197 protein-coding genes, 2 tRNA genes and 5 pseudogenes (1 of these 204 running past the window's edge) are annotated in these 195,875 nt (G+C 43.7%); 187 read left to right on the top strand and 17 right to left on the bottom strand.

What is annotated here, in order from left to right:
• A partial coding sequence (locus B5F18_RS13030; RefSeq protein ID WP_143468348.1) for an LPXTG cell wall anchor domain-containing protein occupies window positions 1-113 on the top strand: 113 nt, incomplete at its 5' end.
• A gap of 89 nt (window positions 114-202) precedes the next feature.
• Here the strand turns inward: B5F18_RS13030 and B5F18_RS02485 are convergent.
• Entirely contained in the window at window positions 203-1,585 is a 1,383-nt protein-coding gene (locus B5F18_RS02485; RefSeq protein ID WP_087156072.1) for a vWA domain-containing protein, read from the bottom strand.
• A gap of 182 nt (window positions 1,586-1,767) precedes the next feature.
• On the opposite strand from B5F18_RS02485, the gene B5F18_RS02480 reads away from it, so the two are divergent.
• Window positions 1,768-3,516: an ABC transporter ATP-binding protein gene (locus B5F18_RS02480; RefSeq protein ID WP_087156071.1), complete on the top strand. Its 1,749-nt coding sequence runs from the start codon at window positions 1,768-1,770 to the stop codon at window positions 3,514-3,516.
• Window positions 3,517-3,625: 109 nt separating this feature from the next.
• Here the strand turns inward: B5F18_RS02480 and B5F18_RS12560 are convergent, their stop codons facing one another.
• A complete protein-coding gene (locus B5F18_RS12560; protein ID WP_087156070.1) occupies window positions 3,626-4,402 on the bottom strand; it encodes a hypothetical protein in 777 nt (258 codons plus the stop codon).
• 470 nt (window positions 4,403-4,872) lie between these two features.
• Between B5F18_RS12560 and B5F18_RS02470 the strand changes: the two genes are divergently transcribed.
• The 13 genes from B5F18_RS02470 (at window position 4,873) to B5F18_RS02410 (ending at window position 14,903) form a co-directional block, all read left to right on the top strand.
• Window positions 4,873-5,202 carry a cupin domain-containing protein gene (locus B5F18_RS02470; protein ID WP_087156092.1) on the top strand — a complete coding sequence of 110 codons (330 nt, stop codon included), beginning with the start codon at window positions 4,873-4,875 and terminating at the stop codon, window positions 5,200-5,202.
• A gap of 120 nt (window positions 5,203-5,322) precedes the next feature.
• Window positions 5,323-5,685 carry a GntR family transcriptional regulator gene (locus tag B5F18_RS02465; protein ID WP_087156069.1) on the top strand — a complete coding sequence of 121 codons (363 nt, stop codon included), beginning with the start codon at window positions 5,323-5,325 and terminating at the stop codon, window positions 5,683-5,685.
• Window positions 5,682-6,368: an ATP-binding cassette domain-containing protein gene (locus tag B5F18_RS02460; protein ID WP_087156068.1), complete on the top strand. Its 687-nt coding sequence runs from the start codon at window positions 5,682-5,684 to the stop codon at window positions 6,366-6,368. The genes B5F18_RS02465 and B5F18_RS02460 overlap by 4 nt, the downstream gene beginning before the upstream one ends.
• A gap of 10 nt (window positions 6,369-6,378) precedes the next feature.
• Window positions 6,379-7,149 carry a hypothetical protein gene (locus B5F18_RS02455; protein WP_087156067.1) on the top strand — a complete coding sequence of 257 codons (771 nt, stop codon included), beginning with the start codon at window positions 6,379-6,381 and terminating at the stop codon, window positions 7,147-7,149.
• A gap of 112 nt (window positions 7,150-7,261) precedes the next feature.
• Window positions 7,262-7,933 carry a GTP pyrophosphokinase gene (locus tag B5F18_RS02450; RefSeq protein ID WP_087156066.1) on the top strand — a complete coding sequence of 224 codons (672 nt, stop codon included), beginning with the start codon at window positions 7,262-7,264 and terminating at the stop codon, window positions 7,931-7,933.
• A 166-nt stretch (window positions 7,934-8,099) separates the two neighbouring features.
• Window positions 8,100-8,702 carry a YARHG domain-containing protein gene (locus tag B5F18_RS02445; protein WP_087156065.1) on the top strand — a complete coding sequence of 201 codons (603 nt, stop codon included), beginning with the start codon at window positions 8,100-8,102 and terminating at the stop codon, window positions 8,700-8,702.
• 15 nt (window positions 8,703-8,717) lie between these two features.
• On the top strand, window positions 8,718-10,343 hold the full coding sequence (locus tag B5F18_RS02440) for a zinc ribbon domain-containing protein (protein WP_087156064.1): 1,626 nt from the start codon (window positions 8,718-8,720) through the stop codon (window positions 10,341-10,343).
• Between the two features lie 80 nt (window positions 10,344-10,423).
• A complete protein-coding gene (locus B5F18_RS02435; RefSeq protein WP_087156063.1) occupies window positions 10,424-11,014 on the top strand; it encodes a Maf family protein in 591 nt (196 codons plus the stop codon).
• Between the two features lie 61 nt (window positions 11,015-11,075).
• Complete coding sequence (locus tag B5F18_RS02430; protein WP_087156062.1) at window positions 11,076-11,993, top strand: magnesium transporter CorA family protein; 918 nt, start codon at window positions 11,076-11,078, stop codon at window positions 11,991-11,993.
• Window positions 11,994-12,086: 93 nt separating this feature from the next.
• On the top strand, window positions 12,087-12,602 hold the full coding sequence (ilvN, locus tag B5F18_RS02425) for an acetolactate synthase small subunit (protein ID WP_087156061.1): 516 nt from the start codon (window positions 12,087-12,089) through the stop codon (window positions 12,600-12,602).
• Between the two features lie 96 nt (window positions 12,603-12,698).
• Window positions 12,699-13,712, top strand: coding sequence for a ketol-acid reductoisomerase (gene ilvC, locus B5F18_RS02420; protein ID WP_087156060.1), 1,014 nt, complete (start codon window positions 12,699-12,701; stop codon window positions 13,710-13,712).
• Window positions 13,713-13,832: 120 nt separating this feature from the next.
• On the top strand, window positions 13,833-14,369 hold the full coding sequence (locus B5F18_RS02415; protein ID WP_087156059.1) for a hypothetical protein: 537 nt from the start codon (window positions 13,833-13,835) through the stop codon (window positions 14,367-14,369).
• Window positions 14,370-14,903, top strand: coding sequence for a hypothetical protein (locus B5F18_RS02410; protein WP_087156058.1), 534 nt, complete (start codon window positions 14,370-14,372; stop codon window positions 14,901-14,903).
• 63 nt (window positions 14,904-14,966) lie between these two features.
• Here the strand turns inward: B5F18_RS02410 and rpsT are convergent, their stop codons facing one another.
• Window positions 14,967-15,230 carry a 30S ribosomal protein S20 gene (gene rpsT / locus B5F18_RS02405; protein ID WP_087156091.1) on the bottom strand — a complete coding sequence of 88 codons (264 nt, stop codon included), beginning with the start codon at window positions 15,228-15,230 and terminating at the stop codon, window positions 14,967-14,969.
• A 187-nt stretch (window positions 15,231-15,417) separates the two neighbouring features.
• Between rpsT and gpr the strand changes: the two genes are divergently transcribed.
• The 45 genes from gpr (at window position 15,418) to B5F18_RS02185 (ending at window position 62,411) form a co-directional block, all read left to right on the top strand.
• Entirely contained in the window at window positions 15,418-16,380 is a 963-nt protein-coding gene (gene gpr, locus B5F18_RS02400; RefSeq protein WP_087156057.1) for a GPR endopeptidase, read from the top strand.
• Between the two features lie 85 nt (window positions 16,381-16,465).
• Complete coding sequence (gene spoIIP / locus B5F18_RS02395; RefSeq protein WP_087156056.1) at window positions 16,466-17,638, top strand: stage II sporulation protein P; 1,173 nt, start codon at window positions 16,466-16,468, stop codon at window positions 17,636-17,638.
• A 143-nt stretch (window positions 17,639-17,781) separates the two neighbouring features.
• The gene (locus B5F18_RS02390) at window positions 17,782-19,704 is read left to right on the top strand and encodes a DNA gyrase/topoisomerase IV subunit B (RefSeq protein WP_087156055.1); all 1,923 of its coding nucleotides are present in this window, start codon (window positions 17,782-17,784) and stop codon (window positions 19,702-19,704) included.
• Window positions 19,705-19,741: 37 nt separating this feature from the next.
• The gene (locus B5F18_RS02385; RefSeq protein ID WP_204217055.1) at window positions 19,742-21,982 is read left to right on the top strand and encodes a DNA gyrase/topoisomerase IV subunit A; all 2,241 of its coding nucleotides are present in this window, start codon (window positions 19,742-19,744) and stop codon (window positions 21,980-21,982) included.
• Window positions 21,983-22,143: 161 nt separating this feature from the next.
• Window positions 22,144-22,611 carry a ribosome maturation factor RimP gene (gene rimP, locus B5F18_RS02380; protein WP_087156054.1) on the top strand — a complete coding sequence of 156 codons (468 nt, stop codon included), beginning with the start codon at window positions 22,144-22,146 and terminating at the stop codon, window positions 22,609-22,611.
• 20 nt (window positions 22,612-22,631) lie between these two features.
• Window positions 22,632-23,738 (top strand): transcription termination factor NusA, encoded by a 1,107-nt coding sequence (gene nusA, locus B5F18_RS02375; RefSeq protein WP_087156053.1) that lies wholly within the window; start codon window positions 22,632-22,634, stop codon window positions 23,736-23,738.
• Window positions 23,722-24,003, top strand: a complete 282-nt coding sequence (rnpM, locus tag B5F18_RS02370) for an RNase P modulator RnpM (protein WP_087156052.1) — start codon at window positions 23,722-23,724, stop codon at window positions 24,001-24,003. Before nusA ends, rnpM begins: the two co-directional genes overlap by 17 nt.
• Complete coding sequence (locus tag B5F18_RS02365; protein WP_087156051.1) at window positions 23,993-24,316, top strand: L7Ae/L30e/S12e/Gadd45 family ribosomal protein; 324 nt, start codon at window positions 23,993-23,995, stop codon at window positions 24,314-24,316. Before rnpM ends, B5F18_RS02365 begins: the two co-directional genes overlap by 11 nt.
• Window positions 24,317-24,332: 16 nt before the next feature.
• Window positions 24,333-26,813: a translation initiation factor IF-2 gene (gene infB / locus B5F18_RS02360; protein ID WP_087156050.1), complete on the top strand. Its 2,481-nt coding sequence runs from the start codon at window positions 24,333-24,335 to the stop codon at window positions 26,811-26,813.
• 31 nt (window positions 26,814-26,844) lie between these two features.
• A complete protein-coding gene (gene rbfA, locus B5F18_RS02355; protein ID WP_087156049.1) occupies window positions 26,845-27,216 on the top strand; it encodes a 30S ribosome-binding factor RbfA in 372 nt (123 codons plus the stop codon).
• Window positions 27,217-28,167, top strand: coding sequence for a DHH family phosphoesterase (locus B5F18_RS02350; RefSeq protein WP_087156048.1), 951 nt, complete (start codon window positions 27,217-27,219; stop codon window positions 28,165-28,167).
• A gap of 12 nt (window positions 28,168-28,179) precedes the next feature.
• Entirely contained in the window at window positions 28,180-29,094 is a 915-nt protein-coding gene (truB, locus tag B5F18_RS02345; RefSeq protein ID WP_087156047.1) for a tRNA pseudouridine(55) synthase TruB, read from the top strand.
• Between the two features lie 26 nt (window positions 29,095-29,120).
• Entirely contained in the window at window positions 29,121-30,053 is a 933-nt protein-coding gene (locus tag B5F18_RS02340) for a bifunctional riboflavin kinase/FAD synthetase (RefSeq protein ID WP_087156046.1), read from the top strand.
• A gap of 160 nt (window positions 30,054-30,213) precedes the next feature.
• Window positions 30,214-30,480: a 30S ribosomal protein S15 gene (gene rpsO, locus B5F18_RS02335; RefSeq protein ID WP_087156045.1), complete on the top strand. Its 267-nt coding sequence runs from the start codon at window positions 30,214-30,216 to the stop codon at window positions 30,478-30,480.
• Between the two features lie 174 nt (window positions 30,481-30,654).
• On the top strand, window positions 30,655-32,745 hold the full coding sequence (locus B5F18_RS02330; RefSeq protein ID WP_087156044.1) for a polyribonucleotide nucleotidyltransferase: 2,091 nt from the start codon (window positions 30,655-30,657) through the stop codon (window positions 32,743-32,745).
• Between the two features lie 101 nt (window positions 32,746-32,846).
• Window positions 32,847-34,754 (top strand): polysaccharide biosynthesis protein, encoded by a 1,908-nt coding sequence (locus B5F18_RS02325; RefSeq protein ID WP_087156043.1) that lies wholly within the window; start codon window positions 32,847-32,849, stop codon window positions 34,752-34,754.
• Between the two features lie 74 nt (window positions 34,755-34,828).
• A complete protein-coding gene (locus B5F18_RS02320) occupies window positions 34,829-35,539 on the top strand; it encodes a YveK family protein (protein ID WP_087156042.1) in 711 nt (236 codons plus the stop codon).
• Entirely contained in the window at window positions 35,539-36,495 is a 957-nt protein-coding gene (locus tag B5F18_RS02315; protein ID WP_087156041.1) for an LCP family protein, read from the top strand. The genes B5F18_RS02320 and B5F18_RS02315 overlap by 1 nt, the downstream gene beginning before the upstream one ends.
• A 64-nt stretch (window positions 36,496-36,559) precedes the next feature.
• Window positions 36,560-37,210, top strand: a complete 651-nt coding sequence (locus B5F18_RS02310; protein WP_087156040.1) for a hypothetical protein — start codon at window positions 36,560-36,562, stop codon at window positions 37,208-37,210.
• Window positions 37,211-37,287: 77 nt separating this feature from the next.
• Entirely contained in the window at window positions 37,288-38,058 is a 771-nt protein-coding gene (gene srtB / locus B5F18_RS02305) for a class B sortase (protein WP_087156039.1), read from the top strand.
• Between the two features lie 27 nt (window positions 38,059-38,085).
• Window positions 38,086-38,811 carry a CpsD/CapB family tyrosine-protein kinase gene (locus tag B5F18_RS02300; protein ID WP_087156038.1) on the top strand — a complete coding sequence of 242 codons (726 nt, stop codon included), beginning with the start codon at window positions 38,086-38,088 and terminating at the stop codon, window positions 38,809-38,811.
• Window positions 38,812-39,033: 222 nt separating this feature from the next.
• Window positions 39,034-40,017 (top strand): hypothetical protein, encoded by a 984-nt coding sequence (locus tag B5F18_RS02295; protein ID WP_087156037.1) that lies wholly within the window; start codon window positions 39,034-39,036, stop codon window positions 40,015-40,017.
• On the top strand, window positions 40,018-40,293 hold the full coding sequence (locus B5F18_RS02290; RefSeq protein WP_087156036.1) for a PqqD family protein: 276 nt from the start codon (window positions 40,018-40,020) through the stop codon (window positions 40,291-40,293). It abuts the gene before it with no gap.
• Window positions 40,277-41,959 carry an ABC transporter ATP-binding protein gene (locus B5F18_RS02285; protein WP_087156035.1) on the top strand — a complete coding sequence of 561 codons (1,683 nt, stop codon included), beginning with the start codon at window positions 40,277-40,279 and terminating at the stop codon, window positions 41,957-41,959. The genes B5F18_RS02290 and B5F18_RS02285 overlap by 17 nt, the downstream gene beginning before the upstream one ends.
• Window positions 41,960-42,107: 148 nt before the next feature.
• Window positions 42,108-42,233: a hypothetical protein gene (locus B5F18_RS12815; RefSeq protein WP_275532799.1), complete on the top strand. Its 126-nt coding sequence runs from the start codon at window positions 42,108-42,110 to the stop codon at window positions 42,231-42,233.
• A gap of 141 nt (window positions 42,234-42,374) precedes the next feature.
• Window positions 42,375-45,143, top strand: coding sequence for a hypothetical protein (locus B5F18_RS02280; protein WP_143468347.1), 2,769 nt, complete (start codon window positions 42,375-42,377; stop codon window positions 45,141-45,143).
• A 360-nt stretch (window positions 45,144-45,503) separates the two neighbouring features.
• A complete protein-coding gene (locus tag B5F18_RS02275; protein WP_087156033.1) occupies window positions 45,504-46,553 on the top strand; it encodes an LCP family protein in 1,050 nt (349 codons plus the stop codon).
• A gap of 19 nt (window positions 46,554-46,572) precedes the next feature.
• Window positions 46,573-46,893 (top strand): PqqD family protein, encoded by a 321-nt coding sequence (locus B5F18_RS02270; protein WP_087156032.1) that lies wholly within the window; start codon window positions 46,573-46,575, stop codon window positions 46,891-46,893.
• A gap of 5 nt (window positions 46,894-46,898) precedes the next feature.
• Window positions 46,899-47,966, top strand: a complete 1,068-nt coding sequence (locus B5F18_RS02265; RefSeq protein WP_087156031.1) for a radical SAM protein — start codon at window positions 46,899-46,901, stop codon at window positions 47,964-47,966.
• On the top strand, window positions 47,963-48,319 hold the full coding sequence (locus B5F18_RS02260; RefSeq protein ID WP_087156030.1) for a hypothetical protein: 357 nt from the start codon (window positions 47,963-47,965) through the stop codon (window positions 48,317-48,319). The genes B5F18_RS02265 and B5F18_RS02260 overlap by 4 nt, the downstream gene beginning before the upstream one ends.
• A 182-nt stretch (window positions 48,320-48,501) precedes the next feature.
• A complete protein-coding gene (locus B5F18_RS02255; RefSeq protein ID WP_143468346.1) occupies window positions 48,502-49,125 on the top strand; it encodes a hypothetical protein in 624 nt (207 codons plus the stop codon).
• A complete protein-coding gene (locus B5F18_RS02250; RefSeq protein WP_087156028.1) occupies window positions 49,109-50,878 on the top strand; it encodes an ABC transporter ATP-binding protein in 1,770 nt (589 codons plus the stop codon). Before B5F18_RS02255 ends, B5F18_RS02250 begins: the two co-directional genes overlap by 17 nt.
• Before the next feature lie 435 nt (window positions 50,879-51,313).
• On the top strand, window positions 51,314-52,249 hold the full coding sequence (locus B5F18_RS02245; protein WP_087156027.1) for a MurR/RpiR family transcriptional regulator: 936 nt from the start codon (window positions 51,314-51,316) through the stop codon (window positions 52,247-52,249).
• Window positions 52,242-53,471, top strand: coding sequence for an NAD(P)/FAD-dependent oxidoreductase (locus tag B5F18_RS02240; protein WP_087156026.1), 1,230 nt, complete (start codon window positions 52,242-52,244; stop codon window positions 53,469-53,471). The genes B5F18_RS02245 and B5F18_RS02240 overlap by 8 nt, the downstream gene beginning before the upstream one ends.
• Window positions 53,472-53,497: 26 nt before the next feature.
• Window positions 53,498-54,154 (top strand): (d)CMP kinase, encoded by a 657-nt coding sequence (gene cmk / locus B5F18_RS02235; RefSeq protein ID WP_087156025.1) that lies wholly within the window; start codon window positions 53,498-53,500, stop codon window positions 54,152-54,154.
• 13 nt (window positions 54,155-54,167) lie between these two features.
• Complete coding sequence (ispH, locus tag B5F18_RS02230) at window positions 54,168-55,022, top strand: 4-hydroxy-3-methylbut-2-enyl diphosphate reductase (RefSeq protein WP_087156024.1); 855 nt, start codon at window positions 54,168-54,170, stop codon at window positions 55,020-55,022.
• Entirely contained in the window at window positions 55,003-56,100 is a 1,098-nt protein-coding gene (rpsA, locus tag B5F18_RS02225; RefSeq protein ID WP_087156023.1) for a 30S ribosomal protein S1, read from the top strand. The genes ispH and rpsA overlap by 20 nt, the downstream gene beginning before the upstream one ends.
• Before the next feature lie 166 nt (window positions 56,101-56,266).
• Window positions 56,267-57,586, top strand: a complete 1,320-nt coding sequence (rsxC, locus tag B5F18_RS02220) for an electron transport complex subunit RsxC (RefSeq protein WP_087156022.1) — start codon at window positions 56,267-56,269, stop codon at window positions 57,584-57,586.
• A gap of 31 nt (window positions 57,587-57,617) precedes the next feature.
• Window positions 57,618-58,547 (top strand): RnfABCDGE type electron transport complex subunit D, encoded by a 930-nt coding sequence (locus B5F18_RS02215; protein ID WP_087156089.1) that lies wholly within the window; start codon window positions 57,618-57,620, stop codon window positions 58,545-58,547.
• Entirely contained in the window at window positions 58,548-59,153 is a 606-nt protein-coding gene (locus B5F18_RS02210) for an RnfABCDGE type electron transport complex subunit G (RefSeq protein ID WP_087156021.1), read from the top strand.
• Entirely contained in the window at window positions 59,146-59,844 is a 699-nt protein-coding gene (gene rsxE, locus B5F18_RS02205) for an electron transport complex subunit RsxE (protein WP_087156020.1), read from the top strand. Before B5F18_RS02210 ends, rsxE begins: the two co-directional genes overlap by 8 nt.
• Window positions 59,845-59,859: 15 nt before the next feature.
• Window positions 59,860-60,450 (top strand): electron transport complex protein RnfA, encoded by a 591-nt coding sequence (locus B5F18_RS02200; RefSeq protein ID WP_087156019.1) that lies wholly within the window; start codon window positions 59,860-59,862, stop codon window positions 60,448-60,450.
• A gap of 12 nt (window positions 60,451-60,462) precedes the next feature.
• A complete protein-coding gene (rnfB, locus tag B5F18_RS02195; protein ID WP_087156018.1) occupies window positions 60,463-61,254 on the top strand; it encodes an RnfABCDGE type electron transport complex subunit B in 792 nt (263 codons plus the stop codon).
• 24 nt (window positions 61,255-61,278) lie between these two features.
• Complete coding sequence (locus B5F18_RS02190; protein ID WP_087156017.1) at window positions 61,279-61,728, top strand: DUF2752 domain-containing protein; 450 nt, start codon at window positions 61,279-61,281, stop codon at window positions 61,726-61,728.
• Between the two features lie 77 nt (window positions 61,729-61,805).
• Window positions 61,806-62,411 (top strand): hypothetical protein, encoded by a 606-nt coding sequence (locus tag B5F18_RS02185; protein WP_087156016.1) that lies wholly within the window; start codon window positions 61,806-61,808, stop codon window positions 62,409-62,411.
• Between the two features lie 96 nt (window positions 62,412-62,507).
• On the opposite strand, the gene B5F18_RS02180 is transcribed toward B5F18_RS02185, so the two are convergent.
• On the bottom strand, window positions 62,508-63,485 hold the full coding sequence (locus B5F18_RS02180) for an FAD:protein FMN transferase (RefSeq protein ID WP_087156015.1): 978 nt from the start codon (window positions 63,483-63,485) through the stop codon (window positions 62,508-62,510).
• Window positions 63,486-63,611: 126 nt separating this feature from the next.
• On the opposite strand from B5F18_RS02180, the gene B5F18_RS02175 reads away from it, so the two are divergent.
• The 11 genes from B5F18_RS02175 to B5F18_RS02125 all read left to right on the top strand — a co-directional run bounded on the left by B5F18_RS02175 (window position 63,612) and on the right by B5F18_RS02125 (window position 73,625).
• Window positions 63,612-63,968, top strand: coding sequence for a NusG domain II-containing protein (locus B5F18_RS02175; protein ID WP_087156014.1), 357 nt, complete (start codon window positions 63,612-63,614; stop codon window positions 63,966-63,968).
• Window positions 63,969-63,978: 10 nt separating this feature from the next.
• Window positions 63,979-64,470 carry a Gx transporter family protein gene (locus B5F18_RS02170; protein WP_087156013.1) on the top strand — a complete coding sequence of 164 codons (492 nt, stop codon included), beginning with the start codon at window positions 63,979-63,981 and terminating at the stop codon, window positions 64,468-64,470.
• A 9-nt stretch (window positions 64,471-64,479) separates the two neighbouring features.
• Window positions 64,480-65,091: a Holliday junction branch migration protein RuvA gene (ruvA, locus tag B5F18_RS02165; protein WP_087156012.1), complete on the top strand. Its 612-nt coding sequence runs from the start codon at window positions 64,480-64,482 to the stop codon at window positions 65,089-65,091.
• Between the two features lie 18 nt (window positions 65,092-65,109).
• Window positions 65,110-66,111 (top strand): Holliday junction branch migration DNA helicase RuvB, encoded by a 1,002-nt coding sequence (gene ruvB, locus B5F18_RS02160; RefSeq protein ID WP_087156011.1) that lies wholly within the window; start codon window positions 65,110-65,112, stop codon window positions 66,109-66,111.
• A gap of 79 nt (window positions 66,112-66,190) precedes the next feature.
• Window positions 66,191-66,604, top strand: a complete 414-nt coding sequence (locus tag B5F18_RS02155) for a cell division protein ZapA (RefSeq protein ID WP_087156010.1) — start codon at window positions 66,191-66,193, stop codon at window positions 66,602-66,604.
• A 13-nt stretch (window positions 66,605-66,617) separates the two neighbouring features.
• A complete protein-coding gene (locus B5F18_RS02150; protein ID WP_204217053.1) occupies window positions 66,618-68,978 on the top strand; it encodes a U32 family peptidase in 2,361 nt (786 codons plus the stop codon).
• Window positions 68,979-68,986: 8 nt separating this feature from the next.
• Window positions 68,987-70,540: an FtsW/RodA/SpoVE family cell cycle protein gene (locus B5F18_RS02145; RefSeq protein WP_087156009.1), complete on the top strand. Its 1,554-nt coding sequence runs from the start codon at window positions 68,987-68,989 to the stop codon at window positions 70,538-70,540.
• A 49-nt stretch (window positions 70,541-70,589) separates the two neighbouring features.
• Window positions 70,590-71,930 carry a peptidoglycan D,D-transpeptidase FtsI family protein gene (locus B5F18_RS02140; protein WP_242955784.1) on the top strand — a complete coding sequence of 447 codons (1,341 nt, stop codon included), beginning with the start codon at window positions 70,590-70,592 and terminating at the stop codon, window positions 71,928-71,930.
• A gap of 10 nt (window positions 71,931-71,940) precedes the next feature.
• Window positions 71,941-72,282, top strand: a complete 342-nt coding sequence (locus B5F18_RS02135; RefSeq protein ID WP_087156008.1) for a hypothetical protein — start codon at window positions 71,941-71,943, stop codon at window positions 72,280-72,282.
• Window position 72,283: 1 nt separating this feature from the next.
• Window positions 72,284-73,240 (top strand): DUF2953 domain-containing protein, encoded by a 957-nt coding sequence (locus B5F18_RS02130; RefSeq protein ID WP_087156007.1) that lies wholly within the window; start codon window positions 72,284-72,286, stop codon window positions 73,238-73,240.
• Window positions 73,221-73,625, top strand: a complete 405-nt coding sequence (locus B5F18_RS02125; RefSeq protein ID WP_087156006.1) for a GerW family sporulation protein — start codon at window positions 73,221-73,223, stop codon at window positions 73,623-73,625. The genes B5F18_RS02130 and B5F18_RS02125 overlap by 20 nt, the downstream gene beginning before the upstream one ends.
• A gap of 257 nt (window positions 73,626-73,882) precedes the next feature.
• On the opposite strand, the gene rpmB is transcribed toward B5F18_RS02125, so the two are convergent.
• Complete coding sequence (gene rpmB, locus B5F18_RS02120; RefSeq protein WP_087156005.1) at window positions 73,883-74,068, bottom strand: 50S ribosomal protein L28; 186 nt, start codon at window positions 74,066-74,068, stop codon at window positions 73,883-73,885.
• Window positions 74,069-74,265: 197 nt separating this feature from the next.
• Between rpmB and B5F18_RS02115 the strand changes: the two genes are divergently transcribed.
• The 3 genes from B5F18_RS02115 to recG all read left to right on the top strand — a co-directional run bounded on the left by B5F18_RS02115 (window position 74,266) and on the right by recG (window position 78,528).
• Entirely contained in the window at window positions 74,266-74,625 is a 360-nt protein-coding gene (locus tag B5F18_RS02115) for an Asp23/Gls24 family envelope stress response protein (protein ID WP_087156004.1), read from the top strand.
• 16 nt (window positions 74,626-74,641) lie between these two features.
• Window positions 74,642-76,312, top strand: coding sequence for a DAK2 domain-containing protein (locus B5F18_RS02110; RefSeq protein ID WP_087156003.1), 1,671 nt, complete (start codon window positions 74,642-74,644; stop codon window positions 76,310-76,312).
• Window positions 76,313-76,467: 155 nt separating this feature from the next.
• Window positions 76,468-78,528 (top strand): ATP-dependent DNA helicase RecG, encoded by a 2,061-nt coding sequence (gene recG / locus B5F18_RS02105; protein WP_087156002.1) that lies wholly within the window; start codon window positions 76,468-76,470, stop codon window positions 78,526-78,528.
• Between the two features lie 94 nt (window positions 78,529-78,622).
• On the opposite strand, the gene B5F18_RS02100 is transcribed toward recG, so the two are convergent.
• Complete coding sequence (locus B5F18_RS02100) at window positions 78,623-78,829, bottom strand: alpha/beta-type small acid-soluble spore protein (RefSeq protein WP_087156001.1); 207 nt, start codon at window positions 78,827-78,829, stop codon at window positions 78,623-78,625.
• Between the two features lie 209 nt (window positions 78,830-79,038).
• Between B5F18_RS02100 and B5F18_RS02095 the strand changes: the two genes are divergently transcribed.
• From B5F18_RS02095 to B5F18_RS02075, 5 genes are all read left to right on the top strand, one after another.
• On the top strand, window positions 79,039-79,416 hold the full coding sequence (locus B5F18_RS02095; protein ID WP_087156000.1) for a BlaI/MecI/CopY family transcriptional regulator: 378 nt from the start codon (window positions 79,039-79,041) through the stop codon (window positions 79,414-79,416).
• A 2-nt stretch (window positions 79,417-79,418) separates the two neighbouring features.
• Window positions 79,419-81,482 (top strand): penicillin-binding transpeptidase domain-containing protein, encoded by a 2,064-nt coding sequence (locus B5F18_RS02090; protein WP_242955783.1) that lies wholly within the window; start codon window positions 79,419-79,421, stop codon window positions 81,480-81,482.
• 67 nt (window positions 81,483-81,549) lie between these two features.
• A complete protein-coding gene (gene rsmD / locus B5F18_RS02085) occupies window positions 81,550-82,116 on the top strand; it encodes a 16S rRNA (guanine(966)-N(2))-methyltransferase RsmD (protein ID WP_087155999.1) in 567 nt (188 codons plus the stop codon).
• Window positions 82,110-82,604 carry a pantetheine-phosphate adenylyltransferase gene (gene coaD, locus B5F18_RS02080; RefSeq protein ID WP_087155998.1) on the top strand — a complete coding sequence of 165 codons (495 nt, stop codon included), beginning with the start codon at window positions 82,110-82,112 and terminating at the stop codon, window positions 82,602-82,604. Before rsmD ends, coaD begins: the two co-directional genes overlap by 7 nt.
• Window positions 82,601-83,194, top strand: a complete 594-nt coding sequence (locus B5F18_RS02075) for an ATPase (RefSeq protein ID WP_087155997.1) — start codon at window positions 82,601-82,603, stop codon at window positions 83,192-83,194. The genes coaD and B5F18_RS02075 overlap by 4 nt, the downstream gene beginning before the upstream one ends.
• A 5-nt stretch (window positions 83,195-83,199) precedes the next feature.
• Here the strand turns inward: B5F18_RS02075 and B5F18_RS02070 are convergent, their stop codons facing one another.
• Window positions 83,200-84,147: a nucleoside recognition domain-containing protein gene (locus B5F18_RS02070; RefSeq protein ID WP_087155996.1), complete on the bottom strand. Its 948-nt coding sequence runs from the start codon at window positions 84,145-84,147 to the stop codon at window positions 83,200-83,202.
• Window positions 84,148-84,240: 93 nt separating this feature from the next.
• On the opposite strand from B5F18_RS02070, the gene B5F18_RS02065 reads away from it, so the two are divergent.
• From B5F18_RS02065 to B5F18_RS01985, 17 genes are all read left to right on the top strand, one after another.
• On the top strand, window positions 84,241-85,080 hold the full coding sequence (locus tag B5F18_RS02065) for a M23 family metallopeptidase (RefSeq protein WP_242955782.1): 840 nt from the start codon (window positions 84,241-84,243) through the stop codon (window positions 85,078-85,080).
• A 47-nt stretch (window positions 85,081-85,127) separates the two neighbouring features.
• The gene (locus B5F18_RS02060; protein WP_087155995.1) at window positions 85,128-86,501 is read left to right on the top strand and encodes an RsmF rRNA methyltransferase first C-terminal domain-containing protein; all 1,374 of its coding nucleotides are present in this window, start codon (window positions 85,128-85,130) and stop codon (window positions 86,499-86,501) included.
• Window positions 86,498-87,202 (top strand): pseudouridine synthase, encoded by a 705-nt coding sequence (locus tag B5F18_RS02055; RefSeq protein ID WP_242955781.1) that lies wholly within the window; start codon window positions 86,498-86,500, stop codon window positions 87,200-87,202. The genes B5F18_RS02060 and B5F18_RS02055 overlap by 4 nt, the downstream gene beginning before the upstream one ends.
• Window positions 87,196-87,864 carry an HAD family hydrolase gene (locus B5F18_RS02050; protein ID WP_087155993.1) on the top strand — a complete coding sequence of 223 codons (669 nt, stop codon included), beginning with the start codon at window positions 87,196-87,198 and terminating at the stop codon, window positions 87,862-87,864. Before B5F18_RS02055 ends, B5F18_RS02050 begins: the two co-directional genes overlap by 7 nt.
• On the top strand, window positions 87,865-89,766 hold the full coding sequence (locus B5F18_RS02045) for a YgiQ family radical SAM protein (protein ID WP_087155992.1): 1,902 nt from the start codon (window positions 87,865-87,867) through the stop codon (window positions 89,764-89,766).
• Window positions 89,735-90,526, top strand: a complete 792-nt coding sequence (locus B5F18_RS02040; protein ID WP_242955780.1) for an SDR family NAD(P)-dependent oxidoreductase — start codon at window positions 89,735-89,737, stop codon at window positions 90,524-90,526. The genes B5F18_RS02045 and B5F18_RS02040 overlap by 32 nt, the downstream gene beginning before the upstream one ends.
• Before the next feature lie 12 nt (window positions 90,527-90,538).
• Window positions 90,539-91,114 (top strand): hypothetical protein, encoded by a 576-nt coding sequence (locus tag B5F18_RS02035; protein WP_087155991.1) that lies wholly within the window; start codon window positions 90,539-90,541, stop codon window positions 91,112-91,114.
• 11 nt (window positions 91,115-91,125) lie between these two features.
• Complete coding sequence (locus B5F18_RS02030; protein WP_087155990.1) at window positions 91,126-92,091, top strand: RluA family pseudouridine synthase; 966 nt, start codon at window positions 91,126-91,128, stop codon at window positions 92,089-92,091.
• A 1-nt stretch (window position 92,092) separates the two neighbouring features.
• Window positions 92,093-92,638, top strand: coding sequence for a Holliday junction resolvase RecU (locus B5F18_RS02025; RefSeq protein WP_087155989.1), 546 nt, complete (start codon window positions 92,093-92,095; stop codon window positions 92,636-92,638).
• A gap of 88 nt (window positions 92,639-92,726) precedes the next feature.
• Window positions 92,727-93,980 (top strand): ATP phosphoribosyltransferase regulatory subunit, encoded by a 1,254-nt coding sequence (gene hisZ / locus B5F18_RS02020; protein WP_087155988.1) that lies wholly within the window; start codon window positions 92,727-92,729, stop codon window positions 93,978-93,980.
• A 12-nt stretch (window positions 93,981-93,992) separates the two neighbouring features.
• The gene (gene hisG / locus B5F18_RS02015; protein WP_087155987.1) at window positions 93,993-94,640 is read left to right on the top strand and encodes an ATP phosphoribosyltransferase; all 648 of its coding nucleotides are present in this window, start codon (window positions 93,993-93,995) and stop codon (window positions 94,638-94,640) included.
• A gap of 1 nt (window position 94,641) precedes the next feature.
• Window positions 94,642-95,934: a histidinol dehydrogenase gene (gene hisD, locus B5F18_RS02010; protein ID WP_087155986.1), complete on the top strand. Its 1,293-nt coding sequence runs from the start codon at window positions 94,642-94,644 to the stop codon at window positions 95,932-95,934.
• Window positions 95,935-95,950: 16 nt separating this feature from the next.
• Entirely contained in the window at window positions 95,951-96,541 is a 591-nt protein-coding gene (gene hisB / locus B5F18_RS02005; protein WP_087155985.1) for an imidazoleglycerol-phosphate dehydratase HisB, read from the top strand.
• Between the two features lie 62 nt (window positions 96,542-96,603).
• The gene (gene hisIE / locus B5F18_RS02000) at window positions 96,604-97,887 is read left to right on the top strand and encodes a bifunctional phosphoribosyl-AMP cyclohydrolase/phosphoribosyl-ATP diphosphatase HisIE (protein ID WP_087155984.1); all 1,284 of its coding nucleotides are present in this window, start codon (window positions 96,604-96,606) and stop codon (window positions 97,885-97,887) included.
• A gap of 89 nt (window positions 97,888-97,976) precedes the next feature.
• A complete protein-coding gene (locus tag B5F18_RS01995; RefSeq protein ID WP_087155983.1) occupies window positions 97,977-98,291 on the top strand; it encodes a hypothetical protein in 315 nt (104 codons plus the stop codon).
• A 173-nt stretch (window positions 98,292-98,464) separates the two neighbouring features.
• The gene (locus tag B5F18_RS01990; protein WP_087155982.1) at window positions 98,465-99,691 is read left to right on the top strand and encodes a D-alanyl-D-alanine carboxypeptidase family protein; all 1,227 of its coding nucleotides are present in this window, start codon (window positions 98,465-98,467) and stop codon (window positions 99,689-99,691) included.
• A 133-nt stretch (window positions 99,692-99,824) separates the two neighbouring features.
• Window positions 99,825-101,819, top strand: coding sequence for a 2-isopropylmalate synthase (locus tag B5F18_RS01985; protein ID WP_087155981.1), 1,995 nt, complete (start codon window positions 99,825-99,827; stop codon window positions 101,817-101,819).
• A gap of 61 nt (window positions 101,820-101,880) precedes the next feature.
• Here the strand turns inward: B5F18_RS01985 and B5F18_RS01980 are convergent, their stop codons facing one another.
• Window positions 101,881-106,134 (bottom strand): 2-hydroxyacyl-CoA dehydratase, encoded by a 4,254-nt coding sequence (locus B5F18_RS01980; protein ID WP_087155980.1) that lies wholly within the window; start codon window positions 106,132-106,134, stop codon window positions 101,881-101,883.
• A gap of 193 nt (window positions 106,135-106,327) precedes the next feature.
• Here B5F18_RS01980 and B5F18_RS01975 point away from each other — a divergent pair, with 193 nt between their 5' ends.
• From B5F18_RS01975 to B5F18_RS01965, 3 genes are all read left to right on the top strand, one after another.
• On the top strand, window positions 106,328-107,173 hold the full coding sequence (locus B5F18_RS01975) for a hypothetical protein (protein WP_087155979.1): 846 nt from the start codon (window positions 106,328-106,330) through the stop codon (window positions 107,171-107,173).
• Window positions 107,174-107,417: 244 nt separating this feature from the next.
• Complete coding sequence (locus B5F18_RS01970) at window positions 107,418-108,692, top strand: diaminopimelate decarboxylase (protein ID WP_087155978.1); 1,275 nt, start codon at window positions 107,418-107,420, stop codon at window positions 108,690-108,692.
• Window positions 108,693-108,787: 95 nt separating this feature from the next.
• Window positions 108,788-108,858, top strand: a tRNA-Gly gene (locus B5F18_RS01965).
• Between the two features lie 126 nt (window positions 108,859-108,984).
• Here B5F18_RS01965 and B5F18_RS01960 read toward each other — a convergent pair.
• Window positions 108,985-109,067: transfer RNA gene (locus B5F18_RS01960), tRNA-Leu, on the bottom strand.
• Between the two features lie 240 nt (window positions 109,068-109,307).
• Between B5F18_RS01960 and polA the strand changes: the two genes are divergently transcribed.
• The 6 genes from polA to B5F18_RS01930 are packed head-to-tail and all read left to right on the top strand — an operon-like array spanning window position 109,308 to window position 115,959.
• Window positions 109,308-111,920 carry a DNA polymerase I gene (gene polA / locus B5F18_RS01955; protein WP_087155977.1) on the top strand — a complete coding sequence of 871 codons (2,613 nt, stop codon included), beginning with the start codon at window positions 109,308-109,310 and terminating at the stop codon, window positions 111,918-111,920.
• 2 nt (window positions 111,921-111,922) lie between these two features.
• On the top strand, window positions 111,923-112,522 hold the full coding sequence (coaE, locus tag B5F18_RS01950) for a dephospho-CoA kinase (RefSeq protein ID WP_087155976.1): 600 nt from the start codon (window positions 111,923-111,925) through the stop codon (window positions 112,520-112,522).
• Between the two features lie 51 nt (window positions 112,523-112,573).
• Window positions 112,574-113,371: an MBL fold metallo-hydrolase gene (locus tag B5F18_RS01945; protein WP_087155975.1), complete on the top strand. Its 798-nt coding sequence runs from the start codon at window positions 112,574-112,576 to the stop codon at window positions 113,369-113,371.
• Window positions 113,372-113,390: 19 nt separating this feature from the next.
• Window positions 113,391-113,663 (top strand): ACT domain-containing protein, encoded by a 273-nt coding sequence (locus B5F18_RS01940; protein WP_087155974.1) that lies wholly within the window; start codon window positions 113,391-113,393, stop codon window positions 113,661-113,663.
• Between the two features lie 46 nt (window positions 113,664-113,709).
• Window positions 113,710-115,074 carry a PFL family protein gene (locus B5F18_RS01935; RefSeq protein ID WP_087155973.1) on the top strand — a complete coding sequence of 455 codons (1,365 nt, stop codon included), beginning with the start codon at window positions 113,710-113,712 and terminating at the stop codon, window positions 115,072-115,074.
• Window positions 115,075-115,089: 15 nt separating this feature from the next.
• Entirely contained in the window at window positions 115,090-115,959 is an 870-nt protein-coding gene (locus B5F18_RS01930) for a DegV family protein (RefSeq protein ID WP_087155972.1), read from the top strand.
• A 95-nt stretch (window positions 115,960-116,054) separates the two neighbouring features.
• Here B5F18_RS01930 and B5F18_RS01925 read toward each other — a convergent pair whose 3' ends face one another.
• Window positions 116,055-117,296: a nucleotidyltransferase gene (locus B5F18_RS01925; protein ID WP_087155971.1), complete on the bottom strand. Its 1,242-nt coding sequence runs from the start codon at window positions 117,294-117,296 to the stop codon at window positions 116,055-116,057.
• A 118-nt stretch (window positions 117,297-117,414) separates the two neighbouring features.
• Between B5F18_RS01925 and mgtE the strand changes: the two genes are divergently transcribed.
• From mgtE to B5F18_RS01850, 15 genes are all read left to right on the top strand, one after another.
• Complete coding sequence (gene mgtE, locus B5F18_RS01920; RefSeq protein WP_087155970.1) at window positions 117,415-118,749, top strand: magnesium transporter; 1,335 nt, start codon at window positions 117,415-117,417, stop codon at window positions 118,747-118,749.
• Between the two features lie 139 nt (window positions 118,750-118,888).
• Entirely contained in the window at window positions 118,889-119,884 is a 996-nt protein-coding gene (pta, locus tag B5F18_RS01915) for a phosphate acetyltransferase (RefSeq protein ID WP_087155969.1), read from the top strand.
• 26 nt (window positions 119,885-119,910) lie between these two features.
• A complete protein-coding gene (locus B5F18_RS01910; RefSeq protein ID WP_087155968.1) occupies window positions 119,911-121,101 on the top strand; it encodes an acetate/propionate family kinase in 1,191 nt (396 codons plus the stop codon).
• A 93-nt stretch (window positions 121,102-121,194) separates the two neighbouring features.
• Window positions 121,195-121,722 carry a YceD family protein gene (locus B5F18_RS01905; protein ID WP_087155967.1) on the top strand — a complete coding sequence of 176 codons (528 nt, stop codon included), beginning with the start codon at window positions 121,195-121,197 and terminating at the stop codon, window positions 121,720-121,722.
• Between the two features lie 3 nt (window positions 121,723-121,725).
• A complete protein-coding gene (rpmF, locus tag B5F18_RS01900) occupies window positions 121,726-121,905 on the top strand; it encodes a 50S ribosomal protein L32 (protein WP_087155966.1) in 180 nt (59 codons plus the stop codon).
• Between the two features lie 166 nt (window positions 121,906-122,071).
• Window positions 122,072-123,085, top strand: coding sequence for a phosphate acyltransferase PlsX (plsX, locus tag B5F18_RS01895; protein ID WP_087155965.1), 1,014 nt, complete (start codon window positions 122,072-122,074; stop codon window positions 123,083-123,085).
• 24 nt (window positions 123,086-123,109) lie between these two features.
• Complete coding sequence (acpP, locus tag B5F18_RS01890) at window positions 123,110-123,340, top strand: acyl carrier protein (RefSeq protein ID WP_087155964.1); 231 nt, start codon at window positions 123,110-123,112, stop codon at window positions 123,338-123,340.
• 61 nt (window positions 123,341-123,401) lie between these two features.
• Window positions 123,402-124,091, top strand: coding sequence for a ribonuclease III (gene rnc, locus B5F18_RS01885; RefSeq protein WP_087155963.1), 690 nt, complete (start codon window positions 123,402-123,404; stop codon window positions 124,089-124,091).
• Between the two features lie 13 nt (window positions 124,092-124,104).
• Window positions 124,105-127,665 (top strand): chromosome segregation protein SMC, encoded by a 3,561-nt coding sequence (gene smc / locus B5F18_RS01880; protein ID WP_087155962.1) that lies wholly within the window; start codon window positions 124,105-124,107, stop codon window positions 127,663-127,665.
• 22 nt (window positions 127,666-127,687) lie between these two features.
• Window positions 127,688-128,623: a signal recognition particle-docking protein FtsY gene (gene ftsY, locus B5F18_RS01875; protein WP_087155961.1), complete on the top strand. Its 936-nt coding sequence runs from the start codon at window positions 127,688-127,690 to the stop codon at window positions 128,621-128,623.
• A 31-nt stretch (window positions 128,624-128,654) separates the two neighbouring features.
• Complete coding sequence (gene ilvA, locus B5F18_RS01870) at window positions 128,655-129,869, top strand: threonine ammonia-lyase (RefSeq protein WP_087155960.1); 1,215 nt, start codon at window positions 128,655-128,657, stop codon at window positions 129,867-129,869.
• A gap of 14 nt (window positions 129,870-129,883) precedes the next feature.
• Complete coding sequence (locus B5F18_RS01865) at window positions 129,884-130,351, top strand: DUF1653 domain-containing protein (protein WP_087155959.1); 468 nt, start codon at window positions 129,884-129,886, stop codon at window positions 130,349-130,351.
• Window positions 130,352-130,486: 135 nt separating this feature from the next.
• Window positions 130,487-131,875, top strand: a complete 1,389-nt coding sequence (locus B5F18_RS01860) for a 2-isopropylmalate synthase (protein ID WP_087155958.1) — start codon at window positions 130,487-130,489, stop codon at window positions 131,873-131,875.
• 18 nt (window positions 131,876-131,893) lie between these two features.
• A complete protein-coding gene (locus B5F18_RS01855; RefSeq protein WP_087155957.1) occupies window positions 131,894-132,568 on the top strand; it encodes a GntR family transcriptional regulator in 675 nt (224 codons plus the stop codon).
• Entirely contained in the window at window positions 132,555-133,754 is a 1,200-nt protein-coding gene (locus tag B5F18_RS01850) for an NADP-dependent isocitrate dehydrogenase (protein ID WP_087155956.1), read from the top strand. Before B5F18_RS01855 ends, B5F18_RS01850 begins: the two co-directional genes overlap by 14 nt.
• A 65-nt stretch (window positions 133,755-133,819) precedes the next feature.
• Here the strand turns inward: B5F18_RS01850 and B5F18_RS01845 are convergent, their stop codons facing one another.
• On the bottom strand, window positions 133,820-135,733 hold the full coding sequence (locus tag B5F18_RS01845) for an ABC transporter ATP-binding protein (RefSeq protein WP_087155955.1): 1,914 nt from the start codon (window positions 135,731-135,733) through the stop codon (window positions 133,820-133,822).
• 157 nt (window positions 135,734-135,890) lie between these two features.
• Here B5F18_RS01845 and B5F18_RS01840 point away from each other — a divergent pair, with 157 nt between their 5' ends.
• The 16 genes from B5F18_RS01840 to B5F18_RS01765 all read left to right on the top strand — a co-directional run bounded on the left by B5F18_RS01840 (window position 135,891) and on the right by B5F18_RS01765 (window position 153,555).
• Window positions 135,891-136,535 carry a redox-sensing transcriptional repressor Rex gene (locus tag B5F18_RS01840; RefSeq protein WP_087155954.1) on the top strand — a complete coding sequence of 215 codons (645 nt, stop codon included), beginning with the start codon at window positions 135,891-135,893 and terminating at the stop codon, window positions 136,533-136,535.
• A gap of 108 nt (window positions 136,536-136,643) precedes the next feature.
• Entirely contained in the window at window positions 136,644-138,152 is a 1,509-nt protein-coding gene (locus B5F18_RS01835) for an NAD(P)H-hydrate dehydratase (RefSeq protein WP_087155953.1), read from the top strand.
• 1 nt (window position 138,153) lies between these two features.
• Window positions 138,154-139,320, top strand: a complete 1,167-nt coding sequence (gene alr, locus B5F18_RS01830; RefSeq protein ID WP_087155952.1) for an alanine racemase — start codon at window positions 138,154-138,156, stop codon at window positions 139,318-139,320.
• An 88-nt stretch (window positions 139,321-139,408) separates the two neighbouring features.
• Entirely contained in the window at window positions 139,409-139,756 is a 348-nt protein-coding gene (locus B5F18_RS01825; RefSeq protein ID WP_087155951.1) for a type II toxin-antitoxin system PemK/MazF family toxin, read from the top strand.
• A 15-nt stretch (window positions 139,757-139,771) separates the two neighbouring features.
• Window positions 139,772-140,623, top strand: coding sequence for a hemolysin family protein (locus tag B5F18_RS01820; protein WP_087155950.1), 852 nt, complete (start codon window positions 139,772-139,774; stop codon window positions 140,621-140,623).
• Between the two features lie 93 nt (window positions 140,624-140,716).
• Window positions 140,717-141,448: a YebC/PmpR family DNA-binding transcriptional regulator gene (locus B5F18_RS01815; protein ID WP_087155949.1), complete on the top strand. Its 732-nt coding sequence runs from the start codon at window positions 140,717-140,719 to the stop codon at window positions 141,446-141,448.
• A 125-nt stretch (window positions 141,449-141,573) separates the two neighbouring features.
• The gene (locus B5F18_RS01810) at window positions 141,574-142,014 is read left to right on the top strand and encodes a hypothetical protein (RefSeq protein WP_242955779.1); all 441 of its coding nucleotides are present in this window, start codon (window positions 141,574-141,576) and stop codon (window positions 142,012-142,014) included.
• Window positions 142,014-142,895, top strand: a complete 882-nt coding sequence (locus B5F18_RS01805) for a DNA/RNA non-specific endonuclease (RefSeq protein WP_442911363.1) — start codon at window positions 142,014-142,016, stop codon at window positions 142,893-142,895. The genes B5F18_RS01810 and B5F18_RS01805 overlap by 1 nt, the downstream gene beginning before the upstream one ends.
• A gap of 108 nt (window positions 142,896-143,003) precedes the next feature.
• Window positions 143,004-143,789, top strand: coding sequence for a CFI-box-CTERM domain-containing protein (locus B5F18_RS01800; protein ID WP_087155947.1), 786 nt, complete (start codon window positions 143,004-143,006; stop codon window positions 143,787-143,789).
• Window positions 143,779-145,065 carry an O-acetylhomoserine aminocarboxypropyltransferase/cysteine synthase family protein gene (locus B5F18_RS01795; RefSeq protein WP_087155946.1) on the top strand — a complete coding sequence of 429 codons (1,287 nt, stop codon included), beginning with the start codon at window positions 143,779-143,781 and terminating at the stop codon, window positions 145,063-145,065. Before B5F18_RS01800 ends, B5F18_RS01795 begins: the two co-directional genes overlap by 11 nt.
• 56 nt (window positions 145,066-145,121) lie before the next feature.
• On the top strand, window positions 145,122-145,823 hold the full coding sequence (locus B5F18_RS01790) for a ClpP family protease (protein ID WP_087155945.1): 702 nt from the start codon (window positions 145,122-145,124) through the stop codon (window positions 145,821-145,823).
• 79 nt (window positions 145,824-145,902) lie between these two features.
• The gene (locus B5F18_RS01785; protein ID WP_087155944.1) at window positions 145,903-148,428 is read left to right on the top strand and encodes an FtsK/SpoIIIE family DNA translocase; all 2,526 of its coding nucleotides are present in this window, start codon (window positions 145,903-145,905) and stop codon (window positions 148,426-148,428) included.
• Window positions 148,429-148,465: 37 nt separating this feature from the next.
• Window positions 148,466-150,139 carry a formate--tetrahydrofolate ligase gene (locus tag B5F18_RS01780; protein WP_087155943.1) on the top strand — a complete coding sequence of 558 codons (1,674 nt, stop codon included), beginning with the start codon at window positions 148,466-148,468 and terminating at the stop codon, window positions 150,137-150,139.
• 38 nt (window positions 150,140-150,177) lie between these two features.
• Window positions 150,178-151,017, top strand: a complete 840-nt coding sequence (folD, locus tag B5F18_RS01775; RefSeq protein WP_087155942.1) for a bifunctional methylenetetrahydrofolate dehydrogenase/methenyltetrahydrofolate cyclohydrolase FolD — start codon at window positions 150,178-150,180, stop codon at window positions 151,015-151,017.
• Between the two features lie 12 nt (window positions 151,018-151,029).
• Complete coding sequence (locus tag B5F18_RS01770; RefSeq protein ID WP_087155941.1) at window positions 151,030-152,232, top strand: chitobiase/beta-hexosaminidase C-terminal domain-containing protein; 1,203 nt, start codon at window positions 151,030-151,032, stop codon at window positions 152,230-152,232.
• Between the two features lie 141 nt (window positions 152,233-152,373).
• On the top strand, window positions 152,374-153,555 hold the full coding sequence (locus B5F18_RS01765; RefSeq protein ID WP_087155940.1) for an iron-containing alcohol dehydrogenase: 1,182 nt from the start codon (window positions 152,374-152,376) through the stop codon (window positions 153,553-153,555).
• Between the two features lie 82 nt (window positions 153,556-153,637).
• Here B5F18_RS01765 and B5F18_RS01760 read toward each other — a convergent pair whose 3' ends face one another.
• From B5F18_RS01760 to vanR, 3 genes are all read right to left on the bottom strand, one after another.
• Window positions 153,638-154,507: a C39 family peptidase gene (locus B5F18_RS01760; protein WP_087155939.1), complete on the bottom strand. Its 870-nt coding sequence runs from the start codon at window positions 154,505-154,507 to the stop codon at window positions 153,638-153,640.
• A gap of 106 nt (window positions 154,508-154,613) precedes the next feature.
• Window positions 154,614-155,750 (bottom strand): sensor histidine kinase, encoded by a 1,137-nt coding sequence (locus B5F18_RS01755; RefSeq protein WP_334293329.1) that lies wholly within the window; start codon window positions 155,748-155,750, stop codon window positions 154,614-154,616.
• Window positions 155,743-156,444, bottom strand: a complete 702-nt coding sequence (gene vanR / locus B5F18_RS01750; protein WP_087155938.1) for a VanR-ABDEGLN family response regulator transcription factor — start codon at window positions 156,442-156,444, stop codon at window positions 155,743-155,745. Before vanR ends, B5F18_RS01755 begins: the two co-directional genes overlap by 8 nt.
• 126 nt (window positions 156,445-156,570) lie before the next feature.
• Here vanR and B5F18_RS01745 point away from each other — a divergent pair, with 126 nt between their 5' ends.
• The 33 genes and pseudogenes from B5F18_RS01745 to B5F18_RS01595 all read left to right on the top strand — a co-directional run bounded on the left by B5F18_RS01745 (window position 156,571) and on the right by B5F18_RS01595 (window position 179,720).
• Complete coding sequence (locus B5F18_RS01745) at window positions 156,571-157,461, top strand: sulfide/dihydroorotate dehydrogenase-like FAD/NAD-binding protein (protein WP_087155937.1); 891 nt, start codon at window positions 156,571-156,573, stop codon at window positions 157,459-157,461.
• Window positions 157,461-158,846 carry an NADPH-dependent glutamate synthase gene (gltA, locus tag B5F18_RS01740; RefSeq protein ID WP_087155936.1) on the top strand — a complete coding sequence of 462 codons (1,386 nt, stop codon included), beginning with the start codon at window positions 157,461-157,463 and terminating at the stop codon, window positions 158,844-158,846. Before B5F18_RS01745 ends, gltA begins: the two co-directional genes overlap by 1 nt.
• Before the next feature lie 122 nt (window positions 158,847-158,968).
• On the top strand, window positions 158,969-159,127 hold the full coding sequence (gene rd, locus B5F18_RS01735) for a rubredoxin (RefSeq protein WP_087155935.1): 159 nt from the start codon (window positions 158,969-158,971) through the stop codon (window positions 159,125-159,127).
• Window positions 159,128-159,192: 65 nt separating this feature from the next.
• Window positions 159,193-159,885, top strand: coding sequence for a DNA alkylation repair protein (locus B5F18_RS01730; protein WP_087155934.1), 693 nt, complete (start codon window positions 159,193-159,195; stop codon window positions 159,883-159,885).
• The gene (locus B5F18_RS01725; RefSeq protein WP_087155933.1) at window positions 159,882-161,867 is read left to right on the top strand and encodes a KUP/HAK/KT family potassium transporter; all 1,986 of its coding nucleotides are present in this window, start codon (window positions 159,882-159,884) and stop codon (window positions 161,865-161,867) included. Before B5F18_RS01730 ends, B5F18_RS01725 begins: the two co-directional genes overlap by 4 nt.
• Window positions 161,868-161,900: 33 nt before the next feature.
• Window positions 161,901-162,380: a 23S rRNA (pseudouridine(1915)-N(3))-methyltransferase RlmH gene (gene rlmH, locus B5F18_RS01720; protein ID WP_087155932.1), complete on the top strand. Its 480-nt coding sequence runs from the start codon at window positions 161,901-161,903 to the stop codon at window positions 162,378-162,380.
• 712 nt (window positions 162,381-163,092) lie between these two features.
• Window positions 163,093-163,242 carry a hypothetical protein gene (locus B5F18_RS12375; protein ID WP_330394079.1) on the top strand — a complete coding sequence of 50 codons (150 nt, stop codon included), beginning with the start codon at window positions 163,093-163,095 and terminating at the stop codon, window positions 163,240-163,242.
• A gap of 35 nt (window positions 163,243-163,277) precedes the next feature.
• A pseudogene (locus B5F18_RS01715) lies at window positions 163,278-163,600 on the top strand (DUF3795 domain-containing protein).
• Between the two features lie 200 nt (window positions 163,601-163,800).
• A complete protein-coding gene (locus B5F18_RS01710) occupies window positions 163,801-164,331 on the top strand; it encodes a dihydrofolate reductase family protein (protein ID WP_087155931.1) in 531 nt (176 codons plus the stop codon).
• A 92-nt stretch (window positions 164,332-164,423) separates the two neighbouring features.
• A complete protein-coding gene (locus B5F18_RS01705; protein ID WP_242955778.1) occupies window positions 164,424-164,654 on the top strand; it encodes a DUF4318 domain-containing protein in 231 nt (76 codons plus the stop codon).
• A 31-nt stretch (window positions 164,655-164,685) separates the two neighbouring features.
• Window positions 164,686-165,072 carry a hypothetical protein gene (locus B5F18_RS12865; RefSeq protein ID WP_330394078.1) on the top strand — a complete coding sequence of 129 codons (387 nt, stop codon included), beginning with the start codon at window positions 164,686-164,688 and terminating at the stop codon, window positions 165,070-165,072.
• 12 nt (window positions 165,073-165,084) lie between these two features.
• A complete protein-coding gene (locus tag B5F18_RS12945; RefSeq protein ID WP_334293328.1) occupies window positions 165,085-165,309 on the top strand; it encodes a CatA-like O-acetyltransferase in 225 nt (74 codons plus the stop codon).
• A gap of 55 nt (window positions 165,310-165,364) precedes the next feature.
• Window positions 165,365-165,613, top strand: a complete 249-nt coding sequence (locus B5F18_RS01695) for a DUF3784 domain-containing protein (protein WP_087156080.1) — start codon at window positions 165,365-165,367, stop codon at window positions 165,611-165,613.
• A 63-nt stretch (window positions 165,614-165,676) separates the two neighbouring features.
• A complete protein-coding gene (locus B5F18_RS01690) occupies window positions 165,677-165,835 on the top strand; it encodes a DUF3788 family protein (protein WP_087155930.1) in 159 nt (52 codons plus the stop codon).
• Between the two features lie 89 nt (window positions 165,836-165,924).
• Window positions 165,925-166,110, top strand: coding sequence for a hypothetical protein (locus tag B5F18_RS01685; protein ID WP_087155929.1), 186 nt, complete (start codon window positions 165,925-165,927; stop codon window positions 166,108-166,110).
• 228 nt (window positions 166,111-166,338) lie between these two features.
• Window positions 166,339-166,509, top strand: a pseudogene (locus tag B5F18_RS13025) (acetyltransferase); the annotation flags it as partial.
• Window positions 166,510-166,702: 193 nt separating this feature from the next.
• Complete coding sequence (locus B5F18_RS01675) at window positions 166,703-167,128, top strand: hypothetical protein (RefSeq protein ID WP_242955777.1); 426 nt, start codon at window positions 166,703-166,705, stop codon at window positions 167,126-167,128.
• Window positions 167,125-167,902, top strand: a pseudogene (locus tag B5F18_RS12860) (carbon-nitrogen hydrolase family protein). The gene B5F18_RS01675 and the pseudogene B5F18_RS12860 overlap by 4 nt, the downstream one beginning before the upstream one ends.
• A 53-nt stretch (window positions 167,903-167,955) precedes the next feature.
• Entirely contained in the window at window positions 167,956-168,813 is an 858-nt protein-coding gene (locus tag B5F18_RS01665; protein WP_087155928.1) for an AAA family ATPase, read from the top strand.
• 28 nt (window positions 168,814-168,841) lie between these two features.
• Complete coding sequence (locus tag B5F18_RS01660; protein WP_087156078.1) at window positions 168,842-169,288, top strand: GNAT family N-acetyltransferase; 447 nt, start codon at window positions 168,842-168,844, stop codon at window positions 169,286-169,288.
• A gap of 162 nt (window positions 169,289-169,450) precedes the next feature.
• Window positions 169,451-169,726: a hypothetical protein gene (locus B5F18_RS12555; protein WP_087155927.1), complete on the top strand. Its 276-nt coding sequence runs from the start codon at window positions 169,451-169,453 to the stop codon at window positions 169,724-169,726.
• A 97-nt stretch (window positions 169,727-169,823) separates the two neighbouring features.
• Entirely contained in the window at window positions 169,824-170,222 is a 399-nt protein-coding gene (locus tag B5F18_RS01650) for a NifB/NifX family molybdenum-iron cluster-binding protein (protein WP_087155926.1), read from the top strand.
• Window positions 170,223-170,236: 14 nt separating this feature from the next.
• Window positions 170,237-170,674: a DUF4430 domain-containing protein gene (locus B5F18_RS01645; protein ID WP_087155925.1), complete on the top strand. Its 438-nt coding sequence runs from the start codon at window positions 170,237-170,239 to the stop codon at window positions 170,672-170,674.
• 3 nt (window positions 170,675-170,677) lie between these two features.
• Window positions 170,678-171,214: a hypothetical protein gene (locus B5F18_RS01640; protein ID WP_087155924.1), complete on the top strand. Its 537-nt coding sequence runs from the start codon at window positions 170,678-170,680 to the stop codon at window positions 171,212-171,214.
• A gap of 141 nt (window positions 171,215-171,355) precedes the next feature.
• Complete coding sequence (locus B5F18_RS01635) at window positions 171,356-172,789, top strand: FAD-dependent oxidoreductase (protein ID WP_087155923.1); 1,434 nt, start codon at window positions 171,356-171,358, stop codon at window positions 172,787-172,789.
• Complete coding sequence (locus tag B5F18_RS01630; protein WP_087155922.1) at window positions 172,782-173,636, top strand: hypothetical protein; 855 nt, start codon at window positions 172,782-172,784, stop codon at window positions 173,634-173,636. Before B5F18_RS01635 ends, B5F18_RS01630 begins: the two co-directional genes overlap by 8 nt.
• Before the next feature lie 124 nt (window positions 173,637-173,760).
• The gene (locus tag B5F18_RS01625; protein WP_087155921.1) at window positions 173,761-174,267 is read left to right on the top strand and encodes a GNAT family N-acetyltransferase; all 507 of its coding nucleotides are present in this window, start codon (window positions 173,761-173,763) and stop codon (window positions 174,265-174,267) included.
• The gene (locus tag B5F18_RS01620; RefSeq protein WP_087155920.1) at window positions 174,264-174,920 is read left to right on the top strand and encodes a DUF3592 domain-containing protein; all 657 of its coding nucleotides are present in this window, start codon (window positions 174,264-174,266) and stop codon (window positions 174,918-174,920) included. Before B5F18_RS01625 ends, B5F18_RS01620 begins: the two co-directional genes overlap by 4 nt.
• A 13-nt stretch (window positions 174,921-174,933) precedes the next feature.
• Entirely contained in the window at window positions 174,934-175,908 is a 975-nt protein-coding gene (locus B5F18_RS01615) for a Gfo/Idh/MocA family protein (RefSeq protein WP_087155919.1), read from the top strand.
• 118 nt (window positions 175,909-176,026) lie between these two features.
• Window positions 176,027-177,298: a sugar ABC transporter substrate-binding protein gene (locus tag B5F18_RS01610; protein WP_087155918.1), complete on the top strand. Its 1,272-nt coding sequence runs from the start codon at window positions 176,027-176,029 to the stop codon at window positions 177,296-177,298.
• A 13-nt stretch (window positions 177,299-177,311) separates the two neighbouring features.
• Window positions 177,312-178,178, top strand: a complete 867-nt coding sequence (locus tag B5F18_RS01605) for a carbohydrate ABC transporter permease (RefSeq protein WP_087155917.1) — start codon at window positions 177,312-177,314, stop codon at window positions 178,176-178,178.
• Complete coding sequence (locus B5F18_RS01600; protein WP_087155916.1) at window positions 178,178-179,014, top strand: carbohydrate ABC transporter permease; 837 nt, start codon at window positions 178,178-178,180, stop codon at window positions 179,012-179,014. The genes B5F18_RS01605 and B5F18_RS01600 overlap by 1 nt, the downstream gene beginning before the upstream one ends.
• 45 nt (window positions 179,015-179,059) lie before the next feature.
• Window positions 179,060-179,720, top strand: a pseudogene (locus B5F18_RS01595) (TrmH family RNA methyltransferase).
• A 72-nt stretch (window positions 179,721-179,792) separates the two neighbouring features.
• On the opposite strand, the gene B5F18_RS01590 reads toward B5F18_RS01595, so the two are convergent.
• The gene (locus B5F18_RS01590) at window positions 179,793-180,104 is read right to left on the bottom strand and encodes a heavy metal-binding domain-containing protein (RefSeq protein WP_087155915.1); all 312 of its coding nucleotides are present in this window, start codon (window positions 180,102-180,104) and stop codon (window positions 179,793-179,795) included.
• A gap of 154 nt (window positions 180,105-180,258) precedes the next feature.
• Between B5F18_RS01590 and B5F18_RS01585 the strand changes: the two genes are divergently transcribed.
• From B5F18_RS01585 to B5F18_RS12480, 3 genes are all read left to right on the top strand, one after another.
• Entirely contained in the window at window positions 180,259-180,792 is a 534-nt protein-coding gene (locus B5F18_RS01585; protein WP_087155914.1) for a putative ABC transporter permease, read from the top strand.
• Window positions 180,793-180,895: 103 nt separating this feature from the next.
• Complete coding sequence (locus B5F18_RS01580; protein ID WP_087155913.1) at window positions 180,896-181,642, top strand: SDR family NAD(P)-dependent oxidoreductase; 747 nt, start codon at window positions 180,896-180,898, stop codon at window positions 181,640-181,642.
• A gap of 316 nt (window positions 181,643-181,958) precedes the next feature.
• Window positions 181,959-182,258 (top strand): hypothetical protein, encoded by a 300-nt coding sequence (locus tag B5F18_RS12480; RefSeq protein WP_087155912.1) that lies wholly within the window; start codon window positions 181,959-181,961, stop codon window positions 182,256-182,258.
• On the opposite strand, the gene B5F18_RS01570 is transcribed toward B5F18_RS12480, so the two are convergent.
• Window positions 182,250-182,546 (bottom strand): cupin domain-containing protein, encoded by a 297-nt coding sequence (locus B5F18_RS01570; RefSeq protein ID WP_242955774.1) that lies wholly within the window; start codon window positions 182,544-182,546, stop codon window positions 182,250-182,252. The genes B5F18_RS12480 and B5F18_RS01570 overlap by 9 nt on opposite strands.
• 146 nt (window positions 182,547-182,692) lie before the next feature.
• Between B5F18_RS01570 and B5F18_RS01565 the strand changes: the two are divergent.
• From B5F18_RS01565 to B5F18_RS01545, 5 genes and pseudogenes are all read left to right on the top strand, one after another.
• Window positions 182,693-183,055, top strand: a pseudogene (locus B5F18_RS01565) (DUF4368 domain-containing protein); the annotation flags it as partial.
• 303 nt (window positions 183,056-183,358) lie between these two features.
• Window positions 183,359-183,832, top strand: coding sequence for an RNA polymerase sigma factor (locus B5F18_RS01560; RefSeq protein WP_087155911.1), 474 nt, complete (start codon window positions 183,359-183,361; stop codon window positions 183,830-183,832).
• The gene (locus tag B5F18_RS01555; protein ID WP_087155910.1) at window positions 183,829-184,776 is read left to right on the top strand and encodes a hypothetical protein; all 948 of its coding nucleotides are present in this window, start codon (window positions 183,829-183,831) and stop codon (window positions 184,774-184,776) included. The genes B5F18_RS01560 and B5F18_RS01555 overlap by 4 nt, the downstream gene beginning before the upstream one ends.
• 115 nt (window positions 184,777-184,891) lie before the next feature.
• Complete coding sequence (locus B5F18_RS01550) at window positions 184,892-186,922, top strand: HelD family protein (RefSeq protein ID WP_087155909.1); 2,031 nt, start codon at window positions 184,892-184,894, stop codon at window positions 186,920-186,922.
• On the top strand, window positions 186,919-187,590 hold the full coding sequence (locus B5F18_RS01545; protein WP_087155908.1) for a YkgJ family cysteine cluster protein: 672 nt from the start codon (window positions 186,919-186,921) through the stop codon (window positions 187,588-187,590). The genes B5F18_RS01550 and B5F18_RS01545 overlap by 4 nt, the downstream gene beginning before the upstream one ends.
• A 12-nt stretch (window positions 187,591-187,602) precedes the next feature.
• Here B5F18_RS01545 and B5F18_RS01540 read toward each other — a convergent pair whose 3' ends face one another.
• Window positions 187,603-188,559, bottom strand: coding sequence for an L-lactate dehydrogenase (locus tag B5F18_RS01540; protein WP_087155907.1), 957 nt, complete (start codon window positions 188,557-188,559; stop codon window positions 187,603-187,605).
• Window positions 188,560-188,682: 123 nt separating this feature from the next.
• On the opposite strand from B5F18_RS01540, the gene yqfC reads away from it, so the two are divergent.
• The 10 genes from yqfC to miaB form a co-directional block, all read left to right on the top strand.
• Complete coding sequence (gene yqfC / locus B5F18_RS01535; RefSeq protein ID WP_204217049.1) at window positions 188,683-188,979, top strand: sporulation protein YqfC; 297 nt, start codon at window positions 188,683-188,685, stop codon at window positions 188,977-188,979.
• A 9-nt stretch (window positions 188,980-188,988) separates the two neighbouring features.
• Window positions 188,989-190,236 carry a sporulation protein YqfD gene (locus B5F18_RS01530; protein WP_087155905.1) on the top strand — a complete coding sequence of 416 codons (1,248 nt, stop codon included), beginning with the start codon at window positions 188,989-188,991 and terminating at the stop codon, window positions 190,234-190,236.
• The gene (locus B5F18_RS01525; protein WP_087155904.1) at window positions 190,237-191,229 is read left to right on the top strand and encodes a PhoH family protein; all 993 of its coding nucleotides are present in this window, start codon (window positions 190,237-190,239) and stop codon (window positions 191,227-191,229) included.
• Window positions 191,226-191,720, top strand: coding sequence for an rRNA maturation RNase YbeY (ybeY, locus tag B5F18_RS01520; RefSeq protein WP_087155903.1), 495 nt, complete (start codon window positions 191,226-191,228; stop codon window positions 191,718-191,720). The genes B5F18_RS01525 and ybeY overlap by 4 nt, the downstream gene beginning before the upstream one ends.
• A gap of 19 nt (window positions 191,721-191,739) precedes the next feature.
• Complete coding sequence (locus tag B5F18_RS01515) at window positions 191,740-193,428, top strand: putative polysaccharide biosynthesis protein (protein ID WP_087155902.1); 1,689 nt, start codon at window positions 191,740-191,742, stop codon at window positions 193,426-193,428.
• Between the two features lie 57 nt (window positions 193,429-193,485).
• Entirely contained in the window at window positions 193,486-193,848 is a 363-nt protein-coding gene (locus B5F18_RS01510; RefSeq protein ID WP_087155901.1) for a hypothetical protein, read from the top strand.
• 87 nt (window positions 193,849-193,935) lie between these two features.
• Window positions 193,936-194,157 (top strand): DUF896 domain-containing protein, encoded by a 222-nt coding sequence (locus tag B5F18_RS01505; protein WP_087155900.1) that lies wholly within the window; start codon window positions 193,936-193,938, stop codon window positions 194,155-194,157.
• Window positions 194,135-194,680 carry a 5-formyltetrahydrofolate cyclo-ligase gene (locus B5F18_RS01500; RefSeq protein WP_087155899.1) on the top strand — a complete coding sequence of 182 codons (546 nt, stop codon included), beginning with the start codon at window positions 194,135-194,137 and terminating at the stop codon, window positions 194,678-194,680. Before B5F18_RS01505 ends, B5F18_RS01500 begins: the two co-directional genes overlap by 23 nt.
• A 17-nt stretch (window positions 194,681-194,697) precedes the next feature.
• On the top strand, window positions 194,698-194,880 hold the full coding sequence (locus tag B5F18_RS01495; RefSeq protein ID WP_087155898.1) for a DUF4250 domain-containing protein: 183 nt from the start codon (window positions 194,698-194,700) through the stop codon (window positions 194,878-194,880).
• Between the two features lie 18 nt (window positions 194,881-194,898).
• Window positions 194,899-195,875: the 5' portion of a tRNA (N6-isopentenyl adenosine(37)-C2)-methylthiotransferase MiaB gene (miaB, locus tag B5F18_RS01490; protein WP_087155897.1), read on the top strand. Its footprint extends 475 nt past the window's final position; 977 of the gene's 1,452 nt are visible here — the first part of the coding sequence; the start codon lies at window positions 194,899-194,901; its stop codon lies beyond the right edge, outside the window.

Raw genomic sequence — 195,875 nt, 5'->3', positions numbered from 1 at the left:
GTCAGAAGAGTGCGAAGACCGGAGACACAGCAAACGCAGCAATGCTTGCGGGAGCGATGGCAGCAGCACTTGCAGCAATGGCAGCATTCAAAAAACGCAGAGAAGATGATTGATCTCTGAGCAGATCAAAGGAGGGAGCATTGCAAAATAGATGAGCGATCATCTGTGGAGCAATGCTCTCCTATTTTTTTATCTGTCAGTCTTAAAGATAAACTACTGATTCACAGCAACGGAAATCCGTATCAATGTTATGCGCAATCACTTGTACTTTAAAGTTTCTGGTGCTGCACAAAGAGCCATGATTTTTACAGGATACATTCAAATCTTCAGGAAGAACAAATTTTACACATTTTACAAGGATATCTTTGCAGCCCGGATAGTGGTGGGCAGGAATGGTGATCGCTTTCATGCCCCGCTGATGTTCTTTTCCTTCGCAGTCTATCTCTTTGAGAATGATTGCCAGAGCTACGCGCCTGTTAGGGCAGACATTTTTGACTGTCACATCCAGCTGCACGATTCTTCCAAGGGATTCCAGATAAGCATCTCCAAGGTTGACTGTGAGCGCATCCTGACATTTCCCGATTTGAAAATCTACAGGAATCGGGCAAGGCTCCGGGGATACAATGATACCACAGTCCACTTTGACGGAAGGTTCCGGAAATGTTACCGTATTTCCCTCTGAATCGTAGTATTCAATGGATTTATTGATCAGTTTTGTGCCCGGATTTTGTGTGATGTGTTTGATATAAAATTCAAGTACAGCACCTTCGTTTTTGGAAACACCGAGGGCAGGGATTTTCCATTGCAATCCATTTGGGTCTGTCATCATCGCAGTTCCTTTGTTTGGCGGCACAACGCTGATAATGTGAAAATCCGGATTTACGAGTTCATCGATCACAATATTTGTGGCTCCTGGTTTTGAAATGTTTCCGGCAAGATCGGAAAACAAATCTTCCAGTTCAGAGTCATCCGGTGTTACAGCCACATGAGAAGAAACCGGATCGCTTGCCCATTCATTGAGTGTATCGACATCAATGCCGTTATCTCCGATCAAACCAATGCAATAGATGATGATTCCTGCAGCCTTGGCAGCTTCTGCAACCGGGGTAGGAGGGGCGCCTGTCGTAGTTTTTCCATCTGTGAACATGACAATGACTTTTTCGTTTGAAGATGAAGGATCAAAGAGCTGGATTGCTTTGGAAAAAGCGTCCGCATGGTTTGTGGTCCCGCCTGCACTCAGCTGCTGCACTGCCTCTTTTAAAGTGTCGACTGAAGTGATCAGCTGTGCATTGACAGTGGCAGTGCCGGCAAAACTTACAATGCCGATATGACTGCCGGAGCCGATATTTCCGTCTGCAGTCCCATCTGTTGACTCGTCAATGATATCGATAAATGTTTCTGCACCTGCCTTCATGTTTTCCAGCGGACTTCCGGACATGCTGCCGGAGCGGTCAAGGACAAGAACAATATCCACAGGATTTTCTGTAATGTCAGGAGCTGCGCAAAGGGATAGGGTGACTTTAAGAGTACCTTCGCAATCTATCTGATTTGTATCAATTTGTTTGTTTGCATTTGTAATACCCATTATATAACCTCCTTATTGATGGATTGGGGAAGAAGACCCTCTTTTCTTAATAGCATATGTTTGGGCAACCATAAGTGTACATCCACCAGAACGGGAAGGAATAAATTTATTGTACATTGCCACTGGACTAAAATTATAGTAAACTATCTCGTGCAGCAAAAAGAAGAAGGAGGATAATATCTTTGAATACGATCAAAAAGTTTATACATTATTATCAACCATACAGAACTGTATTTTTTATCGATCTTTTTTGTGCGGCCCTCATCAGTGTGATAGATTTGGCTTATCCGCAGATATTGAGGACTTTGACAAAAACTTTATTTGCCGGGGATGCAAGCGTTTTGATGAAGGCACTGCTGCCCATTGCGTTCGGCCTTTTGGTGATGTATATCGTACAGGCTGCGTGCAAATATTATGTGAGCTACCAAGGACACATGATGGGCGCGAGAATGGAGCGGGATATGCGTAAGGAGCTCTTTTGGCATTACGAAAAACTGTCCTTTTCCTATTATGACAATCATAATTCCGGACAGATGATGAGTAAACTTGTGTCAGATTTATTTGATATCTCTGAATTTGCACATCACGGACCAGAGAATCTGTTTATTTCTCTGATCAAGATCATTGGTTCTTTTATCTGCCTGTTTCTTATCAATGCAAGGCTGGCAGTGCCGCTTTTGATTCTTGTAGTTGTCATGATTTTATTTTCCGCAAATCAGAATAAGCGGATGCAGCAGACATTCATGGAGAACAGGAGAAAGATCGGCGATGTGAATGCCAGTCTCCAGGACACGCTCGCAGGTATCCGTGTCGTGCAGTCTTTTGCCAATGAAGAGGTGGAACGGAAAAAATTTGGAAAGAGCAATGAGGGTTTCCTGAAATCCAAAAAGGATAATTACAAGTGTATGGGAAGTTTCATGGGAGGAAATTTGTTCTTTCAGGGAATGATGTACCTGGTAACAGTCGTGTACGGCGGCTATCTGATTGCAAAAGGGTGGATGGACGCGACAGATCTGGCCATGTATGCGCTGTATATCGGTATTTTTATCAGTCCGATTCAGATTTTGGTCGAGTTGGCGGAGATGATGCAGAAAGGATTTTCAGGATTTAAGAGATTCCTTGCCGTGATCGAGACAGAACCTGAAATTGTGGACGCGCCGGATGCGAAACCGTTGGAACAGGTCAAAGGACATGTGTGTTACGAGAATGTCAGTTTTTGCTATGATGAGACAGAAGAAGTATTAAGTCACGTATCTTTCGAGATACCGGCTGGAAAATCTGTGGCACTGGTGGGGCCTTCAGGAGGAGGAAAGACAACGATATGTTCCTTACTGCCAAGGTTCTATGATGTGAATGGCGGAAAAATTTCCATTGACGGCAAAGATGTCAGCAAGGTGACATTAAAAAGCCTGAGAAACCAAATCGGAATCGTGCAACAGGATGTGTATCTGTTTTGCGGTACCATCAAAGAAAACATTGCATATGGAAAACCGGGCGCTTCTATGGAGGAGATCATAGAGGCGGCAAAACAGGCGAGCATTCATGATTTTATCATGGGACTTCCGGATGGGTATGATACCTTTGTGGGAGAAAGAGGGACAAGGCTTTCCGGAGGACAAAAACAGAGAATCTCCATTGCCAGAGTATTCTTAAAAAACCCTCCGATATTGATTCTTGACGAGGCGACGAGCGCATTGGATAATGAAAGTGAAAGACACATTCAAAAAAGTCTGGAGCAATTGTCAAAGAACAGAACCACCATTACCATTGCTCACAGGCTTTCCACAATCCGCAATGCGGATGAAATCATCGTGATAAACAATGAAGGAATTGCGGAAAAGGGAAATCACAGAGAGTTGATGAAAAAAAACGGTATCTATGCAGGCTACTACAGGATGCAGTTTGAAGGTCTTGATATTGTGGAAGACTAGTCAAAGAAAGGACGGCAGAAAATAATTTTGTTGGATGATGAGAGTTGGAATATATGAAAGTGAATATGGGGAGGAAAAGCAGCAGATAGCTTTTCCTCCCCATATGTTGTCAGTGGCAGACCTTGCAAGGGCGGGATTTCCCGCTTTCAGAAACAGTGCCACTGTAAATATTTTTGGATCTTTTTAAAGTAGAGCAGTCAGGAGTAGAGTGATAGACTTCGCCATTAGGAACCCAGTAAACAGTGGTAGAAGTATTCTGCTCCTGCGAGGCAGCGGCTTTGGCCTCTTCCTCAGCCTTTTTCTTAGCTTCCTGCTCGGCTCTGATACGTGCCTCTTCCTCAGCTTTTTTCTTAGCCTCCTGTTCAGCCTTTTTGCGTTCTTCCTCCTGTTTTCTTGCCGCCTCGCGTTTAGTCTCAGCTACCGGGTCGGTCACTGTAATGGAAGTCGAGTTGCTTTTGACTGAATCGTTGGCTTTAAAAAAGATGGTGGCAGTTCCTTCTTTTTTAAAGGTTATGATTCCCTTCCCGTCTTTGTATTCTAAATCCGCAATATCATTGTCAGAAATTTCCAAAGAATGAATTTTAGAATTCTCAGGATAAGCATCAATTTCCAGAGTCACTGTGTCATGAATTTCAAAGGATTTTCCGCCAATAGCAACAGTACAGCTTTCCAGTTTTGGTGTGGAAAACATGGAAAACAAAAAAAGTATCAATGAAAAAGCTGTAGCAACGCCGGAAATGACCAGTTTTTTCGTTTTTTGGTTTACAGGAGTTTTTTTCAAAAGCAGATAAGCAATAAAAATAAGTCCCGGAATCCAAAGAAAAGGTATCAGCGCCAAAAGCAGGCAAACGATAAGAACATAAAACAAATACTTTAAATATTTCATACTTTCCCTCTTTCGATTTTGATCGAGAGAAACCAATCACTTGAAATCATTGCCAATGTGAGTTGATTTTATTTGACAAATCCCACGGATAATTTTCTGTACACCCCCATTCCCCACACAGCAGTTTACTATAAAGATAATGTATTGTCGACAAAAACTGTCACAAAAAGCAAAAAAAAGAAAGAATTTATGGGTAAATCACATCAATTTTTAAAAGATTTTTGGGTGTTCTATCATTCATATGGAGTATCCGCCGCAAACGTGCTAGAATAAACAAGACAGATAAGAATGCCAAAGGCCAAGGATATGGAAGAAAAGAGATGAACGAGAAAGAACAGTTAATGCGTTATAGGAAAATGCAGTTGGCAATACAGGAGCGTTTCAATGACACAGTTTATCTATAGGCAAGGAGGATGAGGCAAAAGAATCTGTCGGAGACTGAAAATCAAGTATTGGGAAGGGGAATGGATATGGCAGAAGTACAGAGAATTGAAAACATGCATGGAGGAAAGGGACATGTGATCATCAAATGCCTTCTTGGCGAGAAGGAATTAAATGGGAAATGCGGGCTCTACGCAGAGGTTACCATTGAACCTGGATGTTCCCTTGGATATCACGAACACCATGGAGAGAGCGAGACGTACTATATTTTATTCGGAAAAGGGGAGTACGATGACAATGGTGTGAAAAGAGAAGTGAAAGCCGGAGATGTGACCTTTACTCCGGACAACCATGGACACGGACTTGTAAATATAGGCGAGGAAGATTTGGTGTTTATGGCTCTCATTATTTTCGACTAATAAAATGAGGAAAAAGAAAGATGCTTGGCATATTGCCGGCATCTTTTTTTTGAAAACACTTGACAATAATAAATATCTAGTGTACTATTTAACTAGTTCACTAGTGCGAAAGGAGGAGCTATGAAGTACAACAATGAAATGCCGATTTATTTACAGGTGATTCGGGATTTGAAGAAAAAAATGATCACAGGGCAGCTGCCTTTGGGGGCAAAGATGCCGTCAAACAGGGAGTTGGCGGTAGTGTATAAAGTAAATCCCAACACTGCTGCCAGAATTTACAAAGAACTGGAGCTGGAAGGATTGTGCTACACAAAGCGTGGGCTTGGCACATTTGTTACAGGGGAGGAAGTGCAAGTGGAGACATTGAAAGAAGAGATGGCAAGAGAGCTTTTAATACATTTTATGAATGAAATGAGGGATATTGGATTTCAAAAGAAGGAAATCCTGACAAAAATTGAAGATTATGAGGAGGGATTGGAATGATTTTGGAGAGCATAGGGCTTACAAAGATTTTCCGCATGAAACCGGCGGTTTTGGATTTTAATGTTAAGATCGAAAAGGGGAGGATTTACGGACTTCTGGGGCCAAACGGAAGTGGAAAGACGACCTGGATGAAAATGGTGGCAGGACTTACAAAGCCGACAAAAGGAATGCTTTTATTTGAGGGGGAACCGTGGAATTATAAAAATAAGGCAAAGATTGCCTATATGTCAACGGAACCGTTCTTTTATGAGTTTATGACTGTGAAAGATGTCGGGGAGTATTACAATGATTTCTTTGAGGATTTTGATCTGGTGAAATTTAAAAAGCTTATAAAGGAAAATCATCTGGATGAGGAAGAAAAGGCGAAACACCTGTCCTCTGGTATGAATGCAAAATTAAAAATTATTGCTACATTGTCCAGAAAGGCAGAACTATTTCTTCTTGACGAGCCATTAAACGGTATTGATATCAAGGCAAGAGAAGAAATCGTCAATATGATCATTGAAAGCAGCAGTGACGAGAATGCCATTGTGATTTCCACGCATCTTTTGGATGAAATAGAGAGTTTTATGGACGAGGCTATTTTTGTGAAAGAAGGAAAAATTATTCGTCAGGTAAAAGCAGAAGAGACAAGGATGGAAGAACAAGTCTCTATGAAAGATATTTATATGCAGATTATGTAGGAGGGGTAGTATGGGACATCTGATAAAATATGAATGGAAAAAACAAAAAACGTCCAGAATGATCATTTTGATGCTGTTGGCAGTATTTATTCTGGCCATGATTGTGGGTGAAGTGACAAATTCTGAAGGGCTGGTAGGGGCAAGCCTTATGACTATGATGTTTGCGACAATGTTTGTGATCTTTTATACAAGTCTGGAATGTCTGATTGTTTTTAACAGGGATTTACGCACAAAGCAAAGCTATATGCTCTGGATGCTGCCCATGTCCACATGGAAAATTCTTGGTGCAAAATTTTTGGCCGCGATCTTACAAATTGTGTTTGTGGCAGTATCCTACGTGACGGCATTCCTGGTGCTTGTCAGTGTGGAATATGCAATAAACGGGCGTATTGGGGAATTCCTTGCGGATACAAAACAGCTTATTGAACTAATAGGAGATGTAAGCATCAATTGGGGAGATGTGGCTTTAGTTTTTGGTGTCCTTTTCCTCGTATGGCTCATTGTGGTCATGACAGGTTTTTTGGCAATCATTATCTCGAGAACGGTATTTTTAAAGTCAAGGTTTGCAGGACTGTTTTCAGTTATTACGTTTTTTGTCATTAATTTTGTTATAGAGAAACTGTATGGGCTCTGTCTTGGGATATGCGGCATGGGGTATGAGGATACCTTTTACAGAACAAGTGGACAGATTCCGATTTTTGATTTTGCTTTCTACATTGCAATAGGCTTTCTTTTATTTGTAATATCCGGATGGCTTGCACAGCGTAAATTGAGTGTGTAAATATGGAAAAGCTGCAAAAGGGATTGTCGTAAAAAGGAAGAAAAGGTGTACAAAATAACGGGAATTATATATAATAGGGGGCAGAACAAATGAAAAGAGGAGAAAAAACAGCATGGATTTTAACAAAGATGAATTGATGGAATATTTTCTTGTCGACAACCCGGACAATGTGATGGATAAACTCCTTGAATTCAACCGTCTGATGATGAAGTACCGCTCTGCCATCCGTGAGGTTACGACAAAGCTGGAAGTCCTGAACGACGAACTGTCTTTGTACGGCAACAGAAATCCAATTGAAGATATTCAAAGCAGGATCAAGACCCCGGTGAGCATTGCAGAAAAATTAAAAAGACTGGGAAAACCTGTCAATATGGATGAAATTATGGAGAATCTCAACGATGTGGCCGGGATCAGGGTTATCTGTCCGTTTATTCAGGATATCTATCGTGTGGCAGATATGCTGACAAGACAAGATGACATTACGGTCATAAAAGTAAAAGATTACATAAAAAATCCAAAGGAGAACGGCTACCGCAGTTATCATCTTATCGTGGAGGTTCCGGTGTTTTTTTCCGATGTCACACAGCCGATGCGCGTAGAAGTTCAGATCCGCACAGTTGCCATGAATTTCTGGGCAAGTCTGGAACACCAGATTCGATATAAAAAAGATATTGAAGATGCAGAGAAAATTACGAAAGAACTCAAAGAATGTGCGGATATCATTGCAGTGACGGATGAAAAGATGCAGAAATTAAAAGATAAGATATTAGGAGAAATGAAATAACATAGACCTGGAACCATGGTGGGAGGAGCAGAAATATGCAACTGTTCCTCCTGCTTTAGTATGGCAAAGTTTGATAAAAATTGACAAAAGCGGGGAATATTTTTATAATTGTATCAAATGTTATGAAAACATGGACCGTTTTGGTTTCCAGGAGAGGAGATGACATATGAAAACAGAAGGACAAAATACGTTCAGAAAAAAAAGGGTGGGCTTGATTATACTCGGGGTAGTTGACGCAGTGCTTGCAGTTGCGTTGATCGTTTCCTTTTTTGCCTCATGGGAACCTGAAACTGAACATGTAAAAAGCGGACTTTCTTCTGATTTCGCAGTGAATGCATCGATGTATGGAAGTGAGGACACGGTGTACAAATACACTGCAGAAGGGGCAAAGATTGTCTACGATGGGACAACAGTAAAGTCTTCTGTTGACACAGATACAGATGATAAAGACGGGAAAGACGAAGAAGATGAAGGCGGGATGTACAGTGGATTTATATTTCCGGACAGCAGCAAAGAGTTGATCACAGATGAAGAGTTGGCAGAAAAGGTGACAGATAAGGATGCCTGCCAAAGGGCGATAAATGAAATTTATGCTCGCCATGGATATGAGTTCTCTTCAAGGGATAATGTGGATTTTTTTGAAAAGTATGACTGGTACAATGAACTTGAAAAGAGCAGCAATATGGATCAGGTAAGCCAGAAGTTCAATCAGACAGAAAAAGAGAATGTTGAAAAACTGCAGAGATACAGCAGAGAACAGGGATGGTAGAAGGGAGGCGCAAATATGTATTGCCCAAATTGTGGAACAAAATGTGACGGTGAAGATTTATTCTGCAGAAAGTGCGGGACTTCATTGGCGCAGTATCAGGATATCTGGCAGCAGTCCCAGGAAGAAGGGCCTCAGCTTTTTCCGGCAGATAATGAGGAGAGGCGGAAAAGAAAAAAGAAACCGATTGTAAATATCAATATCAGAGATTTGCTTGACAGTGTCGAGAAGGCAAAAGAGGACGAGAAGAAGGAAGAAAAGAAGAAAAAGCAAAAAGCAGAACAGGTTCAAAAGCCTCTAAAAGAAGAGCCAGAGATTGAAATCAAGGAAGATACAAATGTGAAAGTCCAGCAACAACTCCAGGAGGAAATGAAAGACGTGCAGGGCAAACAGGAAGAGCCGCCAAAAGAGAAGGAAAGCCGTCTTTTTGAGGATAAGGAGGAAGATGATACTGACGAGATAGAGGATATCGAGGATATTGAGGATTGGGCGGATTTCGATGATATTGAGGATGAGGACAGCTATGAAGAAATGGATGAGTTGGAAGAACAGTCAGAAAGGAAATGGAGACTTTCCAAAAAGCTGTTGATCCCAGTGTGTGAAGCCGGAGCAGCAGTTGTTCTTTTTATTTTACTGATGGTATCTATTGGCTCACATTTTTCACCTGAAAAAAGCGTGAAGGGGTACTATGAGGCAGTATTAAATAAACAATGGGATAAAGCTTATGCATATTGTTCCTTCCCGGATGACGAAATGCTTTCCCAGCAGATGTACGTGGATGTGCACGCGAATGACACAAAGAGGGAGACGTATAAGTCACTTAAAGTAGAAAAGGCAGGAAAGTCTGGAGAAGATTCAAATCTCACTACATACCGAGTGGAGTACTGGATTACAGGGGAGACAGAGAAGAGACAGGAAGAAATCCAGGTAACAAAAGGGGATGGCGGGTTCCTATTCTGGAATAAGTGGGAAGTAGTTCCGGGGAATGTGTGGGCAAAAGACGTGCAATTTAAAATTCCGGAGAGCGCAAAACTGACTTTAAACGGAGCATCTGTTGAAAATGGAAAGAACGGGGAAGATGGAATGAAAACCATTACACTGCCGTATCTTTTCCTTGGGGAATATCAGATGGAAGTTTCCTCAAAAGGAATGACCTCATACCGGGACTGGATAACTGTGGATGAAAACGGAAGTGACAAGTCAGAGGTTGTCCTGTCTGTATCAGAAGATGAAAAACAGCAGCTGACCAGTCAGTTTGCAGAAGATCTGACTGCAATTTTAAAGATGGCCTTGAATGAGGATTCTTTTGGAAAAGCTGAGCAGTATTTTTCAGAAGAAACCTTTCAGGATGACAAGATCAAAGAACAATACGAAAAACTGGTTGAGGTTGGTGAGGAGTCGGGGACAACCGGATTTACGATTGCCAATATAGAGGCGAGTGTGAAAGAATCCGAAGGCAGCCCGGACAAATTAAGTCTTCTTGTCACCATGGATGTGGAGATTGAATACAAAAAGAGTCTTTTTGGCTCCAAAAGGACAGAGGAGAAGGCATACGAAAACTATGTGGATTATGAAAAGGATGGAAAGGAGTGGAAACTTGCATCGTTTCCAATTTCCTATTCTGATTTGACATACACGGATTAAAGGGTGCTGTGCAAAAAGGCGTTGGCTTTGCAGCGCCCTTTTGCGCATTTTATAAAGAGAAAAGGAGATGAATTGTGAACATGAAAGAGAAAAAGATTATTTTGGCGTCCGCTTCACCGAGGAGGAGAGAACTTTTGGAGCAGGCAGGACTGGAGTATGAAGTGATGCCAAGCAGTGTGGAGGAGCAAGTGAGGTTTGATGAACCAGGGCTTGTTGTGGAAGATCTGGCGGCAAAAAAGGCAGAGGAAGTAGCGAAGAATGTGGAGGATGGCATTGTGATCGGCGCAGACACGGTCGTTGCGCTGGATGGAGAGATTCTCGGAAAGCCAAAAGATGACGAAGATGCTTTCCGGATGCTTTCGGCAATGCAGGGAAAGGCGCACACTGTTTATACAGGTGTTTCGATCGTAGTAAAAGAAAACAAAGAGAAGAAGGAGGTCCAAACTTTTTCAGTTGGAACGAAAGTTTTTATGTATCCTGTGGAGGAAAAGGAAATCCGGGCATACATTGCCACAAAAGAGCCATGTGACAAGGCCGGAGCCTATGCCATTCAGGGGAGGGGTGCTACTTTTATTGAAAAAATTGAGGGAGATTACAACAATGTGGTTGGGCTGCCGCTGTCCAGGGTGTATCGGGAAATCCGTAAATATTTGTCACCTTCCCATGACTGATAGAGAGACAAAAAATTGGATATACTGAAAAAAGCACAAAAAGTGGGAGAAGGTGTTGGATATGAGATTTCGGTTCGGCAGCAATCTGGCAAGAATAGGTGATGATAATCCGGAAACAGGCAGTGAGATCATTGTAGAGATTATTTCTGTGGAGGAGTACAGGGAGTGTTTTGAGAAACAGATCCGCCGGAAAGATTTGACGACAAGCATTGAGCAGGTCCAGTACTGTAAGGCAGATTTGCTCTCAAACAGCATCATCGGAACATTTGTCATTCCGGACAAGAAAAACCTTCTGGGAAAAAAGAAATGGTTTGGCTATTTCATTGAGGACAATAAAATTTTGTTTATTGATGAAAACGGGATAGTGGAGGAGATTCTTTCACATATTGTGGAGGTTCCCAAAAGGAGAAAGGCCGCAGTGGCGCATTTTTTATTTGAAGTCATGGAGTACCTGATACAGGAAGATGTCATTTTTCTTCAGAAATATGAGGAGAAACTGGCAAAATTTGAAGAGAAGATGTTGGACGGAGAGCTTACGGATGTGGACAGGAAAATTCTGCATATCCGAAGGGAGCTCTTGACTATGGATGCGTATTATCAGCAGCTCGTGGCTGTGAGCGATGTGCTGGAGGAGGATAGCGGTCATCTTTTTGATAAGGAGGAGTCAAGGCTTTTTGGGATTTATTCCTCAAGAGTCACAAGACTTCAGGAGCACACACATACACTGAAAGAGTACACTATGCAGCTTAGAGAGATGTACCAGTCCCAGATTGACGTAAGGCAAAACCAGATCATGAAATTTTTGACAGTTGTGACAACAATTTTTATGCCGCTGACATTGATCGCCGGATGGTACGGGATGAATTTTGTCAACATGCCGGAGTTAAAATCGCCGTATGGATATGGGATCGTCATTGTTGTAAGTATTGCAGTGATCTGCATGGAGGTCTGGTATTTCAAAATAAAAAAATGGTTTTAAAAATTCATTGCTTTCACTTGACAAAGTGATAAATGGTTGCTATTATATAAAAACAGAACGCACTCTGTTTTTTGAAAACATGGAGGAGAGCATATGAGAAAACAAGTATTTTCACTATTGGTAGACAATAATCCGGGAGTGTTGAGCCGGATTGCAGGACTTTTTAGCAGGAGGGGATACAGCATTGACAGTATCACTGCAGGGGTGACCACGGATACCAGATACACCCGGATTACTGTGGTGGCAAGCGGGGATGAGCTGATACTTTCCCAGATTGAAAAACAGGTCCGGAAACTGGAGGATGTGATAGATATCCGGGTTCTCAAAGATGATGCAGCTGTTTACAGGGAGCTTGTGCTTGTGAAGGTCAAGGCTGATGCAGTAAAAAGACCGGAAGTCATAGCGGTCGCAGACATTTTCCGTGCAAAGATCATTGATGTGGAACAAGAGTCCATGATTATTGAGCTTACCGGCAGTCAGTCAAAAGTGGGGGCATTTTTAAATCTTCTGCAGGGCTACGAGATTCTGGAACTGGCCAGAACAGGGATCACTGGCTTGTCAAGAGGGATCACAGATGAACATGTGCTTGGCGGCACCACAGAGGATTGACAGTTAAGACAGCTAAAGGCAGCAGCCTTTAACAGCTTGTCCGTGAAACGGCAGGCAAATATAGAAAACCAATACATAATTAGGAGGAATACAGTTATGGCAAAAATTTATTATCAGGAAGATTGCAATTTATCTATGCTGGAGGGAAAAACCATCGCGATCATTGGCTACGGCAGCCAGGGACACGCGCATGCGTTGAACTTAAAAGAGTCCGGATGCAATGTTATCATTGGTCTTTACGAAGGCAGCAAATCCTGGAAGAGAGCAGAAGAGCAGGGATTTGAAGTGTACACGACAGCTGAGGCTGCAAAAAAAGCCGATATTATCATGATCTTGATCAACGATGAGAAACAGGCTGACATGTATAAGAATGATATTGCACCAAACTTAAAAGAAGGCGATATGCTGATGTTTGCACATGGTTTCAACATTCATTTTGAGCAGATCGTACCGCCTGCAAACGTTGATGTTACTATGATCGCACCGAAGGCACCTGGACATACAGTAAGAAGCGAGTATCAGGCAGGAAAAGGAACACCTTGTCTTGTGGCAGTATATCAGGATTACACCGGAAAAGCGCTTGATATGGCATTGGCATACGGACTTGGAATCGGCGGGGCAAGAGCAGGAATCCTTGAGACAACATTCCGCACAGAGACAGAGACAGACCTTTTTGGTGAGCAGGCAGTTCTCTGCGGCGGTGTATGCGCATTGATGCAGGCTGGTTTCGAGACTTTGGTTGAGGCGGGATATGATCCGAGAAACGCTTATTTTGAATGTATCCACGAGATGAAACTGATTGTAGATTTGATCTATCAGTCCGGTTTCTCAGGAATGAGATATTCTATCTCCAACACTGCAGAGTACGGTGATTATATTACAGGACCAAAGATCATCACAGAAGATACAAAGAAAGCGATGAAGAAAGTGCTCGCAGACATTCAGGACGGTACTTTTGCAAAAGATTTCCTGCTTGACATGTCAGCAGGCGGTCAGGCTCACTTTAAAGCAATGAGAAAACTTGCAAGCGAGCATCCATCAGAAAAAATCGGAGCAGAAATCCGTAAACTGTACAGCTGGAGCGATGAGGACAAATTGATCAACAACTAATCTTGACAATGTACATACCGCAGCCGAAACTTTGGGGCTGCGGTATTTTGCTATTGTAAAATGAAAGGAACCTGCTATACTGATAGTCGAATTTGAGTTTTCAGGAGAGGAAGGATAAGTGTGAAAAGCAATAGAAAGATACTGTACATCGGAGCTGCTTTAGTGGCAATTGCCATTATAGTGTCCGGGTTTTATATGAAAAAGGATTGTCTTAAGATGCCGGTTCTTGTACAGCAGAAAAGATTTATCACCGTGAAAGAGGGAGAAGAAAAGGTAAAGGTACCACTTTATTTTCTTGTTGACATTGACCAGACCAATAAAGTCAAGGATATGAGCCTTGAAAAGATGGATACAGAAGTAAAGACGGAATCCACGGCAGCTAATTACGGCAGATACAACCTGGAAAAAGTCGAAGTGGAGGTTTCTCTGCCAAAAGACTGGGGCGGGGAGACTGTGATGAAAAGCGGGGAGATAGTATTTGAAGACGAGTCAAAACTTGCACTGGATCTGGGAACGCTTGTGCTGACACAGAAGGAAAAGAATGTGGAGGCGGAAGGGGAAAAAATAAAAAAGGAGGAAGGAAAGTTTGATAAGAAAGAGTTTTTTGAGGGCAGAGACGAAGTAAAAGAGTACTTAAAGGAAAGGGGGGCGCTGTAAATGAATATGGGGTATAAGCTTACCTTTATTGGGATACTCCTATCCCTTCTGTCTGTCAATATTGCTGGGTTTGAGACCGGTATCATCGGAGCCCTGATCCTTATTATCGGATCATGGAAACTGTATCTTGGAGATAGCAGAAAAGATTTTTTTAAGATGTTTGTGTTTGGGATTGTCATATTCTTTCTCAAGATAACCGTGTCGGTTTTTGCGCAGGTGCTGAAGATTGGTATGGCTGCCACAGAACAGTATCTTTTAGGTGCAACAGGGATGTTTATTATGTTTTTTGTTTATACTTATTTTCTTATTGCAGCAGGAGAGAGGGCATTTGGAGACAAAGAGGAGGAACTTAGACAATATGCAAAAGAAGTGAGGATCTGGCAGATTATGGAGATTGGGTGCCTGATCGTGTATATGGGGGCGATTTCATTTTGGATGGCAAGTGCGATCTACATTGCCGGTATGTTCCTCATACTTCTGCAGGTGTATCCGGCTATGAAAGCTTGGGCATTTATGAAACGCGAGAAAAACTAGAAAAAAAGACAACCACATGACGGAATGGTTGTCTTTTTTGATCATATATTTATTTCCATGAAATTAAGCAATGCTGTTAACCGCTTTTGTCAAACGGGAAACTTTTCTTGCACAAGTGTTTTTGTGGTAAACACCTTTGGAACCAGCTTTGTTGATTTCCGCGATAGCAGCTTTCAAAGCATCCTGCGCAGCAGCTTTATCGTTTGTTGCAACAGCAGTTTCCACTTTCTTTACGTAAGTTTTTACTTTAGATTTGATTGCTTTATTTCTAGCAGTTTTTGTCTCAGTTACTAAAATTCTTTTTTTTGCAGATTTGATATTTGCCAACCTGTCCACCTCCAAATATTCCTTAAAATGATCTTTCGTTTGTCCATCCTCCGCTGAAATCGGACACGGACGTATCAACGGAGCATACTCATTTATTGTAGTTCAGGTGTTTGTGGATGTCAATACATATTTTTCATTTTTTTGCGGACACTACTTGTAAAATGGACATTAAGGAGAGGTTTAGAGTATGTTGGAGAAATATCGTATCCGGACGGACTTGGCGCTCGAGGAAAAAGAACGTTTTGATGACGACAATGTGGAGATCAAGGGGGTTGTCGTGGAGGAGGACTATGACGAAGAAAAAGAGATACGTGTCACTAAGGTACTGATCCAGACGGAAAAGGCCGCGAAGACAATGGGGCGGCCAGTGGGCACATACCTGACGATCGAGGCAGCTCATATGACAGTGCCGGACGATGAGTATCATGCGGAATTATCAAAAGAGATTGCAAAATATTTAAAAGAGATGATGCCAAAGGAGAAGGACGAATATGCAGTCCTCGTGGTTGGACTTGGAAACAGGGAGGTCACTCCGGATGCCTTGGGACCGTATGTGGCAGATCATCTCTCGATTACAAGGCATGTGGTGATGGAGTACGGGAAATATGCCATGGGGGAGGAAAAAATACAATTGACCAGTGCAATCGTACCTGGAGTCATGGCGCAGACAGGTATGGAGACATCGGAGATTGTCAAAGGAATCGTAAATGAGACAAATCCGGACATTGTCATTGCTGTGGATGCCCTGGCAGCCAGGAATTCCAAACGCCTTAACCGGACGATCCAGATTGCAGACACCGGGATTCATCCGGGCTCAGGGGTGGGCAATCACAGGAGCAGTATGACCGAGGAGAGCATTGGTGTCCCGGTCATTGCTATCGGGGTTCCCACCGTGGTGGATGCAGCCACGATCGTGAATGATACGATGGAAAATCTTATCCGTGCCATGGAGACATCTGAGATTTTAAAAGGAGTGGGGGTAGTCCTGCAGGGATACCAGGCTGCGGAGAAATATGAGTTGATCAAGGAGCTCATCTCTCCGCATCTGAATGGAATGTTTGTGACTCCAAAGGACATTGATGAGACTGTGCGCAGGATCAGCAAAACAATCTCGGAAGGATTGAATCTTCTTTTTACGGGAAAGGCATAGATGAAAGAGGAACCTCATATAGTATTTAGAATAGGGCGGCAACTGCGGAAAGTTTCCGGTTAATCTGATATATGAGGTGAGAAGCATGGACAAGGGAAGGAAAGCACTGTGCGCGGCAGCAGCTGTTGCCGGTGCGTATATTATAGTAGGCGGGGGTAAACGAATGCTGGAGGAATGGGATCCTGGATTTTCTCAGAGCCTTTCCCGGCTTGCGGAGCGGACGTATTCGATGAATTTATCTTACACGAATGAAGATAAAAAACTAAGTTTAAATGAATGGGTTGCAGATAAAGCCATGCAGATGTTGCCGCTTGGGAGTTATGTGGAGGGCAAGGCATACTATGAGACAGCGGCGGAGGATGAGGATACGTACAAGAAGATTTTGGAACAGCAGGCAGAGAGCGAAAACGAAGTGGACGAGAATGGAAAGCTCGTGAAGGAAAATAATCAGCCATCCCAGGGGACAAAGACAGAGTCTGCGCCGAAAAGTACGATGGATATGTCCATTGAAAAACTAAGAGATTTCAATTACCTGCTCAAAAACTTCTATACCGTGGACAGTACGACAATGATCGGTCCGGAGCAGTTAAATGCCGATGATCTTCTTGGAAGGAATATGAAAATTGACACAACCACAGAGGGACCGAAAGTTTTGATCTTCCACACCCACTCCCAGGAGACGTTTGTGGACTCGGATGGCACGCCTGCAACGAGTATTGTGGGAATTGGAGAGTATCTGAAAGAACAGTTGGAAGCGAAAGGAATTCCGACTATGCACCACGATGGAATATACGATTTGGTGAATGGAAAACTGGACCGCAGCAGTGCTTACGAGCTGTGTGAGGCAGAGGTAAGGAAGATTTTGGAGGCCAACCCTTCTATCGAGGTTGCCATTGATCTGCACAGGGACGGGGTCAACGAGAACACCCATCTGGTCACTGAAATAAACGGAAAACAGACTGCAAGAATCATGTATTTCAATGGACTTAGCAGGACAAAGGCCAATGGAGATATTCCGTATCTGAAAAATCCGTATATTCAGGATAATCTGGCATTTTCCCTGCAGATGCAGATAGCGTCCGAGACGTATTATCCGGGATTTACAAGGCACATTTATCTGAAAGGATACCGTTATAATCTGCATTTAAAACCAAAGTCTCTGCTGGTGGAGGCAGGCGCCCAGACAAACACGGTGCAGGAGATGAAGAATGCGATGGAAGTGCTCGCGGATACGCTCTACCGGGTGCTGATCGGATAAAATGTATTTGAAATGCAAAAACTTCCATGCTAAAATAGGAAAAGTATATCCGTAATACTAGAGAATAACTGGCGCTTCGGCGCCTTTCTGTATGTATATCATAGATAGCCGGACAGGCATGAAAGAAAAAGAAAGGATAGAATATGGCAAAGAAAAATACATATGATGCGGACAGTATTTCTGTCCTGGAAGGTTTAGAGGCAGTGAGGAAACGCCCGGGTATGTACATTGGAAGCGTGTCCTCAAAGGGACTGAATCATTTGATATATGAGATTGTGGACAATGCGGTGGATGAACACCTGGCAGGCTACTGCAGCAATATCCGGGTGACACTGGAAAAGGACGGATCAGCCACGGTGGAGGACGACGGAAGAGGCGTTCCGGTCGGCATGCATAAAAAAGGAGTTTCCGCGGCAAGACTGGTGTACACGACACTGCACGCAGGAGGAAAATTTGATGACTCTGTTTATAAGACAAGCGGAGGTCTTCACGGAGTCGGCTCCTCGGTCGTCAACGCGCTTTCCGAGTATATGGATGTGGAGATCAGCAGAGACGGGGCTGTGCACCATGACAGGTACGAAAGAGGAATTCCGGTGGTGGAGCTTGAGGAGGGCCTTCTTCCGGTTATCGGGAAAACGAAGAAGACAGGCACAAAGGTGAATTTTCTGCCGGACAAAGATATTTTTGAAAAGATATGGTTTAAAGAAGAAGAGGTAAAAAGCAGGCTGCATGAGACAGCATACCTGAATCCGAATTTGACGATCGTGTTTGAGGATAAAAGGAAGGACACCCCGGAGCAGATCGTGTACCATGAACCGGAGGGGATTCTTGGATTTATCCGGGAGTTGAACAGGAAAAAAGAAACCATCCATGAACCAATCTATTACAAAGGAGAGGCGGACGGCATTGAGGTTGAGGTGGTGTTTCAGTATGTCAATGAATTTCATGAAAATGTGCTGGGGTTCTGCAATAATATTTACAATGCAGAAGGAGGAACCCATCTGACGGGATTTAAGACGACTTTTACAACGGTCATGAACCAGTATGCAAGGGAACTCGGAATATTGAAGGAAAAGGATGCGAACTTTACGGGAGCAGACATTCGAAACGGGATGACTGCGATCGTTTCCATTAAACATCCGGACCCAAGATTTGAGGGACAGACAAAGACAAAGCTGGACAACCCGGATGCATCCAAAGCCACAGGAAAGGTCACCGGAGACGAGGTGGTTCGTTTTTTTGACCGGAATCTTGATACGCTAAAAAAAGTGCTTTCCTGTGCAGAAAAGGCGGCAAAGATCAGAAAGACGGAAGAAAAAGCAAAGACCAATCTTTTGACAAAGCAGAAATATTCCTTTGACAGCAATGGGAAACTGGCGAACTGCGAGAGCAGGGATGCGTCCAAGTGCGAGATTTTTATTGTGGAGGGGGATTCTGCGGGCGGTTCCGCAAAGACAGCAAGAGACAGGATGTATCAGGCGATCCTTCCGATCAGAGGGAAAATCCTCAATGTGGAGAAAGCCAGCATTGACAAAGTATTGGCAAATGCAGAGATCAAGACTATGATCAATGCGTTTGGATGTGGATTTTCCGAAGGATATGGAAACGATTTTGATATCAGCAAGTTGAAATACGATAAGATCATCATCATGGCAGATGCGGATGTGGATGGAGCACATATTTCCACCCTGCTTTTGACGTTGTTTTACCGGTTTATGCCGGAACTGATCTATGAGGGCCATGTGTACATTGCCATGCCCCCTCTTTACAAGGCCATGCCAAAGAAAGGGGAGGAAGAGTATCTCTATGATGACCGGGCCCTGGATGCATACAGGAAACGGCAGAAAGGGGCATTTACTCTGCAAAGATATAAAGGTCTTGGAGAGATGGATGCAGAGCAGTTGTGGGAGACAACTTTGAATCCGAAGACGCGGAAATTAAAGCTTGTGGAGATTGAAGATGCAAGAATGGCATCCAGCGTGACAGAGATGCTGATGGGAAATGAAGTCCCTCCGAGAAAGGCGTTCATTTACGAGAATGCCAATGAGGCGGAGCTGGATATTTAGACAAAGGATATAGATTGCAAAGGCAGGAGGAAAAAACGTGCAGGAATCACAAATAATCCGAACCGAATATTCGGACATTATGAAAAAATCCTATATTGACTATGCGATGAGTGTTATCATCGCAAGGGCGCTGCCGGACGTGCGTGATGGATTAAAACCAGTGCAGCGCCGCACACTTTATGACATGCATGAATTGGGCATCCGCTACGACAAACCTTACCGGAAATGCGCCCGTATCGTGGGGGACACGATGGGTAAATACCATCCGCACGGGGACAGCTCCATCTACGAGGCTTTGGTTGTTATGTCGCAGGACTTTAAGAAAGGGAAAGCGCTGGTGGACGGGCACGGAAACTTTGGCTCTATTGAGGGGGATGGGGCAGCAGCCATGCGATATACAGAAGCAAGGCTTGCAAGATTCACTCAGGAGATGTTTCTGGCAGACCTTGACAAGGATATCGTAGATTTTGTTCCGAACTTTGATGAGACAGAAAAAGAGCCTTCCGTCCTGCCGGTGAAGGTTCCAAACCTTTTGCTCAACGGGGCGGAGGGCATTGCCGTGGGTATGGCCACGAGCATTCCGCCGCACAATCTTGGGGAGATCATTGACGCTGTGAAAGCTTACATGAAAAATCCCGATATCACGACAAAACAGTTGATGAAGTACATCAAAGGGCCGGATTTTCCAACAGGCGGTATTGTCATCAATAAGGACGAGCTTTTATCTATATATGAGAGCGGTACAGGAAAGATCAAGCTGCGCGGAAAGGTGGAAGTGGAGGAGGCAAAAGGCGGAAAAAAACGTCTTGTCATCTCCGAAATCCCATACACCATGATAGGGGCTGGTATTGGCAAGTTTTTAAACGATGTGGCCGCTCTGGTGGAGACAAAAAAGACAAATGATATCGTGGATATTTCCAATCAGTCATCCAAAGAAGGAATCCGCATTGTGCTGGAGCTGAAAAAAGATACGGATGTGGAAAATCTGAAAAACATGCTCTATAAAAAGACAAGACTGGAGGACACTTTTGGGGTGAATATGCTGGCTGTGGCAGACGGCCGTCCTGAGACACTGGGATTGAAATCCGTCATTGAGCACCATGTGGATTTTCAGTTTGAGCTTGCCACGAGAAAGTACCAAACCTTGCTTTCTAAGGAGCGGGAGAAAAAAGAAGTGCAGGAAGGGCTTATTAAGGCTTGTGATGTCATTGATCTGATCATTGAGATTTTGAGGGGCAGTAGGAACATCAAGGACGTGAAAGCCTGTCTTACCGAAGGGAAGACAGAGAACATCAAATTTAAAAGCAAAGTATCCGAGAAGATGGCAAAGCTTTTAAAATTTACAGAGCGGCAGGCAGACGCGATTCTGGAGATGCGCTTGTACAAGCTTATTGGCTTGGAGGTTGAGGCCTTGATGCAGGAGCATGAAAAGACGCTCGCAAATATTGAAAGATACGAGGATATCCTGAATAATTATGAGTCCATGTCTTCCGTGATCGTAGAGGAGATGGATGCCTGCAAAAAAGCGTATGCTACAAAGAGAAGGACTGTCATCGAAAATGCAGAGGAAGCAGTTTTTGAGGAGAAAAAGATAGAAGAGCAGAATGTTGTATTTTTGATGGATCGTTTCGGGTATGCAAAGACTGTGGATGAGGCTACGTATGAGAGAAACAAAGAGGCAGCAATGGCGGAGAATAAGTATATCCTGAAGTGCAAAAACACAGGAAAACTTTGTATTTTTACAAAAGAGGGCAGGATGCATCAGATCAAAGTGATGGATGTGCCGTTTGGAAAATTCAGGGATAAGGCCCAGCCGATCGACAATGTGAGCAACTTTGACAGCAGCTGTGAGGAAATGATCCTTCTGATCAGCGAAGAGGAGCTGGCTGCATGCAGCCTTCTTTTTGTCACAGCCCAGGGAATGATAAAGACTGTGGATGGGCAGGAATTTCTTGTGTCCAAACGTAGCATTGCGTCGACAAAACTGCAGGATGGAGATTTTCTGGCAAGCGTCCAGAAAATCGAAGAAGGTGCTCAGATTGTGCTCCAGACAGTAAATGGATATTTTCTTCGGTTTGTGGGAGAAGAAGCTGCAAGGAAAAAGAAGGCAGCCATTGGTGTCCGGGGAATCCGTCTCCAGAAAAAGGATGAGGTGGAGAATGTTTATCTTTTAAGAGAAGGGGAAGATAAAAAAGCATTTTATAAGGAAAAAGAGGTCTCCTTAAACCGTCTGAAACTTGCAAAAAGAGATGGTCAGGGCACGAAGACAAGGATTTAGGTCTAGTGCTGTATAAGGCACTAAAAAGAAAATCAGAAAATACCTTGCTTTCTTATATTATGTGTGTTATGATGATACCAGTTGCAAAGAGGAATTGACAGAAGAGTGGACGAAAGTTCACTCTTCTTTTTCGCAGAAAATCAGAAAGGAAGTTTGTTGGTTTGGCAAAAAAAGAAATTTATGAACAGAAGACAGAAGAACTCCTGATGCCCATTATCCTTCAGCACGGATTTGAATTGGTTGACGTGGAGTATGTAAAAGAAGGGGGCAACTGGTATTTAAGAGCCTACATTGATAAGCCGGGCGGCATTGCTGTGGATGACTGCGAAGTGGTCAGCAGAGCACTGTCAGACCTTTTGGACGAAAAAGACTTTATTGAAGACAGTTATATTCTGGAAGTGAGCTCACCAGGACTTGGAAGACCGTTAAAAAAGGAAAAAGATTTTACAAGAAACCTTGGAAAAGAGGTGGAGGTACGAACATACCGCGCCATTGACAGACAAAAAGAGTTCACCGGAGTATTAAAAGATTTTGATAAACATACTGTCACCATAGAATTTGAGGACGGACAGACAAAGGTATTTGAGAAAAGCGAAATTGCCCTCATAAGGCTGGCGTTTGATTTTTAAAGAAACAAGGAGGAGAAACAATGAATACAGAATTACTGCAGGCTTTGAATATTCTGGAAGAAGAAAAGGATATCAGTAAGGAAACACTTTTGGATGCAATTGAAAATTCTTTGATCAATGCATGCAAAAACCACTTTGGAAGATCAGACAATATAAAAGTGATCATGGACAGGGAGACATGTGATTATTCTTTGATTCAGGAGAAGACCGTTGTAGAGGAAGTCGAGGACGATATCATGGAGATCAGCCTGGAAGATGCAAAGAAACTGGATGCAAAATATGAGCTTGGAGATATCGTACAGATTCCTGTGGAATCTAAATCCTTTGGGCGAATTGCTACACAGAACGCAAAGAACCTGATTCTTCAGAAGATCCGTGAGGAAGAAAGAAAAGTGGTATATGATCAGTATTTTGAGAAGGAAAAAGACATCGTCACCGGTATCGTTCAGCGTTATGTTGGCAAAAATGTAAGCATCGACCTGGGAAAGGCGGACGCTATGCTGACAGAGAACGAACAGGTCAAAGGAGAAGTGTTCAAGCCGACGGAGCGCATCAAACTCTATGTGGTAGAAGTGAAAAATACGACAAAGGGGCCAAAGATTTTAGTGTCCCGCACACACCCGGAACTTGTGAAAAGATTGTTTGAGTCCGAAGTGACAGAGGTGAAGGACGGAATCGTGGAGATCAAGAGCATTGCAAGAGAGGCAGGATCGCGTACTAAGATTGCTGTCTGGTCCAATGATCCGGATGTGGATCCGGTTGGTGCATGTGTAGGGATGAACGGAGCCAGAGTCAATGCAATTGTGGAGGAGCTTAGAGGCGAAAAGATTGATATTATCAACTGGAGCGAAAACCCGGCTATTCTCATTGAAAATGCACTTTCCCCTGCAAAAGTCATCTCCGTTATGGCGGACCCGGACGAAAAGACGGCAAGTGTGATCGTGCCGGATTATCAGCTCTCCCTTGCGATCGGAAAAGAGGGACAGAATGCAAGGCTGGCGGCAAGATTGACAGGATACAAGATCGATATCAAGAACGAGACGCAGGCGATCGAGGCAGGAGAGCTGCCGGAAGACTATGCGAATATGAGTACAGAGATGGATGAGTACGATGAGTCAGAAGAATAAAAAGATTCCGCTCAGACGATGCGTCGGATGCGGAGAGATGAAAAATAAAAAAGAGATGATCCGTATCGTGCGGACAGAAGAAAATGAATTTGCTCTGGATGTGACAGGCAAGAAAAACGGGAGAGGAGCATATATATGTTGCTCCCGGGAGTGTCTTATGAAGGCAGTGAAGTCAAAAGGCCTGGAGCGTTCTTTCAAACAGTCCATACCAAAAGAAGTGTATGGAGTTCTGGAAAAGGAGATGGAGGCCATCGATGAACAGTAAAAAAGCATTATCGCTGATCAGTCTTGCGACAAAGGCCGGGAGGATTGCCAGCGGAGAGTTCTGTACAGAAAAAGAGGTAAAGTCATATAAGGCCCATCTTGTCATTGTGGCAGAGGATGCATCAGACAATACCAAAAAGAAGTTTCGGAACATGTGTGAGTTTTATGAGGTTCCGATGGTTGTTTTTGGCGATAAGGATACACTTGGGCATGCGATGGGAAAAGAATTCCGCGCATCGCTTGCAGTGACGGATGAGGGATTTGCAAAAGGAATCCGGAAACATTTGGAAACGGAAGAGAATACAGTTGCGTAGAGGAGGCAGTGAATAGATGACAAAATTACGAGTACATGAATTGGCAAAAGAGCTGAATAAAACAAATAAAGAAATACTCGACATTCTCAAGGGAAAGAATATAGAGGTAAAAAGTCATATGAGTTCTCTTGAGGACAGTGAGGTGGAGGCAGTGAAAAAAGCTGTGTCCGAAGGTGAAAAAGGAGCATCAGGAGCCCCAAAAAAGAAAAATATCGTTCAGGTATTCCGCCCGCAAAACGCGCGTGATGGCGGCAGAGGCGGACGCCAGGGAGGACAAAGACAGGCAGGAAACGGACCGAGAAACAATGCAAGAGATGGACAGAAAAACGGACCGAAAGACGGACAGCGGAATTTTGACAGAAACAGAGCGGACGGGGAGAGAAGAAACAATAACCGGGACGGTCAGAGAAACGGACAAAAGGACGGACAGCGGAATTTTGACAGAAACAGAGCGGACGGGGAAAACAGAGACAATAAGCGGGGCGGCCGCTTTGGTAACAACGATGGCAGGAGAGAAGGAAGAAGAGACGGCGGAAGAAGAAATGAGATGCCGGCCATCCCGGCACCTGCAGTCACAGAACAAAAACCGACAAGGCAAAAAGGCAAGGATAATTACAGCAATAAAAAGAAAGACTACAATAGAGATGACGAGCGCGAAGAGCGCATGCCGAAACTGAACAAAAAGCAAAAACCAGCCCCTGCACCTGCAAAACCGCAGCCAAAAGAAGAAAAACAGGAAGAACAGGTAAAACTGATCACCATTCCGGAGAGACTGACCATTCAGGAACTGGCCGACAAGATGAAGATTGCTCCGTCAGCGATCGTGAAGAAACTGTTCCTTCAGGGCAAAGTGGTGACAGTAAATCAGGAAGTGGATTTTGATACAGCTGAAGAAATCGCCATGGAATTTGAATGTCTGGTAGAAAAAGAAGAGGTAGTGGATGTCATCGAAGAGCTTCTCAAAGAGGAAGAAGAGGATGAAAAGAAGATGAAAAAACGTCCTCCGGTTGTCTGCGTCATGGGGCATGTAGACCACGGAAAAACGTCCCTTCTGGATGCGATACGTCATACCAATATCACGGACAAAGAAGCCGGCGGAATCACCCAGCATATCGGTGCGTCTGTTGTGACTGTAAACGGAGAGAAGATCACGTTCCTTGATACCCCTGGACATGAGGCGTTCACTGCTATGCGTATGCGCGGGGCAAACTCTACCGATATTGCGATCCTCGTGGTTGCGGCTGACGACGGGGTGATGCCGCAGACTGTGGAGGCGATCAATCATGCAAAGGCAGCAGGGATTGAAATTGTTGTGGCTGTAAACAAGATTGATAAGCCAAGTGCCAATATTGAGCGAGTTAAACAGGAATTGACAGAGTATGAGCTCATTCCGGAAGACTGGGGAGGCAGCACGATCTTTGTTCCGGTGTCTGCGCACACAGGAGAAGGAATTCCTGAGCTGATGGAGATGCTCCTTCTGACAGCTGAGATGCTGGAGCTCAAGGCAAATCCAAACAGACGCGCAAGAGGACTTATCATAGAGGCTGAGCTTGACAAAGGAAAAGGTCCGGTTGCGACTGTGCTGGTACAAAAAGGAACACTGCGTGTGGGTGACCCGGTTGCTGCTGGTTCTGCACACGGAAAGGTAAGGGCCATGATGGACGACAAGGGAAGGCGGGTCAAAGAGGCAGGACCTTCCATGCCGGTAGAAATCCTTGGACTCAACGATGTTCCAAACGCAGGAGAAGTGTTTGTGGGATGCAAAAATGAGAAAGAGGCGAGAAGTTTTGCGGAGACGTTTATTTCCCAGGACCGCGTGAAGATGCTCGATGAAACCAAGTCCAGAATGTCCCTGGATGATCTGTTTAACCAGATTCAGGCCGGAAATGTCAAAGAGCTTGGCATTATCGTAAAGGCGGATGTACAAGGGTCCGTGGAGGCTGTGAAACAAAGTCTTCTGAAACTTTCCAACGATGAAGTGGTTATCAAGATCATTCATGGAGGAGTAGGAGCAATCAACGAATCCGATGTGATCTTGGCGTCCGCATCCAATGCGATCATCATTGGATTTAACGTGCGCCCGGATGCAGCCGCAAAGGACACTGCAGACCGGGAAGGCGTTGACATGCGTCTGTACCGCGTCATTTATAATGCGATCGAGGATGTGCAGGCAGCTATGAAAGGAATGCTGGACCCTGTATTTGAAGAAAAGGTATTGGGACACGCGGAAGTGCGCCAGACATTCAAGGCATCCGGAGTGGGAACGATCGCAGGTTCTTACGTACTGGACGGTGTAGTGGAAAGAGACTGTTCATGCAGGATTGTCAGAGACGGAATCGTGATCTTCGACGGAAAGCTTGCATCCTTAAAACGATTCAAGGATGATGTAAAAGAAGTAAAAGCAGGATATGAGTGCGGATTTGTATTTGAAAAATTCAATGACGTGAAAGAAGGAGACCAGGTAGAATCCTACAAAATGGTCGAGATACCACGATAAGACTGCTTTGCGGTAGAAAAGGAGTGGTGAAATGAGAAAGAACAGCATTAAGAATACAAGAGTCAATCAGGAAGTATTAAGAGAGTTGAGCCAGATTTTCAGGGATGGGATCAAAGACCCAAGGGTTGCGCCGATGACTTCTGTCGTGGCTGTGGAGGTTGCTCCGGATCTGAAAACATGTAAAGCTTATATCAGTGTATATGGCGACAAAAAGGCACAGGAGGACACTATTTTGGGACTTCAGAGCGCGGAAGGTTTTATAAGAAGGGAGCTGGCCCATCGCCTTAACATGCGCAATACACCCCAAATCCGGTTTGTGCTTGATCAGTCCATTGAATATGGAGTTGAGATGTCAAAGAAAATCGATGCAGTGACGAGAGATTTAAAAGAGGATGTGGAATAAATGTTATTGAGAGCATTGGAACAGGCGAACACAATTGCAATTGGCGGACACGTGAAACCGGACGGCGACTGTACCGGCTCCGTGACAGGTTTATACCAGTATATCAAAGAAAACTATCCGGAGAAAAAGACAGATATGTACCTGGAAGAAGTACCTGATTCCTTTCGTTTCATCCCTTCTACTGAAGAGATAAAACACGAAGTTTTGGAAGAGAAGAGCTATGATCTGTTTATTACTCTGGACTGTGGGGACAAAAAAAGACTTGGATTTTCCGCTGTGCTTTTTGACAAAGCAAAAAATACGCTGTGCATTGATCATCATATCAGCAATCAGGCCTTTGCCGGGGAAAACTACATTGAGCCGGAAGCAAGTTCCACCTCTGAGCTTGTGTACCGCCTTCTGGATAAAGATAAAATTTCAAAGACAACGGCAGAAAGCCTCTATCTTGGAATTGTGCATGATACCGGAGTGTTCCAGTACTCCTGCACATCTCCGGAAACGATGGAGGCTGCGGCCCAGCTTATGAGAAAAGGAATCGATTCAGAGAAGATCATCCAGAAGACGTTTTTTGAGAAGACATATGCACAACAGCAGATTCTGGGCAATGCCCTTTTGGAGAGCATAAGGTTTATGGATAAACAGTGTATTGTGACCACGATCACGAGAAAGCAGATGCGTTTCTTCGGTGTGACCACAAAAGATCTGGAAGGGATTGTAAGCCAGATGCGGAACACGAAAGGTGTGGAGGTTGCCATCCTTCTTTATGAGACGGATGCACAGGAATTCAAGGTGAGTCTTCGCTCTACAGACAAGGTCGATGTCAGCAAAGTGGCAGCATACTATGGCGGAGGCGGCCACAAGAAAGCCGCAGGTGTGACCATGGCAGGCAGCAGACACGATGTGATCAACAATCTTGCTGTACAGATTGCACTGCAGCTGGATAAAGAATAGGAAGTACATTTTATGATACATGGAGTGATAAACGTATACAAAGAAAAGGGTTTTACCTCCCACGATGTGGTGGCAAAACTTCGGGGGATCACAAAACAGAAAAAAATCGGACACACGGGCACATTGGATCCGGATGCATGCGGTGTACTGCCGGTATGCCTGGGAAAGGCCACAAAATTGTGTGATATGCTGACGGACAAAGACAAGGTGTACGAGACCGTACTCCTCCTTGGAAAAGAGACGGACACCCAGGATGTGGGAGGAACAGTGCTGGAAGAAAGGGATACATCCTCTTTGAAGGAAGAGGATGTGCGCTCATGTATTGATTCCTTTGTCGGGGAGTATGAGCAGGTGCCGCCCATGTACTCTGCCTTAAAGGTTAATGGGAAAAAATTGTATGAACTGGCAAGAGAAGGGAAGAGCGTGGAGCGCAAAGCGCGCAGTGTAGTGATCTACGACTTGCAGATCCTTGCCATAGAACTCCCCAGAGTGCGCATGAGAGTGCATTGTTCAAAAGGAACTTACATCCGCACGCTGTGTCATGATATCGGCGAAAAGCTTGGATGCAAAGGATGTATGGAGGAACTTCTGCGCACAAAGGTAGAGCGGTTTACAATGGAAGACAGCCATACGCTTGCAAACATAGAAACAGCATTTCAAGAGGGAAGTCTGGAACAGTGGGTTGTACCGATTGATGAGATGTTTGTGCAATTTCAAAAAATCTCCGTGAATCCTCGTTTTCAAAAGTTATTGTATAATGGGAATCATCTTCCAAAAGCAGCAGCGGGTGAAACTGTTTCCTGCGCGGACGAAGAAAAAGTCAGGGCTTATGATAGTGAAGGAAGATTTGCCGGGATTTATGAATATCATGTTTCAGACAAGATGTTCCATATCGTCAAAATGTTTTTAGATTTGTCGAATACGTAGGGCTATGATACAAAGGGGAAGACGTAATGAAATATATTCGGGGAATCGACTCTTATGAAGGCACGCAAAGTTCCGCGGTCACGCTGGGAAAGTTTGACGGACTTCACTTGGGTCATCAAAAACTGATCGAAAAAATCAAAAACTATGGAAAATGGGATGACTTGCTTTCTGTTGTTGTCGCATTTGACATGTCTATGATGCGAAACAGGGATGGAAATATACATCGGACGCTTATTACTAACGAGGAGAGAAAGGTAATCTTGGATGGACAGATCGACTGCCTCATCGATTGCCCATTTACTGATGATATTCTGCATATGGAAGCGGAAACATTTATCAGGGATATTCTTGTCGGTAAACTGAAGGCTGCAAGAATCGTGGTGGGTATGGATTTCCATTTTGGATATCGAAAAAGAGGCGATTTTTACATGCTGCAAAAATATGCCAAAACTTATGGATATGAAGTTGAGGGCGTACAAAAGGAATGTAAAAATGGCAGGGAGATCAGCAGCACTTATATAAAAGAAGAACTTTCTCGCGGAAACATGGAACTTGTCCGGGAACTTTTGGGACGGCCGTTTGCGCTTGGCGGCACTGTGGAGCCCGGGGCAAAACTTGGAAGAGAACTGGATATGCGCACTATGAACATACGTCCTTTACCAAAGAAAATCCTGCCGCCAAACGGTGTCTACGCCGTAAACTGTTACGTGGATGGAAAGACATATCGGGGGATCGCAAATCTTGGGACAAAACCCACTGTCAAAAAAGAAGGTTCCATTCTTTTGGAAACACACCTGTTTTCATTTGAAAAAGAGATGTACGGAAAAGAGATAGAAGTGAAACTTTTGCATTTTGCGCGCCCTGAGCAGAAATTTGCGTCTGTAGAAGAATTAAAGAAAGTCATGCAGGCGGATGTGGCGGCAGCAGAAACGTATTTTAATAAAACCGGAAATGCTTGACAATACTTGGAGTGTCGTGATACACTAACCAAGGTGATTTTAGCCGGTATCCGGTAATCGGAAGACTCCGACCATTACTTAATACCAGGCGGTCATATGACAGAGAGTACGCTCCGCGGACTTCCTGTTGTTATTAACAAAATTTTAGGAGGATATTAAAATGATAGCAAAAGAAAAGAAACAGGCAATCATTGCTGAATACGGAAGAAGTGAAGGTGACACAGGTTCACCGGAAGTACAGGTTGCTATCCTGACAGCAAGAATCAACGAATTAACAGAGCATTTCAAAGCAAATCCAAAGGATCATCATTCCAGAAGAGGTCTTTTGAAGATGGTAGGTCAAAGAAGAGGTCTTCTTGCATATTTGAAGAAAGTAGATATTGAAAGATACCGTTCTTTGATTGAGCGCTTAGGACTTAGAAAATAATTCGAAAGAGAGCATGGGGCGGTGAGGACACCGCCCTTTTTTCCTGAAAAGACTTTGCAAGGTCAGGGAAGATGAAAAGAGAGAGGCCGAAGGAACACCGAGACCACTGAAAAGGATATTTGGGTAAATATCTTTTTCAGTAGTTTCGGTAATAACGGCCGGGAAGGAGAATTTATGTTTAAAAAGTTTGAGATGGAACTGGCTGGAAGAACTCTGCGCGTAGATATCGGCAGAGTGGCGGCGCAGGCAAATGGAGCTGCTTTTATGCACTATGGAGATACGGTTGTACTGTCCACAGCGACAGCATCCGACAAACCAAGGGAGGGAATCGATTTCTTCCCGCTGAGCGTGGAGTATGAAGAAAAACTGTACGCAGTTGGAAAAATTCCTGGAGGATTCAATAAAAGAGAAGGAAAGGCAAGCGAGCATGCGATTTTGACATCCCGCGTGATCGACAGACCTATGCGCCCGCTTTTCCCAAAAGATTACAGAAATGATGTAACGATCAACAACATGGTAATGTCCGTGGATCCGGAATGCAATCCGGAGGTTGTTGCAATGCTTGGTTCTTCTATTGCGACATGTATTTCAGATATCCCGTTTGACGGCCCATGTGCGGCAACTCAGGTGGGAATGATCGATGGAGAATTTATCATCAACCCAACCCTGGCTCAAAAGGACGTATCTGATTTACAGCTTACCGTTGCATCTACAAAAGAAAAAGTGATCATGATCGAGGCAGGAGCAAACGAGATTCCTGAGCAGACAATGATCGATGCCATTTTTAAGGCACATGAAGTGAATCAGGAACTGATTGCGTTCATAGAAAAAATTGTGGCAGAAGTTGGAAAAGAAAAACATTCCTACGAAAGTTGTGCAATTCCGGAAGAACTTTTTGCTGCGATCAAAGAGATCGTGACACCAGAAGAGATGGAAGAGGCAGTGTTCACAGATGAAAAGCAGGTGCGCGAAGAGAATATCCGTGAGATTACAGAAAAACTGGAAGAGGCATTTGCCGACAATGAAGAATGGTTTCCACTCATCGGAGAGGCTTTGTATCAGTATCAGAAAAAGACAGTCCGCAAGATGATCTTGAAAGACCATAAGCGTCCGGACGGACGTGCGATCACACAGATCCGTCCTCTGGCAGCGGAAGTGGACTTGATCCCAAGAGTACACGGTTCTGCTATGTTTACAAGAGGACAGACACAGATTTGTAATGTGTGCACACTGGCTCCTCTGTCCGAAGCGCAGAGACTGGATGGTCTTGACGAGACAGAGACGAGCAAAAGATATATGCACCACTATAATTTCCCGTCTTACTCTGTAGGTGAGACAAAACCATCCAGAGGACCGGGACGCCGTGAGATCGGACATGGAGCTTTGGCAGAGAGGGCGCTGGTGCCGGTTCTTCCGTCAGAGGATGAATTTCCGTACGCAATCCGTACCGTATCCGAGACTTTTGAGTCCAATGGTTCCACATCCCAGGCAAGTATCTGTGCATCCAGTATGTCATTGATGGCTGCCGGTGTTCCGATCAAATCTGCAGTTGCAGGTATTTCCTGCGGACTTGTGACAGGTGAGACGGATGATGACTATCTTGTATTGACTGATATTCAGGGGCTGGAAGATTTCTTTGGAGATATGGACTTTAAGGTTGCAGGTACACACAAAGGTATTACTGCCATTCAGATGGATATCAAAATCCACGGATTGACAAGACAGATCATTGAAGAGGCAATTGCAAGAACAAGAGAAGCAAGATTTTATATTTTAGATGAAGTGATGGCTAAGACTATTGACAAGCCAAGAGCAGAAGTGGGACCATATGCACCAAAGATTCGTCAGATGCGCATCGATCCTGCAAAGATCGGCGATGTGGTAGGTCAAAGAGGAAAAACGATCAATGCCATCATTGAGCAGACTGGAGTGAAGATTGACATTACGGACGATGGAGCCGTATCTATCTGCGGAGTGGATTCCGATGCGATGGAACGGGCGATGAAAATGGTTTCCATCATCACGACAGATTTTGAGGCGGGACAGGTGCTGGAAGGAACAGTCGTAAGCATCAAAGAATTTGGAGCTTTCGTAGAGTTTGCACCTGGAAAAGAAGGAATGGTACACATTTCCAAAATCAGTAAAGAAAGAATCAAACGGGTAGAAGATGTGCTGACACTCGGTGACAAAGTAAAAGTTGTCTGCCTTGGAAAGGATAAGATGGGCAGAATGAGTTTCAGCATAAAAGATGTGGCGCAAGAATAGAAAATAGACTGATACGAGAAAAGGTGTATATCTTATAAAGATTGCACCTTTTTTAATCTCAAAGGCATAAGAATTGCGAAAGAGAAAAGGATTGAAAAAATATGCAAAAAGATAACAGAAAAGAAACAAACAAGAAAAAAGAAGGAATCCAACATTGGATGAAGGTATCTGCTTTTCTGTTGGTATACGATATCCTGATCATGAATCTTTCATATGGATTTACGTTATACTTAAGATTTGATATGCATTTTGGGGCAATTCCGGCCACATATATGCACACGTGGGCAGAGTACATCCCCATCCATACAGTTTGTACGGTCCTTCTGCTGTATTTCTTCCGACTGTATCGAAGTATGTGGAGATTTGCAAGCTTCGATGAGCTGGAAAGGACAACAGCGGTAAGTCTGGTCTCCGGCATTTTGCATGTGATCGGCACCTGTCTTTTCTTTGAGAGAATGCCGGTGAGCTATTATTTTTACGGCTGGCTTTTGATGTATGTGGGGATTACGGCAATCCGTTTTTCCTACCGGTTTATTCGGGCATTCCGGGGAAGAGAATATTTTAAAGGGCTGTCCGTTTCTGAAGAAAATATCATGATCGTGGGAGCGGGGGAGTCCGGCAGGGAGATTTTAAGAGAGTACCGAAAGTCCGACAAACTAAAAGGAAATGTGAAGTGTTTCATTGATGATAATGAAAACAAGCGAAACCGTATACTGGAAGGAGTGCCTATTCTTGGAAACCGGTACGACATTCCTCACATTGTAAAAGAACAGGAGATCAATAAGATCATCATCGCTATTCCTTCCGCCACTAAAGAAGAGCGGAAGGCAATCGTGAATGTTTGCAAAGAGACTGCCTGTAAGGTTTTGATCCTTCCAGGTATGTACCAGCTGGCAAAAGGGGAGGTCAGCGTCAGCGCGCTTCGCCCGGTATCTGTGGAAGAATTGCTTGGAAGAGATTCCATTAAGATGGATGTACAGGAAGTTTCTGATTATATCAGAGGGAAAATCGTACTTGTGACAGGCGGGGGAGGCAGTATCGGCAGCGAACTGTGCCGCCAGATCGCAAGATATCAGGCCAAAACACTCATTATTTTTGACATTTATGAAAATAATGCATATGAGATCGAGCAGGAACTCAAAAGAAGACATGCTGAAGTAGAGGTCATCGCCATCATTGGTTCCGTGAGAGATATCGGATGTCTGGAGCGTATTTTTACATTGTATAAACCAGAGATTGTATTTCACGCGGCAGCCCATAAACACGTTCCATTGATGGAGACAAGCCCGAACGAGGCGATCAAAAACAATGTTTTTGGAACATTCAATACAGCAAGGCTTGCAAAAGAAAACCATGTAGAGAAGTTTGTCCTCATTTCCACGGACAAGGCAGTGAATCCGACAAACATTATGGGGGCATCAAAACGGCTGTGCGAGATGGTCGTACAGACAATGGCTAGAAAATCCGACTACACAAAATTTGCGATGGTGCGTTTCGGAAATGTACTTGGCAGCAACGGCAGTGTCATCCCTCTTTTTAAAAAGCAGATAGAAGAAGGAGGACCGGTAACGGTCACGCATCCGGACATTATCCGGTATTTTATGACCATTCCAGAGGCAGTCTCCCTTGTGCTGACGGCTGGATCCTATGCAAAAGGCGGGGAAATCTTTATCCTCGATATGGGGGAACCAGTAAAGATCGCAGAACTTGCCAAAAATCTGATCAAGCTTTCCGGACTTCGCCTTGGAGAGGACATTGAAATTGAATATACAGGACTTCGTCCAGGGGAAAAGCTTTACGAGGAGCTGTTGATGGAGGAAGAAGGGCTGAAGAAGACTCCAAACAATCTGATTTTTATCGGAAAACCGATTGAATTTGATGATAATAAATTTTTGTTAGAGCTGGCAGAACTGAAATCTGCCTGCTACCATGAAGTGGATAATATCAGGGAAAAAGTCCAGGCACTTGTGCCGACGTATCATCCGAAAAAGACAGAAAACACAATCTAAAAGAGAAAATAACTTGTGCTTTTATGCGACATATGCTAAGATGAGCAATAGAATGTGCAGAAAAGGAGAAAGATATGAACAGAGAACTACTGGAAAGCCGGGAAGAAACTGAAATTGACTTATTAGAATTGGTACATGCGATATGGAGTAAAATCTGGCTGGTTATTATCGTTGGGATCATCGGTGTCCTGATAGCGGGAGGATACACAAAATATGCTGTGACGCCGCAGTATTCTGCGACATCCACCATTTATATCTTTGGAAATTCAACAAGCATCAGCTCCATTGCCAATATGGATCTGACGAATCAGCTGTCCGCGGATTTTCAGATCTTAGCGCAGAGCAGGGCGGTGCTGGAAAAAACATTGAATGAGCTGAATCTGGACATGAGTTACGGTGAGCTTGCCTCTTCTGTATCCGTGTCAAACCCGGCGGACACACATTTCTTGAAACTGACAGTGACGAACCCGGATCCGGATGTGGCGATGGAAATATCCAACAAACTTGCTGAAGTGGCGGCTGACCGCGTAGCGGAGGTCATGAACACAGACCGTCCGAATCTGATGGAAAAGGCAGTGTCTCCGGTTGCACCGTCCAGCCCGAATCTTATGAAAAATGCATTTCTGGGCGGTGTCGTAGGGGCAGTGCTCGTGATTTTATTGGTTATCATCCAGGTATTGATGAATGATAAGATTTCTACAGCGGAGGATGTACAGAAATATCTTGGACTCAATGTCCTGGCATCTTTACCGCTGGAAAAGAAAAAGAAAGTGCGTGAAAGTTGATGAAAAAAAGCAGGATAAAGACAGTTGGGATCTTATTGGTGATCCTGGTGCTGGTTGTTTTTGCATACATTCTTTTGCACGGGGATAAGGAGAAAAAACCTGTGCTCAGCGGCGAATTGGATACACAGGATCAGTATATTACATATAACGGAAAACAATATGAGACTAATGCAGAGATTAAAACGGTTTTGTTTTTGGGAGTGGACAAAGAGGAAAAGGCAGAGCTTTCGCAGACTCCGGGGGAAAACGGACAGTCCGACAGCATCAATCTTCTGGTCTTAAACACGAAAGAAAAAACAGGACAGATTCTGCAGATATCCAGGGATTCCATGGTTGATGTCGATATCTATGATTTTAACGGACAACACATCACCACGGAGAAAGGACAGATCACTTTGCAGTATGCTTACGGCGACGGAAAAGAGAAAAGCTGCCGCCTGACTGCGGAAAAAGTATCAGAGCTTTTGTTTGGAGTTCACGTTCAGGATTATCTTTCTTTGACATTGGAAGGCATTACTGCAGCTACGGATGCGGTTGGGGGAGTCACCTTGACAGTGCCAAAGGATTATACAAAGATCGATCCTTCGTTTGAGGAGGGCGCCACTGTAACTTTGGACGGGGCAAAAGCGGAAAAATATGTGCGCTCCAGAGATCAGGAGTCATTGGAAGGGAACAACGAGCGTATGGAGAGACAGGCGCAGTTTATGCAGGCGCTCATCAGACAGATGCAGTCCGTGGAGAGCGGAGACTATCAGTCTATATACCGGCAGCTGGAGCCATACATGGTGACGAACATGAGTGCAAAAGAACTGGAGGATCTTTCAGATTATAAGATAACGGATGACATCACAGTCCTGCCTGGAAATGTACAGTTAAAAGACGGACATGCGCAGTATCTGGTGGATGATGAGAAGACAAAAGAATTAGTTATAAAATGGTTTTACAAAGAAGTGTAGCTGTGATATAATCAAAAATATGGTAAGAAATATAGATTGTTATCATGATTAGGAGGAATCAATTATGAGGATGAAGATATGGAAAACAGTCAGTGCAGTTGCTCTTGCAGTCACATGCATCGGTATGACGGCATTTGCAAGACCGATTCCGAGCAGTGTGGCAACAACGCCGGTAAACAATACATTGGTATCAGCGGCAGATAAAAACGGAAAGGACATCAAGTCACTGATCATTGTGGAGACACCGATTCCGGAACAGTATCAGGACGTTGTGGATAACATAAAGACTACAGATGGATTTGAAAAGGTAAAGGCAGATCTAAATCTGAAAGATATCACAGGGGCGTCCAGAGACAGTGACCTTATTGTATTGGATGTAAAAGAATCTAGAACGATCGGGCAGGTAGAATTTCCTGTGACACTCACATTTTCCGCAAAAGGTGTTGTGGAGGACACAAAAGGAACGATTCTGCACTATGATGGAAATGCATGGGAAGTAATTGACACTACAATTGGAGAGGGAACGATGAAAGGTACATTTGACTCTCTGTCTCCGGTTGCATTCGTGGTTGACAAGACAACCTTAAAATCCGGCACAAGCGTGGGAACGGAATCTCCAAAGACAGGCGTGTCTGTTCCGGTAATGGGAATGGCTGTAGGACTTGGAGCGATCGTGATTGCCACTGGTTTGAAGAAAAAAGAATACAATCGATAATTTTTAAACAGCAGGTGGTAGTGAAGGGCAGGAGTGAGAACTTCTGCCCTTGTTTATAAAAGAAACGTGGTGAGAAGATGAAGGAAAAAAAGAGAGTTAGACTGATCGTGATTGCTGTGCTGCTTGTGATAGCAGCAGTTTGTATGCTGGCTGCGGCCAACTATTTTCGTAATGAGCTAAAGGCAAAAGAGGCTGAAGACAAAGCAAAACAAAAAGTAGAACAGGTGGAAGTGGACATTACCAAGGAGGAGAAAGAAGAAAAGCCGGCACCTGAGATCCCGATAGACTTTGCATCACTGCAGCAGACAAATCCGGAGGTATATGCGTGGATCAATGTGCCGGGAACAAGAATCGATTATCCGATTCTGCAGACAGAGGATGACGAATATTATCTGAATCATACATGGGAAAAACAGGAGGCGGTTGCCGGTTCCATTTATACGCAGAAATACAACAGCAAGGATTTTTCAGACTATAATACTGTGATATACGGACATGAGATGCGTGATGGAACAATGTTTAAAGACCTGCACCGTTATCTGGAAGATGGATTTATGGAGCAGAATCAGGATGTTACCATATATACGCCGGAACATATCTACAAATATAAAATATTCTCTGCAGTCATCTATGATGACAGACATCTGTTGTATGCCTATGATTTCAATAATGCCGAGGACCGAGCTGCATTCCTTCAGTCTTTGAAGGATTCCAGGGACATGAGAAATGTATATGCGGATAATATTCAGGTGACCCCGGAGGATAAGATAATAACGATGAGTACATGTGTTGGCTCAGAGGAAACACACAGACTGCTCGTAAACGCAGTGCTTGTGGAGACACAATAAAGAATAAGAAGATGACAGGAGATTGACATGAAAAAAATTCAGATTGCTTATGAGAGACCAAGTTACCGCACAAGAGAAGAGCTGAATGAACTTCGCACCAACATTCAGTTCTGTGGCGACGACAAAAAGGTGATTGTGATCACAAGCTGCACACCGGGCGAGGGAAAGACAAAGACAGCGATAAACCTTTCTGTTTCCTTTGCGGAACTGCAGAAAAATGTACTTTTGATAGACGCAGATATGAGAAAGTCCGTAATGCCAAAAAGGCTTGGAATTGACGGGATTGACGAAGGGCTGTCACATTTTCTGTCCGGACAGTGCGCGCTGGCGGACACTGTGATGGCGACAAATATTCCCCGTCTTCACATTTTATTTGGCGGTGTTGTCGTGCCAAATCCTACAGAATTGCTTTCCTCTGAGAGATTTTCGAGTATGCTGGAATCTTTCCGCGAAGTTTATGATTATATTATCATTGACAGTGCCCCATTGGGACTGGTCGTGGATTCTTCTATCATTGCCAAGGATACAGATGGAGCGCTCCTTGTGATTGAGTCTGGAAAAGTAAAATACCGTCTTGTCCAGGAAGTAAAAAGGAAACTGGAAACTGCTGACTGTTCAGTTTTGGGCGTTGTGCTCAACAAGGTGGATCATAAGAAGAACCGCGGGTATTACAGCAAATATTATGGAAAAGAATATGGAAGCAAGAAATACGGCAGCTACTACGGTGATTTGGCGGATAAAGAAAAAGAATAACAAAGGAAAAGGGTGTTGTAGTCTTGCAGCATCCTTTTTATTCTATAGGAAAGTCCTTATGCCTTCCCTATAGAATAGCCCTCCGGGCAGGGCGCACAAGGAGGAGGCCCCCTCATGAATGAGGGTGAGGGGGGGGAAGTGGGCTTACCCACTTTATTCTGTTTATATTATGAGAATATCTTGCTCGTGATCAAGAAAGAATACAAAGGATGTGAGGAATAGATGGAGAAAAAGGAAGTTGCGGTGCGTGTCGTAGCAGTGATATTGGTAATCCTTGCAGGCGCGCTTTTGTGGAGCTGGAATAAAGATGATAAGGAAAAGCAGGAACAGCTTGTAAAGAAACAGGAGAGGATAGCTAAATATGACTTGGAGATCCAGAAAATCACTGATGAGACTGCAAAAAGGGAAAGTGAAATAAATGTGGAAATGGACGGATACTGTATTTTAGCTTTTTCTGCCGCTGATGGGGAGCTTATGACAAAAATTTTCCCTGCCATGCAAAGGCTTGGACTTAAGGGAACAGTGGTACTGAACAATGGGGCCCTGCCGGGTACAAAGGCGGGAAAGATCTCAAAAGCAAATTACAAAAAACTTCTGGATGCCGGATGGGACACTGCTGTGGGAGGCAGTACAGGAAAAGACGCCAAGAAAGCGGCCAGTACCCTGCGCTCCTTTCAGGAACAGTTGAAAAAAGAAGGGTATCCTGGAGCCGTATCTTACCTGTTTGAAGGACAGGAATACAAACAGGCAAAGGCGGAGATTTATCCGGTGGTCCATGAACTTGGATTTCAAATCTGTGGGGCAAAAGCTGCCAATGAGAGTATACTGGCAAGCTCTGAGAACGAGGAAGAACAGAATGTGATGGAATGTCAGAATCTTTCTCTAAGAAGTCAAATGACTTTGGTACAGGATGTCATCGGACAGGCAATTTCACAGAAAAAGCCGCTGATCCTTTCTGATTATACAGGTGCTGTCACATGGGATGTATCAAAAGAGAAAAGTATGGAAAATCTTGTGAGGCTTTTGGAGTATGTACACCAAAAGCAGACGGAAGGAAAGATTGGAGCTGGGAATTTCAGCGGATACCTTGCCGTAAAAGAGCAAGCAAGAAAAGCCACGGAACAAAACCGTCAGGCATTTGAACAGTATAAACAGGAACAGACAAAGAAAATAGAAGAATTGCAGAAAAAGAAGGAGGAAGAGTAAATGAGAATTCGGGAAGGATTTATCCTGCGGCGTGTAGCGGATGTTCCGGTAATTGTAGCTGTTGGCAAAGCAAGAGAAACTTTTAAAGGTATGATGAATCTGAACAGTACCGGAGAATGTATCTGGAAGTGTCTGGAAAAAGGGATGTCAAAAGACGAGATTTTATATACCATGCTGGAAAGGTATGAGGTCAAAGAAGAAAAAGCAAGGGCGGATTTGGATACATTTCTTGGCCGTCTTAAAGAAGTTGGAGCGATTGATGAGCTGGAAAAATAATAAGAACAATCAGGGACCGGTTAAATGGTTATGGAAATATGAGAAAAAACAGATCGGATATGTGATGGGGCTTGCCGTGCTGGGAATGATGCTGTCGGCAAGCTTTATTATACTTGCACTTGTCTCCAGCCGGTTAATAGACGTTGTAACTGGGGCGAAAGAGGGAAGTGTCGAGATACTGATAGGTGCTGTTTTTGTATTGATCATCCTGCAGGGTGTGCTTAATATTCTATACAGTAATGTAAGAGTGAGGGTAAGCAGCAGGCTGGAGATGAAAATGAGGAGAAGGCTGTTTGCGTCATTATTACAGAAGGATTATCAGGACATGAAAAAGATTCATTCCGGTGAACTGCTCAACCGTATGACAAGCGATGTTGACATTGTAGTCAATGGCATTACACTTTTGATTCCACAGGCTCTTTCACTGATGACGAAACTGTTGGCAGGGCTTGGTGTATTGCTTGTCATGGACTGGAGGTTTACGTGTTTGGTCATGGCCCTTGGCGGGGTGGTAGCTGCTGGCAGCAGAATATTCAGTTCCCGTTTCCGTCATCTTCACCGCCAGGTGCAGGAGACAAACGGGAGAGTGCGTTCTTTTGTACAGGAGTGCCTGGAAAATGTGATCGTTATCAAGTCTTTTGCCAATGAAACAGCCATCAATCAAAAACTGGACAATCTTCACCGGGAAAACTATAAGATACGCCTGAAGAGAAATGCAGTATCCAACTTTACCAATACATGTGTATACATCGTATTTACAGTGGGATACTATGCAGCACTGGCGTGGGGAGCATTTGGCATCGTGAGCGGACGTTTTACCTTTGGAACGCTGACAGCGTTTTTGCAGATCATCAGCCAGATACGTTCCCCGATGCGAAACATATCCGGACTGATTCCGCAGTACTATTCCATGCTTGGATCAGCGGAGCGCTTAATGGAGATTGAGAAACTTAAAACTGAGAAGGTCGGTGAACGGATCGGGGATATGAAAACATTTCAGGAGGAATTCCTCGGAATCAAAGGCGAGCATATCACATTTCGGTATGACGAGGATGAGACTGTGCTGGAGGATGTCTCCTTTTTTATTCCAAAAGGAACGGTTACCGCGATCATGGGCGAGTCCGGAGCAGGAAAAAGCTCGTTGATGAAATTGATGCTCAGCATTCAGAACCCGGAAAATGGAGAACTCTTTTTGGAATGTAAAAATTCTCGTATCCGCGTCAATCCAGGTGTGAGAAATGCTTTTTCTTATGTTCCCCAGGGCAACCTTGTGCTGTCTGGAACTATACGGGAAAATTTGGTGTTTGGAAGAGAGCATGTCAGCAAAGAAGAAATCGAGCAGGCGGCAAAGGCGGCGTGTATATGGGAAGAAATACAAAAACTGCCTGACGGACTGGACACGGTTTTGCTGGAGAGAGGGATTGGGCTGTCTGAAGGTCAGATTCAGCGCATCACCATTGCCAGAGCTCTGATCGCAGACGCGCCTATTCTTTTGCTGGACGAGTGTACCTCTGCCCTGGATCAGGATACAGAAAAACTGGTGATACAGAACCTGAAAAACCTGAAAAACAAAACAATTCTCTGCATCTCCCACAGAAGTGCTATATTAGAATACTGCGATCAAGTACTGGGGATTGAGAAAAAGAAAGTGAAAGAAGATATATAATTGTTAAAAAAACCGAGAAGGGGAGAATGCGATAGCGAGTATAAACTGAATTAATCGTTAATTTAACACAAAAAGTATATAATTTTCCGCCCAAGTGTGATATAATACATATGTTGCTGGGCAAGTATTCCTATAAGGAGGGAGAAAATTGGAGAAAAAAGAGAGATATGAGGCACCTGAAGTAAAGGTGTGGAAATTTGAGGAAATCAATATGGCTTCCGACTCTACAGGGTTTGGCGGCATTGATGACGGCGGAGCGGATGAATTTGAATAAGGGATCGCTGTACGATCAAGGAAAGGAGAAACGAAAAAGATGAAAATATGGAAAAAAGTACTTGCATTTGTCTGTGTAGTGGCATTGTGTTTGACGGCAGTACAGACGCCTGCTAAGAAAAGTGTAGCAGCACCGGCAGATGTGGAGAAGATTGTAATTCCGATTTTGGATGGGGTAACATATTATGATGATGTAAAAAGGCCAATGGGAGCTGGTGGAAAAGGAGAATATAATATTTCTAAAGAAAATGATTCGTATGTTCTTACAGGAAAAGGTGATTCTTTTGGTGATTTTGTTGACTTTTATGTTAAAGCGGAAGAACAGCCAATATTTTCTATAGAAGGGAATGAAGAGGCGGTATATGTGGAAGAGGATGGTTCCTATTGGTGGATAATGGTAGATCTTACCGATTTAGATGGAACCATAAATATGTCCGCACAAAAAGGAATTGAGAAATATACTGTTACATGGCCAAATAATAGTGATGAATATATCATTGGCGGTGGTGCGACAGCAGGTGAAATAAGAGAAGTAAATGCCAATGAACAGGTGTCTTTTACAGTAAGTCTTAAGGATAAATTCAAGAATTCCTTAGTAGTAAAACAAAATGGTGAATCGCTTAATATTAACGAGATTAAAAATGAAGAGAGTACAGATGATACTATATATGAAGTAACGACAAAACCTATCACAAGAGATACCCAATTAACAATCGAAGTAAAACCGCAGACATATACAATTACTGTTCCGGAGTCGACAAATGCATATACTTTTAGTCTGGTTGGCTCATCTACAGTGTCCTATGGAGAAAATATACAGTTTTATGTTGTGCCACAAAATGGATATGAGGAACCTGTGGTAAAGGTCAATGGTCAACAGGTGAATGGAGCGAATGGTTTTTATTCTTATGGACCTGTGACTGGAGATGTGAAGATAACAGTGACTGCAGGTGAAACGATTCATTATCAGGTAAACTTTATAGACAGCGACAACGGAGAATATACATTTGAAGATATTCAAAGCATTGCCTTCAAAACAACTCAGGAAGTAGGATATAATGGTTCTGTCTCCTTTAAAGTAAAGCCTGCAGAGGGATATGTTATAAAGGATGTAACTGCCAACAACAAATTGTTGGTTAGTGGAGTAGGTGGTGTATATACAATTGGAAATATTGTGGAAGACCAGATTGTACGTGTTGAAGTAACAAAGGAACAATATAACATCACATACGAAGAGCCAGGGGAAAAACATTATAGTTTGCAGGCAGGCCCAAAAGCAGTAGAGTATGGAGAAAACTATACCTTTTATGTAAATCCGGAAGAAGGATATAACAATCCTACAGTAACGGTTTCAAATGGAACATGTGAGGCGGTCGGGGAAAACGGTATGTATATCCTTTCAGGGATTACAGCAAATACAACGATTCGTATTGAGAATGGCTCTTTAAAAACACAGCAGATTATTTTGAATTCTGGAGAGGGATTCCGCTATGTATCTGAAGAGGGAGAAGAATTAGAGAATACGACGATACCTTGGGGAAGTGATTTTACCTTTAAAATTGAACTTGACAAAAATTATAATGAATCAAAACCAATTGTGGAAGTAAATTCTGTTGTTATCTCTCCGGAAAATGGTGTTTATAAAATTTCAAGTGTTGATAAAGATCAGGTTGTATCAGTTGCAAATGTGGAAAGAAATATTTACAATGTCACACTGAAACAGGGAACAGGGTTTGAATTGAGTACTACAGAGAGTACGGAAGTACATGCCGGTGACACATTTACATTCAGTCTGAAACCAGAGCTGGGATATGACATAAGTAATGCAAAAGTAGAGGCAGTAGGAAAGAGCGGTACTACATATGTGGAAAAAGATGACAACGGGTATTATAATGTGACCGTGAATGAGGATCTCACTATTGTGGTAACGGGAATCAAGGATCAGACATTTAGCGTAACAGTTTTAAATGATGAAACAGACCATGCAACAGTGAAGAATGTATCAGAAACAGCGGATGGTATCAAATACGATGGCAGCTATCAGTTTACTGTAGAAGCAGATGAGTTTTACCAGATTGATCAGGTGGCTATAAATGGCGAAGAAGTTTCAGCAGTAAATGGTGTCTACACAAAAAATAACGTCACAGATAATCTGCAAATAGAGGTTATTACTTCTGAAAAACCAATAGTCGTACACTATGTGGATGATAAATATGATAACTCGGAAGATGTAGTTTATACAATCAGTGATATTGGAACATCAAGTGCGAAAGTTAAGGATGTTCAAAATAATAGCCAGGTTTATGCATTTGATAAATGGGTCGATGCAGAGGGTATCCCGGTAACTGAAATTACGGAGGATATGCTCAGAAATGAGACAACCCTGAAAGCAACTTGGACACCAGTTTTTGATAAACTGATGAGTATTGTTACAAAAGGTAACGAAGTTGTAAACGAGGATGAAGAATATGTAGTGACTTATGAGACCCTTTTCTCATTTGTTGAAGAGATTTCAGAAGAGTATGAGTCTGCAGTTCGTATAACCGGATATGGAACTTTGTATGCTCCGACAAAAGAGAATATTGATACAACAGATAAAGAGATACAGAAGGCAATCATGGAGCGTGATAGAACTGAGAATCCGGGCTTGACAATCGTCAATAATGTGGCAGGAAAACAGTTGAGTAATTACTATAGAAACAGAACTCTTGCTCCATCAGAGATCAATGGTCAATCAATTGGATTGAGTAAATATTCTAATAATCCACTTGACCGATGGGGAGCTGGATGGATTGAGCTGACAGTAGGTGAATATAGTGTTCTTGTGTTTAGTGAACCAGAGCATGTTACTTATGATGAACAAGTGACACAGAAAATGGATTTAGCTGCTGTGGATGTTAATGTGTACTAGAGAGAAATGTTTTTAATAGTTATTAAATAACAGGTCTTGGCAAAGAGTAAGAAAAATGAAAATCGACCCCTAAAAGTTAGACTGAAGATTTAACTTTTAGGGGTCGATTTTTATAGTCAAATATAGATATCAAAATAACAAAGTAATACAAAAAATATACCATTATTTTGGCAGTATGATATAATATATACACAACAGGGAAAGTATAATTGTGGAGAAATATAGGAAACCGTAGAAAGGCAGTATAGAATCCCGGATAGCTGCATACGCATGAGTTGTTTTAGTAAAAGGTTAATAGAAACTTGTTAAATGGAGTATCCTATTTGAAAAAGAAACTGTAGAAACCAGGAGAGAAGACAAATGGAGAAAAACGAGAATATAGATAATAAAAGAAGAAAAAAACTGCCTTTGGCGGTGAAAATATTGATCGCTGTTTTTGCAGTGTGCATAGTTGTCATTGGATGTGCCTCCACTGCATTGCTTTTGACACTAAACCGTGTCAATAAAGTTGGCGAGGAAGACAGGATCGCAAGGGAGGAGGAGAGCTTTGAGAAAGATACAAACCTTCCAGACGATGTGCCAAGGGTGGATGAAAAAGATATTATCTGGAAAGATGCAGATAAGACTGTCATGCAGGATAAAGATGTTGTGAACATTATGCTGATCGGTCAGGATAAAAGAGAAGGGCAGGGACGGCAGCGCTCGGATTCCATGATATTGGCAACATTCAATAAAAAAGAAAAAAAAGTGATGCTCACTTCTTTTATGAGAGATTTGTATGTTCAGATTCCGGGGTACAGCGACAACCGTATCAATGCTGCCTATGCATTTGGAGGCATGAGTCTTCTGGACAGTACGATCGAGAAAAATTTCGGGATTCATGTGGATGGGAATGTAGAGGTAGATTTTCAGGGATTTGAAGATGCCATCGATATTTTGGGGGGCGTGGCTGTAGAGCTGAATCAGGCTGAGGCAGACCATTTAAATCAGTCTTCCGGGAATTGGAAGAATGAAAATTCAGAGAATCTAGGAGCTGGAATTTACAATTTGACTGGAGAGCAGGCGCTTGCGTATGCAAGAATCCGTTATGTAGGAAACTCCGATTATGAAAGGACAGACCGGCAAAGGCAGATACTGCTTGCATTGTTTGAAAAAATGAAACAGACAAGCCCTGCGAAGACAGTGGAAACGATCAATCAGCTTTTGCCGCATATTACCACGGATCTGTCAAATGGCCAGATTCTCGGTTATGCATGGGAAGTGGTGAATATGCATGTTCAAACAGCAGAGAGTTACCGAATCCCTGTAGACGGAGCTTATCAGTCCGCAGTTGTCAGAGAAATGATGGTACTGATACCAGATTTGGAGAAGAACCAGGAATATTTGAGGAAGGTTCTCTATAATAAATAAAAGTGAAGGGGCGGTACAGATGAAATTAAAAGATGGTCTTGTGTTACGGGAAGTGGCCGGGCAGTATGTGGTTGTGCCGACAGGAAAGAGGGTACAGGAAGTGACATCCATTGTCTACATTTCTTCTTCAGCCGCATATCTTTGGGAATATATGCAGGAAAATGAATTTGAAGAAGAGGATTTAGTGGAGCGGATACTGGAGCATTACAGTGGTGTGACCAAGGAGGTAGCGTCCCTGGATATTAAAAAATTTATTCAGACATTACAGCGAAATAATATTTTAGATGATGGAGTAGCCCGTGGAAAGACATTTGTAAAATTACCTGTTAAAAGGGGATGATATGAATGGCATATGAGTATGAACCAGCCTGCAGGAGAATGGAATGGCTGGATCCGTTTTATAAAGCAGTGTGGGAGGAGGCTTTTGCAAAAGCAATTCCCATTTCCGGTACCTTTGAATTGACACCCAGATGTAATTTTCAGTGCCGGATGTGTTATGTACATTTAAAAGAAGAAGAGATTGCAAAGCAAGGGAAGGAACTTACGGCGAAAGAGTGGATTCAGATTGCCAAGGAGGCAAAAGAGGCAGGGACCACTTGGCTTTGTATTACCGGAGGGGAGCCTTTTCTTCATCCGGAATTTGAAGAAATCTATAAAGCCGTGTCAAGGATGGGATTTTTTATTACATTGCAGACAAATGCTTCCATGATAGAACAGTATAGAACATTGCTGGAAGAATATCCGCCGCGGAGTGTAAAGATTACACTTTATGGCTCAAACAATGAGATTTATGAGGCGGTTTGCAAGGTGAAGAATGGATTTTCCAGAGTGGACAGAGGAATACAAATTTTAAAAGAGATGAAGATTCCGGTACAACTTGTGAGTACCATTGTCCGGCAAAATGCAGATGATATCAAAAGGATGGCATTTTATGCATATGTCAATCAGCTACCTTGGCTGGCAAATGGAGGAATTCGGCTGTCGGTGCGTGGGGGTGATAATAAAGAGATTTCAGATTCACGGATTGTACTGGAAACAGACAAAGAGAGAATTCGTTATCTGTTGGAACATGATGTGGTGAGTCCAGAGGGAAAGCCCTGTACATATTGTAAAGATTACCGCCTTGGTTACTGGATCACCTGGGATGGAAAGATGAGATTTTGCAGCTTTATGAATGAACCAAATATTTCAGTTAGGGAAAAAGGCTTTCCCCATGCCTGGCAAAGTTTGGTGCAGTATGAAGAGCAATTGGAGTGGCCGGAAGAATGTAAAAGTTGTAATGTTCAGAAGGCTTGTGTGAAATGTGCGGCGACACTGACATCAGAGTGCGGAAGTCCGCATCATGTTAGAGAAGAATTTTGCAATAGAATCAAACAGTATTATGATGAAGAAAAAGGAGAGTGGAGATTATGATGGATACCGTTTATGTGCCGGTTGAGGCTAACAGTGTGACTGCTAGAGCGGTGATACCTTCCGATGCGGATACAACAAGTGGATATTATTTGACATATGAGGTTTCTGCTGGAGAAGGTGGTGGGTTTACAGGGATAAGTTGGTGTTTAGATGAACCTGGAAATCCATTTCAAGGATATGCAGGAATAACAAATGAGCAAGATATAGTAAATCACTATAACAGACATGGAAACTTAAATGATATTTTTGCTACATGGATAACTAGAGCCGGGGAGCTTGGAGTGACAGATTTCTGTTATAAATTAATGCATAGTGAATATTATACCAAAGGATGCATATCCATGCCTGGTTAGTGGAGAAATAGATGTTTTATAAAATTGTGGATATTAAGTTTGAGGCTGAAACTAAATTGTTATATATAAATAATATGTTTTTGGTAGACGGAGCATGCCCTCAGAATGTTTTTGGAATTCAAGAATCACCTGCTATATTAACCGATAATCAACAGATTATTCATTTTGAAATTCCGGAAAACATGAAACATTTAATTCTTTACAATCAAAGTTATCTGCTGGCTGACAAGGACTGGAAACAAATCACTATCTACAAAAAATCGGAGGAAGAGGCGAAAATCCTCTTGCTTCAGGCTTTCTACACCCACGCTGTTCAGCGTCATATCATCCAGCTCCACAGCTCTCTTATTGATTTCCAAGGAAAAGGCATCCTTTTCCTTGGCCCATCCGGCATTGGAAAGACAACCCAGGCGGAGTTGTGGAGCAAATACCGCGGAGCAAAGATCATCAATGGAGACATTGTTTTTGTGCAGGAAAAAGAAACAGAATTCTTGGGATGGGGCTCCCCTTGGCATGGTTCTTCGCCGTATTGTGAAAATGCAAATGTTCCGGTAAAAGCGCTGATTGTACTTAAGCAGGCAAAAGGAAATTCTATACGGAAACTGGAGGGATTCGAAAAAGTAAAAGAAGTCTCCGGCAATGTGTTTTATCCACAGTGGCTGGAAAATGGAATCGAATTGTGCCTGAAAACTTTGGATCACCTGCTTAGCGGGACGGATGTGTACGAGCTTTCCTGTCTGCCGGATGAAGACGCTGTCAATTTGTTAGAACAGGTGGTTTTTTGCAACGATGCTAAAAAAGATTAAACACATCAGACAAAGAATCCGTGAAGGAAGATTAAAAGAACTTATCATCCAATTAAAATGGCTTGGAATTTATGTGCGCAGATACTGGATACTGATTACATTTTATACAGTACTGATGTCATCGGGTTCTGTTTTGGGGCTCGGGACCACTATGGTTTCTAAAGAGCTGATAGATGCTGTCACAGGATACAATTCACGCAAAATTGCATCAGTGGCAGTTGCTTATGTTGGCATAGGAGTAGGACAGATTTTTATCAACATTATAAGGATGAGGATATCCTTAAAAATACGACTTAAAATTTCAAATGAAATCCGGGCTGATATCTTTGAACAAGTTTTATGGACAGACTGGGAGGCTGTCTCGGAGTTTCGGACAGGTGATTTATTGTACCGGATAAACGGTGATGCAGCAATGTTGGCAAATCATGTTTTGACATTTATTCCGAATGTGGTTTCTGTGCTCATCAGTTTTGTCGGGGCATTTGTTATTATGTTGCAAAACGATCCCGTTATGGCCATGATCGCTCTTGCAGGAGCCCCTGTTTCACTTATCAGCTCCAGATTTACAACGACAAAGCTTAGAGAGTATACGAAAAAGACACAGGATTTTTCGAGCAATAAAATGGTCTTTGATCAGGAGACGTTTCAAAATATTCAGCTTGTCAAAGCTTTTGGACTTGTGCCCAACTTTATCCAGCGGTTTCACCATATCCAGGAGGAATCTGAAGAAATTTCTCTGGAGCAGAATAAATTCCAGTCTCTGACAATGATGGTGACCTCCTTTGTGGGTCAGCTTGTCGGGTATGCATGTTATGGATTCGCTGTATACCGATTATGGCAGGGAGACATCAGCTACGGAACAATGACCATGTATCTTGGCATGTCAGGTTCTCTGCGGGGTTCTTTTTCATCTGTGATCGGACTTGTGCCGACATTGATCCGCGCCTGTATCAATGTGGAGAGGATTATTGAGGTAACGAATCTGCCGCGTGAAAATGTAGAAGATAATGAGCCGGCCATGAAGATCAAAACGAAGGCAAGGGAAATTGGAGTGGAAATCCGGATGGAGAATGTCGGATTTTGGTACGAAGAAGGAGTGACAGTATACAGAAATGTGAATATCACTGCAAGGCCGGGGGAGATTGTAGGGATCATCGGTCCGTCCGGCGGTGGAAAGACAACTACGTTGAACCTTCTTCTTGGGTTGTTTCATCCAAAGGAGGGTGAAATTTACATAGGAAATCCAGAAGGAGAGAAATTACAGGTATCTTCCGCAACACGCTGTCTGTTCGGCTATATTCCGCAGGGAAATACGATGTTTTCGGGAACAATTTTAGAAAATATGCGGATGGTCAGGGAAGATGCGGAGGTGGAGGAAGTCATCCAGGCATTAAAGGCAGCCTGTGCGTGGGAGTTTGTGAAAAAACTGGAAGAAGGGTTGGAGACACAGGTGAAAGAGCTTGGCAGACGTTTCTCAGAAGGACAGAAACAAAGACTTTCCATTGCACGCGCCCTTTTAGCGGATGCCCCGGTGCTTTTGCTTGACGAGGCCACAAGTGCACTTGACGTGGCTACAGAAAGCCAGGTGCTGAAAAATATTATGAAAAAAGAACCAAGACGGACAGTGATCGTGGCTGCTCACCGACCGAGTGTATTTAGTATGTGCAGCCGGGTATATAAAATCCAGAAAGGTGAAGTGCACGAAGTGGATGAAAGCGGCATCCGGGAATTTTTGGAGATGGAAAAAGAATAGGAAAAACATGTATATTTGTTTTGAGCAGATGTACATGTTTTTTTTTGTGTTCCAAATGGAGACAAAAGACAAAAAGATGTTCAGTATTTCGGCTGAAAAGGCGGGGATATCCGTTAAAAACAGCAAAGAAAACAGTATATTCTAGAAGTTCCCCAGCAGACGCCGGGGATATTCTTATAGGTTTTCCTGTTCCAATTCCTCTTCCATCATGCGGTCATACTTGCCGGCTGTGCGGAAGATAGCGTACATACAAAAGTAGAACAGTCCCAGGATAAGAAATACATAAACCAAAGTATCACATCCTTTCCTTTGGGTTATCCTTAGTATTGGCAGCAGAAAGAAAACTATACTTGTCCGAAAGATTTCCATTGCATCCGAGCAACAATTGACGTACTATATTAAAGGAATGAAAAAACATATCGGAGGCATGGCAGGATGGTTAGAAAGAAAAAAGGAAATGAGCTTTTAAATCGAATAAAAGAGCATTATCCTACCTTGAGCAAAGGACAAAAAAGGCTTGCGGACTATATCGGTGCGAATTATGATAAAGCGGTATTTTTGACTGCTGCAAAATTGGGAAAGGCAGTTGGTGTGAGTGAGTCAACGGTTGTCCGGTTTGCCATGCAGCTTGGATTCAAAGGATATCCTGGATTTCAGAAGGCTTTGGAGGAGCTCGTCAGAAATAAATTAAACTCAATCCAGCGCATGGAAGTGACGTATGGCCGTATCAGCCAGTCGGAAATTTTGGAGACTGTCCTGCAGTCTGATATTGAAAAAATAAAGCTTACATTGCAAGGAATTGATCAAAAGGCGTTTGAGGAGGCAGTGGATACGATTCTCCATGCGAGGAAGATCTACATCATTGGAATCCGCAGCTGTGCTCCTCTGGCAAATTTTCTTGGATTTTATCTGAATTTGATTTTTGACAATGTGATTCAAATTCACACTAACAGTTCCAGTGAAATTTTTGAGCAGATGATCCGTGTCGGTGAAAAAGATGTTGTCATAGGGATCAGTTTCCCAAGATATTCCATGCGCACCTTAAAGGCGCTGGAGTTTGGCAGCAGCAGGAAGGCAAAGGTGATCACACTGACGGACAGCATACATTCACCGATCACGTTGTATTCTTCCTGCAATTTGATTGCAAGAAGTGATATGGCGTCCATTGTGGACTCACTGGTTGCGCCGCTAAGTGTGGTGAATGCGCTTGTTGTGGCCTTGTGTATGAAAAGACAGACGGAAGTAATTGAGACATTGGAGACATTGGAGGATATTTGGGACGAATATCAGGTATATTCCAATGACGAACTCAATCAGGTCAATGAAAAGATGGAATTTACGTTTGATGAGGATAAAGAGAAGGATGAGTAAAGTAGCGATTATCGGCGGCGGTGCCGCAGGAATGTTTGCGGCTGTGTTTGCGGCAAGAAGGGGACATGAGGTATCTGTCTATGAAAAAAATGAAAAATTGGGAAAGAAGTTGTTCATCACAGGGAAAGGGCGCTGCAATATCACCAATGCCTGTGAAATAGACGAGCTGTTTGCATCTGTACTTACCAATGCAAAATTTTTGTACAGCAGTTTTTATGGCTACACGAATGAAGATGTGATCCGGTTTTTTGAGGATCTTGGTGTAAAGACAAAAGTGGAGAGGGGGAACCGGGTGTTTCCGGTTTCCGATCATTCTTCGGATGTGATAAAGGCCTTGGAGAAGGAGATGAAACGGCTTGGAGTTGTAGTGCATTTGCATTGCTCTGTGAAAACCATTAAAGTGGAGGATGGAAAATTTGCGGGGCTTGTTCTTATGGATGGAAAATCGGTACAGGCAGATGCCTGTATTGTTGCCACAGGAGGATTTTCCTATCAGACGACAGGTTCGACCGGAGATGGATATGAGTTTGCCAAGGAGATGGGCCATACAGTGGAAACACCTGTCCCTGCACTTGTGCCCATGGAAGTAAAAGAAGAGTTTGTCAAAGAACTGCAGGGGCTGTCTCTTAGAAATGTGCGGGCACAGATCAAGGATGGGAAAAAGGTGCTCTGCGAGGATTTTGGCGAGATGTTGTTTACGCATTATGGGGTGAGCGGTCCCCTCATGCTTAGCGCCAGCAGCATTATCGGGAAAAAATTAAAAGAGAAAGAGCTTACCCTTTTGATCGATTTAAAACCTGCACTGTCTGAGGAGATGTTGGATGCCAGAGTCCTTCGAGAATTTGAGGAGAATAAAAACAGACAGTTTAAAAATGCGGTGACAAAACTGTTTCCGGCGAAACTTACTCCTGTCATGGTAGAGAGAAGTGGAATTTTGGCGGGGAAAAAAGTAAACGAAATTTCAAAAGAAGAGAGAAAACAGTTCGTGTATTTCATAAAGCATTTTTCTATGACATTGACGAATCTTCGGGGATTTAATGAGGCAATCATCACAAGAGGCGGAGTAAAAGTAAAAGAGATCGATCCAGGGACAATGGAGTCAAAACTTGTAAATGGGGTGTATTTTGCGGGGGAAGTGCTGGATCTGGATGCACTGACAGGTGGATTTAATCTTCAGATTGCATGGTCCACTGCGTATGCAGCGGCTATGGGCATTCAATAACAGAAAAAATTAAGGAGACGAGAACAATGGGATACAATATTGCGATTGACGGACCGGCAGGTGCTGGAAAAAGCACGATCGCCAGGCTTGTGGCAAAGGAGAAAGGGTTTATCTATGTGGACACAGGTGCCATGTATCGTGCGCTTGCAGTCTATTTTCTGGACAGAGGCATAGCGCCGGAGGATACGTGCAAGATTGCGGAGGTGTGTAAAAGCGCACACGTTTCTATTCAATATGAAAATGATGTGCAGCAAGTGTATTTGAACGGTGTGAATGTGACAGGAAGGATCCGAGAGGAAGAAGTTGGGAATATGGCATCCAAAAGCTCCTCCATCCCTGAAGTCAGAGCCCAGCTATTTAAGCTGCAAAGAGACCTTGCAAAAGAGTGCGATGTGGTCATGGACGGAAGGGATATCGGAACAAATATTCTGCCGGATGCCAATGTAAAAATCTATCTGACGGCAAGTGTGGAGACAAGGGCAAAGAGAAGGTATCTGGAGCTGGAAGAAAAGGGAGAGACCTGCAATCTTGAGGAGATAAAAAAGGATATCGAGGACCGGGATTACCGGGACATGAACCGAAAGATCGCCCCGCTGAAAAAGGCGGAAGATGCGGTTGTTGTGGATTCATCAGACATGACCATTGAGCAGGTTGTAGAAAAAATCATAAGTCTGTGTAAATAGAAAGAGGAGAATGATGGAAGTAATCAAGGCGAAGACAGCGGGATTTTGTTTCGGTGTGAAACGGGCAGTGGACACAGTTTACGAGCAAGTAGAAAAAAATAAAGGCATTCCCATATATACGTACGGGCCGATCATTCATAACGACGAGGTTGTGAAAGATCTGCAGGCAAAAGGAGTGCGTGTCATCCAAAACAAAGAAGAGCTTTCAAGGATTGGTGAAGGAGTGGTCATCATCCGCTCCCACGGCGTTTCCAAGAGTGTGTGCAGACAAATAGAAGAGCAGGGGCTTGTGTGCGTGGACGCAACGTGTCCGTTTGTAAAGAAAATCCACAATATTGTAAAAAAGGAAAGCCGTGAAGGAAAACACATTGTCATTATCGGCAACAGCAGTCATCCGGAGGTGCAGGGCATCAAAGGATGGGCAGAAAACAAGGTGACAGTGGTGGAATCCTATGAAGATGCAAGAAATTTTTCGGCTCCTTGCGGGCAACAACTGTGTGTGGTTGCCCAGACGACATTTAATTACAATAAATTCAAAGAATTGGTTGAAATTATCAATGAAAAGGGGTATGATATAAGTGTTTTAAATACAATCTGCAGTGCCACAAAAGAGCGCCAGACTGAGGCAAAAAAAATTGCCGAGCATGCTGACGCTATGATTGTGATAGGGGACAAAAACAGTTCCAATACGCAGAAACTATTTGAAATATGTAAAAAAGCATGTAACAATACGTACTATATACAGACACTTGGCGATTTGAATATGAATCAATTAAGGTCCGTGGAAACAGTAGGTATTACAGCAGGGGCATCCACGCCCAATAATATAATTGAGGAGGTTCAAAATAATGTCAGAATTAAGTTTTGAACAAATGTTAGACGAGTCTTTTAAAACAATACATAACGGAGAAGTTGTGGACGGCACAGTTATCGATGTGAAACCGGATGAGATCATCCTCAACATTGGTTACAAGGCTGACGGTATCATTACTCGCAACGAGTACACAAACGATGCCAATGTGGATTTGACGACAGTCGTAAAAACTGGCGACACAATGACAGTAAAAGTTTTAAAAGTAAACGATGGCGAAGGCCAGGTGCTGTTGACTTATAAGAGACTTGCAGCTGAAAAAGGAAATGAAAGACTCCGTGAGGCATTTGAAAACAAAGAGGTGCTCAAAGCACCGGTAACACAGATCCTTGGAGGAGGATTGAGTGTTGTTGTAGACGAGGCGCGTGTATTTATCCCGGCGAGCCTTGTATCTGACACTTATGAAAAAGATTTAAGCAAATATCAGGGAAAAGAAATTGAATTTGTGATCAGCGAGTTCAATCCAAGAAGAAACCGTGTGATCGGCGACAGACGTCAGCTTATCGCAGCAGAGAAAGCAAAATTGCAGAAAGAATTATTTGAGAAACTGCATGTAGGCGATACGGTAGAAGGCGTTGTGAAGAATGTGACTGATTTCGGTGCATTTGTTGATCTTGGCGGAGTTGATGGACTCCTTCATATCTCAGAGATGTCCTGGGGCAGAGTGGAAAATCCAAAGAAAGCATTCCAGGTAGGAGAAAAGATCAAAGTTCTTGTAAAAGATATCAACGATACCAAGATTGCATTGTCCTTAAAATTCCCGGAGACAAATCCTTGGGTAAACGCATCTGAGAAATATGCAGTTGGAACAATCGTAAAAGGTGTTGTTGCAAGAATGACTGACTTTGGAGCGTTTGTTGAGCTGGCACCTGGTGTGGATGCACTTCTTCATGTATCCCAGATTTCCAGAGCCCATGTGGAAAAACCTTCAGATGTACTTTCCGTAGGTCAGGAGATTGATGCAAAAATCGTTGACCTGAACGAAGAAGAAAAGAAGATCAGTCTGAGCATGAAAGCTTTGGAGACAGACAGCCAGGAGAAAGCAGAAGAGCCGGAGCAGGCAGCCGAAGAATAAAAAGTAAATAAACCAGCAGACAGGACAACGTGAAGTATCCTGTTGCTATAAAGTGAAGATAGAGACTATGGTGTATAGTCTCTATCTTTGCGTGTGGGCGAATGTGAAAAAAATATCTATATTTGATATTTTATAGACAAAGTAAAGAAAGGAAGGAAATGACGAAATGGGACTTTTAACATTTAAAGGCGGCATTCATCCTGATGACGGGAAAAAGCTTGCAAGAGAGAAAGCCATTGTTCCGGCAGTCCCGTCCGGTGAACTTGCGTATGCGCTTTCCCAGCATATCGGAGCCCCTGCAAACCCTGTCGTAAAAGTTGGAGAGCGTGTTTTAAAAGGACAGAAACTTGCAGAGGCAGGAGGGTTTGTATCCGCTCCGATTTATGCGTCCGTGTCCGGAACTGTGAAAAAGATCGAGACACGCTTTGGTCCATCCGGTTCCAAAGTGGGATGCATTATTGTGGAAAATGACGGGGAGTACGAGGAAACAGAATATGCTCCTGTGAAACCTTTGGAGAAAATGGAGAAAGATGAGATTTTAAATCTGATCGGCGATGCAGGCGTTGTTGGAATGGGGGGAGCAGGATTCCCGACCAAAGTAAAACTTTCGCCAAAGGAGCCGGAGAAGATTGAGTATGTCATTGCAAACTGTGCGGAGTGTGAGCCGTACATTACTGCGGATTACAGAAGAATGATCGAGGAACCGGAAAAATTAGTGGGCGGTATGCGCGTGGTTCTCCGACTTTTTGACAATGCAAAAGGGATTTTCGGAGTGGAGGACAACAAGCCGGAGGCAATCGCAAAACTTACGGAACTTGTTCGGCATGAAGAACGGATGGAAGTAAAAGTATTGAAAACAAAATATCCACAGGGGGCAGAGCGCCAGCTGATTTTTGCTCTTACCGGCCGGGCTATCAACTCATCTATGCTCCCGGCAGATGCAGGGTGTGTGGTTGACAATGTAGAGACGCTGATCAGTATCAATAGAGCTGTTGTGGAAGGCAAGCCTTTGATGGAGCGCGTTATCACAGTCACAGGGGATGCGGTGAGTGAGCCTGGAAATTTCTTGGCGCCGATCGGCATGAACCAAAGAGAACTTGTGGAGATGGCGGGTGGCTTTAAGACAGAGCCGCAGAAGGTGATTTCCGGTGGGCCGATGATGGGATTTGCCATGTTTACGTTGGATGTTCCTGTGACAAAGACATCCTCTGCAATTCTTTGTATGACAAAGGATGAGGTTGCCGCCATGGAGCCAAGTGCCTGCATCAACTGCGGACGGTGTGTGGAGGTGTGTCCAAGCAGGCTCATTCCGTCCAGACTTGCAGACTATGCCGAAAGAAACGATGAACAATCATTTACAAAATGGGAAGGACTTGAATGTATGGAGTGCGGCTCCTGCAGCTTTGTCTGTCCGGCAAAGAGACAGTTAAAACAGGCAATCGGCTCCATGAGAAAGAGTGCCCTGGCAAACAGGAGAAAAAAATAAAAAGGACGTAAGAAAGGTAAGGTGTAAAACTGTGAGTGAAAAATTTCATATATCCTCTTCACCTCATATCCGTTCCAAAGTGACGACAGAGCACATTATGTTGATGGTGACGATCGCATTGCTGCCGGCAGCTTTCTTTGGAATTTATAATTTTGGAATGTCAGCACTTGTAGTGCTGGCGGTGACGACCGCATCTGCGGTACTGGCAGAGTTTCTCTGGCAGAAACTGATGCACAAAAAGGTGACGATCAAGGATTTCAGCGCTGTTGTGACAGGACTTTTGCTTGGATTGAACATGCCGCCGACCGCACCTTGGTGGATGTGTGTGCTTGGAAGTGTATTTGCTATTATTATTGTAAAGCAACTATTTGGCGGACTTGGTCAGAACTTTATGAATCCGGCTTTGGCAGCAAGATGTTTTCTTTTGATCTCCTTTACTGGGAAAATGACAACGTTTGTGTACAATGGCCAAAGTGGAGCAACCCCTTTGGCGCAGTTAAAAGCCGGCCAAAGTGTAGACACTTTTGACATGCTCATAGGTACGATTCCTGGAACTATTGGAGAGACAAGCGTGATTGCGATTTTGATCGGTGCAATCTTCCTTCTTTTCCTTGGAATCATCGATCTGCGCATTCCGGGCAGCTATCTTGTCACATTTGTTGTGTTTATTGCGCTCTTTGGAGGACATGGTCTGGATTCAAATTACATACTTGCACATCTTTGCGGAGGAGGTTTGATGCTTGGAGCATTTTTCATGGCGACAGACTATGTGACCTCTCCGATCACAAAGCGTGGGCAGATCGTATATGGTATCTGTCTTGGAATCCTGACAGGTGTGTTCCGTCTATTTGGCGGTTCTGCGGAAGGAGTTTCCTATGCGATCATTTTAGGAAATATTTTAGTCCCTCTTATTGAAAAGGTGACTCTTCCGAAACCTTTTGGAAAAGGAGGAGAGAGATAAATGGGAAATAAAATCATAAAAAATGCAGCAATCCTCACCGGGATCACACTGATCGCAGGTCTGCTGCTCGGAGCTGTGCAGGGGATCACGGAGAAACCGATTGCAAATGCCCAGGAAAAAGCAAAACAGGAAGCCTATAAGCAGGTATTTTCCAGTGCAGATTCTTTTGAAGACTATGAAGGATTTGATGAAAAAGAGGCGGCGGAAACAGTGAAGAATATCGAGGGTACAATCATCAATGAAGCAGTCGTAGCCAAGGAAAGCGGAAAGGAAACAGGCTATGTCATCACGGCAACCGACAAAAACGGATATGGCGGCGATATTCAGGTGTCCGTTGGTATCAAAAACGACGGCACAGTGAACGGAATTGCCATTCTTAAGATCAATGAGACCGCAGGACTTGGAATGAAAGCGCAGGAGCCGGAATTTTACAATCAGTTCCGGGACAAAAAAGTAGAAAATTTTGAAGTGACAAAAAGCGGTGCCTCCACAGACAACCAGATAGATGCTCTTTCAGGAGCGACCATCACTTCAAACGCTGTGACAGGTGCTGTGAATGCAGCGCTTACCTACTATCAGACAATTGGAGGTGGCGGAAATGAATAAATGTACAGAGAGACTGTTCAACGGCATTATAAAAGAAAATCCAACATTTGTGCTCATGCTCGGAATGTGTCCGACTCTTGCGGTCACTACCTCTGCAGTGAATGGTGTAGGAATGGGGCTGTCCACGACAGTTGTCCTTGTGCTTTCAAATATGCTGATTTCTATGTTGAGAAAAATCATTCCGGATTCTGTGCGAATGCCGGCATTTATCGTTGTTGTTGCGTCTTTTGTGACTATGGTGCAGTTTTTGCTTGAGGGGTTTGTGCCAAGTCTTTATGATGCGCTCGGCCTTTACATTCCTTTGATCGTGGTAAACTGTATCATTCTTGGGCGGGCAGAGAGCTATGCGTCCAAAAATCCGGTGCTGCCGTCTGTTTTTGACGGAATTGGTATGGGACTTGGATTTACCATAGGGCTTACCTGTATCGGGATTGTGAGAGAGCTGATCGGAGCAGGAACAATTTTTGGCGCACAGATCATGCCGGAAGCATATGAGCCGATCACTATCTTCATTTTGGCTCCGGGTGCATTTCTCGTACTTTCCTGGCTGGTTGCTCTTCAAAACAAAATAAAGGCAAAAGCTGCGAAACGTGGAGAGAAAAAGGCTAAGAGCGTATGCTCCGAAGAAGGATGCGCGTCCTGTTCGGGCTGCAAAACTCAGATTTTCCCGACAGGGCAGGAAGAAAAATAGAAGGAGGCGTGAAGAATGAAAGAATTATTGATTATTGCGATTGGTTCTGCTCTTGTAAACAATGTAGTGTTGAGCCAATTCCTCGGAATCTGTCCATTCCTTGGCGTGTCAAAGAAAGTGGAGACAGCTGCCGGTATGGGAGGCGCTGTTGTGTTCGTCATCACGATCTCTTCTTTTGTGACAGGACTCATTTATAAATTTATTTTGGCGAATCCGGCCATTCTTGGCGGAAAGCTGGTGTACCTGCAGACAATCGTTTTCATCCTTGTGATTGCCTGTCTTGTACAGTTTGTGGAGATGTTTCTCAAGAAAAAGATCCCGGGCCTGTACCGCTCCCTTGGCGTATACCTTCCGTTGATCACAACGAACTGCGCAGTGCTTGGCGTAGCGCTTACGAACGTACAGAAGGAGTACAGTGTGCTCGCCGGTGTGGTCAATGGATTTGCGACAGCAGCCGGATTTTTGATTGCCATTGTGATTATGGCAGGAATCAGGGAAAAGATTGAACACAATGATGTCACGGAATCTTTCCGTGGAACGCCGATCGTGCTTGTGACAGCGTGTCTGATGTCCATTGCATTTTTCGGATTTTCAGGTGTGATTTAGGAGGAAGAATATATGAGTATAACAGCAATTCTGATAGCAGCGCTCGTTGTGGGCGGCACAGGACTTTTTATAGGCATCTTCCTCGGGGTGGCCGGTAAAAAACTGGCAGTGGAAGTGGACCCAAGGGAAGAGGCGATCAACGATGTGCTTCCGGGAAACAACTGCGGCGGATGCGGATATGCAGGATGTTCCGGGCTTGCGTCTGCAATTGTAAAAGGCGAAGCACCGGTAAATGGCTGCCCTGTGGGCGGGGCGCCTGTTGCGGCAAAAGTAGGAGAGATCATGGGCCAGTCCGCAGACGATGCAGTGAAAATGGTCGCTTTTGTAAAATGTGCGGGAACATGCGAAAAGACCACAAAGACATACGAGTATTTTGGGATCGAAGATTGTACAATGGCGTCCATGATGCAGAATGCAGGGCCAAAATCCTGTAGCTTTGGCTGTCTTGGTTTTGGCAGCTGTGTGAAGGCTTGTCCGTTCGATGCGATCCACATTGTGGATGGGATTGCTCTTGTGGATAAAGAGGCATGTAAGGCTTGCGGAAAATGTGTGGCTGCCTGTCCGAAAAAACTGATCGAGCTTGTCCCATATGACCAGAAACATCTTGTACAGTGCAGTTCCAATGAAAAGGGAAAAGACGTGATATCTGCATGTAAAGTGGGATGCATCGGATGTAAGATGTGCGAAAAAGTGTGTGAATTTGATGCCGTGAAGGTGCTGGACAACATTGCACATATTGATCCGGATAAATGTACGAACTGCGGAAAATGCGCAGAAAAATGTCCAAGAAAGATCATTCAGTAGGAAATCAAAAAGGAGATGGCGGGGATGGGACGTAAAATCAAGGACGCATGTAAAGAAGCCGGCTGGCTTTTCTGGCGGGATGTCAGAAGATTAAAAGCTCCTTTGATCGTCCTTACACTGTATTTCATTTTTATGAAAAAGGTGTTCCATATGATGTGTCCCATGGTTCTTCTGACTGGGTTTCCGTGCCCCGGATGCGGGCTTACAAGGGCAGGAGTTGCTTTGCTGCAAGGAGATTTTCGCACTGCATGGGAGCAGAATCTGATGATCTATCCCATTGTGCTTTTTGTCATTGTTTACATTGTGTTCCGGTATTTTTTGAAGAGAGATACAAAGAAACTTAGCTGGTTACTTCTCGTGATCTTAGCATTCATGATCGTATACTATATTTACCGGATGTGCCGTTACTTTCCAGGAGAGCCTCCGATGAGCTATTATCACGATGCACTGATCACGTTTATGAAAAAACAGTGAACGAGCTGGAAGTGATTGCGGCAGCGTGGCAAAAATGGTAAAATATTTATCAAGATCGGCAGTTAGGAGGAATACAAATGGAAAATCAGTTTGACGATAAACCGGAAGAAAAAGCCACAGAAACAGGAAACGACAGACCTTTGGAGAAAAATGAAAGCGAAATTTCCTCAAATGTGGAGGCAGGAACAGTGGAAACAGAAAACAAGGAGCAGGACACAATATCTGACAGTCCGATAGAAAGGCCGTATCAGCGTTGGCAGAGAAAACAGGAGGAGCAAAGTCAGAGCGGACAACAGAATGGCTCCTATGGATATTCCAGGTATCAGAGCGGACAGCCGAATGATCAATATCAGCAGTCCCAGTATCAGCAGAATTCATATCAGGACAATCAGAACAGCGGGTACTACCCAAATTACCAGAATCAAAATTATCAGGGCGGCGGATACCGTGAGCAGGGAGAAGAGCGTCCGATGACTATGGGAGACTGGTTGTTGGTTTTGATCGCAGGAGCCATTCCTTGTGTGGGACAGATCCTCTATATTGTCTGGGCTTTTAGCAGCACAGGAAATGTCAACCGGAGAAATTACTGCAGAGCAGCTCTGGTGCTCATGCTTGCTGTTTTTGTTATCTATCTTATTTTTGGAACGATTTTTGCAGTAGGATTCACCAGTGCACTGAATTAAAAAGAAAATCAAAACAAGGGCGTGCCGCACGAAGATTGAATCGTGTGACACGCCTGTTTCGTTTTGGAGAATATCTGAGGACAAAGTTTGGATTTTTTATTCTTTGGTGCGGGAGTCGTGGAGTTTATAATCATCTGTGATGAAGAGAGCCTCCACACCATCAAGGGATTTGATAAGTTCCATGCCCTTTTCCAGCCCAAGGGAATAGCAGACTGTGCTCAGCGCATCCCCGTCAACAGAAGTTTTGGAGAGGATGGTGACACCGTACAGGTGATTGTCATAGGGCATTCCGGTTTTCGGATTCAGGATGTGGTGATAGATTTTTCCATCCACTTCAAAATACCGTTCATAGTTTCCGGATGACACGACAGAAAGGTCGGTCGCTTCCACGGAAGTAATGGGAGCTCCGCTTTCATCAAATGGTTTCTGTATTCCGATCCTAAATGGCTCTCCGTTTAATTTCCCTCCAAGAGTCAGCACATTTCCGCCAAGATTGATGATTGCATGTTTGATACCTTCACTCTCCAGATATTCCTTCAGTTTGTCGGCAATATATCCTTTGGCAATCCCGCCAAGATCGATGGCTGAATTTGGATCCTTCAAGGTCACGGTATTTCCTTCCACCTGCACGTTTCGGTAGTCCACGTGAGCGCGGGCGTTTTCGATCTCTTCTTTAGGCGGGATAGTTCCATCGTTGTTCTGAAAGTCCCAAAGTTCACTTAATGGCGCAATGGTAATGTCAAAAGCTCCGTCGGACAATTCGCTGTAGTACAACCCTTTTTTTATCAATCCTGCGGTCTCCGAAGATACAGTGACAGCCATGCCCTTCGCGTGATTGATCTGATAGATTTCACTCGTCTCTATGGTTCTGCTGAATTTATTTTCAAATTCCCTGCACATGTCCATACAATGTTCCAGAATAGACTCGTCTTTGGAGCCGAAAATCTGGATATTGATGACTGTGTCAAAAAACATCCCGCTCTTTGCAATGGGTTCGGCGGTCTGGATATCAGAACAGCCAAAAAGAAACAGGGACGATAAAAATAAGATGACGGCCAACAGTCGCACCTTCATGGCATCTCCTCCTTATATTACAAAGATGTACTACATTCTACCTTACTTTTGGAAAGTTGACAATCGAACGTGTGGTTGCATCTGAAAGGGGATTGTGGTAGAATGGCTTTCAGAGAGGTCGAATGAATGAAAAAAAACGATTGGATACTGGCTTTTATAATACTGGCGGCAGCCGGTATTTTTATGGGATGGAACATGATCCTGGCAAAGACAAAAGGGGAATACGTGCGGATTTACCAGGAAGGGAAGCTTTTGGGAGAGTATCCCCTTTCCAGGGATGACACGGTTGCTGTCGGCAGGACAAATGTGGTGGAGATTTTGGGTGGAAAAGTGAGGATGAAGAAGGCAGACTGTAAAGATCAGCTCTGTGTGAGACAGCATGAGATCTCCAAGAACAGGGAGAGTATCATCTGTCTTCCAAATCAGGTCGTGGTGGAGATTTCTTCCGGGGAAGAAGCGGATTACGATGCAATTGTAAAATAGGAGAAACAAGATGAAAAATAGAGTGGCACAATTTGGTGTATTTGTTGCTCTTGCCCTGATTTTTAGCTATGTGGAGACACTGGTTCCGGTGTTTTTTGTCGTGCCGGGCATGAAACTGGGACTCGCAAACCTGGTGACAGTCATTGTCCTTTACAAGCTTGGAGGAAAGGAAGCTTTTTGGGTTTTGACAGTCAGAGTCTTATTGGCAGGATTTCTTTTTGGCAACCTTTTTTCCATTTTGTATGCAATGGCAGGAGGGGCGTTGAGTTTTGCTGTTATGGTGATAGCAAAGAAAAGCGGGAAGTTTTCTGTCATGGGAGTGAGTATTGCCGGAGGAGCATTTCACAATGTAGGTCAGCTGATTGTAGCAGTTTTGGTTGTTGAGACTTACAGTGTCACCTATTATCTTCCTGTACTGCTTGTGGCAGGTGAGGTCACAGGATTTTTGATAGGTGTGCTTTCGGACAGGATGCTGAAAACATTAAAGAAAATAAATTTATAAGGAGAGAGTATGATTTCATATATTCGGGGAGAACTGACAGATATACAGGATGACAAAGTGATTGTGGATGTAGGAGGCGTTGGGTACGGCGTGTACATGACACCAAAAGCCATGGCAAAACTGCCGTCTATTGGGAAGGAAGTGAAGATTCACACCTATCTCAATGTAAGGGAGGATGCTATGCAGCTTTTTGGATTTCTTAGCAAAGATGATCTGCAGGTATTCCGACTGCTTTTAGGAGTGAGCGGAATCGGACCAAAGGGAGGACTTGGGATTTTGTCCGCGCTTTCTGCAGATGACTTAAGGTTTGCCGTGATGGCATCGGATGCGAAGGCTATCAGTGCGGCGCCTGGAATCGGAAAAAAGACGGCGGAGAAACTGATCATTGAGCTCAAGGATAAACTGAAGGTTGAGGATATGCTGGAACATGCGTCCGGGAGTGTGGATGGCAATGAAATGGATTTGGGCGGGGGAAGTGCAGAATCCGAGGCTGTGCAGGCGCTTACAGCGCTTGGATATGGCAGTACAGAGGCATTAAAGGCGGTGCGCAGGGTCCAGGGAAAAGAGACAATGCAGGTGGAAGAGCTTTTAAAAGCTGCGCTTAAGCAGATGATGATATAAAAGGAGAAATCGGAGCATATGGCAAAGCGGATTATTACGACTGAGTCTTTGGAAGAGGACGGCAAAATCGAGAGCAGTCTAAGGCCAAAGTATCTGGAAGACTATATCGGGCAGCAGAAGGCAAAGGAGACATTAAAAATCTATATCGAGGCAGCAAAGGCCCGGGGGGAAAGTCTGGACCATGTTCTTTTTTATGGGCCGCCCGGACTTGGAAAGACAACGCTGGCTGGCATTATTGCAAATGAGATGGGGGTCAATATGAAGGTTACTTCGGGACCTGCCATTGAAAAACCGGGTGAGATGGCTGCGATCCTCAATAATCTCCAGGAGGGAGATGTGCTTTTCGTGGATGAGATACACAGGCTGAACAGACAGGTGGAGGAAGTCCTTTACCCGGCTATGGAAGATTTTGTGATCGATATTATGATCGGGAAAGGGGCATCCGCAAGGAGCATCCGTCTGGATTTGCCGCATTTTACTCTTGTGGGCGCAACCACTAGGGCAGGGATGCTTACTGCCCCCTTGAGAGATCGGTTCGGGGTCGTAAACCGGCTGGAATTTTATACAGAAGAGGAACTTTCCACCATCATTGTGCGCTCCGCAAAGGTACTGGATGTGGAGATCGCTAAAGGCGGGGCCCTGGAGCTTGCCAGAAGATCCAGGGGGACGCCAAGGCTTGCTAACCGCCTGTTAAAACGGGTACGGGATTTTGCCCAGGTCCGCCATGACGGGGTGATCACAGAGGAGGTGGCAGCAGAAGCACTGGATCTTCTGGATGTGGACAGATATGGACTTGATTACATTGACAGAAATATTCTGCTCACTATGATACAAAAGTTCCAGGGAGGCCCGGTGGGGCTTGACACGCTGGCAGCGTCCATTGGAGAAGATTCGGGTACGCTGGAAGATGTGTATGAGCCGTACCTTTTAAAAAACGGCTTTATCCAGAGGACTCCAAAAGGACGGACAGCGACAGCTTTAGCCTACAGACACCTTGGGATTTCTCCTGAAAATCCATAAAAACAGTTGGTTTTTAAGTCTGGATAGTTTATAATGATAAAGAATTGAGTATACACATAAGAAAACGGAGGTGGACTCCATGTCAGCTGCAAAACATGATACGGAAGTGATTATCGATGGAAAGGTTTATACCTTGAGCGGTTTTGAGAGCGAAGAATATCTGCAGAAAGTAGCAGTTTATCTGAATCATAAAATGAGCGAGTGTGCCGGGCATGAGGGATACCGTAAACAGAGCGCCGAGACAAGGACGATTTTGCTTGGGCTGAATATTGCGGACGATTATTTCAAGGCAAAGAAGAAGGCGGAGACTCTGGAAGGAGACATTGAGGAGAGAGACCAGTCCATGTACGATTTAAAACATGAGTTGATTTCCGTTCAGATCAAGCTGGAAAATACTGAGATGAGTATGGAGAAATTAAAGGAAGAAAACCAGTCATTGCAGATGAAGATCGTAGAACTGGAAACAGAAATCAAAAATCGCAGAAATAGATAGAGAGGGCTGTCGGATGACAGCCTTTTTTGAAGGGGTTGAGATTAGAAATATGATAGAAATACTTGCGCCTGCAGGGTCCATGGAATGCCTGCGGGCAGCTCTTTTGGCGGGAGCAGATGCCGTCTATGTGGGCGGGACAAAGTTCGGAGCCAGAGCATATGCACAGAATTTTAGCGAAGAAGAGCTTTTGGAGGCCATAGATGAGGTGCATCTGCACGGGAAGAAGATTTATATGACCGTCAATACACTGCTCAAAGAAAAAGAGCTGGAGGATGAGTTTTATGACTATTTTCTTCCTTATTATGAAAGAGGAGTGGATGCAGTCATTGTACAGGATTTGGGGCTTATGCGTTTCATAAAACAGTATTTTCCGGATGTTCCCATTCACGCGAGCACACAGATGACGATTACGGGAGAGGCAGGAGCCAGATTTATTCAGGCAGAAGGCGCCGAGAGGGTGGTTCCGGCAAGGGAACTTAGTGTGGAGGAGGTAAAGAGGATAGCCAGGACAGGCATCGAGGTGGAATGTTTTGTCCACGGAGCGCTCTGTTACTGCTATTCGGGTCAATGCCTTTACAGCAGTCTTTTGGGAGGGCGAAGCGGAAACAGAGGCCAGTGCGCACAGCCGTGCAGGCTGCCGTACCAAGTAGATGGAAGAAAGCCTGCCTATGTCATGAGTTTGAAAGATATCTGCACACTGGATACAATTCCGGAATTGATCGAGGCAAAGGTAATGTCTTTTAAGATTGAAGGGCGGATGAAGAGCCCTGAGTATGTGGCTGCTGTCACAAAGATGTACCGGAAGTATACGGACCGGTATCTTAAATACGGAAAAGAGGGGTACTGCGTCAGCCAAAAGGACAAAGAGGAGCTGATGGATATTTACAATCGAGGGGGATTTCACAAAGGTTATTACCATGAGCACAATGGTGCGGACATGGTTTCGGCGGACAGGCCAAACCATGCAGGTATCCCGGCCATTCTTGTAAAAGAAAAGAAGGGAAGACAGCTTTTTGGAAAAGCGCTTCTCTTACTGCAAAAAGGTGATGTCATCGAGATCGAGGGCGAGAATTATACTCTTGGGCAGGGGTGTAAAAAGGGAGAAACACTTACCATTACAGTGCGCCCGAATTTGGTGGTGCAAAAAGGAATGGTTTTGAACAGAGTACGAAATGAGGCATTGCTAAAAACGGTTGAGGAAGAAATCCTGAAAAAGAAACTGCAGTCACCCGTTACCGCAACAATGGTCGTTCGTGTGGGAGATCCGATGCGCTTGTCTCTTGTATGCCAAGGGACGGAAGTGAGTGTATTTGGATGTGTTGCAGAGGAGGCAAAAAATCAGCCTATGGATAAATCCAGGATTGAGAAACAGATGCGCAAAACCGGGGAGAGCGTATTTTTCTTTGATAAGCTGGATATTGAGTTGCCGGGTAATGTATTCGTGCCAATGCAGTCACTCAATGAACTGCGAAGAAACGGTTTGGAAGAGCTGAAAAAAATATTGATAGAAAAAAAACGAAGAAAAGCGTTGGTAAGAAAAAGAGAGCAGAGGAAAAAAGAGGTTGGGCAGACAAAAGAAGTATGGCAGAAACTTCTGGTTTCTGTGGAAACAGAAGAACAGTTACAGGCTTGTCTTGTTTCCAAACAGGTGGGGCGCGTCTACGTGGACAGCGGGCTTATCTGGAAAGGTATAAAGATTAAAAAAGAGACCTGGCAGGAACTTTATCTTGCCATGCCGTATATTTTCCGGGACAGAACAAGAGAGTTGTTTGCGCGCAATCTTCCGATTCTGGAAAAATTCGACGGATTTCTCGTGCGGAATCTGGAGACAATTCAATTTTTAAGAGATTTTGGGGTTCATAAACCAGTCATTCTGGATTATAATATGTATCAGTTCAACTGCCAGTCCATGGCATTTTGGAGAGAACAGAACGTGCAGGGGATGACAGTTCCTGTGGAACTTAATGATAGGGAGATGGAGAGGCTGGACCTTTCAGATATGGAGCTTATCGTATATGGCAGGATGCCGATGATGGTGTCTGCCCAGTGTATTCAAAACACGGTTTACGGGTGTACGCACAAAGAGAAAATTCATGTGTTAAAGGACAGATATCAGAAGGAATTTCCTGTAAAGAATACATGTGTGTACTGTTATAATACCACATACAATTCCGTTCCGAATGTACTGCTGGAGGAGAGGGCAAGGATCCGAACACTTTCACCTGCAGGGTTAAGACTTCAATTTACCGTGGAGGATAAGGCAGGGACGGAAAGGATTTTAAATTTGTATCAAAAGGTATTCTGCTGTGGACAATCAGTGGAAATGCCGGATATAGAGTATACAAAGGGACATTTTAAAAGAGGCATAAAGTAGGTGAAGAGTTGATTAATATCATAACAGAAATTTCCAAATATCTGATGGTTTTCCTGATCATTGTCTATGTATATTCGTGTTTCAGTGTTTTCGGGTACCACGATTATGAAAAGAAAGAAAGAATCTTAAACCGTCAGATGCACCTGATGTTTATCATTCATTTCGTAGCATTTCTGAACATGTTCCTGATAAAATGGGATGTAAAGATTGCGGGAATGTATGGGGTTCAGGTAATCCTTTTGCTGCTGATCAGCAAACTGTACACAATGATCTATCCGAAAGTTTCAAGGCTTGTCGTAAACAACATGTGTATGCTTTTAAGCATTGGATTTATCATGCTGACAAGGCTGAACTATACAAGAGTGTTGAAACAGTGTATTTTTGCCGCTGTATCAATGGCAGTCAGCATGGTGGTTCCGGTCATTATAAGAAAAGTGAAACAGCTTTCTAAGCTGCGGGTTTTATATGCAGTGCTTGGAATTCTTTCCCTTGGCGTGGTGGCTGTGGCAGCCGTTACCTCGGATGGAGCGAAACTTGGGTTTTCTTTCGGAGGCGTGAGCATTCAGCCTTCCGAGCTGGTAAAGATCGTGTTTGTGTTTTTTGTGGCATCCAGTTTTGCGAAATCCACCACATTTAAAAACGTAGTTGTCACCACGATCCTTGCAGCGTTTCATGTGCTGATCTTAGTTGCATCCAGAGATTTGGGGGCTGCTCTGATTATCTTTGTGGTTTATCTGGTGATGCTCTATGTGGCAACAAAACAGCCGCTCTATATGCTGGCAGGGCTTGGATCCGGAGCCGTCGCCTCTGTGGCGGCCTACCATTTATTTGGACACGTCAGGACAAGGGTTATTGTCTGGAAGGATCCGTTTGCAGCCTATGACAATGGAGGCCAGCAGGTGGCACAGGCGCTGATGGCGATCGGTACAGGAAGCTGGTTTGGACTTGGACTTTTCCAGGGAAAACCGGAGAGTATTCCTGTTGTATCTGAAGATTTTATTTTTGCAGCCATTTCAGAGGAGATGGGATTGATATTCGCACTCTGTATGATTTTGGTCTGCTTAAGCTGTTATATCATGTTTTTGAACATTGCGATGCAGCTTAGAGATATGTTTTATAAACTGGTAGCTCTTGGTCTTGGCACCTGTTATATTTTTCAGGTTTTCCTGACGATCGGCGGGGTCACAAAGTTTATTCCTCTTACAGGAGTGACATTGCCGTTTGTAAGTTACGGTGGAAGTTCTATACTGAGTACTTTCATCATGTTTGCGATCATACAGGGCTTATACATATTAAGGGAAGACGAGGAAGAAAGCATTGAGAGAGAGAAAGCAAGACAGTTACAAAGGGAGAAGAGAAAGGGACAACAGAAGAGACGAATGGGAGCAGCGAGAAAGAAGGATGCAAGAAGGCCGGAGGAAACAAGGATCACAAAGGCGCCGTCCAGACGAGGAGGATATCAGAGGGACTACAGCATCGATGAGGAGATCGGTGCAGTCGTCAGAGAGACCCTCAGGGAAAAAGAAGACGAAGGAAGGAAGAAAAAAACGCGCGGCGAATAAGGAGTTCGCAAGGATCACCTATGTATTCATTGCTTTGTTTCTTGCAATGATGGGATACCTTGGATATTTCAATGCAGTGAAAAGCAAAGATGTCATCAACAGTCCGTATAATCAAAGACAGGATCTGATGGCAGACAGAGTCATCCGGGGAAAGATCCTTGACAAGGATGGAGAGATTCTCGCCGAGACGGTGACAGATGAGGATGGCAATGAGATCCGCAATTACCCGTACGGAGAAATGTTTGCACATGTTGTAGGATATTCAGTGCACGGGAAAAGCGGTTTGGAGTCTCAAAATAATTTTGATCTCCTCACCTCCAATTCTTTTTTCCTTGAGAAGATCAGCAATGAATTCAAAGGGGAAAAAAATGAGGGGGACAATGTGGTGACTACGCTGGATGCGGATCTACAGGAGGCGGCCTACGATGCCCTGGGGGACAATAAAGGAGCAGTTGTGGTGATGGAGGCAAGTACCGGGAAAATTCTGTCCATGGTATCCAAACCTGCATTTGATCCAAACACCGTGGAGGAGGACTGGGCGGAGATCAACCAGGACACAAACGGGATTTTGGTCAACAGGGCAACACAGGGCGCGTATGCGCCAGGATCAACCTTTAAGATCGTCACCACACTGGAATACATGCGCGAGAATCCAAACTATGATTCCTATCAATACGACTGTGAAGGAAAAATCACGCACAATGATCTGACGATCCACTGTTTCAACAAAATTGTGCACGGACATGAAACTTTGAGGTCAGCCATCGCAAATTCGTGCAATGCGGCTTTTGCAAATATCGGACTTGGGCTGGACAAGAAACAGTACAGAAAGACTGCAGAGGAGCTTTTGTTCAATTCAAAACTGCCAAGAGTCCTTCCTTACAGAGAAAGTGATTTTGAAGTTACAGAGAACACGAGTGACGGTGAAATCATGATGACCGCCATGGGACAGGGAAAAACACAGGTGAGCCCATATCACATGGCATTGATCACAGCTGCGGTCGCAAATAACGGAACCTTGATGAAACCGTATCTTGTAAGCGAGATCAAGAACAATACAGGAACACAGATCAAGAAATATATGCCGGAAGAATACAAAGAACTCATGACAGCAAAAGAGGCGGCACAGTTGAAAGATTACATGACATCCGTTGTGGAGGAGGGAACAGCAACTCAACTAAAAAGCAGCAGCTATACAGCTGCCGGAAAAACAGGAACTGCAGAGTACAGTAGTGATAAAAGCAAAAGCCACTCCTGGTTTATAGGGTTTTCCAATGTGGACAATCCAGAGCTTGTCATCAGCGTGGTGATTGAGGGAGCAGATGACACCGGAGCCAGAGCGGTGCCGATAGCAAAGAAAGTTTTCGATACGTATTACAGCAATAGGTAGATGAGGGAACATGGAATATTATAGAAATTTATATGTGGGAGAGCAGATTGCCAGGCGCTGCCAGAAAATAAAGGAGAAACTTAACAAGGGAGGGACGGTGTGGAATACATATCTTATCGTTCTACCGGAAAGTTCCCACAACCAGCTGGAGTTTTTCGATTCCATTTTACTGAAACAGGACTGGTTTAAAGAGAAAGACTATCTGGTTGTGGGCATGGCAGCAGGATACGGTGAGGCGCTTAAGGTGACTGAGCGCATCGTGGATGATGTCTATAAGAAGACAAACAGTGCAGATATCCGGGATGTGCTTGAAAAATGGCATCATATGGAAAGTGGGAGCAAGGTAGAGTAGGATGATTCATATATTGCTTGTCATTTTAAAAATTTTAGGAATACTGATAGCAGCGGTACTGGGAATTCTCGTATTGCTGCTTTGTACTGTCCTTTTTCATGCAGTGCGCTATCAGGCCAGGGCATCCTACTGGGGAGATCTTGAAAGTTTAAGGGCAAATGTTTCCATATCCTGGCTGCTTGGACTCTTGAAATTTGAGGTAAAAGCGGAAGGGAAGGAGTATAACTGGAAAATTAAGCTGTTTTGGAAAAAGATGCATGGAAAATCCGAACCGGCAATGGAAGATTCCTGGAACGAGGAGAAGACGGAAGAGGAGAAAAATAGTGTCTCAGAGGAAAAGACAGGGGAATCCGTAAAAGCAGAAAAAATAAGAGAGGAAACAACTGGGGAGGTCAGTGAAACAAAAAAAAGGGTGCGCAATGAACAGCAGGAAGACGAGACGGAAGAAAAATCTTCACGAAAAAAGTCATCTTTTGCGGACAGGCTTTCTGCATGGAAAGAAAAGATTGCGTATACTTTCCGGACGATCTGTGATAAGATAAGGATACTGAATCAAAAAAAAGAGATGATCGTAAAATTTATTTCCTGCGATGCGCATAAGAATGCGTGGGAGAAAGGAAAAAAAGAACTGTCCTGGCTGTTAAAAAAGATGAAACCGGACAGAATAAAGAGCAGTATCCTTTTTGGATTTGAGGATCCTTACCACACAGGTCAGGCCCTGGCTTTTCTTAGTATCCTATATCCTTTTATGGGAGAAGATATGCATATCACTCCGGATTTTGAACAGAGAATTCTAAGAGGCAGCCTGTATATGAAGGGGAAAATACGGTTTTCCTGGTTTATGAAAGTGATCTGGGATCTGTTCTGGAGTAAGGACGTAAGGACAACATACAAACATATCCGGCATATCGGAAAGAAATTAGTGGGAGGAAAAGAACATGGCGGAGAGCAGCAATAATATCAAAAATACAGTAGAGTCACTGATAAATGGGATTGACAGTGTGATCTCGTCAAAGACAGTGGTCGGCGATGCGATTCATATAGGGGATACCATCATCCTTCCCCTCGTGGATGTTTCTTTTGCCATAGGGGCAGGCGCTTTTCAGGGTGAAAAAAAGGAGAGAGGAACCGGCGGTGTGGGTGGCAAGATGGTTCCAAGTGCGGTGCTTGTGCTGCACAACGGAACGACAAGGCTGGTAAATATCCGCAATCAGGATACCATTACAAAGCTTCTGGATATGGTCCCGGATTTGCTGGATCGCTTTTCTTCAAGAAAAGAAGAGAAATTTACAGAGGACGATGTATCCGAACTTTTGGACGAAGCGAATAGAGAAAAGAAATAAGACATAAAATCAAGCCGGGCGCATACACTGGGATTATAGACGATGTTTTGGAAATGAAGTGACGGGTATGCGCCGATTGATAGGATTTGCACTGTTTTTCATAGCGGTGGGAATGACGATCATGATTTTTATTCCGAGTCTGTTTGTCGGCATATTAATCATACTTATCTGCCTGCTTATCAGCTATCAGCTTTTCTGCTGCTGAGGAAAAGAAAAAGGAATGCCATCATTGACATTCCTTTTTTGCATTCGTTTCATTAAGCTCTTTCTACTTTTCCGGATTTCAAGCAAGAAGTACATACGTACATTCTTTTTGCTCCGCCTGCTGTTTTAACACGAACAGACTTTACATTTGACTTCCACATTTTTGGTGTCTTTCTATGAGAGTGGCTTACATTATTTCCGAAATGAGCACCCTTTTCACAAATAGCACATTTAGCCATGACTGCACCTCCTAACGAACAACTATGTCTATATGCTAGACTTACAACATTTGATATTTTAGCAGATAAAATTAAATTTTGCAAGCCTTATTTAAGTTTTTGAATCAAATGTTGTAAAATATAGGTAAACAGAGTATAATACATTTGAATTCGTTCGCAAAAAATTCTATCAGATTAGGATTGGAGGTATAGATTATATGAGAGGAAGTATTAGTACGGAACTTGGCATTATTACGATTGACTCCGAAGTGATTGCGAAGTATGCGGGTTCTGTCGCCGTAGAATGTTTCGGTATCGTAGGTATGGCGGCAGTTAGCATGAAAGATGGTCTGGTACATCTTTTGAAAAGGGAAAGCCTGACAAAGGGAATCCATGTCAGCTTATCAGATGACAATAAGATCACCCTGGATTTTCATGTCATTGTATCTTATGGGGTTAGCATCCAGGCAGTGACAGAAAATCTGATGAGTAATGTAAAATATAAAGTAGAAGAATTCTCAGGACTGACTGTAGATAAGATCAACATCTACATTGAAGGTGTCAGAGTGATTGATTAACAAGGAGGAACAAATTGTGTCAACCAGAACAATCAATGTAAAGATGCTGTCAAAGATGTTTTTGGCAGGGGCATCTAATATTGAGGCGAAAAAAGAATATATTAATGAATTGAATGTATTTCCGGTGCCGGACGGCGACACAGGGACGAACATGTCGCTCACCATTATGTCGGCGGCAAGAGAGGTGAGTGCTCTGGAGGAACCGGATATGAAAGCTTTGGCAAAAGCAATTTCTTCCGGATCCCTCCGGGGGGCAAGAGGTAACTCCGGGGTTATCCTATCCCAGCTTTTCCGCGGATTTACAAAAGGGATCAAAGAACATGAGGAGATTGATGTGCCCATTTTGGCAAATGCGCTTGTCAAAGCAAAGGAAACTGCATACAAGGCTGTAATGAAGCCAAAAGAAGGAACGATCCTGACTGTCGCAAAGGGTATGGCAGAGAGAGGCATGGAGCTTGCGCTTGAGACAGATGATCTGGAGGAATTTCTTCCAAAAGTGATTGCTTACGGAGAGGAAGTGCTTTCAAAGACACCGGAGATGCTGCCAGTGTTGAAAGAGGCAGGTGTTGTGGATTCCGGAGGACAGGGATTGATGGAAATCATCAAGGGTGCCTATGACGCGTTTCTTGGAAAAGAGATCGACTATACAGCCATCAGGCCAAGCGAGAGCAAAACGGTGACAAAAATCAGTCAGGAGGCATCTGCTGATATTAAATTCGGATATTGTACAGAATTTATTATTTTGACAGAGAAAGAGTTTACGGATAAGGACGAGCATGAATTCAAGGCTTACCTGGAATCAATCGGGGATTCCATTGTATGTGTGGCGGACGATGATGTAGTGAAGATACATGTACACACAAATGACCCTGGGCTGGCCATTCAGAAGGCACTCACTTACGGACAGCTCTCCCGCATGAAGATAGACAATATGCGGGAGGAGCATGAGGAGAAACTGATCCGTGATGCGGAGAAAATAGCTGCACAGCAGAAGGCAGAAGAAGAGGCAAAAAAGAAAGGACCTAGAAAGCCGATTGGTTTCATTGCCGTGTCCATTGGAAAAGGGTTGAATGAAATCTTCAAGGAGCTTGGTGTGGACTACATCATCGAGGGAGGCCAGACAATGAATCCGAGCACCGAGGATATGCTGACAGCGATTGATGCGGTCAATGCGGACAGTGTGTTTATTTTGCCAAACAATAAAAATATTGTTTTAGCGGCAAACCAGGCCCGTTCCCTTGTAAAAGACAAGGAAGTGATCGTTATCCCTACAAAGACTGTTCCTCAGGGAATCACTGCTGTGATCAATTTTATGCCGGAGCAGTCTGCAAAGGAAAATGAAGCGGTGATGCTTGAGGAGATTAAAAATGTGAAATCCGGACAGATCACCTATGCGGTGAGGGATACGAAGATTGATGACAAAGAGATCCATGAGGGAGACATCATGGGAATCGGTGATGATGGAATTCTTGCAGTTGGAACTTCCGTGGAGCAGACGACAAAAGAGACTTTGGAGAATCTTGTGGATGTGAATGCAGAATTGATCAGCCTGTACTATGGAGAGGAAGTGTCTGAGGAGGATGCGGCCAATCTTTCTTCCAAACTGGAAGAGATGTATCCGGACATTGATATTGATATCCATTACGGAGGGCAGCCAATCTACTATTATGTATTGGCCGTAGAATAAATGACAGAGGATGCTGTGAAGAGTAAAGATGCGGCATCCTCTTTTTTCTAGAGGTATTGCCAAAGTGGAGGGCATCTCATGAGTGAGGGAAGAAGCGGGGAGTTGAAGTGGGCTTGCCCGCTTTCTCCTCTGCCAGGAAAAGAAAGGGTGGAAATGTGAGGGAGACGGATAATATTTCAGTGATAAAAGGGGTCGGCGAAAAGACAAAAGGGTTGTTTGCCAAGCTTGGTGTGCACACTGTTGGAGAACTCATCCGGCTATTTCCAAGAGGATACCAGCTCTACGAAAGACCAAAGCCCATCCAGGAGCTAAAGGAGGGAGAGGTGGCCACGGTTTCCGGAGTGATCAATGGAGCGGTAAAGACCGGGGGAAACCGTTTCCGACAGGTGACTACTATTTGTTTGAAGGATGAGAGCGGGAGTATAAAGGTTCTTTGGTTTCGCATGCCTTTTTTGAAGAATACATTGCGGCCCGGAGAGCGTTTGATCGTGCGGGGGAAACTGGTGAGAAAGCGGGAAGGACTTTTGATGGAGCATCCGGAGATGTTTTTTCCGGCGCAGACATATGAGAAAAAGCTGGACACGCTGCAGCCGGTGTATCCTCTGACCGCAGGTCTTACGAACAATCAGGTCATGAAAATGATGAGCCAGGCTCTGGAGAAAATTGAGCTTGAACAGGAATTTCTTCCAGAGGACATGCGGATGAAATATAAGCTGGCAGAATATAATTATGCGTACCGCGGCGTGCATTTTCCAAAAGATAAGGAGCAGCTTTTTTATTCCAGAAAAAGGCTGGTCTTTGAGGAATTCCTTTTGTTCATCCTGACTCTTCGGAGGATCAGACAGAAGAATGAGAAGATGAAAAATTCTTTTATGTTTCAGCGCCAGCCACTGCTTGAAAAATTTGTAGAAGACCTGCCTTTTGAGTTGACTGGAGCACAGAAGAGGGTTTGGGGGGAGATAGAAAGGGATATGAATGGAGCGCATGTCATGGCAAGGCTGATCCAGGGAGATGTGGGCTCGGGAAAGACCATTCTCGCTGTCCTTGCGCTGTTCTATGCTGGACTGAATGGATTCCAGGGAGCGCTGATGGCGCCTACGGAAGTGTTGGCAAAACAGCATTATGAGGGGATATCAGAACTTTTGGAAGTGCATGGACTGAATCTGAAAGTTGAGCTTTTGACGGGCTCCATGCGTGCAAAAGAAAAAAGGGAAACTTACGAAAGAATCCGAAACGGCGAGGCATCACTTATCATTGGAACCCATGCCCTTATCCAGGAGAAAGTAGAGTACAAAAACCTTGCCCTTGTTGTGACGGATGAGCAGCACCGGTTTGGTGTCAAACAAAGAGAGACTCTGGCGGCAAAAGGCAGAGAGCCCCATATTCTTGTTATGAGTGCCACGCCGATTCCGCGCACTCTTGCCATTATCCTCTATGGGGAACTGGATATTTCCGTGGTCGATGAATTGCCGAAAGACCGTTTGCCTGTAAAAAACTGTGTGGTGGATACCAGTTACCGGAAGAATTCCTATCGTTTTATGAGACAGCAGGTGGAGGAGGGCAGACAGTGCTATGTCATTTGTCCGATGGTGGAGGAGAGCGAGGCTATGGATGCGGAAAATGTCACTGACTATGCAAAGATGCTGGAGGAAGAGATGGGAGACGGGCTGCGGATTGCATGTCTGCACGGAAAGATGAAACAGAGTCTGAAAGATGAGATCATGGAGGCGTTTGCCAAAAAGGAGATCGATATCCTAGTGTCCACGACCGTCATTGAAGTTGGTATCAATGTGCCAAATGCAACAGTGATGATGGTGGAAAATGCAGAGCGGTTCGGACTTGCCCAGCTCCATCAGCTAAGAGGCCGGGTGGGGAGAGGAGCGCACCAGTCTTACTGTATTTTTATGACTGCGTCAAAATCAAAAGAGACAAAAAAGAGACTCGAGATTTTGAATCACTCCAATGATGGATTTTTTATTGCAGGAGAAGATCTGAAACTGAGAGGGCCGGGAGACTTGTTTGGGATCCGGCAGAGCGGCTTGATGGATTTTCAGATTGCAGATGTCTTCCAGGATGCAGATGTGCTGAAACTTGCAAACGATGCGGCAGGTGAGATCCTGGAAAAAGATCCGGAACTGGAGGAATCTGAACATGCGATGTTGAGGGAGAAGATTGAACGGTACTCAGAGGGTATTGTTCTTGAAACTACCTTATAAATATATGGAAAAAGCGTATCGGTATGAGCCTTTTTCGGCGGATACCGATACGCTTTTTAATTTCTGAAACGTCAGATGTCAAAAGATGATTTCACTATTTGCCGGCCATCTGTTTTTCCTGCTGCTCGATCATCTTCTTCACCATATAGCCTCCGACAGAACCGTTCTGTCTGGAAGTGAGGTCGCCGTTGTATCCTTCTTTCAACGGAACACCAAGTTCATTTGCTACCTCGTATTTGAATCTGTTCAACGCTTCCTTTGCTTCTGGTACTGCTGCTCTGTTTGATGAATTACTATTCATAATCGATTTCCTCCTTTGTTGTAACATATTGTTTTTGTGTTACGATGGTAGTATGTGAGCAAAAAGAATCTTTTAAACTAGTAAATTTTGCCTGTTTTTTTGAAAAAAGCGCGATTGAAATGTACGGTTTTGAGAAAAAGAACATTGACTTTTTCGTTCTACAAACATAGAATAAATATGTGAGACAAAAACAGAAAGTGGGGAAATACATGAGACAGATATCAAATGCGGAGATGGAAGTGATGCTGGCGGTGTGGAATATGGGCAGGACAGTCACATCCGCGGATGTGATCGCCTGTTTGGACAGAAAAGACTGGAAGAAAACATCTGTGCTGACATTTTTGTCCCGGCTTGTGGATAAAGGTTATTTGTCCTGTCAAAAAGAAGGCAGAGTCAATTACTATGCACCGCGGATTACATATGAAGAATTTTCTAAAAAAGAAGGAAGGATGATGCTCAAAAAGCTTTATCACAATTCTGTGAAAATGTTTGTCTCCACCTTGTATGACGGAAAAGAGCTTGATATGGAAGAGATTGAGGAGCTCAAAACTTATTTGGATTCATTGGAAAAGGGAAGGAGGAAATGAAAATGACAAGGAAAAGAAAAAAAGGAAAGAGGATGGCCGCGATCTTGTTTGCGGTTGTGGCTGTCTTGGTGGTTGCAGCGGTTGTGGCGCTGTTCGTGGTAAAGAATTCCAAAAAGAATAGAGTCAGCGCACAGGATACATTGAAAAATTATTTTCAGCTTGTGGAAGACAAAAAGTATGAGGATATGTACAGCTATCTCTCCGACAGTGCGAAAAAGGAATTTTCAAAAGAAGAGTTCGTAGAAAGAAATCAAAAAATCTACGATGGAATCGGATGTACCAAGATTCAGATCAAAGTGTCAGAGGAAGAGTCTGAGATTTCCGGTAACAAGGCTAGACTGGTCTACACCACAACCATGCAGACACTTGGCGGAGAAAGTACTTTTGAAAATACAGCAGATCTTACGAGAGATAAGGAAAAGCAGTTTAAATTAGAGTGGAATTCCAATCTTATCTTTCCAAAGCTTTCAGAGAAATGCAAAGTCAGAGTGGACACCGCTCCGGCAAAGAGAGGGAGCATTTTAGACAGAAACGGGAATGTTCTTGCAGAGGACGGGGAAGTTTCGGAAGTGGGGCTCGTTCCTGGGAAATTGCCGGAAAACAAGGAGGAGACAATCCAGAAGATTGCGTCTATCCTTGATATGACCGCTGAAGATATCAACAATGAGCTCTCAGCATCCTGGGTACAGGATGATTCATATGTGCCGCTTAAGAAGATGGCAAAAGACGACACGGAGAAAGAAACTGCTCTTTTGCAATGCAAAGGTGTGCTCATTCAGACGGTGGAAGGGCGCGTCTATCCGTACGGCGAGGCAGCCGGACACTTGACAGGCTATGTGCAGAGCATCAACGAAGATCAGCTAAAGGAATTGGAAGGACAGGGTTACAGCAGCGGGAGTCTCATTGGAAAGGCCGGACTTGAGAAGGTGTATGAGGAGCAGCTGCGCGCAAAGGATGGATACTCGATCTATATAGAGGATGAGGAAGGAACGCTTGTGGGAACGATCGCCTCAAAAGATGGGGAAGATGGAAAAAATATCACAGTCAGTATTGACGTTTCCCTTCAGCAGAATCTTTACAATGCATTCAGGGACGACTGCGGTGCGGATGTGGCGATGGATCCAAAAACAGGGGAAGTACTTGCGCTTGTCAGCACACCTGGGTATGACCCGAATGAATTTATCTGGGGCATTTCCGATGCAAGGTGGAAAGAATTAAACGATGAGAACGGAAAACAGCCGCTGACCAACCGTTTTTTGGCGTCCTGGGTTCCAGGTTCCACCTTTAAACCAGTCGTGGCCATGATTGGGATTACAAAAGGAAAACTTGATCCGAATGAGAATTTCGGATATGAGGGACTTTCCTGGCAGAAGGATGAAAGCTGGGGAGGGTACCATGTGACGACCCTTACAGATTACGGCAGTGAGGCAAATATGAAAAATGCACTTATTTTCTCCGACAACATTTATTTTGCAAAAGCTGCGCTGAAGATCGGAGCAGAAGATTTGATCGACGGTTTTCGGTCTATCGGATTTTCTGAGAAAGTGCCGTTTGAGCTGGCTTTGACAGAGTCTACGTTTGGAACGGATGATAAAATTGACAATGAGATCCAGCTTGCAGACACTGGATATGGGCAAGGTCAGGTGCTTGCAAATCCGGTTCATCTTGCGAGCATTTACACAGCGCTTTCCAACAACGGAAACATGATAAAGCCGACACTTCTTCTGACAGACGGAACGGGAGAGGTGTACAAAGAAAACGTCTTTTCACAGGAGGCGGTAAGCCAGGTCAAAGATGCACTTGTACAGGTTTTGGAAAATCCAAGGGGGACCGGGCATGCTGCATATCTGGACGGCCATAAGCTCTTTGGAAAGACAGGAACTGCGGAGACAAAACAAAGCAAGGATGAGGAGGGAGCCACAGAGTTTGGATGGCTGGCATGCCAGACCGATGAAAGTGAGGAAAAGCAGCTTGAAATTATCAGTATGGTGCAGGATATCCAAGGCAAAGAGCACGGTTACATCAATGCAAAGATACGTGAGATTTTTGCCGCCTACTTACAATAGCAAGCATTGACAAGCCGGTCCACAATCTATATAATATACGGGAAATCTAGCGAAAAAGAGGGAGTTTATGAGAGTGATAGCAGGCAGTGCCGGAAGTCTGAAACTGAAGACGCCAGAAGGCATGGACACGAGGCCGACGACGGACCGTATCAAAGAGACATTATTTAATATGATTTCCCCCTATCTTTGTGACTGTAATTTCCTGGATCTGTTTGGCGGCAGCGGGGCCATTGGGATCGAAGCGCTCAGCCGGGGAGCCAAAAGGGCTGTCTTTGTGGAGAAGAATCCAAAAGCAGTGGCATGTATCCGAGAGAATTTACAGTTTACAAAGCTGGAAGAAAAGGCAGAAGTTATCGCAAAAGATGCACTGTCCGCCATCGGATATCTTGAAGGCAGAGGTGTTTTCGACTATATTTTTCTGGATCCGCCTTATCTGAAAGGAATGGAGAGAGAAGTACTTCAAAAGCTCAAAAAGACGGACATTGTCGGACAGGATACGGTCATCATTATCGAGGCGGCATTGGAGACCGATTTTTCCTGGCTTTTGGAAGAAGGATATCATTTGATCAAGATAAAAAAGTACAAGACAAACATGCATGTGTTTGTGGAGAAGGAAGGGGACGGAATATGTTAAGAGCAGTTTACCCGGGCAGCTTTGATCCGGTTACATTCGGACATCTGGATATCATTCGCCGTTCCTCCAAGACCGTCGATGAACTGGTCGTCGGCGTGCTCAACAATAATGCGAAAATTCCGTTGTTTTCTGTAGAAGAACGTGTTAAAATGTTACATGAAGTCACGAAAGAATTCCAAAATGTGAAGGTGATGCCATTTGAAGGACTGTTGGTCGAGTTCGCGAAATCGCTGAACGCGCAGATGGTCATTCGGGGCTTGAGAGCCATCACAGATTTTGAATATGAGCTGCAGATGGCGCAGACAAATCATAAACTGGCGCCGGATGTAGAGACGGTGTTTTTGACGACGAGTTTAAAGTATTCATATTTAAGTTCAACGACAGTGAAGGAGGTAGCTGCTTTCGGGGGAGATATTTCCCAGTTTGTGCCGGAGTATGTTGCCGATAAAATACAAGAGAAAATGGAAAAGAAGGAGTGTAAATCATGAGCAGCCGTATTGAGCAGATTATCGAAGAAATCGAGGAGTATATTGACAATTGTAAATTTCAGCCATTGTCTACCACAAAAATCATTGTAAATAAAGATCAGATGGATGAACTTTTGCGTGAATTGCGCATGAAGACACCGGATGAGATTAAACGTTACCAAAAGATCATTGAGAATAAAGATGCTATCCTTGCAGATGCAAAGGCAAAAGCAGAGAGCACAGTGAAGGATGCGCAGAAACAGGCATCGGATATGGTAAGCGAGCATGAGATTATGCAGCAGGCATATGCGCAGGCGAATGAGATCGTGATGGCTGCCACAGAGCAGGCACAGGAGATTTTGGACCGTGCGACAACAGATGCGAATGAGATACGCACAGGGGCGATGCAGTACACCAATGACCTTCTTTTGAATGCAGAGGAGATTCTTGGCAATACACTGGAGAGCTATACAAGCAGATATGAAAGCCTTGTGGGAGCGCTGCAGGAGTGCTACCAGACCGTGCGCACAAACCGTGCATCTTTGGAGATGCCGGGGGAGGCCCAGGTTCCGGATGCAGATTATGCAGAGGGAGCCATCGACAATCGATAAAACTATTACAAAAGAAACATACAGTAAAGAAAAGTCATAAGGCTGGTGACCGCTGCGGTCACCAGTTTTTCTATTATGTAAGGGAAAATCGGGATTTTTGTTCCGTTCAGCATGCAGCTCGTCTGGGCAATGGCGCAAAATCCTCCAAAGGCGCTCAAGGCAAGAAGAGAAGAAAGTTTGACTGGAAGAGCGAGTGAGGACTGCGCCAAAAGGACTACTCCGTTTGTGAGCTCAAGGGATGGAAGAACTCCCAGTGTCCAAAGCACAGAGTCCGGGAAAAGTCTTGCAAAAAACTGAAGAATGATGGAAAAGATCATAATGTAGCCGCCCACTTTGGTGACAGTCTCAAAGCTGTCCATGATACAGTTATCCACAATAGAGAAATTCCATTTCCGGGACAAAGGTTTGAGCGTTTGTATGGAAGAGATTCCTTCGTTTTTCGTGTCTGAATGGTCCCGGTAAAAAGGTCGGAATAGAAAACTGCACAGAATGCAGGAGCCGCTGACTAATAGGATGGAAGGAATGACAAATTCCTGAAGCCCTAGGTTTTGCAGGATGACAAAGTTCATAAGAAAAGCGGGACTTGTGTTGTTGCAAAAAGAGAGAAGGTAACAGCCTTCCCTCGTGCTTAGATAGTTCATTTTTACAAGGTCAGCGGTTGTTTTTGCGCCCATCGGATACCCGCATAGGAAACCTGCGATGATCGGAAAGGCTGCGTGAGGAGAAGTGCCGAAAATTTTGGAGAGTGCAGGACCAAAAAAGCAAGAAAGATAAAAAAGAGCGTTCGTCTGGATCAAAAGTCCGGAGATGAGTACAAAAGGCAAAAGTGTTGGGAGGACTGTCTGAAACCAAAGGAGGATGCCAAGGCTGGCACCCTGAAACACAGATTCCGGATTGAGGAGCATAATAAAAAAGACACAGATTGGAAGGATTTTGAAGGAGAAAAGTTTCATAACAGTCCTCTGAATGGTTGTTGATACAGTCTATGGAATGCTGCGAATTTTTATTCCTTTGCATCATAGGATAGGAGAAAAAGGATTTTTTAAATGCGAATAAGACGGTATGGAAAACTTTTTCTTATCTTATGTATGGTGGCTTTTGTGGATGTGTGTGGTATCACGAGAATACTTTTCTTAGCATCCCTCAATGATCTGAACATAGAAAGCGTGCAAAGTGAACTATTTCGCAGCCATGTGCTGGATGAAGAATTCCTCGGTTTCATACAGAAAAGCGGGAAACCGGCCCTCTACAGTGGACTGTATTTTCTGGAAAAGGGTGCAGTTCATGGTAAAAAACCAAAGCCATACAACGAAGAGCATTTTAAGAAACTGGAAAAAAAGTGGAGAAAGAGTAGTTTCTACAAAGAGTATATTAGCCTGTGCGAGGCAATTTGGAGTGACGTAGTCTATTTTCCTGTTCCGCTCTCCACTGCCCGTCCTTCCTTAAATGTCTCCTATGTGGACAGCTGGATGTATACGAGGACCTACGGAGGAAAAAGGGGGCATGAAGGGACGGATATCATGGCGTCCGAAAATAAAAGAGGTCTCTACCCGGTTGTCAGTATGACGGACGGAAAAATCGTGAACAAAGGGTGGCTTCCAAAAGGGGGATGGCGGCTTGGCATCCAAAGCGAACACGGGGGGTATTTCTATTATGCACATCTGGATTCTTATGCTGATGTGGAGGTGGGGGATCAGGTAAAGGCAGGAGATATCATCGGTTTTATGGGAGACAGCGGATACGGTGAAGAGGGAACTGTGGGGATGTTCCCAGTACATCTGCATCTGGGCATCTATATTTACCCGGATGGAAAAGAGACGAGTATCAATCCGTATTGGATATTGCAATATCTTGAAAATTCAAAATTAAAATCTTCATATTTCTAGAGAATTTACAGTGAGTATGATATACTAATACGAATGGAGGAACAAAGATGAATTTACCAGTAGAATTTACGGATAAAATGAAAAGATTATTGGGGGCAGAGTACGAAGATTATATTGCCTGTTACAAGGAGCCAAGGTGGTACGGACTTAGGGTGAACACTTTGAAGATCAGTGTGGAAGAATTTGAAAAAATCTGCCCTTTTGAAATAAAAAAAATTCCGTGGATAGACAACGGATTTTATTATGATGGAGAAAAGGAACAGCCGTCCAGACATCCCTATTATTTTGCAGGACTTTACTATCTGCAGGAGCCAAGTGCGATGACGCCTGCAAACAGGCTGCCGGTGGAGCCGGGAGATAGGGTGCTGGATGTCTGCGCAGCCCCAGGAGGAAAAGCAACGGAGCTTGGAGCAAAACTTGGAAGAGAAGGCATCCTTGTGGCAAACGACATCAGCAGTTCCAGGGCAAAGGGGCTTTTAAAAAATATTGAAGTTTCCGGCATCGGCAATGTATTGGTCTCAAGCGAGGAGCCGGGAAAATTAGAAAATTATTTTGCAGAATATTTTGATAAAATTCTGATTGATGCTCCTTGTTCGGGAGAAGGAATGTTCAGGAAGGATAAAAAGGTAATAAAGGCGTGGGAGGAGCATGGGCCTTCCTTCTTTGCGAAGATTCAAAGAAATATCATTACCCAGGCTGCCAGGATGCTCAAAAAAGGCGGATGGATGCTCTATTCCACCTGCACTTTTGATGAGGAAGAAAATGAAGGAACGATCCGTCATCTTTTAAGAGAATATCCGGAATTTACCATACAGCCGATAGAGCCGTACGAAGGATTTGAAAAGGGACTTAAGGGAAAATCAGGGGAGGATGAGCTGGAAAAGACGGTTCGTATCTTTCCTCATAAAATGCACGGGGAAGGCCATTATCTCGCTCTGCTTAAAAAAGGAGATCCAGCAGAGAAAGAGATTTTGAAAAAATCCGGAAAAAGGCCAAAAAAACTTCCGGAGGAACTTTTAGAGTTTTTAAAGCAAGTAAGAACTCCGATTTCTTTGGAAAGACTTGAGATTTACAAAGAGAGAGTGTACCTGATGCCGGAAGGTCTGCCGGATGTGCAGGGACTCCGATTTCTTAGAACAGGCCTGTATCTTGGAGATGTGAAGAAAAACCGGTTTGAACCAAGTCAGGCTCTTGCCATGTATCTTCAAAAGGGAGAATATCCGTTTTGTGTTGATCTGTCCTGCCAGGATGAACGGGTGATGCGTTATCTGAAGGGGGAGACCATTGATGTGGATGACGTGTGCGCACAAAAAGAAAAGGGATGGAGACTCGTCTGCGTGGATGGATATCCGCTTGGATGGGGCAAGCTTGCAGGAGGAACTTTGAAGAACAAATACTTACCGGGATGGAGATGGGCATGATACGTCTGGATAAATATCTTGCGGACATGGGAGCCGGGACAAGACAGGAAGTAAAAAAATATATCCGCCAGGGAAAAGTGTATGTGGATGGCAGCAAAGTTACAAAGCCGGAGTTTAAGGTGGAGCCAAATGAGCAGGAAGTGTCATTGGACGGAGATAAAATCTGCTATGAGGAATTTGAGTACTATATGCTCTACAAACCTGCCGGATACGTGTCTGCTACACAGGACAAAAAGGAGAAAACCGTGTTGGAGCTCATAAAGGAGAAAAAACGCAAGGATTTGTTTCCGGCAGGGCGTTTGGATAAGGACACAGAAGGCCTGCTTTTGATCACCAATGATGGAGAACTGGCCCACAGGTTGTTGTCGCCGAGGAAACATGTGGACAAAGTCTACTATGCAAAGATTCAGGGCATGGTGGATGAAAGAGACATCCGGATTTTTGCAGAGGGAATGGATATCGGAGAGGGAGAGAGGGCGAAACCTTCCAGGCTTTGCATATTATCTTCAGGGGAAATTTCAGAGATTGAGCTGACCATTCAGGAAGGCAAATATCATCAGGTGAAACGGATGTTTGAATCAGTGGGGAAAAAGGTATTGTACTTAAAGAGACTTTCCATGGGAAGTCTTTGGCTGGACAAAAGTCTGAAACCAGGCGAATACAGAAAGCTTACGAATGAGGAGCTGAATGAATTATGTTAAAAGATATAAAAGCAGTGATCTTTGATATGGACGGGACACTTGTGGATTCCATGTGGGTGTGGGCTGCAGTGGATGAAGAGTACATGAAAAAATACGGATTAAAAGAGCCTGATAATTTCCATGAGGAAATGGAGGGCATGAGTTTTGAAGAGGTGGCAGCGTATTTTCTTCGCATTTTTCCCGTCATTCCTCTGACGCTGGAAGAGCTGAAAGACGACTGGCACCGCATGACTGCAAAGAAATACAAAGAGGAAGTGGCGCTGAAAGCGGGAGCACAAAATTTTCTTGGAATGTTAAGAAAGAGAGGAATCCGCACTGGCATTGCCACAAGTAATTCCAGGGAGCTGGCGGAAATGGTGTTAGAGGCAAGGGGAGTGAGGGAACAGTTTGACTGTGTGCTCACTTCGGACGAGGCAAAAGCCGGAAAACCGGCGCCGGATGTGTACTTAAAAGCAGCTGACATCTTGAACGTACATCCAAAAGACTGTCTCGTGTTTGAGGATGTTCCAAAAGGAATTCTGGCCGGAAAAAATGCGGGTATGAAAGTGTGCGCTGTGTACGATGAAGCATCAAAAGGCCAGGAAGAGAAAAAAAGAAAGCTGGCAGATTACTATATAAGAAGTTTTGAAGACATAAAAAATAACACCTATGAGGTATTGTAGATGAATCAGGAATTTTTACCGATATGTAAAGAAGAGATGAAAGAAAGAGGATGGGAGAGGCCAGACTTTGTCTATGTATCCGGGGATGCCTATGTGGACCATCCTTCCTTTGGGCACGCGATCATTACCAGACTTTTGGAGGCAAACGGATATAAAGTTGCCATGATCGCGCAGCCGGATTGGAAAAACAAAGAGAGCATCATGGAATTTGGTGAGCCGCGCCTTGGCTTTCTTGTTTCTGCGGGCAACATGGATTCCATGGTAAACCATTATTCCGTGTCGAAAAAACGGAGAAAGACGGACGCCTACACACCCGGAGGGCTGATGGGAAAACGTCCGGATTATGCGACTGTTGTGTACTGTAATCTGATCCGCCAGGTGTACAAAAAAACACCGGTCATCATTGGGGGAATTGAGGCAAGTCTTCGCAGGCTCGCACATTATGATTACTGGTCGGACAAACTGAAACGTTCTATCCTTCTGGATTCCGGAGCGGATCTGCTCTCTTATGGAATGGGAGAGCGTTCCATTTTGGAGATTGCAGAGGCCTTGGATGCAGGGATTGACGTAAAGGATATCACATACATTGACGGTACAGTCTGCAAGGTGAAAAGCCTGGACAATGTGTACGATGCCCTTGTGCTGGAATCTTATGATGATCTGAAGAAGGACAAGAAAAATTATGCGAAAAGTTTTTATACGCAGTACTGCAACACAGATCCATTCCAGGCAAAACGCCTGGTAGAGCCGTACTCAGATCATCTGTTTGTGGTGCAGAATCCGCCGTCCAAACCGCTTGATCAGACAGAGATGGACAGGGTGTACAGTCTTCCGTATATGAGAACATACCACCCTTCCTATGAAAAGGATGGAGGAGTTCCGGCGATCCAGGAGGTCAAATTCAGCCTTATCAGCAACAGGGGATGTTTTGGCTCGTGCAGTTTCTGTGCGCTTACCTTTCATCAGGGGAGGATTATCCAGACGAGGAGCCATGAATCTTTGTTGTCAGAAGCCAGAAAGTTTATATGGGATGAAGATTTCAAAGGTTATATCCACGATGTGGGCGGGCCGACCGCAAATTTCCGCGCTCCGGCGTGCAAAAAGCAGCTCGTCCATGGTGCGTGCAAAAACAGACAGTGTCTTTTTCCGACACCTTGCAAAAATATGGATGTGGATCACAAGGATTATCTTGATCTTTTGCGCAAACTTAGGGAACTGCCGAATGTGAAGAAGGTGTTTATCCGCTCCGGAATCCGTTTTGACTATTTGATGGCGGACAAAGATGTTACTTTTTTCAGAGAACTGTGTGAGTACCATGTCAGCGGACAGCTGAAGGTAGCGCCGGAACATGTGTCGGATGCAGTGCTTGCGCGTATGGGAAAACCAAAAAACAGTGTGTACCGCGCTTTTACACAGAAATACAAAAAGATAAATGAACAGATTGGGAAAAAGCAGTTTTTGGTTCCCTATTTGATGTCATCCCATCCGGGGTCTACACTAAAGGAAGCAATCGAGTTGGCGGAGTATTTAAGAGATCTTGGCTACATGCCTGAGCAGGTGCAGGATTTTTATCCGACACCGTCCACAATTTCCACTTGTATGTACTATACAGGTCTTGATCCAAGAGATATGAAACCAGTTTATGTGCCGGTGAATCCACACGAGAAGGCTATGCAGAGGGCACTCATTCAGTACCGGAACCCAAAGAATTACGATTTGGTTTTGGAAGCTCTTGAGAAGGCAGGCAGAATGGATTTGGTAGGATATGACAAAAAGTGCTTGATCCGACCGAAAAAAGGTTATACGGGACAAGGGAAAGGAAAAGAAACCGGGGGCAGAGAGAAACCAAAGAAAAAGAAGACGATACGTAATGTCCACAAGAAAAAAGCACGGACGAGGTGAGAGGATGAATATTGCTTTGATCACAGGGGCCTCCTCAGGAATCGGAAGAGAGTTTGCAAAACAGATTGCAAAAAAATGGCGTCATATTGATGAAATCTGGGTGGTTGCAAGGCGTAGAGAGCGCCTGGAAACTTTGAAAAAACAATGCGGATTGACCATAAAGATCGTGTGTGCAGATTTGCTTTTGGAGGAAGGATATCTTCTCCTCAAAAGGGAGTTGAAGGAAAATAGACCGGCTGTGCGTATTGTAGTCAATGCGGCAGGAGTTGGAAAAGACGGAACCATAGCGGATATGGACTGGGAGGTCCAGGAGGAGATGATACAATTAAATTGTCTGGCACTATCCAGGGTGACAAAGATATGCCTTCCTTATCTGTCTGTGGGCAGCAGAGTGATTCAAGTGGCATCTGCCGCGGCATTTGGACCACAGCCAGGGTTTGCTGTATATGCTGCTACAAAGGCATATGTATTAAGTTATTCCAGGGCCCTTGCCGAGGAAGTAAGGGGAAGAGGAATCATTGTGACAAGTGTCTGCCCAGGGCCTGTAGATACAGAGTTTTTTGGAAAAGACGGAAAACCTGTTTCCAAGTTAAAACAAAAGTCAATGGCAAAGCCAGAGGATGTTGTCAGAAAGGCACTTTTGGACAGTGCCAAAAAAAAGAGGCTGTCCGTGTATAAGCCTTCCATGAAAGCGGTTCATGCAGCGTGGAAGGTGATGCCGACAACGTGGATGCTGTTGTTAATGAAAAAATTTTTATAAGGGGTTTTACAGATGAAGATTACAAAAGGGTGCGCAGGATATGTGGATAAGAGAAAGAAACAGCTGATTACTATGGCTGTCATTGAGTTTGGGATCGTCATTGCGATTTTTATTTTAGGGTATGTGCAGACAAAGACAAGGCTGAACCTTTTGACAGTGGTGGCCATTTTGGGTTGTCTTCCGGCGTCAAAAGCATTGGTCGGGGTGATCACGATCTTCCCGTATAAGTCGGTTCCAAACAAGGTGAGAAGGGAGATTGATGTAAAGGGACATCTTTTGACTCCTGTGTTTGACACAGTGATCACAAGCTATGAAAAGGTTCTTCCCGTAGATTGTTTTGTCATCTCAGATAACATTGTATGTGGATATACACACCACAAAAAAGTCGATGCGGAATATGCGGCAAGACATATCAAGGTCATGTTGGAACAAAATGGGTATCCAAAAGTGACAGTCAAGATCTTTCAGGATTATACAAAGTTTATAGCGAGGGTGGAAGGCCTGAACAGTATGCGGAAAGTGGACCATGAGCAGAATCAGAGAAAAGAGGAAGGCATAAAAAGGGTTTTGTTGAATATATCCATGTAGAGGAGAGGAAGATGCAGGAAGTACAGATTACAAAGCAGGAGGAAGGGCAGCGCCTAGACAAATTTTTGGCAAAATATTTAAATGAGGCGCCAAAAAGTTTCCTCTATAAAATGTTGCGCAAAAAGAATATTGTCCTGAACAAAAAGAAAGCAGACGGCAGAGAGAAACTCAAAAGCGGAGACAAGGTGCAGTTTTTTCTGGCGGATGAGACAATTGAGAAATTTTCTTCTGTGAAAGTGCAGAGGATAAAACCTGTAAAACTCAACATTATCTATGAGGATAAGGATGTGTTGATCGTGAATAAGCCAGCCGGCATGCTCTCGCAGAAAAGTGCACCGCAGGACGTTTCTCTCAATGAGTATGTGATCACATATCTTTTAGAGAGTGGTCAGATCACAGAGGAGATGCTACGGACATTCCGCCCATCTATCTGCAATCGCCTGGACAGAAATACGAGTGGACTGATTGCTGCTGGAAAAAGTATGGCAGGTCTTCAGCAAATGGGAAAGCTTTTCCATGACAGAGGAATGAAAAAATACTACCGTTGTCTTGTAAAAGGAGTTGTTGACAGGGAAGAGCATGTAGAAGGATATCTATGGAAAGACGAAAAGAACAATCAGGTGTATGTTTCAAGAGAAGAAAAAGAAGGCGCAAAAAGAATTGAGACAACGTATACGCCTTTGTGGACAGCAGACGAAGTGACATTCCTGGAGGTGCATTTGATCACGGGAAGGACACACCAGATCAGGGCGCATCTTGCCAGTAAGGGACATCCGATCGTTGGGGATGGAAAATACGGGGATGCGGAGGTAAATACAAAATATAAGAAAAAATATGGTCTGACGCACCAGTTTCTCCATGCCTATAGAATGGAGATGCCGAAGATGGAAGGCGAACTTTCAAATCTTTCCCAAAAAACATTCACTGCTGTGCTGCCAAAAGAACTGGAGAATATTTGTAAAGAGATTAGGAGATAGAATGGGAACATGGAATTCAAGGGGACTTCGGGGCTCTACCCTGGAAGACTTTATCAACCGCACAAATGAACGATATCAGGAGATGGGACTTGCCCTGATCCAAAAGATACCGACCCCCATAACCCCTGTGCGCATTGACAAGACACACCGTCACATCACGCTTGCCTATTTTGAACAGAAAAGTACAGTGGACTATATTGGCGCTGTCCAGGGAATCCCTGTATGTTTTGACGCAAAAGAGTGCGGGAGTGACACCTTTCCCCTGCAGAATGTGCATGAACACCAGGTAGAGTTTATGGATGCTTTTGAGCGCCAGGATGGGATTGCGTTTTTGATCATCTATTATAGTATGCGCAACGAGCTGTACTATATGAGGTATATGGAGCTGAAAAAATTCTGGGAACGTTCACAGGGCGGAGGACGCAAAAGTATCCGGTTTGAGGAATTGGACCCGGAATTTTTTATGGAACTGAAAAATGGATGCATGGTGCCGTATCTGGATGCCATCCAAAAAGATTTAGATACGCGTGAAACAAAAGAAAAATAAGTTTCTTGACATTCGTTTTAGAAATTTGTATAATGACACTTAGTTTATTGTGGTAGCACGATAAAGTGTACGGATTGGAGGAATGCAGATGAAGAATCAAATTATACATACACCGGAAGGAGTAAGGGATATCTACAATAAAGAATGCAAAAAGAAATTATTGATACAGAAAAGACTTCACCGGATGCTGCATTTGTATGGATATCAGGATATCCAGACACCGACATTTGAGTTTTTTGACGTGTTCCGCAAAGAAATCGGCACGATTCCGTCAAAAGAACTGTATAAATTTTTCGACCGGGAAGGAAATACCCTCTCTCTTCGTCCGGATATTACGCCTTCCATTGCAAGGGCAGCGGCCACGCTTTTTGAGCATGAGGAAGTGCCGGTGAGGCTTTGTTATATGGGAAATATTTTCATCAATCATTTCAGTTATCAGGGACGCCCAAAAGAGAGTACGCAGCTTGGCGGGGAGTTTATCGGAGAGGATTCTGTGGACGCGGATGCAGAGATGATTGCCCTGGTGGCGGACTGTTTAAAGAGTGCAGGCCTTGAAAAATTTCAGGTCACAGTCGGTCATGTGGATTTTTTTGAGAGTCTGATGAATGAGGCGGCCATGGATGCAAAAACCGAAGAGCAGGTGCGCACACTCGTATCCAACCGGAACTATTTTGGAGTACTGGAGATTTTGGATACGCTGTGCGTCAATCAAAAGGTAAAGGAAGCATTTGAACATCTGGAGGAGATGACCGGTGGAATCGAGGTTCTGGAAAAAGGCAGGCAGTACAGCCTGAATACAAAAGCGGCGTCTGCTGTCAAAAGACTGGAAAAAATCTATGAGGTTTTGAAAGCATACGGAGTGGAGGAATATATTACTTTTGACCTGAGTATGAGCGGCACTTACGGATACTATACAGGACTTATTTTTAGGGCATATACATTTGGGACAGGTGACGCCATTGTAAAGGGCGGACGATACGACCATCTGATCGAAAAATTTGGAAAGGAATCCCCATCTGTGGGCTTTGCTATTGTGGTGGATGAGCTTGTGAACGCATTGGAAAGACAGAAAGTGGAGATTCCGATCAAAGATGACAATACATTGATACTCTATGATAAAAAGAAAAGAATGGCTGCCATTTCCCTGGCAAAGGAATTCAGGGACAGCCAAAAGAATATAGAGATGATGAAAAGAGACCCCGAACAGGATTTGGAAGTCTACGCACAACACGGAAGACAAAATGGCGCAGGCAGCATGATCTATCTGGAGGAGGATGAGCAGATATATATGGAAAATCTGCAGAATGGTCACAAAAAAATTTTAAAGAAAAAAGGAGAGTAGGGAGGGATTTATATGAGATATCTGACATTTGCACTCTGCAAAGGGAGGCTGGCAAAAAAGACACTGGAATTGTTGGAAAAACTGGGAATTACATGCAATGAGATGAAAGACCCTGCCTCCCGAAAACTGATATTTGTCAATGAGGAGTTGAAATTAAAGTTCTTTCTCGCAAAAGGGCCGGATGTCCCTACCTATGTGGAATATGGTGCTGCGGATATCGGAGTTGTCGGAAAGGATGTTATCATAGAAGAGGGGAAAAAGGTACACGAAGTACTCGATTTAGGATTTGGTACATGCCGGATGTGCGTGTGCGGACCAAGCGAGGCAAAGGCACTTCTTTCCAATCATGAGTTGATCCGTGTGGCGACAAAATACCCCAATATTGCAAAAGACTACTTTTATAATAAAAAGCACCAGACTGTGGAGATCATCAAATTGAACGGGTCCATTGAGCTTGCTCCGATCGTGGGGCTTGCTGAAGTCATTGTGGATATTGTGGAGACCGGTTCCACTTTGAAGGAGAACGGACTTGAGGTTTTAGAGGAAGTATGCCCGCTCTCTGCGCGGATGATCGTCAACCCTGTCAGCATGCGCATGGAGAATGAAAGGGTGCGAAAACTGATCACTGATTTGAGAAAATTATTGTTGGAGGAGCGATAGGATGAGGATTCAGAAACTGGACAAAACATCAAAGATGAATGTGTTAAATGATCTTTTAAAGAGAAGTCCGAATCACTACGGACAATATGAAGAACAAGTTGCCGCTATCTTAAACGAAGTAAGGACGAAAAAGGACGAGGCGCTTTTTGAATATACAAAAAAGTTTGACCATGCCGACATCAGTGCGGAAACGGTTCGTGTGACAGAAGAAGAGATTGAGGAAGCGTACCGTATGGTGGATGCGTCTTTGGTGGAGATCGTAAAAAAAGCATTGGTGAACATCCGGGATTACCATGAGAAACAAAAGCAGTACAGCTGGTTTGATACAAAACCGGATGGATCGATCCTAGGACAGAAGGTGACACCGCTGGCCCGTGTAGGCGTATATGTCCCTGGAGGAAAGGCAGCATACCCGTCCTCTGTGCTTATGAATATTATGCCTGCAAAATGTGCAGGCGTGGATGAGGTTGTGATGGTGACACCTCCGGGAAAAGATGGGAAGGTCAATCCGACAACACTTGTGGCCGCAAAGGAGGCGGGAGTGGATGTCATATACAAAGTAGGAGGTGCGCAGGCAATTGCTGCCCTTGCCTATGGAACAGAGAGCATTCCGAAAGTGGATAAAATCGTGGGGCCTGGCAATATTTACGTGGCCCTGGCAAAAAAGGCAGTGTACGGACATGTGAGCATTGATTCCATTGCCGGACCAAGTGAAATCCTTGTGATCGCGGATGAGAGCGCCTGCCCAAGATATGTGGCAGCGGATCTGCTCTCCCAGGCAGAGCACGATGAGATGGCCTCCGCAATTTTAGTCACAACGAGCCGGGAACTGGCAGAACAGGTGTCAAAAGAAGTTGAAATCTTTACAGAGCAGCTTTCCAGAAAAGAGATCATTCAAAAATCATTGGACAATTATGGATATATTTTAGTTGCAGAAACAATGGAAGAGGCGATTGATACGGCGAACGAGATTGCATCCGAACATTTGGAGATACAGACAAAGGATCCATTCGAGGTGATGACAAAAATTCAGAATGCAGGGGCGATTTTTATCGGACCGTACAGCAGTGAACCGCTGGGAGATTATTTTGCAGGGCCAAACCATGTCCTTCCGACGAACGGAACGGCAAAATTTTTCTCTCCTTTGTCTGTGGATGATTTCATCAAAAAATCGAGTATTATCTCTTATTCGAGAGAAGCGCTTGAAAAGCTGCACAACGACATCGAGGCATTTGCAAAGGCAGAGAAACTGACTGCACATGCCAATTCCATTCATGTACGTTTTGAAGAATAGAAAGCAGGTGGATAAGATGAAGAACCGGATCGCGACATGTAAACGGGTGACAAAAGAGACGCAGATTGAGCTGACATTGAATCTGGACGGCACAGGGAAGACGGATATCCATACCGGAATCGGCTTTTTTGACCATATGCTGGAAGGAATGGCGCGCCATGGACTTTTTGATCTGGCGCTTTATGTAAAGGGAGATACTCATGTAGACTGCCATCATACAATAGAAGACACCGGAATTGTCCTTGGTCAGGCGTTTTTAAAGGCGCTTGGTGATAAAAAAGGAATCAAACGCTACGGATATTTTATACTGCCGATGGACGAGACACTTGCCCTTTGCGCAGTGGATCTGTCAGGCCGGCCGTATCTGAACTATCAGACAGAATTTACGGTGGATGCTCTTGGAGACATGGACACGGAGATGGTCAGAGAATTTTTCTATGCCATCTCCTATGGAGCAATGATGAATCTGCATCTGAAGATTTTGGATGCAGGGAACAACCACCATATGTGTGAGGCGCTATTTAAAGCTTTCGGAAAAGCTATGGATATGGCAGTTCAGGAGGAACCGCGGATGGAGGATGTCTGGTCCACAAAAGGCAGTCTTTAGTTGAGAACAATAGAAAGCCGGAGATAGCTTTCTGTTGTTGAATTGAGAAAGGAAAAGAACAGATGAGTTATAAACGATTGATGCCATGTATATTTATCAGCGAGGGGAAGGCGGTAAAATGGTTTGATAACCTGGAGGTACTCTCGGAAGACGTTATAGGTCTTGCAAAACAGTACTGTGAAAAAGGAGCGGATGAGCTGATCGTGTTTGATTTGTCAAAGTCTGACGAAGAACACGATGAGGCCATCGATCTGATGCGGAGGATGACGAGAGAGATCCATGTCCCAATGATTGCAGGTGGAAATATCGAAAGAGTAGAGGATGTAAAAAAGATTCTCTATTCAGGGGCAAAAAAAGCATTTTTGAATATTTCCAAACCTAGCGCGGTGGGAATGATCGAAGAGGTGTCCAAGCGGTTTGGAAAAGAAAAGATAGCTGTATCTCTCAATGATTTTGACGGACTTTTCAAAAACCAGCATCTGCTCAAAGAGTACTGCAGTGAGCTCCTGTTTTTGCATCGCCTGGATTTGGATTCCGTTGTGAACATTACGAATATGCCGTACATGGTTTTGACAGATACGATGGAGGAGGAAGAGCTTTTTAAAATTTTGAAAGCAGATGGAGTAGAAGGACTTTCCGGAAGATATGTCAGTCAGCTGGATTTCAATCTCACTGCATTTAAAGAGAAATGTGCGCAGGAGGAGATTGCCATGGCCCAGTTTGAAAGTTCTATGGATTTTTCAGAGTTTAAACTGGGAAGTGACGGGCTTTTGCCGGTGATCGTGCAAAGCCATAAGACGGGTGAAGTACTGATGATGGCCTATATGAACGAAGAAGCATTTAAGGCAACATTGAAAACCGGGAAAATGACCTATTTCAGCCGCAGCAGGCAGAGACTATGGGTAAAAGGGGAGACATCCGGCCATTTTCAGTATGTGAAGTCACTTTCCATAGACTGTGACAACGACACACTCCTCGCAAAAGTAGATCAAGTGGGGGCTGCGTGTCATACAGGAAATCCGAGCTGTTTCTTCCGCACAGTGGCGGGGAATACAAACAGTGAAAAGAATCCGCTTCAGGTTTTTGAGACTGTGTACGAAACCATTCAGGACAGAAAGAAAAATCCAAAAGAAGGTTCTTACACAAATTATCTGTTTGACAAGGGAATTGACAAAATCTTGAAAAAAGTGGGGGAAGAGGCGACAGAGCTTATCATCGCTGCAAAAAATCCGAATCCGGAAGAGATTAAATACGAAATGTCAGATTTTCTTTTCCATGCCATGGTGCTGATGGTGGAGCGCCAGGTCACATGGGAAGACATCATCAAAGAGCTGGCAGACCGGTAAACGTAGGATATTTTGGAAAGTTAGGGCATATATTACTAAAAGTAGTATATGTCCTTTTTGTGGTGCGGCGAAGGGAAGGGGGAAATCGCATGAATGAAACGGAAAAAAGGAGAAAAGAACTGCTTGCACAGGCCAGGAGCATGTACAGGGATGACAAAGGAATTCCTGCCGTCCATCCGCGCTACCGTGCCTCCTACCAGCAAATATATGGAAAAGATGAGGAGGAAGAAAGAGAAAGCAGCAGCTTTGGGATCAGGGCTTTTTTGTGTATTCTTTTGTTCGCCGTTTTTGTGGCGGCGGATTACAAGGATACAAACATCGGGGGCGTGGAGCGCGCCGCAATCGTAAATCAGATTCAAAAGGGGGGTTCGACTGTAAATATTTTCAAGGGGAAACTTCCTTGACAAATATAGGGGATGTTGATATAATGCAACAGTTCAAAAGGGCGCTGTAATTTTACAGCACCCTTTCATAGTTTATGCAAAAAAAGAGTGTTTGAAAATAGCTGAAAGAAAAAATCATAAAGATAAAAAACTTTCATATGATGAAGTGACAGGTATCAGCAAAGGAGTCAAACATGGAAAGGTGGAAGAAAAGAGCAGGGCTTTTGCTCTCATTGTTCCTGCTCCTGTTCCCTCATGTCAGCTGCCTGGCACGGGAGAAAAGTGAAGAGCCGGACAAACTCCACTCACAGGCAGCAGTTTTGATGGATGCGGACAGCGGACGGGTGCTGTTTTCAAAAAATGGGGATGAGAAAAAAGCGATGGCGAGTACGACAAAGATTATGACGTGCATTCTGGCGCTAGAGCAAATGGAGGAAAGCCAGAAAGTACAGGTAAGTGCCAACGCTGCTAAGCAGCCAAAGGTACATCTTGGCATGAAAGAAGGAGAAGAGTTTTATATTAAGGACCTTTTGTATTCCCTGATGCTGGAATCACACAATGATTCCGCTGTGGCAGTTGCGGAAGGGATAGCAGGTTCTGTGGAAGAGTTTGCAAAAAGGATGAACGCAAAGGCAAAGGAAATTGGATGCGAAGATACGCATTTTGTCACGCCAAATGGGATCGACGGACAGGATGATGGAGGAATTCATTCTACCACAGCAAAAGAACTGGCGCTCATCATGCGTTACTGTATCATGCAGTCTCCGAAAAAGGACGAATTTTTGTCCATTACGAGAACATGGGACTACCATTTTCAGGATGTGGAGGGAAAAAGGGATTTTACGTGTACCAACCACAATGCGTTTTTGAATATGATGGAAGGAGCTTTGAGCGGAAAGACGGGGTTTACTGCTGATGCAGGATATTGCTATGTGGGTGCCTTAAGGGATGGAGACCGCACGTTTATTGTAGCGCTTTTGGCGTGCGGATGGCCGAATAATAAAGGCTACAAGTGGGAGGATGCAAAAAAGCTGATGCAGTATGGATTGGACAATTATCAGTACCGGGAGATAGAAAAGCAGTCGGAAATAGAGTCGGTTCCAATACCTGGAGGGGTGACAAAACAGAGCGCGATCGGCGAAATTGTGAATGAGACATTTCGGGTAAAAGAGAAAAAACAGAGTACGCTCTCTGTTTTGATGAGAAATGATGAAGACATCAGGATCGACACTATTATGGAGGAACCCCTGAAACTCCCGATAAAAAAGGGACAGGTGACAGGAAAAAGAGTGTACTCTTTAAACGGACTTGTATTGGAGCAGGATGATATTGTAGCGGAAAAGACAGTTGAGAAAAAGTCCTGGAAATGGGCATTTGGATGCGTGTTCCGGATGTTTGGATTTCAGCAGGATCTCTTTTAATAGAAAAACACAAAATGTTAAAAAAAATCAATAAAAATGATTAAAAACGTCACTACCGGGATAAGAAAAAGTATAGTAGGATAAGAAAAGACAAGAAAATTGATTAATTTATACATAAAGGAGATATAATGTCATGAAAAATGCAGAAAAATATCAGAAGAATTATTTCATGCCTCCGGTTGTGACGTATGACTGGGTAAAAAAGGACAGCATTGATAAACCGCCGATCTGGTGCAGCGTAGATTTGAGAGATGGGAATCAGGCATTGGTAGAGCCGATGAGCCTGGAGGAGAAACTGGAATTTTTCCGCATGCTGCTTAAAGTAGGTTTCAAGGAAATAGAGGTCGGTTTTCCGGCAGCGTCCGAAACAGAGTATCAATTTCTTCGTACATTGATCGAGGAGAATATGATTCCGGATGATGTGACGATCCAGGTGCTCACACAGGCGAGAGAGCACATTATCAAGAAAACGTTTGAGGCTGTCAAAGGCGCGCCTCACGCAGTGATCCACCTTTACAATTCCACGTCTGTGGCGCAGCGGGAGCAGGTGTTCAAAAAAAGTAAAGAAGAGATCAAAAAGATCGCAGTGGATGGAGCGGTTCTTTTAAAAGAGTTGGCAGACAGTACAGAAGGGAACTTTACCTTTGAATATAGCCCTGAAAGTTTTACAGGGACGGAAGTGGACTATGCATTGGAAGTGTGCAACGCTGTATTGGACGTATGGAAACCGGAAAAAGAAAAAAAGGTCATCATCAATCTTCCTGCTACTGTAGAGCATTCTATGCCGCACGTATTCGCCTGCCAGGTGGAATACATGCACAAGCATCTTGCTTACCGCGAAAATGTCGTCCTTTCTTTGCATCCGCACAATGACAGGGGATGCGGAGTCAGTGATGCAGAGCTTGGAATTTTAGCCGGAGCAGACAGAATTGAAGGGACGCTGTTCGGAAACGGAGAGAGAACCGGAAATGTGGATATCATCACATTGGGAATGAATATGTTTGCCCAGGGCGTGGATCCGGGACTTGATTTTTCAAATATGACAGAAATCAAAGAGACATATGAAAAATTGACGAGAATGCATGTGGATGTAAGACAGCCGTATGCCGGCGAACTGGTCTTCACTGCGTTTTCCGGTTCCCACCAAGATGCAATCGCAAAAGGAATGGCTTGGAGAGAAGAAAAAGAGTGTGATAAATGGACTGTTCCGTATCTTCCGATCGATCCAAAGGATGTGGGACGCCGGTATGATTCTGATGTCATCCGCATTAACAGCCAATCAGGAAAAGGCGGAGTCAACTATATCCTCAAACAAAGCTATGGCATCAGCCTTCCAAAAGCAATGCAGGAAGAAGTAGGTTATTTGGTAAAAGATGTCTCAGACAAAGCCCATAAAGAATTGACACCAGAATGGATCTACCATATTTTTGAGGACCACTATATCAACGAAAAAGGAATTTTTTCCATAGAAGAATGCCACTTTAAACAGGAAAACGGAATTCTTGCAGAATCTACCATTTTCCACGATGGAAAAAAACTGGTTATCACGGGAACAGGAAACGGACGTCTGGATGCAGTGAGCAATGCGATCAAACAGTATTTTGGTATCAGTTATGAATTATCTTTCTATGAAGAGCATTCTCTCACAAGAGGTTCCTCCTCAAAAGCTGCCGCTTATGTAGGAATCAAGTGCAATGGAAAGAGCTGCTGGGGTGTAGGGATTGATGCGGATATCATCAAGGCATCCATCGAAGCGCTCACAGTTGCAGTGAACAAATGCGGGGAGCTAAAAAATACGGAGAGTACAAAGGATGAGAGAATGGTGGAGATCATGAATTATATCCAGGCTAATTATCTGGATGTGACACTGGAGGATTTGTCTGAAAAATTTTTCCTTTCCAAACCATATCTTTCCAAATACATTCGTGAAAAATCAGGGATGACATTTGGAGATATCGTCAAAAATATCCGAATGAAGAAGGCGAAAGCATTGCTCAAAAGCAGCAGTATGACAGTGGAAAATATCGCGCTCTCTGTGGGGTATCAGAATGTGGAGCATTTCAACCGTCTGTTTAAGAAAGCATACCATATGACGCCGATCCAGTACAGAAATCAGAAAAACAAATAGAATGGAAAAATCCGATGAACAGTACAAATTCCAAGTTCATCGGATTTTTTATGTAGATAATTTAGTCTTCTAAAGCCTGCATGTTTTTGAATGCTGTAGACAGCATAAGTTTGATTCGGTTAAGCTGGTTTACCTCGCTGGCACCAGGGTCATAGTCTATGGCCACGATATTTGAGCCAGGATGGCGGCGTCTGAGTTCTTTGATCACACCTTTTCCGACCACATGGTTTGGAAGACATCCAAACGGCTGTGTGCAGACAATGTTTGCGACACCGTTGTGGATCAGCTCCAGCATTTCACCGGTGAGGAACCATCCCTCTCCGGTCTGGTTTCCAAGGGAGACGATGTCGTCTGCCATGTGTGCAAGCTCTTCAATGTGAGAAGGAGTATCAAAATGCTTGCTCTTTTTGAATTCCTCAAAAGCAGGTTTTCTAAGCCACTCCAGTGCTTTGATTCCAAGATTGGATTTGAAGGCGCTGGATTTTTTCATGCCCAGCTTTTCTGCCTTGAAATTCTGGTTGTAGAAACAATAGAAAAAGAAATCCAGAAGATCAGGCATGACAGCCTCAGCGCCTTCATGTTCCAAAAGGTCCACAAGGTAGTTGTTTGCAAGAGGAGAGAATTTTACAAGAATTTCTCCCACAATACCGACGCGAGGTTTCTTTTCATCGGTTATCGGAAGTGCGTCAAATTCCCGGATGATCTGACGGCACATGTTCTTGAACTCCCCAAGGCCAGCGTGCTTTTTCTGCAGAAAAGCAATACATTTTTCCTTCCATTTTTCATGAAGAGCATTGGCCGAACCTGGTGTTTTTTCGTAAGGGCGCATCCGATAGAGACATCTCATAAAAATATCTCCGAAGATAGCTCCGTATACAGCGCGGATCGCCAAGGATGCCGTAAGTTTAAAACCAGGGTTGTGCTCCAGTCCGCTCAAGTTCATGGAAATGACTGGAATATGAGGATATCCGGCTTTTTCCAGTGCACGGCGGATAAAACCGATATAATTGGATGCTCTGCAGCCTCCGCCTGTCTGGGAAATGATAAGGGCAAGTCTGTCTGTATCGTATTTTCCGGACAAAACAGCGTCCATCAGCTGTCCCACGACAATGAGGGACGGATAGCAGGCATCATTGTTCACATATTTTAATCCAACATCTACTGCGCGCTTGCTGTCAGGCAGCACGACCAGATTGTAGCCGGCAGCTCTCATGGCAGGTTCGATCAGATCAAAGTGGATCGGGGACATCTGCGGGCAGAGAATCGTATAATTCTTTTTCATTTCCTTTGTAAAAGGAACTTTCACAATGGATGCAGGTTTGATCTCACGCTCGGCATGTTTTTGATCTCTTACACGGATCGCAGCTAAAAGAGAACGGATACGGATTCTTGCGGCTCCCAGGTTGTTGACCTCGTCAATCTTGAGGGAGGTGTAGATCTTTCCTGATTTTGTCAGAATATCACTCACAGCATCTGTGGTCACGGCGTCAAGACCGCATCCAAAAGAGTTGAGCTGAATCAAGTCTAAATTCTCTTTTGTCTTTACAAAGTTTGCCGCTGCATAGAGTCTTGAATGATACATCCACTGGTCCATGACAATGAGAGGACGCTCCACTGGATTTAAATGGGAGATAGAATCCTCGGTCAGCACGGCAATATCATAAGAGTTGATCAGCTCCGGAATTCCGTGGTTGACTTCCGGGTCAATGTGGTACGGACGTCCGGCCAGAACAATGCCCCGTTTCCCTGCCTTGTCCAGATAAGCGATGGTCTCCTCGCCTTTTTTTCTCATGTCCTCTCTTGCAGATGCCAATTCCTTCCATGCTTTATGTACGGCTTGCCGAATTTCCTCGGACGGGATGGAAAAGTCTTTGGACAATTCTTCGTTCAGGCGCTCATATAAAGTCTCTTCACTTTTGAAGGACATAAATGGATTCCTGAAGTCAATTTTTCCCTGGATGATCTCATCCATATTGTTTTTGATGTTTTCCGCGTAGGAAGTGACGATCGGGCAGTTGTAATGATTGTTTGCATCCTCAAATTCCTGTCTTTCGTACGGAATACAAGGATAAAAAATAAAGGTTGCTCCGTGCTGGATCAGCCATTCCACATGCCCGTGAGCCAGTTTAGCCGGATAACATTCGGATTCGCTTGGGATGGATTCAATGCCCAGCTCGTAAATTTTCCGGTTGGACAAAGGAGAGAGCATGACAGAAAATCCAAGTTCATGGAAGAAAGTAAACCAAAATGGATAGTTTTCGTACATGTTTAGTACTCGTGGGATTCCAACAACTCCCCGTTTTGCCTCTTCTGGCGAAAGAGGAGTGTAGTGGAAATATCGGTCTAGTTTGTAGGCAAACAGATTCGGAATATCGGTTGTCTTCTTTGCTTTTCCAAGTCCTTTTTCACAGCGGTTTCCGGTGATGAATTTTCGGTTTCCGCTGAAGTGGTTGATCGTAAGACGACAGTTGTTCGTACAGCCCTTACATTTTGTCATGGTTGTGGAGTAGGTCAGGTTTTCAATGTCTTCAATGGAGAGCATGGTAGTTGTCCCGCAACCCTTCATCTGGAAACGCTCTCTTGCGATCAGAGCAGCGCCGAATGCGCCCATGATTCCTGCAATGTCCGGACGGATGGCATCACATCCTGCAATTTTTTCAAAGCTGCGCAGGACTGCGTCGTTGTAGAATGTACCACCCTGCACAACGATGTGTTTGCCAAGCTCTGAGGTATCGGAAACTTTGATGACTTTAAAGAGCGCATTTTTGATGACAGAGTAGGCAAGACCTGCGGAAATATCCGCCACTTCCGCACCCTCTTTCTGCGCTTGTTTTACTTTCGAGTTCATAAACACCGTACAACGGGTTCCAAGATCGATCGGATTGTGTGCGAACAAAGCCTCATGTGCAAAATCCTGCACGGAGTAGTTCAAGGACTTTGCAAATGTCTCAATGAAGGACCCGCATCCGGAAGAGCAGGCTTCATTTAACTGCACACTGTCCACGGTCTGGTTTTTGATCTTGATGCATTTCATATCCTGTCCGCCAATGTCCAGGATACAGTCCACATCCGGCTCAAAGAAGGACGCAGCATAGTAGTGAGATACAGTCTCCACTTCTCCTTCATCCAGAAGAAGAGCCGCTTTGATCAGAGCCTCCCCGTATCCGGTGGAACAGGAGTGTACAATTCTGGCCCCGTCAGGAAGTTTGGAATAAATGTCCTTGATCGCGTGGATCGTTGTGCCAAGAGGGTCCCCGTCGTTTCCGTGGTAGAAGGAATACAGCAAAGTTCCATCCTCAGCCACAAGCGCGGCTTTTGTCGTGGTGGAACCGGCATCGATTCCAAGATAACAATTTCCTTTGTAAGTGGAAAGATCCATAACAGGGACCTGATGTTTAGCGTGGCGCTCTTCAAATTCATGAAATTCTTTTTCTGTGGCAAACAAAGGCTCCAGACGCTCTACCTCAAATTCCATCTTGATCTTTCCGGCCAAGCGCTCCTGCAAAGCTGCAAGTGCTACGGAAATCTCTGGCTTTGCGTTCAATGCAGAACCAACGGCTGCAAAAAGATGGGAGTGCTGAGGAATGATGGTGTGTTCATCATCCAGTTTCAATGTGCGGATAAAAGCTCCCCGAAGTTCAGAGAGGAAATGGAGCGGGCCTCCTAAAAATGCAACATGTCCACGGATTGGTTTTCCGCAGGCAAGACCGCTGATCGTCTGATTGACAACAGCCTGGAAAATAGAAGCAGCCAGGTCTTCCTTAGTTGCCCCTTCATTGATGAGCGGTTGAATATCGGACTTGGCAAATACTCCACAGCGCGCAGCAATGGAGTATAGCGCTTTATAATTTTTAGCGTACTCGTTCAGCCCCATGGCATCTGTCTGAAGAAGGGAAGCCATCTGGTCGATGAAAGAACCTGTACCGCCTGCACAGATTCCGTTCATACGCTGCTCTACATTGCCTCCTTCAAAGTAGATGATCTTTGCATCTTCACCGCCAAGCTCGATGGCAACATCCGTCTTAGGTGCATTGTCCTGAAGAGCGGAGGAGACTGCGATCACCTCCTGCACGAACGGAATTTCCAGGTGGTTGGCAAGTGTCAGCCCACCGGAACCTGTGATGACCGGAGATGCTTTGATCGGTCCCAGTTTATAGATAGCACGCCCCAGCAAATCGGATAAAGTCTCCTGGATATTTGCAAAATGACGTTCATAATCGGAAAACAAGATGTCATGTTTTTGATTCAGGACCGCTATTTTTACTGTCGTGGAACCGATATCGATTCCAAGTGTATAAAATTCGTTCTGACTCATAAATCATTCTCCTATTAACTTGATAGTTTCTTATTTATATATATTTTCAAAATGTACAACAAGTAACATTATACGACAAGAAATCCGAAATGACAATTCTTAAATTGTTGTAAACTATGGCCGGAAAATTGACAAACAATTATTCAAACGATACAATGGACTACAGGAAAAAGGTAAAGGAGCTATTAGATTTATGGATTGGTTAAACAAAATGGAGCGGAAATTTGGCAGATATGCGATTCATAATCTGACGCTGTATCTGATTATCTGCTATGTGATTGGATATATCATCTGGTATACGGTGCCGAATATGATCTTGTATCTGACGCTGGATCCTTCACTTATTGTGAGAGGTCAGGTGTGGAGGCTCATTTCGTGGGTATTGATCCCACCGGGGAGTTTTGATATTTTGACAGTGATCATGCTGTTCTTTTACTACAGCATTGGGACATCCCTGGAACGTGCATGGGGAACCTTCCGCTACAATGTGTATATTTTTTCCGGGATTATCTTTACGGTTATCGGAGCATTCATCCTGTTTTTGATCTACCCGAACGGTTCCTTCCTTACAATTTCACTGTCTTTCAGTACATATTATATTAATATGTCTATTTTCCTGGCGTATGCCATGAGCTACCCGGATATGCAGGTGCTATTGTATATGGTCATTCCGATTCGTATAAAATGGCTGGCCTACGCGGATATCGCGTATCTTGCATACATGTTCTGGCAGGGCAATCTGGTGTCGAGAGTTGCGATTGGGGCATCACTTTTGAACTTTATCGTGTTCTATTTTGCAACAAAAAATTTCAAGCCGTATACGCCAAAGGAATTTGCAAGAAAGCAGAAATTCAGAAAGGAAGTCAAAAAAAATCCGCCTCCGTCCCAGGCGCATAAAAGCGGGCCAAGACATAGGTGTGCGGTCTGCGGAAGGACAGAGCTTGATGATCCGAATCTGGAATTCCGCTATTGTTCCAAATGTAATGGAAATTATGAATACTGTCAGGATCATCTATTCACCCATGAACACAAAAAATAAGTGTTGGTGAGAAGAGAGATGCCGTAGAAAGATTGCAAAGAAGCATAAGAATGCACTGGCATGATTTCTGCGGTATTTTATTTTTATTAGAAAAGTTTGCAAAAAATAAGGTTTGATTTGTGTGCCAATCTTGACAAACAAAAGCAATGCCTATATAGTTTTTTGCAGATACCGGTCTGTTTCTTGCTTTAAAAGAGCGGGCGGGGAACAATAGAATGGATTATACAAAGAGGAGAGAAATAAAATGACGAAAAAACCATTTGTGACAAAAGAACAGCTGGAAAAAATTGTAAAAGAGTACCCGACTCCGTTTTATTTATATGACGAAAAAGGAATTCGTGAAAATGCAAAAGCGGTGAGAGCAGCATTTTCCTGGAATAAAGGATTTAAAGAATATTTTGCGGTAAAGGCAACTCCAAACCCGTTTTTGATCAACATTCTGCGGGAGTACGGATGTGGATGTGACTGTTCCTCCTACACAGAGCTGATGTTGTCGGAGGCAATGGGCATTACGGGACATGACATTATGTTTTCCTCCAATGCAACTCCGGCAGAAGAATTTGTCTATGCGGATAAGCTTGGGGCGATCATCAATCTGGATGATTTCACCCATATTGAATTTTTGGAAAAGACCATCGGACATATTCCAAAGACGATCAGCTGCCGTTACAATCCGGGTGGGCTTTTTAAGATCAGCACAGATATTATGGACAATCCGGGAGACGCCAAGTACGGCATGACTACAGAGCAGATTTTCGAGGCATATAAAATACTGAAAGAAAAAGGAGCCGAGGAGTTTGGGCTGCACGCATTTTTGGCAAGCAATACAGTGACCAATGAATACTATCCGACACTTGCAAAAGTACTTTTTGAGCTGGCAGTAAAACTGCAAAAGGAGACGGGGGCGCACATCAAATTTATCAATCTTTCCGGTGGGATCGGAATCCCTTACAGACCGGATCAGGAGCCAAACGATATTCGTATCATCGGTGAGGGAGTAAGAAAGGTGTATGAGGAAGTGTTGGTGCCTGCGGGCATGGGCGATGTCGCTATCTACACAGAGCTTGGCCGTTTTATGATGGGGCCGTATGGTTGTCTTGTGACAAAGGCTGTTCATGAGAAACATACGTACAAAGAATATATTGGGTGTGATGCCTGTGCGGCGAACCTGATGCGTCCGGCTATGTACGGTGCATATCATCATATTACGGTGATGGGAAAAGAAAATGAACCTTGTACCCACAAGTACGATATCACAGGTTCTCTCTGTGAAAACAATGACAAATTTGCAGTTGACCGTATGCTGCCGAAGATCGATATAGGAGATTTTCTTGTCATCCACGATACGGGAGCGCATGGATTTGCAATGGGCTATAATTATAATGGAAGATTAAAATCAGCAGAAATCCTTTTGAAGGAAGATGGAAGTACGCAGCTGATCCGCCGCGCGGAAACTCCTCAGGACTATTTTGCAACATTTGATTGTTTTGATATTGGAGAAAAACTGGCAAAGAGGTAAAAGAAAGAAGGGCATCCCAAAGTCATAAAATGACCAGGGATGCCTTGATACTTTCATATTGAAATTTAAGTTCGAAAGTGATATAGTAGTCATATGCAGATATGGTTCATCGGTAGAACGCTAGCTTCCCAAGCTGGAAAGGCGGGTTCGACTCCCGTTATCTGCTTTTAATATTGTTTTCAGTACATCCTTTAATGAAAAAGGGTGTTTTTTGTTTTCGAAGAAAAGAGCTTGCTTTGTTCTGAAATCACAAAAGTAAAAAAAGCCTTTCATCAAAAGAAAGACTTTTTCATGCAGGTGGTGGGACTTGAACCCACACGAAGTTGCCCTCGCAAGATTTTGAGTCTTGTGCGTCTGCCATTCCGCCACACCTGCTTGTATTTTATTGTTCGTCACATCGGCTACGTGTTATAAGATACCATTTTGAGAGTGGTTTGTCAACAATTATTTTTAATTTTTTAAACAATTTTGCATTTTTAGTTTTTTCATTGAATCCGGATGTTTTAAAGCATTTCCTGAAGACCAGAATAAATCTGCTTTTAAAATGGATGGTTTTCGTGTAGAATAAGGAACAGAGTATTTTAAGGAAACAAGAAATCAGAAAAGGATAGGAATATGAGCGAAAAGATAGTTTTGATGGACGGGCATAGTATTTTGAACCGTGCTTTCTACGGGATTCCAGACCTTACGAATGCGGAAGGTCTGCATACAAATGCAGTATATGGATTTTTGAATATCATGATGAAAATATTGGATGAGGAGAAACCAGAGTACCTGACAGTTGCCTTTGATGTGCATGCTCCTACCTTCCGGCATGAAATGTACGAGCAGTATAAAGGGACGAGAAAGCCGATGGCAGAGGAGTTAAGACAGCAAGTGCCTGTGATGAAGGATGTGCTCAAAGCCATGGGCATCAAGATCGTGGAAAAAGCCGGGCTTGAAGCAGACGACTTGATCGGAACGCTGGCGGGAAGATGCGAGGCGCGTGGCATGGAAGTCGCTGTCATTTCCGGGGACAGAGATTTGCTGCAGCTTGCTACAGAGCATATAAAAATAAGAATTCCAAAAACAAAACAGGGAAAAACGGAGATTGAGGATTATTATGCCAAGGATGTCAAAGAACGTTATCAGGTCACACCAAAAGAATTTATAGATGTGAAAGCTTTGATGGGAGATGTTTCAGACAATATTCCGGGGGTTCCGAGTATTGGGGAGAAGACAGCTACGAAAATCATCGTGGAGTACGGTACGATTGAAAATGCATATGAACATGTGGAAGAACTCAAACCGCCAAGAGCTGCAAAAGCTTTGAATGAATACATGGAACAGGCAAGGATGAGCAAGGAACTGGCTACTATTGAAACCAATGCGGACATCCCGTACAACCTTGAGGAAGCAAGAATGAAAGATTTTTATACCGAGGAGGCCTATCAATGGTTTCAAAGACTTCAGTTTAAAAATCTGCTTGCCCGATTTGAGACAAAGATGACAGAAAATGACATTGAAACAGTCTTTCGAGTGATCCAGAAAAAGTCGGAAGCCACAAATGTGCTGGAAAAGGCAAAGATGGCAGCGCTTGTAGGAATCGCGCTGGAAAAGAACACGGAAAATGTACTCCCCCTTTTTGCCAGCCAGGCTCCATGTTCCGGGCTCGGTCTTGCATTTGGAGAAGGAGAGATTTATAAAATCGAAATTGGGGAGGAGATTTCCTTATCCTGGCTTTCCGAAAAGGTCAGAGAGCTTTCCGAAAAGGCAAGGCTTTCCTTTTTCCGATTAAAAGAGAGCATGAAGGCGTTTCCTTTGGAAGACAGTGCAGACTGTTATGATGTGCACCTGGCAGCATATCTTTTAAATCCTCTTAAATCCAGCTATGAGATTGACGATGTGGCCAGAGAATACTTGAACTTGATCATAGATGAAAAATTAGAAGTATGGCAGAAGACATGTTATGAAGCACTTACGGTATGGAAAGTGGTTGATGTGCTTGACAGAAAACTGGAAGAGGAAGGCATGAAAGATTTGTTTGATGAAATCGAGATGCCCCTTGTATTTGCGCTTCGTGATATGGAAGAGGCGGGCGTAAAGGTGGAAACTGAGGCCTTAAAGACATATGGTGCTCAACTTGGAGAGCGGATTGCAGATCTGGAAAAAGAGATTTATGAAGGCGCGGGAAAAGAATTCAATATCAACTCACCAAAGCAGCTTGGGCTTGTATTGTTCGAGGATTTAAAACTGCCGCATGGAAAGAAGACGAAAAGCGGATATTCTACAGCTGCGGACATTTTAGAAAAACTTGCGCCGGATTATCCAATCGTATCCAAAGTGTTGGAGTACAGACAGCTTGCAAAACTAAAATCAACTTATGCGGATGGACTCATTCAATTTGTCCAGGAGGACGGAAGGATCCACGGGACGTTCCATCAGACTGTAACGGCGACAGGAAGGATCAGCAGTGCGGATCCAAATCTTCAAAATATTCCGGTGCGCATGGAATTGGGAAGGCTGATACGGAAAGTGTTTGTGCCAAGAGAAGGGTATGTGTTTGTGGATGCAGATTATTCACAGATTGAACTTCGTGTTCTTGCACATTGTTCCGGGGATGAGGCACTGATTCAGGCGTATAAAGAAAAAGAGGATATCCACCGCATCACTGCCTCCCAGGTTTTTCATGTACCATTTGAGAAAGTGACGGATCTGCAGCGGCGAAATGCCAAGGCGGTTAATTTTGGGATTGTATACGGAATCAGCTCCTTTGGACTGAGCCAGGATCTGAGTATTACAAGGAAGGAAGCACAGACCTATATTGAACGGTATTTTGAGACGTATCCCGGCATCAAGAAGTTTTTGGATGATACAGTTGAATTTGCAAAAAAAGAAGGATATGTAAAAACATTGTTTGGAAGAAGGCGTCCGATCCCGGAATTGTCCTCCAGCAATTTTATGCAGAGGAATTTTGGTGAGAGGGTGGCAATGAACGCTCCGATTCAGGGGACGGCTGCAGATATAATGAAGATCGCCATGATCAATGTCAATCATGCGTTGAAAGAAAAAAATCTCCGCTCCAGGATCGTACTTCAGGTACACGATGAACTTTTAGTGGAGACACATAAAGATGAGGTGGATGAAGTGAAGGCGATTTTAAAAGAAAAGATGGAAAAAGCAGCCAAGCTGGCAGTTCCTCTTGATATTGGGATGAGCGTGGGAAACAATTGGTATGAGGCGAAATAAAGATGAAGATCATAGGGATCACCGGCGGAGTAGGTGCCGGTAAAAGTACAGTGTTAAGAGAATTGCAAAGCCGCTATCATGCAGCCATATGTGAGGCGGACGAAGTGGCGAGAAATTTAGAGGAGCCGGGAGAAAAATGCTACGAAGAGATTGTCAGAGTATTTGGAGCGGAAATCTTAAAAGAGGACCGTTCCATTGACCGGGCAAAACTGGCTGCGATCGTGTTTGGTAATGCCCGGAAACGTAAGCAGTTAAATGGTATAGTTCACCCGGCTGTGAAACGGGAGATCATAAGAAGGATCCAAAAAGAACAGGAGAGGGGGAGCAGCCTTTTTGTCATCGAGGCGGCTCTTCTTCTGGAAGAGCATTATGAGACCATCTGTGATGAGATATGGTATATTTACACAGAGGAGTCGGTGCGCAGAAAAAGGCTGAAATCGTCCAGGGGATATAGTGATGAGAAAATTGATGCAATCCTGCGCTCACAGCAGACAGAAGAGACTTTCCGTGCTTTGTGCCAGAGGGTCATCCACAATGGGGAAGATTTTGGAAGGACTTGCGGAGAACTGGAAAAAGCAGTAGAATCTATCTGTCAAAAATAAAACAGATTAAAAAATCAGAGATAGAAGTATAAAAGAGGAGAGCAGGTACATATGAGATTATGCAGTATAGCCAGCGGCAGCAGTGGAAATTGTATTTATGCCGGGAGCGATTCCACTCACATTTTGGTGGATACGGGGATCAGCAGAAAAAGAATCGAGGAAGGGCTTTGCACACTTGGCATCAAAGGGGATGAACTTGCAGGGATTTTGATTACCCATGAGCATTCGGACCACATCCAGGGGCTTGGAGTATTCAGCAGAAAATATGGAATCCCAATCTTTGGCACACCGGGGACTCTTCAGGGGATACGTCAGTGCAGGAGCCTTGGGGTAATGCCGGACGGACTTTTTCACGAAATCCATGTGGATGAAAGCTTTGAAATCGGTGATCTTGGCGTCCATCCATTTAAGATTTCCCACGACGCCAACGAGCCATGCGGGTTTCGGATCGAAAATGGCGGGAAAGCTGTGGCTGTGGCTACGGACCTAGGAATTTACGATGACTATACAGTGGACCGCCTGAGAAATCTGGACGGTATTCTTTTGGAAGCAAACCATGATATCCATATGCTGGAGGTTGGACCGTATCCATATCCGCTCAAACAAAGAGTAAGAGGGGACAGAGGGCATTTATCAAATGAATTGTCAGGCCGTCTCCTTTGTGATATACTACATGATAACTTGCAGTTTGCCATACTTGGACATCTGAGCAAAGAGAATAACTATGCAGAGCTTGCATATGAGACGGTAAAACTGGAAGTCTCCCTTGGGGATAATCCATACAAGGGCGATGATATTCGTCTTCTCGTGGCAAAAAGAGACCAGGTATCAGAAATAATGAGTATATAAATTTCAGGAGGAATAAGCCGTGAAAAAAGGAATTATTACAGTTGTTGGAAAAGATTGTGTTGGAATTACCGCAAAAGTCTGCACTTATTTAGCTGAGAATCAGATTAATATTCTCGATATTTCACAGACCATTGTCCAGAATTATTTCAATATGATGATGGTTGTGGATATGGACAAGACAGAGAAAAAGTTTTCTGAAGTGGCAGAGGAACTTAAAGAAGTGGGTCTGTCTATCGGAGTGGACGTCCACTGCCAGAACGAAGAAATTTTTGAAAAGATGCACAGATTATAAGATCCGGCGGCATTCATGCTCGAAATTCAGAAAGGAATAGGCGAAAATGATTAATGTATTTGAAGTAAATGAGACAAATAAGATGATTCAGGAAGAGAATCTGGATGTCAGGACCATTACGCTGGGAATCAGTCTTTTGGATTGTGTGGATTCCAATCTGGATGTCCTGAATCAGAATATCTATGACAAGATCACAACAACGGCAAAGGACCTCGTGAAAGTGGGAGAAGAGATTGAACAGGAATTCGGAATTCCGATCGTGAACAAAAGAATCTCCATCACCCCGGTATCATTGGTCGGAGCGTCCGCATGTAAAAGTCCGGATGATTATGTAAGCATTGCAAAGACGCTCGACAGGGCGGCAAAAGCAGTGGGAATCAATTTTATCGGAGGATATTCTGCGCTTGTATCAAAGGCCATGACAAAGAGTGAGGAGTATTTGATCCGCTCCATTCCAAAGGCACTTGCCTCCACAGAATTTTTGTGCAGTTCTGTCAATGTAGGATCCACAAAGACAGGTATCAATATGGATGCAGTCAAACTGTGCGGAGAGATTGTAAAAGAAACCGCAAGGATGACAAAAGAAAACGATTCCTGCGGCTGCTCCAAACTTGTCATTTTCTGCAATGCACCGGACGACAATCCGTTTATGGCAGGGGCATTTCTCGGGGTTACGGAAGGGGATGCAGTGATCAATGTCGGGGTCAGCGGTCCTGGCGTTGTGAAACGCGCTCTTGAGAAAGTGCGCGGAGAAAATTTCGAAGTTCTCTGTGAGACGATCAAAAAGACCGCATTCAAGGTTACGAGAGTCGGGCAGCTTGTAGCAGGAAAGGCATCTCAAAAGCTGGGGGTTCCGTTTGGTATTGTGGATTTGTCGCTTGCACCGACGCCGACGATCGGAGACAGTGTGGCGGAAATTCTGGAGGAGATCGGTCTTGAAAGAGTGGGAGCTCCTGGTACTACGGCAGCGCTCGCGCTGTTAAATGATCAGGTGAAAAAGGGCGGTGTGATGGCATCCTCCTATGTAGGCGGTTTAAGCGGCGCGTTTATTCCGGTCAGCGAGGATCAGGGAATGATCGATGCGGTTTTGGAAGGTGCCCTGACATTGGAAAAATTGGAGGCAATGACCTGTGTCTGCTCTGTAGGTCTCGATATGATCGCTATCCCGGGGAAAACCTCTGCAGCTACGATTTCCGGAATCATTGCAGACGAGATGGCAATTGGAATGATAAACCAGAAGACAACAGCAGTGCGCATCATCCCTGTCATTGGAAAAGATGTTGGGGAACAGGCCGAGTTTGGCGGACTGCTTGGTTATGCGCCGATCATGCCGGTCAATGAATTTTCATGCGAAAAGTTTATTGGACGTGGCGGAAGAATTCCGGCACCAATCCATAGTTTTAAAAATTAAAAAGGAAAAGGTACTATGAAAAGAGTAGCAATTGTGACAGACAGTAACAGCGGGATCACTCAGGCTCAGGCAAGGGAGCTTGGTATATCAGTCGTGCCGATGCCGTTTTTCATTGATGAAAAGTTGTATTTTGAAGATATCACGCTTTCCCAGGAGGAATTTTATGAGAAACTGAAAGCGGATTCAGACATCAAGACTTCTCAGCCATCCCCGGGGGATATTCTGGAGCTTTGGGATGGACTTCTGAAAGAATACGAGGAGATTGTCCACATCCCAATGTCATCAGGACTCAGCAGTTCTTGTGAGATGGCTGTGATGCTGTCCGCTGACTACGAAGGAAAGGTGTGGGTTGTGGATAACCGAAGAATATCCGTGACCCAAAGGCAGGCTGTTTTGGATGCGATCGCGCTTGCAAAAAAAGGGCATGGCGGAAAGGAAATCCAAAAGATTTTGGAAAAACGCGCACAGGATTCCAGTATTTATATTACCGTGGATACATTGAAATACCTGAAAAAAGGCGGAAGAATCACACCTGCAGCTGCGGCTATCGGAACAGTTTTGAATTTAAAACCAGTGCTGCAGATTCAGGGAGGAAAGCTGGATGCCTATGCAAAGGTAAGAGGCTTTAAGCAGGCAAAGAAAGTGATGCTGGAGGCCATGGAAAAAGATCTGCTGCACCGTTTTGAGGGGCAAAAAGTGCATCTGGAAGCAGCTTACACTTGTTCCGATGAAGAGGCAGAAAAATGGAAAGAGGAGATAGAAGACCGTTTTTCAGATTATGAAGTGCACATGGACCGGCTTTCTCTGAGCGTTGCCTGTCATATTGGACCGGGTGCCATGGCAATTGCCTGTTCAAAGAAATTGGACGAGCTGGATGAAAGGTAAAAATGAACAAAATGAGCCGGTACCATTATTGAGAATGCAAAAAGCGGACAATCCTTCCGGATGGGGAGGGTTGTCCGCTTTGTATATTGCAGGATTTAAAGAATGACCATTTGCTGCTTTATGGGGATGGAAAACGAAGTTTTGAATTTATCCGTGATGACGGATTCATAAAGAGCATCCCGTTTCATCTCGCGCACAGCAGCCTGGGCAGCTCCAAAAGAAAGGGAGCTATACCTGGGGGGATTGGTTAAAAGTGGGAGGGATCCCTTTGATTTCAGTATTGTAAACAGATTCTGTTTTTCTTTCCGCAATCCCAAAATACGGATAAATCTGTGAGGGAAGAGTTGGGACTCCTTTTCCTCTTCTTTTGTGATCTTTAAAAGAATATGAAAAAGAATCCGGCAGATCCTTGTGTAAGTGATCTCCTTTGTTTTTAGAACCTGGCAGAATTGGTGAAAGGAGATAAATTTTGGGGAGCATCGCGCAATACGGTGGGCAATATCGCTGGTTACATCCACATATCTTTGAAGACTTTCGGCATCTTCCTCCAAAAGACGGTATCTTAAAAGAAGGGAAAAGTCTTCTTCAAAGACAGGGAAACGCAAACCATATCCGTTTTCAATAAGCGGAAGGCAATTTTGCGGAATATACAAGGAAAGTTTGTCATCCAAATGTGAGCGTGGATCGTGTTCTTTCAAAAAATTGCGGATAGAGGTGGCGGAACTGAAGGTTCCCTCCAAAAACGCCTCGCGGTATTCGGATCCCACCCGTTTGATTGTGCATGGTGTAATATTGCTTTTTCGACGGATGAGCGCTTTCAAATATTCCACTGCAAGGATATTGTTGGAGGTGCCAAGCAGGGAGGTTTCCGAAAAATCTTTTCCAAGGCAGGAGGATAAGGCTTTTGCCCTGGCAGCAGGAAAGGAGAGCCCGGATTTTAAATGGGATCTCAGATTTTCTCTGTATTTTTGAGGTTCATCCGCGAGAATGGATGCAGCCTCCCATAAGGGGCCTATGTTTCCGCACTCGCTTCCGAAACAGAGAGCGTCCACACATCCAAGACTGTCCAGAAGGGAGACAGCTCCGAATGCAAAAAGCTCTGCGCTGCCGAGCGCATATAAACTTGGAAGTTCCACAACCATATCTACGCCGTTTTGCAGGGCTGCAAGACAGCGCAGATGTTTTGGTATGATTGCAGGAGTACCGCGTTGGACATAGTTGCCACTCATGACAGCGATGACGGCATCTGCCCCTGTTATTTTTTTTGCCATTTCAATGTGATATTTATGTCCATTGTGAAATGGATTATATTCGGTGATCAATCCGACAATTTTCATGAATTTTCCTTTCTGAATTCTTGCATATATTTTTTGAAACGATTATACTATAAATTGTTGGATTATGCAAAAATCATTTTTTACATTAATACAAAAGCAGAACAAAGGGGGAGCAGGTATGACGCCGGAAGAAATCAAAGATTATCTCGATAAGCGAAAATACAAAGAATTAAAAGACGTACTGGAAGATCTGCACCCCGTCGATATCGCGGAGCTTTTGGAAGAATTTAATGACGATAAACAGATCATTTTGGCATTTCGGCTTTTGGCAAAAGAAGATGCGGCGGAAGTGTTTACTTATCTGAACAGCGATATGCAGGAAACGCTGATCAATGCGTTGACTGACTCGGAGCTGGAAGAGATCATGGAAGAAATGTATCTGGATGATACCGCAGATATTCTGGAGGAGATGCCTGCAAATGTAGTGGACCGTCTCCTTATGATGACAGATGAAGAGACAAGAAAGCAGATCAATATTCTTTTAAATTATCCGGAGGACAGTGCAGGCAGCATTATGAATGTGGACTACATCGGTCTGCGCAAGGATATGACTGTCGGCGAAGCAATTTTGAAGATCCGGCAGGTTGGACTGAACAGAGAGACTATCTATACATGTTATGTGACAGAAAAACGAAAACTGATCGGCGTAGTCGATGTCAAGGACCTCCTTACAACCGGAGACAATACAAAAATCGAGGAGATCATGGATACAGCCACACTGTTTGCTTATACTCATGATGACCAGGAGGATGTGGCGACGAGTATTAAGAAATACGGACTGGTCGCTATGCCGATCGTTGATTATGAGCAGTGTATGGTAGGGATTGTCACTGTAGACGATGCGATGATGGTATTGCAGGAAGAGGCTACAGAAGATATCAGCGTAATGGCTGGTATGAGTCCGAACGAGGATGACTATTTTGGAACTTCTGTGCTCAAGCACGCGAAGAACCGATGTCCGTGGCTGTTGTTTTTGATGCTTTCTGCCACGTTTTCCGGACTGGCACTGGATCATTACGCGCCTGTGCTTGCGGCTATGCCCATTTTAAATACTTTTGTGCCAATGCTGACAGGAACCGGAGGAAACTGTGGCTCTCAGAGTTCCACTTTGATGATTCGCGGAATCTCTGTCGGAGAGATTGAATTTAAAGACATTTTTAAAGTTATGTTCAAAGAGCTGCGGATTGCGCTTGTTGTTGGAGTTTTCCTTGCCATTGCAAATGGAATCCGCGTGGTGATCATGTACGATCAGCCGATGCTTGCATTTGTTCTTGGACTTACTTTGGTCGCAGTTGTGTGCATTGCAAAATTGATAGGGTGCGTACTGCCGATGGCTGCAAAAAAGTGCGGACTGGATCCAGCGCTGATGGCTGCTCCGCTCATCTCAACCATTTTGGATACAACGACGGTGGTTGTATATTTTACAATTGCAAGCCGGATTTTTCATATATAAAACGGTATTGAAAATGTGCATTTTCAATGCCGTTTTTACTTTTTGTATTAAAAAAGAGACAAGCCCAAGCCTTGTATACAAAAATAAGTTGCGTTATAATAGCTATATGTGAGAAAAATTTGGAAAGGAGTCCTTGGAAATGGGATTTATTGATGTTATCAAAGAAAAAGCAAAAGCTGATGTAAAAACAATCGTACTTCCGGAAACAGAAGATGCAAGAACATATGAAGCTGCGGAGGCAATTTTAAAAGAAGGAACAGCAAGACTGATCCTGATAGGAAGCAAAGAAGAGATTGAGAAAAACAGAGGCAACTTTGATATCAGCAAAGCAGAGATCGTGGATCCTGCAACAAGTGATAAGACAGAGGCATATATCGCAAAATTAGTGGAACTCAGACAGAAAAAAGGAATGACAGAAGAGCAGGCAAGAGAGTTTCTCCTGCACAATTATCCGTATTATGGAGTCATGATGGTAAAAATGGGAGATGCGGACGGTATGGTTTCCGGGGCATGTCATTCAACAGCGGACACACTTCGTCCATGCCTTCAGATTCTGAAAACAAAACCGGGAACAAAACTTGTATCCGCATTCTTTATCATGGTCGTTCCCGACTGTGAGATGGGTGAAAACGGAACGTTTGTATTCGGGGACTGCGGCCTGAACCAGAATCCAACGCCGGAAGAGCTGGCAGCGATCGCGTTGTCCTCAGCGGAAAGTTTCAGACAGCTTGTCGGAGCAGAACCTAAAGTGGCAATGCTTTCTCATTCCACAATGGGCAGTGCAAAACATGATGATGTCACAAAAGTAGTGGAAGCTGTAAAGATCGCCAAGGAAGAGGCACCGGACCTTCAGATCGACGGAGAATTGCAGCTGGATGCAGCAATCGTGCCGTCTGTGGGAGCATCCAAGGCACCGAACAGCAAAGTGGCAGGACATGCCAATGTATTGATCTTCCCGGATCTGGATGCTGGAAACATCGGATATAAATTAGTGCAAAGACTGGCAAAAGCAGAAGCGTATGGCCCGATGACTCAGGGAATCGCAGCTCCGGTCAACGATCTGTCCAGAGGATGCAGTGCAAAAGATATTGAAGGCGTTGTAGCGATCACAGCAGTACAGTGTCAGAGTAAATAAGGAGACAACAGGAAGGAGAAAAAATCGTGAAAATTTTAGTAATCAATTGTGGGAGTTCTTCACTGAAATATCAGTTGATAGACATGGAGCATGAGGGAGTGCTTGCAAAGGGGCTTTGTGAAAGAATCGGAATCGATGGCTCAAGATTGACGCATAAACCTACAGGAAAGGAAAAATTTGAAGTGGAAAAACCAATGAAAGACCACAGAGTGGCTGTTGAGATGGTTTTGGAAGCACTTCAGGATAAAGATCACGGAGTGATCGATAGCAGAGACGACATCTCTGCTATCGGACACCGTGTACTCCATGCAGGAACTGTCTACAGCGATGCGACAATTGTCACGGAAGATGTAAAGAAGGTCATCCGCGACTGTTTCCCGCTCGGGCCTTTGCACAATCCGGCAAACTTGATCGGAATCGAAGCGTGTGAGGCAGCCATGCCTGGAAAACCGAATATCGCAGTGTTTGACACTGCTTTTGGTATGAAAATGCCGGACAAGGCAGCAATGTATGCAATACCATATGAATATTATGAAAAATACGGAATCAGAAGATATGGATTCCACGGGACAAGCCATATGTTTGTTTCACGTGAGACGATCAAACGCCTCGGAAAAGACGATGCAAAAGTGATCGTGTGCCATCTTGGAAACGGGGCCAGTATATCCGCGTCCATTGGCGGAAAATGTGTGGATACAAGTATGGGACTGACACCTTTGGAAGGTCTGATCATGGGGACAAGAAGCGGTGATGTGGATCCGGCTGTTCTGCAGTTTATCTGCAACCACGAGAATATTAGCGTGGATGAAATGTTGGATATTTTAAATAAAAAATCAGGAATCCTTGGATTAAGCGGTGTCTCCTCTGATTTTCGAGATGTGATCAAAGCTGCCGGTGAAGGAAATGAGCGCGCCAAGATGGCACTTGATGCTTTCAAATACCGTGTGGTAAAATATATCGGCGGATACACAGCGTCCATGAACGGTGTGGATGCGATCACATTTACAGCCGGAGTCGGTGAAAACAATGTGTTGCTGAGAAAAGAGATTTGTGATTATCTTGGATATCTGGGTGTAAAGATCGATGACCAGGCAAATAGCGAGGCTATGGGGCAGGAGAGGGAAATTTCCACAGCAGATTCAAAAGTGAAGGTGTATGTGATTCCGACAAATGAAGAGCTCGCCATTGCAAGAGAGACACAGGCGCTTGTATCATAGAGTTACAAAATATTCAAAAGGATGCCTGTAAAAATAGTTGACAAAATATTTTTACATGGTATAATAGTCAAGGTGTGAATAGGAGCAAGAAAAATGTTAATTGACCTATCAGAAGTTTTATCCGGAAATCAGAAGACGATCAGCCGGGATGCAAAGATGGAGATGAAGGAGATTCATCTTTCGCAGGGATATTTTCCAGTCAAGGAGACATCTCCTGTATCTTTGAATATCGAGCGCATCAAAAGAAAAGAACTGAGGATCACCGGTACGGCTGATGTGCGGGTGCAGATTCCGTGCGACAGATGTCTGAAAGAGGTGGATGTAGATTTCCATCTTCAGATTGAAAAGCATGTGGATTTGGATACTGATACGGAAAAACCAGACCAAGAATTGGATGAATCGAATTTTATTGACGGATACAATCTTGACGTAGACAAATTACTCTATAATGAGATTTTGATAGGATGGCCGATGAAAATTCTATGTAGCGAAGACTGTAAAGGGATTTGCAACGTATGTGGTCAAAACCTAAATGAGGGAGATTGTGACTGTGAAGACACAAGTCTTGACCCTAGAATGTCAGTTATCCGCGATTTGTTTAAGAATTTTAAGGAGGTGTAACCTATGTCAATCTGCCCAAAGAATAAATCTTCTAAAGCAAGAAGAGATAAAAGAAGAGCTAACTGGAAAATGAGCGCTCCGAATTTGGTAAAATGCAGCAAATGCGGCGAATTAACAATGCCTCACAGAGTCTGCAAAGCTTGTGGCTCTTACAACAAACGTGAAATCATTTCTGTTGACTAATGAAAACAGAAGGACCCCTGCCAAATGGCAGGGGTTTTTTATTCTATAGGGGAGGGGGAGTAGAAGTGGGCTCGCCCGCTTTGTTCTGATATTAGAAAAGAATATACTATTGATTTTTATGGGGATGTCTAGTAAAATTATACCAGCAATGCTAGGAGGAGAGATAATGTCAGATATCACAAGAGTCGCAGTGGATGCGATGGGAGGCGACAATGCTCCGGGTGAAATCATTAAAGGAGCGGTAGATGCGGTCAACAAAAGGAAGGATTTGAAAGTTTTGCTGGTTGGCCGACAGGCTTTGATCGAAAATGAGCTGAAAGCCTGTACGTATGAGAAAGAGCAGATTGAAGTTGTCAATGCCGAGGAGGTTATCGAAACAGCCGAGCCGCCTGTGAATGCAATTCGGAAAAAAAAGGACTCATCGATCGTTGTTGCCATGAATATGGTAAAAAGAGGAGATGCGGATGCATTTGTCTCTGCTGGAAGTACCGGTGCTGTTCTTGTAGGAGGACAAGTTTTGGTAGGACGTATCAAGGGCGTTGAGAGACCGCCGCTTGCACCGCTCATTCCAACGGAAAAAGGAGCGTCACTGCTGATCGACTGTGGGGCCAATGTGGATGCGAGGCCATCTCACCTTGTGCAATTTGCGAAGATGGGTGCGATCTATATGGAGAACATCGTAGGAATCCACAATCCGAAAGTTGCGATCGTCAATATCGGAGCAGAGGAAGAAAAAGGAAACGCACTCGTAAAAGAGACATTTCCGATGCTCAAAGCTTGCAAAGACATTAATTTTATCGGCAGCATCGAGGCCAGGGAAATCCCAAAAGGAATGGCAGACGTGATTGTCTGTGAGGCGTTTGTGGGAAATGTCATTTTAAAATTGTACGAAGGAGTGGGCTCTGTGCTGATCAAAAAAATGAAACAGAGCATGATGACTTCACTCAAAACAAAAATCGGAGCATTGCTTATAAAACCTGCCTTAAAAGAGACGCTGAAAGGATTTGACTTAAGCGAACATGGGGGCGCGCCTTTGCTTGGACTGAACGGACTTGTCGTTAAAACCCACGGAAGTTCCAAGGCAAAGGAAGTATCCAATTCCATCATTCAATGTATTGCATTCAAACAGCAGGGAATTAATGAGAAGATTCGCGGATGCATACAAAAAGAAGAATTATAATGAAATGTAGGAAGGAAGTAAACAATGGAATTTGAAAAATTGCAGGATATTATTGTTGATGTATTAAATGTAAACAAAGAAGAAATTACAATGGAGACAAAGTTTGTCGACGATTTGGGAGCCGATTCGCTGGATATTTTCCAGATCATTATGGGGATTGAAGAAGAATTCGGCGTAGATATTGACAACGAAGAGGCAGAAAAAATCGTAACTGTGGGGGACGCAGTGGAACAGATTAAAAACGCAGTAAACTGATGAAGTGAACTATCGGAAAAGCCCGGACGGGCTTTTTCGTTTTATAACAGAAAGGCTGAACATGTATAAAAATATAAAGGAACTGGAAAAAACAATTGGATATCATTTTTCGGATTTTCACCTTCTGGAGCATGCGCTGACTCACAGCTCCTACACAAATGAAAAGCACTTGAAAAAACAGGAGTGCAACGAGAGAATGGAATTTTTAGGGGACGCTGTTCTGGAGCTTGTATCCAGTGAGTTTCTTTTTCATGAAAATCCGGATATGCCGGAGGGTGAACTGACAAAGACGAGGGCCAGTATGGTCTGTGAGCAGGCTCTGGCATTTTGCGCAAAGGAGATCCGGCTTGGGGAATATTTGTTCCTGGGCAAAGGAGAGGAGACCACTGGCGGGCGGAAAAGAGATTCCGTGACCTCAGATGCTCTGGAGGCTTTGATTGGTGCCATTTATCTGGACGGTGGTTTTGCTAGTGCAAAAGAGTTCATCCATAAGTTTATTCTCAACGACCTGGAGAACAAAAAACTCTTTTTTGATAGCAAGACTATCCTGCAGGAGATCGTTCAGGCAGAGATGGAAGAGGAGATTTTCTACAAGCTGCTCAAAGAAGAAGGCCCGGATCACAACAAAACCTTCTACAGCGCTGTGCTCATTGGAGAAGATGTGTATGGGAAAGGGAGCGGACGGACAAAGAAAGCGGCAGAGCAGCAGGCTGCCTATCATGCCATATTAAATATACGGGACAGAAAGTAAAAACAGGTGAATTATGTATCTGAAAAGTATTGAAGTACAGGGATTTAAATCCTTTGCAAATAAAATACTGTTTGAATTCCACAATGGAATTACTGGCATTGTCGGGCCTAACGGAAGCGGAAAGAGCAATGTGGCGGATGCGGTCAGGTGGGTGCTCGGGGAACAGCGGGCTAAGCAGCTTCGCGGAGGAAATATGCAGGATGTCATTTTCTCAGGGACAGAGAACAGAAAGCCTTTAAGCTATGCATCTGTTGCCATTACCCTGGACAACTCGGACCATAAGCTGGCTGTGGATTACCAGGAGGTGACAGTCACAAGAAAGCTGTACCGTTCCGGTGAGAGTGAATACCTTATCAACGGGACTGCCTGCAGGCTGAAGGATGTCAATGAGCTGTTCTACGACACGGGAATCGGAAAAGAGGGGTATTCCATCATTGGACAGGGACAGATAGACAAAATCCTAAGCGGACGTCCGGAGGACAGAAGAGAGCTTTTTGATGAGGCAGCCGGAATTGTAAAATTTAAGCGCAGAAAAGCCATGTCTGTAAAAAAGCTGGAGGATGAAAGGCAAAACCTTGTCCGAGTAAATGATATCCTTTCGGAGTTGGAAAAACAGGTGGGACCTCTTAAACGACAGTCTGAGGTGGCAAAGGAATACATCAAAAAGAAAGAAGAGTTAAAGGTGCTCGACATTAATGTATTCCTATTGGAGACAGAAAAACTTCGGGCGGAAATTAAAGTTCTGGAAGAAAAGCTTTCCAATGCAAGGGAAGAGCAAAAGGAGACGGACAGTGCTTTTGAGAAGGCAAAGGCAGAGTATGAGAGGCTGGAGGAAGAGCAGGAAAAATCGGATCTCCATATAGAAAAACTGCGCACAAGGAAGAATGAGACTAACCTTTTGCGGCAACAGATGGAAAACCAGATTGCCCTTTTCCAGGAGCAGATCCGCAGCATCCACTCCAATGAGGAGCATTATCTGCAAAGGCTTGCATCCATTGGGGAGGAAGAAAAGAGAAGGGAAGGACAGAAGAAGACATTTCTAAGTGAGATGGAGTCGCTGGGAAAGGAGCTTTCGGACAAAAAACTTTGCCAGAGCAAAATGCAGGAGCGCCAGGAAAAAATTCAGATGCAGTTGATGCAGATGGAGAGGGAACTGGAGGATAAGAAGGCTGCATTGATGGAGATGCTTGGCGGGCGCGCGTCCACAAAGGCAAAGATCCAGCATTTTGATACGCTTATGGAGCAGATCCGGGTGCGAAAATCCGAGATCCACAAGCGGCTCATAGAACAGCAGCAGGAGATTGAGGTACAGAATCAGTTTCTGGCAAAGCATGAAGAAGAGTTAAAGGGGACCTCCGCAAAGATCGGAAAGCTTGTGGAAGAACAAAAGACCTGGGAAGAGCAGATAGAGAAACTGCAGGCAGAAATTTCTGAGAAGACAAGACAGGTTCAGATCGGACAAAATGCCTACCACAGGGAGAGCTCCAGACTGGAGTCGCTGAAAAATATCACAGAGCGCTATGACGGATACGGAAACAGTATCCGCCGTGTGATGGAACAGAAAAACAAGGTGAAAGGCCTTCTTGGTGTTGTGGCGGATATTATCAAAGTGGAAAAGGAGTACGAGGTCGCTATTGAGACAGCACTTGGAGGAAGTATCCAGAATGTAGTCACAGAAGATGAGGGCACAGCAAAGGAAATGATCTCTTTTCTAAAAAGAAACAAGTATGGGCGTGCTACTTTTCTGCCTCTTACAAGTATGCGGCAGGGGGTAGAGTTTAAGACATTGTCTGCATTGCAGGAAAAGGGAGTCATCGGGCTTGCCAATGCGCTTGTAAAAACGGAAAAGCGCTATGAAGGACTTGCTGCAAATCTCCTCGGAAGGACGCTTGTGGTACAGAGTATTGATGACGGCATTGCGCTGGCGAGAAAATATCATCAGAGTCTCCGCATAGTTACCCTGGAGGGGGAACTGATCAATCCTGGCGGAGCTATGACAGGAGGGGCATTCAAAAATGCCAGCAATCTTCTCGGAAGGCGAAGAGAGATTGAAGAATTTGAAAAAACAGTGGAGCAGCTGGGAAAAGAGCTAAAGGAAGCGGAAACAGCACTAGCGCAGGCAAAAGAAGAAAGAGCAGGGTATTATAAAACACTGGACGGCTCTCAGCAAAAACTGCAGGAGCTCTATGTGGAACAGAATACAGCCAAGATGAATTATGACCAGGTGAAGGCAAAAAAACAGGAAGTCTCCAAGGCTATGGAGGAGATATTAAAAGAAGGAAAAGAACTGGATGCAAGAAACAAAGATTTGCTGGAAAACCAGGATTCCATCCAGGAGGAACTAAAGATTTCCGAGCAGATGGAGACAAAGCTTTCCGAAGAGATTGACACACTTCAGCAGGATATGGACAGGGAAAAAGTAAAAGAAACACAGGTTTCAAAAGAAACAGAAAATCTGCACCTTCTCTGCGCAGGACTTGAACAGAAATGTGATTTTATAGAGGAAAATATCCGCCGTGTTGAGGAAGAGCTCACAAGATTTGCCATGGAAAGAGAATCTCTTGCAAAGGACAGGGATAATGCCAAGGGCGAGATCGCGGAGAAACAAAAGAATATCGAGGAAGTAAAAAAGACCATTGAAGATTCCCAAGATATTGTACAAGAGATAGAAAGTGAGATTGCAAATTCCCTGAAAGAAAGGGAAAACATGGCCCTTGCACATAAGGAAATGCTTGAAGAGAGGGAGCGACTCTCCAAAAGGATTTCGGATCTGGACAGGGAAGTGTATCGCTTGGAAAGTCAGTTGAAGAATAATGAAGACGCGGTCGAAAAACAGATGGATTATATGTGGGAAGAGTATGAGATCACCTTCAACCATGCAAAAGAGCTCAAGGACAATGCATTGGGTGAACTTGCTGTGATGAAAAAGAAGATTTCCAGTCTGCGCCAGGAGATCAGAGGGCTTGGCAATGTCAATGTCAATGCGATCGAAGATTACAAAGAGGTGTCAGAGAGATATGAGTTCATGAGTACCCAGCAAAAAGATTTGGTGGAGGCAGAGGCTACCTTGATGCAGATCATCGCAGAGCTTGACGAGGCGATGAGAAGGCAGTTTACCGAACAATTTGAGAAAATACGGACAGAGTATGACAAAGTCTTCAAACAGCTTTTCGGAGGAGGAAAGGGAACTTTGGAGCTTCAGGAGGATGAGGACATTTTGGAGGCAGGAATACGTATCATCGCGCAGCCTCCGGGAAAGAAATTGCAGAACATGATGCAGCTTTCCGGTGGAGAAAAAGCGCTGGCAGCGATTTCTCTTTTGTTTGCCATTCAAAATTTAAAGCCGTCTCCGTTTTGTCTTCTCGATGAGATAGAAGCTGCTCTGGATGACAGCAATGTCAGCCGGTTTGCGCAGTATCTGCACAAGCTTACGAAAAACACCCAGTTTATCGTCATCACACACAGAAGGGGGACCATGACTGCGGCGGACAGGCTTTACGGCATCACAATGCAGGAAAAAGGAATCTCTACACTTGTATCTGTGGATCTGCTGGAAAATGATTTGACAAAATAGAAGAAAAGGAAGGAGTCAGGAAATGGCGGGAGGATTTTTTAAGCGCCTGGTTTCAGGTCTTACAAAAACAAGAGATAATATTGTGGCCGGAATGGACAGTATTTTTCGTGGTTTTAGCAAAATAGACGAGGATTTTTACGAAGAGCTCGAGGAAGTGCTGATCATGGGAGATCTCGGTGTGCGGGCGACCATGAATATTCTGGAAGATTTGAGGAAAAAGGTTAAAGAGCAGCACATCAAAGAGCCGGCGGACTGCCGTCAGCTTTTGATAGACAGCATCAAAGAGCAGATGGATGTGGGGGAGGCGGAATATGAATTTGAAAACCGTACATCTGTCGTGCTCGTCATTGGCGTCAATGGAGTGGGCAAGACGACAACGATCGGAAAACTTGCAGGAAAAATGCGCGCAGAGGGCAAAAAAGTGGTGCTGGCAGCAGCAGATACGTTCCGTGCAGCAGCAGGTGAACAGCTCAAAGAATGGGCAAACAGAGCGAATGCGGAGTTGATCGGAGGCCAGGAAGGCTCAGATCCTGCATCTGTTGTGTACGATGCGGTTGCGGCTGCAAAGGCAAGGCATGCGGATATCCTGCTGTGTGATACAGCAGGGCGCCTTCACAATAAAAAGAATCTCATGGAAGAGTTGAAAAAGATCAACAGAATTCTGGAGAGAGAATATCCGGAAGCATACAGGGAAACGCTTGTTGTCCTGGATGCCACGACCGGACAGAATGCGCTGGCTCAGGCAAAAGAGTTCAGCGAGGTGGCGGACATCACAGGAATTATCCTCACAAAGATGGACGGCACGGCAAAAGGAGGTATTGCAGTTGCGATTCAGGCAGAGCTTGGAATTCCTGTAAAATATATCGGAGTCGGGGAGACGATCGATGACTTGCAGAAATTCGACTCCAATGAATTTGTAAATGCTTTATTTACTTCTGAGGAAAAGGAAGAGGAATAGAAAACAGTGAGAAAAGAAAGAGGGATGCAAAATGTTGACACTGGAAAAATTTGAAGAGGCAAGCGAGCTGGTAAAAGAGGTGACGCTCCCGACAAAACTGATCTACAGTGAATATCTGAGTGAACAGACAGGGGCAAAGGTATATTTAAAACCGGAAAATATGCAGCATACCGGGGCTTATAAAATCCGCGGAGCATACTACAAAATCCACACGCTTTCAGAGGAGGAGAAACAAAAAGGGCTGATCACTGCTTCTGCAGGAAACCATGCACAGGGTGTTGCGTTTGCAGCAAAAGCATGCGGATGCAAAGCAGTCATTGTAATGCCGACAGTAACTCCGCTTATCAAAGTCAACCGCACAAAGGCGCTTGGCGCTGAAGTGGTACTCTATGGGGATGTGTTCGACGATGCGTGCGCAAAAGCCTATGAGCTTGCAGAGGAACACGGTTACACCTTTGTACATCCGTTTAATGATCTGGATGTGGCAACCGGACAGGGCACTATCACTATGGAGATTGTGCAGGAGCTTCCAACTGTGGACTATATTCTTGCACCGATTGGGGGAGGCGGCCTGATCACAGGAGTGTCCACCCTTGCCAAGATGCTCAATCCGAACATAAAAGTGATCGGTGTGGAACCTGCTCAGGCAGCCAGTATGCAGGCGGCTTTAAAGGAAGGGCATCCGGTAACACTGCCAAGCGCCAATACAATTGCTGATGGCACTGCAGTAAAAACTGTCGGGGATCTCACATTGGAGTATGTAAAAAACAATGTGGATGAGATTGTGACGATAGAGGATGACGAACTTATCGGAGCATTCCTTGACATGGTGGAGAACCATAAGATGATAGTCGAAAATTCCGGGCTTTTGAGCGTGGCGGCACTGAAACATCTGAATTTGAAGGGCAAAAAAGTGGTCAGCATTTTGAGCGGAGGAAATATGGATGTTATCACCATGTCCTCCATCGTACAGCATGGGCTTGTACAGAGGGATCGTATTTTCTCCATCTCTGTTCTCATGCCGGACAAGCCGGGTGAATTGGTGCACGTGGCAAAGACCATTGCGGATGCACAGGGCAATGTGATAAAGCTGGAGCACAACCAGTTTGTAAACACAAACAGAAATGCTGCTGTGGAGCTTAGGATCACCATTGAAGCATTTGGCACTGAACACAAGAATGAGATTTTGGCTGCACTGAAAAAAGAAGGGTACAGTCCGAGAGTGATCGGTGTGAAATTATATTAAGGAGGCATTTGCCTATGGAACGACACTTCCCAAAAAAAGGAGAATACTATCGCCACTTTGAGGGTGGACGGTATGTGATTCTGGCGCTGGCGCGTGAAAGCAGAACAAAGGAAGAGATGATTGTGTATCAAAATGCAGATAAGGAAGAGGAGATTTTTGTATGTCCCACTTCTGTATTTTTGGAAAAGACGGACAGAGAAACTTATGAAAAAACTGGGTATGAATATTGTTTTGTACTTGAAACGTCCAAAGAAGAGATGGAAAAAGGACAGTCAATCATCTTTGCGTTTCTTGAGCTTTCAGATGCAGAGGAGAAAATCCGTTTTATGCAAAGACACCGGGAGGATATGACAGAGGAAGTTTTAAGTGTGATCGCGGAGAGTCTGGAGTTTGTTGAGTCGCAGAAAGATACGGAATTTCGGTATGAGGCAATTCTCGATTATCTGCACACCGTTGCCAGATATGAGGGAAGACGGGGATAGATTGTTTTTGATGGCCCGAAAGTACAGGATGATCATCCTGCACTTTCGGGCTTTTTTGGTTTCCTGGGGAAAGTATTGACATATTCTGTATAATTGTATACAATTATACAGAATAAAAACCAAGGAGTGACGAAAATGGAAAACAGAAGAGTATTCATGAATTATCACAATAACTTGCTGCAGCTGGAAGAACATATGTATCCATTGGTAGACGTAAAAGAACCAAATGTTTTTTACAGTCTTTTCCGCTATGACCAGATTCCGAAAATTGCGTTCAATGACAGAATTGTGCCCCACAATATGCCGGATGATATCTGGATTACGGATACAACCTTTCGGGATGGCCAGCAGTCCAGAGCTCCGTATACACCGGAGCAGATTGTGACAATTTTTGATTATCTCCACCGCCTTGGAGGCCCGAACGGAAGGATCAAACAGTCAGAGTTCTTCTTGTACAGCAAAAAAGACCGTGAGGCTGTGTACAAGTGCCTGGAACGAGGGTATGAATTCCCGGAGATCACAAGCTGGATACGCGCGAACAAAAAAGATTTCCAGCTTGTAAAAGAGATTGGCCTTGCAGAGACGGGGGTATTGGTCAGCTGTTCTGATTACCACATTTTTTATAAATTGAAAATGACAAGAAAAGAGGCTTTGGAGCACTATCTGTCTGTAATAAGGGAGTGTCTGGAGACTGGAATCCGCCCAAGATGCCATCTGGAGGACATCACCCGTTCAGATATTTATGGTTTTGTCATTCCGTTCTGTCTGGAGCTTATGAAATTGATGGAAGAGTATCAGATACCGATCAAAGTACGTGTCTGCGATACCATGGGATATGGGGTCAACTATCCGGGAGCTGTGATTCCACGCTCCATTCCGGGTATTATTTACGGTCTGATGGTGCACGCAGGTGTTCCAAGTGAACTGATTGAATTCCACGGGCACAATGATTTTTACAAAGCAGTGAGCAACGCATCTACAGCGTGGCTCTACGGTGCAAGCGGCGTCAATTGTTCCCTGTTCGGCATCGGGGAGAGAACCGGAAACACCCCGCTTGAGGCCATGGTGTTTGAGTATGCACAGTTTAGAGGCAGCCTGGACGGCATGGATACAACCGTGATCACAGAGCTTGCAGAATACTATGAAAAGGAAATTGGATTCCATATTCCTTCAAGGACCCCGTTTGTCGGAAAGAACTTCAATGTGACAAGAGCTGGGATCCATGCGGACGGACTTTTAAAAAATGAAGAGATCTATAATATTTTTGACACGGAAAAATTTTTAAAAAGGCCTCCGCTTGTGTCCGTTTCCAACACATCCGGCGTGGCAGGAATTGCCCATTGGATCAACACCTATTACAAGCTGCCAAAGGATCGGCAGGTCACAAAGGATTGCAGGCTTGTGACAACATTGAAAGAATGGGTGGACAAAGAGTATGAAGATGGACGTGTGACGGTCATGACGGACAATGAATTGGTACAGAAGATAACAGACCTTTGCAGAGAATGGAATATGGTATTATAATAAATGGGAGATGGGCTTATGGAGGAACATCAAAGTTATTCACTGAGAAGGCGTGTGTTTCAAAAAATGCAGGATGATATCCTGGGAGGGCGCTATCAACAAGGGGAAGAGCTGAGGGAGCTGGCGCTCAGCAAAGAAATGGGAGTGAGCAGAACGCCGGTCCGCGAGGCATTAAGGCAGCTGGAACTGGAAGGTCTAGTGAGTATTATCCCAAATAAAGGAGCCTATGTGACGAGCATTACGGAAAAAGATGTGGAGGATATCTACACCATCCGTTCCCTGCTGGAAGGGCTCTGTGCGAGATGGGCGACGGAACATATCACGGAAGAGCAGATTAACCGGATGGAGGAAATTGTGCTGCTCTCAGAATTTCATCTTGGCAAGGAAAAGGAAGAGCAGGTTGTGGAGCTGGATGGCAGCTTTCATGAAATTCTTTATGAAGCATCAAACAGCAGGATGCTGGAGCATCTGCTCTCGGATTTTCATAAATATGTGCGTATAGCCAGAAAGACATCTGTGCATAAGGCTGACAGGGCCAAACGATCCGTGGAAGAGCATAAAGCGATTCTTCAGGCGATAAAAGAAAAAGATGCAAAAAAGGCAGAGATGCTTGCAAACAATCACATTCTTCATGTGATGCAGAATCTTCAGGCAAAAGAGGCGAAGGAGGACCAGAAAAATGGAAAAAATTAAAATGACAACTCCGTTGGTGGAGATGGACGGAGATGAGATGACAAGGATTTTGTGGAAGATGATCAAAGAGGATTTAATTCTTCCATTTGTAGATTTAAAAACCGAGTATTATGACTTGGGGCTGGAGCACCGCAATGAGACAAATGACCAGGTGACAGTGGACTCTGCGAATGCGACAAAGAAGTATAAAGTAGCGGTCAAATGCGCTACGATCACTCCAAATGCAGCGCGCGTGAAAGAGTATGATCTCAAAGAAATGTGGAAGAGCCCGAACGGTACCATCCGTGCGATTCTTGACGGTACAGTTTTTCGTGCCCCAATTGTAGTAAAAGGGATCGAACCTTGCGTAAAAAACTGGAAGAAACCGATTACCATTGCAAGACATGCGTACGGCGATGTATACAAGGGAACTGAGATGAAAATTCCTGGTAAAGGGAAAGTGGAGCTTGTCTATACAGCAGAGGATGGGACACAGACAAAAGAGCTGGTACATGAATTCAAGGACGCCGGAATTGTACAGGGGATGCACAATTTGAATGGATCCATCGCAAGTTTTGCGAGAAGCTGTTTCAACTACGCGCTGGATGTAAAGCAGGATTTGTGGTTTGCGACAAAGGATACGATTTCAAAAAAATATGACCATACATTCAAAGATATCTTCCAGGATATTTTTGACGCGGAGTATAAAGAAAAGTTTGACGAAACAGGTATTACATATTTTTACACACTTATCGATGATGCGGTTGCCAGAGTGATGAAGTCAGAAGGCGGATATATTTGGGCATGTAAAAACTATGACGGGGATGTCATGAGCGATATGATCTCCTCCGCATTCGGTTCTCTTGCCATGATGACATCTGTCCTTGTTTCACCGGACGGATATTACGAATACGAAGCAGCTCACGGAACTGTACAGCGCCACTATTACAAACACCTAAAAGGTGAGGAGACTTCCACAAACTCAGTGGCTACCATTTTTGCATGGTCAGGCGCCTTAAGAAAAAGAGGAGAACTGGATGGCAACAAAGAATTAATGGAATTTGCAGAACGCTTGGAAAAGGCAACGATCGATACCATTGAGGCGGGCGAGATGACTAAAGACCTTGCGCTTATCACAACACTTGAGAATCCAAAAGTGTTGAACAGCGAAGAATTTATCAAAGCCATTGCATCCAGATTAGCATAAAAGAAACACCGGGATACAAGAAAACTTGTACTTCCCGGTGATTTTGTTTTTTAAGGCTGATTAGATTACTCTGCGAGGCTTTCCCAGAGCTCATAAAGCTCTTCCAGTTTTTTCTGGATTTCAGCTTTTTCCTCGGAAAGCTCCCGGCATTTTCCGGCATCTGTATAGATATCCTCCTGGGCCATGAGCTGATCGATGGCGGAGTCACGTTCTTCCAGTTCGGAAATCGTCGTTTCTGTGCGTTTCAAATCATTTTGTCGTTTTCGTTCTTTTGCCTGCGCCTCTTTTTGCGCCTGCCAGTCCAGTTTATTGGAAGAGGCAGATGGAACCATTTCTTCTTTTCTTGTGGACTCCTGTGCATGGAGCTGGTTGAGAAGATCCTTTTTCTCAAGATAATAATCATAATTTCCAATATAATTGATAAAGGTATGGTTGGAAAGCTCCAGAATCCTTGTGGCTGTCTGGTTGATAAAATAGCGGTCATGGGAGACATAGAGCACAGTGCCGCTGTAATGGTTGAGCGCTTCCTCCAAGATTTCCTTGGACTGGATGTCCAGATGGTTGGTCGGCTCATCCAGGATCAAGAAGTTTGCCTCAGACAACATCAGTTTGGCAAGGGAGACTCTTCCGCGTTCTCCGCCGCTTAAATCCTGGATTTGTTTATACACATCATCGCCCGTGAATAAAAATGCAGCCAGGGTATTGCGGATTTCCGTGTTTGTCAGATCCGGATAATCATCGGAAATTTCATCAAAAATATTTTTCTCCGAGTGGAGCACGTGGTGCTCCTGGTCATAGTAGCCGATATGTACATTTGTGCCAAGAAGGAAACTTCCGTGGTCCGCAGGGATCAGTCCGTTTAAAATCTTTAAAAGGGTGGTTTTTCCTGTCCCATTGTCGCCGATGACAGCCACGTGTTCTCCGCGCTTGATTTCCATATCCACATGCTGGAACAGATTTTGCGTTCCAAATGATTTACCAAGGTCAGATATGGAGAGCACATCATTCCCGCTTGTGCAGGAAGGGGAGAGCTCCAGATGAAAAGCAGAGGTTTCCTCCTGTGGCTTTTCTACGGGAGTCATCTTGGCAAGCATTTTCTCCCGGCTTTCTGCACGTTTGATCGATTTTTCACGGTTAAAAGAGCGCAGTTTTGCGATGACTTCTTCCTGGTGCTTGATTTCCTGCTGCTGATTCATGTATTCTTTCAGTCTGGCAGCTCTAAGCTGCTGCTTTTTCACGGAGTAGTCCGAATAGTTTCCAAGGTAAGTTGTAAGACTGCCGCTTTCCAGCTCAACCACTTTTGTAACGACCCGGTTGAGAAAATAACGGTCATGGGATACGATGAGAACTGCTCCGGAATAATTCTGAAGATAGGTCTCCAGCCATGTGATAGATGATAAATCCAGATGGTTGGTCGGCTCATCCAAAAGCAGGACATCCGGTTTGGTCACCAGAAGTTTTCCAAGGGAGACCCGTGTTTTTTGTCCCCCTGAGAGGGCATCCACCTTTTTTTGAAAATCCTGTTCCGAAAATCCAAGGCCTTTGAGTACTCCGATAATCTCGCTTTGATAGGAGTATCCGTTTGCCAGTTCAAATTTTTCGGTCAGAAGATGATAAGTTTTCAGTCTTTCCTCCAGTTCATCGCTGTCCAGAGATTTCAATTCCAGTTCAATAGAGCGAATCTGTTTTTCCAGCTCAATGATATCTGCCTTTGCTGTGCGAAGCTCCTCCAAAATCGTGTTTCCTGTATTCAGTTCCTGGTGCTGGGAAAGATAACCGATACTTTTTCCTTTTGCAAGAATGACCTCCCCGTCATCAGCGGTAAGTTCCCCCATGATGATTTTTAAAAGGGTGGACTTTCCGGTCCCGTTGATACCGACAAGAGCAGCCTTTTCACGGTCTTCTATATGAAAGGAGCCTTTTTCCACGATCCGCTGCTCCCCAAAATATTTTGTAATGTTGTGACAAGCTAATATCATGTGATACCTCCTGTATAAAGTCATGCATAATTGATTATATCGGATTTCCCGCAAAAAACAATAAGAAGATAAAATATAGTTAAAAGTTTGACATTAAACTGACTATTTTATATAATGTTTCCTAGAACGAGTTTAGACAAGGGAAGGGGCATTAAAATTGGAAGAAAGAGAAATTTCCCAGGCGGTAATCCGACGCCTTCCAAGATATTACCGGTATCTTGGCGAGCTTTTGGAGAATGGGGTAGAGAGGATTTCGTCAAACGACTTGAGCAAAAAGATGAATGTGACCGCCTCCCAGATCCGGCAGGATTTAAATAATTTTGGAGGATTCGGTCAGCAGGGCTATGGTTACAATGTAAAATTTTTATATACGGAGATTGGAAAGATCCTGGGGCTGGACGAGACTCACAATATCGTTATCATCGGTGCAGGAAACTTAGGACAGGCGCTCGCCAATTATGCTGCTTTTGAGAAGAGGGGGTTTATGCTGAAGGGAATTTTCGATGTAAATCCTAGACTTGAAGGTATGACTATCCGGGGAGTGCCTGTTCAGATGATGGATGAATTGAAGAGATTTCTTGAGAAAAATAACATCGAAATTGCTGTATTGACCATTCCAAAGACAAAGGCAGTGGAGGTGGCGAATTTCCTTGTGGAAAACGGTGTGAAAGCCATCTGGAACTTTGCACACACAGATCTTAATCTGCCGGAAGAGATCATTGTGGAGAATGTGCATCTGTCGGAGAGTCTGATGCGTTTATCTTATAACATCTCCAGTTATAACAGAGAGCATACAAAATAACAACAGGATGTCGATTTTCACGAATGCGAAAAGTAGCGCTTTGCATGATGCGGCAGGGCAGATTGTGGGCTGCGCTGCTTTTCTTTTGATATAAAGGGGAGAAAAGCTATGAGATATTTACCAGGGGCAGCTCAGGCGAAAGCTGCCGATACATATACAATTGAAGAGATAAGAATTCCCTCCCTTGTGCTGATGGAAAGAGCTGCGTACGGGACTGTGCAGGCATTGGAAGACAGACTGAAAGAAAACTCAAGGATTTTAATTGTGTGTGGCAGCGGAAACAACGGGGGAGATGGATTTGCCGCAGCCAGGATCCTGCTCGGGAGAGGGCATATGGTACATACGGTGTTTGTCGGAAAAAAGGAATCCTGCACAAAAGAGACAAAAAGGCAGATGGCGATTTTCAGAAATTGCGGGGGGCGAATCCGTAAACAGATCGAGTACTTTGAATATGATATAGTAATCGATGCAGTTTTCGGTATTGGGCTTAGCAGGAGAATTGAAGGGCCTTATGCAAAACATATCCGCCAGATGAATGAGCTGGACGGGTTCAAGGTAGCCATGGATATTCCATCCGGTGTCAATTCGGACACAGGGGAGATCATGGGTATTGCATTTAAAGCGGATCTGACTGTTTCCTATGGATTTGAAAAGATGGGAATGACATTTTTCCCAGGGTGTCTGTATACGGGCAGAGTAGAGACTTTGGATATTGGAATCACAAGCCGTATATTTCAGAAGGACAAAAAAGTACCGTTTTGCTATGACAAACAGGATATCGGTATGATGTTTCCGAAACGAAAAGGAAATACGCACAAGGGAAGTTTCGGAAAACTTCTTCTTGTGGCCGGCAGCAGGGGAATGGCCGGGGCAGCCTACCTCTCGGCAAAAGCAGCCTATGCATCCGGAGCGGGTCTTGTGCAGATTTATACGCATGAGGATAACCGACAGATTCTGCAAAGCCTTATCCCGCAGGCAATCGTATCGTCCTACCAGGAGATTGACGAGGAGCAGATCAACCAATTGTGCGAATGGGCAGATGCAGTCGCCGTAGGACCTGGACTTGGAACAGAGGAGTTATCTGAGCAGGTGATGGATCAGGTGCTGAAGTATAACCGGAGGCCGTGCGTTATCGACGCGGACGGACTCAATCTTTTGAGCAGGCACGAAGGGTGGATGAAACGCTCAAAAATATCAGAAAACAAGTGGGTGTTGACTCCGCACATCAAGGAGATGAGCAGGCTTACCAAAAAGGATGTGTTTGACATCCAAAAGGATAGAAAGAAAATAGTGGAAACATTTGCATCTGAGCATGAGGTTATCTGCGTCTTAAAAGATGCTGTCACAGTTGCATCGGCAAAAGATGAAAGGCTTTACATCAATACATCAGGAAATGCGTCCATGGCAAAAGCAGGCTCCGGGGATGTTCTGACGGGAATGATAGGAGCCTTTTTGGCACAGGGAATGAAGGAGTATTTTGCTGCCACGGCAGGAGTATATCTGCACGGGCTGGCAGGGGACGATGCCAGTGAAAGGCGCGGCGACTATTCTGTACTTTCAGATGATCTGATAGATGGAATCGGGAATGTCATAAAAACAGCGAGAGAAGGTAGATAGTGTGAAGACTTACAGCAGAGTATACGCAAAAATAGATTTGGACGCCATTTTCTTCAATATGGAGCAAATGAAGAGAAATGTCGGCAAAAAGGCCGGGATTGTGGCAGTCATCAAAGCGGATGGTTATGGTCATGGCGCAGTCCCTATAGCAGTTGCACTGGAAAGCGCGGATTATGTCTGGGGATATGCTGTGGCAACGCTTGATGAGGCGGCACAGCTTCGCATCAATCATATTGAAAAACCCATATTGGTTCTTGGGTGCATTTTTCCGGACCAGTATGTTATGATGCTCAACGATGAAATCCGTATGAATGTCTATGAAGAAGAGATGGCACAGGCTATTTCCTATTTGGCACAGAAACTCGGAAAAACAGCATACATCCATATCAAGCTGGAGACAGGCATGGCAAGGCTTGGGTTTGATATCAACGAGGAGAGCATTGAGAGTATCAAGAGGATACAAAAACTTCCAAACATCTGTATGGAAGGGATTTTTACGCATTTTGCGCGTGCAGATGAAGAAGACAAAACTTTTACATACAGTCAGATAGAGAAGTATGACTGGATGGTGAAAAGACTGAAGGAAGAAGGAGTGGAGTTCCCATACCACCACTGTTCCAACAGTGCAGGGATCATAGATTTAAACGCGACAAATAAGGAGTTGGTGCGGGCAGGGATTTCCCTCTATGGGCTTTATCCTTCCAATGAGGTAAAAAAAGAAAATGTCCCTTTGAAACCTGCTTTGGAGCTCAAGTCCCATGTGGCGTTCGTAAAGTCCATTGACAAGGGAACTCCGGTAAGCTACGGTGGTACGTTCGTTGCCAAGAACAGGATGAATATAGCAACCATTCCGGTTGGGTATGGGGACGGATATCCAAGGAGCCTTTCCAATAAGGGCTATGTTCTGATCAAAGGCAAGAGGGCGCCGATCATCGGAAGAGTATGCATGGACCAGTTTATGGTGGATGTCTCTGATATTGAGGATGTCCGTTTTGGAGATGAGGTCGTCTTAGTCGGCAAAAGCGGAGGAGAAATCCTTCCTGTAGAGACGCTAAGCGAGCTCTCCGGACGATTTCCGTATGAATTTATCTGCAATTTGGGCAAACGTATTCCAAGAGTATATGTTCAAAACGGAAAGGTTACGGAGCAGATCGATTATTTTGAATAAAACAGGATAAAGAAAGATGTGCATGGAATACATCCCGAAAAGATGGAGATACTTTTTATATCTTAAATAAAATCGGAGAGTGAAAACAGTGCAGATTAAAAGGGGAGATATATTCTATGCAGATTTAAGTCCGGTCGTCGGCTCAGAACAAGGAGGTGTGCGCCCGGTGCTGATCATCCAAAACGACGTGGGGAACAGGCACAGTCCGACTGTGATCTGCGCCGCGATCACGTCCAGGATGAACAAGGCAAAACTGCCCACCCATGTGGAAGTGGATGCGTCCAGGTACCATATTGTAAAAAATTCGGTAATCTTGCTGGAGCAGATACGTACTATTGATAAACGGCGGCTTCGCGAGATGGTCTGCCATGTGGATGGAGAACTGATGGAGAAAGTTGATGAGGCTCTGAAAGTCAGTTTTGAGCTTCATACATAGAAAAAAGGAGAAACAATGGAAGAAGAAAAAAGTCTTCTGAAAAAGATGGCGGAAATGTTTTCAGATGACGATGATGAAGAAAATGTCTCAGAAGAGATCATGGCTTTGGCCAGAGTGGCAAAAGAGCAGCAGAAATTAAGTGCAGCCGAAGTGGAGAGATTAAGAAATATCCTGATGTTTTGCGAGAAAGACGTAAAGGATGCCATGAGCCACCGCAAAGATATTGTCGGAATCGATGAGGAGACGATTTTGGAGGATGCCATCCGTTTTATGTTAAAAGAGCGGTATTCCAGATTTCCAATTTATGAGGAGGATATTGACAATATCAAAGGGATTCTTCATATCAGGGATGCCATGCGCATGTACCTGATACCGGGGTGTCAAAGGCGTCCTTTAAAGGAGCTTGGAGCCTGCATTCAGAAGGTGAATTTCGTGCCGGAGACGCGCAGTGCAGAAAAAATGATGTCCCAGATGCAGAAGGGGAAAATGCATATGGCAGTTGTACTTGATGAGTATGGCCAGACGTCTGGGCTGATCACTATGGAAGACCTGGTGGAGGAGATTGTCGGAGATATTTTGGATGAATATGATAAAGAAGAATATCTCATCGTTCCGGACACAGACGGCTCTTACATTGTCCAGGGAAAGATAGAATTAGATGAACTTGGAAGAAGTCTTGGCATTACGTTTGAGTTTGACGAGGAGGACGATGAGTATGAGACACTGAACGGTTTTCTTGTATACCAGCTGGACAAAATTCCTTCGGAAGATGAAAAGTGCAGGGTTTCATATAAGGGGTATCTTTTTGAGGTTGTCCATGTAGTGGACAATGTGATACAGGAAGTGTGTGTCAGAAAAGAAGTGTAAAGATTGCGTTTCTTCGCTCTTGTCAGATGCAGGAAACAGTGATAGAATATACAAAGTTCGTAATTTCAGGAAAGATAAGTGAGGGATTAACAAATGTCAGGACATTCAAAATTTGCGAATATTAAACATAAAAAAGAAAAGAATGATGCAGCAAAGGGAAAAATCTTTACAAAGATTGGCCGTGAGATCGCTGTGGCAGTAAAAGAAGGCGGTGGAAGCGATCCGGCAAACAACAGCAGGCTGCGCGATGTCATTGCGAAAGCAAAAGCAAACAACATGCCGAACGACAATATCGAAAGAAGTATCAAAAAAGCGGCAGGGGATGCCAATGCATCCAATTACGAGCGTGTTACATATGAAGGATATGGCCCGAACGGAACAGCGATCATTGTAGAGGCGCTTACAGACAATAAAAACCGTACGGCATCCAATGTAAGAAATGCATTTACAAAGGGAAACGGGAATGTAGGGACACCTGGATGTGTTTCTTTCATGTTTGACAAAAAAGGACAGATCATCGTTGCAAAAGAAGATTGCGGGATGGATGCAGATGAGCTTATGATGCTGGCTCTCGACGCAGGCGCAGAAGACTTTTCTGAGGAAGAGGACAGTTTTGAGATTCTCACAGATCCGGATAATTTCAGCGATGTACGTCTTAATTTAGAAGAGCAGGGAATCAGCATGGCAGCCGCAGAGGTTACTATGATCCCGCAGACATGGGTAGAGCTTTCTGATGAAACAGACATCAAAAATATTCAGAAGACACTGGATCTTCTGGAGGAAGACGATGATGTCCAGGAAGTATACCATAACTGGGATGAATAAAAGATCAGGAAAGAGGAATCTATAAATTTGCAAACCAAAAGACTGGTAGCGTATCAAAGACAGATATGTTATCAGTCTTTATTAAATGCCGGGAGTATGGGCTGTAAAAAAGAGGTGTAAAAAGGATGCAGGAGATGAAAGGAAAGAAGAGGACATTGATTGCATGCGTGGACGACGCCATGGGGATGATGTTCAATCGAAGGAGATTAAGCCAGGACAAACGTGTTTTGGAGGATATTGGACAGATGTGTGACGGGGCGAAACTTTGGACTGCACCTTATTCCGAAAAACTTTTCAAAGAATACAAGGTTCATATTCAGATTTCAGAAGAATTTCTGAACCTTTGCGGGGAATCGGACTTTTGTTTCCTTGAGGATCGAAAAATTGGGGTGTACGAAGAGAGGATGTCCAAGATCATACTCTATTGTTGGAATCGCAAATATCCGTCGGACATCCAGCTGAACCTTGACTGGGATAAGTGGAAACTTGAAGGGCAAACAGAGTTTCCGGGTAATTCCCATGAGAAAATTACGAAACAATTATATATCAGGAGAGAAGATCGATGATAAGAAAATGGAAAAAGGGATTGTTACTGCCCATATTTGCATTGACAGTCTTGTTGTGTTCATGTGCGCAGGAAAACAATGGAGCAGCCAAATACAATGTGGCAAATGCAGAGTCTCTGGATGAGGTGCCGGAGTATGAAGGGGCACCGTATGTTGCCATAAATGGAAACGAACCTGAGTTTTCGGACAGTGAGCGACAGAAGACATCTTATGAAGAGTACAGCAGCCTGGACGGGCTTGGAAGGTGCCAAGTTGCAAAGGCAAATATTGGAGAGGACCTGATGCCCACAGAGAAAAGGGAGAGCATATCCGAGGTGAAACCAAGCGGATGGAAAAACAAAAAGTACGATAATGTGGACGGTGGATATCTCTATAACCGATGTCATCTGATCGGATTTCAGCTCACAGCAGAGAATGCAAACGAAAAAAATCTTATCACCGGAACGAGGTACATGAATACAGAAGGAATGCTGCCTTTTGAAAATATGGTGGCAGATTATATAAAAGAAACAGGAAACCATGTGCTGTACCGGGTGACTCCTATATATGAAGGAGACAATCTTGTGGCAAGCGGAGTACAGATGGAGGCAGAATCCGTGGAGGACAAAGGGGAGAGCATCTCCTTTAATGTATATGTGTACAATGTGCAGCCGGGCGTGGAAATTGACTATAAGACCGGGGACAATTGGCCGGCAGAAGATGAAAAGAGGGATACTGTCGATGAGACAGACTACATACTAAATACAAGCACAAAGAAATTTCACAAGCCGTTCTGTCCGGGGATACGGGATATGAAAGAGAAAAATAAAAAGAGTTTTACAGGGAAAAGAGAGAGCCTGATCAAGGATGGATACAGTCCGTGCGGCATGTGCAGACCGTAAATCTTGTGGAATCCTGCAATATTTATTATTGCTAAGACATAATAACAATGCTATACTATCATTCATAATGTAAAATTTTTATAAACTACCCAGGAAGGAGCTGGCAGCATGTACCAGAATTTAAAAGAAACTCTGGAGGAAATGTTTGAAAAAGGGCTGTCATTGCTGGAGAATTTTAACCGAGAAGAATACCGACAATCATTTTGTGATTATAAAGAAACTTACAAAACATTTTTAAATGAACAGCTTATCTGTCCATGCGGGAAAGAGACAGATGGGAAATGGATGGACAAGGTCAGCCGCATCATCCCGCAAAAAGCAGCGCGATTGCTTGATGTGTGCAGCACAAAGGCAGAACAAAACCAAGAGTTGTTGAAATATAATATGGCGATGTCAGTGTTTGTGCTCCCTGCATTTTGCGGACAGAAGGAGCCTGTATTTGAGATAGTATCGAAAAAAATGGTACAAGCATGGCAGGAGATGTTCGGGCAAAAGTTGAAGATCGTAGGGCCCGAGACCATTCTCGGTACTTTTCGTGAAAGGCTCTGCTATGTGACAACAGCAGTATGTCAGGGTGTTGGAAAGGCTGATGACTGCCGTGAGCTAGGAATGCTTAGAAGATACAGAGATGAATATCTGGTGAAAGAGTGCCATGAGGAAGAGCTTGTCAAAAGCTATTATAATATGGCCCCTACGATCGTCAACCGGATCAATCGGGAGAAAAATGCAAAAGAAATCTATCAGAACATTTGGGAGACTTATCTGCGGCCTTGTGTGTCTTTTATAGAAGAGGGAAAGATGGAGGAGTGCCGCGGTCTTTATACGAAGATGGTCACAAATCTCCGTGAACAATATTTATACACAAAGAAAGAGGAGGAGAACAATGGGCAGTAATTTTAAAATCGAGACAAAATGTATCCAGTCCGGGTGGCAGCCGAAAAAAGGGGAATCAAGGGTTATTCCGATTTATCAGAGCACAACGTTTAAATACGATACAAGTGAACAGATGGGACGTCTCTTTGATCTGGAGGATGAGGGATATTTTTACACACGTCTTCAGAATCCGACAAACGATGCAGTGGCAGCAAAGATCTGCGATCTGGAGGGCGGATATGCGGCAATGCTTACTTCCTCCGGACAGGCTGCAAACTTTTATGCAATCATGAATATCGCGGAGGCAGGGGATCATATTATCTGTGTTTCAGCCGTATACGGAGGTACTTATAATCTTTACGCTCACACGATCCGTAAGATGGGTGTGGAGGCTACGTTTGTTGAGCCTGATATTTCCAAAGAAGAGTTAAATGCTCTTTTCCGCGAAAATACAAAAGCAGTGTTTGGGGAGACGATTGCCAACCCTGCACTGGTGGTGCTTGACATTGAAAAATTTGCAGAAGCCGCACACGCACATGGAGTTCCTCTGATCATAGACAACACATTTGCAACGCCGATCAATTGCAGGCCTTTTGAGTGGGGAGCAGATATTGTCACCCATTCCACGACAAAATACATGGACGGACATGCGGTTGCAGTTGGTGGAGCGATCGTGGACAGCGGAAACTTTGACTGGATGGCACACAAAGAAAAATTCCCGGGACTTACTGCACCGGATGAAACATACCATGGCATTGTTTATGCAGAAAAATTTGGAAAAGGTGCCTATATTACAAAGGCAACTGCTCAGCTGATGAGGGATTTGGGCTCCATCCCTTCCCCGCAGAATGCATTTCTTTTGAATCTTGGACTTGAGACATTACATTTAAGAGTGCCAAGACATTGCGAGAATGCAAAAAAAGTGGCTGAGTTTTTAAAGACACAGGATAAAGTGGCATGGGTCAACTGCCCGATGCTTCCGGATGATGCACAGTATGCGCTTGCACAGAAATATATGCCAAACGGAACCTGCGGTGTCATCACCTTTGGGCTGAAAGGCGGAAGAGATGCTTCAGTGACCATGATGGATAATCTGAAACTTGCTGCGATCGTGACACATGTGGCGGATTCCCGTACTTGTGTCCTTCACCCTGCAAGCCACACACACAGACAGATGAACGATAAAGAGCTTCTTGAGGCTGGCGTTCAGCCGGATCTGATCCGTTTCAGCGTGGGCACGGAAAACGCAGACGACATTATTGCAGATTTAAAACAGGCTTTGGATGCAGTAAAATAGAGAATAAAACAAAAGACACTTCCACATAATAATGAAAAATGTGGAGGTGTTTTTTCATGGGTCAGGACAGAGAAAAAGAACAACAGGAGACAGAACAGATTAAAGAAGTGGGAAGTCTTGAGCTGGACGAACAGGGGAACAAGTATCACATCCAGCTTTTGACGATCATCGGTGAAATAGAAGGGCACGAGGCGGTTTCGGGCAATACAAAAGCAACAAAGTATGAACATCTTCTGCCAAAACTGGCGGAGATAGAGGAGAGCAGTGAAATTCAGGGAGTACTGATCTTGCTGAATACATTGGGCGGAGACGTGGAGGCAGGGCTTGCCATTGCAGAGATGATCGCATCTTTGAGTAAACCCACGGTGTCGCTTGTCCTTGGAGGCAGCCATTCCATCGGAGGCCCGCTTGCGGTTTCGGCAGACTATTCATTCATTGTCCCGACTGGCACAATGATCGTGCATCCGGTCCGGTCTTCCGGCATGTTCATCGGTGTCATGCAAAGTCTGAGGAATATGGAGCGCACACAGGACCGCATCACCGGGTTTATCGCAGGACATTCCCACATCAGCCAGAGAAGGCTTGAGGAGTTGATGCTGGACTCCAGACAGCTTGTCAAGGATGTAGGAACTTTGCTGGAAGGAGAGGAGGCGGTCCGGGAAGGAATCATCGATGAAGTGGGTGGAATCCGGGAAGCACTACAAAAGCTGCATGAATTGATTGATTCTCAGGAAAAAACTGTGAAAAAAGACAATTAAAAATATAATGACAGCTTTTCCCGCCAATGCTATAATAATATATGTATGTCTTTTATTTGAAATAAGGGGGAAGTTTTTAATGACTTCAAAGTCAACAAAGGGGAAAAGAAAGACTTCTGCAAAAAAAACGCAGACGAAAAGAAAAAATAATGCCAGGGGAAAGGGAAAAACAGCACAGCAGAATTTTATGAAAGATGAGATCATCCTGCTGTGCTCTCTTGGCTTTTGTATATTATTGCTGATCGGCAATTTCGGATTCGGAGGAGCTTTTGGAGATGCTCTGTCCGGATTCATGTTCGGAGTATTCGGAGTCATGGCTTATGTCATGCCGTTTCTTCTGTTTATCGGAATTGCCTTTTTCATATCCAACAGAGGGAATTCATCCGCGTACATAAAACTGACTGCAGGAACGGTATGTTTGTGCATGATCTGTACCTTTATGCAGCTTGTGATGGATGGATTCCGTGCCTCCAGGACGCTTTTGGAGTATTTTGACATATCAAAAAGATACCGCACAGAGGGCGGTATTGTGGGCGGTATGTTTGCCAAGCTTTTCTGCCCGGCTATCGGAGTGGTTGGCGCGTACATTATCGTTGTCCTTGTGATTCTCATTTGCGCTATCGTGATCACGGAAAAATCATTTTTAAAAATCATACAGTTTCACGGAACAAATGTATATCATGCGGCAAAGCAAGATGCAAAACGCAAAAAAGAGGAGCGTATGGAGAAACGTGCCAGAAAGCAGCAGCTTTTGGAGGAGAAGAAAGAAGAGGAGGCCAGAAAAATATCCGAGGCAAGCCTTCAAAATACAACATTGAAAAAGAAGAATGGACAGATGCACGAGATCCTGCCTGTAGAGGAGGAAAAGAAACAGGAAAATGTGTTCCAGGATGTCTCTTTTTCCAGTACACTGGACGAAAAAGAAGGAGAGTCTTTTGTCATCAACCGGGCGTTCCCATCCGTGGAAGATGCAGGGATTGGAGACGACAAATCAGAAGAAGGATTTTTGGATGATATTGCTGAAGAGGAAAATACGCAGAGTGTGAAGGAAAACAGAAGTGCCACAATACCTGTGGATGAGAAGGAAAGCGCAGTGGAGGTTGTACCAAAAGAAGTTATTCCGGTGAAAAAAATCTATCGATTTCCGCCGGTCTCTCTTCTCACAAAAGGGAAACATTCGGGCGGGGATTCGGATTCCCATTTAAGGGATACGGCCTTAAAACTGGAACAGACACTGGAGAGTTTTGGTGTGAAGGTTTCTGTCACAAATGTAAGCTGCGGACCTTCTGTGACACGCTATGAGATTCAGCCGGAGCAGGGAGTAAAGGTCAGTAAGATCGTTGGGCTTTCCGATGACATCAAGCTGAATCTTGCGGCTCCGGACATCCGTATTGAGGCGCCGATTCCGGGGAAGGCTGCGGTAGGGATTGAGGTTCCGAACAAAGAGAACACAGCCGTGATGCTCAGAGACCTTCTTGAGAGCAGGGAGTTTAAAAATCATCCTTCAAACATTGCATTTGCAGCAGGAAGAGACATTGCCGGGAAGGTGGTTGTGGCGGATATCCAGAAGATGCCCCATCTTTTGATCGCAGGAGCAACGGGGTCAGGAAAGTCAGTGTGTATCAACACTCTGATCATAAGTATCCTATATAAAGCGAGCCCGGAAGACGTTAAATTGATCATGATAGACCCAAAAGTCGTGGAGCTGAGCGTTTACAATGGGATTCCGCATTTGATGATCCCAGTTGTAACAGATCCGAAGAAGGCAGCAGGAGCTCTCAATTGGGCGGTTATCGAGATGACAAAAAGGTACCAGCTGTTTGCGGAATACAATGTCAGAGATTTAAAAGGATACAATGACAAGATCGAGACGATAAAAAAAGACGGACAGGAGAGCGGCAAACCAAGAAAAATGCCGCAGATTGTCATCATTGTCGATGAGCTTGCAGACCTTATGATGGTGGCTCCTGGAGATGTGGAGGAGGCGATCTGCAGACTGGCCCAGCTTGCGAGGGCAGCGGGTATCCACCTTGTGATCGCGACCCAGCGTCCGTCTGTAAATGTTATCACAGGCCTTATCAAGGCTAACATGCCGTCCAGAATCGCATTCTCTGTGACTTCAGGCGTGGATTCCCGAACCATTATCGATATGAATGGAGCTGAAAAATTGCTTGGAAAAGGGGACATGCTTTTCTATCCTGCTGGTTATCAAAAACCGGCGCGTGTACAGGGGGCGTTTGTTTCCGACAAGGAAGTCCAAAAAGTGGTAAATTATCTGCTGAAACAAAACGGAGATGTGCATTATGATGAAGAAATTTCCAGCCACATGGATCAAGTGTCCCAGGGGACAGCTGCAGCTGGCGTATCAGGAAGTCAAAACGATCGGGATGTCTACTTTGTTGATGCAGGGAAGTTTATCATTGAAAAGGATAAAGCAAGCATCGGAATGCTTCAGAGAGTATTTAAGATTGGTTTCAACCGTGCTGCCAGAATTATGGACCAGCTTTGCGAAGCCGGCGTGGTGGGTGAAGAGGAAGGAACAAAACCAAGAAAAGTACTTATGACAATGGAGGAGTTTGAAAGATATATTGAAGATTATGTTTAGAGTTACCAAAAGTTCAGAGAAAGAAAGGGATTGACAGATGAAGACAGATATTCAGATTGCACAGGAAAACAAAATGGAACTTATCAAAAATGTAGCGGCAAGCATCGGTATTGCAGAGGATGAGCTGGAATTATATGGAAAATATAAGGCAAAGCTTTCCGATGAGCTTGAGGAAAAGACAAGGGACAATCCTAACGGAAAACTTGTCCTTGTGACTGCGATCAATCCTACGCCTGCAGGGGAGGGAAAGACAACGATCACAGTTGGGCTTGGACAAGCCATGGCAAAACTTGGGCAAAAAGCTATGATAGCGCTTAGAGAGCCTTCCCTTGGACCTTGCTTTGGGATCAAAGGCGGAGCTGCAGGTGGCGGGTATGCACAGGTTGTGCCGATGGAGGAATTGAATTTACACTTTACCGGTGATTTCCACGCTATTACTTCAGCCAATAATCTTCTGGCAGCATTGCTTGACAACCATATTCAGCAGGGAAATACTCTCGGAATCGACCCAAGACAGGTGGTATGGAAACGCTGCCTTGATATGAATGACAGGGTTCTTCGGAATGTGGTGGTAGGTCTTGGCGCAAAAGCGGACGGTGTGGTGAGAGAAGACCACTTTGTCATCACTGTTGCTTCAGAGATCATGGCAATCCTATGTCTTGCAGATGATATCAATGATCTGAAACAAAGACTTTCTAAAATTATTGTTGCCTATAATTACCAGGGCGAACCGGTAACCGCAGAAGATCTTCATGCAGTTGGGGCGATGACTGCGCTTTTGAAGGATGCCATCAAACCAAACTTGATCCAGACATTAGAGCACACACCGGCGCTTGTGCATGGTGGACCTTTTGCAAACATCGCGCACGGATGTAACAGTGTGCGTGCTACAAAAATGGCTTTGAAATTGAGTGATATTGCCATTACAGAGGCCGGATTCGGGGCAGACCTTGGCGCTGAGAAATTCTTTGACATCAAGTGCAGAAAGGCCGGACTGAAACCGGATGCTGTTGTACTCGTGGCAACTGTCCGGGCATTGAAATACAACGGAGGCGTGGCAAAGGCCGATTTATCCAATGAAAATCTTGACGCTTTGAAAAAGGGAATTGTCAATCTTGGAAAACATATTGAGAATATTCAGAAATATCATCTTCCCGTCATTGTCACTTTGAATGCATTTTCCGCGGACACGGAAATGGAGATCGCATTTGTAGAAGAGTACTGTAAGGAAAGAGGATGCGAATTTGCGTTAGCAAAAGTCTGGGAAAAAGGCGGAGAAGGAGGAATCGAGCTGGCAAAGAAAGTGCTGGACGTACTGGATAATACAAAAGAGAATGATTTCCAGGTTCTCTATCCGGATGAAATGTCTCTGGATAAAAAGATAGAGACCATTGCAAAAGAAATCTACGGAGCAGACGGAGTGGAATTTAGCGCTGCAGCAAAAAAACAGCTGGAGAAAATTGAGGGCATGGGATTTGCAAATCTGCCTGTTTGTATGGCGAAAAACCAGTATTCTCTCTCCGATGATGCCACCTTACTTGGACGTCCGGAAGGATTTAAGATCCATATCCGTGAAGTCTATGTCAATGCCGGGGCGGGCTTTGTTGTTGCCCTGACGGGAACAGTCATGACAATGCCTGGACTTCCGAAAGTTCCTGCAGCGAACAATATTGATGTGGATGAAAACGGCACGATCGTAGGGCTGTTTTAAGAAAATAAACAGAAATCAAAAGAAAAGGTGCGGATAGTATGACACAGATGATAGATGGAAAGGCGATTTCAGCAAAGATAAAGGAAGAGTTAAAAGCGGAAGTTGGCCAAAAAAAAGAAGAGGGAAAAGAAATCTGCCTGGCGGTGGTACAGGTGGGAAATGATGCGGCATCCTGCGTGTATGTAAATAACAAAAAGAAGGCATGCGCATTTGTTGGAATCAAATCCCTTGCCTATGAGTTGGAAGAAACAGTTTCAGAGGAGGAACTGCTTTTACTCATCGAGAAACTAAATCAGGACGAAAAGGTGAATGGGATTTTGGTTCAGCTTCCTTTGCCGGAACATATTTCAGAGGAGCGCGTGATCAATGCAATCTCTCCTTCCAAGGATGTGGATGGATTCCATCCTGTGAATGTAGGAAATTTATGTATCGGAAGAAAAGGATTTCTGCCTTGTACACCTGCGGGCATTATCCAGCTTTTAAAACGCTCAGGAGTGGAGATTGAGGGAAAAGAGTGTGTGGTGATAGGGCGCAGCAATATCGTTGGAAAACCAATGCAGATGCTGTTGCTTAGGGAAAATGGAACTGTTACCATCGCACATTCCAGGACAAAGAACCTCAAAGAAGTTGCTAAGAGAGCGGATATTCTTGTGGTTGCTGTCGGAAAACCCAAATTTATTACGGCTGATTTTGTAAAAGAAGGAGCTGTAGTCATTGACGTTGGAATACACAGGAATAATGAAAATAAATTGTGTGGGGACGTGGATTTTGATTCCGTAAAGGAAAAAGCGTCAGCGATCACACCAGTGCCGGGAGGAGTAGGACCAATGACGATAGCGATGCTGATGAATAATTGCGTAGAGACAATACGGAATTAGGAGGCGCGTAAGATGAAGTGTAGATATTGTGGATGTGAAATCCCGGACGGCTATGTATACTGTGAACGATGCGGAAGAGAAGTACAGATGGTTCCGGATTATAATCCTCTGGATGATATTTTAACTTCACATGTGAACGGTACATCGGGCCAATACAATAGGGGCAGAGTTTCTTATACATACTCAAGCACAAGGCAGTCCGCGGCATCCAGGATGCTGGAAGAGCAGGAGAGGGAGGCCGAAGAAAGAGAGACTGCAAGAAGAAGGCGCGTGGCAAGACAGAGAAAAGAGAAAAGAAGAAAAGAATTAAAAGCCAGGAGGAGAAAGCTGATTCTTTGTATGGTTCTTTTTGTGGCAGTTCTTATTCTTGGAATTTATCTTCTGTATTCCAATTCCTATACAGGGATTGTAAACAGAGGAAATTCAGCTTTGGTTTCAAAAAATTACGAGAAAGCAGAGCAATGCTTTGAAAAGGCTATTCAAAAGAATGGTGTGAAAGTGGATGCATATAGAGGGCTTGTGAAAGTATACCTTGCAAGAGGAGAGGAGAACAAAGCTGAACAGGTCTATGAGGATGCGGTTAGTGAACATCCTGGAGAGACGGAATTGTATCGTGCAGCCATTGAATTTTACATGGACAATGATGAACTGGAAAAGGTTTCAGAGCTGATGGCAGATTGTGCATATCCGGAGGTAACGGATGCCCTGTCACAATACGTGTCCTCCCCGCCGAAGTTCAGTCTTGAAGAAGGGGATTATGAAGAAGTCCAGGAGCTTAAGCTTACCTCGTCAGGAGAGCAGATTTATTATACTCTGGACGGAAAAGAGCCGACAACTGCCAGCACAAAATATAATAAACCGATTCCGCTGAAAGAAGGGACAACGATCGTCAAGGCAATGTCTGTCAATGCAAAAGGCATTCCAAGTTCTGTGATCTCAAAAAGCTATGTTGTTCAGTTTCCAACTCAGGATGCGCCGGCAGTGACTCCTTCGACAGGAAAATATAGTGAGCCTACGAAGATTTCCATTATCGTTCCGGAAGGATACACAGCTTATTATACCCTGGATGGAAGTGCACCTACAAAGTCATCCAAAGAGTATACCGGGCCGATCGACATGCCGGAAGGAAATACCATTTTCACAGCAGTGCTCATCAATGGAGAGCGGACAAGCGAAGTGACGAAAAGAAACTATGAATTGACAATTGAAAGATAAATTAGAGAAACAGACCATTGTATACATTGCGAAAACAATGGTCTTTTTTTATGGAAGTTATTGAGTAAAATGTAGAAAAGTAGTATAATTCAAGACAGGTAAAAATTTAACAATCTAGCACAGACAGGAGATGCAATAATTATGATGAGATTTACATTACCAAGAGACATTTATTACGGAAAGGATGCTTTGGAGCAGCTCAAAACTTTGAAAGGGAAAAAAGCAATGCTGGTGCTTGGAGGCGGCTCCATGAAACGTTTTGGATTCGTTGACAAAGTGCTTGCGTATTTAAAAGAAGCGGGAATCGAAGTACAGTTGTTTGAAAATGTAGAGCCGGATCCATCCGTAGAGACTGTTATGAAAGGCGCTGCAGCGATGAGAGAATTTGAGCCGGATTGGATTATTTCCATGGGCGGCGGTTCACCGATTGATGCTGCAAAAGCAATGTGGGTATTCTATGAATATCCTGACACTACTTTTGATGAGATTATCCAGCCGTTTTCATTCCCGACATTGAGAACAAAGGCAAAATTTTTGGCAATTCCATCTACATCCGGAACAGCTACGGAAGTGACTGCATTCTCTGTTATCACAGACTACAAGACAGGTATCAAATATCCTCTTGCTGATTTCAATATCACACCGGACGTAGCAATCGTAGATCCTGCTCTTGCAGAGACAATGCCTGAAAAATTGACAGCTCATACAGGTATGGATGCGCTGACACATGCAATTGAGGCATATGTGTCTACACTGAACTCACCATTTACAGATCCACTTGCGCTCAAAGCAATTGATATGGTATTTACATATCTGCCGGATTCCTACAATAAAGATATGGCTGCGAGAGAGCAGATGCACTATGCACAATGTCTGGCAGGAATGGCATTTTCCAACGCGCTTTTGGGAATCGTACATTCCATGGCACACAAGACAGGTGCAGCATTCTCAACCGGACACATTCCACATGGATGCGCAAATGCCATTTATCTTCCATATGTCATCAAGTACAATGCAAAAGATGCGACTGCATTGAAACGTTACGGCGATATCGCAAGGTTCATTGGACTTAAGGGCGATACAGATGAAGAATTGATGCTGGCGCTTTGTGCTAAGATTGATGAGTACAATGTAAAATTAAATATTCCGAAGACACTCAAAGAATTTGGAATCGATGAGGCAGAATTCAAAGAAAAGATTGCCGAGATTTCCAAAAATGCAGTTGGAGATGCATGTACAGGTTCTAACCCAAGAGCAATCGATCCGGCTACAATGGAAAAATTGTTCACATGCATTTACTATGGAGAAGAAGTAGATTTTTAACATTGAAACATAACCCCTATTAACTCATAAGAATAGTATAAACGGGAGTCTGTGATTTGTGTAGATCACAGGCTCCCGTCTATTATTTATTTCGAAAGACCCAAAGGTCTTTGATCTGTCCCTGGATTTTCGAGAAATCCCAGAGTTTTTCTGAATTTGCTTTGCTGTTTGGGTCATTTACTTTTAGTTTTCCATCCTCATATCCAGTGAATATGATGAAGTGTCCGGAAGAGGTAAAATCTCCAGGCCCCATGACGGCTACGATTGGATTTCCAACCTGAAGGTTATTGATAATGCGCTGTTCATCCAGAGGGATTTCTGTCACATCAAAGCCAAGTTCCCTTCCGCCTTCGGAAAATAAAGTCCAGAAAGATCCACTGCCTTCAGAGGCATAGCCATGAGAGGTGGCGAATTCACCCATCCAGCCGGGATCCATGGAAGTGTCTTTGGTAAGATACACTGCAACCATGGAGAGACAGGTAGGGCCGCAGCCACTAAGACCAAACAGGTCGCCGGCATACTGGTCATACCCCCAGCGTTGATCCCATTGCAGGAAAAGTGGAACAGAAGAAGTATCCGTGCCGCTCAAATCCACAGCAGATGGGTTATCCTTTGCAAAGGGATATTCAAAGACAAATGTTTTGGTTTCCGGATTTCGTTTGTAAAGTTCAATGAGTTCTTTTGGGTAATCAGAGAGTGAAAGCCCATGTTCTGCGGCATATTCTTCTAACTTTGCCTCACCGATAAAAGGAATGGAGGTTACCGCAGTGTGATACAGATCTTTCATGTTAAGAGCCGCTATTACCAAAATGCAGCCTATGATCAATATGGCCATCCGACGGAAAAAACTTCGTTTCTGACGTTTTCGCTTTTTCAGATTTCCTGATGGATGCCTTTTGGGGTACGTGGATCTGGAATGCCTATGATTTGAAGTTGCTGCATATGTTTTCATAAAAAAATCATCCTTTCTAGCCTTCGTTGTAAATAGAATACCAAAAAGGATGCTTTCTTTTTCTCATATTTACGGACAAAACTCCTCATTTTTTTCCACGAAATTTTTAAGAATTTCTGAAGATATTTATCGCCTGTTCTGCTTTGGGATGTAATGGCAGCTCCACAGAAAACAGGATCTGATTATCATTACTTTTGGCAGAAATGGTTCCATTATGCAATTCTACGATTTCTTTTGCAATGGCAAGTCCAAGACCTGCGCCACCGCTTTTTACGTTGCGCGAAACATCCAGACGGAAGAACTGTTCAAAAATCCGGTCCAGTTTTTCGGCCGGTATGGTATTTCCTGCATTTTGTACTGAGAGAAGGATTGTTTTTTCCGTTTCCTTCAAAACAATGTGTATCTGGCTGTCCGGATAACTGTAATTCACTGCATTCCTCAGCAGATTGTCAAATACTCTTTGGATTTTATCGGGGTCGCATAAATAAAAATAATTTCCAGGTGCGTCCAACTTGCAAATCAACCCTTTTTCAAGAAACATGGGATTGAACTCAAAGATTGTCTGTTCCAGCATCCTTGTCAGATTGATTTCTGACAGTTCCAAAGTCAGGTGGGTCAGGTTAAAACGGGTGATTTCAAAAAATTCGTTGATCAAATCTTCAAGTCGTTCTGCTTTTTCTAAGGATACTCCAAGGTATTTTTTCTGCAGTTTAGGGGAGATTTCTTCCTCTTCGTTTAAAAGCGTCAGATATCCGATCACGGAGGTAAGAGGTGTTTTAAGGTCATGTGCAAGATAAACCACCAGATCATTCTTTTTTTGTTCTGCCTCATGTGCAGCGCGCTGGCTTTCTTTCAGAGTCTTTTGAACAGTATCCAGATATTGTGCTACCGGCTCAAGTTCTTCTGAAAAGGAAGATTCATTTTCTTTGCCAAGAAACAAATTTTCAGAGGCAGCAAGAAATTCATCCAGATACCTGCATGCTCTGCGCAGAAAATAGACGCCCAATCCAATAGCTCCTGCAATTGCATAAATTAGCAGAATGGGAGTTATAAAATTCAGGGCAAGGTGAGCAAGGATATAAAATGTTTCATCTCCATACCAGATTTTGCTTCGATAGTACAAAAAGGCACCGATGAACAGAATGATCCCTGCCATAATATAGAGAAGATAACAAAAAATAAAGCGTTTGATCAAAAGAGATTTCAATCTTCCGGATAATTTATTGAGTTCTTGTCTATTCAATTTGATACCCCACTCCCCAGACTGTTTTAATGTATTTTGGCCTTCTTCCGGAATCATTCATTTTTTCCCGGATACGCCCGATATGGGCCATGACCGTATTGTTGTTATTTAAAAATTCTTCTCCCCAGATTTTTTCAAAAATCTCTTCCGAGGAAATTACCCGTCCACGGTTTTGGCACAGATACCAAAGAATAGAAAATTCCCGCGGCGTCAGGGAAAGTTGTTTCCCATTTAATGTACAGTGGTGGGTGTCCTGGTTGATCGAAAGACCGCGGATGTCGATGATATCGTTGGAGGGTTTAGAGGCTGTATGTTCCAAATGATTGTATTTTTCATAGCGCCTGAATTGTGTCTTGATTCTGGCAACCAGCTCCAGTGGATTGAATGGTTTTGTGATATAATCATCTGCTCCGATCGTAAGCCCTGTGATCTTATCGATATCCTCTACTTTTGCAGTGAGCATGATCACAGGATAATAGTGATTTTCCCTTATCTTTTGACAAAGTTTGAATCCGTCTATGTCGGGCAGCATAACATCCAGAATAGCCATGGAAAGTTCCTCTGACTCAATGCAGGCAAGAGCATCTGTGCCATTGTCAAATTTCAATACCCGCCAATTTTCAGCAGTCAAGTATACTTCTATTAAATCTGCAATGGACTGTTCGTCATCTACTACTAAAATCGTCTTTTGCATTATAATGTCCTCTCCTTTACAGAAATAGTATAACCGATAAGGGAAAGAAAAGATAGAAAAATGAGGTTGATTTTTAGATAAAAATGCTTTATCATGTTAAAGTATAGGAATTTGAGGAGGTACGCCATGTATAAAATACGAAGAGCTGAGAAATTGGCAGATAAAATTTATCTTATGGATGTAGAAGCTCCAAGAGTCGCAAGACATTGTGAGCCTGGACAGTTTGTCATTGTAAAGATAGACGAGAAAGGGGAGAGAATTCCTCTGACAATCTGTGATTATGACCGTGAGGCCGGGACAGTAACGATTGTTTTCCAGGCCATCGGCGTATCTACAGAAAAAATGGCATTATTGAAAGAAGGTGACGCATTTAGAGACTTTGTAGGTCCGCTTGGATGCGCATCCGAATTTATTCACGAAGACGTGGAGGAACTGAAAAATAAAAAGTATTTATTTGTTGCCGGAGGAGTCGGAGCAGCGCCGGTGTACCCACAGGTAAAATGGATGCATGAACACGGTATTTCTGTGGATGTTATCGTAGGAGCAAAGACAAAAGATATGCTGATCTTGAAAGATGAGATGGAAAAGGTTTCCGGCAATCTTTACATTGCCACAGACGATGGTACATACGGACAGCATGGTATGGTGACGGATGTGATCAAAAAACTGGTTCAGGAGGAAGGCAAAAAGTATGATGTATGCGTTGCGATCGGACCGATGATCATGATGAAGTTTGTCTGTCTTCTGACAAAAGAGTTAAATATTCCTACGATTGTAAGCATGAATCCGATCATGGTAGATGGAACCGGTATGTGCGGTGCCTGCCGTCTTCATGTAGGAGATGAGATTAAATTTGCATGTGTAGATGGGCCGGAGTTTGACGGGCACCTGATTAATTTTGATGAGGCGATGAAGAGACAGCAGATGTACAAAACCCAGGAGGGAAGAGCTTTATTAAAAATGCAGGAAGGCGACACACATCACGGCGGATGTGGTCATTGCGGAGGTGACGAGTAATGGATGTATTAAAGAAAGTACCGGTAAGAGAGCAGGATCCAGAGGTCCGTGCAGCAAATTTTGAAGAAGTATGCCTTGGTTACAATAAAGAAGAGGCGATGGAAGAAGCACAAAGATGTTTAAACTGTAAAAATGCAAAATGCGTGCAGGGTTGCCCTGTAGCGATCGATATACCAAAATTCATTCAGGAAGTAAAGGAAGGAAAGATCGAGGAAGCATATAAGACGATCGGAAAATCTTCCGCACTTCCGGCTGTGTGCGGACGTGTGTGCCCACAAGAATCCCAGTGCGAGGGAAAATGTATCCGTGGTATCAAAGGCGAACCGGTATCCATCGGAAAACTGGAGCGTTTTGTCGCAGATTATGCACTTGAAAATGATATCAAACCGGAAAAGCCAGAGAAGACAAATGGTCATAAAGTTGCTGTTATCGGTTCCGGTCCGTCCGGACTTACATGCGCAGGGGACCTTGCAAAGCTTGGATATGAAGTTACGGTGTTCGAAGCGCTCCATGAACTTGGAGGAGTGCTTGTGTATGGAATTCCGGAATTCCGTCTTCCAAAACAAAAAGTTGTTGCAAAAGAGATTGATAAGGTAAAAGAGCTTGGTGTAAAATTCGAGGCAAATGTTGTCATCGGAAAATCTACGACGATCGATCAGCTCATAGAAGAGGAAGGTTTTGAGGCAGTATTCATTGGTTCCGGTGCAGGGCTGCCGAAATTTATGGGAATTCCTGGAGAAAATGCAAATGGTGTTTTCTCGGCAAATGAATATCTGACAAGAAGCAACCTGATGAAAGCGTTCGACGATGCCTATGATACTCCGATCGCAGCAGGAAAGAAAGTAGCTGTTGTCGGCGGTGGAAATGTTGCCATGGATGCTGCAAGAACAGCACTTCGTCTTGGAGCAGATGTACATATTGTGTACAGAAGAAGTGAGGCAGAACTTCCGGCCAGAGTGGAAGAAGTACACCATGCAAAAGAAGAAGGTATTGTCTTTGACTTGCTGACAAATCCAAAAGAAATCCTTGTGGATGAGAATGGATGGGTAAAAGGAATGCGTGTTGTAAAGATGGAGCTTGGCGAGCCTGATGCATCAGGAAGAAGACGTCCGGTAGAAATCCCGGATTCTGACTACGTGATTGATGTGGATACAGTCATCATGTCACTTGGAACATCTCCGAACCCTTTGATCTCTTCCACAACAGAAGGACTGGAAACAAACAAATGGAAATGTATTGTGGCTGAGGAATCCAATGGAAAGACAACAAAAGAAGGCGTCTATGCCGGAGGAGATGCTGTGACAGGCGCTGCAACTGTTATTTTGGCAATGGGTGCAGGAAAGGCAGCTGCAAAAGGAATTCATGAATATCTTTCTAATAAATAAAAGATTTTGAAATGAATATTCTGATATATAAAAATTTCATAAATCTATATAATAGTCTGGATTTTTGGACAAAAATAAAATATAATAACTCTATCAATTGAAGAAAGGTATAGGTGAATATAATGAAAAAATATGTATGTGAGCCATGTGGTTATGTTTATGACCCAGAAGTAGGCGATCCGGATAATGGAATTGAACCAGGAACAGCTTTTGAGGATCTTCCGGAAGATTGGGTGTGCCCAATCTGCGGAATGGGAAAAGAAGTATTCGTAGAAGAATAGGAATAAAAGGTGCCGTGCAAAACGTATGGTACCTTTTTTCATGGACACAGTGAAGGAATATAAAAATGATTCAGGAAGTAAAAAAACAGCTTTATGAACTGGCGGACACAGAATACAGGGAATTTAACAAAAAACTGATGCCGGGAACAGAAAATGTACTGGGCGTGCGCTTGCCCGTACTTAGAAAAATAGCCAAAGAACTGGCAAAAGGCGATTACCGTCTTTATTTGTCTGAGGCAGACGAAACTACACATGAGGAGACGATGCTGCAAGGGCTCGTAATCGGATATGCAAAGATGGATATGGAGGAGCGGATGGAATATTTAAAAAATTTCATCCCCAAAATAACGAATTGGGCAGTCTGTGACAGCTGCTGTATGGGATATCATTTTATGGAGAAGGACAGGGAGGCATGGTTCTCTTTCTTAAAGGATTATTGGGGGAGCGGGAAAGAATTTGAGATACGCTTTGCCGTTGTCGCCCTTTTTTCGCACTTTGCAGATCAGGAATATGTACAGAGAATATTTCAAATTTTTAATTCTGTCCAAAATGAAGGGTATTATGTAAGAATGGCTGTAGCGTGGGCGATTTCTGTTTTTTACGTAAAATTTAAAGAGGAAACGGAAGAATTTTTGGAGAATAACCATCTGGATACATTTACCCAGAATAAGGCAGTACAGAAAATCCGGGAGTCTTACCGGGTGAGTAAGGAAGAAAAAGAGCAGATAAAAAAATTCAGGAGAACAGAGGAAAAATGAAAGTCGCAAAGTGGAATAAGATAAACCTGGGGATGATCCTGGTCGCGATTGGTGTTGTGTACGGCGATATTGGAACTTCGCCGATGTATGTGATGAAATCAGTAGTTGGCGGAAACGGTGGGATTGCCGGTGTGGACCAGGAGTTTATTTTGGGTGCATTGTCTTTGGTGATCTGGACCATTACTATTTTGACTACGATCAAGTATGTTGTGATCGCAATGAAAGCGGACAATCACGGCGAGGGAGGCATTTTTTCTTTGTACAGTCTTGTGAAAAAATATGGACGCTATCTTGTTTGGCCTGCAATGATCGGAGGAGCGGCCCTGCTGGCAGACGGGGTTTTGACGCCTGCAGTGACTGTCACCACAGCGGTAGAAGGGCTTAGGAGTATTCCTTCCATGGCAGAAGTTATCGGAACGGATCAGAATAAAATTGTGATTATTTCTCTCTTGATCATCGCTGTGCTGTTTTGGGTACAGCGGGTTGGGACCAATGCTATTGGTAATATATTCGGGCCCATCATGACAATATGGTTTCTGTTTCTTGGTATAGCAGGGGTTTGTCATCTGGCAGAGAATCCATATGTACTGCATGCATTGAACCCTGTGTGGGCTTTGAAAGTACTTGTAAGTCCCGGAAATAAAGAGGGGCTTATGATACTTGGGAGTGTATTTCTTGCAGCTACAGGTGCGGAAGCCTTATATTCGGACATGGGCCATGTCGGAAAAAAGAATATCTATTTTAGCTGGCCCTTTGTAAAAATATGCTTGATCTTAAATTATCTTGGACAGGGAGCATGGCTGATCGCCAATCAGGGAAACCGGAAACTGGCAGGAATTCCGGATATGAATCCTTTTTTCGAGATGCTCCCGGATGGAATCAGACCGTTTGCCGTAGTGCTTGGAGCAGTGGCGGCAGTTATTGCCTCACAGGCGCTGATCACTGGTTCCTTTACTCTTGTGTCTGAGGCCATCCGCCTGGATTTAATGCCTCATATGCAGATTATTTATCCGTCCAAGACAAAAGGACAGCTTTACATTTCTCTGGTAAATGCTGTGCTTTGGGCGGGATGTTCGGTTATTATTTTATATTTCCGCTCCAGCGCCAGGATGGAAGCTGCCTACGGTCTGGCGATCACAGTAACCATGCTGATGACCACCATGCTGCTTACAGTGTATTTGGCAAAAAGAAAGAGAAAGGTTGTGGCTGGTTTCATTGTGGCAGTAGTTTTTGGGGCGTTGGAAATGGTATTTTTTATATCCAGTCTCGGAAAATTCTGGGCCGGAGGATATGTGGCAGTGCTGATTGCGCTGTGTCTCTTTTCCATTATGGCAATCTGGGACAGAGGAACCCGGGTGGAAAAGATGCAGAGCGTAAAATTAAAAATCCAGGATTATATTCCTAAACTTGAAAGTCTAAAAAATGATGAATCCATTCCGAAAAAGTGTGAAAATATGGTTTTTATCACCAAGGTGGGAAACCCAAAATATCTGGACCGGGATGTTCTTTACTCCATTTTGGATAAGGATTCAAAAAGAGCGGATGCATATTGGTTTGTACATATCCATGTGACAGATGAGCCGTATACAACCAAATATCATGTGGAAACATACGGAACGGATTTTGTGTTTCATGTGAGCCTTTATCTTGGATTTAAAATCAACCAGCGGATCAATGTGTGCCTGAGACAGATCGTATCAGAGCTGATTGAAACAGGGGAGCTGCCGCCTCAGAAGAAAAAATATTCGATTTATTCTGAGAATCAAATCGGGACATTTAAATTCTGCCTGATCCGAAAGACATTGATCCCGGAAAGCCAATTGTCACTGTCCGGAAGGACAGCCATTTCACTGAAATATGCAATCCGGCATCTTGCAGGTTCACCTGCAAGATGGTATGGCCTGGAAAATTCCAGCCTTTTGGTAGAATACGTACCTTTGTTTATCCAGGAAAAAGGAATGAAAGCCTTGGAAAGGATTTAAAGTAACACATGTAAAAGGAAAGCAAAGAAGAGAATGAAAATAACAATTATCACAGTAGGAAAAATAAAAGAAAAATATTTAAAAGATGCTATTTCAGAATACAGTAAAAGGCTTAGCCGTTACTGTAAAATGGAAATTGTAGAAGTTGCTGATGAGAAAACTCCGGACAATGCAAGTGAAACTATGGAAAAGCAGATCCGCAAAAAAGAAGGCGAACGGATTGAGAAATACATCAGGGAAGGCGCCTATGTTATAGCACTGGCCATTGATGGGAAAATGCTTTCCTCGGAGGAGCTTTCAGAGAAAATGGACTCTCTTGGAGTACAGGGGATCAGCCATATTATTTTTGTCATTGGAGGTTCCATTGGACTGGATGAAAATATTTTAAAGAGGGCAGACCTTCTTCTTAGCTTTTCCAAAATGACATTCCCCCATCAGCTGATGCGGGTGATTTTACTGGAACAGATATATAGAGGGTATAAAATTTTGTCGAATGAACCGTATCATAAATAAGGGCGGGTTTGGAAGAAAATAGACAGTTGATGTTCCGCTCTCTTACACGGGATTGAAAGTAGACTTCTCAAGCTGGCAAAAGAGGTTTCCCAAACTATGCTGTATTTCGGGCACAGCCAGGTGTTGAATTATTTTATGAAAAAAGGATGTAAAAAAGCTTACAGTCATACATCATAGAGGGAAAAGCTTAATCAGGAAAAGGGGAGAAAATAAAGAATTAAAGAAGTATATAATAATATCTAAGATTTTATTAGTGAGAGGATTGGGTGGAGTATAGTCAAGCAAGTAGACACATTTAGTTAGAAAATGAATCTAATAGTTGACTAAATGAAGAGGCGGTATATTGAGATCCTCGATCAGAATGAATCATGCAAAGTGTATAGAAAGAGAGTGGGAATAGGATGTTCCGCTCTCTTTTCGCATGAATGAGAAATAAAATGACAGTGAAATAGACGAATGATATAATGAAGAAAAATCAGGTCGACAGATTGGAAGTTATGGAGGTAGTTATATGTGGATTATATGCGGAATCTTGAGTGTAATATTTTGTGTTATAGGTTGGATGATGTATGGCATTAAAAAAGAAAAAATATAGCTTATTTGCTCCTGCCTGTTCACTGGCATTCGTATCGTTTTTCTCGGGAAGTTAAACGGAGCGATAACTTCCAGCTTAGTGAACTGGAAATAAAAAATGTAGGAGAGGCAAGCTATTATGGGAATAAGATTGATAATCAAAAGGGAAATAGATTTTACTGAGAATGTAATAGCTAAGAAGTGGTTTATGAAACCATTCATAAAATGGTACTTAAAGAAACAACAAACACAGTTTGTTAATAATTTAAGAAAATTATTGGAACAATAAATTAGAGACTATGGAGGTACATAAGCATGAATTAAATGATTGCATATTGTGGGCTGAATTGTGAGCACTGTGACGCATATCTTGCAACAATCAATGATGACCAGGAATTGAGAAAAAAACTGCGAAACTATGGGCTAAATTAAATAATGCACCTATTCTTCCTGAACATATTAATTGTCAAGGGTATCGTGTTGAAGGAGTTAAAACCGTATTCTGTGATAGTATGTGTGGTATTCGCCAGTGTGCATTGAAAAAGGGTGTTGATACTTGTGGCGACTGTTTGGATCTGGAAAGATGCTCTACAGTTGGAGTTATCCTAGAGAATAACTCGTCTGCTTTGAAGAATTTGAAAGGATAAAACTAAATTTACGGAGGTAAAGATCAATTGAAAATAGTTTAAATAAAAGAACGAAATTCTATATTGATACAAAAGTTATTAGATGTATGGGAGAGTTCTGAAAACAACTCATTTATTTTTATCGGTTTCATGGGTATTGCAGATAAAATGCTTGAAATGTTATAAAGTGCTGGGCTTAGAAGTTGATAAGGAGATAAGATATGAGAATAGTCAGTTTATTTATTGCAATGAGTCTTGATGGCTATATAGCAGATAGCGAAGGTGGTGTCAGTTGGCTGACAGGACAAGGTGATGATAGTGAAAACATTGATTCTTATTCTGAATTTGTAAAGGACATAGATACAATATTAATGGGGAGAAATACTTATCATCAACTTATTACCGAGCTTTCTCCTAATGTGTGGGTATATGACGATTTTATCACTTATGTGATTACGCATGAAAAGGATGTTTCTTCTGAGAAAATTATATTTGTAAATAAAAATCCCGGTGATTTAATAAAAAAGTTAAAAAAACAAAACGGAAAAGGAATTTGGGTTTGTGGTGGAGCTAATATTGTTCAGCAGTTAGTAAACGAGAATTTGATTGATATTTACTATGTTACTATAATTCCAACAATTTTAGGTTCAGGTATTCGACTTTTTGAAAATGGAAAAGATGAAGTGAAATTAAAATTGATTCATACGCAAACTTATAATGGCATGATAGATTTAGTTTATACACGAAGATGATTTATGACATTTTTTGAAACGTGAATAGTTGGAGTATAATAGTATCAATTAAGAGTTCGGAATGTGTTCAAAACTAAAAAGGAGTGATATGAATGCTTAATATATTTAAAAAAGCTTTTTGGGTGCCATATGACGAAAGCGATATTTTCCCTACAATTGTAAATGCACACCAAGCAATTTCCAAGTATTGCGAGGAAAACGGCTACTCGTATTCTTTTAGTAGTGATGACGAAGTTGTAATAAACGATAAACTTTATGAAATATATAGGGGCTATGAAAATGGGAGTCGTGGCAATTATGGAATTAAGTGTACTGAAAAGTAAATTTCCGGTATGAGATATAATGGAGGAAACAATGGCAAAAGAGATTCAACCAAAAGATTCAACAAGAGAAGCAGCCTATGAACTTTGGATGAAAGCCCCAAATCCAATGGTAACTTTTTTTAAAACTTTTGACGTGACAAACCTGATTAAGTTTGGCAATAAAAAGCATATGAAATTCAATATGCTTCTGGATTATTGCATTGGTAAAGCTGCTGTGAGTGTAAAAGAGTTTTATGTACTTCCCGTTGGCAATAAACTTATACAATATGATACGATTGCAGTCAATACGATTGTGAAGAATAAAGATGGAGGAGTCAGTTCCTGTGACATTTTATATGTGGAGGATTTAGATGTATACAATGAGCAGTATTTGAAATATACCAATCAGGTTGCAAAAAGCTGTCAAGATAGAGATTAATCAAATGACAGTATGGTGATCGGGACATCAGCAATTATAGATACAGATATTGACGGCGCTGTAGGAATGAATAGTGGTATCTTTAATAACCCGTTTATTATTTGGGGCAGATACAAAAAGAAATGGTTTCGATATTACCTGACATTATCTTTTCAATTCCATCATACGCAGATGGATGGTGCTCATGCGGGTAGATTTTTGGAAAATTTACAAAAAGAAATTAAAAGTTTGAAATAAAATTTTGGTTTACAGCGCAAGAGATCGATTGGAACTTGTGAAGAAGGCATATATTGTGAATGTAGGATTTTGGCTCTGTGGAGTTCTGGTTATTCCTTTTGCAATTACAGAAGTGTTATTTGCGATATATAAAGGAAAAGCGGCTAAATTTGTTTCGGGATTTAATTCGTTGTCTAAAGAAGAACAAGAATTGTATGATAAAGCTTATATTTCTCGAGATGTGAGAAATCAGTGTTTCACATGGGCTGCCATAATGTTAATTGGAGCAGTATCGTCTTATTTTTTAACATCATATCGGAAATAACAATTCCAGTAGCTGGGAACCTGGCTGGAATGTGAAATTTAAAAAGTCAGGAAAGAAAAAGATATGGTCCAGACGTTATTGCCCGAATATACACCGGAAGTAAGAAATATTTATTTGCAAACACAGACCGGAAATGGACAGAAGTGGCTCATGATCGAGGTGGATGACCAGGACGAAGTATATAATGACATACTCCGGCTGATCGATATTCGTAAAGGATAAAAGGTTATAAATATGACAGGGGATTGGCGGGATGGTATAATAGATAAAAATGGTATGGCAACTTGGGATTGCCGGAGGGGGATTAGACAATGAAATACAGAAGAAGTATTCGTGGGATTATATTGACAGCATTGTTGATTTGTACTGCATTTATAGTTTATTCTATTGTTACAGATCCGATTGGTGAACATAACATCATGTTTATGCTCGCTGTATTAGGAGGATTTATCGCATTAGGAGAGGATAAGAAAAAGGAAAAACACCAGGGCAGGTAATGTGCTGGTGTTTTCGGAGTGTTAGGAGATTATATGTGCACAGAGTTTGTAGAGGAAGGGGTGAATTTTCTATGGAAAAAGAGACTATGAAAAATTCTAAATTAGGATGGTATCTGTTATGTTTGGCGATAGGTGCTATTTTAGGTATTGTGGTTTTTAATAAGATAGGCTGGATATTCTAACTCCTATAGGTGGTCTTTACATTATGAATACAAGACATCCTGTTTTATCAAAAACGTGATTCAGGCACCTAATATTATTGTTGGAGATTATACATATTATGATGACAATAATGATCCGACAAGTTTTGAGGAACATAATGTTCGATTTAATTACCCGGCATTTGGTGACAGGCTGATTATTGGGAAGTTTTGTGCAATCGCCTCTGGCACAACATTTGATTTGACGATGAGCTGATTGAAGTTTTACTGGAATTGAAATGATGGAATTTTGAACCGGAAAAACTGGTGGATTTCCTGCCTTTGTTGTGAAATCCTGATTTGGAAAAGGTACGGAAAGTGTTAAAACAGGAACTTCAGAAAATAGGTGAAGGAACGGGAATGGATAATCTGAAGTTACAGGAGTGAGATATTTGAAAAAAGGATTTATGAAAATATGGATTTTATGTTTGATTACCGTAGTTCTGGCAGTTTGTGTAAGTTGTGCGAAACAAAAGGAAACAAAGGAATTAAGTAAAATTGAGTCATCTAAGGTGGAAGAAATCCGACGTACAGGAAGTTCAGGCGGGAAAGAAGGGGAATCGGAATACTTTTTAACGGATAGTGAAAAGGATGATTTTCTTGAATTGCTGAATAAAGTTGAACTTGGAGATCAAGTAGACAAAAATAAAGGATTATCTTCTGGAGCAGCCACTTATTATTCATTGCAATTTTCAGACGGAGAATCCTTGGAGATAAGTCCTGGTCTTTATTTTAAGATTGATGACCAATATTATAATTTTGAAAATTATGATGCATTATGGAATGAATTTATTAAATTTAACAGCATAAAAAGATGACAGTTGATGTTGTAGCAATAGAGGGATTTATGGAGACTGGAATAATGAATTTTAAAATAGCAGTTTTACAAAAGCAATCTGTGCCAAGGCAAGAAGAAAAGAATATAGATACCATCATTGCCAATATGGAGTATGCTGCCAAAAACAATGCTGATATATTGTTGCTGCCGGAATGTTTTATCACAGGGTATGAGCTGCCAATTGGCAATGAGGATGCAGTTACTGACAACAGTGATTATATTCGTGATCTGTGCCTGGCTGCTCAAAAGTTTCAGATAGGTGTAGTTGCCACTGCATTTACGAGAGGTGATATAAAACCTCAAAACTCAGCCTTTGTGATCAACAAGGACGGAAAGATTTTAATGAAATATTCGAAAGTACATAGAAAGTGCAAGGATTTTAATGCTAAAAGGAGCGGAGATTGTCCTTGTGCCAAATGATTGCGGTTCCATGAAACCCAGAGTTCAGGCACTTTCTACACGTGCTTATGAAAATATGATGGGGATTGTGATGGCAAATCCAAATGGGAAAGACCGCGGTAATTCGTGCACTTTTAGCCCGATTTGCTGGGACAGAGATGGAGTATGTATTGAGAATACAATTTTTTTGGCAGATGAAATGACAGAGAGACTGTATTATGCGGACTTTGATATGGAACAAATTCGTTCTTATCGCGAACGTGAAATGATGGGAAATACATTTCGAAAAGTGAAGGCCTATAAAGATTTATTATCGAATGATATTGCTTATCCGTTTCTTCGTCCGGGGCAGTAAAGCTTGATCTATATTTTTTTGTTTTGACTATATTTTAGAAAGGAATAAGCGAAATGATGTATCTGGATTATTTTACTTTCCCAGGCAGCGAGATGGAAGTTGATTTTTTTATGGATCAAAAAAGGACATGCTATGATTCCTATTATCCGTTTCAGATTCTATCGAGGCATAAATTTCGACGGATTGATTTTGAGCCTGTGACGATTTTATATGGCGGGAATGGGTCTGGAAAGACAACGGCACTGAATGTGATCGCGGAGAAACTGCATATTTTGCGCGACAGTGCGTTTAATAAATCCAATTTTTTTGAAGACTATTTAAAGATGTGTGATTATGAGGGAAGAGAAGTGATTCCGAAAAACAGCCGTGTGATAACCAGTGACGATGTTTTTGATTATATGTTGAATATCCGGGATATAAATGAAGGAATAGACCGGAAGAAGGATTCCCTTCTTGAGGAATATCTTGACGTAAAATACGCTAAATTCCAGATGCGTTCTTTGGAAGATTACGAAATGTTGAAAAAGGTTACAAAAGCAAGAAGAATGACACAATCCAGATTTGTGCGGTCAGAGCTGATGGGCAATATTCGTGAATACTCAAACGGCGAAAGTGCGTTTTTGTATTTCTCGGAGAAAATTACAGAAAATGGATTATTTTTGCTGGACGAGCCGGAGAACAGTCTTTCGCCTGCCAGACAAAAGGAGCTGGTACAATTTATAGAAAATTCGGCGCGTTTTTTTGGATGTCAATTTATCATCTCGACACATTCACCGTTTGTTCTGTCCATGAGAGGGGCTAAGATTTATGATCTGGATGAAGATCCGGTGGATGTGAAGAAATGGACAGAACTGGAAAATGTCAGGGAGTATTATCAGTTTTTTAAAGAACATGATGAGGAGTTTAGATAGAGCTTACAGATGGATGGAGCAAAGCAGCATGAAAATAAAAGAGGTCAAAGATAATAAAAAACAGTATCTTTCATTGTTGTTGCTTGCAGATGAGCAAGAAGATATGATTGATCGCTATATAGACAGAGGGGTAATGTATATATTGGAAGATGCCGGAATAAAAGGGGAATGTATCGTTACAGATGAAGGGAATGGAATCCTTGAAATCAAGAATATTGCTGTTGGACCAGCTTATCAGGGAAAAGGATATGGGAAAGCATTGATTGACTTTATAGCGATGAGATACAGGGGACGATATTCTGTTTTACAGGTTGGAACAGGGGACAGTCCGTTGACGATCCCTTTTTACGAAAAATGTGGTTTTACCCGTTCACACAGCATTAAAAATTTTTTCACTGAAAATTATGATCATCCCATATATGAATGTGGTGTTCAGCTGATAGACATGGTTTATTTGCAGAGGAATCTGGTGTGAAATTGTAAAAGCAATGATAGTGAAGAAGTAGTTTGTAGAGACATATCAGTGATTGTATGAGGAGGGGAATATGAGAGCAATACAATAAGGGGAAATTTAGATGCTTATTATGCCTTAAATGAAAAATCGGATGAAATTGTTTCATGTGGTGCTGCGCTGTTTTTGCAGGAATGCGGATATCAGGCATATGCAAATACAACCAAAGTAGTAAAGGCAGATGAAGATTGGTGCACAAGACTTGCGCATAAAACAGTTGCTACCCGTGCAGGTCTTGGGTGGATTGGGAAAAACTGTCTGCTTGTAACAGAGAAATATGGCTGTGCAGTCCGCCTGTCCAGTCTTCTTACCAATGCGTTGTTGCCTGCAGACCTTGCGATAAATGAAAGTCGATTTTGCTGTATGCCTTTATACACAAAAATATCTAAGAACAGAACATAGAACATACGATTGAGAAATTGTTACATGCATGATATAGTTATAGTTGCAAGAATATCAGCTGTCAAAAGCGAAAAAAAGTGAAGGGAATAGTAAATTTATGAAAGTTGCAGTTACTTATGAAAACGGAAATGTATTTCAGCATTTTGGACACACAGAACAATTTAAGTTATATGATATCAAAGACGGAAAAGTAGCGGGGATGGAAGTGTTAAGTGCCCAAGGAAGCGGTCACGGAGCTCTTGCTGTATTTTTGAAAGATATGGGAGTGGATGCTTTGATTTGTGGAGGAATCGGAGCAGGGGCAAAGAATGCTCTGGCAGACGCAAAAATCGAGCTGTATCCGGGTGTATCTGGAAGTGCAGATGATGCAGTCAGCTCTTTTCTTGAAGGAAATCTGGTGTATCACTCAGAGATTCAGTGTGAGCATCACAGCGAAGGGCATCATTGTGGCGAGGATAAACACGGATGTTCAGGAAACGGCGGCAGCTGCCGATAGACAGCAAGTATTAGATGGGAGTTGAAGAAAAATTGAAACAGAGTAAGAAGAAAATCTGGATTGGAGTAGCGTTTCTCGCAGTTTTTGCGGCTATTCTTGTGGCTGTGTATATGATTGCAGGACCGAAAGCTAAAGAGGGAACAAAGCAGTGCACTTTGGAAGTGGAAAATGACCAAAATAAGGTGAAATCCTATAAAATTTCCACAGACGCAAAATATTTAAGGGAAGTCATGGATGAATTGGTGGAAGAGGGAGATTTCTCTTATGAAGGAACAGAAGGAGAATATGGTCTGTATATTGAAAGTGTCAATGGGCTGAAGGCGGATTATGAGACGGACGGCGCTTACTGGTCTATCTATGTAAACGGAGAGTATGGACAGAACAGTGCAGACAACCAGCCGGTTGCGGACGGCGATACCTATCGGTTTTCTTATGAGACGGACAGTGAGTAGAAGATGGGAAAGAAAAAAGAAGATAGCCGCATTGGGTGGAAAGTTTCGGATATTGTGACCATTGGTGTATTGACAGCTACCTTGGAGGCAGCAAAGATTGGTCTGGCCTTTCTTCCAAATGTGGAACTTGTTACGCTTTTACTTGTTGTATATACAACGGTATTCGGGAAAAAAGCTCTGGCAGCATCCTTTGCTTTTGTAGGTGTAGAATGCATGGTCTGGGGAATGGGCCTTTGGGTGATCAATTATCTCTACATTTGGCCGTTTTTGGTTTTACTCGCGCTGGTGGTCTGCAAAAGCGGTTGTCGTTCCGTGTGGGGATATTCCATACTTTGTGGTGCGTATGGTCTGGGTTTTGGCGCATTGTGTGCCATCCCGTATTTCTTTATAGGAGGGCCATCCATGATGTTGACGTGGTGGATCGCAGGTATCCCTTATGATTTGATTCATGGAATCAGTAATTTTATTTTATGTCTCATCCTTTACCGGCCATTTCGGTATGCAGTGGAAAAATGCAGAATTGTTGTCATAAAGGAATAAAGAAAAGTACCGTTTATCTTGTGTGCGAGATGTGCGGTATTTTTTATGCTATTAGGAGAGATAAGACAATAAAATCTTCCGGGTGGAATAAATTGTCTCTTATGGGAAATCTTATAGAAAAAAGGAAACAGGAGACATCAGATGGAATCTATATGGAGGAAAACATGCACAATAGAGGAAAGAGAAACTCTGAATAGAGAGATACAGACAGAGGTGGCTGTCATCGGTGCAGGCATGGCAGGGCTCCTGACCGCATATCAGCTGAAAAAAGCCAGCGTCCATGCAGTTGTATTGGAGGCAAAAAGAATAGGAAACGGGCAGACAAAAAATACGACCGCAAAGATCACATCGCAGCACGGTCTGTTTTGTGATGCATTTATCCGAAAAAAGGGACAAAAAACTGCAGGACAGTATGTGCAGGCAAACCAAAAAGCGATCGAAGAGTATGAACAGATCATACAGGAAAACAACATTGAATGTGACTTTGAGAGGACAAGTTCTTATGTCTATTCAAAAAATGAGAAAAAATTAAGGAATGAGGCCAAGGCAGCGGCTAAACTTGGGATTGCAGCATCTTATGTCCGGCATATAGAAATACCGGTTCCTTGTGCAGGGGCGGTCAGATTCGAGGGACAGGCCCAGTTCCATCCGTTGAAATTTATGAAAGCAATTGCAGAACAGTTGGAGATCTACGAGAATACTCCGGTAAGAAAGGTAGAGGGGAATCTTATCCAAACTGCACAGGGAATTGTGAAGGCAGATAAAATTGTTTTTGCAACACACTATCCGTTTGTTAATTTCCCGGGGCTTTATTTTACGAGAATGCACCAGGAACGCTCATATGTGCTGGCGTTGGAAGATGCAGGGGTGATCAATGGCATGTATATCGGCGACGGAGAGGAGTCGTATTCATTTCGAAGGTATGGGAAGTATCTCCTTTTTGGTGGACAAGGACACAGGACAGGAGAAAATACAGGTGGAAAAAGGTATGAGATGTTACGCCAAAAAGCAAAACAATTTTTCCCGGATGCCAAGGAGGTAGCCCATTGGTCTGCTCAGGACTGTATTACATCTGACCAGGTTCCATTCGTGGGAAAATATGCAAAAACAAGGCCGGGTTGGTTTGTCGCGACCGGATTTCAAAAATGGGGTATGACCTCATCCATGGTGGCATCCAAGATCCTATGCGATATGATCTGTGGTGTGGAAAATCCATATGCCAAGACATTTTCTTCCAGAAGGTTTTCCACAGAGGAGGTACCGCAGATATTAAAGGATGGAGCAAAAGCGGTGAATGGATTGTCAAAACGATTTTTTCAGGTACCGGAAAAAGCAAGAGAGGAATTGGAGACTGGGCATGGGGGTATTGTAAAGACAAAAACCGGGAAGGCAGGAGTTTACAAAATGGAAGGAGAAAGAGACTGTAAGGTACAATCAGCATGTTGCCATCTTGGGTGCCAGGTGGCCTGGAATCCGGATGAAAAGACGTGGGAATGTCCTTGCCATGGCTCCCGTTTTGACTGCCATGGAAATCTTCTGGATGGTCCGGCACAGGAGGGGATTCAATATGAATAAGTTTTTTTATGGATGGTATTTTCGATGTCAGTCGGGAACGGAGACGGTGGCCGTGATTCCTGCCGTGCATATCTCAAATCAAAAAAGGTCTTGTTCTGTTCAGGTAATTACGGAAAAAGGAACGTGGAATGTAGAATTCCCCATTCATCAGTTTCGGATCAACAGAAAGAAACTGATCATGAAAATTGGAGAAAATGTTTTTTCAAAAAAAGGTATGTATCTGAATCTGAAAGATGGAGATACAAGAATTCGCGGCGTCTTTCAATTTCATGGTTTTGTAAAGCCAAAGTACGACATTATGGGTCCGTTTCGGCATATTCCAATGATGGAGTGCAGACATGCGGTTTACAGCTTGCAGCATCTGGTCAACGGACATCTTTGGATTGGTTCAAAAAAGTTGGACATGGAGAATGCAAAAGGATACATGGAAGGCGATAGCGGCGTTTCGTTTCCGGACAAATATGTCTGGACGCAAAGTTTCTTTGAGGAGGGATGTATTGTTCTTGCAGCAGCGACCGTACCCATTGGAGGACTTTCGTTTACAGGAACAATTGGAATTGTTCATTGGAAGGGACGGGAGTATCGGTTTGCAACCTATCTTGGTGCAGCAGTTACAAAAATGGAAAAAGGAGAGCTTTTCGTCCGCCAGAGAGGATATGAGCTGAAAGTGAAACTTCTAGATGACAAAGCCTATGCTTTGCGTGCGCCCGATGAAGGGAATATGACACGAAGGATTCTTGAAAATGTTTGCTGTTATGCCAGTTATTCTATGACGTATAAAGGAAAACTTGTGTTTGAGAAGAAAACAAAAAAAGCCGCGTTTGAGTATGAAATGAAGAAAAGATAAAAATTCATTGTTCTGTCCATGAAATAAGGATATAATAGTGACATTGCACAGGACAGCTGTCACGATAAAAGAAAGATATCGGATTGACAGCTGTGCCTACTCAAAAGAAAAGGAGAATAGGAAGATGAATATTACATACCGTACAGCAAGGGAAGAAGACGCGGAAGCAATCGTTGCATTTTATAATGAAGTGGGAGGAGAAACAAGCTACTTAAGTTTTGAAAAGGATGAATATCCGATGAATGAGGAGGAACAAAGAGAGGAAATCCGTTCCCTGAAAGATAACCAAACCAATATTATGCTGATGGCAATGGACGGGGAGAAAATTGCAGGAATTGCCACCATTCATTCCAGCCACAAAATCAAATCCAGGCACGAGGGAGAACTTGGCATTGTCGTTGCAAAAGCATATCAGGGACAGGGGATTGGAACAGAATTGATCGACCGGCTGATCACATGGGCAAAAGGGAACAAGGTGACGACAAGGATCCGTCTGGACACAAGAGCAGACAATATAAAGGCAGTTTCCCTGTACTTAAAGTTTGGATTCATCATTGAAGGATGCTGTAAAAACTCTACCTTGCTCAATGGAACGTACTATGATTTGTACATTATGGGAATGATGATATGAGGTCAAGAGCAAGACACAAAAAAACGGCGATAGCCGGATTTTTTGTCTTAGTGATTTTTGTTTTGACTGGACTGCTTTTTCTTTATTATGGTATGAAAGAAATCATTGAGTACAACAAAAAAGCAGAAATTTATAAGACGGTGGAAGGACGTCTTTTGGATTATACATTGCAACCGGCCAGAGAGTCTAAGGTTGCAGGGAGAAACCAGGGGCTGTCCAACTATCAGTTGATTTATGATTACTGGGTAAACGGACAAGAGTATCAGGTCAGGATTTACGATAGCACACGTGAAGTCCCGGAAATCGGCAGCAGGTCAGAGATTTATTATAATCCACAAAACCCACAGGATGCAGCCATTCTTTGGGCAGACAATGGTAAGATCAAGATACTTGTCGGAAGTATACTAGCCGCAGCTCCCCTGTTGGCAGGAGGTGTGATCCTGTTTGTACGGAAAAGAAAGAAAAAATACACCGTAGATGTTGTGGGGTTGATGTTTGGTATCACATGTTTTGCATTTGGATATGTTTATCTATCTTCTTTTCAACTTCCGCATGTGGCGTTTCCATTTTTCCTGCTTATAGGTTTGAGCTTGTGTGTAAAAAGTGTTTTCTTTTCAGGAAAGAAGAGAAAAAGAAGAAAAAAACGGTGTTAGAAGGAAGGAACATATGAAGATTGGTATTTTAGGCTGCGGAGCCATGGCGGAGAAATTTGCAGAGACATTGGTACAGATGGAGGAGGTTGAATGCTACGGCGCTGCTTCGAGGACAAAAGAACGTGCGGTAGAATTTGCGAAACAATATGGTTTTAAAAACGCATATGGCAGCTACGAAGAGCTGTGCAAAGATTCGGAAGTAGAACTGATCTATATTGCTACTCCGCATTCCTGTCATTATGAAAATATGGAGCTTTGTATCCGTTACAAAAAACCGGTTCTCTGCGAGAAGTCATTTACTTTAAACAGCGATCAGGCAAAAAAGATCACAGAGTTGGCCAGAAAGGAGCAAGTCTTTATAGCAGAAGCAATCTGGACCCGCTATATGCCAGCAAAAGACATGATTCAGGAGATTCTTGAATCTGGAATCATTGGGAAAGTCTCCACGCTGACTGCAAATCTTTCCTATCCGATCAGCCACAAAGAGAGAATCATGCAACCGGAACTGGCAGGAGGCGCACTTCTGGATGTAGGTGTGTACGGCCTGAATTTTGCGCTGATGCACTTTGGAACAGGCATTGAACGGGTGGAGTCCTCTGTGATGATGACAAAGACAGGTGTGGATGGCATGGAATCGATCACGCTCTTCTACAAGGATGGGCGGATGGCTGTCCTGACTCACGGTATTTACGGAAGGTCAGACCGGAGAGGAATCTTTTACGGGGAGAGAGGGTATATCGTAGTAGAAAATATCAACAATCCTCAAAGTATTTCTGTCTATGATACAGAGGATCGGTTGATACAGCATACAGTTGTACCGGAGCAGATCAGCGGATATGAGTATGAGGTGAGGGAATGTATGGAATCCATTCGCGCCGGAGAGAAAGAAAGCCATTCCATGCCGCTTGACGACAGCATCACTGTCATGGAGCTCATGGATGAACTACGAAAACAGTGGGGACTTATTTATCCGCAGGAAAAGGAATAACAATTCATAGAAAGTTTCAATATATAACTATGGTGATAGAGACAATCTATTTGACAGCAGTTTTTGTGCAATACTATAATTAAAAATTGATTATAGTGGACAAAAAAGGAGGAAAACAATGAAAAAGAGATGGGTTAGTGCACTGTTGGTTTTTTCTATGAGTATTGCTTTGGTCGCAGGATGTGCTGGAAATGCAGATAAAAAAGATTCAGCAGGTGGAACAAAAACAGAGGGAGATAAAATCACATTCATGGTTCCTGACTGGGGAGTGCCAACCGATGAGCAGCTTGCTTCGTTTACGGAGGAAACCGGGATTGAAGTTGAGATTGCAGAAGTGGGCTGGGATGATATCCGTGAGAAACTTGCTACCGCTGCATCTGCAGGAAAATGTGCGGCAGATGTAGTGGAAGTCGACTGGTCATGGGTTGGTGAGTTCTACGCAGCAGACTGGCTGGAGCCGTTGGAAGTATCTGATGAGGATAAGGCTGATATGCCGACGATCGAGACATTTACGATTGACGACAAAGTGCTCGCTATGCCATATGCAAACGACTACCGTCTGGCATATTATAATACAGAGCAGTTTGCAAAAGCGGGCATTACAAAAGAGCCTCAGACATGGGACGATGTACTGGAAGCCTGCCGGGCACTGAAATCAACCGGAACGGTGGATCATCCGTTTGCAATTGCGTTAAATGCAGAGGAAAAAACTTCCACATGTTTGATGTGGCTGGCATATACAATGAATGGTGTTGTGTGGAATGAGGATGGAAGATTTAATAAGGAATCTGTACTGGAAGCATTGAAATATATGGAAACTCTGATCAATGAGGAGCTGGTGGCACCGGAAGATAAGACATCCTCTGGTATGGATGCATATATGCGAATCTGCGGCGGAACAGCAAGTTTTCTGACAGGTCCGACATCCTTTGTCTCCAGAAGTCAGAATGAGGAGCTTTGTAGCGTAGTTGGTCAGATTCAACCGATTCTGGTTCCTGGCAAAGAGGGAAAAGCAGCGCAGACAATGCCTTTGCCGGAGGCGATCGGTGTGAATAAACTTTCCGAAAACAAAGAGGCAGCAAAAAAATTTGTGGAATGGTATACTTCCGCTGATATGCAGAAACAGCTGAATAAGACGAACAGCGCAATCCCAACCCGAAATTCTGTCCTGGAAGAGCTGATCAATGACGGAACCATCCAGAATTCCGGGGCAATGCTGGAGCAGGCTAAAATCGTGTCCTCTCCGTTCCCGAACGGCGTACCTTCTTACTATGCTCAGATGAGCAGTGCAATGTACAATGCGATCAATAAAATGGCGCTTGGTGAACTGAACGCAGAACAGGCATATGATGAAATGGCATCTGCATTAGAAGAATTGATCAACGAATAATACAGGAAGAAAAATGAAGAAAAAGATATTACCTTATCTATTGCTGACACCCATGATCTTGATCATGGGTGTGTTAGTATTTTATCCGATTATTGCTACATTTTCATATAGCTTGAAAAAATGGAAATTGACGGCACCAGGGGATATCCGATTTATTGGTATCAAAAACTATCAGGATATTCTCCAGTCAGATTCCTTTTGGTACAGTATGCAAAACACCATCTTCATCCTGCTGTTTGTCGTTGTATTTACGACAATAGTCGGGTGCCTGGTGGCTGCTTTTTTAAAGATTGATGTGAAATGGTCCGGGCTATTGCTGGCACTGGCCATCTTGCCGTGGGCTTTGCCTCCGTTTGTAAATGGTATTCTCTGGAAATTTGTCTTTTTTTCAGGGTATGGTTTCTTGAACAAGCTGCTGCTTGGGATAGGATTTATCAGTCAGCCGATTGAATTTTTGGGAGGCAGATGGTCACTTTTACTTGTGATTTCCATTGTTGTGGTCTGGAGGAGCGTACCTTTTATGGCATTGGTCTGTCTGGCGGGAAGGCAGTCCATACCGGGAGAGTTGTACGAGGCTGCAAAAATAGATGGAGGTTCCGGATGGAAGATTTTCCGGCACATTACACTACCTCTGATGCTGCCGTTTGTGGGAGTGGGGCTGACGTCCACGTCCGTAACCGCGATCAATGTATTTGATGAAGTTGTTGCACTTTCGGGTTATAGTGACCTTGGAAAGAACATCCTGATGGAAAGCTACCTGACTACATTTACTTTCCTGGATTTTGGAAAAGGCAGTGCTATGACATATATTGTAATGCTGTTTGCCCTGATCCTTGGTATCTTCTACTTAAGAAGCCTTAATAAGGAGGTAGAATACTGATGAAGTATGCAAGAAGAACAGGCTATATCATGGCCTTGATCATATTTTTGCTAGTTACAGCAGGGCCGTTTATCTGGGCGTTTGTCATATCTGTGACACCGGATCATGCCATGTTTGCGCCGACAAGCGATCTGTTTCCGAAAAAAATAATATTTGATAATTATGCGGAATTGTTTTCCGGTGGACAGAGAGGAAACAGATTTTTTATGAGCATGTACAATTCGCTGCGGGCAACAGGAATCACATTGTGTATCGGAATCCCTATAGCAATGCTGAGCGCATATGTTTTGAGCAGAATGGAATTTAGGGGAAGAAAAGTGATCAAGAACCTTCTTCTTTGTACTATGGTGATTCCGGTGATGGCGACGATCATTCCGCTGTACCGGATGTTTGCAGTGGGAGACATGTTGGATGATATTTTTTGGCTCAGTATAGTGTATGTCAGCTCATACCTGCCAATGGCAGTCTGGCTGATATCAAATTATTTTGCAACGATTCCAAAAGAACTGGAGGAAGCGGCCATGATCGATGGATGTGGAAGAGCGGCATCTTTTTTCCGCATTATATTGCCGATTTCCTATCCCATTATCCTGTCAGTAACTTTGATTATGTTTTTAAACACCTGGAGTCAGTTTCAGATTCCGTTGATCCTGGCATCGTCGATGGAGACCAAACCGATGGCAATCGTGGTGTCAGAATTCATGACAAAAGATACGATTCAGTACGGGCTTATCGCGGCAGCCGGGATGATCGCATTGATCCCTCCGGCTCTTGCGGCACTGATATTCAGAAAATATTTGATTTCTGGAATCACAAAAGGTTCTGTAAAGGGATAGACATGAAGTATCAGGAAGATAATATGAGATAAAAGGGAGAATAACATGTCCAATATTATAGAAATTATAGATTTTAATGATTCCAATCTGGATGTATATGCAAGACTTACAGAGGCCCAGCTTTTAAATCGAGATGATCCCCAAAAGGGAATGTTTATCGCAGAGAGTCCTAAGGTAATTGCGCGTGCCCTGGATGCGGGTTATGTCCCTCTCTCCATCTTAGTTGAGAAAAAACAGATAGAAGGGGAGGCAAAGGAAATTATCGACCGGTGCGGCCGGATTCCGGTTTATACGGCCGAATTTGATGTTTTGACACAGCTGACCGGATTTTGCCTTACCAGAGGGATGCTCTGCGCGATGCGCCGCATGCAGTTTCCGACTATGGAGGAGGTGTGCATGGGAGCAAAAAGAATTGCTGTATTGGAAAATGTTATGAACCCTACAAATGTGGGAGCCATTTTCCGTTCTGCTGCAGCGCTTGGCATGGATGGGGTGCTGCTCACGCAAGGGTGCAGCAATCCCCTTTATCGCCGTGCAGTCAGAGTGAGTATGGGAACTGTTTTTCAAATACCGTGGACTTTTTTGAAAAAAGACGATTGCAGACTGTGATTACACGGTACGCATCCCAATGTCACATGGTGTGGATTCCTTGAATGTGGCCGCTGCCAGCGCAGTAGCCTTTTGGCAGCTTGGACGGAAATCGTGATATAGAGAAAGAAAAAGACTCGCATATGCTGTGATGGAAATCAGTACGGCATATGCGAGTTTTTAAATTGGTTTATTTGAATTTTACGGCTGTTCCGTATGCCATAATCTCCGCAGCTCCGGGTGCAATCGCGCTGGTTGTAAACCGAAGGCAGACAACGGCATCTGCCTGCATCATTTCTGCTTCATCGACCAGACGGCCAAGTGCAATATCCCGCGCCTCATTTAGCATTTCTAAATAAGAACCCATTTCTCCACCTATCAGATTTTTGAATGAGCTTCCGATATCGCGTCCAATATTTTTACACTGTACAGTGCTCCCTTTTACCAATCCTAATACTTCATATTCTGTTCCGGGAATTTTTTCTGTAGTTGCGATCAACATAATGAACACCTCCTCATTTTTTTTCTATTGTACCATTCTCAGGAGAAAAAGACAGACATTATTCCTTAAAAATCCTTAAGATTTTCTGTACATCGACAAAAGTTTCGACTATAATGGAAAGACACAAATGAAAAAGGAGTAAAGGAAAACATTTATGAAAAAAGTACAGGAATATTTCTTATATTTTATGTTCTATTCCATGATCGGCTGGTGCTATGAGGTATTTCTCGAAGTAGTTGTGTATCGGTGGGGATTTTCAAACAGAGGGGCGCTTTTCGGACCGTACTGTGTGGTCTACGGGTTTGGCGCATTGCTACTGATTTTGATGCTCGGAAAACTGAAAGAGCAAAAACACAGGATTGGAACGATCAATGTTACGCCAGTGCTTGTTTTTATCGGAATCGTGGTCATCACCACAGTGGTAGAGTTGATCGCAAGTTATATCATGGAGCTTACAAGCGGAGGATGGCTTTGGGATTATACTAGATTTGCTTTTAATTTTGAAGGGAGAATCGCGTTAAATCCAAGTATTCGTTTTGGTATCGGAGGAATGGTATTTTTATATCTGTTGCAGCCGCTGTTTGTAAAAATTGTGCGTCCACTTTCCGCAAAAAAATTAAATGTCCTGTCAGGCTCATTGGCAGTTGTATTGCTTTTGGATATTATTTATACATATCTGATAAAATAAGTATGACGAGCAGAAACCTTTTTCATATACAGAGGGTAAAAATTCGGTTATAATAAAAATAGGTTTTATTGTTTCAATTTACAGAGAAAAAGGAGGAGACATCATGCTTTTAAAAGGGAAAACAGCGATTGTGACTGGAGGAACAAGAGGGATCGGGCGAGCGGTCGTGGAACAGTTTTTGGAACAGGGCGCAAGCGTAGTATTATGGGGCTCCAGGCAAGAGACCGTGGATGCCGCTGTCAAAGAAATTAAGGAGGAACATCCTTCTTATGAAGTCTATGGCATGTACCCAAACCTGGCAGATGCATCGGATGTGGAAAAAGCTGTGCAGGAGGCAAAGGAGAAGTTGGGAAGAATAGATATTCTTGTCAACAATGCCGGGATTTCCCAGAGCACTTCCATTTATGAATACAAGGCAGAAGACTTTGACAAGATCATGAAGTTGAATGTGAATGCACTGTTTTATACGATTCTCCCTACCGTGAAGATCATGAAAGAACAAGGCGGAGGGACGATCATAAATACAAGCTCCATGGTAAGTATCAGCGGACAGCCTGCAGGGGTTGGGTATCCGACGAGCAAATTTGCTGTAAACGGACTGACGATTTCTCTCGCAAGAGAGCTGGCGAAGGATCATATCCGGGTCAATGCAGTGGCACCTGGAGTGACAAAGACAGATATGGTTGCGGCCCTTCCACAGCAAATGATCGATGCGATTTCAGAAAAGATACCTTTTGGAAGACCTGGGGAACCGGCAGAGGTGGCGAATGCTTTCCTGTATCTTGCAAGCGATATGGCAAGTTATGTGACAGGAGAGATTCTCTCTGTTGATGGGGCATGCCGTGCGTAAGAAAAGGAGAACAAAAAACAGGTTCCAAGTGGAGCCTGTTTTTTGTTCTATAAGAAAGGCCTTATGCCTCCCCTTATAGAATAAAAGGATGCACAACGCCGCAATGAGGTATTTTCCCGCTCTGCGGTATTGCGGCGGCGCACAAAGTGCCCAGTCCCTCATGATCAATCCTATGAGATATAATTATACTCGTAAACATGAAAAACATAACCCGCATTTTGAAAGGAGTCTTACTCATGAAAGAAACACTGGAATATTTGAAGTCTTGCGGCACATTGATTAAAATATGAAATAGAGAAAGCAGATCCAATTTTAATTGGAGCAGGCGCTGGACTCTCTACATCTGCTGGATTTATCTATACAGGAAAATTTCTCTGATTTTATTGCAAAGTACGGCATTCAGGATATGTATTCGGCTGATTTCTATCACTATGATACTTTGGAAGAATACTGGCTCTTTTGGAGTCGCCACATATATCTAAACCGTTACCAAGATACACCTAAATCAGTTTATACCGACTTATCCGCCGTAAGCCGGGACATGGAAAAAGCGGCCACGCCGGGAAACGTGGCCGCTGGGACAACGAGGTATTTTATCGTTCTACAACTACGGTAAGCAGGCAAAAATCATTATATGATCCGAGACTTTCTTACAGATATGGCAGCAACCGGCGATCAAGGTTTCTACTTCTCCGTCACAGATTGCCTCTCCTGTCCCGGGCAGGACATAGTTTATATCGTCGCTGGTTTCGTGCTTATGTTTGCCGATTGAGCCGCCAGCATGAATACGGCAAGGAATAATTTTTCCATTTTTGCCCATGAACATTTTTGCAATCATTTCGCCGGTGCCGTTATTCATTTCCGGTACGGTACGCTCTGGTATCTCATTGAAATTGATTAGCATATCGGTTCCCCCTTGTATTTATTTTGATATGATAATACCAAATAAAAATGAATTTTTTCACCCACAGACACAAAACACGAGATAACCATTAAAATGAAAAAACTTCATTACCGCCCTTTATCCGAAAATGCTGTTCCCTTAAAAGGGAGCGCATTGCTGAAGTGAGCCACATTATCAAGCGGCTGTATGAGGACAATGTGAACGGCAAAATCAGCGACGAGCGTTTTATGGAACTGTCGGCAGGCTATGAGCAGGAGCAGCGGGAACTGAAAGACCGCGTAGCTGCCTTACAGGCCGAACTGGACAAGTCGCAGGGCCACCGTCAACGCGGAAAAGTTTATGGGGATTGTCCGAAAGCACCTTGACTTTGAGGAACTTACCCCACCCTCTTGCGGGAAATGATTGAGAAAATCGTCGTGCATGAGTGCAGCTATGACGAGAACGGAACCCGCAGGCAGGACATTGAGATTTATGACAGCTTTGTCGGCAAGATTGACTTGCCAGAATAACCGTCCAATCTATCTGACACAATGGCCAAGCGCCGGATAGGAACGGCAAAATTTTTTATACTTCTATTACTTCTTTATCTTTTTGATCTGTTCTTGATTTTTTCGTTCCTGGGCCAGTTTTCGGTTTCCTTTTTTCATATTGCCATTCTCCATGTCTTAGTGTTGTGGTTTCAGAATTGCTGAAAACAATTTCCGACATATAAATACAGGAAAATTTTGACGATTTTGTGATGAAAGAAAAAATTTATTGGACGTGTGAAAAAATGGTGTCTTCAATTGTGTTTTAGGTAAGGAGAGAACGCTATGAAAAAAAGAAAAGAAGACAGATTGAAAGATGCAATGGAAAATTACAAAAAACTTCTCCTCCACATGGCTTATTCTTATCTGGGACGCGTGGAGGACGCTGAGGACGTTGTGCAGGAGGCTTTTCTTGCCTATTATCAAAAGGCGCCGGATTTTTGCGATGCAGAACATGAAAAAGCATGGCTGTTAAAGGTGACGAAAAATAAGTGCAAGAACGAGTTGAAAAGCGCTTGGGTGAGAAAAACTGTTTTTGGGGAAGAAAAAGGAAAAACAAATGAGACGTTTCATTCCGAGATCTTGGAAATGGTCCTTTCACTTCCTCTTAATTACCGGGAAGTGATCTGTCTTTACTACATAGAGGGATACTCCATCAAAGAAACCGCCGAGCTGCTTGGCCGTTCCCAGACCGCGGTTGGGACACAGCTGCAGAGGGCCAGAAAATTACTGAGAATAGAATGGGAGGAATCATCATGAAAAAAGAAGATTTAAAACAAGCATATGAAGAGATTCCTTTTTCTGATCATCTGGAGAAACGAGTGTACGAAAAACTGGAGAAGAGACAAGATCGCTCTTTTTGTTCAAGAAAATGGAAGACCGTCATGGTATCGCTTTGTATCTGTATGCTGGCAGTCACAGCATGTACTGCTGCTGCAGTAAAATACAACTGGTTTGAAGAGATTTATCCGGATACGGCAAAGATTATAGAGAAAGAAGTCAATGAGCCTTCCAGAAGCGTGGAAAATGAACATTTAAGACTGTCTGTGGAGAGCAGTGCATTTACCGGCAACATTGCAAATGTGTTTGTAAAAGTGGAAACTTTGGACCAAGAGGGCAGGGAGTGGATGAGGAAGATGGGAGAATATGAAAGTTATCTGTCTTTGAATCTTTACGGGGAAGGGACTCCAAGCGGAGGTGCAACCCATACCAAATGTCTGAAAAAATATTCGGATGAGGATACGTGGTATTTTCAGTTGATAAGTATGGAAGGAAAGCAGGACAATACCGCCCCATATGAGAGGGCAAAGATTTTTCTGCAGACAAAAGAAGACAATGAAAGCACTGATTCAGAGGAGAATGAGTCGTATCTGGTGCTTGAGATGGAAATTGAAGAGCAAGTGGATGAAGTAAAAACGTATACGGAATGTAAAGATTTTATGGAGCTTACGATCACCCCTATGGGAGTTACCTGCATTTATCAAAGAGAGAACGAATCGAAGGATGCGGATATCCGGATCCGTATGAGAAATGGAGAGGAGCTCTATCTTTCCACTTTGCTGGGAATGGGGAAAAACAAAGGGGAATATATGACAACCGAAGACAATGAGGGGAGGTGCTGTATTGGGATTTTGACCGATGAATTTATCGATCTTGATGAAATCGAAACGGTTACACTCAATGGAACACCTGTTTCTAAGTAGATTGCTGCGATTGTACTTGTCCAAAAGAATCGATGACGGTATAATGGGGAAAGCTAGCGAGATAAAAATTTTTAAATAGCGGGGAGATACTGGAAATCCCCCTCTGGAGGCAGCAATGGAAGACAAGTTTTTGACAACAGTAACGGACAAATTAAAAGAACGGATTTTGCATTTGGATGAGGAAATCGTGGAAGGACAAAAAGACATCGAGGGCATGCACGAGTACTATTGGGAAAACTATACAGAGATGGATGAGTATGGATACGAAAACTATGACAATCAGCAGGCTCTTTTGGGGCAGGTAAATGCCAATAACGAGAAGATACATTTGCGGCAGCAGTTTGTAAAGATGCTGGACTCACCATATTTCGGTCGGGTGGACTTTATTTACGATGGTGAAGATGAGGAGTGGCCATTCTATATTGGGCTTGGGAATTTTTCTGACAGAACAGGAGGCACGCCTCTCATCTATGACTGGCGTGCCCCGGTCAGCAGTTTGTTCTACGACTATGACAAAGGACCAGCTTTCTATATGGCGCCGGGCGGAAAAATGGAAGGGAATATCCGGGCAAAATGGCAGTATAAGATCCGGGGCGGAAAGATGATCTATGCATTTGAGAGCGATATCAAGATTGACGATGATATTTTAAAGCAGGAGCTTGGCGCAAACGGTGATGTACAGCTGAAAAATATTGTACGAACCATTCAAAAGGAGCAAAATGCCATTATCCGGAACCGACTGGATAAAATACTGGTCATTCAGGGAGCAGCCGGAAGCGGAAAGACATCCATTGCCCTGCACAGGATCGCCTATCTTTTGTATCATGAAAGGGAGTATCTGCGCTCATCCAATATTCTGATCCTCTCCCCAAACGGAGTGTTTTCCGATTACATTTCCCATATTCTGCCCGAACTTGGGGAGGAACATATTCAGGAGATGAGTTTTGATCTGTTTGCATACCGGGAACTTCTGGAGGTGGCTGCGGACTGTGAGGATAAGTATCATCAGATAGAAAAGCAGATAAGAGAAGGCAAAAAAAAGAGTGATCACGAGAAAAAGCAGTCCCAAGGCTTTGTAGGAGAAATGGAAGGATTTCTGGCCATGCTGGAGGATGAGCTTATGGATTTTCATGAGATTACATACAACTCCATGAAAAAAACCGAAGAGGAATTGATCAGGCTTTTTTATTTTAAATTTCAGGATATTCCCCTGCTTCTTCGGATGGAGGCAGTGGCAGATTATGTGATTGACGAGTATGAGACACTGCACGATCGGACATTGCCGGAAGAAGAGCGGGAAAAAGTGACAGAAAAATTTAGAAGTCTTTATGTGACGAGGGATTTGTATGAAATTTACAATCAGTTTCTTTGCACATATGGCTATGCATCTCTTCCGGATGTTCCTGTCAAAGAGAGGATTTTGGAGTACGAAGATGTGTATCCGATGCTTTATCTGAAATACCGACTCCTGGGTAACAAAGCGCACGCCAATATCCGTCACCTTGTCATTGATGAGATGCAGGATTATTCTTATCTTCAATACGTCATTCTTGGGAAACTGTTTCAGTGCAGAATGACCATATTGGGGGACAGGGCGCAGACCATGGATGAGAGACAGGCGGATGTGACCACATTTCTTCCGAAAATATTTGGGAAAGATATCCGAACCATTGTCATCAACAAAAGCTACCGGAATACGATTGAGATAGCAGAATATGCGGCCAAACTTTCCGGGATAACAGGTATAGAATTTCTAAAACGCCATGGAAAACCAGTGGAAGAGGAACGTTTTTTTGAATTTAAAGAGGCTCTAAAAAGGATAGAGGAAAGATCAAGGAACTCGGAAACATACGAAACATGTGCAGTCATCACTTTGACAGAAGAAGAGGCGTTGCAGATTTATCGTTTCTTAAAAGACTGTGGCCTGGAAGTTTCTTATATGGACAGAGACAGTTCTTCGTTCCAAAAAGGAATTACTGTGACCACTTTTTATATGGCGAAAGGATTGGAATTTGACCAGGTATTCGGACTGTTTCCCGCAAAAGAGGATGCGCTTACCCGGCAGGCAGAATATATCTGCGCCACAAGAGCACTGCACGAGCTGTACATGTACCAATACGAAGAGAAGGCAGGGAATGACCAATGAGAAAAAATGTAGATTTAAATGAAATTTCCGACGGGCGTAAATACCGTTCCGCTGACATGGTAAAAGCAGGATGTCATGACTGCAAGGACTGTTCATCCTGCTGCCAGGAGATGGGGGAAAGTATTCTTTTGGAACCTTATGATATTTATATGCTGCAAGGGAATCTTCACGTTGGGTTCGAGACATTGTTGAAAAGGGAGGCGGCACTTGGCATGGAGGATGGGGTGATCCTTCCCCATATCCGGATGGATGACAAGGAGAGGTGTCCGTTTCTTGACGAAAATGAAAGATGCTCCATTCATGCATTCCGCCCTGGACTTTGCAGACTGTTTCCTCTTGGAAGAGTGTATGAAGAGGATGGGTTTTACTATATTCTTCAGGTGCATGAATGTCCAAAACCAAACAAAACAAAAGTAAAGATTCAAAAGTGGATGGGAGTGCCTTCGTTTGGAGAATACGAAACATATGTCTTAAAATGGCATAACCTCATAAAGTATTTGCAGGAAGATGCCAAAGAGATAGGAGAAGAGCTCCTTCGCACAAGAAATCTTTACTTTTTAAATCTGTTTTATGTATATCCATTCCATACGGGCGAGGATTTTTATCCTCAGTTCTACGCCCGCATGAAGGAATTTATATCGAAAACGGGAATTTCATTCCCTGTATAAAAAAGAGGGGGCTTACATTTTTTCTGCTTTTTCAACGAATCCACGTATGACATTGCAGGAGGAGTGGAAAGCCTCCTCTTCTTCTTTTGTCATCTGGATTTCCAAAATGTGTTCCACTCCATCTTTCCCAATCACAGCCGGAACACCTGATGGTATGTCTCTTTCCCCGTATTCACCTTCCAGGAGAACGGACACAGGAAGGATACGTTTTTCATCGTGCAGTACGGCGCGGACAAAATCGCATAAAACCGCACCGATTCCAAATTCTGTGCACCCTTTGCCGTCCAGAATGCGGAAACCGCACATACGTACATCGGTACAGAGTGTTTGGAAATCCAGCCGTTTCTTTACTTCCGGGTCTCTTTCAAGATATTCAGTAAGTGGTAGTCCATGCACTGTGATATGGGAGAAAGGGATCATCTGGGAGTCTCCGTGTTCACCCATGCAGTAAGCATGAATGGAAGTTCTGGAAACCCCAAGAATTTCAGAAAGCATACGCCGCAGTCTGGCAGAGTCAAGGGCCGTCCCGGTGCTGAAGACCTGATTTCTTGGAAGTCCAAGCTGTTTTCTCAAGTAATCACCGATGATGTCCGCAGGGTTGGAAATGCTGATGAGAATGCCGCAAAAGCCGGATGCTTTCAAAGGTTTCGATATCTCCTGGATCATATGGATGGAATCCTCAAACATATCCAGTCTTGTCTGCCCGGGTTCTCTGCTTTTTCCGGCAGCCATCACCACAATGTCCGCATCCTGACAGTCTTCATAATCTCCGGAGCGAACCGTGAAATTTCCAGAAAGGCTGGATGCCATATCGTCCAGATCAAGCGCGTGCATGGCAGCCTTATCTTTGTCCTTATCGATCAAAATCAACTCATCCACTTCATTTTGCAGCATCAGGCACATGGCGCAGTGTGAACCTACATGTCCGGCGCCGATGATGACAATTTTTCTGGTTTTTATTTTTTGCATGTCGATACCTCCTTGTGTTGCTGATTAGTCTATCACTTTACTGCGGTGCTGTAAAGAAGAAGTTCTAAAAAGTTTCTTTCTCTAATATATTGAATTAATAAACGTATAGGTATGGCATCGGGTATGAGAAAAAGGGAAACAAGACAGCAGCTGAAGTCAAAAGTCGCAGATATGACCAACATGCCAAAAGACGTCGTCCTTGGAGTTCCGGTGCTGACAATGACCGGACAGGAAGAACTTTATATAGAAAATTACAGAGGGATTCTGGAGTACACAGAGACATTTATCCGTGTTCAGACAAAAATAGGAAATCTGCAGGTTGTCGGTCAAAACCTTCGGATTGCGTACTACATGAACGACGAAATGAAGATCAACGGACTGATAAAAGAGATCAAATATCAAAATGAAATAAGAAATTGAGGGATTTTCATGCTTATCAGATTGATCCGTTATCTACAGGGATATATGAAAATTCGGGTGAGCGGATATTCACCGGAGCGGTTTCTGAACCTTTGTAAACATCGCAGAATCTCACTTTGGGGGCTGGTGCCCGCAAATGATGCCTATGAAATGTATATCAGTGTTTCCGGATTTCAGAAACTGACTCCGATTTTGAAAAAGACAGGCACAAAAGTTGTGATTTTAAAAAAATCAGGAATCCCGTTTTTTCTGCATAGATACAGAAAGCGCAAAATATTTTTCTTTGGAGGATTTTTCTGCCTTCTGCTCATCTATGTGTTTTCGCTTTTTATTTGGGATATTCAAATCACGGGAAATTATTCGCAGACAGATGAAATGATACTGGAATATTTAAAATCACAGGATGTGCGCCATGGAATGAGAAGAGCGGATGTGGACTGTCCCAAAATCGTCAGGGAATTGAGAGCAAATTTTGATGATATTATCTGGGTTTCAGCGTCTTTGGAGGGCAGCAGGCTCAAAATCCAGGTAAAAGAAAATTCAGATACGATAAAAGAGACACAAGTGACAAAAGATACTACGCCAAAAGATATCATTGCCCCCTGCGATGGAAAGGTATCGTCTATTGTGACGCGAAAAGGAACGCCGCAGGTGCAGACAGGTGATGAGGTGAAAAAAGGAGATATTCTGGTCCTTGGACGGGTGGATGTTCTGGATGACAGTAAAACTGTGGTGGACTATCAGTATCAGGTCGCGGATGCAGATATTTTTCTGGAGACATCCATTCCTTATGAGAACAGTATAAAAAATACATATATGGAAAAAGAATATTATGGAATAGAGCGAAAGGAATACAGGTTGAGGATTGGAAAATGGATACTTTCTTTTGGGAGTTCTAAAAACGATTATGACAAAGCAGAGATCTGGTGTGAAAAAAGACAGCTGAAACTGGGAAAACATTTTGAACTTCCAATTTATCTGGAAAAAAATGGGATTATACCATATCAAACAAAAGAGATGGCGTACGCGGACAAAGAAATCCAAAAAATTTTAAGTGATGATTTTTCCAGGTTTTGCATGGATTTAAAGAAAAGGGGGGTTCAAATTCTTGAAAATGATGTTAAAATATACAAGGATAATGGTGTTTCATGTGCTAAAGGCACGTTAATAGTGAACATGCCGGCATCTGATGAAAAACAGGACACAAAAATCCTGACGGTAGAACAAAAAGAAAACAAGACAGAAGGAGAACCGTAAATGAGTATTCTCGAGAAAATGATAGAAATACCTGCGGAACATGAAAAAAATATTTTTGGGCAGTTTGACGTGTACGCGAAAAAGATTGAGCGCACACTGCACGTAAGCCTGATTCCCAGGGACGGAAAAGTAAAAGTCCTCGGTGAAAGCCGCCAGGTAGAGCAGGCATTTGAAGTGCTCTCCCAGCTTTTGGAGCTGTCCAGAAGAGGGAATCAGATACAGGAACAGAATGTCAACTACATCCTTTCCCTTGTCATGGAGGACACAGGGGAAAATGTGGTAGAGATCGATAAGGACATTATTTGCCACACGCTGCAGGGGAAACCTGTCAAGCCAAAGACATTCGGCCAAAAGCAGTATGTGGATGCTATCCGAAAGAATATGATCGTATTCGGACTTGGACCTGCGGGAACAGGGAAGACTTACCTTGCCATGGCTATGGCCATCACTGCTTTTAAAAACAATGAAGTAGGAAGGATCATTCTCACAAGACCGGCTATTGAGGCAGGGGAAAAATTAGGATTTCTTCCGGGAGATCTGCAAAGCAAGATCGATCCGTATCTTCGTCCGCTCTATGATGCACTCTATCAGATCATGGGGGCCGAGAGTTTTATAAAAAATTCGGAGAAAGGACTTATCGAGGTGGCCCCTCTTGCTTATATGAGGGGAAGAACACTGGACAATGCCTTTATCATTTTGGATGAGGCGCAAAATACGACACCTGCGCAAATGAAAATGTTCCTGACCCGTATTGGTTTTGGATCAAAAGTAGTCATTACCGGGGATATCACCCAAAAGGACCTGCCTTCCGGGCAGGTATCCGGTCTGGATGTTGCCATTCAGGTCGTCAAGTCAATTGAAGACATTCAAATCTGCAATCTAAGTTCCAAGGATGTTGTGCGCCATCCGCTTGTGCAAAAGATTGTAAAGGCGTATGAGTCTTATGAGGAGAAGAAAAGTGTCAAGAAGAAAGAACGGAGGGTGCGCCGATGACCATCTATTTTGAAGAAGAAGGAAAAGGAGAGCTTGTTCTTGACGCCGAGGGTCTTGCCGGACAGGTGATCGAGGCGGCAGCAGACTATGAAGGGTGCCCTTATGAACTGTCTGTCAATCTTTTGCTCACCGACAATGTGGGAATCCACAGACTCAATAAAGAGTTCCGCGGCATAGACAGGGCTACAGATGTGCTCTCTTTTCCGATGATCGAGTATGAACACGCAGGAGAGTTTGATTTTCTGGAAAAAGAGGATGTGTATTTTGAGCCGGATACAGGAGAACTTGTTCTTGGAGACATAGCAGTTTCCAAGGAAAGGGTATTAAGCCAGGCACAAGAATATGGCCACTCTGTAAAAAGGGAGTATGCATTTCTCATTGCCCACAGCATGCTCCATCTGTTTGGATATGATCATATGGAAGAAGAGGAGCGGGCGGTGATGGAGAAAAAGCAAAGAGAAATTTTAGAAAATCTTGGGATTTCCAGATAAGAGGGAAAAGGAGAGTGTTATGGGAACTGGACAAAAGAAAAAAGACCACGGAGGAGGGTTTCTGGCACAAGGTGCAATTCTTGCGGCCGCAGGGATTGTCGTAAAACTGATCAGTTTATTTTACCGGATACCGGTCAACAATATATTGGGAGACCAAGGTCAGGGATATTATGGGACAGCATATGAAATTTATGCGCTTGCCCTGCTTTTGACGTCATACAGCATGCCGCTGGCAGTGTCAAAACTTGTGTCAGCAAGACTTGCAAAAGGGGAGAGAAAGAATGCATGGAAACTTTTTAAGACTGCATTGATCCTGGCCATGGCAGTGGGCGTGGTTGTTGGGCTTGTCTTCTTTTTTGGAGCAGATTTGATCGCCACACATTTATTGTCATCGCCGTACAGTGCGTACCCTTTGCGTTTTCTTGCACCGGGACTTTTTGTAGTCTCCACCATTGCTGTGTTAAGAGGGTATTTTCAAGGGCTTGGGAATATGGTGCCTACAGCAGTTTCCCAGGTCATTGAGCAGATCGTCAATGCAACAGCTGCGATTCTTGGTGCAAGCATTTTTATCAGGATGGGACTTGCTATAGCAAAGGAACAGAAGAAACCGCTTTTATCTGCAGCGTACGGTGCAGCTGGTGCAACATTAGGACCAGTGCTTGGGGCGACGGCGGCTCTTGTTTTTCTTGGAATACTGATATACGGATACAGAAAGAAAATGCTGGCAAGACGGCTGGCGAGAGATTTTACTACATACGAAGAAAAAAGAGGGGAATTGATCAAGATCATCCTTCTTACGTGTGCGCCTGTACTTTTGAGTACAACACTCTATAATATCAGCCAGTCCTTTGATGTAGTGATCTTCAATAACGTGATGAGCGCCCAGGGAATGGCGGAGAAGGAATATGTGGCGTTATGGGGGATTTTCAGCGGAAAGTACAACACATGGATCAATGTTCCGCTTGCCATGGCCAATGCGCTTGGCGTTTCTATGATGCCAAGTCTTACGGCAGCGGTCACGACAGGGGACAAGGATATGATCCTAAAAAAAGTACATCTTGTCATCCGGTTTGCCATGCTGATCGCAATCCCAAGCTTTGTGGGACTTGCGATCATGTCAAAGCCAATCTTGTCTCTTCTGTATCACCAGGGAGATATTGATACCCCCGCAATGATGCACCATATCGGAGCTGTCAGCATTGTATTTTTCTGTCTGTCCACAGTGACAAATGCAGTGCTGCAGGGAATCAACAGAATGATGACACCGGTAAAGAATGCAGCGATCTCACTTGGTATCCATCTTGTGGGGCTCTTTATCATGCTGGCTGTGCTGCACTGGAATGTATACGCGCTTGTGGGGGCAAACATTATTTTCTCACTGAGTATGTGTGTGTTAAACCAGATTGCAATCCGCAAGGCCATCGGATATAAACAGGAAGTAAAGAAGACTTTTCTCATTCCGCTTGGTGCTTCTTTGGTGATGGGCATTGCAACATTTGGTGTTTACGTGCTTTTGTGTGCAGCCACAGGACAGACGATCGCCACCATCCTTGCACTGATCGTTGCGGTTGCTGTGTACGGAGCAGCACTTTTAATATTTGGAGGTCTTACTGAGGCAGAGCTTAAATCCATGCCAAAAGGAGATGTGATCGCACGGATTGGCCGGAAACTGCATCTTCTTCGGACAAAACAGGATCAAGAAAGATAAATTTGTATAAAGACAGAAAAAGAAGCCGATACTGTATGAAAAAAGGAGAGATTTCCGATGAAAGCAAAATACGGTATCGGCTTTTTGGCTGCTCTTGCCATTTTAATGGCTGCTTTAAGCGGGGCCTACCAGATGGGATACAACAAAGTGAAACAGGAGTACGAGGCAAAGTTGGAGACACGGGAACAAAAGATAGAGACGGTGACAACAGACGGGCAGGCGAGTGCAGAGGAGACTTACTATATCTGTGCCCTGAACGGCTATGTGGTTGTCTACAGATCAGATAAGAAAAGTCTCTATGAATATACAAATATCCGCGTGGATATGTTGCCTTTGGATGTGCAAAAAGAAGTGGAAAAAGGAAAAGAAGTGGAAGGTCTCAAAGATGTGTACGGATTCCTTGAAAATTACTCAAGCTGACAGGTCTGTCTTTTCCCTATGGACTTCCCCGATGTTTTAGTGTAAGATATACTGGATAATTGGATTTTAGAAAGGGAAACGATAGACATGGATGAAAAAAAGATTCAGAGAATCAATGAATTATACAGAAAGTCCAAAGCAGAGGGGTTGACCGAAAAGGAGAAAAAGGAGCAGAAACTGCTGCGCCAGGAATATCTGGAGGCAATCCGGAGAAATCTTCGCAGTGAGCTTAATAATATCAATATACAGGAAAAAGACGGAACCATTGTGAATCTTGGTGAAAAATATGGAAAGAAAACGGGAAATTAGGCAGCGGATGCAAAGAGCGCGTTTGGCAATGCAAAAACAGGAGTGGATGGAAAAAAGCCGGGCTATTTGTGAAAGGCTTATCGCTCATCCGCTCTTTTTACATGCAAATGGAATCCTTGTTTATATGGATATGAAAAATGAAGTTTGTACAAAACAGATCATCCGCGCAGCCTGGGAGCAAAATAAAAAGGTCGGGATTCCGAAAGTACAAGGGAAAAGAATGGAATTCTATGAGATTTGCTCCTTTAACGAAACAGCTCCAGGCACTTTTGGCGTGTGCGAACCAACGGCAGGAAAACAGATTTTTTCCGAAGGGATGCTTATGGTGATGCCGGGGGTGGCGTTTGACAGAAAGAAAAACCGGATTGGATACGGGGCTGGATATTATGATGCCTATTTAAAGGCGCATCCGGACATGCCAAAGGCAGCTCTTGCCTTTGAATTCCAGGTGCTTAGGGAGGTCCCGGCAGAAGAACACGACATCCGGCCGGATATACTTATTACAGAGAGTACCATTTATTAGAAGAAAAGAGGAAAAATATGTTTGAACAGTTGCCAAAAGATGCAGTTATGCTGCTTGGTGTGGTGAATACAAAACTTAGAGATTATTATCCGACTTTGGACGCGCTGTGCGAGGATATGCAGGTGGACAGAAAGACAATCGTGAGCAGATTGGCTGACATTGACTATGAATACAATGAGAAGAAGAACCAATTTGAATAGAAAAATGGAGGAAGTACGATGCAGGCATTGGAATTGGATATGACGGCAATCGACCTTACAAAAGAAGCACCGGTGAAGGAACCGGAAAGACAGTATTATTTTATGGCGAAAGCGAGAAACTATGTAAAAGAATTATCTGAAAAGATCGGCCGTCCGCTCACTTTCTGTGTGACGACCTTTGGCTGCCAGATGAATGCCAGGGATTCGGAAAAACTGTGCGGTATTTTGGAAGAGATCGGCTATCAGGAGGAGACGGAGGAAGAGAACGCTGATTTTGTCATTTACAATACGTGTACAGTCCGGGAAAATGCGAATATGCGTGTTTACGGAAGACTGGGCCAGCTTGGCCGCATCAAAAAGTTACACCCGCATATGATGATCGGACTTTGTGGATGTATGATGCAGGAACCGCACGTGGTGGAGAAATTAAAGACAAGTTACCGGTTTGTGGATTTGATTTTTGGAACTCACAATATTTATAAATTCGCAGAACTTATCGTGTCAAGATTTGAATCTGAGCGCATGGTGATCGATATCTGGAAGGACACGGACAAGATTGTGGAGGACCTTCCGGTAGAGCGCAAATACGCGTTTAAATCCGGGGTGAACATTATGTTTGGCTGCAATAATTTCTGCAGTTATTGTATTGTCCCTTATGTGAGAGGGCGTGAAAGAAGCAGAAACCCAAAGGATATTGTCCGCGAGATTGAAAGGCTTGTGGCGGATGGCGTGGTCGAGGTGATGCTCCTTGGCCAGAATGTAAATTCCTATGGGAAAACGCTGGAGGAACCATTGAGTTTTGCCAAACTTCTAAGAGAGATTGAGAAGATCGAGGGGCTTAAAAGGATACGTTTCATGACTTCCCATCCAAAAGATCTGTCCGATGAGCTTATTGAGGTGATGAAAGATTCAAAGAAAATCTGCAGACATTTACATCTTCCGGTACAGTCCGGCAGCAGCCAAATCCTGAAGAAGATGAACCGCCGTTATACAAA

Source organism: Lachnoclostridium sp. An181, assembly GCF_002160325.1.
In the GTDB taxonomy this organism is placed as follows: domain Bacteria; phylum Bacillota; class Clostridia; order Lachnospirales; family Lachnospiraceae; genus An181.
This window is presented reverse-complemented; position numbering and strand designations above follow the sequence as displayed.

Excerpts from the sequence above, each read along its gene's own strand:
- B5F18_RS02150 (WP_204217053.1), top strand. The coding sequence starts at position 66,618 with ATGACAGCCTTTTTTGAAGGGGTTGAGATTAGAAATATGATAGAAATA.
- B5F18_RS01760 (WP_087155939.1), bottom strand. The coding sequence starts at position 154,507 with ATGAAAACATATGCAGCAACTTCAAATCATAGGCATTCCAGATCCACG.
- B5F18_RS01725 (WP_087155933.1), top strand. The coding sequence starts at position 159,882 with ATGAAAGTCGCAAAGTGGAATAAGATAAACCTGGGGATGATCCTGGTC.
- B5F18_RS01555 (WP_087155910.1), top strand. The coding sequence starts at position 183,829 with ATGAAAAAAGAAGATTTAAAACAAGCATATGAAGAGATTCCTTTTTCT.
- B5F18_RS02245 (WP_087156027.1), top strand. The coding sequence starts at position 51,314 with ATGGTTAGAAAGAAAAAAGGAAATGAGCTTTTAAATCGAATAAAAGAG.
- rnpM (WP_087156052.1), top strand. The coding sequence starts at position 23,722 with ATGAGTCAGAAGAATAAAAAGATTCCGCTCAGACGATGCGTCGGATGC.
- B5F18_RS01580 (WP_087155913.1), top strand. The coding sequence starts at position 180,896 with ATGCTTTTAAAAGGGAAAACAGCGATTGTGACTGGAGGAACAAGAGGG.
- ruvB (WP_087156011.1), top strand. The coding sequence starts at position 65,110 with ATGGCAAAGCGGATTATTACGACTGAGTCTTTGGAAGAGGACGGCAAA.
- B5F18_RS02320 (WP_087156042.1), top strand. The coding sequence starts at position 34,829 with ATGAACAGAGAACTACTGGAAAGCCGGGAAGAAACTGAAATTGACTTA.
- rsxE (WP_087156020.1), top strand. The coding sequence starts at position 59,146 with ATGAATAAATGTACAGAGAGACTGTTCAACGGCATTATAAAAGAAAAT.
- B5F18_RS02200 (WP_087156019.1), top strand. The coding sequence starts at position 59,860 with ATGAAAGAATTATTGATTATTGCGATTGGTTCTGCTCTTGTAAACAAT.
- yqfC (WP_204217049.1), top strand. The coding sequence starts at position 188,683 with ATGAGAAAAAGGGAAACAAGACAGCAGCTGAAGTCAAAAGTCGCAGAT.
- B5F18_RS01550 (WP_087155909.1), top strand. The coding sequence starts at position 184,892 with ATGGAAGACAAGTTTTTGACAACAGTAACGGACAAATTAAAAGAACGG.
- B5F18_RS01500 (WP_087155899.1), top strand. The coding sequence starts at position 194,135 with ATGGAAAGAAAACGGGAAATTAGGCAGCGGATGCAAAGAGCGCGTTTG.
- B5F18_RS01625 (WP_087155921.1), top strand. The coding sequence starts at position 173,761 with ATGAATATTACATACCGTACAGCAAGGGAAGAAGACGCGGAAGCAATC.
- B5F18_RS02240 (WP_087156026.1), top strand. The coding sequence starts at position 52,242 with ATGAGTAAAGTAGCGATTATCGGCGGCGGTGCCGCAGGAATGTTTGCG.
- gpr (WP_087156057.1), top strand. The coding sequence starts at position 15,418 with ATGTTGGAGAAATATCGTATCCGGACGGACTTGGCGCTCGAGGAAAAA.
- B5F18_RS02155 (WP_087156010.1), top strand. The coding sequence starts at position 66,191 with ATGTCAGCTGCAAAACATGATACGGAAGTGATTATCGATGGAAAGGTT.
- B5F18_RS01845 (WP_087155955.1), bottom strand. The coding sequence starts at position 135,733 with ATGATATTAGCTTGTCACAACATTACAAAATATTTTGGGGAGCAGCGG.
- B5F18_RS12865 (WP_330394078.1), top strand. The coding sequence starts at position 164,686 with ATGGCAAAAGAGATTCAACCAAAAGATTCAACAAGAGAAGCAGCCTAT.
- rlmH (WP_087155932.1), top strand. The coding sequence starts at position 161,901 with ATGAAAATAACAATTATCACAGTAGGAAAAATAAAAGAAAAATATTTA.
- B5F18_RS02025 (WP_087155989.1), top strand. The coding sequence starts at position 92,093 with ATGGGAACATGGAATTCAAGGGGACTTCGGGGCTCTACCCTGGAAGAC.
- rpmB (WP_087156005.1), bottom strand. The coding sequence starts at position 74,068 with ATGGCTAAATGTGCTATTTGTGAAAAGGGTGCTCATTTCGGAAATAAT.
- B5F18_RS02350 (WP_087156048.1), top strand. The coding sequence starts at position 27,217 with ATGTTATTGAGAGCATTGGAACAGGCGAACACAATTGCAATTGGCGGA.
- B5F18_RS01640 (WP_087155924.1), top strand. The coding sequence starts at position 170,678 with ATGGGAAAGAAAAAAGAAGATAGCCGCATTGGGTGGAAAGTTTCGGAT.
- folD (WP_087155942.1), top strand. The coding sequence starts at position 150,178 with ATGACACAGATGATAGATGGAAAGGCGATTTCAGCAAAGATAAAGGAA.
- B5F18_RS02250 (WP_087156028.1), top strand. The coding sequence starts at position 49,109 with ATGCTAAAAAAGATTAAACACATCAGACAAAGAATCCGTGAAGGAAGA.
- B5F18_RS01710 (WP_087155931.1), top strand. The coding sequence starts at position 163,801 with ATGAGAATAGTCAGTTTATTTATTGCAATGAGTCTTGATGGCTATATA.
- B5F18_RS01985 (WP_087155981.1), top strand. The coding sequence starts at position 99,825 with ATGAAAAATGCAGAAAAATATCAGAAGAATTATTTCATGCCTCCGGTT.
- mgtE (WP_087155970.1), top strand. The coding sequence starts at position 117,415 with ATGACGCCGGAAGAAATCAAAGATTATCTCGATAAGCGAAAATACAAA.
- B5F18_RS02340 (WP_087156046.1), top strand. The coding sequence starts at position 29,121 with ATGAAATATATTCGGGGAATCGACTCTTATGAAGGCACGCAAAGTTCC.
- B5F18_RS02190 (WP_087156017.1), top strand. The coding sequence starts at position 61,279 with ATGGGACGTAAAATCAAGGACGCATGTAAAGAAGCCGGCTGGCTTTTC.
- B5F18_RS01620 (WP_087155920.1), top strand. The coding sequence starts at position 174,264 with ATGAGGTCAAGAGCAAGACACAAAAAAACGGCGATAGCCGGATTTTTT.
- B5F18_RS02065 (WP_242955782.1), top strand. The coding sequence starts at position 84,241 with ATGCGAATAAGACGGTATGGAAAACTTTTTCTTATCTTATGTATGGTG.
- hisB (WP_087155985.1), top strand. The coding sequence starts at position 95,951 with ATGAAGAACCGGATCGCGACATGTAAACGGGTGACAAAAGAGACGCAG.
- B5F18_RS01605 (WP_087155917.1), top strand. The coding sequence starts at position 177,312 with ATGAAGAAAAAGATATTACCTTATCTATTGCTGACACCCATGATCTTG.
- B5F18_RS01790 (WP_087155945.1), top strand. The coding sequence starts at position 145,122 with ATGGGTCAGGACAGAGAAAAAGAACAACAGGAGACAGAACAGATTAAA.
- B5F18_RS01850 (WP_087155956.1), top strand. The coding sequence starts at position 132,555 with ATGGAAAAAATTAAAATGACAACTCCGTTGGTGGAGATGGACGGAGAT.
- B5F18_RS02465 (WP_087156069.1), top strand. The coding sequence starts at position 5,323 with ATGAAGTACAACAATGAAATGCCGATTTATTTACAGGTGATTCGGGAT.
- truB (WP_087156047.1), top strand. The coding sequence starts at position 28,180 with ATGATACATGGAGTGATAAACGTATACAAAGAAAAGGGTTTTACCTCC.
- B5F18_RS02265 (WP_087156031.1), top strand. The coding sequence starts at position 46,899 with ATGGCATATGAGTATGAACCAGCCTGCAGGAGAATGGAATGGCTGGAT.
- B5F18_RS02295 (WP_087156037.1), top strand. The coding sequence starts at position 39,034 with ATGGAGAAAAAGGAAGTTGCGGTGCGTGTCGTAGCAGTGATATTGGTA.
- rpmF (WP_087155966.1), top strand. The coding sequence starts at position 121,726 with ATGTCAATCTGCCCAAAGAATAAATCTTCTAAAGCAAGAAGAGATAAA.
- B5F18_RS01930 (WP_087155972.1), top strand. The coding sequence starts at position 115,090 with ATGAAAAGAGTAGCAATTGTGACAGACAGTAACAGCGGGATCACTCAG.
- B5F18_RS02040 (WP_242955780.1), top strand. The coding sequence starts at position 89,735 with ATGTCCACAAGAAAAAAGCACGGACGAGGTGAGAGGATGAATATTGCT.
- B5F18_RS01615 (WP_087155919.1), top strand. The coding sequence starts at position 174,934 with ATGAAGATTGGTATTTTAGGCTGCGGAGCCATGGCGGAGAAATTTGCA.
- B5F18_RS01800 (WP_087155947.1), top strand. The coding sequence starts at position 143,004 with ATGTACCAGAATTTAAAAGAAACTCTGGAGGAAATGTTTGAAAAAGGG.
- B5F18_RS02440 (WP_087156064.1), top strand. The coding sequence starts at position 8,718 with ATGTATTGCCCAAATTGTGGAACAAAATGTGACGGTGAAGATTTATTC.
- B5F18_RS01650 (WP_087155926.1), top strand. The coding sequence starts at position 169,824 with ATGAAAGTTGCAGTTACTTATGAAAACGGAAATGTATTTCAGCATTTT.
- rd (WP_087155935.1), top strand. The coding sequence starts at position 158,969 with ATGAAAAAATATGTATGTGAGCCATGTGGTTATGTTTATGACCCAGAA.
- B5F18_RS02285 (WP_087156035.1), top strand. The coding sequence starts at position 40,277 with ATGAGCTGGAAAAATAATAAGAACAATCAGGGACCGGTTAAATGGTTA.
- B5F18_RS02330 (WP_087156044.1), top strand. The coding sequence starts at position 30,655 with ATGTTTAAAAAGTTTGAGATGGAACTGGCTGGAAGAACTCTGCGCGTA.
- ybeY (WP_087155903.1), top strand. The coding sequence starts at position 191,226 with ATGACCATCTATTTTGAAGAAGAAGGAAAAGGAGAGCTTGTTCTTGAC.
- B5F18_RS01945 (WP_087155975.1), top strand. The coding sequence starts at position 112,574 with ATGAGATTATGCAGTATAGCCAGCGGCAGCAGTGGAAATTGTATTTAT.
- B5F18_RS02135 (WP_087156008.1), top strand. The coding sequence starts at position 71,941 with ATGGAATATTATAGAAATTTATATGTGGGAGAGCAGATTGCCAGGCGC.
- B5F18_RS02175 (WP_087156014.1), top strand. The coding sequence starts at position 63,612 with ATGAAAAAAAACGATTGGATACTGGCTTTTATAATACTGGCGGCAGCC.
- infB (WP_087156050.1), top strand. The coding sequence starts at position 24,333 with ATGACAAAATTACGAGTACATGAATTGGCAAAAGAGCTGAATAAAACA.
- B5F18_RS02290 (WP_087156036.1), top strand. The coding sequence starts at position 40,018 with ATGAGAATTCGGGAAGGATTTATCCTGCGGCGTGTAGCGGATGTTCCG.
- B5F18_RS02130 (WP_087156007.1), top strand. The coding sequence starts at position 72,284 with ATGATTCATATATTGCTTGTCATTTTAAAAATTTTAGGAATACTGATA.
- B5F18_RS01685 (WP_087155929.1), top strand. The coding sequence starts at position 165,925 with ATGAAATACAGAAGAAGTATTCGTGGGATTATATTGACAGCATTGTTG.
- B5F18_RS02035 (WP_087155991.1), top strand. The coding sequence starts at position 90,539 with ATGAAGATTACAAAAGGGTGCGCAGGATATGTGGATAAGAGAAAGAAA.
- B5F18_RS01690 (WP_087155930.1), top strand. The coding sequence starts at position 165,677 with ATGGTCCAGACGTTATTGCCCGAATATACACCGGAAGTAAGAAATATT.
- B5F18_RS02430 (WP_087156062.1), top strand. The coding sequence starts at position 11,076 with ATGAGATTTCGGTTCGGCAGCAATCTGGCAAGAATAGGTGATGATAAT.
- B5F18_RS01865 (WP_087155959.1), top strand. The coding sequence starts at position 129,884 with ATGGAACGACACTTCCCAAAAAAAGGAGAATACTATCGCCACTTTGAG.
- B5F18_RS01765 (WP_087155940.1), top strand. The coding sequence starts at position 152,374 with ATGATGAGATTTACATTACCAAGAGACATTTATTACGGAAAGGATGCT.
- B5F18_RS12375 (WP_330394079.1), top strand. The coding sequence starts at position 163,093 with ATGGGAATAAGATTGATAATCAAAAGGGAAATAGATTTTACTGAGAAT.
- ftsY (WP_087155961.1), top strand. The coding sequence starts at position 127,688 with ATGGCGGGAGGATTTTTTAAGCGCCTGGTTTCAGGTCTTACAAAAACA.
- rpsA (WP_087156023.1), top strand. The coding sequence starts at position 55,003 with ATGTCAGAATTAAGTTTTGAACAAATGTTAGACGAGTCTTTTAAAACA.
- B5F18_RS01630 (WP_087155922.1), top strand. The coding sequence starts at position 172,782 with ATGAATAAGTTTTTTTATGGATGGTATTTTCGATGTCAGTCGGGAACG.
- B5F18_RS02055 (WP_242955781.1), top strand. The coding sequence starts at position 86,498 with ATGATACGTCTGGATAAATATCTTGCGGACATGGGAGCCGGGACAAGA.
- pta (WP_087155969.1), top strand. The coding sequence starts at position 118,889 with ATGGGATTTATTGATGTTATCAAAGAAAAAGCAAAAGCTGATGTAAAA.
- B5F18_RS01635 (WP_087155923.1), top strand. The coding sequence starts at position 171,356 with ATGGAATCTATATGGAGGAAAACATGCACAATAGAGGAAAGAGAAACT.
- B5F18_RS01705 (WP_242955778.1), top strand. The coding sequence starts at position 164,424 with ATGCTTAATATATTTAAAAAAGCTTTTTGGGTGCCATATGACGAAAGC.
- B5F18_RS02030 (WP_087155990.1), top strand. The coding sequence starts at position 91,126 with ATGCAGGAAGTACAGATTACAAAGCAGGAGGAAGGGCAGCGCCTAGAC.
- B5F18_RS01570 (WP_242955774.1), bottom strand. The coding sequence starts at position 182,546 with ATGCTAATCAATTTCAATGAGATACCAGAGCGTACCGTACCGGAAATG.
- B5F18_RS02100 (WP_087156001.1), bottom strand. The coding sequence starts at position 78,829 with ATGAATAGTAATTCATCAAACAGAGCAGCAGTACCAGAAGCAAAGGAA.
- B5F18_RS02300 (WP_087156038.1), top strand. The coding sequence starts at position 38,086 with ATGAAAAAAATTCAGATTGCTTATGAGAGACCAAGTTACCGCACAAGA.
- B5F18_RS01505 (WP_087155900.1), top strand. The coding sequence starts at position 193,936 with ATGGATGAAAAAAAGATTCAGAGAATCAATGAATTATACAGAAAGTCC.
- B5F18_RS02075 (WP_087155997.1), top strand. The coding sequence starts at position 82,601 with ATGAGCAGCCGTATTGAGCAGATTATCGAAGAAATCGAGGAGTATATT.
- B5F18_RS02170 (WP_087156013.1), top strand. The coding sequence starts at position 63,979 with ATGAAAAATAGAGTGGCACAATTTGGTGTATTTGTTGCTCTTGCCCTG.
- B5F18_RS12560 (WP_087156070.1), bottom strand. The coding sequence starts at position 4,402 with ATGAAATATTTAAAGTATTTGTTTTATGTTCTTATCGTTTGCCTGCTT.
- rbfA (WP_087156049.1), top strand. The coding sequence starts at position 26,845 with ATGAGAAAGAACAGCATTAAGAATACAAGAGTCAATCAGGAAGTATTA.
- B5F18_RS01525 (WP_087155904.1), top strand. The coding sequence starts at position 190,237 with ATGAGTATTCTCGAGAAAATGATAGAAATACCTGCGGAACATGAAAAA.
- B5F18_RS01990 (WP_087155982.1), top strand. The coding sequence starts at position 98,465 with ATGGAAAGGTGGAAGAAAAGAGCAGGGCTTTTGCTCTCATTGTTCCTG.
- B5F18_RS01815 (WP_087155949.1), top strand. The coding sequence starts at position 140,717 with ATGTCAGGACATTCAAAATTTGCGAATATTAAACATAAAAAAGAAAAG.
- B5F18_RS02180 (WP_087156015.1), bottom strand. The coding sequence starts at position 63,485 with ATGAAGGTGCGACTGTTGGCCGTCATCTTATTTTTATCGTCCCTGTTT.
- B5F18_RS02095 (WP_087156000.1), top strand. The coding sequence starts at position 79,039 with ATGAGACAGATATCAAATGCGGAGATGGAAGTGATGCTGGCGGTGTGG.
- spoIIP (WP_087156056.1), top strand. The coding sequence starts at position 16,466 with ATGGACAAGGGAAGGAAAGCACTGTGCGCGGCAGCAGCTGTTGCCGGT.
- B5F18_RS02255 (WP_143468346.1), top strand. The coding sequence starts at position 48,502 with ATGAAACATTTAATTCTTTACAATCAAAGTTATCTGCTGGCTGACAAG.
- rnfB (WP_087156018.1), top strand. The coding sequence starts at position 60,463 with ATGAGTATAACAGCAATTCTGATAGCAGCGCTCGTTGTGGGCGGCACA.
- B5F18_RS01730 (WP_087155934.1), top strand. The coding sequence starts at position 159,193 with ATGATTCAGGAAGTAAAAAAACAGCTTTATGAACTGGCGGACACAGAA.
- B5F18_RS01745 (WP_087155937.1), top strand. The coding sequence starts at position 156,571 with ATGTATAAAATACGAAGAGCTGAGAAATTGGCAGATAAAATTTATCTT.
- B5F18_RS01905 (WP_087155967.1), top strand. The coding sequence starts at position 121,195 with ATGTTAATTGACCTATCAGAAGTTTTATCCGGAAATCAGAAGACGATC.
- B5F18_RS01665 (WP_087155928.1), top strand. The coding sequence starts at position 167,956 with ATGATGTATCTGGATTATTTTACTTTCCCAGGCAGCGAGATGGAAGTT.
- B5F18_RS01645 (WP_087155925.1), top strand. The coding sequence starts at position 170,237 with ATGGGAGTTGAAGAAAAATTGAAACAGAGTAAGAAGAAAATCTGGATT.
- B5F18_RS02060 (WP_087155995.1), top strand. The coding sequence starts at position 85,128 with ATGAATTTACCAGTAGAATTTACGGATAAAATGAAAAGATTATTGGGG.
- coaE (WP_087155976.1), top strand. The coding sequence starts at position 111,923 with ATGAAGATCATAGGGATCACCGGCGGAGTAGGTGCCGGTAAAAGTACA.
- nusA (WP_087156053.1), top strand. The coding sequence starts at position 22,632 with ATGAATACAGAATTACTGCAGGCTTTGAATATTCTGGAAGAAGAAAAG.
- B5F18_RS02260 (WP_087156030.1), top strand. The coding sequence starts at position 47,963 with ATGATGGATACCGTTTATGTGCCGGTTGAGGCTAACAGTGTGACTGCT.
- ilvC (WP_087156060.1), top strand. The coding sequence starts at position 12,699 with ATGGCAAAAATTTATTATCAGGAAGATTGCAATTTATCTATGCTGGAG.
- B5F18_RS02270 (WP_087156032.1), top strand. The coding sequence starts at position 46,573 with ATGAAATTAAAAGATGGTCTTGTGTTACGGGAAGTGGCCGGGCAGTAT.
- rsmD (WP_087155999.1), top strand. The coding sequence starts at position 81,550 with ATGAGAGTGATAGCAGGCAGTGCCGGAAGTCTGAAACTGAAGACGCCA.
- B5F18_RS01925 (WP_087155971.1), bottom strand. The coding sequence starts at position 117,296 with ATGAAAATTGTCGGATTGATCACCGAATATAATCCATTTCACAATGGA.
- acpP (WP_087155964.1), top strand. The coding sequence starts at position 123,110 with ATGGAATTTGAAAAATTGCAGGATATTATTGTTGATGTATTAAATGTA.
- B5F18_RS02390 (WP_087156055.1), top strand. The coding sequence starts at position 17,782 with ATGGCAAAGAAAAATACATATGATGCGGACAGTATTTCTGTCCTGGAA.
- rsxC (WP_087156022.1), top strand. The coding sequence starts at position 56,267 with ATGGGACTTTTAACATTTAAAGGCGGCATTCATCCTGATGACGGGAAA.
- B5F18_RS02050 (WP_087155993.1), top strand. The coding sequence starts at position 87,196 with ATGTTAAAAGATATAAAAGCAGTGATCTTTGATATGGACGGGACACTT.
- B5F18_RS02310 (WP_087156040.1), top strand. The coding sequence starts at position 36,560 with ATGAGGATGAAGATATGGAAAACAGTCAGTGCAGTTGCTCTTGCAGTC.
- B5F18_RS02435 (WP_087156063.1), top strand. The coding sequence starts at position 10,424 with ATGAAAGAGAAAAAGATTATTTTGGCGTCCGCTTCACCGAGGAGGAGA.
- ilvA (WP_087155960.1), top strand. The coding sequence starts at position 128,655 with ATGTTGACACTGGAAAAATTTGAAGAGGCAAGCGAGCTGGTAAAAGAG.
- B5F18_RS02090 (WP_242955783.1), top strand. The coding sequence starts at position 79,419 with ATGACAAGGAAAAGAAAAAAAGGAAAGAGGATGGCCGCGATCTTGTTT.
- B5F18_RS01530 (WP_087155905.1), top strand. The coding sequence starts at position 188,989 with ATGCTTATCAGATTGATCCGTTATCTACAGGGATATATGAAAATTCGG.
- B5F18_RS01995 (WP_087155983.1), top strand. The coding sequence starts at position 97,977 with ATGAATGAAACGGAAAAAAGGAGAAAAGAACTGCTTGCACAGGCCAGG.
- hisD (WP_087155986.1), top strand. The coding sequence starts at position 94,642 with ATGAGGATTCAGAAACTGGACAAAACATCAAAGATGAATGTGTTAAAT.
- B5F18_RS02125 (WP_087156006.1), top strand. The coding sequence starts at position 73,221 with ATGGCGGAGAGCAGCAATAATATCAAAAATACAGTAGAGTCACTGATA.
- B5F18_RS12945 (WP_334293328.1), top strand. The coding sequence starts at position 165,085 with ATGGTGATCGGGACATCAGCAATTATAGATACAGATATTGACGGCGCT.
- B5F18_RS01510 (WP_087155901.1), top strand. The coding sequence starts at position 193,486 with ATGAAAGCAAAATACGGTATCGGCTTTTTGGCTGCTCTTGCCATTTTA.
- B5F18_RS01545 (WP_087155908.1), top strand. The coding sequence starts at position 186,919 with ATGAGAAAAAATGTAGATTTAAATGAAATTTCCGACGGGCGTAAATAC.
- B5F18_RS02275 (WP_087156033.1), top strand. The coding sequence starts at position 45,504 with ATGGAGAAAAACGAGAATATAGATAATAAAAGAAGAAAAAAACTGCCT.
- plsX (WP_087155965.1), top strand. The coding sequence starts at position 122,072 with ATGTCAGATATCACAAGAGTCGCAGTGGATGCGATGGGAGGCGACAAT.
- vanR (WP_087155938.1), bottom strand. The coding sequence starts at position 156,444 with ATGCAAAAGACGATTTTAGTAGTAGATGACGAACAGTCCATTGCAGAT.
- B5F18_RS02365 (WP_087156051.1), top strand. The coding sequence starts at position 23,993 with ATGAACAGTAAAAAAGCATTATCGCTGATCAGTCTTGCGACAAAGGCC.
- hisIE (WP_087155984.1), top strand. The coding sequence starts at position 96,604 with ATGAGTTATAAACGATTGATGCCATGTATATTTATCAGCGAGGGGAAG.
- B5F18_RS02325 (WP_087156043.1), top strand. The coding sequence starts at position 32,847 with ATGCAAAAAGATAACAGAAAAGAAACAAACAAGAAAAAAGAAGGAATC.
- B5F18_RS02410 (WP_087156058.1), top strand. The coding sequence starts at position 14,370 with ATGAATATGGGGTATAAGCTTACCTTTATTGGGATACTCCTATCCCTT.
- B5F18_RS02455 (WP_087156067.1), top strand. The coding sequence starts at position 6,379 with ATGGGACATCTGATAAAATATGAATGGAAAAAACAAAAAACGTCCAGA.
- cmk (WP_087156025.1), top strand. The coding sequence starts at position 53,498 with ATGGGATACAATATTGCGATTGACGGACCGGCAGGTGCTGGAAAAAGC.
- ispH (WP_087156024.1), top strand. The coding sequence starts at position 54,168 with ATGGAAGTAATCAAGGCGAAGACAGCGGGATTTTGTTTCGGTGTGAAA.
- gltA (WP_087155936.1), top strand. The coding sequence starts at position 157,461 with ATGGATGTATTAAAGAAAGTACCGGTAAGAGAGCAGGATCCAGAGGTC.
- B5F18_RS02460 (WP_087156068.1), top strand. The coding sequence starts at position 5,682 with ATGATTTTGGAGAGCATAGGGCTTACAAAGATTTTCCGCATGAAACCG.
- srtB (WP_087156039.1), top strand. The coding sequence starts at position 37,288 with ATGAAGGAAAAAAAGAGAGTTAGACTGATCGTGATTGCTGTGCTGCTT.
- B5F18_RS01610 (WP_087155918.1), top strand. The coding sequence starts at position 176,027 with ATGAAAAAGAGATGGGTTAGTGCACTGTTGGTTTTTTCTATGAGTATT.
- B5F18_RS01660 (WP_087156078.1), top strand. The coding sequence starts at position 168,842 with ATGAAAATAAAAGAGGTCAAAGATAATAAAAAACAGTATCTTTCATTG.
- polA (WP_087155977.1), top strand. The coding sequence starts at position 109,308 with ATGAGCGAAAAGATAGTTTTGATGGACGGGCATAGTATTTTGAACCGT.
- B5F18_RS01780 (WP_087155943.1), top strand. The coding sequence starts at position 148,466 with ATGAAGACAGATATTCAGATTGCACAGGAAAACAAAATGGAACTTATC.
- B5F18_RS01980 (WP_087155980.1), bottom strand. The coding sequence starts at position 106,134 with ATGAGTCAGAACGAATTTTATACACTTGGAATCGATATCGGTTCCACG.
- B5F18_RS01810 (WP_242955779.1), top strand. The coding sequence starts at position 141,574 with ATGCAGGAGATGAAAGGAAAGAAGAGGACATTGATTGCATGCGTGGAC.
- B5F18_RS01495 (WP_087155898.1), top strand. The coding sequence starts at position 194,698 with ATGTTTGAACAGTTGCCAAAAGATGCAGTTATGCTGCTTGGTGTGGTG.
- B5F18_RS02450 (WP_087156066.1), top strand. The coding sequence starts at position 7,262 with ATGGATTTTAACAAAGATGAATTGATGGAATATTTTCTTGTCGACAAC.
- B5F18_RS01540 (WP_087155907.1), bottom strand. The coding sequence starts at position 188,559 with ATGCAAAAAATAAAAACCAGAAAAATTGTCATCATCGGCGCCGGACAT.
- B5F18_RS02045 (WP_087155992.1), top strand. The coding sequence starts at position 87,865 with ATGAATCAGGAATTTTTACCGATATGTAAAGAAGAGATGAAAGAAAGA.
- B5F18_RS01855 (WP_087155957.1), top strand. The coding sequence starts at position 131,894 with ATGGAGGAACATCAAAGTTATTCACTGAGAAGGCGTGTGTTTCAAAAA.
- B5F18_RS02315 (WP_087156041.1), top strand. The coding sequence starts at position 35,539 with ATGAAAAAAAGCAGGATAAAGACAGTTGGGATCTTATTGGTGATCCTG.
- hisG (WP_087155987.1), top strand. The coding sequence starts at position 93,993 with ATGAGATATCTGACATTTGCACTCTGCAAAGGGAGGCTGGCAAAAAAG.
- rnc (WP_087155963.1), top strand. The coding sequence starts at position 123,402 with ATGTATAAAAATATAAAGGAACTGGAAAAAACAATTGGATATCATTTT.
- B5F18_RS01970 (WP_087155978.1), top strand. The coding sequence starts at position 107,418 with ATGACGAAAAAACCATTTGTGACAAAAGAACAGCTGGAAAAAATTGTA.
- B5F18_RS01590 (WP_087155915.1), bottom strand. The coding sequence starts at position 180,104 with ATGTTGATCGCAACTACAGAAAAAATTCCCGGAACAGAATATGAAGTA.
- smc (WP_087155962.1), top strand. The coding sequence starts at position 124,105 with ATGTATCTGAAAAGTATTGAAGTACAGGGATTTAAATCCTTTGCAAAT.
- B5F18_RS01770 (WP_087155941.1), top strand. The coding sequence starts at position 151,030 with ATGAAGTGTAGATATTGTGGATGTGAAATCCCGGACGGCTATGTATAC.
- B5F18_RS01835 (WP_087155953.1), top strand. The coding sequence starts at position 136,644 with ATGAGATATTTACCAGGGGCAGCTCAGGCGAAAGCTGCCGATACATAT.
- hisZ (WP_087155988.1), top strand. The coding sequence starts at position 92,727 with ATGAAGAATCAAATTATACATACACCGGAAGGAGTAAGGGATATCTAC.
- B5F18_RS02185 (WP_087156016.1), top strand. The coding sequence starts at position 61,806 with ATGGAAAATCAGTTTGACGATAAACCGGAAGAAAAAGCCACAGAAACA.
- B5F18_RS02210 (WP_087156021.1), top strand. The coding sequence starts at position 58,548 with ATGGGAAATAAAATCATAAAAAATGCAGCAATCCTCACCGGGATCACA.
- rpsO (WP_087156045.1), top strand. The coding sequence starts at position 30,214 with ATGATAGCAAAAGAAAAGAAACAGGCAATCATTGCTGAATACGGAAGA.
- B5F18_RS01795 (WP_087155946.1), top strand. The coding sequence starts at position 143,779 with ATGGGCAGTAATTTTAAAATCGAGACAAAATGTATCCAGTCCGGGTGG.
- B5F18_RS02140 (WP_242955784.1), top strand. The coding sequence starts at position 70,590 with ATGGGATACCTTGGATATTTCAATGCAGTGAAAAGCAAAGATGTCATC.
- B5F18_RS01560 (WP_087155911.1), top strand. The coding sequence starts at position 183,359 with ATGAAAAAAAGAAAAGAAGACAGATTGAAAGATGCAATGGAAAATTAC.
- B5F18_RS01975 (WP_087155979.1), top strand. The coding sequence starts at position 106,328 with ATGGATTGGTTAAACAAAATGGAGCGGAAATTTGGCAGATATGCGATT.
- B5F18_RS02070 (WP_087155996.1), bottom strand. The coding sequence starts at position 84,147 with ATGAAACTTTTCTCCTTCAAAATCCTTCCAATCTGTGTCTTTTTTATT.
- ruvA (WP_087156012.1), top strand. The coding sequence starts at position 64,480 with ATGATTTCATATATTCGGGGAGAACTGACAGATATACAGGATGACAAA.
- B5F18_RS02115 (WP_087156004.1), top strand. The coding sequence starts at position 74,266 with ATGAGAGGAAGTATTAGTACGGAACTTGGCATTATTACGATTGACTCC.
- B5F18_RS01860 (WP_087155958.1), top strand. The coding sequence starts at position 130,487 with ATGGAAAACAGAAGAGTATTCATGAATTATCACAATAACTTGCTGCAG.
- B5F18_RS02485 (WP_087156072.1), bottom strand. The coding sequence starts at position 1,585 with ATGGGTATTACAAATGCAAACAAACAAATTGATACAAATCAGATAGAT.
- B5F18_RS02470 (WP_087156092.1), top strand. The coding sequence starts at position 4,873 with ATGGCAGAAGTACAGAGAATTGAAAACATGCATGGAGGAAAGGGACAT.
- B5F18_RS01585 (WP_087155914.1), top strand. The coding sequence starts at position 180,259 with ATGAAAAAAGTACAGGAATATTTCTTATATTTTATGTTCTATTCCATG.
- B5F18_RS01515 (WP_087155902.1), top strand. The coding sequence starts at position 191,740 with ATGGGAACTGGACAAAAGAAAAAAGACCACGGAGGAGGGTTTCTGGCA.
- B5F18_RS01785 (WP_087155944.1), top strand. The coding sequence starts at position 145,903 with ATGACTTCAAAGTCAACAAAGGGGAAAAGAAAGACTTCTGCAAAAAAA.
- B5F18_RS01935 (WP_087155973.1), top strand. The coding sequence starts at position 113,710 with ATGATTAATGTATTTGAAGTAAATGAGACAAATAAGATGATTCAGGAA.
- coaD (WP_087155998.1), top strand. The coding sequence starts at position 82,110 with ATGTTAAGAGCAGTTTACCCGGGCAGCTTTGATCCGGTTACATTCGGA.
- B5F18_RS01600 (WP_087155916.1), top strand. The coding sequence starts at position 178,178 with ATGAAGTATGCAAGAAGAACAGGCTATATCATGGCCTTGATCATATTT.
- B5F18_RS01820 (WP_087155950.1), top strand. The coding sequence starts at position 139,772 with ATGGAAGAAGAAAAAAGTCTTCTGAAAAAGATGGCGGAAATGTTTTCA.
- B5F18_RS02445 (WP_087156065.1), top strand. The coding sequence starts at position 8,100 with ATGAAAACAGAAGGACAAAATACGTTCAGAAAAAAAAGGGTGGGCTTG.
- ilvN (WP_087156061.1), top strand. The coding sequence starts at position 12,087 with ATGAGAAAACAAGTATTTTCACTATTGGTAGACAATAATCCGGGAGTG.